This window comes from Geobacillus sp. GHH01, from assembly GCF_000336445.1.
Taxonomy (GTDB): Bacteria; Bacillota; Bacilli; order Bacillales; family Anoxybacillaceae; genus Geobacillus; species Geobacillus zalihae.
The window spans coordinates 2,257,501-2,484,179 of sequence record NC_020210.1 but is presented as its reverse complement, the minus strand read 5'-3'; the positions used below and the strand labels follow the sequence as shown (position 1 = coordinate 2,484,179).

Sequence of the window (226,679 nt, the reverse complement as noted above, 5' to 3'; positions counted from 1 at the left end):
GTCCAACCGTCATGATGGTGACCATGGCGATTGGACTGCTTTCGCTTGCGGACGAGCTCTCGTTTTCACGGCTTGGGCTTGTGGCGCTCGGGATAGCGCTCATTTTGTTCGCAATTTACAAGTAAGGCATAAACGGCGCATTCCGCCCATACATATGAACTAGTCCACAAGAAAAGGGGGAGGGCCATGGAAGCGGTGTGGGGAATTTTGCCGAAAACGGTCGCCGCCGCGTTGCAGCACCATCTTCCTTCATGCCGCCGCGGAATTGAAGAAATCCGCATCCGCGTCTCCCGGCCGCTTGAGGTGATCGTCGACGGAACGGCCCGATTGCTGCCGTATGAAGTGACGAAAGAAGACGGCGTGCATTTGCTCAACAAATTGAGTCATTATTCGATCTATGCCGTCGAAGAAGAGCTGAAGCGCGGATTTATGACGATTGAGGGGGGGCATCGCGTTGGGCTGGCCGGCAAAGTCATTACTGAAGGGGGCAAGGTGAAAGCGATCCGCGATGTTTCCTCGTTTAACATTCGCATCGCCAAGGAACAGATCGGCATCGCCGAGCCGCTGATTCCGTATGTGTACGACGGCCGCTGGCGTCATACGATGATCATCGGCTCGCCGCAGACGGGAAAAACGACGCTCCTGCGCGATGCGGCGCGCTTGATTAGCAGCGGGACGAGGCGCATTCCGGCGCAAAAGGTGGCGATCGTTGACGAACGATCGGAAATCGCTGGCTGTGTGAAAGGGATTCCTCAGTTTTCGTTCGGCCCGCGCCTTGACGTGTTGGACGCCTGCCCGAAAGCGGAAGGGATGATGATGATGATCCGCTCGATGAGCCCTGATGTCATGATTGTCGACGAAATCGGGCGCGAGGAGGACAGCGAGGCAGTGCTTGAAGCGGCCAATGCTGGCGTCTCTGTATGGACGACTGTGCACGGCCGCAACATCCAAGACGTCTGGCAGCGTCCGACGCTCGGACCGGTGATGGAACAAAAGGTGTTTGAACGGTTTATTGAGCTGACGAACATTCCCCATCCCGGCTCAATCCGACGCATTCTCGACGCTGGCGGAACGGTGCTGTATGAAAGGGCGGTGGTCCATCGATGAAATGGTTTGGCGCTCTGTTGATTCTCGCCGCCTCAACATGGCTTGGGTTTGCCGCCGCCCGCGTGTTGCACGAGCGGCCGCGCCAGCTCCGCCAGCTGAAAGCGGCGCTGAGGGCGCTTGAGGCGGAAGTGATGTATGGCCATACGCCGCTTGCCGACGCCGCTATGCATCTCGCCCGGCAAACGGCCGCCCCGTTGTCCGAATTGTTCGAGCGGTTTGCCGCCGCGTTATGCACAGAAGAAACGAGCGCCGCCGAGGCATGGGAAAAAAGCTTGCGAGCCGTATGGGGAAAAACCGCTCTAAAGCAAGGAGAATTTGAAGTGATGAAACAATTTGGCGCCACGCTTGGCCAATACGACCGGCTCACCCAGCAAAGGCAAATCGCGCTGGCGCTCGCCCATCTTGAGCGGGAGGAAGCGGAAGCGCTAGACAACCAGGCGCGCTACGCCAAGATGGCGAAAAGTTTAGGCGTGTTGGCCGGCCTGCTGCTCGTCATTTTACTCATGTAGACAGGAGGCAGAATCATGGGCATCGATGTCGATCTCATTTTGAAAATCGCCGGCGTCGGCATCGTCATCGCGTTTTTGCATACGGTGCTCGATCAGATGGGGAGGAAAGAATACGCCCAATGGGTGACGCTGCTCGGCTTTATTTATATTTTGTTTATGGTCGCTTCCATCGTCAGCGATTTGTTCCAAAAAATCAAGGATGTCTTTTTGTTCCGCGGGTAGGAGGGATCGGCCATTGACATTTTGCAAATCGTCGGCCTCGGGTTGATCGCGACGTTTTTGGTCGTGTTGCTGCAAGAGCAAAAGTCGAATCTCGCCTTTTTGTTGACCGTGTTTGTCGGCTGCACCATTTTTCTGTTGTTGGTCGATCAAATCAGCAGCATTTTGGCGATGTTGCGAAAAATGGCCGAAGGCGCCCATATTCAGATGGTGTATTTAGAGACGATGCTGAAAATCATCGGCATTGCCTACATTGCCGAGTTCGCTGCCCAAATTTCCAAAGACGCCGGCCAAGGGGCGATCGCCGCCAAAATTGAGCTCGGCGGAAAAATCATCATTTTGGCGCTGGCGGTCCCGATTTTGACGGCGATCATTGAAGCGGTCATCGGCCTCATCCCGTCGGCGCGCTAAAGGGGGGAACGGATTGAAGCGAACAGCGTTCCTTATTGTCGGGCTGCTTTCTCTCTTTTTTTGTCCGTTGGTCGTACAAGCCGCAAGCGATGGACCGTCGGTCAGCGAGCAGCTCGCTCAGCTCGATGTGAGCGATATCCGCCGCTATTGGGAAACGATCGTCAGCGAGTATGGAGGGTTTTTGCCGGAAAGCGAGAAAGGGCCGCTCACCGATTTTTTAAGCGGCGACAAGCAATGGTCGCCGGCCGAATGGCTGAAGGCGCTCGCCCGCTATTTGTTTTATGAACTGCAGGTGAACGGCAAACTGCTCGGCACGCTCATTTTGCTTGCTGTCTTCAGCACGGTGCTGCAATCGCTGCAAAATGCGTTCGCTCAGCAGGAAGTAAGCAAAATCGCCCAGGCGGTCGTCTATATGGTGCTCTTGTTGATCGCCTTAAACAGCTTTCGCCTCGCGGCGGATTATGCGCTTGAGGCGGTGCGGACGATGAGCCATTTCATCATCGCCCTCGTTCCGCTGCTGCTCGCCCTGCTCGCCACTTCCGGCGGGGTCGCGTCGGCGGCGTTTTTCCACCCGATCATTTTGTTTGTGATGAACACCACCGGCACGGTCGTTGAATACGTCACCTTGCCGCTTTTGCTTCTGGCTGCGCTGCTTTCGGTCGTCAGCACGCTCAGCGACCGTTACAAGGCGACTCAGCTCGCCGATTTGCTCAACAAAGCCTCCCTCGGTTTGCTCGGCCTCATTTTGACCGTGTTCCTTGGCGTCATGTCCGTGCGAGGAGCGACAGCGGCCGTGGCTGACGGCGTGGCGCTCCGGGCGGCGAAATTTGTCACCGGCAATTTCATCCCGGTCGTCGGCAAGCTGTTCACTGATGCCGCCGATACGGTCGTCGCCGCTTCCATGCTGTTGAAAAATACGGTCGGGTTGGTCGGGGCGGCGATTTTGCTCATGATCGCCATCTTTCCAGCGGTGAAAATTTTCGCCATCGTCATCGTCTACAAACTATCGGCTGCTCTTCTGCAGCCGCTTGGCGGCGGACCGGTATTGTCCTGCCTCAACATCATCGGCAAAAGCATCGCTTACGTGCTGGCGGCGCTGCTCATTGTGTCGCTCATGTTTTTCTTAAGCCTCACCATCATGGTGATGGCCGGGAACATTACGATGATGGTCCGCTAGGGGGAGCGCTATGCAGCTAGTCATTGAGTGGGTGACAAACATCATTTTGTTTTTGTTGTTTGCTATCATCATCGATTTTTTGCTGCCGTCGGGGACGATGCAAAAATACGTGAAAATGGCTGTCGGGCTTATGCTCGTTCTCGTGATGCTCGCTCCGGTACTCAGGCTCGCTTCCGTTGATCCCGAGCAGCTCATCGCGTCGGCGCTCGTCCATTTTTCCAACGGCCGTGCGGGGGAGGAGGCAATAAAAAATCAAATCGAACAGCAGAAAAAAGAAATACAAGCCTCGCAACGCGCATATATTTTAAAACAAATGGCTGTCCAGCTCGAAAACGATGTCAATGAGGAGTTGATGGAAAAGTATGGGCTGAAAGCGGATGTCAACGTTTACGCCAAGCCAGGCGACGACTGGCGCATGCCGGATGACATCAAGACGATTGAGGTCGTCCTTTCGAAACAGAAGTCAGCCGGTTCGGTGGAACCGGTTGTCATCGATACGACGAAGCCGCCGGCTTTGCCGGAGGGCGATGCTTCGCTGGCAGAGGAGGTGCGCGCTTTTCTCGCCGGCCGATGGGAAATCGATGAAGATAAAATTGACGTGCAATTTAGGGGGAGGGAATAGAGGGGGGATGTTGCCGCTCATCAAACGGCTCTTTTCTTCAGCGCCGAAAGACGGGGAAGGAGCACAGAAAAAATGGCCGTTTTCGTACGTCGTCGTCCTGCTGTTGGCTGGTGTCGCCTTGATGGCGGCAAGCCATTGGGCAAACAGTGGAGAGGAAGCCGAAGCGAAGCCTTCCGCCGGGCAGCCGTCCGCTCCAGCCGAGCCGGCATTCCTGGCAAGCAAGGAGACGAAAGAGAAAGTGATCGCCGCCTATGAGGAGCGGTACGAAAAAGAACTGAAAGCCGCTCTTGAGGTGATCGAAGGGGTGGATGATGTCACGGTCGTCGTCAATCTCGATTCCACGGAGTTGAAACTGTATGAGAAAAAGCGTTCGACTCAGCAGCAGACAACGGAAGAGAGCGACAAGGAAGGCGGGAAGCGGACGATCGAAAACGAGTCGACCAATGAAGAAGTCATCATTATTCATAACGGCGAAGAAGAAACGCCGCTTGTCGTCGCCACGAAAAAGCCGGACATCCGCGGCGTTCTCGTTGTCGCCAAAGGGGCGGATAATTTGCAAATCAAAAAATGGATCGTCGAGGCGGTGACGCGCGTGTTAAACGTTCCGAGCTACCGCGTCGCTGTCTTGCCGAAAAAATGACCGGGTAAGGGGAGGAGATCGGCATGTTGAAAAAACAAACCGTATGGCTGTTGACGATGTTGAGCTTGGTCGTTGTGCTGTCGGTCTATTACGTGACAGCTCCAAAAAATATGAACGACAGTCCGGCATTTACCGCCAATAAGAAAACGGAAAAAACAACCGATCAGCCGAGCGTCGCTGTCGAAGAGGCGAAAAAGCCGTCCGCGTCTGGCGAAACGGGCGACGACTTGTTTACAGCGCTGCGCATGAAAATTGAGGATGAACGGAGCCGGCTGCGCGATGAGCTGAACGCCATTGTCGCTTCAGCGAACGCGACGGCGGAAGAAAAAAGTGAAGCGCTCGACAAAATTGAAAAATTGCAAGCATTGTCCGAAAAAGAAGCAACGTTGGAGACGCTCATCAAATCGAAAGGCGGTTATGAAGACGTGCTCGTGCGCGCCGATGACAACCAAGTGCGCGTGACGATCAAAGCGAAACAAAACTCAGCTAAATCGGCGAATGAAGTCATTCATATGGTGAAAAAAGAAATACCCGATGCTGAATACGTGACGGTTGAGTTTCAGCCGGCTGGATGAACGCGCTGCTCTTTAGGGCAGCTTCTTTTTTTGCGGAAAAGTCTTTTGTTTGTCCTACTGTTGTGTGTATAATCGTTATGGACACGTTTAGGCACCGCCAGAAAGGAACGGGCTGCACGATACTTGGAGAAAGGTGTGAGATCGATGAAAATTCAAGAAATCCGTGAATTGATCCGCTTGGTCGACCAGTCCTCAATTGACGAATTCGTATACGAACAAGGCGAAACAAAAGTACATATGAAAAAAGGAACGGCTGCTGTCGCCGTTGCGTCGGCTGCGGCCGCACAGACGGCGGTCGCGCCGCCGGCGCCTGCCGCTCCGGCAGCGGTCGAACCGGCTTCGGCAGCTGCTCCCGTTCAAGCAGCGGCCTCAGAAGCGCCGGCACCGAAAGCGGAAACGCCGGTAGTCAAAGAAGAAAAGCCGGCTGTGGAAGGCAACTTGCATCAAATTACTTCGCCGATGGTCGGCACGTTCTACGCAGCGCCGGCGCCGGACAAGCCGCCGTATGTGAAGCCGGGCGACAAAGTGAAAAAAGATACGGTCGTTTGCATCATCGAGGCGATGAAGCTGTTTAATGAAATTGAAGCGGAAGTCGATGGCGAAATTGTCGAGGTGTTGGTGCAAAACGGCCAGCTCGTCGAATATGGCCAGCCGTTGTTTTTAGTCAAGCCTGAATAAGGGAGAGAACGGACGATGATCAAAAAAGTGTTGGTGGCGAACCGCGGGGAAATCGCCGTCCGCATCATCCGCGCCTGCCGCGAGCTTGGGATTGAGACGGTCGCTGTCTTTTCGCAAGCCGACCGCGACGCCTTGCACGTGCAGCTGGCTGATGAGGCGTACTGCATCGGGCCGACCGCTTCGAAAGACAGCTATTTAAATTTCACAAACATTATGAGCGTCGCCACGCTGACTGGCTGTGACGCCATCCATCCCGGTTACGGGTTTTTGGCGGAAAATGAAGCGTTCGCGGAGCTGTGCCGTGAATGCAACGTGACATTTATCGGCCCAAGTCCGGAAGCGATTGCAAAAATGGGCATGAAAGACATCGCTCGCGAGACGATGCGCGAGGCGGGGGTGCCGATCGTGCCTGGGTCGCGCGGGGTGATCGAAAGCCTTGATGAGGCGCGGGCGATTGCCGAAGAGATCGGCTATCCGGTCATCATTAAAGCGACGGCCGGCGGCGGCGGGAAAGGAATCCGCGTCGCCCGCAACGAAGAAGAGCTCGTCAAAGGTATCAACATCACCCAGCAGGAAGCGGCGACGGCATTTGGCAACCCAGGCGTCTATATTGAAAAATATATCGAAGATTTCCGCCATGTCGAAATTCAAGTGCTCGCTGATTCGTACGGCAATACGATTCATCTCGGTGAGCGCGACTGCTCGATCCAGCGCCGGCTGCAAAAACTGGTCGAGGAAGCGCCGTCGCCGGCCATTGACGACGAGATGCGCCGGAAGATGGGCGAGGCGGCGGTCAAGGCGGCGAAAGCGGTCAACTACACCGGCGCCGGTACGGTTGAATTTATTTATGACCACCGGAACAAACAATTTTACTTCATGGAGATGAATACGCGCATTCAAGTCGAGCATCCGGTCACGGAACTGATCACCGGCATCGATTTGGTCAAGGAGCAAATCCGCATCGCCGCCGGTGAAAAGCTGTCGATCACCCAAGAGGACGTCACGTTTAACGGCTGGGCGATCGAGTGCCGGATCAACGCCGAAAATCCAGCGAAAAACTTTATGCCGTCGCCGGGGAAAATCGCCATGTACCTGCCGCCGGGCGGCCCGGGCGTGCGCGTCGATTCCGCCGCCTATCCAGGCTATACGATCCCGCCGTATTATGATTCGATGATCGCCAAATTGATCGTTCATGCGCCGACGCGTGCGGAAGCGATCGCCCGCATGAGACGGGCGCTTTCGGAGTTTATCATCGAAGGCATTCATACAACGATTCCGTTCCACATAAAATTAATGGAGCATGAGAAATTTCAAAGCGGTGAGTTTAATACGAAGTTTTTGGAGTTATATGATATTATGAAGGCGGAATAGGAGGTGCCTTATGTCTGAGCATGTCTTTGAAACAGAGCAAGTATACCCGGCGCTCGGCAAGGTGGAAATTGCACCGGAAGTGATTGAGGTGATCGCTGGCATCGCGGCGTCAGAAGTCGACGGCATCGCGCAAATGCGCGGCAATTTTGCCGCCGGCGTCGCCGAGCGGTTTGGAAAGAAATACCATGGCAAAGGCGTCAAGGTTGATTTGCGCGACGACGGCGTCGTCATCGATCTTTATTGCCTCGTCCAGTTTGGCGCATCGATTCCGAACGTGGCGAAAAAGGTGCAGGAAAATGTGCGCCAGGCGCTTTGGAACATGACCGGCCTCGAGGCGAGCGAAGTGAACGTTCATATCGTTGGCATCCAGTTTGAGGGCGGCAAGCAGGAACAAGGCGTCATCGAACAGTGATCTCGCAAGGCAGTTGCTTTTTCGGCGGCTGCCTTTTTGTTTTTTTGGCCAAAGTTTGTTATTGTAATGAACGAGGCCGTTATGGCGCAACCAACGGCAGCGCGAATGATTTGTGGGAAAAGGCTGGCTTTTTCCGAAAAATATGATATGATTTCATTGTGAATGTTCGTTTTTTGGAAAGGGGGACCGCCATGAAGCGGCATGAAGCACGGGAAAAGGCGTTGCAGGCGCTGTTTCAAATCGATGTCGGACGCATTCCACCAGACGAGGCGCTCCACAATGTCACGGGCGGCGGCGACATCGACCCGTTTTTGCGCCAGCTCGTCTTTGGCGTCGTCGAGCACCAGGAGGAGATTGACGAGCTGTTGCGCGCCAATTTGGAAAAATGGACGCTTGAACGCGTCGCCAACGTTGACCGCGCCATTTTGCGCATGGCGACGTACGAGATGAAATACGCCGATGATGTGCCGGTAAGCGTCAGCCTCGATGAGGCGGTCGAGCTGGCGAAAAAATTCGGCGATTGGAAATCCGGAAGTTTTGTCAACGGCGTGCTTTCGAAAGTGAAGGCGGCGCTGCAAAAATAAAACCGGCTGCATCGCGGGCTGATATTGAACGATGAACGAGGAGAGGGGAACGAAACACGATGACAGCACAAATCATTAGCGGAACGGAGATGGCGAGGACGATTCGCACCGCATTGGCGGATGAAGCCGCACAGTTGAAAGCGGATGGCGTTGAGCCGGGGCTGGCCGTCATTCTAGTCGGCGACGATCCGGCGTCGCATTCGTATGTAAAAGGAAAACAAAAAGCGTGCGCCGAGGTCGGCATTCGCTCGTTCCTTTACACGTTTCCGGCGGCGATCGACGAAGAGACGCTGCTTGCGAAAATCCGCGAGTTAAACGTCGATCCGGCGGTGCACGGCATTTTAGTGCAGCTGCCGCTGCCGGATCACATTTGCGAATGGTCGGTCATTGAAACGATCGCACCGGAAAAAGATGTCGATGGGTTTCACCCGATCAATGTCGGAAAAATGATGATCGGCCAACGGGCGTTTCTCCCGTGCACTCCGCATGGCATTTTAGTGATGGTGCAATCGGCCGGCATTGACATCGCCGGCAAGCACGTCGTCGTCGTCGGCCGAAGCAACATCGTCGGCAAACCGGTTGGCCAGCTGTTTTTGCGCGAACATGCCACCGTCACCTACACTCACTCGAAAACACCGGATTTGGCCGCCATCACTCGGCAGGCGGACATTTTGATCGTCGCTGTCGGCAAGGCGCGCCTCATCGGCCCGGAACACGTCAAGCCCGGGGCGGTCGTCATCGACGTCGGCGTCAACCGGCTTGAGAACGGCAAATTGTGCGGCGATGTCGATTTTGACGCTGTGAAAGAAGTGGCTGGCTATATGACGCCGGTGCCGGGCGGAGTCGGGCCGATGACGATTACAATGCTCTTGCACAACACGATTGAAGCGGCACGGCAGTTGGCCGCAAAGTGAGGGCAGGATCAGTGGAAGTGAAATATGTGACGGTCGGGGCGTTGACGAAGTACATCAAACGCAAGTTCGATGTCGACCCGCATTTGCGCGATCTATGGGTGAAGGGCGAGATTTCGAATTTTAAGCAGCATTCGCGCGGCCATATGTATTTTACGTTGAAAGACAGCCAAGGACGCATTGCCGCCGTCATGTTCGCCGGCTACAACCAGCATTTGCCGTTCCGCCCTGAAGATGGGATGAACGTGCTCGCGCGCGGGGAAATTTCCGTCTATGAACCGAACGGCAACTATCAGCTTTATGTCAAAGAAATGCAGCCGGAAGGTGTCGGAAGCCTCTATTTAGCCTACGAACAGCTGAAGCAGCGGCTCGAGGCGGAAGGGTTGTTTTCGCCGGTCCATAAAAAGCCGCTTCCAGCTTTCCCTCGCTGCATCGGCGTCGTTACATCGCCGACTGGAGCGGCGGTGCGCGATATTATGACGACGATTCGCCGCCGCTATCCCCTCGCTAAAGTCATTTTGTTTCCAGCGCTCGTTCAAGGGGACGGGGCGGCGCCCTCCATCGTGCGCGCCATCGAGCGGGCGAATGCGTTCGGCGAGGTTGATGTGCTGATTGTCGGCCGCGGCGGCGGCTCGATCGAAGAATTGTGGGCGTTCAATGAAGAAATCGTCGCCCGCGCCATCTTCGCCTCAAAAATACCGATTATTTCCGCTGTCGGCCATGAAACAGATTTTACGATCGCCGACTTTGTCGCCGATTTGCGGGCGCCGACGCCGACGGCAGCAGCTGAGATGGCGGCGCCGCATGTTGGGGAGCTCGCTGAGCGGCTCGCCGAGCGGAAATGGCGGCTCATCCGCGCCATGAAAGAGCGGCTTGCCGCTGATAAAGAGCAGCTTCGCCGGCTGCAAGGATCCTACGCATTCCGCTATCCCAAGCGGCTCTATGAACAAAAAGAACAGCAGCTTGATGCGTTGCTTGAGAGGCTTAGCCGCCAACGCGAACGGCTCGTCGACAAACATCGTCAGCGGCTGCATGAGCTTGACATGAGACTATGGCGGCACCATCCGGCTGCAGAGCTTGAGCGGATGAAAGAACGGCAAAAGGCGACCGCCAATGCGCTGGAAAAAGCGATGCGCACCGCGGTGGAGCGCCATCGGTTCCGCTTTCGCTCCAACCTCGCCCGGCTTGAGGCGCTCAGTCCGCTTCGCATCATGGAGCGCGGCTACAGCTTGGTGTACAATGAGCAGGGCGAGCTCGTGAAACGAACGAACCAGCTTCGAATCGGCGAGCATCTTTCCATTCAAGTTCAAGACGGACGAGTCGATTGTCAAGTGACGGGAGTGGAGGAAAAACAAGTATGAGCGAAGAAAAAGAGATGACGTTTGAAGAAGCGATGAAAAAACTGGAGGAAATCGTCGAAAAGCTCGAGGAAGGGAACGTGCCGCTTGAGGAGGCGATCGCCTTTTTTCAAGAAGGCATGAAACTGTCCAAGCTTTGCCATGATAAATTGCAGCATGTGGAGAAACAGTTGGAGTACATGCTGCGCGAAGACGGCGAGCTTGTCCCTTTTTCGCCGGAGGAGGAGTGACGGGTGGCGCAGCTTTCGGTTGAACAGTTTCTCAACGAACAAAAACGGGCCGTCGAGGCGGCGCTTTCCTCCTATATGGCGCGGCTTCGTGGGCCGGAGACGCTGAAAAAGGCGATGGCCTACTCGCTTGAGGCCGGCGGCAAACGAATCCGCCCGCTTTTGTTGCTGGCGACCATCCAAGCGCTTGGCAAAGACCCGGCGATCGGTCTGCCAGTCGCTTGCGCCATTGAAATGATCCATACGTACTCGCTCATTCATGATGATTTGCCAAGCATGGACAACGATGATTTGCGGCGCGGCAAACCGACGAACCATAAAGTGTTCGGCGAGGCGATGGCCATTTTGGCCGGGGACGCTTTGTTGACGTATGCCTTTCAATTGATGGCCGAAATCGATGATGATCGCGTGCCGCCTCCCGTCCGTCTGCAGCTCATCGAGCAGCTCGCGAAGGCGGCCGGCCCGGAAGGCATGGTCGCTGGACAGGCGGCTGATATGGAGGCGGAAGGAAAAACGCTGGCGCTTGCGGAACTGGAATACATCCACCGCCATAAGACGGGGAAAATGCTGCAATACAGCGTGCACGCCGGCGCCCTGCTTGGCGGCGCCGATGGTCGGCAGACGCGCGAACTCAACGAGTTCGCCGCACATTTAGGCCTCGCCTTTCAAATTCGCGACGATATTTTGGACATTGAAGGAATGGAAGAAAAAATCGGCAAGCGAGTCGGCAGCGACCGCGACAACAAGAAGGCGACATATCCGGTGCTTCTTTCGCTAGGCGGTGCTAAAGAGAAACTGGCGTTTCACATTGACGCCGCGAAGCGCCATTTGCAGCAAGCCAAAATCGATGACGCGGTGCTGGCCTACATTTGCGAGCTTGTCGCAGTCCGCGACCACTGATGCGGGGCGGCGGCCTCTTGTTCCCGTTGTTCGCTTTCCTTCGGGACGGAGGCGGCCTTGTTTTTTTGGTTGTTTTCCGCCGGGCGGCCGCCGCAAGTTCTATAGATACACCACAAAACGCGTCCTAGTGGTGACGGGCTGCGTTGGCGGGAAAAGTCGATTTTTCGCGCCGGATCATGTATAATAATACTACCTGTACGAGGAGAAACGGCTCGAAGAACGACAGAATGAAAGCGAGTGATCTTTGTTGGACTTGACAAAAATTGACCATCCGCGCGTTGTCAAAAATATGTCCATTCCTGAGCTGAAACGGTTAAGCGCCGAGATTCGGCGGTTTTTAATTGAGAAGTTGTCGAAAACGGGCGGACATATCGGCCCCAACTTAGGGGTCGTCGAGCTGACGATCGCCCTCCACCGCGAATTCGACAGCCCAAAAGACAAGCTCATTTGGGATGTCGGACACCAGTCATATGTGCATAAAATTTTGACCGGACGCGCCGCCGCGTTCGACACGCTCCGCCAATACAAGGGGCTGTCCGGGTTCCCGAAACGGAGCGAAAGCGAGCATGACGTGTGGGAAACGGGCCATAGCTCGACGTCGCTGTCGGCGGCGATGGGAATGGCGATCGCCCGTGATTTGAAAGGGACGGATGAATACATCGTGCCGATCATCGGCGACGGGGCGCTCACCGGCGGCATGGCGCTTGAGGCGCTCAACCATATCGGGCATGAGAAAACGGATATGATTGTCATCTTAAACGACAATGAAATGTCGATCGCCCCGAACGTCGGCGCGTTGCACAACATCCTCGGTCGGTTGCGCACCGCCGGCAAATACCAGTGGGTGAAAGATGAACTGGAGCTGCTGCTCAAGCGCATCCCAGCGGTCGGCGGCAAGCTGGCGGCGACGGCCGAGCGGCTGAAAGACAGCTTGAAATATTTGCTTGTCTCCGGCGTGTTTTTCGAAGAGCTCGGGTTTACGTATTTAGGCCCGGTCGACGGCCACGATTTTGAGGATTTGTTTGAGAACTTGCGCTATGCGAAGAAGATGAAAGGTCCGGTGCTTGTGCATGTCATCACGAAGAAAGGGAAAGGATACAGTCCGGCGGAAAACGACAAAGTCGGCACATGGCACGGCACAGGGCCGTACAAAATCGAAACCGGCGCTTTTGTCAAAACGAAAGAGGCCGGTCCGTCATGGAGCGCGCTTGTCAGCGAAACCGTGCGCCGGCTCGCTCGCACCGACCCGCGCATCGTCGCGATTACGCCGGCGATGCCGGTCGGCTCGAAGCTGGAAGGGTTCGCAAGCGAGTTCCCCGATCGGATGTTTGATGTTGGCATCGCCGAGCAGCACGCGACAACGCTTGCAGCTGGATTGGCGACGCAAGGGATGAAACCGTTTTTGGCCATTTATTCGACATTTTTGCAGCGCGCCTATGACCAAGTCGTCCATGATGTATGCCGGCAAAACTTAAATGTCTTTTTCGCCATTGACCGTGCTGGGTTGGTCGGGGCGGACGGCGAAACGCACCAAGGGGTGTTTGACATCGCCTTTTTGCGCCATGTGCCGAACTTGGTGTTGATGATGCCAAAAGACGAAAACGAAGGACAGCACATGGTGTACACCGCCATCCGCTACGACAATGGGCCTATCGCCATGCGTTTCCCGCGCGGCAACGGGCTTGGCGTACCGCTTGATGAGGAACTGAAAGAAATCCCAATCGGCACGTGGGAAGTGCTGCGCGACGGCTGCGATGCGGCGATTTTGACGTTTGGCACGACGATTTCGATGGCGCTTGAGGCGGCTGAGGAGCTCGCCAAAGATGGCGTATCCGTGAAAGTCGTCAACGCTCGCTTTTTGAAACCGATGGACGTGGCGATGCTTCACGAACTGCTTGAGAGCCGCCTGCCGATCTTAACGGTCGAAGAGGCGGTGCTGCAAGGCGGCTTTGGCAGTGCTGTGTTGGAGTTTGCTCATGATCATGGTTATCACGGAGCGGTCATCGAACGGATGGGCATCCCGGACCGCTTTATCGAACATGGAAGCGTCAGCGAGCTGCTCAATGAAATCGGGCTGACGTCGACCCATATCATCGACCGCATCAAAACGATGGTGCCAAGAAAACAGAAAAGGGCTTGAGACATGAAAGGAAAAAAAGAACGGCTCGATGTGTTGCTTGTCGAACGAGGGCTGGCGGAAACGCGAGAAAAGGCGAAGCGGGCGATCATGGCCGGGCTTGTCTATTCAAACGACGTTCGACTCGATAAGCCCGGGGAAAAAGTGCCGGTTGACATTCCGCTTGAGGTGAAAGGCAACCCGCTTCCGTACGTCAGCCGCGGTGGGTTGAAACTGGAAAAAGCGTTGCGCGAGTTTCATATTCGCGTGGAAAATAAAATTGTTCTTGACATCGGCGCGTCGACCGGCGGTTTCACCGACTGCGCCTTGCAGCATGGGGCGAAGCTGACGTATGCCGTCGATGTCGGCTACAACCAGCTTGCTTGGAAGCTGCGTCAAGACGAGCGCGTCGTTGTGATGGAGCGGACGAACTTCCGCTACGTGACGCCGGATCAGTTTACGAAAGGGCTGCCGGAAGTAGCTGTCATCGATGTCTCGTTTATTTCGCTGCGGCTCATTTTGCCGGTCGTCAAGACGGTCATGGTGCCGGGCGGCGATGTGATTGCGCTCGTCAAGCCGCAGTTTGAAGCCGGCAGGGAAAAGGTCGGCAAAAAGGGGATTGTTCGCGACCCGAACATTCACGAGGAAGTGCTCGAATCGATCATTCAATTCGCCTGTGCGGAAGGGTTCGATGTTCTTCATTTAACGTATTCACCGATTACCGGCGGCGACGGCAATATTGAATTTTTGCTTCATGCTGCCTATCCTGGAGGAAACCGGGAGGGAGAAAACCGACTGTCAGCATCCGTCGCCGACGTGGTGAGCGAGGCGCATGCCCGCTTGCGGGAGGGGAGCGTGGAGCCAAGCGGCAAATAGCGTCGGCGGGACGGACAATCTGCTCTGCACTTTGAAAAGCGGGGAGGTGGCGCAATGTGAACAAAGGGCAAAGGCATATTAAAATTCGCGAAATCATTATGAACCATGACATTGAAACGCAAGACGAGCTTGTCGACCGGCTGAGAGAAGCTGGCTTTAACGTCACCCAGGCGACCGTCTCGCGCGACATTAAAGAAATGCAGCTCGTCAAAGTGCCCATGGCCAATGGCCGCTACAAGTACAGCCTTCCGTCCGACCAGCGCTTCAATCCGTTGCAAAAGCTGAAGCGGGCGCTTGTTGATGTGTTTGTGAAGCTTGACGGAACGGGCAACTTGCTTGTGTTGCGGACGTTGCCGGGCAACGCCCATGCCGTCGGCGTCTTGCTCGACAATTTGGATTGGAACGAAATCGTCGGTACGATTTGCGGCGACGATACGTGCCTGATCATTTGCCGGACGCCGAAAGATGCGGAAAAAGTGTCCGACCAGCTGTTGTCCATGCTCTAGGCGAGGACCGGCCCAGCTCCCGTTCTGCGTTCAAGGACGGAACGACAGGGCGGTCCTCGTTTGCAAATCCGAACATACGTGCTATAATCAAAAGTGGAATGAATCGGACAGGCAAGGAGTGGTGAAATGCTCGCCGAGCTGTCGATTAAAAATTTCGCCATTATCGAGTCGCTCTCGTTGTCGTTCGACAAAGGGCTGACGGTGTTAACCGGCGAAACGGGAGCCGGCAAATCGATCATCATCGACGCGATTCATTTGTTGATCGGCGGACGCGGCTCCGCTGAATTTGTCCGCTTTGGAGCGGAAAAGGCGGAAATCGAAGGGCTGTTTTTGCTTGATGATGACCGCCATCCATGCTGGCAAAAATGCGCAGACGTTGGCATCGACGCCAGCGACGGCATGATCGTGTTGCGCCGCGATATTTTCGCCAACGGCAAAAGCGTCTGCCGCATTAACGGCAAGCTCGTCACGACGGCGGTGCTGCGCGACATCGGGGCGACGCTTGTTGATATTCACGGCCAGCATGAACATCAAGAACTGATGGATCCGTCCCGCCATCTGCCGCTTTTAGACGAGTTCGGCGGCCTAGAGGCGGCAGAGGCGCTTGCTCGCTACCGCGCCGTCTACGAGCGGTATGAGGAGCTCGGAAACAAATTGAAAAAGCTGAGCGAAAATGAACAGCAAATGGCGCACCGGCTTGATTTGCTGACGTTTCAGCTGCGTGAAATCGAGCAGGCGGCGCTCGAGCCGGGCGAGGACGAGCGGCTGATGGAGGAAAAAGTTCGCATCGTCAATTTTCAAAAAATTTATACCGCGCTGCAGAAAAGTTATGAGGCCCTCTCCGGAGAGGGACGCGGACTTGATTCGATCGGGGAGGCGATGCGCCATCTCGATGACGTCGCAGGCATGGATGCAGCGCTCAAAGATGCGCATGAAACGACGTCGAACTGCTACTATTTGCTCGAGGAAGTCATGTACAAGCTGCGCGATCAAATTGAGGAGATGGAGTACGACCCAGAGCGGCTCGATGCCATTGAAAGCCGTCTCGCGGAAATCGGGCAGCTCAAACGAAAATACGGGGCGACGATCGCCGATATTTTGCACTATGCCGAGACGATCGCCGAGGAAATCGAGACAATCGAAAATCGCGAAACGCATGTGCATGAGCTTAAGCAGCAGCTCGCTCTGGTGACGGACGAGTTGCTTACGGAGGCGAAAAACGTCACCGCTGTTCGGCAAACATATGCCCAGCGCCTGATTGAGCGCATTCATCAAGAACTGAAAGACTTGTACATGGACAAAACGAAATTTGACATCGTATTTGCCAAGCGCGAAGGATCGCTTGACGCCCCCTTGGTCGACGGCGTGCCGGTTAGGTTCCAAGAAGACGGCATCGATGTCGTCGAGTTTTACATTTCGACGAACGTCGGCGAGCCGTTAAAACCGCTCGTCAAAGTCGCTTCCGGCGGCGAGCTGTCGCGCATTATGCTGGCGTTGAAAACGATTTTTTCCAAACATCAAGGAGTGACGTCGATTGTTTTTGATGAGGTCGACACCGGTGTCAGCGGACGCGTCGCCCAGGCGATGGCGGAAAAAATTTACCACATCGCCAGCCAGTCGCAAGTGCTTTGCATTTCCCATCTGCCGCAAGTCGCTGCGATGGCGGACACGCACTTGTTGATCGCCAAAGAGACGGATGGGGAACGGACGAAAACAGTCGTGAGGAAGCTCAATGAGGAGGAGAAAGTGAAAGAAATCGGGCGGATGATTTCCGGCGTCGAGATGACGGAATTGACGAAACGGCATGCCAAAGAGCTGTTGGAACTGGCGGCGAAAATGAAACATTGATTCCTGTTTCCCCTGTTCGTCGAGGGGAGGCGCATCCCTCTCAAAGCGGGCCGATTCCGCCTGCCTGTTCTCACTTGGCGCTCGCTTTCCTTAAGAGAACTACGGTGTTTCATAAAGATAAGCAAAAAGCCGCGCGGCTGTCCGGATGCAAGTCCATCCAATTCCGGGCAGCTTTTTTATCGGCAGGGCGATTATATTTTCCCCGGTTCAGGCAAAATTAAAACTGTAACCGTTTTGGCATGGTGTAGGCGGGAGCGAGGAGAGTGGACGACATTGAATAAAGAAACGGCGCGAAAAGTCGCAGGAGTGCTTCTCCTTGGTATATTGACGGCCATCGCTTTTTCCAAACCGATGAAGGAATATTGGCAAATTCCGAAGCAGCTTGTCCTGTTTGAAGGCGATGCGGTTGAATTTCCTGCCGCTTCCCTTCCCGTACAAGCGGCCGTCAATGACCGAAACGCTCCCGAAACGCTCAATATTGAGCGAAAAAACGGTTCTCTGTCTGTAAAGGCGAAACGCCGCGGACATGAAACGATGGTGTTGCAGGTTGCCGGAATGCCGATCAAGCAAGTGGATGTCAACGTGCTGCCGACGCTCAAAGTCATTCCCGGCGGACAATCGATCGGCGTCAAGCTCAATACCGTCGGCGTTCTTGTCGTCGGTTACCACCTTGTCGAAACCGAAAACGGGAAAAAATCGCCGGGAGAGGCAGCCGGCATTCAAGTCGGCGACATCATTATCGGCATTAACGGCCAAAAAATCGAAAACATGAGCGACCTCTCCCCTTTCATCGAGGAGGCCGGCAAAACGGGAAAACCGCTTCATCTAAAAATTCTGCGCGATCAGCACTCCATGACGGTGAAGCTCGTTCCGCTGAGAGACAGGCATGACGATGTGTACCGCATCGGCCTGTACATTCGCGATTCGGCCGCCGGCATCGGGACGATGACATTTTACGACCCCAAATCAAAAACATATGGCGCACTTGGCCATGTCATCTCTGACATGGATACGAAAAAGCCGATTGTCGTGCAAAACGGGCAAATTATGCGCTCGACCGTCACATCGATCGAAAAAGGGACGAGCGGCAATCCAGGTGAAAAATTAGCCCGCTTTTCCGACGGCGAAGAAGTGATCGGCACGATCACCACCAACAGCCCGTTTGGCATTTTTGGCAAGCTTACAAAGCCACTGCCGAACGGTCCGTTCACAAAACCGATCCCGGTTGCCTTGGCGAACCAAGTGAAAGAAGGACCGGCAAAAATATTGACAGTGGTGGAAAACGACAAAGTCGAGCAGTTTGACGTGGAAATTGTCAGCACCATTCCGCAGAAATTTCCGGCGACCAAAGGCCTCGTGATTCGCGTCACGGACCCGCGCTTGTTAAAGAAAACAGGGGGCATCGTCCAAGGGATGAGCGGCAGTCCGATCATTCAGGATGGAAAACTCGTCGGCGCAGTGACGCACGTTTTCGTGAACGATCCGACATCCGGCTATGGCGTCCACATTGAGTGGATGCTGCAAGAGGCAGGCATCGATCTATACGGCAAACAAAAGAAAGCGAGCTGACAAAGTCGGCTCGCTTTTTCCCGGCAGCCAACATTCGATTCTTGCGTATATTTGGTGAAATGACGAGTGATGATTTGGTCACCATTCATCTCTTCCTGATCATCCCAAGGCCAATGTTTCGAAATGCTGTGAGCGGCTTGATTGATCCCGCCATATTGGTTAGGCTGCCACTAAAAATTTTTCAAAAAAGGCGGCAAAAATTTTGCCGGTTTGGCATAGATATTTGGTGAAACATCCGTTAAAATGAAATTTGTAAAGATTTTTCGACAAACGCATCGCTGGTGAAAACGGATATTGTCTAATGAGCTCGTTTTTTGTTATAATTTTTATTTTTTGAAAAATAAAAGGATTTTTTGCTGCTGTTGTCGAATGTACGTTAACGGAATGTTACATAGCAAGAAAAAGTGGGGGAGGACGATCGTTTTGAGCATTAAGGTGTGCATTGCCGATGATAACCGCGAATTGGTGACATTGCTTGACGAATATATCTCGAGTCAGCCGGACATGGAAGTGATTGGCACGGCGTATAACGGCCAAGACTGCCTTCATATGCTCGAGGAAAAGCGGCCGGATATTTTGCTTCTGGACATCATTATGCCGCACTTGGATGGGTTGGCTGTGCTTGAGAAAGTCCGCGCAGGTTGTGAGCATCAGCCGAGCGTCATTATGCTGACGGCGTTCGGCCAGGAGGATGTCACGAAAAAGGCAGTGGAACTCGGCGCTTCCTACTTCATTTTAAAACCGTTCGACATGGAGAATTTGGTCCATCACATTCGGCAGATTCATGGCAAAACGGCGCCGATGGTCAGAAAAACCGGCTCTGCCTACCAGGCGCGCGACAACAAACCGAAAAATTTGGATGCGAGCATTACGAGCATCATCCATGAAATCGGCGTCCCGGCGCATATTAAAGGCTATCTGTACTTGCGCGAAGCGATCGCGATGGTGTACCACGACATCGAACTGCTCGGCTCCATCACGAAAGTGCTCTATCCGGACATCGCGAAAAAATACAACACGACCGCCAGCCGCGTCGAGCGCGCCATTCGCCATGCGATCGAAGTCGCTTGGAGCCGCGGCAACCTCGAATCGATTTCCTCGCTGTTTGGCTATACGGTGAGCGTCTCGAAGGCAAAGCCGACAAACTCGGAATTCATCGCCATGGTGGCCGATAAGCTCCGGCTTGAGCATAAGGCATCGTAACGGAAAACGAATGATAGCCAAAGCAGCAAGACGCTCCGCAATCGGGGGCGTCTTTTTTGCCGTTTGGCGGCTTGCTGGAACGAAAAAAGGGGGAACGTGGCTTGCGCCGGTGTGGTGTACAGAGGCGGCTTTACCGCCAAGGGCCAGACGGTTAAGACGGGTCGTTTTCTTTTTCTTTTTTCTCCAATTCCAGCAGCTTGTTCACCAAAATGTGCGGCGGCATATGCATGATCTGCTCGATCGGCACGCCGAGCGCTTTGGCCAGCTTTTGCGCTGTTTCCAGCGAAATTTTCAACGGCTGCATCATCTCACCTCGTTTGTTCATAGTATTACTTTTAGTATAACGAACGACCGCCGGTTTCGGCCAGCTCGTTGGCTGAACGGCGAATAAAGGCGAAAGGAAGAAGGCAGAATGACATTGATTTTTGCCCACCGCGGGGCGGCGGGGACGCACCCGGAAAATACGATGGCGGCGTTTATCGAGGCGGAAAAAGCGGGAGCGGACGGCATTGAATTGGATGTGCAGCTCACAAAAGACGGCGAAGTGGTCGTCATTCATGACGAAACGGTCGACCGGACGACGGACGGCAGCGGCTGGGTGAAAGACATCACGTACTGTGAACTGCGCCGATTGAACGCGGCGGCGAAATGGAGCGGCAAGCACGGCCATTGTCCGATTCCGCATCTTGAGGAAGTGCTTGCTTGGCTGTCATCAACACGGATGGCGGTCAACATCGAGCTGAAAAATAGCCTCATTGCCTACGAAACGCTTGAGCAAAAAACGATCTCCCTCGTGCGCCGCTATGGGCTTGAGAAGCGGACGATTTTGTCGTCATTCAACCATAATAGCATGCGCCTTTGCCGAACGCTTGCACCGGAAATCGAGACGGCGCTTTTGTACATCGAGCCGCTGTATGACCCATGGACGTATGTGCGCGCCATGAACGCCGACGGGGTGCATCCGCACTATCGGACGGTGACGGCGGAATTTGCCGCCGAAGCGCGGCGGCGCGGGGTGGCGGTCCGCCCGTTTACGGTAAATAAGCGAAATGTGATGAAAACGATGTTTGCTTATGGCGTTGACGCTGTCTTCACCGACTACCCCCACCAAGCGAAGCAATGGAAAGAGAAAACGCCTTAACGAGAGACGTTAAGGCATTTTTTGTTTGTCTTGAAATGGATGGTTTCCCAGTGTAATAGGCATCAACGTTCCGGGTCAAGGCGTTTTTCGTTTTCGTTGAAAACGCGCCTGCACTTTGTTGCGCTTCCGGTCGCGGTGCAGCAAAAAACCGCCGAGAAACGCCAGCCCGGCGGCAAACAGCGCGAGCCCGGCGAGAAATTGCAACCATAAGACGGCAAACGGAGGCTGTATGATGCCAAACAACGCATCGCGCATCCATTTGATGCCAAGCGCAGCCGAAAGCCCCGGGATGACTAAAATCAACAGCGCAATCATTCGCCCCATCGCGATCGCGTTCCTTTCCGAAAAGAGTGGCCTTATCGACTATCATAGCGGTTATTGGGCGTTTGTCAAGGAAAGAGCAAATCAAGTGTGAGTAAAATATTTGTGGGTGACATTCCGAAATGATCCCCGACGAGGGTTGCGAACTTTTGTTCGCGACGCTCGTCGGGGCCACCAAGCGAAGCGCGGTAGAAAAAAGCAAATGTCATGCAAAAAGGACTCTCTCCCTGCTATGATGGTGATTGTCAACATCAACCGAAAACAGGAGGGAGAGAGTCCATGAAACATCTTACCACAGAATGGCCTTTATTAAAAGAGCTGGAGGAACAATTAGTCAGAACTCTTCAAAAGGTGTTCGCTGTCTTGTTGGCGGCCCTTTTGGAGGAGATTGATCAACAACTGGCGGAAGCGCGGGACAAGCGCCGGTATCAGCTGAAAGACAAACGGCCGACTACGATCCAAACGCTGTTTGGAGAAGTGACGTTTCGACGGAACTACTACTATGACCGGCAAACGGGGAACTATACCTTCTTGCTGGATGCCGAATTAGGCTTTGATGGGGCCCGATCGATCAGTCCTTGCCTCGAGGAAACGGCGGTCGAGTTGGCCGTAGAGTGCTCTTCCTACCGCAAAGCGGCCCGTACGTTGGAGTCGATCGTGGGGTATGCGGTCATGAGCCACGAGGCGATTCGCCAACTGGTGCTGGAGGCCCCTGTCTCGCTGCACCGCCCTGTTTCCCAACGGCACGGCCGGGTGCTGTTTGTGGAGGCGGATGGACTGTTTATTTCCCGCCAGGGGAAAGGGAAACGGGCGAAAGAAGAGAAAATCCTGGCGGTTCACGAGGGATGGAAACGAAACGGTTCGCAGCTCGAGCTCGTGAACCGGCGCCACTACCTCCATGAAGGGGAGGGAGACGTGTGGGAACGGTTCGAAGAGTGGCTGATGAACGAATATGCCTATGATCCGTGCCGGGACCTGTTGATCATCAACGGCGACGCGGCGTCGTGGATCACGGCCTGCCGGGAGTATTTTGGGAAGCGGGCGTGCTTTCAGCTGGATCGATTTCATGTGGCGCGGGAGCTGCGTCAGTGTCTGTCCGGCCATCCGCGTTGGCGGGAGGTGCGGAAGAAGCTGGCGAAACAAGACGAAGAGGGGCTTCTCGTGGAGCTGAACAGCGCGGTCGGCACGTTGGAGGACGAAGCGAAAGAGAAGCAGATGGCTGCCATGATCCGCCGGATCGAGTCGATGCCGGGATGCATCCGGGACTATCGGGAGTGGCTGTCGGAGCAAGGGGTGGAGACGACCGGCATGCGTCCGATGGGCCACGCCGAGAGCGTGATGAGCCGGTTTGCGCATCGGGTGAAATCCCGCCGCAGCTGGAAAGACCAAGGGCTTCGGGCGTTTCTGAGGGCGATGGCGGCCCGAATCGACGGGATTTGGCGGAGAAATGGGCAGTTGGTGGAGGAAGAAGAGACCCGAACGGCGGCCTCGGCCTCAACAAAGTCCAAGCGGATCGAACAGGCCAAACGGAAGGCCGGACGGTTATGGGCAGATGTGGTGCGTCAGAATCTACCGTGTCTGCAGCGGTCATCCGGGACACCGATCCATCAAGCGTTGTCGGCGCTCCGGGATGGTGGTTGAGTGTAAAAAAATGGAATATCGTATCATCGCCTCAAGATGAGGGATGAGAGTCCGAAAGCGCTTACGATATTAATTCCTGAAAATGGTTCGCTAACTAGTGATTGACAACGCCCGTAGTGAACCGAAAAAATGTTCTCCACAAAGTCTTGACTGACTCGCAAATCAAGTATGATAAAAGTGTCTGCAAAAATTGGCATACTATAAAGTGTGGTGGACGGACATGAAAAAAGTGATGCTTATTGGCGCTGACTCGCGTGGGACATCGTTGTTGAAGCTGCTCCATGGGGCATCAGGGTTTGAAGTCGTGGCAGTCGTGGATGTAGATGAACACGCTCCGGGGTTGCAGCTGGCGCGCCGATGGGGGATTGCCGCCGCCAGCGACTGGCGTCCATGGATGGCCAAACCGCTTGATTTGATCATTGAAACGACGGGCAGGGCGGATGTTTTGGAAGAAATCCGCCGACGGGCACCCGAGGGGGCGAATATTGTTCCGAGCGCGGTCGCGCGGATGATGGCCGAGCTCGTTGCAGAAAAAGAAGCGCTCATCGCTGAGCTGAAAAGTGAAGCAGCTCGGCGCGCGCTCATCTTTCATTCGTCCCATGATGGCATGATTGTTGTAGATGAATATGCTTACATTACCGATATGAATCAAAGCGCGGCGGAGCTCCTTGGAGTGGACAAAGACGAAGTGATTGGCAAACCTATTTTGGATGTTTTGCCGTCAAGCGGCTTGCCACGCGTGCTCGAAACGAGGCAGACCGAATTTCATCAGGAAGTGGAACTGGCCAATGGAAAAAAATTGATCACCACCCGCATCCCGATCATCGATGACAATGGCAAACTGTTTGGGGCGCTCGCTGTGTTTAAAGACATTACCGAGCTGGTTGCTTTGGCGGAAGAAATCACCGACTTAAAAGAAGTCCGCATGATGCTTGAAGCGATCATCCACTCGTCGGAAGAGGCAATTTCTGTCGTCGATGAAAATGGGAACGGCATTTTGATCAACCCGGCGTATACACGGCTTACCGGCCTGACAGAGGAAGACGTCATCGGCAAACCGGCGACGGCCGACATCGCGGAAGGGGAAAGCATGCACATGCAAGTATTGAAAACGCGCCGCCCGGTGCGCGGAGCGCGCATGAAAGTCGGCCCGAAAAACCGGGATGTCATCGTCAATGTCGCGCCGATTATTGTTGATGGCGTATTGAAAGGGAGTGTCGGCGTCATTCATGATGTGTCAGAAATTCAGCGGCTGACGACTGAGCTCAATCGGGCGCGGCAAATCATCCGCACGCTCGAGGCGAAATATTCGTTTGCGGATATTGTCGGTGAGTCAGAGGAGATGAAGGTGGCGATCGAGCAGGCGAAGCTGGCGGCGAAAACACCGGCGACGATTTTGCTGCGGGGGGAATCAGGGACGGGCAAGGAGCTGTTCGCCCACGCCATTCACAACGCGAGCGACCGAAAGTATAACAAGTTTATCCGCGTCAATTGCGCGGCCATTCCGGAAACATTATTAGAAAGCGAACTGTTTGGCTATGAGGAAGGAGCGTTTTCCGGTGCGCGGCGCGGCGGCAAGAGAGGGTTGTTTGAAGAAGCAAACAACGGCAGCATTTTTCTTGACGAAATCGGCGAGCTGTCGGCCAGCACGCAGGCGAAGCTGCTCCGCGTTTTGCAGGAGCGGGAAATCGTTCGCGTCGGCGGGACGAAGCCAATCCCGATCAACGTCCGCGTCATCGCCGCCACGAACGTCAACCTTGAAAAAGCGATTGCCGAAGGTGCATTTCGCGAAGACTTATACTATCGGCTCAATCGGATGCCGATTTATATTCCGCCGCTGCGCGCTCGCAAGGAAGATATTCCAGCGCTTTGCCGGCATTTGATCCAGAAACTGAACCAAGATTATGGGCGCAACGTCGAAGGTGTCACGGATGAAGCGATGGCGAAGCTTCTTGCCTATGATTGGCCGGGAAATGTCCGCGAGCTCGAAAACGTGCTCGGGCGGGCGATGATTTTTATGAAATTTCATGAGGTGATGATCGATGCCACGCATTTGCCGCCGCTCGCTTCGCCTTCGTCAGTGCCGGCTCATCGAGTGGAAACGGAAGAGGAGATTCGGCCGCTTGAGGAAATGGTGAGCCGATACGAAGCGAGCTTGATTGAGCAGGCGCTTCGCCGCCATCGCGGCAATAAAACAGCGGCGGCTCGGGCGCTTGGCATTTCGGTGCGCAATTTATACTACAAACTGGAAAAATACAACCTTGACAAAAAAATCATGCAATAATTTGCGCATTGTGAAAGAAATTGCGCATATCGGTTTGTTTGTATCACTTGTTTTAAAACGCTTTCATCTATTTTTTAGTTGGCACGGTTTTTGCGTAAAAAGACCGTGCCGCACGATTTGCAGAAAAGGTTGGTGCAGATGATGAAGCTTGAATCTTTAGTGGAAGAAGCAAGACAATGCCAGGACCGGACGGTGGCCGTGGCGGCGGCGGAAGATGAAGAAGTGATCGAAGCGGTGGCGATGGCGCTCGAACACCGTCTCGGACGCTTTGTGCTTTATGGCGATCGGGAGCGGCTCGGACGACTGTTGAAGGAAAAAGGATGCGCCCGCTTTTCCGACGTCGATGTCGTTCATGCGAATTCGATCGGGCAAGCCGCAGAGCTTGCCGTGCGCGCCGTCCATTTGAACGAGGCGGATGCGTTGATGAAAGGGCATGTGCCGACAGCAACGCTGCTGAAAGCCGTTTTGAACAAAGAATACGGGCTGCGCACGGGAAAGGTGTTGTCCCATGTCGCTGTTTTTGAGGTGCCGGAGTTTGACCGGTTTGTCATCGTCACCGACGCGGCGATGAACATCGCTCCGGATTTGGAGCAAAAGGTGCAAATTGTCAACAACGCCGTCAGCATCGCGCGTTCCATCGGCATCGAGCGCCCAAAAGTCGCGGCGCTGGCGGCGGTGGAGACGGTCAATCCGGCTATGCCGGCGACCGTCGATGCAGCGGCGCTCGCGATGATGCAAAAGCGGGGGCAAATCGAACATTGCCTGCTCGACGGACCGCTTGCGTTGGACAACGCGGTGTCGCTGGCGGCGGCGAAGCATAAGCGGATTGAAAGCGAAGTGGCTGGACAGGCTGATATTTTGCTTGTGCCGGACATTGAATCCGGCAACATGCTGTATAAGTCGCTCGTCTATTTTGCGAACGCACGCGTCGGCGCTGTCATCGCTGGGGCGAAGGCGCCGATCGTCTTGACGTCGCGCGCCGACTCGGCGGAAAGCAAACTGTATTCGTTGGCGCTTGCTATTTGTTCGGCAGCAAAATGAAATAGATGAAGGAGGCCATCAGTGTTGGAACTGTTTCAATATATGGAAAAATATGATTATGAGCAAGTGTTATTTTGCCAAGACAAAGAATCCGGATTGAAGGCGATCATTGTCATTCATGACACGACGCTCGGCCCGGCGCTCGGCGGGACGCGCATGTGGATGTACAATTCGGAAGAAGAGGCGCTTGAAGACGCCTTGCGCCTCGCCCGCGGCATGACATACAAAAACGCGGCCGCCGGCCTTAATTTAGGCGGGGGCAAGACGGTCATCATCGGCGATCCGCGCAAAGATAAAAACGAGGCGATGTTCCGCGCTTTCGGCCGGTTCATTCAAGGGCTGAACGGCCGCTACATTACGGCGGAAGACGTCGGCACGACCGTTGCCGATATGGACATCATCTACCAGGAAACGGACTATGTCACCGGCATTTCGCCGGAATTCGGCTCATCCGGCAACCCGTCGCCGGCCACGGCTTACGGCGTATATCGTGGGATGAAAGCGGCAGCGAAGGAAGCATTTGGAAGTGATTCGCTTGAAGGAAAAGTTGTCGCCGTCCAAGGAGTCGGCAATGTCGCCTACCATTTATGCCGCCATTTGCACGAAGAAGGAGCGAAACTCATCGTTACCGACATCAACAAGGAAGCGGTGGCGCGCGCGGTCGAGGAATTTGGGGCGAAAGCGGTCGACCCGAACGACATTTACGGCGTGGAGTGCGACATTTTTGCTCCATGCGCGCTCGGCGGCATCATCAACGACCAAACGATTCCGCAGCTGAAAGCGAAAGTGATCGCCGGCTCGGCGAACAACCAGCTGAAAGAGCCGCGCCATGGCGACATGATCCATGAAATGGGCATCGTCTATGCACCAGATTATGTGATCAACGCCGGCGGCGTCATCAACGTCGCCGATGAGCTGTACGGCTACAACCGTGAACGGGCGATGAAAAAAATCGAGCAAATTTATGACAACATCGAAAAAGTGTTTGCCATCGCCAAGCGTGACAACATTCCAACGTATGTGGCCGCTGACCGGATGGCCGAAGAACGAATTGAAACGATGCGCAAAGCGCGAAGCCAATTTTTGCAAAACGGCCATCATATTTTAAGCCGCCGCCGCGCCCGCTAATAGCGGCGCGGGGCGGCCTTCCGCCCCGCCGGCGGATGATGGAGGGACAGCAACGATGGAAGAGCAGAAGTTTCGCATTTTAACGATCAATCCAGGCTCGACTTCAACGAAGATCGGCGTCTTTGAAAACGAACGGCCATTGCTCGAAAAAACGATCCGCCACGAGGCGGACGTGCTTCGGCAATATAAAACGATTGCGGACCAGTATGAGTTTCGCAAGCAAACGATTTTGCAAGCACTGGATGAAGAAGGGATCAATTTATCGAAGTTGAGCGCCGTCTGCGGCCGCGGCGGGCTTCTTCGTCCGATCGAAGGCGGTACGTACCGCGTCAATGAGGCGATGCTTGAAGATTTGCGCCGCGGTTATTCGGGACAGCACGCCTCCAATCTCGGCGGCATTTTGGCGCATGAGATCGCCTCGGCCTTAAACATCCCGGCGTTTATCGTCGACCCGGTCGTCGTCGATGAACTTGATCCAATCGCCCGGATCAGCGGATTTCCGCTCATTGAGCGGCGCAGCATTTTCCACGCCTTAAACCAAAAAGCGGTCGCGCGCCGCGTCGCCAAGCAGCTCGGCAAACGGTATGACGAACTGAACTTGATCGTCGCCCATATGGGCGGCGGCATTACGGTCGGCGCCCACAAGCAAGGAAGGGTCGTCGATGTCAACAACGGGCTTGATGGCGAAGGCCCGTTCAGCCCGGAGCGCGCCGGGACGGTGCCAGCGGGCGATTTGGTTGCTTTATGCTTCTCTGGTGAATATTACCGCGAAGAGATCATGAACATGCTCGTCGGCGGCGGCGGCCTTGTCGGTTATCTTGGCACGAATGATGCGGTGAAAGTCGAGAACATGATCGAAGCCGGCGATGAAAAGGCCAAGCTCGTGTATGAGGCGATGGCGTACCAAGTGGCGAAAGAAATCGGTGCGGCAAGCGCCGTGCTTTCCGGCAAAGTTGACGCCATCATTTTGACCGGCGGACTGGCGTATGGCAAATCGTTTGTCGAACAGATCACTCGCCGCGTGCAATGGATCGCCGATGTCATCGTCCATCCGGGCGAAAACGAACTGCAGGCGCTCGCGGAAGGCGCGCTTCGCGTCCTGCGCGGCGAAGAAGAGGAAAAAGTGTATCCAGGCGAGGCCGTTTCGCCGATTCCAGCCCGGCGCTGATGCGGCAATGGACAGAAAGGAGAAGGCAAGATGGCAAAAGAATACGATGTCGTCATTCTCGGCGGAGGAACGGGTGGCTATGTGGCCGCCATTCGCGCCTCGCAGCTCGGGTTGAAAACGGCCGTTGTGGAAAAAGGGAAGCTCGGCGGCACGTGCCTGCACGCTGGCTGCATTCCGTCCAAAGCGCTGCTTCGCAGTGCCGAAGTGTACGCACAAACGAAAAATGGCGAGGCGTTTGGCGTCATCGCCGACGGCGTGCGCCTTGATTTTGCCAAAGTGCAGGCGCGCAAAGCGGCGATTGTTGAGCAGCTCCATAAAGGAGTGCAGCATTTGATGAAAAAAGGGAAAATCGATGTGTACGCCGGCACCGGCCGCCTGCTCGGCCCGTCGATCTTTTCCCCGCTGCCGGGGACGGTGTCGGTCGAAATGAACGACGGCAGCGAAAACGAAATGCTCGTCCCGAAATTCGTCGTCATCGCCACCGGTTCGCGCCCGCGCACGCTGCCGGGGCTCGAGCCGGACGGCGAATTCGTGATGACGTCCGATGAGGCGCTGCAAATGGAGACGCTCCCCTCGTCCATCTTGATCGTCGGCGGCGGTGTGATCGGCATGGAATGGGCGTCCATGCTCAATGATTTCGGCGTTGACGTGACGGTGCTCGAATATGCCGATCGCATTTTGCCGACAGAAGATGAAGACGTGTCAAAAGAAATGGAAAAACTGCTTCGCCGCCGCGGTGTCAACATCGTCACGGGAGCGCGAGTGCTCGCGGAAACGCTCGAAAAAGGAAACGGCGTCACAATCCAAGCGGAGCATCAAGGCGAGCGGAAAACGTTTGCGGCTGACAAGATGCTCGTTTCCGTCGGGCGTCAGGCGAACATTGAAGGGATTGGCCTTGAGAACACCGACATCGTCATTGAAAAGGGATATATTCAAACGAACGAGTTCGGCCAAACGAAAGAAGCGCACATTTACGCGATCGGCGATGTGATCGGCGGTCTGCAGCTCGCCCATGTCGCCGCCCATGAAGGGATCGTCGCCATTGAACATTTAGCCGGGCATAACCCGGCGCCGATTGACTACACGATGGTGCCCCGCTGCATTTACACCCGTCCGGAAGCGGCGGCGGTTGGCTTAACCGAACAAGAGGCGAAAGCGAAAGGCTATGATGTCAAGGTCGGCAAATTTCCGTTTAAAGCCATTGGCAAGGCGCTTGTGTTCGGTGAGGCGGAAGGGTTTGTGAAGCTCATCGCCGACCGGAACACGGACGATCTGCTTGGCGTCCATATGGTCGGGCCGCACGTAACCGATTTGATTTCCGAAGCCGGTCTCGCCCGCGTGCTTGATGCGGCTCCTTGGGAAATCGCCCATGCGATCCACCCGCATCCGACGCTGTCAGAGGCCATGGCGGAAGCGGCGCTGGCGGTCGATGGCAAAGCGATTCATTTTTAACCGATTTCGCCGTATGCGCGCGGCGCGTGATCATGGTTGACTATGTGAATCTAAGGGAGGTTGTTGCGATGGCGCAAAACCGTCATCAGGCGCTTGGATTAAGCGATGACACGGTGTTGGAAATGTATGAAACAATGCTTCTCGCCCGCAAGCTCGATGAACGGATGTGGCTGCTAAACCGCGCGGGGAAAATTCCGTTCGTCATCTCATGCCAAGGGCAGGAGGCGGCGCAAGTCGGCGCGGCGTTTGCCCTCGACCGGACGAAAGACTATGTCTTGCCGTATTACCGCGATGTGGGCGTTGTCCTGACGTTTGGCATGACGCCGAGAGAATTGATGTTGGCGGCGTTTGCCAAGGCGGAAGACCCGAACTCGGGTGGCCGGCAAATGCCTGGCCATTTCGGGCAAAAGAAAAATCGGATCGTCACCGGTTCATCGCCTGTGACGACGCAAGTGCCGCACGCGGTCGGCTTTGCGCTGGCGGCGAAAATGGAAAAGAAAGATTTCGTCGCCTTCGTCACCTTTGGCGAAGGGTCGTCGAACCAAGGCGATTTCCACGAAGGGGCAAACTTTGCCGGCGTTCATAAACTCCCAGTCATCTTTATGTGCGAAAACAACAAATACGCCATTTCCGTACCGATTTCGAAACAACTCGCGTGCGAAAAGGTGTCGGACCGCGCCATCGGCTATGGCATGCCGGGCTATACGGTCGACGGCACCGATCCGCTTGAAGTGTACCGCGTCGTGAAAGAAGCGGCCGACCGCGCCCGCCGCGGCGAAGGGCCGACGCTCATCGAGGCGGTGACATACCGGCTGACGTCGCACTCGTCGGACGACGACCACCGCGTCTACCGGACGGAAGAAGAGCTCGCCGAAGCGCGCGCCAAAGACCCGATCGTGTCGTTTGCCAACTATTTGAAAGAAACCGGCGTTTTGACCGATGAACAAGATGAAGAAATTCAAGCGCGCGTCATGAAAGAAGTGAACGAAGCGACCGACTATGCGGAGAAGGCTCCGTACGCCGAGCCGGAGCATGCGCTTCGCTACGTGTATGCCGAGGAGTAAGGGGGAATCGACGATGCCTGTTATTTCCTATATTGATGCCGTCACGATGGCGATTCGCGAAGAAATGGAACGAGACCCGCGCGTGTTTGTGTTAGGAGAAGACGTCGGCCGAAAAGGCGGAGTGTTCAAAGCGACGCAAGGATTGTACGAGCAGTTCGGCGAAGAGCGCGTCATCGACACGCCGCTTTCCGAGTCGGCGATCGTCGGCGTCGGCATCGGCGCGGCGATGTACGGCCTGCGCCCGATTGCCGAAATTCAGTTTGCCGATTTTATCATGCCAGCGGTCAACCAAATCATTTCGGAAGCGGCGCGCATCCGCTACCGCTCGAACAACGACTGGAACTGCCCGATCGTCATCCGTGCCCCGTACGGCGGCGGCGTTCACGGCGCTTTGTACCATTCGCAGTCCGTCGAAGCGATTTTCGCCAACCAGCCTGGGTTAAAAATCGTCATGCCGTCGACGCCATACGATGTGAAAGGGCTGCTGAAAGCGGCGATTCGCGACGAAGACCCAGTGCTCTTTTTCGAGCATAAACGCGCCTACCGCCTCATTAAAGGGGAAGTGCCGGAGGACGACTACGTGCTTCCGATCGGCAAGGCGGACGTCAAGCGTGAAGGCGATGACATCACCGTCATCACGTATGGGCTGTGCGTCCATTTTGCCTTGCAGGCGGCCGAGCGCGTCGCCCAAGACGGCATTTCCGTTCACCTGTTGGATTTGCGCACCGTCTATCCGCTTGACAAAGAAGCGATCATCGAAGCGGCGAGCAAAACAGGAAAAGTGCTGCTCATTACGGAAGACAACAAAGAAGGCAGCGTCATGAGCGAAGTCGCCGCCATTATCGCCGAGCATTGTTTGTTTGATCTCGATGCGCCGATTATGCGCCTCGCCGGCCCGGACGTTCCGGCCATGCCGTATGCGCCGACGATGGAAAAATTCTTTATGATCAATCCAGAAAAAGTCGAAAAAGCGATGCGCGAATTAGCGGCGTTTTGAGGCGAAGACATTGCAGCCAAGATAGGAGGGTATCGATGTGGCCATCGAACAATTGACGATGCCTCAGCTTGGGGAAAGCGTCACGGAAGGCACGATCAGCAAATGGCTCGTTTCCCCGGGCGACAAAGTGAACAAATACGACCCGATCGCTGAAGTCATCACCGATAAAGTGAGCGCGGAAATTCCGTCGTCGTTTGCCGGCGTCATTCGCGAGCTGATCGCCAAAGAAGGGGAGACGCTCCCAGTCGGCGCGCCGATTTGCACGATCGAAGTCGAAGGCGCTGCACCGGCTCCGGAAGCGAAGCCGGCGGATGAAGCGCCGAAAGCAGAAGACAACGCGGAACCAGCCGCTCCGAAACAGACCGGCCGGGCAAACAACGGCCGCTATTCGCCGGCCGTGCTCCGCCTTGCCCAAGAACATGGCATTGACCTTGAACAAGTGAAAGGCACCGGCCTTGGCGGGCGGGTGACGCGCAAAGATTTGCTGAAGCTCATTGAGTCTGGACAAATTCCGAAAGCGGGAGCGGCACCGGCGGCGGAACAAGCGGCGCCAAAAGCGGAACCGAGAGCGGAACAGACGGCCCCGGCCGCCGCGGCGGCTCAACCGTCTGCCGCGCCAACCGCGCCGCAGGCAGCGCCGATCAAACCAGCGGCCCCGAACGTCGAAGCCGGAGCGGGCGACATCGAAATTCCGGTCACCCCGGTGCGCAAGGCGATCGCCGCCAACATGCTCCGCAGCAAACACGAAGCGCCGCACGCTTGGACGATGGTCGAAGTCGACGTCACCGATCTTGTCGCCTACCGGGATGCCATCAAAGACGAGTTCAAGCGGCGTGAAGGCTTCAATTTGACGTATTTCGCCTTCTTCGTCAAGGCGGTCGCCCAAGCGCTGAAAGAATTCCCGCAGCTGAACTCGACGTGGGCGGGCGATAAGATCATTCAACGCAAAGACATCAACATCTCGATCGCCGTTGCGACGGACGATGCCTTGTTTGTTCCGGTCATCAAGCACGCCGATGAGAAAACGATCAAAGGCATCGCCCGCGAAATCGCCGAACTGGCGGCGAAAACGCGCGCCGGCAAACTGCGCCCGGAAGACATGCAGGGCGGCACGTTCACCGTCAACAACACCGGCGCGTTCGGCTCGGTGCAGTCGATGGGCATTATCAACTACCCGCAAGCGGCCATTTTGCAAGTAGAAACGATCGTCAAACGCCCGGTCGTGAAAGACGGCATGATCGCCATCCGCGACATGGTCAACTTATGCTTGTCGCTTGACCACCGCGTCTTGGACGGCCTCATTTGTGGACGCTTCCTCGCCCGCGTCAAAGCGATTTTGGAAAACATGAACAAAGACAACACGCCGATTTATTAACGATTCCCCCATCGCCATCGGTTGGCGGTGGGGGTTTTTGCGTGGCGCGATTTCAAACTTCTTTCACAAATGTGAGGTATAATGAGGGCGGAAACAAACGTGCGAAGGAGAAAAACAAGATGAAACGAGCGAGCGTGTGGATGCTGTTGTGTCTGTTCTTTATGCTAAGCGGCTGCGCCAATCCGTCGTTTCCCCCGGTGGTCGATTCGCTTTCCGTCGTCATCAGCCTCGATGTCAAAGCGGAAACGGTCACCTTTTTGAACGCAGAAAACGGCCGCAAAATCGCCCGCTGGAACATCAACGAACCGTTTCAAGGCGGGGCGTTGAGCCCAGACGGCCGGACGCTTTTTTTGTACGGGCGGGATCTTGACGGGGTCTATCGGTACGATCTGGCCACCGGGAAGCCGCTCGCCGAGTGGAAAACGGGGAGTGGCATCGTCAGCGCGGCCCCGTCCCCGGATGGCCGCACGTGGTTTTTCGGCGACAGCACTCATCACGCGGTGCTTGTCGTCGACCGGGATGGGAACAAGATCGCCCGCCTTTCGGTCGGACGCTCCCCGATGACGTTGCTGGTCAATCGCGCTGGAACGAGGTTGTATGTGATCGATTTTCAAGACGAACGGGCGTGGATCATCGATGTGGACCGCCGCTGCGTCATCCGTTCGTTCGCCGTGCCAAAGTTCGCCTTAGGCGGAGTGGTGCGCGAGCAGGAAGGAGAGCTGTGGGTTGGCGGGCACGGCAGCGGAAGCCGTGTGGAAACGAACATTCATGTCTACTCGCTGCAAGACGGCCGCTTGCTCCGGACGATCGCCGCTCCGGTCATGCCGGTCGATTTCGTCGAAACAGGCCGCGGCGTGTTTGTGCTAAGCCATGGCTCCAACACAGTTTACCAATTTTCCCTAGATGGAAAGAAACTCGCTTCGGCGTCTGTCGGCGCCAATCCATTTGCGATGGAAGCGGCGTTCGGTCGTTTGTATATCGCGAGCTATGACAGCGATGAAATCATCGTGGTCGATGAGGCGACGTTGCGTCCGCTTGTCCGTTGGAAAACAGGGGATGGCCCGCTGCAGCTATTCATTCGGGAGGGACGAACATGAGCGAACGAACCGTTTTAATCGTCGATGATGAAGAAGAAATGCGCCTGCTCGTTGGCATGTATTTGGAAAACGCTGGCTTTCGCTGCCTCGAAGCAGGGGACGGGGAAGAAGCGCTGGTGCTGCTTTCGCAACATCCGGTTGATGCCGTGCTGTTGGACGTCATGATGCCAAAACAGGACGGATTCGCCGTCTGCGCCCGCATCCGCGAGCAGTCGGACGTGCCGATTTTGTTTTTGACCGCGCTTGGCGAAGAATGGGACAAAGTGAAAGGATTGAAGCTGGGAGGCGACGATTACATCGTCAAACCGTTCAGCCCGGGAGAGCTCATCGCCCGCCTTGAGGCGGTGCTGCGCCGGGTGCAGCGCGTCCGCGAGCACGACGGACGGCTGCAATTTGGCGACCTTGCCATCGACGAAAAAGGCCGAACCGTGACCGTTGGCGGCAAACCGGTGAAATTGACGTTGAAAGAGTTTGAGCTGTTGCTGTTTTTGGCGAAGCACCGCGGTCAGGTGTTCAGCCGCGACGACTTGCTCGTCAAAGTGTGGGGATATGATTATACAGGAAACGCCCGCACGGTCGATACGCATGTGAAAACGCTGCGCATGAAGCTGAAAGACGCCGCTCGCCATATCCAAACCGTCTGGGGCATCGGCTACAAGTTTGAGGGATGAACATGAAACGGCTTCGGTTAGGACAAAAACTATGGCTGTCGATCGGCGCCGCGGTCGTGGTGACGCTGGCGTTTTCTTTTGGTCTTCTCAATTATTTTTACCGGACGGTGTACATGAAAGAAGTTGAGCGAACGTTGATCGCGGAAGGGACGAGCCTCGCCCGCGACTATCGCGGCGGGGCGGTGACGGAGGCATATCGCCGTCAAATCGAATGGTATGACGAAAAATCAACGGCCACGATCTTGTTGATTGACAACCCGCGCGAACTGAGCGCCTGCTTTCCGTTTCCGGTCCACTATGACGCGTTAGTCAGCGGCCGCGACCGGGAAACATTGTTAGCCGGGAAGCCTGTTGTCAAAACGGGATACGAAAAGCGGTTCGGCCGCCGCGTGATGGCGGTCGTCGTTCCGCTTTTGGACGGCAAGCGGCTTGAAGGAGCGATTTACTTGTATTTGCCGTTAGCCGACGTTCAGGAAGCAACGAAGCGGGCGGCCGCCGCGTTTTGGCCGTTGGCCGCCATATTCGCCGCCGCGCTTTTGGTTGTCGGCCGACGGATGGTGCGGCAGATGACCGAGCCGCTGCAGGCGATGGAACAAGCGGCAGAACGCATGGCGGAAGGACGCTACGAAGCGGACATCCCCGTGCGGAGCGATGATGAAATCGGCCGCCTGGCGGAGGCGTTCAACCAAATGGCGGACGCCATTGCCAAAGAAGACGAGCGGAAGCGCGAGTTTTTAGCGAACGTCTCGCATGAGCTGCGCACGCCGCTCAGCTATATGAAAGGATACAGCGAAGCGCTCCTTGCTGGCCTCGCGAAAACGAAGGAAGAAGAAAAGGCGTACCTTCGCCTCATCCACCGCGAAACGGAGCGGATGGAGCGGCTGGTGCGCGATCTTCTTGACCTGGCGCGCCTTGAAGGGCAAAGCGTGCCGCTCGAGCGCGAGCCGGTGGCGTTCGCCCAAGTGATCGAAGATGTCATCGCCACGTACGAACCGATCGCCGCGCAAAAGCGGATCGAGCTGGCGTGCGAGTTGGACTATGACATCATCGTCAACGGCGACGCCGACCGGCTCGAACAAGTCGTGCGCAACTTGCTTGACAACGCCATCCGCTACACCCCAGAAGGCGGTGTGGTGACGGTGCGGCTTTCCCGCTTGTCGGAAGCGGAAGGCGAGCTTGTCGTCCAAGATACGGGCAAAGGCATTCCAAAAGACCAGCTCCCGTTTCTCGGCCAGCGCTTTTTCCGCGTCGATCGCGCCCGCACTCGCAAAGAAGGCGGCACCGGCTTGGGGCTTGCCATCGTCAAACAAATCGTCTCTCTTCATGATGGCTCGATTCGGTTCGACAGCGACCTTGGACGCGGGATGACCGTATTCGTCCGCCTGCCGCTCGTTCGGGAAGAGGAATAAACATCGTTCAAGACACAGGAATGGATGGTGTATAATCAATATAAAATTAGGAGGCAGGTGGAGGATATGGGTTCACCAGAAAAGGAACAGGCCCCTATGACGTACAAAGAGTATGCGACATGGCCGGAAGGAAAACGGTGCGAGGTGTTGGATGGGAACATCATCAGCATGGCGCCGTCGCCGACACCGGAACATCAATCCGTTTCGCTCCAACTTTCCATTGAATTCGGGATGCATCTTCGTGGGAAGGATTGCCGCGTGTTGGCCGCCCCGATCGATGTGTATCTTTTCGAAGATCATCGAAAGGGATGGATGGATGAAAACGTCCGAAACTGGGTATGCCCCGATCTTGTCGTCATCTGCGACCAAAACAAAATTCAAAAAAACCGCATTGTCGGGGCTCCGGATTTGGTCGTCGAGATCTTGTCCCCCGCCACGGCCAAAATCGACCGGATGGACAAACGGATCGCGTACGAGCGGGCCGGGGTGAAGGAATATTGGATCGTTGACCCGGCGAATCAAGTGGTGGAAGTGTATTTGCGCGGAAAAACAGGAAGATTGGAACTTCATGGAGTGTACAACCGGGATGACGCCGTTTTGGTTCATGTATTGAAGGATTTCGTGATCGATTTGCGAAACATTTTCCAATGAATAAATGGCAGTTGAGATTTTCGCTAAGCGGCGATTTGGAGGGGGACGAGGGAGCATCGTCCAAGAGAGCATGCAACAACGCCCTCTTCCTTTCATGTTTTTTCAGGGCTTCTTGGAGGATTTGTGAATCGTTGAGATGGTGTTGTTTCGCCAAGTCATCGAGCCATTTCGGGATCGTTCATGTTTTTTTGACCGCTTTGTTTTCCATTTCATGGCGAAATGGTGGCATCAGCAAGTTGTTTGCCTTTTTGTTCATTGCCCAAACGCGGCCGATGTACTACAATAAACATAGAAACCGTTTTTTCCCACACGAAGCGTCATCAGCGCTTCGTTCTGAGCAGACGGGTTCGAGAGGGAAAGGTGCGGCTTGAAAAGAAAGCGGTTTCTTATGTCTGGAAGGCAAAGGGGGATCGGAATGAGCGATGTCGCAAAGATGAAGGAAGCGGCGTTTCCGGCTCCGAGGGTGGAGGAGTGGGAGCGGGAAGCGGAAAAGTCGCTGAAAGGCAAGCCGCTCGAGCGGCTTGTATCGATGACGTACGAAAACATTGCGGTCAAACCGCTCTATACGCGCCGCGATGTGGAGGCGCTCGGCCCGCTTGAGCAGTACCCGGGCTTTGGCCGCTATGTGCGCGGGGCGCGGCCGGAAGGGTATCGGGGCGAGCCGTGGAAGGTGAGCCAGGAGATTTCGGCAGCGAGCCCGTCCGACTGGAACGAGGCAGTGAAGCACGACTTGGAGCGGGGGCAGACGGAAATCCATCTTGCCCTTGGTCGGCTGCCGTTTGCCGTCGAGTCGGTTGATGATGTGGCGGCGATGTTTGATGGCGTGCCGCTGGACCGCTATTCGCTCCGTGTGGACGCCGGGGCGCGGTCGCTTTCGTTTTTGGCGCTGTTGGCCGCTTATTTAGAGGAACGGGGAGTGCCGCTATCGAGCGTACGGGGCGCGATCGGCATGGATCCGCTCGGAGCGTGGGCGGAACAGGGGACGCTCCCGTGTTCGCTTTTGCGGCTGTATGATGAAATGGCGGAAGCAACGAAGTGGACGAAGGAACAGATGCCTGCCGTCCGCACGATTTTGGTGCGCGGCGAGCCGTACCATAACGGCGGGGCGAACGCCGTGCAGGAGCTGGCGTTTGCGCTGGCGGCGGCGGTCGAGTACATCCGCGCCGGGCTGGATCGGGGGCTGACGGTGGATGACATCGCGACACGGATGCAAGCGTCGTTTGCGGTTGGGGCGGACTTTTTTATGGAAATCGCGAAACTGCGGGCGGCGCGGCGGTTGTTTGCGCAAGTGATCGAAGCGTTTGGCGGCGGTGAATCAGCAAGGCGGATCGAGCTGCATGTGCGCACGTCGCCCTTTACGAAAACGGTGTACGACCCGTATGTGAACATGCTCCGAGCGGCGGCGGAAGCGTTTGCGGCCGTTGTCGGCGGCGCCGATGGCGTGCACGTGTCGCCGTTTGACGAGGCGCTCGGACTCGCTGATGAGTTTTCGCGACGCATCGCCCGCAACACGCAGCTCATTTTGCTCGAAGAGGCGCATGTGGCGAACGTCATCGATCCGGCGGGCGGCTCGTATTATGTGGAAACGTTGACCGCCAAGCTCGCCGAAGAAGCGTGGAAGCTGTTCCAGCGTGTGGAGGAAAAAGGCGGCATGGCGAAGGCGCTCGAAGACGGCTTCGTGCAGACGGAAGTGGAAGCGGTCGCCAAGCGGCGGCTGGATCGTGTCAAGACGCGGAAGGAAAAAATCGTTGGCACGAACGTGTACGCCAATTTGGAGGAAACGCCGGTTGAAAAACCGAAGCAAGACGCAGCGAACGTGGCGCCGCCGCTGGATGAAAAGCGGGTGGCCGATATTCGCGCCTCGCTCGCGGGCGGGAAGTGGATGGAAGCGGCGATTCGTGCGGTTCGTCGTCGAGCAACCGCTCGGGAGATCGCGGCGGCGTTGGTCGATGGGAACGCGGTTGTTGCCATCACGCCGATTCGGGCATGGCGCTTGGCCGAGCCGTTTGAGCAGCTGCGGAAGGCAGCCGAGGAGTATGCCGAACGCACAGGAAGCAGGCTTTCCGTTCACTTGATCAATATCGGGCCGCTTGTCCGTCATCAAGCGCGCGCCGATTTCATCGCCGGGCTGTTTGCGGCCGGCGGGGTGGCGGCCGAGCGGAGCGATGGCTTCGCCTCGGTCGCGGAAGCGGTCGAATGGGTGCGGAACACGAACGGGACGCATTATATCGTGTGCGGCGCCGATGACGATTATCCGGCGTTCGTTCCAGCGTTGGCTGAGGCGTTCAAGCAAGCCAAGCCGAACGCGAAGCTGTATGTCGCCGGAAAGCCGCCGGAAGAGCTTGAGAGAACGTACGCGGACGCGGGCGTGGACGGATCGATTCATCTCGGTTCGAACGCGTACGATGTGATCGTGGCGTTTCTAACGGAAAGAGGGGTGGCGCTTGATGGCGAAGTACGTTGATTTTACCAACATGACGCTTTCCGACGCAACGGCCGATGTGGATGAGAAACAGTGGAGAGACGCGGTGGAGCGGCGCGTGCAAGCGTCGATCGATGAGCTGTTGTTTCAGACGAACGAACACATTGCGGTGAAGCCGCTTTATACAAAGAATGACATCGATGGGCTCGATTTTCTTGATTATATGCCCGGCTTGCCGCCGTACTTGCGCGGGCCGTACCCGACGATGTACGTCGTGCGGCCGTGGACGATCCGCCAATACGCCGGCTTTTCGACCGCTGAGGAGAGCAACGCCTTTTATCGGCGCAACTTGGCGATGGGGCAAAAAGGGCTGTCGGTCGCCTTTGACTTGGCGACGCACCGCGGCTATGACTCCGACCATCCGCGCGTCGTCGGCGACGTCGGCAAAGCGGGGGTGGCCATCGACTCGGTGCTCGATATGAAAATTTTGTTTGACGGCATCCCGCTCGACCAAATGTCAGTGTCGATGACGATGAACGGGGCGGTGCTCCCGATTATGGCGTTTTACATCGTCACCGCCGAAGAGCAGGGAGTGACGCAAGACAAGCTGTCCGGCACGATCCAAAACGATATTTTGAAAGAATATATGGTGCGCAACACGTACATTTATCCACCGGAGATGTCGATGCGCATCATCGCCGACATTTTCGCCTATACGGCCAAATACATGCCGAAGTTCAACAGCATCAGCATTTCCGGCTACCATATGCAAGAAGCCGGGGCGCCGGCCGATTTGGAGCTGGCGTACACGCTCGCTGACGGGCTTGAGTACGTGCGCACCGGCTTGAAAGCCGGCATTGACATCGACTCGTTCGCGCCGAGGCTGTCGTTTTTCTGGGCGATCGGCATGAACTACTTTATGGAAGTGGCGAAACTGCGGGCGGCGCGCCTCATGTGGGCGAAAATGATGAAAACGTTCAATCCGAAAAATCCGAAATCACTCGCTCTCAGGACGCATTCGCAAACGTCGGGTTGGAGCTTGACTGAGCAAGATCCGTTCAACAACGTCGTGCGCACGCTCATCGAGGCGCACGCGGCGGCGATGGGGCATACGCAGTCGCTCCATACGAACGCCTTGGATGAAGCGATCGCCTTGCCAACCGACTTCTCGGCGCGCATCGCCCGCAATACGCAGCTGTACTTGCAGGAAGAAACGGGCATTTGTCGGACGATCGACCCGTGGGCCGGTTCGTATTACGTCGAGACGTTGACGAACGAGTTGATGAAGCGGGCGTGGGCGCATATCGAAGAAATCGAAAGCTTAGGCGGGATGGCGAAAGCCATTGAAACCGGCATCCCGAAAATGCGCATCGAAGAAGCGGCGGCCCGCCGCCAAGCGCGCATCGATTCAGGAGCGGAAACGATCATCGGCGTGAACAAATACCGCCCGGAAAAAGAAGAGCCGATCGACATTTTGGAAGTCGACAACACCGCCGTGCGCCAGCGGCAAATCGAGCGGCTGAACGAGCTAAAGGCGACGCGCGACAACGAGCAGGTCGAAGCGGCGCTTGACGCCATCACGAAAGCGGCGGAAACGGGCGAGGGGAACTTGCTCGAGCTTGCTGTCCAAGCGGCGCGCGTCCGGGCGACGCTCGGGGAAATTTCGTATGCGATCGAAAAAGTGGCGAGCCGTCATCGCGCCGCCATCCGCTCGATCAGCGGCGTTTACAGCTCGGAATACAAAAACGAAGCGCAGCTGGAACGGGTGAAGCGACGGGTTGAGCAGTTCGCCGAACTCGAAGGACGCCGCCCGCGCATCTTGATCGCGAAAATGGGGCAGGACGGCCATGACCGCGGGGCGAAAGTCATCGCCACGGCGTTTGCCGATTTAGGATTTGACGTCGACATCGGCCCGCTCTTCCAGACGCCGGAAGAAACGGCGCGCCAGGCGGTCGAAAACGACGTGCACGCTGTCGGCATCAGCTCGCTCGCCGGCGGGCATAAAACGCTCGTGCCGCAGCTTGTGGCGGAGCTCGAAAAACTCGGCCGCGGCGACATTCTCGTCATCGTCGGCGGCGTCATTCCGCCGCAAGACTACGCGTTTTTGTATGAGCACGGCGCCGCGGCCATTTTCGGACCGGGCACGGTCATTCCGGAAGCGGCGGACAAAGTGCTCGATGAAATTTACGCCCGGCTTGGCTATGAGGAAGTGAACCAATGAACGGCGAAGAGAAACGGCGGGAACAGGCAAGCGGCCAGAGCGCAGTTTCGGATGGGCAGCCGCGGCGCCCGGAATGGGCGGACGGCAATGGTCTGTCGTCGTACGTGCAAGCCGAGCGCCCGCCGGCGCCGAAGCGGCTCGTGCGGCGAAAAGAACGATCGGTTAAAGAATACGTCCAAGGAGTGCTCGCCGGCGACCGCACCATTTTGGCGCAGGCGATTACGCTTGTCGAAAGCAATGCGACCAGACATATGGATCTCGCCCAGCAAGTGCTCAATGAACTGCTTCCGCACGTCGGCCGCTCGATTCGCATCGGCATCACCGGCGTGCCGGGAGCAGGAAAAAGCACGTTCATTGAAGCGTTTGGCACGTTTTTATGCGAGCAGGGCCATCGCGTCGCCGTCTTGGCCGTCGACCCGACGAGTTCGTTGACCGGCGGCAGCATCCTCGGCGACAAAACGCGGATGGAGGCGCTCGCCCGCAATCCGCTTGCTTTCATCCGTCCGTCCCCATCGGGCGGGGCGCTTGGCGGCGTACACCGAAAAACGCGCGAGACGATGATGCTGTGCGAGGCGGCCGGCTATGACATCATCCTCGTCGAGACGGTCGGCGTCGGGCAAAGCGAGTTTGTCGTCCGCGGGATGGTTGACTTTTTCTTGTTGCTCGCCTTAACCGGCGCCGGCGACGAGCTGCAAGGCATGAAGCGCGGCATCATGGAGCTGGTGGACGCCATTGTCATCAACAAGGCGGACGGCGATAATAAAGAAAAAGCAAAAGCGGCGCAAAAAGAATACAACCAGTTTCTCCATTACCTCCGCCCGGCCACGCCCGGCTGGGAGACGAAAGCGTACACATGCTCGGCGCTTTTGGGTGAAGGGATCGCCGACATGTGGCGCGTCATTCAAACGTTTGTCGAAACGACAAAGCGATCCGGCGTCTTTTTCGACCGCCGCCGCCAGCAGCAAAAAGACTGGATGCACGCCATGATCAAAGAATATATCGAAACGCGCTTTTTCGCCGACCCGATCGTGAAAGAAAAGCTCCCGATGCTCGAGAACAGCGTCATTTCCGGCGCCAAGCCGGTCACCGCCGCCGTCCGCGAGCTGATCGAGGCGTATGAACGGAAGCGGGGCGGTGAACTGTGATATGATAAAGGCAAATCGAAGGAGGTGTTGAGATGTTCCAATTTCAATTTCCGCTCTATAACGACATCGTCGAACAAGCGCGGCGCGAAGCGGTCGAAGCCGGATTTGAAGAGCTACGCACGCCGGAAGACGTCGATGCGGCATTCCGCCGTCCGGGCACAACGCTCGTGCTCATCAACTCCGTGTGCGGCTGCGCCGGCGGCATCGCCCGTCCGGCAGCGGCCCACGCGGTTCATTACGACAAGCGCCCGGACCATTTAGTAACTGTCTTTGCCGGCCAAGACAAAGAAGCAACCGCCCGCGCGCGCGAATATTTTGTCGGCGAGCCGCCATCCTCGCCGTCGTTCGCGTTGTTAAAAGACGGGAAATTGTGCGCCATGTTGCACCGACACGACATCGAAGGGCACGAACCGGTCGCTGTCGTGCAAAAGCTGCAGGCGCTGTTCGATGAATATTGTGAGGAAGTGTGAAAGGAGAACCCGAAGTTCCAAAAGGGACTTCGGGTTTTTGCATGACCATTATTGTTTGTGATAATAGAAATGAAGAAGGAAATTGATCGTATCAGTCAAATAAATGAGCAACAAGTCACAACTGTTTTAGATGGTGTTTCAGAAAATGTCATGAGTAAAATTTACAAAGAATGGGTATTAAAATTATTACTGTATCGAAAAGAATGGCTCGTAAATTGGTATATGGAGACCTCCCTCTTTAGGTGTTTCATGCCGATACGACCGATAAGACGGTATATGGTGCGTACGAAACGAACTCGACCGAAGTCTTGCAAATCACCTATGGCTACAATCGGCATCATTATTGGCAAAAACAGATGGGATTCGGGTTGGTCGGCAATCAAGACGGCCTTCCGTTTTACGGAGATGTGCACGACGGCCATCTGCCCGATAAGACATGGAATCCTTCCGTGTTGGCACGGATGAAAGAATAGTTTGAACGCGCGGGAATCGAAGACGAATGGATTTACGTGGCCGATTCGGCCGCCATGACGCGCGGCACCTTGGCGCAAACGAAAGCCGCCAACGCCTTTTTGATCACGCGCTGCCCGGCTTCGCTTCGGATCGGCAAAACGGCGCTGGACCAAGCCGATGCCGAGGACACGCCGTGGAGCGATCCGTTCGTCTTGGCAGAGAAAAACGGCGCCGCGTATCGAGTGTGGGAAACCGCCTCGACGTATGAAGGCCATCCGGTTCGGCTGATCGTCGTTGAATCCAGCGCGCTGGACCAACGAAAAGGGAAGAAACTTGAAAACAAACGGAAAAAAGAAGCAGAGCTTCTTTCACAAGAACAAGCCCAATGGGAGAGCCGCCTGTTTTCCTGCCGGGAAGACGCCGAACAAGCGCTGGCGTCTCTCAAGGCTTCCCTTCGCCCTCGGTTCCATCGCGTCGAGGCGTCCGTTGACGAGGTCATTCGCCCGAAAAAACGGCGCGGACGGCCGAAAAAAGGGGCGGAACCGGAGGTGGAAACGCGGTTCGCCCTTCGCCTGAACGCGGCATTCGACCAAGAGGCGTGGGAGCGGGCGAGACGGAAAGCGTTCCGTTTTGTCTTGGTCACGACCGTTCCGGAGGAATGGAAGGGCCAACCGATGGACGCGAAAGAGATCTTGAAGCTGTATAAAGGCCACATCTCGGTGGAAATGAACTTTGCCTTTTTGAAAGACCTGTTCTTTACGGATGAAATCTATGTAAAAAAACCGGAACGGGTCGCGGTGCTGGGGTATTTGTTTTTGTTGGCGTTGGCCATTTATCGCGTCTTCCAGCGCCGGGTGCGCCAATTCATTACTCCGGAGCAGCCTCTAAAGGGCGCAGGAGGACGCAAACTGACCCGGCCGACGGGGCAAGCGATCTTTCAGTTGTTTCAGTATGTCAAAGTGGTGCTTCTCAAGCAGCCAGACGGGCAAATCCAACGTGCGTTAAGCCAACCGCTCACGTACGAGCAGCGAAGGATTCTGCAAGGGTTGGGGTTGGACGAGAGCATTTACGTCTAATGGGATAAAGAACGACCAGCGATGGTAAAAAAAGGATTGCCATCGCTCGTTGTGTTGGTTCAAAAGTTATTCTAAAAAAACAAATAAAAAATCCTTTCGTTCTACTTAGTAGGGGTGCGAAATGTGAGTTCCAATGTCAAATGAATCCTTGAAATACAAGGAAAGTGAAGGAATTTCCACACCATGGACGTTCGAATTCGTATCATTTATGAAAGTTCCTATTTGAAATAATAATCGCTATCTTTGAGGACCTTGGCCTCCATCAATTGAGCGTCGTTTTGTTCAGGAATTCTCCGCTTTGTTCCACTAGGATGTTAGTGTTTGCATCAATCTATTCCTCTTCCGCAAACATTGAACACTTCTCCTCCCTACGGTATGGGAAAATCATTGTGTTTGTTTCCCCACCATGCTATGATCATTAGTAAAGAAACCAAGAAATTTGGTTATTTTTTTGGAAGGAGGGGAATAATATGGTACCATCAGATTCGATGACAAAGGAGAAGGTACCGATGGACAATATCCCTAACCGTAAGAAAAACCTTGTGAAACGAATTGCCGTATCGAGCAAAAAACAAATTACGATCCCAAAGGATTTTTATGAGCAATTAGGAATTGGAAACGAGGTGTTAATTGAGTTAGCGGATAATAAGTTAATTATTCATCCTATTCATGAGGATCATTTTGACTTTTCCGATCTGATTTTAAAAGACTTGATCGAAGAAGGATATACAGGCGAAGAACTATACAAAGAATTTGTATACCGTAAATCGCAAATTGCCCCTGCATTCAACGCGATGATTTCTGAGGAAAGACCGAAGGCAAAAACGTATACCGCGGATACGTTAGAGGAGTTATTCGGCGAAGATGATGAACAATAATCGGCTGCAATTGCTCCCAAAAGCAGAAAAAACCATCAAAAAGCTGACAAAGAAAGATCCGGTGCTGAAACAGCGTTTGAAAGAAGCCTTGCGGGAGATTCTTTCCCATCCAACGGAAGCAGGAGAAGCGAAAACAGGGGATTTGGCAGGGATTTACGGTTACGACATTTATCATCAAGGAGTCAATTACGAAATCGCCTATTTTATTGATCAGGATGAAAGCGGGAATATGGTGGTCGTTGTCTTGGCGGGAACCCGCGAAAATTTTTATGATGAGCTGAAGCGTTATATGAAAGCGAACAAAGCGAGACTTCCTAAACCATAGCTGTGATAGGTTAAGAAAAACAATGGCCATTTTACCTCTCTCTTCATGTCTTGTCTGCCGTTGTTGATACGATAAAAGGAGACGGCGCGATGAAAATCGGATATCGGACGTTAAAAACCGCGGTGGGGGCGGCGCTAGCGATTGCCATCGCTCAGCTGATCGGCCTGCATAATTTCGCTTCCGCTGGCATTATCGTCATTTTATGCGTCCAAGTGACGAAAAAGCGGTCGCTTGAGACCGCTCGGGCCCGTTTTGCGGCGTGCGTCGTTGCGGTCGGGTTTGCGGCGTTGTTTTTTACCGTCTTCGGCTATCATCCGTGGACGATCGGGCTGTTGCTGCTGCTGTTCATTCCAGTGACCGTCAGGCTGAAGGTGAACGAGGGCATTGCCACAAGCTCGGTCATTATTTTGCATTTGTATGCGGCCGGGGACATCACGTGGGGATTGATCGCCAATGAGATCTTGCTGGTGGCGGTTGGCATTGGTGTAGCGCTGCTGATGAACATGTATATGCCGAGCGCCGAGAAGCAGCTCAAAGAGTACCAACGCATCGTTGAGGATTTGTTCCGCATCATTTTAAAAGAAATCGTCCGCTACTTGCGCACCAATGAACTCGATTGGGACGGAAAAGAGCTGCCGCTCGCCGCGGAGACGATCGAAAAAGCGAAAAAACTCGCCATGCGCCACGCCGACAACCAATTATGGCGGAATGAGGATGAATATGTCCGCTACTTCCGCATGCGCGAGCGGCAGTTGGAAATCATTGAGCATATGCTTCCGCTTGTGACGTCACTTACCTATACGGTCGAGCAGCGGATGATGATTGCGGATTTTATCGACGAATTAAGCGACGCCATTCATCCGGGGAATACGGCGGACCGCTTTTTGCGGCGCCTTGCCGAGATGCGCGAACAGTTTAAGGCGATGCCGCTGCCAAAGACGCGCGAGCAGTTTGAAGAGCGGGCGGCATTGTTTCATTTGGTGCGCGAATTGGAGCGATATTTAATCATCAAAAGCGAATTCCACCCCGGAAACGAACGAAAACCGCAGCGGCTGAAGGCATGATGCAGGGCATATGTCCATCTGTTTTGGCGCACACTATAGCCAAACATTCAAGCAAAGGATGGACGGATATGCGGGTATGGTTGGCCATTTGTCTCGTGCTCACCGCCGTGTTGGGGGCGCCTTTCCAGACAGCGGCGGAGGCGAAGCCGCTCGTGATTGTGAACAAAGCGATCAATAAGCTCGCGCTCGTCCGCGACGGCCGCATCGAAGCCGTTTATCCGGTGGCGACCGGGGTCAATGCCGATTTGACGCCGGAAGGAATGTTTACGGTGACGGTGAAGGCGAAACACCCGTATTATCGGAAAAAGAACATCCCGGGCGGGGCGCCGAACAATCCACTCGGCGCAAGGTGGATCGGCTTTAACGCGCGCGGGACGGACGGGCGCACGTACGGCATTCATGGCACGAACAACCCGGCGTCGATTGGCGGCTACGTTTCGCAAGGCTGTGTGCGCATGCACAACCGCAATGTCGAGCAGCTGTATGAACGGGTGCCCATCGGCGCCAACGTGCTCATTCTCCGCAGCAACGAATCGTTTTACGCCATTGCCAAACGGTACGGCGCTGTCCAATGAAAAACGCAAGCTCCGTTTCGGAGCTTGCGTTTTTTTGGGCAGGTTTAAAACCACATGCTGATGCCGGCGAGGAGCGTCGTCAGCAGCATGCAAATGAGCATCAAGTAAACCACGAATTTTTGCGTTTTGCGCGACAACGGTCCGTCCTCCTTCCGTCCGCTGTTCTACGTTTATTGTAACGGCAAACAGCGGAGCGGACAAGGAAAAAAGCAGGATGAGAGATGAAACGAACCGCTCCATGGCTTGACCGTTGCGCAGACAAAGAAAAACAAAAAAAGCAGGATTTTTTGTCGAAACGGCGAATAATAAAACGTTGGCCTCATCATTTTGCAGCAAAGGAGACCAAGACGATGCAGGTGAAAAAAGTCGACCATATCGGCATTGCTGTCCGCTCGATCGAGAAAGCGCTTCCGTTTTATATGGATGTGCTCGGCCTGCCGTTTCTCGGCATCGAGGAAGTTGAGTCGGAACAGGTGAAAGTGGCGTTTCTGCAGGCCGGAGAGGCGAAGCTTGAGCTGCTCGAGCCGCTGTCGCCAGAGAGCGCGGTGGCGAAATTTATCGAGAAACGCGGCGAAGGGATCCATCACGTGGCGCTTGGCGTCGAGGACATCACCGAGCGCATCCGTGAGCTGAAGGAGCACGGCATCCGTATGATTCAAGATGCGCCGAAACGCGGCGCCGGCGGGGCATGGGTCGCGTTCATGCACCCGAAATCGACCGGCGGCGTGTTGTATGAGCTTTGTGAACGGACGAAAACGGAGGGACATCAATGAGCGACATGTACGACAAAATCAACGAACTGTATGACCGCCGACGTGAGATTGAACTGGGCGGGGGCGATGAGAAAATTGAACAGCAGCACGCGAAAGGGAAGCTGACGGCGCGCGAGCGGATTGACTTGCTGTTGGACGAAGGGACGTTTGTCGAGCTCAATCCGTTCATCGAGCACCGCTGCACCGATTTTGGACTTGGCGAAAAGAAGGGGCCGGGCGATGGGGTCGTCACCGGCTACGGGAAGATCAATGGACGCACCGTGTTTGTGTTTTCGCAAGATTTCACCGTCTTCGGCGGCGCGCTTGGGGAAATGCATGCGAAAAAAATCACGAACATCATGGATTTGGCGGCGAAAACCGGGGCGCCGGTCATCGGCTTGAACGATTCGGGCGGCGCCCGCATTCAAGAAGGGGTCTTGTCGCTTGACGGGTACGGGCACATTTTTTACCGCAACGCCATTTATTCCGGCGTCATCCCGCAAATTTCCGTCATTATGGGGCCGTGCGCCGGCGGGGCCGTCTATTCCCCGGCCATCACGGATTTTGTGTTCATGGTCGAAAAAACGAGCCAAATGTTCATCACCGGTCCGAAAGTGATTGAAGCGGTGACCGGGGAGAAAATCAGCGCCGAAGATTTAGGCGGCGCCCGCGTGCACAACACGATCAGCGGCAACGCTCATTTTGCGGCGGCGAATGAAGAGGAGGCGCTCGCCGAGGTGCGGCGGCTGCTTGGCTATTTGCCGTCAAACAATAACGAAAAGCCGCCGTCTGGCCCGATTCCGGACGGGGACGACTACCGCCCCGATTTGGCCGATGTCGTGCCGATTGACGCCGTCCGCCCGTACGATGTGCGCCACGTCATCGCCCAAGTCGTCGATGACGGATCGTTTATGGAAGTGCAAAAAGATTTCGCCAAAAACATCGTGATCGGCTTTGCCCGCATCAAAGGCGAAGTGGTCGGGCTTGTGTGCAACCAGCCGAAGTTTATGGCCGGCGGGCTGGACATCGACTCGTCGGACAAGGCGGCGCGTTTTATCCGTTTTTGCGATTCGTTCAACATCCCGATCATTACGTTTGAGGACGTCACCGGCTTTTTCCCGGGCGTCAAGCAGGAGCACGGCGGCATCATCCGCCATGGGGCGAAAATTTTGTACGCCTACTCGGAAGCAACGGTGCCGAAAATTACGGTCATTTTGCGGAAAGCGTACGGCGGCGCCTACGTCGCCTTAAACAGCAAATCGATCGGCGCCGATGTCGTTTATGCGTGGCCGAACGCCGAAGTGGCCGTCATGGGGCCGCAAGGGGCGGCGAACATCATTTTCGCGAGCGAAATTGAAAAAAGTCCGAACCCGGAAGAAACGAGGGCGCAAAAAATTGCCGAATACCGCGAGAAATTCGCCAATCCGTACGTCGCCGCCAAATACGGCATGATCGATGACGTCATCGACCCGCGCGACACGAGAATCAAGCTCATTCAGGCGCTGGAGATGCTTCGCCATAAGCACGAAGAACGGCCGAAGAAAAAGCATGGCAACATTCCGCTGTGAACGAACGGGGGCCAAGAGGCCCCTTTTTTGTTGCTCGGCCCTTCATTTTCGCACGGGGATTCACGTATGTCAGGCTCTTTCCGATGCCGTGCTTTCCAATCGCTCACCGGATTTTTTCGCCTATATACGGACTCGACATTTGATCCGGCAGTCCGCGCCGGTACATTTCGAGCGCGTCCGTATGCGTCTTAGGCGTGCGGATCGTTCCGGCGTCCGGTTTGGCTCTTGGCGGAACATTTCGGTATACTTAAGGTGGAATACATAAGCAGGAGGAAGAAAGTTATGGTCAATGAACAGCGTCTTGTCGACGAATTTTTGGAACTCGTGCAAATCGATTCAGAAACGAAGCATGAAGGGAAAATCGCCAACGTGCTCAAACAAAAGTTTGAAGCGCTCGGACTCGAGGTGATCGAAGACGATGCCGCCGCGAAAACGGGGCATGGGGCGGGCAACTTGATTTGCACGCTCGCGGCGACGAAAGACGGGGTGGATCCGATTTATTTCACGTCGCATATGGATACGGTCGTGCCGGGCAAAGGCGTGAAGCCATCGATTCAAGACGGCTATGTCGTCACCGACGGGACGACGATTTTAGGGGCGGACGACAAGGCGGGCTTGGCGGCGATGTTGGAAGCGATTCGGGTGTTGAAAGAGCAAAACATCCCGCACGGCGTGATCCAGTTTATCATCACCGTCGGAGAAGAGTCGGGGCTTGTCGGGGCGAAGGCGCTCGATCCGTCGCTCATCCAAGCGAAATACGGCTATGCCTTGGACAGCGACGGCAAAGTCGGCAACATCGTCGTCGCCGCCCCGACGCAGGCGAAGCTGAAAGTGGTTGTGCATGGCAAAACCGCTCATGCCGGTGTGGCGCCTGAAAAAGGGGTGTCAGCCATTACGATTGCGGCGAAAGCGATCGCGAAAATGCCGCTCGGCCGCATCGACGAGGAAACAACGGCCAACATCGGCCGCTTTGAAGGCGGCACGCAAACGAACATCGTCTGCGACCGCGTCGATATTTTAGCGGAAGCCCGCTCGCTTGTCCCAGAAAAAATGGAAGCGCAAGTGGCGAAAATGAAAGAGGCGTTTGAAACGGTCGCCGTGGAAATGGGCGGCCGCGCCGATGTCGAAGTGGAAGTGATGTACCCTGGCTTTAAGTTCAGCGACGGCGACCATGTCGTGGAAATCGCCAAACGGGCGGCGGCGAAAATCGGCCGGCCGTGCAAGCTCGAGCGAAGCGGCGGCGGCAGCGATGCCAATATCATCGCCGGCTTCGGCATTCCGACGGTCAACCTCGCTGTCGGCTATGAAGAGATCCATACGACGAACGAGCGGATGCCGATTGAAGAGTTGGTCAAACTGACGGAAATGGTCATCGCCATTGTCGAAGAAGTCGCCAATGCCGAGTGAGCATCCCGAGGCTGGATGCTCTTTTTCTCGAGCGGAGAACATTCGCGCTGAAAATAGGATGAAAGCTGCCGATAAAAAAAGCAAAGGCAAGATGTTGAAGAAGAGAGGGCTGGGGAATGGACAAATACGTCATCTTTCGCGTTGAGCGGGAACAGTACGCCGTTTCGATCGCGTATGTCGTCTCGATTGAAAAAATGACAGAGCCGACCGCCGTTCCGCATATGCCGGACTATATGGCCGGCGTCGTGCGCATCCGCGGCGAGCTTGTGCCGGTGCTTGATATGCGGGAATTGTTGTACGGAAGAGCGATTGAGGAAACGGATCAGACACGCCTCATTGTCGCCGCTGTGGATGGCTTGTCGGTCGCGTTTATCGTCGATGAGGCGAAAGAGATCGCCGATATTGAGCCTGAGGCCATTAAACCGCTTCAACTGATGTCCGCGGAGCGCACGCCGTATGTAGTCGGGATGGCGGCGCAAGCCGACCGGCTGTTGACCGTGCTTGACCCGCGCGTCTTGTTTGCCCATTTGGACGAGGCAGAGGAGATTCGCGAGCAGGTGGCCGCTGCCCAAGCCGCTGCCCGGGCAGGAGAGACGGTATAGGTGTTTGCCTATACCGTTTTTTCTTCCGCGCATATCCTAATCATGGAAATGAACTTCAACTCATGAAGAGGAGGCGCATTCCATGGTTCGACCGTTTGGCCCGTATCCGGGCGGCTTTTATCCGCCGTACTTTGGCGGCTACGGCCACTATCCGTATGGCTACTATCCTTATTGGCACGGGGGCTACGGCGGCTATCACCATTTTCCATACGGGATGTATGATGGCCACTATCCGTTTTCCCCATACGGCTTCCCGCACTATGGAGGCTACTAAGCATGAGGGGCGTTGCGCCCCTTTCATTTTCAATATGAAAATGGCAAACAAATCCGTCGTGCAGACTCGTTCATAAATCGGTTTAGAAAAACTTGCAGGCAAACGTAAACGTATGGTATGTTGTTTGATGAACAAACCAAAACGGAAAGGGACGTTGAATCATGGCGAAACAGCAAATCGGCGTCATCGGACTGGCGGTCATGGGGAAAAACTTGGCGTTGAACATTGAAAGCAAAGGCTATTCAGTGGCGGTATACAACCGTTCGCGCGAAAAAACGGACGAGTTTTTGCAAGAAGCGAAAGGAAAAAACATTGTCGGTACATACAGCATCGAAGAATTCGTCAACGCCTTGGAAAAACCGCGGAAAATTTTGCTGATGGTGAAAGCGGGAGCGCCGACGGACGCGACGATCGAACAGCTGAAGCCGCATTTGGAAAAAGGCGATATTGTAATTGACGGCGGCAATACGTATTTTAAGGATACGCAGCGCCGCAACAAAGAACTCGCCGAACTTGGCATCCACTTTATTGGCACGGGCGTCTCGGGCGGCGAGGAAGGGGCGCTGAAAGGCCCGTCGATCATGCCAGGGGGCCAAAAAGAAGCGCATGAGCTCGTGCGCCCGATTTTTGAAGCCATCGCCGCCAAAGTCGACGGCGAGCCGTGCACGACGTACATCGGTCCGGACGGCGCGGGGCATTATGTCAAAATGGTGCATAACGGCATCGAATACGGCGACATGCAGCTGATCGCTGAAGCGTACTTCCTGCTCAAACATGTGCTCGGCATGGATGCTGCAGAGCTGCACGAAGTGTTCGCCGACTGGAACAAAGGCGAGCTGAACAGCTACTTAATCGAGATCACGGCCGACATTTTCACGAAAATCGATGAAGAAACAGGCAAGCCGCTTGTCGACGTCATTTTGGACAAAGCCGGGCAAAAAGGGACGGGCAAATGGACGAGTCAAAACGCCCTCGATTTGGGCGTGCCGCTGCCGATCATCACGGAATCGGTGTTCGCCCGTTTCCTCTCGGCGATGAAAGACGAGCGCGTGAAAGCAAGCAAAGTGCTGGCAGGCCCAGCGGTGAAGCCGTTTGAAGGCGACCGCGGCCACTTCATCGAAGCCGTGCGCCGCGCGCTTTATATGAGCAAAATTTGCTCGTACGCCCAAGGATTTGCGCAAATGAAGGCGGCTTCTGAGGAATACAACTGGAACTTGCGCTACGGTGATATCGCCATGATCTTCCGCGGCGGCTGCATCATCCGCGCGCAATTTTTGCAAAAAATTAAAGAGGCGTACGACCGTGATCCAGCGCTTTCGAACTTGCTCTTGGATCCGTATTTCCAAGACATCGTCGAACGCTACCAAGACGCGCTCCGCGAAATCGTCGCCACCGCGGCGATGCGCGGCATTCCGGTGCCAGGATTCGCCAGCGCCCTCGCCTATTACGACAGCTACCGCACCGCGGTGCTCCCAGCCAACTTAATCCAAGCGCAGCGCGATTACTTCGGCGCCCACACGTACGAACGCGTTGACAAGGAAGGCATTTTCCATACGGAATGGTTGAAATAAAGAAAAAAGCCCTTAGAGTCATTCACCACTCTAAGGGCTTTTCGTGTTCGATAAAGCTAAAATTCGTTCCGTCAACTGGAACTGCATCTTCAGAATGGGATGACCACTGATCGAGTGGGCGAACGTTGGAACGGTTTTGGTTCTTCCCTCACTCGCTGCATCGTTTTAAAGCGCCTCGCGAATTAGCTTTTTGTAATAACGAACGGACAACACGCCAAACAGCGAATAGCAGACCGTGTAAATCGCCATCACCGTCAACATCGGCGTCCACAGTTCGGTGCCGAAAAAGAACCAGCCGGAACGGACGGCGAAATAGCTGTGAGATAATCCGAGCAGCAACGGAATGCCAAAGTAGAACAGCTGTTTCCGCCGAATGCCCCCGAGCAAGTCTTTTTCAGTGAATCCCAGTTTGCGCAAAATGGTGTAATTCGGCCGCTCTTCTTCGCCGGCGCCCATTTGCTTGAAGTAAAGAATGCAGCCGGATGTGACCAAAAAGACGAGTCCTAAAAAGGTGACGACAAACATGATCAATCCGAACGTTTGCTTTCGGTGGCGGCTCATCATCAGGCGCGAATCGGCGATGGAGGAAAACTCCATGCGTTGAAACAACTGATCAGCCCGTTCAATATTTGTTTCGTCAGTCAGATGAATTCCGATATGCACCTTTTTCTTTTGTGGATCGGTTTCTTTTTGCAAACGATCAAACATCGTTTGGTCGACGATGACAGTCGGCATGCCGTACGTGAAATGATAGTTGACGTAATAGTCTTTTTTCATCCCAAGGTAATGAAGCGGGACCATGCGGCCGTTTTCTTCTAAGCGAATCGTTCCCGTTTCTTTAAACGGCAAGAATTGACGGAGCATGTCCCGATATCCCGTCAGCAGTGCTTCATTAGGCTTGACATCGATGCGGCCTGTACTTGTGTCGCTGATCACCGATAGCGGCGCGGCGGACGGCTGAAACTGGAGCCGGCTTTGATCAGCGATGTCCAAAATCATCGAAATATCAGTCGGTGCTTCGATGACATCGATCATCGTTTCCCGATAGCGAATATCATGAGATCGCAGCGCCGCCGTAAAACGGGCGGCATCCTTTTTGTCCGTAAACGCGAAATCGGCGGCGACGTTGTTTTTGGCTGATTGCTCGGCTGAATAATAGGAAATATAGCTTAGTGAGATCAACCCGATCGCGATGGCCGACACGGTCGTGATGATCGTAAGCAGCAACGCGTTCGATTTCATGCGAAACATGAGCGACGATACCGATAGCACGTCGTTGATAGACAAATAGCCACCTTTTTGTTTTCGCCATAGGTGGAACAGAAAGCTGATCGTTCCTTTGAAAAATAAATAGGTGCCGATGATGACAGCGCCTAAAATGAACGCCATGGCCATGAATAATCCTTGAACGCTCTTCCAGTCGCTGCTAAACAATTTCGTCGATATACCATAGCCGCTGCCGATGAGGATGATCCCCACCATCCCCACGACCATGTTCCATACGGATACGTGTTTTGCTTCGGTTGTGGATGTAGTGCGGAACAAGGATAAAATCGTCTGTTTTTTGAGAAACAAGCGGTTCATCCCCATCATGAGGACATCAATCACGCTGAACACAATCAACGTTTGCACCAATGCTCGGCCAGAAAAGGAGAGAGATGCCGCTAGCGGAATATCGATGATTTTAAACAAAATCATCATCAACAGCTTGGAAGCGGCAAATCCCACCAATATGCCGATGATCAGTGTGCCGTAATAAAGAATGACGTTTTCGGCCGCCAGCATAAAAAAGATGTTTCGTTTCGTCATGCCGATCAACTGCAAAAGAGCGATCTCATGGCTCCGACGCTTGATAAACAGGGCGTTGGCGTACAAAAGAAAGACGGCGACAATCACGATAAGAAGCACCGCGCCTGTGCGGACGGCCGCCGCGCCTTTCACTCCCCCTTTGATGGCATCAAGCGATGGATCGTACTGCAATGTCACGAACGCGAAATACAAGGCGGAAGTAAACATCAAGGCAAACACGTACAAATAATAATGTTGGATGTTTTGTTTCAAGTTGCGGAACAGGAGTTGCTTCATGCTCATGGCCGAACACCGCCCAGCACGCCTTGCGTTTGCATAATGGCTTGGAAAAATTGCTGCCGCGTTTCCGTTCCTTTATACAGTTGCGTATACAATTGTCCGTCTTTGATAAAAACGACACGGCCTGAGAAACTGGCGGCGACCGGATCGTGGGTGACCATGATGATTGTCGTCTTCCGTTTTTTATTAAGTTGTTGCAGCTTGTGCAATAAATCGGAAGCCGATTTTGAATCGAGTGCGCCCGTCGGCTCATCGGCAAAAATGATGCTCGGTTCATGGATGAACGCCCGCGCCGCCGCAGCGCGCTGTTTTTGCCCACCAGAAATTTCGCTCGGATAGTGGTTTTGGATGTCAGTAATGCCAAGTTCAGCCGCCAATTCTGCAAATTTCTTTTCCGCTTCTCGCTTGGGCGTTTTCGTAATCGATAAAGGCAAAAGGACGTTCTCCTTCACCGTCAGCGTGTCAAGCAAATGATACTCTTGAAAGATGAATCCGACATGGCGTTTGCGAAATTCTGCCAGCTCTCGGTCTTTCATGGCGACGACGTTGTTTCCTTCGATGAAAATAGCGCCCTCGCTCACCCGGTCGATTGAGGAAAGAACGTTGAGGAGCGTCGTTTTCCCTGATCCAGAAGGCCCCATGATCGCGAGAAATTCCCCCTTCTCCACACGCAGATCGATGCCTTTGAGCACTTCTTGTAGGTTCTTTTTCGTTCCGTACGTTTTGTAGATGTTGGTTGCTTCCAATATGACCATCTCGTTTTCCCTCCTTCGTTTCTATCATAAGCAATGGGGTTGGTTTTTTCCTGCGTTTGGCCGAACAAAACGAAACCGCGTGTGACAAAATCGTCACATGCGGTGCGTGCGGATGATGTCATTTTCTTGTGGAAATAGGATCGTAAATGTCGTTCCGCGTCCGGGCGTGGATTCGACATGAAAGTCAAGAAGAAGCGGTTTGGCGGCTTTTTTCGCCAAATACAGCCCCATCCCCGTCGCCGCTTCATTTTGGTGTTCGGTGGTGGAGGTGAATCCTTTCTCGAAAATGCGCGGCAAGTCCTTTGGATCAATGCCCAAGCCGAAATCTTGAATTTGCAAGCGGGCATGGCCGTTTTTCATAAAGCTTTTCACGACAATGTCAGATGACTCGCTGTATTTCACCGCATTCGTGATGATTTGCCGGATGATAAAAGAAAGCCATTTGGCATCGCTTAGGACGGAGCGGACGTCCAATTGAAGGTCAAAGCCGATGCCTTTTTGCATACACCACGATTGCAGCGGTTTAATCTCATTGATGAGAAGCGGCTCAAGCTCGACTTGTTCGATATATAAGTCGTTTTCCATGTGTGGAAGCCGTCGTTGATGAAGTTGCTGATCAAGAAGCAGATGAATGCGCAGCCACTCGTACAAGAGTTGCGCTTTCGTGTTTTCGTCCCCGACCCGTTCGATGATGAGCCGCATGGCCGTCAGCGGCGTTTTCATTTCGTGAATCCATGACAACAGTTCATCTTTCTCTTGTTCCAACGTGGCGAGGTGTTCTTTCAGCTCCTGTTTCCATTGGTCCGTTTGGCTGGCGAGGACGCGTTCGACGATCTTCTCCAGTGGGCTTGCCGCCTGCAGGGCAGAGACGGGATCGAGGCCGCGCTCCCACTCTTGCAAACGTTGATAAAATGCCGTTTCTTTTTTCCAACGGATGATGACAAAGACAACAAAGATGATAGTCGTTAAAAAGACGATGTAAAGGATGGAGGAGAGCGGAATCGTCGGATCCAGATAAGCGACAAACAGGATGAACAGCTCCAGAAAGAGAAAGAGGGCCATCCAGCTTTTTCGTTCCCACAAATAGTCTTTGATCATCAGTGGCTCCCTTCTTCCGTAGCCATATAGCCTTGCCCAATTTTCGTTTCAATGAAGCGGCCCAAACCGAGTTCGTCGAGTTTTTTCCGCAGGCGGTTGACGTTGACGGTCAGCGTGTTGTCGCTGACAAACCGTTCGTCTTCCCATAGCCGTTTGATCAGCTCCGTCCGAGCAACGATCTGGTTTTTCTTGGCCAATAAATGTTTCAAAATCAACAGCTCGTTTTTCGTCAGCTCCACTGTTCCGTGTTCATTTGAGACTGTGCTTTTTTCATAGTCGACCGTTGCCCCGCACCATGTTTGCAGCTGAACGGGTCCGGCATTGTAGTTGTACACGCGGCGGAGCAGCGCTTGGATTTTGGCGATCAGCACATCGAAATGAAACGGCTTTTGGATGTAATCATCAGCTCCAAGCTGCATCGACATGACCATATCAGTCGGGTGGTCGCGCGATGATAAAAACAAAATCGGGACGTTCGAATGAGCACGAATCTGGCGGCACCAGTGGAACCCGTCAAATTTCGGCAGCTGGATGTCGATGATCACCAAGTGCGGCTTGCAAGCAGAAAACTCTTCCATCACACGACCGAAATCGCGGATGCCGCAAACGTCGTACGACCATTGTTCCAAACGTGCTTTGATTTCTTGAAACAACGTCACATCATCTTCAATGAGCAAAATGTTCAATTTTGCCTCACCCCACTTGTTTCTATTGGGAGTTCCGTTTTCATTATATTTGTTTCACCGTTCGGGGGAAAGGAGGTTCAAAATGGAAAGCATGAAAATGCATTACACAGCAAAGCGATGGCCGCTGTTCGTGATCGGCGGCAGTTGGTGCATGCGGCCGAACAGGGGGCGTATGGCAAAAAGAGCTTGAAGTGATGATCAACGGTGGGCTATCATGGATATTGAGGATGGATAAGGAATGGTCAAATGTCGGTGCTCGATTGTTTGAGCTATGCTATGCGCAAGGAATGTATAAGGAAGGAATTAGAAATCATTGTTTGACGGGGGATTGGAATGGGAACAACATTTAGGAAAGGTTTTTTATTTTGTCTCTTCTTGTTTATCTGTCTTTTCCATGTGTTTCCTTCCGCTAAAGCGGAAGCGGCCGGACCGCGTACGCAACAGCTTCCTGGGCGCGTGCTCGATTGGGTCATGGATGATCAAAATGGGTATATTTATGCGCTCACGGAAAAGGGGATGTTATTATTTATTGAAGCGAGCACATTGTCGATCAAAAAGCAGGAACCCGTTTCTCTGCGGGCATACAGCGCTTTATGGCGGAAATATGCCCAGCGGTCGGTCACTCTTCTTTTGCGGGACGGGAAGCTGTATGTGCCGTCTGAAACATCGATAGACGTTTTTGACGTCAAAACGAAACGGCTGATTCAACGAGCCCCGTATAACGGATTGCCGTTTGGCTTATTAGGCAACAAAATCGTAACTTTCGGAAAGCAGTACGGGCGCGGGAAGACGACGTATGAGATGTACATGTGGGATTTGGCGGCGAAACGCCAAACAAGCCGGCTGATTGCTGATCCTAACTTTTTTTCCGTTTTTTCAGAGGAAAATACGTTGTTTTTCGATGAGAAGCGAGGTCTGGCCTTCATCGGCCGCAATGTTTCCATTCCTGATTTAGCGGTATTGCGCCTGTCCGATTTGAAGGTGGTGAAGCGAGTTTCGTATCAAGGGCCGAGAGGCAGCGCGCCCATCCATCCGCTCATCGTTGACGGAAGCGATGTGTTTTTTGCGGGAAGGCGCATTGATGCCGGAAATATCAACATGGTGCACGACTGTTATAACGGCCCCGTTTTAGATGTTCAAGGGGCCTACGTGGTGACAAATAAGGCGGTGTATGACCGTTACACCTCTGCTAAGATAAACGCGCTTCCATTCCCGACGAACTATGCGTTGATGGATGCAAAGTACAATTTGTATTTGATCAAAGAAGGGGAAAATCGAATTTATAAATATCCATTGCCGGCCGATGAGAGCTATTATGTTCGATCGTCCCATTATGCTTTCACCAATGTCCCCATTTCCCATTTGGCTTATGATTCGTCGACCGGATGGTTGTATGTGTTGTCCGCCGAAGACAGCAAACTGTTTGTCATTCGCGCCAGCGACATGAAAATGGTGAAAGAAATTCATCCCGGACCGCAGCCGACGGATGTAAAAATTGATGGCGGCAAGGTGTATGTTGCGCTATCGGGAGCGACGAAAATGGCGATTTACGACGCCAAAACAATGCGGTTTCTTGGAACGGTGCCGCTGATCGCTGCTCCGCGTTCATTGGCGATCGGGGACGGGAAAATTTTCTTCACGGACAATAGCCGCACGTTGACGGGATCGATTGCCGTTTATGATATGAAGACGAAAAAACAATGGCGAATCCCAAAGGTATTCATCAATCCGTTGATTGGGTATGACGAAAAACAAAATGTATTGTATGTCGGACAGGAAGGAACATCGGATCATGATCTGTATGCGGTGCGGCTTTCCGATTGGCATGTTTCGCAACTATTGTCCTTCCCTGGAGGGGATGATGCCTTTTTTATGAACGGCGGGGAGATTTTTTACGGAAAGGCGCGCATCAATCCAGCCCAGCCCGGCGCATTGGTGGCCGCTGAATTTCCGGAGCCGCTGCGGGCGGCGAGCCGTCAATATATCATCACCAGCCGTGCCATTTATAACCGGGCAACAGGAACGAAAATCGCCGATTTGTCATCTGAAGCGTTGCTCGCAACGGCTGGAGATGATGGAATGATCTTCACGTATCGAAAAGTGGCTACGAACCATTATTTGATTAAGCAAAAACTGTCTCAATAAAATTGCCATTGCTGGGAGCGTTGGTGCTCTCCAAAGCGCATGAAACAGTTTTCACAACGTCTAGACGGGCTTCGTACCTCCGCCCGTCTAGTTTTATAAAGAAGCAAATATGTCATAATGAGGATGATGCCCAAGGGTGAATTTTCCAAGGCGTTCAATCACTGAAACACGTCTGTTCACAGATAGGAGGGTCTTTCCATGTCACAACAGCGTAAATCGATCATCCCCGACAACTTTTTATGGGGCGGAGCGGTGACGTCGTTTCAGACGGAAGGGGCGTGGAACGAAGGCGGCAAAGGGCTGTCGATCGTGGATGCGCGCCCGATTCCAAAAGGGCATTCCGACTGGAAAGTGGCGGTCGATTTTTACCATCGCTACAAAGAAGACATCTCTTTGTTCAAGGAGCTCGGCTTTACCGCCTACCGGACGAGCATCGCTTGGACGCGCATTTTTCCGGACGGGGAAGGGGAGCCGAATGAGGCGGGGTTGGCGTTTTATGACGCTGTGTTTGATGAATTGAGGGCGAACGGCATCGAGCCGGTCATTACGCTGTACCATTTCGACTTGCCGCTGGCGTTGGCGAGAAAATACAACGGCTTCGCATCAAGGAAAGTCGTCGACTTGTTTGAGCGGTACGCGCGCACCGTATTTGCGCGTTACCGCGGGAAAGTGAACTATTGGCTGACGTTCAACGAACAAAATTTAGTGCTCGAACAACCGCATTTATGGGGGGCGATTGGGCCGGAAGACGAAGATCCGGAAGCGTTTGCCTACCGCGTCTGTCATAATGTGTTCATCGCCCACGCGAAAGCCGTGAAGGCGCTGCGCGAAATCGCTCCCGAGGCGAAGATCGGCGGGATGGTGACGTATTTGACGACGTATCCGGCGACATGCCGGCCGGAAGACGCTTTGGCCAACGTGCAGGCGAAAGAGCTATTCCTTGATTTCTTCTTTGATGTGTTCGCCCGCGGCGCTTATCCGCGTTATGTGACGAATCATCTGGAGAAAAAAGGAATCCTTTTGCCGTTGGAAGAAGGGGATGAACAGCTGCTCCGGGAGCAAACGGTCGACTTTTTGTCGTTCAGCTACTATCAAAGCCAAATCGTCCGTCACCAAGAACAGGATGAACGGATCGTCAAAGGGCTGGAACCGAATCCCTATTTGCCAAAGACGAAATGGGGCTGGGCGATCGATCCGATCGGGTTGCGGATTGCCTTAAAAGACGTGTATGCCCGTTACGAAATGCCGATTTTCATCACCGAAAACGGCATCGGGCTTGAGGAGGAGCTGAATGAGGACGGCACGGTCGAAGATGATGAGCGGATCGACTATTTGCGCCGCCATATCGAACAAATGAAGATGGCCATGGAAGAAGGGGTCGAGGTGATCGGCTATTTGATGTGGGGGGCGACGGATCTATTAAGCTCGCAAGGGGAGATGCGCAAGCGCTACGGCGTCATTTTCGTCAACCGCGACGACGAGAACTTGCGCGATTTGAAGCGCTATAAGAAAAAAAGCTTCTACTGGTTCCAGCGCGTCATTCGCACGAACGGGGAAGAGCTGTAAACAGAGGCGAGGAAGCCCCCGCCATTTTACTAGTCTTTAGGGCGGCCATGGCGAATATTCAATTTGAAATGATCAAACAGCCGGTCCCATCGGGGGACCGGCTGTTTTTACGGCTCGCGGTCCAACAGCAAGACGCGCGCCGGGGCGGCGTCGGTGCCGACGAGTTTGAGCGGAGCGGCGACCATGAAATAGCGGCCTTCGGGGACGTCTTTCAGCCGCAGCCCTTCGATGACGATGACACCGGCGCCAAACAGCGTTTTATGGGTCGGGTGGCCTTCTTGCGCTCGCTCAATGCCAAGGGCGTCGATGCCGACGCCGCGGATCCGTTTGTCGGCTAGATACCGAGCCGCGTCTTCGGCGACGAAAATAAACTCAAAGTTAAATGCATCATCAAAGGAGTTTTTCGTTTTAAACAGAACGAAGTCGCCTTCTTGAATGTCAAGATGCGCGATGTCGTCTTTCGTGATCCGGTCGTTGACATCGGTTAAATCGAACAGCTTGCACGGGCCGACGAGGTCGTCCAATGGAATCGTTTCAAACGTCGCCCCGCCTTCGACCATATGAAGAGGGGCGTCAATGTGCGTGCCGGTGTGCACGTCCATGTCAATGCGCGATTCGGTCACATAGCCGTTGGTGACGGTGGTGCGCTTCGGCTGTTTTTCCGGTTTGTTTTTATACACGGGCATGCCCTCGTAAATCGGGGCCGTGACGTCATACACTTTCATCGTTCATTCGCTCCTTTGCATGAGGGATAAAGGGGCAAGCGCCCTATGTTGGTTTGTCAAAGAGGACGAGATGGGCGCAACAGGCGGGCCATCGCGTCTTTACGAACGCGGATGCTCGATCGGCCACCAGTGGAAGCCGTCTTGTTTGAGCAGCTTGTCCGCGGCCGCCGGGCCCATGGAGCCAGCCGCGTAGTTCGGAAAGTCGGAAGCTTTTGTGTTCGCCCACACCTCAGAAATTGGGTCGACAAATTGCCATGACGCTGCCACCTCGTCCCAATGAGTGAAGTTCGTCGCATCGCCGCGCATGCAGTCGTACAACAGCTTTTCGTACGCTTCGGGCGTGTTGATGCCGTCGATGCAGTTGTTGCAATAGTCGAGTTGAAATGGAGCTGTTATGGTCGTCGATTCCCCGGTTTTTTTGCCGTTTAAATGAAGGGTGATCCCTTCGTCCGGCTGGATGTGGATGACGAGCAAGTTCGGGGCGATCGTCTCATTCGTCCGGTAATACAAGTTCATCGGTACATCTTTAAATTGGACGACGATTTTCGTCGATTTTTCCGCCATCCGTTTGCCGGTGCGAATGTAAAACGGCACGCCAGCCCAACGGAAGTTGTCGATCAGGAGTTTTCCAGCGACGAACGTTTCCGTGTTCGAGTCCGGATCGACGTTCGGCTCCTCGCGATACGCCGGCACGTTTTTGCCGTGGATCACCCCGCGCCCGTATTGGCCGCGCACGAAATAGCGGTCGACTTCATCGTGCGCAATCGGGCGCAAGGCGCGCAACACTTTCACTTTTTCATGGCGGATGTCATCGGTCGTTAATTTGATCGGCGGTTCCATCGCCAACAGAGCGACCATTTGCAGCATATGGTTTTGCACCATGTCGCGCAACGCCCCGGAATGGTCGTAGTAGCGGCCGCGGTCTTCGACGCCGAGCGTTTCGCTCGATGTGATTTGAATGTTGGCGATGAACCGGTTGTTCCAAAGCGGCTCGAAAATGGCGTTTGAAAAGCGGATGACCTCGATGTTTTGCACCATTTCTTTGCCGAGGTAATGGTCGATCCGGTAGATTTCCCGCTCGGAAAAGACGCGGCGAATCTCGTCATTCAGCTTCTCGGCGCTCGCCAAGTCATGCCCGAACGGCTTTTCGATGACGAGCCGCTTAAAGCCGTGCGTTTCCGTCAATCCTTCCGACTGCAAGCGGGAAGTAACGGTGCCGAAAAATTCCGGCGCCATCGCCAAATAAAAGATGCGGTTGCCTTCGGTCTTGTATGTGCCGTCGAGCTGTTCGAGGAGCGACTTTAAGCGCTGGTACGACTCGGCTTCCGTCACGTCGAACGGATGGTAATAGAAATGGGAGGTGAATCGGCCGTCGGCGAGCTTTTGGTGAAACGCCGTTTCGACCGAGTCGCGCACATAGTTCCGGAACTCGTCGGCCGACAACGGGCGGCGCGCGACGCCGACGACAGCGAATTGCTCGTTCAAATGCCCTTTTTCATACAGGCGGTAAAGGGACGGAAACAGTTTCCGTTTCGCCAAATCTCCCGTCGCTCCGAAAATGACGATGATCGATTTCGGATTCATGTTGTCCACCGTATGTACCTCGCTTTAACCAAATTTGTCTCTTCAATGAAACCATTGTAGAGGTTTGCCGGTCGGAACGCAAACACTTTGTTGCTTTCCGGCGGGAAAGCGTTTATGTTCATGAAAGAGCCGGGCGCCAACCCGGCGTTTTTGAGCGCAAAAGAAAGTTGAAAAGCCGTTTTGACATTGGTACGCTAACAACAGGCAATGTTGAGCGAGAAAAAGGAGTGAAGCGCGTTGGAACTGTTGTTTTTAGGCACGGGTGCCGGCGTGCCGGCCAAAGAGCGCAACGTATCGTCCGTCGCCCTGCAGCTGCTTGGCGAACGCGGGGCGACATGGCTGTTTGACTGCGGCGAAGCGACGCAGCATCAAATTTTGCATACCGCCATTCGCCCGCGCCGCATCGAGCATATTTTTATTACGCACTTGCATGGCGACCATTTGTTCGGATTGCCTGGACTGCTAGGCAGCCGTTCGTTTCAAAGCGGCGAGACGCCGCTTACGGTCTTCGGCCCAAAAGGCATTCGCGCGTTTGTCGAAACGGCCCTTGCCGTCAGCGGGACAAAGCTCCGCTATGAACTGAACATTGTGGAGATCGATGAGGGCGTCATTTTTGACGATGAACGGTTTTCCGTCATCGCCAAACGGCTCGATCACGGCATGCCGTCATACGGTTTCCGCGTCGTTGAAAAAGATTTGCCCGGCCCGCTCTTGGTCGAGCGATTGCAAGCACTCGGCGTCCGCCCCGGCCCGATTTATCAAGAAATTAAGCAAGGAAAAACGGTCGTGCTGGATGACGGCACGGTCATCGACGGGCGCGAATTTGTCGGGCCGCCGCAAAAGGGGAGAATCGTCGCCGTGTTGGGCGATACCCGTTTTTGCGAAGCGGCGATTGAACTCGCCCGCGATGCCGATGTCGTCGTCCACGAGGCGACGTTTGCCGCGGCGGAACAGCGGCTGGCCCATGACTATTTCCATTCCACGACCACAGACGCAGCCGAGGTGGCGAGGCGGGCCGGGGCGAAGCGGCTTATTTTGACCCATATCAGCTCTCGCTACCAAGGTGAGGCGGCGCTGCAGCTCGTCGCCGAGGCGCGCAGCGTGTTTCCGAACACCGAGCTCGCCGTTGATTTCGCCTCGTTTTCGATCCCGCGCGGTTAAAACCGCCAGCCGCGCTCATATTGGACGGGCGCCGAGATTTTTGCGCCCAGCTCTCTCGCCGCGGCGTATGGCCAATACGGGTTGCGCAGCAGCTCGCGCCCCAAAAAGACGAGATCGGCGCGGCCGTTTTGCAAAATTTCTTCCGCTTGCCAGCCGGACGTAATGAGGCCGACAGCGCCGGTCGGGATGTCTGCTTCACGGCGGATCAGTTCGGCAAATGGCACTTGGTAGCCGGGATAGACGTTCATGCGCGCCGGAACAATAGCGCCGGAGCTGACATCGACGAGGTCGACTCCTTGTTCTTTCATCCGCTTGGCGTATGGGACATAGTCTTTGGCCGTCAGCCCGTCCGGATGGTAGTCGGACGCCGAGATGCGGACAAAAAGCGGTCCGTCCCACACCTCGCGGACAGCGTCGATCACCTCGCCCAAGAAACGGTAACGGTTTTCCGGAGAGCCGCCGTACTCGTCTTGGCGCCGGTTGGAGAGCGGCGATAAAAATTCGTTAATGAGGTAGCCGTGGGCGGCATGGATTTCAATGACGTCAAAGCCGGCTTCCTTCGCGCGCCGTGCGCCGTTTTGGAACGCTTGCACCGTTTCTTCAATGTCGGCTTTCGTCATTTCTTTTGGCGTCGGCGACGAATCATCAAACGGGACGGCTGACGGAGCGATGATCTCTCCCGGCACTTGCGATTTTCTCCCCGCATGGGCAAGCTGGATGCCGATGGCCGCCCCATGCTCTTTCACAAGCCCAACGAGTTCGCGAAGCCCGGCGATATGGTCATCGCTCCAAATGCCTAAGTCGCGTTCAGAAATGCGACCTTGCGGCGTCACGCCGGTCGCTTCAACGATAATCAAGCCGACTTGGCCGACAGCGCGAGCCGGGTAGTGGATTTTATGCCACGTGCGTACGGCGCCGTCTTTCGTGTCGCACGAATACATGCACATCGGCGACATGACAATTCGGTTTTTCAGCGTCAGCCCGCGGATTGTATACGGCGAAAACAGCATCGTGTTCATGACAAGCAGCTCCTTTCTAGGCCAATGAATGGTTCATTACTGAATGATAGCACGCTGCTTATCAAAAACAAAATAAAACGGATTGTCGCCGTGTTCGGGCTAGGCGGGAAAAGGAGCGGCGCGCTCCGGAGGTCCGCTCTTTACGCTTCGGCGATGGCAGCGAGAAGAGCGCTGCCGAGCTCTTCGGAGCGGGCCGTCGCCCTTCGGATGCAGGCGATGACCGCTTCTTGGAACCGGTATTGCTCAAGCACGCCAATGCCGGCTTCGGTCGTGCCGCCTGGACTTGTCACTTCGCGGCGCAAGACGGATGGATGTTTGTCGGACGCTTTTAGCATCTCGGCTGCGCCGATGATCGTTTGCAAAATGAGCCGTTTGGCGACATCTCGCTCAAGGCCGATGTCGGCCGCCGCTTTTTCCATCGCTTCGACCAAGTAATACACATACGCCGGACCGCTTCCGGACAGGCCGGTGACCGCATGCAAGTCCTTCTCCGGCACAACAGCGACGATGCCGACCGTTTCAAACAGCTGTTTGGCGACCTCAAGATGTTCTTTCGCGGCGAAGCGGCCGCCGGCGATGGCGGTCGCCGACAAACCGACGGCGGCGGATGTGTTTGGCATGGCGCGCACGACAGGGATGTTGCGCCCGGCGAGCCGTTCGATCGTTTCCGTTGTCACGCCGGCCAACAGCGAAAGAATAAGATGATCGGACCGGATGGATGGTGCGATGGCGTTCATGGCTTCGGCGACGTCTTTCGGTTTCATCGCCAAAATGATGATATCCGCTTGTTTGACGGCTTCTTGCGCGCAATCCGCCGTGCCAACACCGTATTGACGCGCCAGTTCCTCAAGACGGGGGCGGTTTCGTCGGTTGGCGACGACAATGTGCGCCGGATGGCAAAACGCTTTCGTCATGCCGGCGATGAGCGCTTCCGCCATCGAGCCGGCGCCGATGAGCGCGATCGTTCGTTCGTTGTTCATCATTCCACTCCTCCTTGCCTTGGTGTATCCATCCAAAAGAAAAAGGTTTCCCGTCCTGCAAAAGGACGGAAAACCTTCGTTTCCGCGGTACCACCTTTTTTGGCCCGATTTGGCCCAAGCGCCAAACAGGCCCGACTCTGCCCCGATAACGCCGGGGAGGCGTTTAGGTTGGCCTAACAGCTCCTAGGGTAGGTTCAACCGCAAAGAGGGCCGCAAAGCCTTCCAGCCGCGGGCTTCGCTCTCTGGTGCCGTTTGCGGTTTACTGGCCCTGTTCATCGCCGGTTTGCCGTATCCGTGATGTTATTAGTCATTATGCCGCGGGACGAGCACGGTTGTCAAGAGAGGAGAACGAATTTTTTTGCAATTTCGTCGTGCGGAAGAAAAAGGCATGACAAATGGATGAAATCAGTGTAAACTGTAAAATAAAATATAATGAATCATTATTCATTTTGCCTAATGAAACGGTTCGAACGGGATGGTTCATGAACTTTGGGAAAGAAGGGAACGCAATGAACGAAGAACGAGTGTATCGGATCACGGTGCCGACGCCGTTTCCGGTCGGCGATGTGCATATGTACGTGATCGCCGGCGATCGGTTGACACTGGTCGATGCCGGAGTGAAAACAGAGCAGGCATGGCAGCTGTTTGTGAAGCAGCTTGGCGAGATCGGTTATGCGCCGCAGGATATTGAACAAATCGTCATTACTCATCATCATCCGGATCATGTCGGCTTGCTTGATTATTTTCCGCATGCGCCGATCATCGGCCATCCGAAAGCCGATCCGTTTTTGCGCCGTGAACGTTCGTTTATGGAACGGTACGTCCAATTTTTTCAAGAATTTTTTACGGAATGCGGCGTTGACCGCCGCTTGTTCAGTCAGCTGTCCAAAGAAGGCGGATCGCTTCGATATGCAAGCCGGCGCGGGCTTGACATCATGGTGACGGAAGGGGACGCGGTGCCGGGGATGCCCGGGTGGCAGGTCATCGAAACGCCGGGGCATGCGCAAAGCCATATCGCCCTCTACCGCGAGGCGGATGGGTTGCTGATCGGAGGCGATCATTTGCTTGTTCATATTTCCCCGAATCCAATGATGGAGCCGCCGGCGGAAGGGGAGACGGGACGGCCGAAACCGTTGTTGCAGTACAACGAGTCGCTGCAAAAAATGCTGCAATACGACATCGTTCGCTCGTTAAACGGCCATGGCGACGATGCGACCGATATTCCGGCGCTCGTTCGCGAGCGGCTCGATAAGCAGCGCCAGCGCGCCGAGCGGGTGCTCGAAATGGTGAAAGAACGCCCGCATACGGTGTTTGACGTTTGTCAAAAGCTGTTCCCAACGGCTTACGAACGCCAGCTCATGCTGACGATGTCAGAGACGATCGGCCAGCTTGATTATCTCGAGGCGAACGGGTATGTGACGAAAAAGCAGGAAGCCGGCCGATACGTCTACGAAGCGGTGGGGGTGTCGGTGTGCGGCTGAAGGGGCGCCATGTCGTCATTACCGGAGCGTCGGGAGGAATTGGCGAGCAAATCGCCTATGAAGCGGCGCGCCAAGGGGCGGTGCCGGTGCTCTTGGCGCGCAGTGAAGAAAGGCTGAAAGAAGCGAGCGCGCGGATCGAAGCGCAAACCGGTATTCGCGCCCCGTATGCATCGCTTGATGTCAGCGACCGCGGCATGATCGAGGCGGTTGTTTCCCAGCTCATTGCGGATCTTGGCGCGATCGATGTGTTGGTCAACAACGCCGGGTTTGGCGTCTTTCGCTATGTCGAGGACATCGACTTGGATGAAATGGAGAGGATGTTTGCCGTCAACGTCTTCGGCCTCATCGCCTGTACGAAGGCGGTGTATTCGCATATGAAAGAGAGAGGAAGCGGTCATATTATCAACATTGCGTCGCAAGCCGGCAAAATCGCGACGCCGAAGTCGAGCGTCTATTCCGCGACGAAACATGCCGTCATCGGCTTTACTGACAGCCTCCGCCTCGAGGCGGGGCGCTTTGGCGTTTTTGTCACGGCCGTCAATCCGGGGCCGGTGGAGACGAACTTTTTTTCGGCCGCTGATGAATCGGGAGAGTATGTGCGCAATGTCTCGCGTTGGATGTTAAGGCCGGAGGCGGTGGCGAAGCGCGTTGTTGCCGCGATGATGACGCCAACGCGCGAAGTGAACATGCCGCGCTGGATGGATCTCGGCAGCCGGCTGTATCGCCTTGCGCCGGGTTTGGTGGAAAAGGTGGCGAAACGGGCGTTTTTCCAAAAGTAAGTCAAAGAAGCTGGTCGAAAACGGTCATGTTGTTTGATCGTTTTGCGTCTATGGAATACGAGAGGGTGTCCCGAGCCTGTGGGACACCCTTTTACAATCGCAGCGCCGCTTTTCTTTCTCATTAGGGGCATTTGACACAAGTCGGGTCAAGAACCGGCGATGAACCGGTAGACGGCGTCATGGACAAGTTCATAGATGTCCGCGTTTGGCTGCCTCTCTTTGGCGGCGGCAATGCGGGCGCAAAGCTCGCGCCAGTCGTCTTCGTCAAGCGGCATCATGTCATCATCGTAGCCGTAATGCCGCAGACAGTTGCGCGCTTGTTTTTGCAGCCAACGTTCATTCATCGATTTCACCGTCCGTTATGAAACTTGTGCAAAGACGTCCTTGCCTGTTGGCTGGGAAGAAACGGCCGTTCGTTACGATTCGCTCGATTCCGGCGACGGGGCGCGGACGACCGATTGGAATCGGCCTTTATGTGAACCGTCACAAAACGGTTTATTGTTCGACAGCCCGCACCGACAGAGCGAAAACGTTTGTTTCGTCACAAACGGCTTTCCTTCTCCATCGAGCAGTTCCACATCGCCGGTGACGCGCAGCGAACCGTTGTCATTCACTTTGATTTGCACGTTTGCCATCGCTTGTTCCTCCTTTGCTTTGACAGTTTCGCGTGTTGGCAGGTAAAATGAAAAGGAAAATCAATAAGGAAAAAGGAGTCAGGCATGAGTGTATCGATCACGTTTACGGATGCAGCCAAACGGGCGCTTGCCTCTATTGTAGCGCAATCCGAACGGCAGTTAAAGCTGGCGTTTGACACGGACGGCTGCGGCTGTTTGGTCGACGGCGTGCCGGCGCTATGGCTTGTCGACAAGGCCGATGACGATGATTGGGCCGTCGAAACGAATTTCGTGCCGGTGCTCGTGGAACGGTCGCGGCTCATCTTTTTTGATGAAGCGATGACGATTGACGTCAAGCCGGGAACGACCGTTTTTCAGCTCAAAAGCCCAGGGCAAACGTTGAATGGTCATATGCCGCTTGTTGAGGTGAAATCCGGCGATGAACGGTAAGTTAGAGCAGCTCGCAAAGACGGCGAAGCAAAAAACATGGGTGTCGTTCACCCATGAAAACGATCCGTACAGCTTGCTTCATTGGTCGGTCGCCGGCCCGTATCATGAGGCGAAAGACGTCTGGCTGCTGCAAAACGAAATGACGTTTGAAACGAAAGAGTTTCCGACGCTTGAGTCGGCCATTGCTTGGCTTGGCGAGCATATGCCGCACATCACCGAAGTGTTGTAAAGGGGATGCCCTGAAAGCCGGTTTGGGCTGCAGGGCGCCCCTTTCTATAAAAATCCGCATATGCCATTTCTATGTCATTGAGGACTGTTTTGCCGCTTGGTCGGGTGGGTTGCTTTTTCCAGCTCTTCTTTTGCGATCACCGGCTTGACCGTATCAGCGGACGGTTTTCCTTTTTGGGCGCGGTTTTTCGCCATCCATCATCTCTCCTTTTCTTTGTCGTGTAGTTGTATCGTTTGACAAATGAACGATTGTTATGCAAGGGGGCGGACATGATGAAGAAGATCGGGCGAAAAAAAGAGCAAGGGACGGAGGCTTTGACGATCGCCGACCGGCTTGGCGCCGCGGTGGAAGCGAAGCTGCTTGAGAAAAAGCGGGTGCTTGCCGAGGAAGAACAGCGGCGTCGGGCGGCAGAGGAAGCGCGGCGCCGCGAGGAAGCGCGCCGCCGCGAGGAACAGAAATCGTTTGCCGAGCTGCTTGAGGAAAGCGAGCTAGACTGGCGGAAATTTAAGTAGCGGAGGGGATGGACGATGAAATCGAATGCGGCAGCGGCGCGCCCCTCTTCTTTTCCATTCTGGACGGCCGGAGCGGTCGTCGCGTTGGCCGTCAATTTGCGCGCGCCGCTTACGACGGTCGGCCCGCTCGTGCCTGATTTGCAGCGGGGGCTTGGCCTTTCCTACGCGGCCGCCGGGGCGTTGACGACAATTCCGCTTATGGCGTTCGCCTTGCTGGCGCCGGCGGCAGCGGCTCTCGCCCGCCGGTTCGGGATGAAGCGGACGCTCTTTTTTTCGTTGATCGTTTTGCTCGTTGGCGAGCTTCTCCGGCCGCTCTCCGGCGTTGGCTGGCTGTTTGCCGGCACGGTGCTGATCGGTGCATCCATTGCGGTGGACAACGTCTTGCTGCCGGCGCTGGTGAAAGAGTCGTTTCCCGAACGGGTTGGTTTCATGATGGGCATTTATACAGTGACGATGAACATGAGCGCGGCGTTCGCTTCCGGGATCGCCGTTCCGCTTGCGGATGACTGGGGGCTTGGCTGGCAAGGGGCGCTTCGCTTTTGGGCATTGTTGGCGGCTTTGGCGCTTTTCGTTTGGCTGCCGCAAGCGCGCCGCCAGGAGCCGGACGGCGCGCCGTCCGGAAGCCGCCGCTCAACGCTTTGGCGGTCATGGCTCGCCTGGCAAGTGACGTTGTTTATGGGATTGCAATCGTTTTTCTTTTACTGCGTCGTCACTTGGCTTCCGGAGCTTGGACAAAGCAAGGGGTTGGCCGCCGGGGCGGCCGGATGGCTGCTCTTTTTCTTTCAGTTTGCCCAGCTGCCGATGATGTTCGTCTCTCCGATGCTCGCGGAGCGGATGGACAATCAAAAGGTGCTGATTGGTTCAGCTGTGCTTTGCATGGGAGCTGGGACGCTTGTCTTTTTCGGCGGGCAAGGGTGGTGGCTGTGGGCGGGGGCGCTTGTTGCCGGCATCGGCGCCGGCATGGCGTTTTCGCTGGCGATGATGCTGTTTACGCTGCGGACGCGCCATCCGCTCGCCGCCGCCCAATTGTCCGCCATGGCGCAATCGGTCGGCTACTTGCTTGCCGCTTCCGGTCCGCCGTTGTTTGGCGTATTGTATGATGCGGCCGGACGGTTTACCGCTCCGCTTGGCATGTTGTTGGTCGTTTGTGCGGCCATGATGGCGTTCGGGTTGGGGGCGGCGAGGAATCGGTATGTGGAAGAGGATGGATCGACTTTTGTGGGAGCGGCCGGTCCATTTGGAAAAAAGAGCCCGTAACGGACATTGGCAGCCGTCGGGCTCTTTTGGTTTGTTTTTTCGTTTTGCCTCTTGTCAGCGCCATGGCCGCCGGCAAGTTCAGTGACGTACATAGGCAGGGAATAGAGGCTGCGTACAGCCTGCGGTTGATGCCGGCCATAGGCGTCGGAGTCAACTACCCCCACTTCGCGAACGCTTGAAGTGGGGGCTTGCAACTCCCCAGAAGTGCAAACGGACTTCGTCCTCCTTCCTTGACTTGGGGTTGCATCAGGGGGCAGGTTGACGACTGCCCAACGACGCAGGTCATGCCTGCATCGTTACCGATTCTCTCGGTGTGTCTGTTGGCAGTACTTGGCTTCCACACACAACAGACAGACCTACGCTCGATGTTTTACGGTTGCAATGTTTCCTGCAACCAACTCCATCCATCGAGCAGCCGTTATGGGAGTGCCTTTATTGAACGGTTTTCTCCACGTCTTTATTCTATCATACCACAAAAGAAAGGGGGGAACACGCATTCCCCTACCACTTACTCCCTTTGGTCGTTGAAGTGGGAGTCTCCAGCGCGAAATAGGATGAAGCACGATGGCGATTCCGGCGCTTATCGGTGCGCTTCATACACCGAGCGTTTTGTCGCTTGTTTCAGCCATTCGTATTCAGTGCGGTCAAGCGGCGGGGCTGACGCAGCGGCGACGTTTTCCTCAAGCTGTTCAAGGCGGCTGGCGCCCGGGATGACGGCGGCAACGACCGGGTCATACAAGCAAAATTGCAGCGCGGTCGCGGTCAAGGACCGGCGTCCGGCCGTTTTTTCCTTCAGCTTCGGGATGAGCGCCTGCAGTTCTTCATACGAATAATCGAGGTAGCCGTGTTGTTTCACCGCGCTGCCCGCCTGCTCAAGCGGGCGGCTCGTGAGCAAGCCTTTTGCGACCGGGCCGCGGGCGATCACGCTGATGTTGTGTTCGCGAAGAAGCGGAAACCATTCTTCCGGGCGGCGGTCGAGCAAGCTGTATTGCATCATGACGCTGACAATGTTCGAGCGCTTCACATATTCGCGAATGACGTTTGGGCGGATCGAGGAGATGCCGTACCAACGGATGACGCCTTCTTGCTTCAGCTCTTCGAACGCTTCAATCGTCTCATCGATCGGGTCGTCGATCGTGCCGCCGTGGAGCTGGTATAAGTCAATGTAGTCCGTTTGCAGGCGGCGCAGGCTTTCTTTGACCGCTTGTTTGATATAGGCTTTTGACGGATCCCAGTCCCAGCCGCTTCCGTCTCGGCGCCAACGGTTGCCGACTTTTGTCGCGATGATGACTTGGTCGCGTTTTCCTTTCACCGCTTTGCCGACAAATTCCTCGTTTAAGCCGCGGTCGTATAAATCGGCTGTATCCAAGTAGTTGATGCCGCGCTCCAATGCTTCATGGATGAGATAGATGGCATGGTTTTCATCAGTGCCGAGCGACATGCAGCCAAGGCCGATTTCGCTCACATACAAGTCCGATGTGCCGATGCGGCGTTTGTTCATGTTTTGCGCCTCCTTTCGCGATCGATGATGATATGTTCATTGTACAACGGAAGCGAAAAAATGGCCAAACATGTAGTACAATGGAAAAGAATCGATCCAATTTGATAGGGGAGAATGAACATGGAGCTGTATGAAAAAACAATCCGCAGAGAGAAGCTGTTCAGCGGCCGCATCATTGACTTGTATATCGAGGAAGTCGAGTTGCCAAATGGGAAAACGAGCCGGCGCGAGGTGGTCAAGCACCCGGGCGCGGTGGCGGTGCTGCCGCTGTTGCCGGATGGGAAAATCGTTCTTGTCCGCCAGTATCGAAAAGCGTTGGAGCGCGCATTAGTCGAGATTCCGGCGGGCAAGCTAGAACATGGGGAAGAGCCGCTCGCTTCCGCACACCGCGAGCTCGAAGAAGAAACCGGCTACCGCGCCCAATCGATGCGCCATCTCATGTCCTTTTATACATCCCCAGGGTTTGCCGATGAGCTCATCCATTTGTATGTCGCCGAGGGGCTGGAAAAAGCGGAGGACGGCGCCGGTTTGGATGAAGATGAATTTGTCGAACTGTTGGAAGTGACATTGGAGGAGGCGCTTGCGATGCTCGAACAACGCGACATTTACGATGCGAAAACGGCATACGCCTTGCAATATTTGCAGCTGCGCCGCGCGCTAGGGGAGCAAAATGCCTGATCAAACACACGCGGGCGGCCTCGGCCGTTATTACGCTGATTTACATATTCACATCGGCCGCACCGCCTCGGGCCGCCCGGTGAAAATTACGGGGGCGCGCACGTTGACGCTTGAGAACATCTTGCATGAGGCGGCTGAGGTGAAAGGGATCGACCTCGTCGGTGTCATTGACAGCCATGTGCCCGAAGTGCTGGACGAGCTCGAGCGGGCAGTGGAGAAGCACGGTTGGCGCGAACATGAGGGGGGCGGCGTCAGCGCCGGGAAGGTGACGCTTTTGTTAGGCAGTGAAATCGAAGTATATGACGACCATTGCCATGGACCGATCCACGTGCTCGTTTTTTTGCCGACTGTGCAGACGATGCGCACGTTTTCCGGCTGGCTTGGCAAACGGGTAAAGAACGTGTCGCTCAGTTCGCAGCGCATTTACGTGTCCGGCCGTGAACTGCAAGCTGCCGCGAAAGAGCAGGGCGGCTGGTTCATTCCCGCGCACGCGTTCACCCCGTTTAAAAGCTTGTACGGAAAAGGGGTCAAGCACAGCCTGACAGAAGTGTTTGACCCGGATTGGATTGATGCCATTGAACTTGGGTTAAGCGCCGACACGGCGATGGCGGACCAGATCGCCGAATTGCATCGCTACCCGTACTTGACGAATTCCGATGCCCATTCGCTGCGGAAAATCGCCCGTGAATATGAAGAAGTGCGGCTCGCCGCCCCGACGTTTGCCGAATTTGAAAAAGCGCTGCGCGGTGAAGACGGGCGCGCGATTGTCGCCAACTACGGTTTAAATCCCAAACTCGGAAAATATCACCAGACAGTGTGCGAGCGCTGCCTTGCGCCGGCTGCACCGGACGTCGACAGCTGTGCGGCATGCGGCCATCATCGCTTCGTGAAAGGCGTGTTTGACAGGCTGGCGGAGCTGAAAACGGCGGAACGCAGGCCGAAACGGCCGCCGTACATTTATCAAGTGCCGCTTGAATTCATCCCCGGCCTTGGTCCAAAAGCGTATGAAAAGCTGCTCGCCCGTTTTGGCACGGAAATGAGCGTTCTTCATGAGGCGGCGGAGGAAGAGATCGCGGAGACGGTGGGAGAAAAGTTGGCCCAACTGATCGTCCTTGCCCGTAGCGGTGCGCTCCATATCGAGGCCGGGGGCGGTGGGAGATACGGGAAAGTGCGGGAGGGGTAACCACTCGGGCAGCGCTCCTGCCGTTCATCATCATGCCGTGCGTGCTGCTTGGCCCAGCCCAGCCATGCGCCAATGGACCGAGGCGGCGTGCCGCCCGTGGAGTTGGTCACACGTCGGTGTTGAGCTGCTTTTTCATTCCATCACCAGCCTTTTAGAAAAACAGTCATACCGAAAGCGGATGGACATACAATCTACTAAGAGACAAAGTAGGAGGACGAAGCACAATGAGAACCCATCCGCTGAAATCGGCTATCGCTGTCCATTGGCGTGAACATGCTTCGCTGTATGTGTTTGTCATCGTCCTGTTTCTCATGGGCGTCATTTTCGGCGCCATTGTCGTCAACAGCCTCGGTTTCAGTCAAAAGCAAGACTTGTACTATTACTTGACGCAATTTTTTGGACAAGTGTCAAAAGACAATATCGCAAGCGCCCATGATATGTTCCGGCAAAGCTATATGCACAACGTCAAATATACCGCGCTGATGTGGGTGCTTGGCATTTCTGTCATTGGCTTGCCGATCATTCTTGTTTTGCTGTTTTTCAAAGGCGTCGTCGTCGGCTTTACGGTTGGCTTTTTAGTCAACCAAATGGGTTGGCGCGGGTTTCTTTTGTCGTTTGTGTCCATCATGCCGCAAAATTTGGTGGCCATTCCACTCATGATCGTCATGGGCGTCATTTCGATTTCGTTTTCCTTGCACATGGTGCGCAACCAGTTTATGAAGCGGCCGCATGGATCGATGTTTCCGATGGTGATGCGCTACGCAGCGGCGATGGCGGCTGTCGCCCTTGGGTTGCTTCTTTCCTCAGCGGTCGAGGCATATCTTTCGCCGGCATTGATGAAACAGGCGGTTCAATGGACAATGAGTTTAATCATAATGAATATTATATAATAACCATTATCATTTCTTCATAATAGTGATTTTACTTTGATACTTCCCTCGTGCATTTGTTATAATGATGGGTGAATGGCGAGGGAGGAATGAAAAGATGGAAGATCGTGTGGAACGAATCAAGAAGCAGCTGCATTCGGCGGGTTACAAGTTAACGCCGCAGCGGGAAGCGACGGTAAGAGTCCTGCTTGAACATGAAGAAGACCATTTAAGCGCGGAAGACGTCTACCTCCTCGTGAAAGAAAAATCCCCAGAAATCGGGTTGGCGACCGTTTACCGGACGCTCGAGCTGTTAACCGAGCTGAAAATTGTCGATAAAATCAATTTCGGGGACGGGGTGTCGCGCTATGACCTCCGCAAGGAAGGAGCGGCCCATTTCCATCACCACCTCATCTGCTTGGAATGCGGATCGGTGGCGGAAATTCAAGAAGATTTGCTTGAGGATGTCGAAGCGATTGTTGAGGAGAAGTGGAAATTTAAAATTAAAGACCATCGTTTGACGTTCCACGGCATTTGTCACCGTTGCCAGCAAAAGCATGAAGAAAAATAAAAACCTTTTCCAACGGGAAAGGTTTTTTGCGTATAAACAACGAAACAAATGGCATATCCTCATACTAGCAAGCTGACAAGCAGCTGATAGGGAGGATGCCATGAAAACCGTTTGGCAAATGGTGAAAGTGTTTCTTTTATTTACGGGATGCACCATTTTATTTTATTATAGTCTTGTATGGTTTAACCGCGAGTACGAGTATTACCACCGATACGATGAGCCGAAGGGATCGGCGGTCAAAGTATCGGCGGCGGAGAGTGCGCCGCCAAGTTGGCTCGACCGGCTGTTATTTTTTTATCGCGATGGGGAGTAGAGAGCGTTGGAATACGAGTTGAAAGATTTTCTGCATTATTTGACGGTGGAGCGGAATTTGGCGCACAATACGATCGTTTCGTATGAACGCGATTTGAAAAAATACGTCCGCTATTTGCGCCAAGTCGAGCAGCTTCAGGCGTGGGGCGAAGTGGAGCGCCTCCATATTCTCCATTTTTTAAAGTTTTTAAGCGAACAAGGGCAATCGGCGCGGACGATCGCCCGCCATTTGGCGTCGATCCGTTCGTTTCATCAGTTTTTGCTAAGGGAGAAAATCGCGGCGCAAGACCCGACCGTCCATATCGAAACGCCGCAGTTTGAACGGACGCTGCCGAAAGTGCTGTCGGTCGAGGAAGTCGAGGCGCTGCTTGCAGCGCCGCAAGTGAGCACACCGTTTGGGCTGCGCGACAAGGCGATGCTGGAGCTGTTGTATGCGACCGGCATGCGCGTCAGTGAGCTTGTGCAGCTCAACTTAAGCGACGTGCATTTGACGATGGGGTTTGTCCGCTGCTATGGAAAAGGGCGGAAAGAGCGGATCGTGCCGATCGGGCGCATGGCGATTGAAGCGCTTGCCCACTATTTGGAGCGAGGGCGCCCGCAGCTTGTCAATCCGCGACGACGGGCAACGGAGGCGCTGTTTTTGAACCATTATGGCCAGCGGTTGACACGGCAAGGGTTTTGGAAAATTTTAAAGCGGCTCGCGAAAGAAGCCGGCATCGAAAAAGAATTGACGCCGCATACGCTTCGGCATTCGTTTGCGACGCATCTGCTTGAGAACGGAGCCGATTTGCGCGCTGTGCAAGAGTTGCTTGGGCATGCCGACATTTCGACGACGCAAATGTATACGCATGTTACGAAAACGCGCCTAAAAGACGTGTACAAACAGTACCACCCGCGCGCCTAGCAGCTGCCGTATGCTAGGCGCTTGCCTGTCGTTTTAGTTGTCAGACTTCTGACCAATTGGCCATAGGCGTGTTTTCGCGAAAATACGGGAACGATAGAAAGAGACTCCATTTTTCATTGCAGGCAGGGGGAATGAATGTGAAAACGACATACCGGCGCGTTTTTTTGATTGTGATGGATTCAGTCGGCATCGGCGAGGCGCCGGATGCCGAGAAATACAACGACAAAGGAGCGGATACGCTCGGCCATATCGCTGAGTATCGCGGCGGCCTCTATATGCCGAACATGGCGAAGCTCGGCCTAAGCCATATTCGTGAGATCAAAGGGGTGCCGAAAGTCGAGCGACCGCTCGCGTACTATACAAAAATGAAGGAAGCATCGGCTGGAAAAGATACGATGACAGGCCATTGGGAGCTGATGGGCCTTCGCATCGACAAGCCGTTCCGCGTCTTTCCGAACGGGTTCCCAGATGAATTGATCGCTGAGCTCGAGCGGCGCACCGGCCGGAACGTGATCGGCAACAAACCGGCGAGCGGAACAGCGATCATCGAAGAGCTTGGCGAAGAGCATATGAAAACAGGGGCGATCATCGTCTATACATCAGCCGACTCCGTCTTGCAAATCGCCGCCCATGAACAAGTTGTGCCGCTTGATGAATTGTACCGCATTTGCGAAATCGCTCGTGAATTGACGCGCGACGAGCCGTATATGGTCGGGCGCGTCATTGCCCGACCGTTCATCGGCAAACCCGGCCATTTTGAGCGAACCGCCAACCGGCACGACTATGCGCTTAAGCCGTTTGGCAAAACGGTGATGAATGAATTGAAAGACGCCGGTTATGAAGTGATTGCCATCGGGAAGATCGCCGATATTTACGACAATGAAGGAGTTACCCAGTCGTTGCGAACGACATCCAATATGGACGGAATGGATAAGCTCGTCGACACGCTCGGCATGGACTTTACCGGGTTGAGTTTCGTCAATCTCGTCGATTTTGACGCTAAATACGGCCATCGCCGCGACCCAAAAGGTTACGGCGATGCGCTCGAAGAGTTTGACGCCCGGCTCGCCGATGTGTTGCCGCGTCTGAAAGAAGACGACTTGCTGATCATCACGGCCGATCATGGCAACGACCCGGTGCATCACGGAACCGACCATACGCGCGAATATGTGCCGCTTTTGGTGTACAGCCCGCGATTTCGCGGCGGCAAGCCGCTCCCAGTCCGCGAGACGTTTGCCGATGTCGGCGCAACGATTGCGGATAACTTCCAAGTCAACCGGCCGCCGTACGGAACAAGCTTTTTGGCTGATTTGGCCTAACTTCATAAAGAACGATGAGGGGGAAAAGAATGGATCGACAAGCGATTGAAAAAACCGCCGGTCATTTGCGCCCATTGATGCCAACTCCGCCTGAAATCGGTCTCATTCTCGGCTCGGGGCTCGGCGTGCTCGCTGATGAAATCGAAGAGGCGGTTCGCATTCCGTATGAAGATATTCCCGGATTTCCAGTGTCGACCGTTGAAGGACACGCTGGACGGCTCGTATATGGGCGGCTTGAGGGGGCGACCGTTGTCGCCATGCAAGGGCGGTTTCATTATTATGAAGGGTATTCGCTTCAGGAAGTGACGTTTCCCGTCCGGGTGATGAAGGCGCTTGGCGTCCGTGAATTGATCGTGACAAACGCTGCGGGCGGCATCAACGAACGGTTCCAGCCCGGCGATTTCATGATCATTTCCGACCATATCAACTTGCTGGGCACAAATCCGCTCATTGGTCCGAACGATCCGGAGCTTGGTCCGCGCTTTCCGGACATGACGGAAGCGTACAGCCGGCGGCTGCGCGAGCTCGCCAAGGAAACGGCGGCGAGACTTGGCGTTCGCGTGCATGAAGGAGTATATGTCGCCAATACGGGGCCGTCGTACGAAACGCCGGCGGAAATCCGCATGATTCGTACGCTCGGCGGCGATGCGGTCGGCATGTCGACCGTCCCGGAAGTGATCGTCGCCCGCCACGGCGGCATTGAGGTGCTCGGCATTTCGTGCATTTCGAATATGGCTGCAGGGATGTCGGATGCTCCGCTTCACCACGACGAAGTGGTTGAAACGGCCGAGCGGGTGAAGACGGACTTTTTGCGGTTTGTGAAAGCGATTGTCGCCGAAATGGCGAAATCAAAACGAAAAAGGTGATCGCGATGCGAATGGTCGATTTGATTGCGAAAAAGCGCGACGGAAAGGCGCTGACGAAGGAAGAAATTGAGTGGATCGTCCGAGGGTATACAAACGGGGACATTCCCGATTACCAAATGAGCGCGCTCGCGATGGCGATTTATTTCCGCGGCATGACCGAGGAAGAAACGGCCGCGCTGACGATGTCGATGGTGCACTCCGGCGAAATGCTCGATTTGTCGAGTATTCGCGGCGTGAAAGTCGATAAACATTCGACCGGCGGGGTCGGCGATACGACGACGCTCGTTTTAGGGCCGCTTGTCGCTTCTGTCGGCGTGCCGGTGGCGAAAATGTCTGGGCGCGGCCTCGGCCATACGGGCGGCACGATCGACAAACTCGAGTCCGTGCCCGGGTTTCATGTCGAGATCAGCAAAGACGAGTTCATTCGACTCGTGAATGAAAACGGAATCGCCATTATCGGCCAAACGGGCGATTTGACACCGGCTGACAAAAAGCTATATGCGCTTCGCGATGTGACGGCGACCGTCAACAGCATTCCGCTCATCGCCTCGTCGATCATGAGCAAAAAAATCGCCGCTGGGGCTGATGCCATCGTCTTGGATGTGAAAACGGGCGCCGGAGCGTTTATGAAGAAACTTGACGAGGCGCGCCGGCTCGCTCGAGCGATGGTCGACATTGGCAAGCGCGTCGGCCGCCGGACGATGGCGGTCATTTCTGACATGAGCCAGCCGCTCGGCTATGCCGTCGGCAACGCCTTGGAAGTGAAAGAGGCCATCGAAACGTTAAAAGGAAACGGGCCGCACGATTTAACCGAACTTTGTTTGACGCTCGGCAGCCATATGGTCTATTTGGCGGAGAAGGCGCCATCGCTTGATGAGGCGCGCCGTTTGCTTGAAGAGGCGATTCGCAGCGGGGCCGCCATCGCGGCGTTCAAAACGTTTTTGGCCGCTCAAGGTGGAGATGCATCGGTCGTCGACGATCTGGATAAATTGCCAAAGGCGGCCTATACGTCGACCGTCACGGCGGCTGCCGACGGCTATGTCGCCGAGATGGCCGCCGATGACATCGGCACGGCCGCCATGTGGCTCGGCGCCGGCCGGGCGAAAAAAGAAGACATGATCGATTTGGCGGTCGGCATTGTGCTCCATAAAAAAATCGGCGATCGCGTGCAGAAAGGGGAAGCGCTCGCCACGATTCACAGCAACCGGCCAGATGTGCTTGACGTGAAAGAAAAGATCGAGGCGGCTATTCGTCTGTCGCCGCAGCCGGTTGCTCGGCCGCCGCTCATTTATGAGACCATCGTATAGAGAGGGACGCTGGCGATCCGCAAGGAAAAAAGCAGTTGTTCAAGTAGAAGACGCCTGAAACGCGTGTTTCAGGCGTTTTTTTTTGTTTTTTGGAAAATGAGCTGTTTTTTGTATAAAAATATCTCGCCTGGAAAAAATGGCATGTATAAAGAATGGAGGTTTGGGAGATGAAAACGAAAGTCACTCGTCTTCTTTTATTGCCGTTTCTTCTTTTTCTTCCTCTTTCTGCCCATGCCGAGGCGAAAGAGATGAAGGAGGCGAAAGTGAAGCTGGCCGATGAGGCGAAATCAGCCATTTTGATTGAACGCGACACCGGCAAAGTATTGTATGAAAAAAATGCCCATGAACCATTGCCGCCGGCGAGCATGACGAAAATTATGACGATGCTGCTAGTCATGGAAGCCATCGATGAAGGAAAGCTGTCCTACGATGAAAAAGTGCGGGCGAGCGAATACGCTGCGTCAATGGGTGGATCGCAAATTTTCCTCGAGCCGGGCGAGGAAATGACCGTCGATGAGCTGCTGCGCGGCATTGCCATCGGTTCGGCCAACGACGCGTCGGTCGCTATGGCTGAGCAGATCGCCGGGTCGGAAGAAGCATTTGTCGAGATGATGAATGAAAAAGCGAAACAGCTTGGCTTAAAAAACACCCATTTCGCCAATGCGACCGGCCTGCCGGCGGAACATCACTACAGCAGCGCTTATGATATGGCCATGATGGCGCGCGAACTGTTGAAATATGAAGATATTACCAAATATACGAGCAAATACGAAGACTATTTGCGCGAAAATACGGACAAAAAGTTTTGGCTCGTCAATACGAACCGGCTTGTCAAATTTTATCCGGGCGTTGACGGCCTGAAAACCGGATATACAGCCGAAGCGAAATATTGTTTGACCGCCACGGCGAAAAAGAACGGCATGCGCGTCATCGCTGTTGTGTTTGGAGCGCCGACGCCGAAATCGCGCAATGCGCAAATTACGAAGATGCTCGATTACGCGTTTTCCCAATATCGAACTCACCCGGTGTACAAACGGAATGAAACTGTCGCCCGCGTCAACATAAGCAAAGGCAAACGGTCATCCGTCGAAGCGGTGACGTCGGAGCCGGTGTCGGTGCTGACGAAAAAAGGGCAGTCGGTCGAGCAGATCGAAAAAGTGATTAAAGTGAAAGACAATGTGAAAGCACCCGTTCGCAAAGGCGATGAGCTTGGCGTCCTCATTTTAAAACAGGATGGAAAAGAAATTTTGCACAGCCCGATCGTCGCCAAGCAAACGGTCGAAGAAGCGAGCTTTTGGGACTTGTTTAAGCGGGTGTTTGGCCGCTTCGTGCAAGCGGGATAATGTCAAGTTTTGCGGTCTTTTCGCTCTCTTTGGCGAACGACCACTAGTTTTGTCGGGCGGCAGGATTTCGGGCGGACAGCAGCGAAATGTCTCCATATCCTGAAATGGACAAGGGGGAACACGCTGTGAGTCTCGCGATCGACTTGGAAGTGAAGCAAGACGTGCTCATCGTTCGCCTGTCTGGGGAGCTTGACCATCATACAGCCGAAGAATTGCGTGAACAAGTGACGGATGTGCTCGAAAACCGAGCGATCCGCCACATCGTGCTCAATTTAGGACAATTGACGTTCATGGACAGCTCTGGCCTCGGCGTCATTCTCGGACGCTATAAACAAATCAAAAACGTCGGCGGGCAGATGGTTGTATGCGCCGTATCGCCGGCCGTCAAACGGCTGTTTGACATGTCGGGTCTGTTTAAAATCATCCGCGTTGAGGCGGATGAGCAATTCGCCTTGCAAGCATTGGGGGTGGCGTAAATGCGCAACGAAATGCACCTCCAATTTTCTGCCCGCAGCGAAAATGAATCGTTCGCCCGTGTGACCGTGGCGGCGTTCGTCGCCCAGCTTGACCCGACGATGGACGAACTGACGGAAATTAAAACGGTTGTCTCTGAGGCGGTGACAAACGCGATCATTCACGGCTACAACAACGATCCGAACGGCATCGTCTCCATTTCGGTCATCATTGAAGACGGTGTCGTCCATTTGACGGTGAGAGACGAAGGAGTCGGCATTCCTGACATCGAAGAAGCGCGCCAGCCGTTGTTTACGACAAAGCCCGAGCTCGAGCGGTCAGGGATGGGCTTTACCATTATGGAAAACTTCATGGACGAAGTCATCGTTGAGTCGGAAGTGAACAAAGGGACGACTGTGTATTTGAAAAAGCATATTGCGAAAAGCAAAGCGTTATGTAACTGAGGGAGACATGCCTATGGATGTCGATGTCAAGCAAGATCAGTCGCCAATCAAAGATCAGGAGATGAAAGAGCTGATCCGCCGCAGCCAAGAAGGCGATCAAGAAGCGCGTGATGAAATTATTGAAAAAAACATGCGCCTCGTCTGGTCGGTCGTTCAACGTTTTTTAAACCGCGGCTATGAAGCGGACGACTTGTTTCAAATCGGCTGCATCGGCTTGTTAAAGTCGGTCGACAAGTTTGACCTGTCGTATGACGTCAAGTTTTCGACGTACGCCGTGCCGATGATCATTGGGGAGATTCAGCGGTTTCTTCGCGACGACGGCACCGTCAAAGTGAGCCGTTCGCTGAAAGAGATGGGCAACAAAATCCGCAAGGCGAAAGATGAGCTGTCGAAAACGCGCGGGCGGGCGCCGACGGTTACGGAAATCGCCGACCATTTAGGCATTTCGCCAGAAGACGTCGTTCTGGCTCAAGAGGCGGTCCGCTCGCCGACATCGATTCACGAAACGGTGTACGAAAACGACGGCGATCCGATTACGTTGCTTGATCAAATTGCTGACGCCGACGAAGCGTCATGGTTTGACAAAATCGCCTTAAAAAAAGCGATCGAAGAACTCGACGAGCGTGAGAGGCTGATCGTCTATTTGCGCTATTACAAAGACCAAACCCAGTCCGAAGTGGCATCGAGGCTCGGCATCTCTCAAGTGCAAGTATCCCGGCTGGAAAAGAAAATATTGCAGCACATAAAGGACAAAATGGACGGATAGTCCATTTTGTCCGCACGGAGTGAGCAACAAAATGGACGGATAGTCCATTTTGTCCGCACGGAGTGAGCAACAAAATGGACGGATAGTCCATTTTGTCCGCACGGAGTGAGCAACAAAATGGACGGATAGTCCATTTTGTCCGCACGGAGTGAGCAACAAAATGGACGGATAGTCCATTTTGTCCGCACGGAGTGGGCAACAAAATGGACGGATAGTCCATTTTGTCCGCACGGAGTGAGCAACAAAATGGACGGATAGTCCATTTTGTCCGCACGGAGTGGGCAACAAAATGGACGGATAGTCCATTTTGTCCGCACGGAGTGAGCAACAAAATGGACGGATAGTCCATTTTGTCCGCACGGAGTGGGCAACAAAATGGACGGATAGTCCATTTTGTCCGCACAGGTGTGTTCAAAATCGACGGATGTCAATTCATCGGCGGTGAACCATGAATCGCATCCGTCTTTTGGTCTGTAAGCGCATTTTGGAACGCTTTTTCCAGAGCAAGCAACAAAAGTCTAAAAAAGAATGGGCATTTTTTGCCCATTCTTTTCTATTTTTATGAAATCGATGGTGAACGCCGACAGGCCGCATGATCGGTGTTTTTGCCAACCAAACTAAAGAAAAACAAAATGGGGACAAAGGTGTGAAGCAAATGGCCAACACCGTATTTATCAAGCCGCGCCATCGCGTGCAAGTCAAGCCGGGGGCGGTGGTGACGCTCGGGCAGGCGGCCCAAATCGCTGCGCCGGATGGCGGGCTCATTCGGCGGTTGAAGACGATTCCGCTCTATCGCATCCAGCCCAGCGATAAAAATATCGTCATCATCGATATGATGCAAATGATCCGGGCTGTGTTTGATGTGGATTCCTCGCTTGATGTGCAGATGATCGGCCCATCGCAGACGATCATTGAAGTCGTCTATGAAAAACGGAAGGTTTCGACCGCTTCCTTCGTTCTCGTTTGGCTTCTTTTGTTCGTCGGTTCGGCGATGGCGATCATGAACTTTCACGAGGACGTCAGCATGCAACGGGTGCATCGCCATCTGTACGAGATGGTGACCGGCCAGGCGGTCGATAAACCGCTGCTTTTGCAAATTCCATATTCGCTTGGGCTCGGCATCGGGATGATTTTATTTTTCAACCATTGGTTCCGCAAACGAATCAACGAGGAGCCCAGCCCTCTTGAAGTCGAAATGTTCAACTACCAGCAATCGATCGATCAGTACGTCATTTTGCATGAAAACAAAGAAAGCTTGAGGCCTCTTGACGACGCTTGAGATTTTGCTGGTAGTGTTCGTCGGCTTCGCCGGAGGGTTGGCGGTCGGAACCGGATTTGTCGCTTTTTTGGTCGTGCTTGGCGTCATCCCGCGCCTGACGCAGCTGACGAAAACGCCAAAACGCATTCACGCCTATGAATGGGGGGCTGTAGCCGGCGCCATCGTTGGCGGTTGGATGAGTTTGCGCCATTCTGTTTGGCATTTATCCAAATATTGGCTAGCGCCGATTGGATTGTTTCATGGTGTGTTTATCGGAATGCTCGCTGCCGCTTTAACAGAGGTGTTGAACGTTTGGCCGATTTTAGCGAAGCGGATCGGCGTCGATGATAAAATCGTCATTTTACTTATGGCCATCGCCTTTGGCAAAGTGGCCGGTTCGTTGTTTCATTGGCTTTATTTTGTCGATCACTTTCGCTGACAAAGGGGGAAGGAAACGTGGGATTAAAGTCCGATTATGTCCGCGAGGTGAAGGCGTTTCAGCCTTCTCCCCCATACGCCGCCAATGCGGTAAAAGCGTTTCTTGTCGGCGGGGCGCTTTGTGCGTTGGCGCAATGGCTCGTTGATTGGTATGGCGGCACGTTTGCCGCTTCGCCGCTCGAGGCTCATCTGTGGGCGTCTATGGTGATGGCCGGATTGGCGATTGTGCTGACGGCCGTCGGGAAATATGATGATTTCAGCCAATTTGCCGGTGCGGGGGCGACGATGCTCATTACAGGGCTGGCCAATGCCATCGCGAGCGCTGCCATCGAACATCGCAGCGAAGGATGGACGGCCGGGGTGGCCGGGCAGATGTTGAAAGCCGGTGGGGCAGCGGTCATTTATGGTCTGATTGCCGCCTATGTGCTTGGCCTTGTTTGGCCGTGACGAAAAGAGGGATTGGCCATGAAACGTGTCGGAAAGCAGACATGGGTGTTTGACGATGGTGTTTACATCCAAGCGGCCGCTGCCGCAGTCGGGCCGCTTGAAGCCGACGGGCCGCTCGGAAGTTATTTTGATGTTTGTCATCGCGACTTATATTGCGGTGAAGCGACGTGGGAGCTGGCCGAGCGGAGGCTGATGCGGGAGGCGGTGGATTGCTGCTTGCAAAAGGCGGGCGTCTCTGCCGAAGAAGTCGATCTATTTTTGGCCGGTGATTTGTTAAACCAAAATGCGACATCGAACTATGTCGCCCGCGAGCTGCCGATTCCGTTTTTATGCTTGTTCGGCGCCTGTTCGACCTCGATGCAAACGTTGGCGGCAGCCGCTGCGTTTGTCGCTGGTGGATTGGCTGATCGGGCGCTTGCGGCGACAAGCAGTCATAACGCGACGGCCGAACGGCAGTTTCGCTACCCGACTGAACTGGGGGTGCAAAAGCCGAAAACGGCGACGTTCACCGTCACGGGCGCCGGCGCCGCGCTCGTTGGCCGCGCGCCGGGACGTTGGCGCGTCCGGGCGGCGACGATCGGCAAAGTCGTTGACGCCGGGCTGAAAAACCCACTCGACATGGGGGCGGCGATGGCCCCGGCGGCGGCCGATACGATCGAGCAGCATTTCCGTGACTTAGGCGTCTCGCCGGGCGATTACGATTTGATTGTCACCGGCGACTTGTCGCGCGTCGGCAGCGTCATCGTCCGCGAGTTGCTTGCTGAATCAGGCTACGATGTGACCGACGTTTACAACGATTGCGGGCTGATGATTTACCGGCCAGATCAAAAGGTGTTCGCCGGCGGCAGCGGCTGCGCCTGCTCGGCGGTCGTCACGTACGGGTATTTGCTTCAAGAGCTCGCCCGCGGAACGTTTCGACGCCTGTTTGTCGTCGCTACCGGGGCGCTCTTGAGTCAAACGATGGTGCAGCAAAAACAGTCGATCCCAGCGATCGCTCACGGCGTCGTCATCGAAGCGGCTGGACAGGAGCCGGATTTGCCGCCGTAGGACGTCTTTTATTTGGGAACGATCAGGAGGGAATGTGATATGGAATACGTCCGTGCCTTTCTCGCCGGCGGGCTGCTGTGCGCCATCGTTCAGCTCATCATCGACCGCGGCAAATGGACGCCGGCTGGCGTCGCCGGTTCGCTTGTCGTCTTTGGCGTACTCCTTGGCTTTGGCGGCGTCTATGATCCATTCGTCGCTTGGGCTGGCGCCGGGGCGACGATGCCGCTATGCGGATTTGGGTATTGGTTGGCGAAAGGGGCCATGGCAGAACCGCGGCCGGAGGGATTTGTCGAAACCGGAGCAGCGGTGTTCCGATTTGCCGGCGCCTTGTTCGCTTTTATCGTGGCTGGCTCTTTTGCCGCGGCGCTCACTTGCAAACCGAAAGGGTAGAGATGATGGAAAAACGACGAGTCATTTTAGTAACGGATGGGGACGAGTTCGCCTGCCGGGCGATTGAGCGGGTTGCCGCCGAGATCGGCGGCCGTTGCATTTCTCGCTCGCAAGGCAATCCGACGAAACTGAGCGGTGAACAGTTGGTCGAACTCATTTTGCAAACGCCGCACGATCCAGTGTTTGTCATGTTTGACGATTGCGGCGCCCTCGGGGAGGGGGCCGGAGAGCAGGCGCTTCGCTATGTGGCGGGGCATGAGCAAATTGAGGTGCTTGGGGCGCTGGCGGTTGCCTCCAATACGCACCAGCATGAATGGACAAAAGTGCATGTGAGCATCGACCGTGACGGCGTGATGACCGAATATGGGGTCGATAAAGAAGGCGTCCGGGACCTCGAGATCGGGCGGATCAATGGCGATACCGTCTACTGCCTTGACCGGCTGAACATTCCGCTCATCGTCGGCATCGGCGACATCGGCAAAATGGGATATCGAGACCATGCGAAATACGGAGCGCCGATTACGCGCAAGGCGGTCGAGTTGATTCTCGAAAGGAGTGGTGGCCATGCCGGAAAAAGAAAAGAAACCGAAAGCGCCGATCGCGAAGCGGCTCGTTGACAACGCGAAGTTTTTGCAACAGCGGATCGGCGTCGGGACAAGCTTTGATTTAGGCGTGCGGAAAATCTATGTCCTAAACCGGGAAGTACATATTTACTACTGCAACGGTTTATGCGACACGCAATACATTATCGAATTGTTAAAACAAATTGTGCGCGTCAACGATGATGAACGCCAGGCGTCCCAAGCGTGGCAGATCATCGAAAATCGACTCGTTCATCAGCAAGTCAGTCCGGTGACGAGCCTCGACGAAGCGGTTGACAAGCTGCTGTCGGGCTTGATCATCGTCTTGATTGAAGGCGAATCGACCGGATTTGCTGTCGACGTCCGCAGCTATCCGGGTCGGCAGCCGCAAGAGCCGGATACGGAAAAAGTTGTGCGCGGCGCCCGCGACGGCTACGTCGAGAACATCATTGTCAACACGGCGCTCACCCGCCGCCGCATCCGCGACGAGCGGCTGCGCTTTGAAATTTTGCAAGTCGGCGAGCGGTCAAAAACGGACGTATGCATCGCCTATATTAAAGACGTCGCTGACCCGGGGCTTGTTGAACTCGTCAAGAAAGAGTTGCAGCAAATCAACGTCGATGGACTGACGATGGGCGACAAAACAGTCGAAGAGTTTTTAGTCAAGCAAGGATACAACCCGTACCCGCTCGTCCGTTATACCGAGAGGCCGGATGTAGCAGCGACGCACCTGCTTGAAGGGCACGTGCTCATTATGGTTGATACATCGCCAAGCGTCATCATCACGCCGACAACATTTTTCCACCACGTCCAGCATGCCGAGGAATACCGGCAGTCGCCAGGGGTCGGGACGTTTGTGCGCTGGGTGCGGTTTTTAGGCATTTTGACGTCGTTGTTTTTGCTGCCGCTGTGGGTGCTGTTCGTCCTTGAACCGTCGTTGCTGCCCGAATCGTGGGGGTTTATTGGGCCGAACAAACAAACGAACATCCCGATCATTGTGCAAATTTTGCTCGCTGATTTTGGGATTGAGTTTTTGCGGATGGCAGCCATTCATACCCCGACGCCGCTATCAACCGCGATGGGTTTGATTGCCGCCGTCTTGATCGGACAAATCGCCATCGATGTCGGGCTGTTTGTGCCGGAAGTGATCTTGTACATTTCGGTGGCGGCGATCGGTTCATTTGCGACGCCAAGCTATGAGTTGAGCGTGGCGAATAAGATTTCTCGATTGGCATTGGTCATTCTTGTCGCCTTGTTTAAAGTGCCCGGGCTCGTCATTGGCACGACCGTTTATTTGCTTTGGCTCGCCAGCATCCGCTCGCTTAATACGCCGTACTTATGGCCGTTCATCCCGTTCGATCCAGCGGCATTTATGCAAATTGTCGTCCGCCGTTCGGTTGCCGGAGCGAGAGTGCGCCCGAGCATCGTTCACCCGCAAGACCGGCAAAAACAGCCGTCATGACGCGAACGATCCATTTGGAAGCGGCCGTCTCCACCTATTGGCGGCCGCTTTTTTCGTTTTAGCGCTATTGCAACTTTTTTATAATTATGATAAGTTATATTTAATTGCTTGCACTGATGGTGCTTGCCTCAGTGCTTCGCACGTTTGCACGGACGGAATGGGCATGGCCCAGCGCGGGGTGTGCGGCCTTCTGTTTCAAGGCAGAGCCGATGGCGCTCTGCGGTTTTCCATTTTGTAAAGGCAGTTGCCGATTTTGCAAACTGTCTTTTTTGCTTTTGCCATGCGATTTCGATAGAGGAATGAGGGGTTTGCGATGTTTCTTCACGGGACAAGCCGCGTGAATGAACAAGGGCATTTGGAAATCGGCGGCGTCGATGTGGTCGAGTTGGCCAAAACGTATGGCACGCCGCTTTATATTTATGACGTTGCGTTGATCCGCGCTCGGGCGCGCGCGTTTAAAGAAGCGTTCCAGCGTCACGGCGTGCGGGCGCAAGTCGCGTATGCGAGCAAGGCGTTTTCCGCCGTCGCCATCGTGCAGCTGGCCGCTGAGGAGGGATTGTCGCTTGACGTCGTCTCAGGCGGTGAGCTGTATACGGCGCTTGCGGCCGGTTTTCCGCCTGAGCGCATCCATTTTCATGGCAACAACAAAAGCCGGGACGAATTGGCGATGGCGCTTGAACACGGCATCGGCTGCATCGTTGCCGACAACTTTTACGAACTCGAGCTGATCGAAGAGCTGGCGGCTTCATCCGGTCGGACGGTGCCGGTTTTGCTCCGCGTGACGCCGGGGGTCGAGGCGCATACGCACGATTACATTTTAACCGGGCAAGAAGATTCAAAGTTCGGCTTTGACTTAAACAACGGTCAGGCGGACGAGGCGTTTCGCCGTGTTATGGCATCGGCCGCGTTTCAGCTGCTCGGCGTTCATTGCCATATCGGCTCGCAAATTTTTGAAACAGCTGGGTTTGTGCTCGCGGCGCAAAAAGTGTTTGCCAAGCTGGCGGAGTGGAACAAGGAGCACGGATTTGTCCCAGCGGTTGTCAATCTTGGCGGCGGCTTTGGCATCCGCTATACGGAGGAAGACGACCCGATTCCGGTGACAGCGTACGTCGACTGCATTGTGGAAGAGGTGAAAAGGCAGGCCGAAGCTTGCCGCTTGCCGTTGCCGGAAATTTGGATCGAGCCGGGGCGGTCGCTCGTGGGTGATGCCGGAACGACGATTTATACGATCGGTTCGCGCAAAGAGGTGCCCAACGTCCGCACCTATATTGCCGTTGACGGCGGCATGAGCGACAACATCCGTCCGGCGCTTTACGGAGCGAAATACGAAGCCGCGCTCGCCAACCGGGTGTTCGGCGAGCCGACGGAAGTCGTATCGATCGCCGGGAAGTGTTGCGAGTCAGGCGACATGCTCATTTGGGACATCGCCCTGCCGGAAGCGAAGCCGGGCGATTATTTGGCCGTTTTTTGCACCGGCGCTTACGGCTATTCCATGGCGAACAATTACAACCGTCTGCCGCGCCCAGCCGTTGTGTTCGTTGAAAACGGCGACGCCCAGCTCGTTGTGAAACGGGAGACATATGAAGATTTGATCCAATATGATTTGCCTTTGAAAACGAAAGTGAAAAAGTGAAGGCCGCCGGTTGGAAAGAGAACGGCCTCCACAAAGAAAAGGCGCCCGCTGCTTTTTTTGGGGCGCCTTCTTTCATTGTTGATTTGAGGAAAATGCTGATTTGATCGCGTTCCAAATTTCTTTCAAGATGTCGATCAGATTTTGAATGAACGTTTTCCCTTCTTCTGACTGCAAAAACGCCGATAGCTGTTCTTTCGCCTTGCTCAGCTGATCATTCACTTGATCCCAATTAATATGGGCATTTTGCATTTTATGGAAAAGGGAAATCAGGTTGTTGATTTCATTCTCGCTCAGCGTAATGCCAAGGTCGTTGGCGATTTTTTCAATAAGGGCGCGCAAATCAGCGTCCGTCTGCGGTGGGTTGTTGGCGATTTCTTGTTTGATTTTCGCCAGCAGGGCGACCGCTTTGTCCGCGCCGATCGAATCGGCGAGCTTCGCCGTCTGCACCATTTCCTCGTTCGCCACTTTTTTGACATCATCAGGGATGGCTTGGTCCGAGGAAATTTCATACGCCTTCATCAGCCCCGTCAGCGCTGCGGTGCCGGAAACCGGGAACGGAGCGGTGATGTAAATATCGGCATCTTTCACCCCTGCGGTGATCAAGGCGTTTGTATACATCTCTTTCGTCACCCATGTGATGTTGTGCGTTTCGACATGAAGCCCCGAGCCAGGCTCTTTTATCGTGATCATCGACGACGAGATGGCGCGCGTGCCGATTTGCGCTTTCGGAATGAGTCCGTCCAAATATTTATGCTCCTCAACGTTTGAGACGGTGATCGTTTGCGCCCCGTCCGGCGCCTTCATTTCGTCGAGCACTTTTTGCTTTTGTTCATTCGTTAAGTTTTCCCCGAGCGTCACAATGACATCGCCCGGCGCGGCATCGGCCGCTGCGATGCCCGGAGATGCCAAGAGCACCGCCCAAAGCAGCGATGAAGCGATCGTTCGTTTCACATAGCTCGCCTCCTGTTTACGAAAATGCATTATCATTATACCGCACGCTCGCCTGCTTGGCTATCGGAAAAACGCGACGCGGTCAGGCGGCGTGCGAATTTGAAAAGACATTTTTTCTTTTGTTTCACTTGGCCATCATGGTATGATAAAAGCAGTTTCGATGTCGAAAAGGAGCTGGATGCTTGTGGCGAAAAAAGGATATATTCTCATGGAAAACGGCGGGAAAATCGAGTTTGAACTGTTCCCAAACGAGGCGCCGGTGACGGTGGCCAATTTTGAGAAGCTCGCAAACGAAGGCTTTTATAACGGGTTGACGTTCCACCGCGTCATCCCTGGATTTGTCAGCCAAGGAGGATGTCCACGCGGCAACGGAACGGGCGATGCCGGCTATACGATCCCGTGCGAGACGGACAACAATCCACACCGACATGTCACCGGCGCGATGTCCATGGCGCACCGCGGCCGCGACACCGGCAGCTGCCAGTTCTTTATCGTCCACGAGCCGCAGCCGCACTTGGATGGGGTGCACACCGTCTTTGGCCAAGTGACATCGGGCATGGACGTCGTGAGGACGATGAAAAACGGCGACGTGATGAAGGAAGTGAAAGTATTTGACGAACCGTAAACAGCGCATGAGCGAGGATGATCGGACTGTTCGAAACAACTGGCGCTTGTTTTTCTTTTTGCTTGCGGCCAGCCTGTTGTGGGGAGCGGCGTATTGGATTTGGGTTGCGGAATGATGATGCAGGGCGTTTCGTGTGGTATAATGAACATAACGATATCGTGATGCATCCTTCGGGGCAGGGTGAAATTCCCGACCGGCGGTGATGGGGCTTTCCGCCCCTCAGCCCGCGAGCCGAAAGGCAGGATCCGGTGCGATTCCGGAGCCGACAGTATAGTCTGGATGGGAGAAGGATGCCAATATGCGCACGGCTGTTTTCGGCCGGTTCAGACCGCGTGGGCAGCGTCTGTCGGCCGACTAGGCATGGTAGTATCTTTTGTTTCCGACCGGCCGGTATAGCCTGCTTGGCGAACATGTGTTTGTTTGCGCATCATTGGTCATTCTCTCATCGATGAGCCCCCGGGGACATCCCGGGGGTTTCATTTTTATTGAAGGAGGGAGTGCGGTGCATAACGATGAACATTATATGCGGCTCGCTCTCGATGTGGCCAAAGCTGGAGTCGGGCAAACGTCTCCCAATCCTGCCGTTGGCGCGGTCGTTGTCAACGGTGGGACGGTTGTTGGGCTTGGCGCCCATTTGAAAGCGGGTGAGCCGCACGCGGAAGTCTATGCGATCCGCATGGCTGGCGAGAAGGCGCGCGGTGCGACGGTGTACGTGACGCTTGAGCCGTGCAGCCATTATGGAAAAACGCCGCCATGTGCCGATTTGCTCATCCAGGCGGGCGTCCGTCGCGTCGTCGTTGCCACGACCGACCCGAATCCGCTTGTCGCGGGAAAAGGGATTGCCAAGCTGCGCCAAGCGGGCATTGACGTTGATGTTGGCGTATTAAAAGACGAAGCGGACGAATTGAATCGGATGTTTTTCCACTATATCGCCGCAAAAACGCCGTTTGTCACGTTGAAGTTCGCATGCAGCCTCGATGGCAAAATCGCGACGGCGACGGGGGAAAGCAAATGGATTACATCAAGCGCGGCGCGTGAGGATGTCCATCGCCTTCGTGCGCAGCATGACGCCATTTTGGTCGGCGTCAACACCGTTTTGACCGACAACCCGAAGCTTACCGTCCGCTTTGGGGAAAAGCGGAAAAATCCGCTCCGCATCATTTTGGATACAAAATTGCGTACACCGCTTGACGCCCATGTCGTCGCTGACAAGGAAGCAGAAACGTGGATCATCACCGGCGGCGTCAGTCGGGAACAAGCGGCGGCGTATGAGCGCCTTGGGGTGCGCGTATTTTCAATGCCGACGGCCCAGATCGATGTCCGCGATGTGCTCCGTCTGCTTGGGGAGCAGGGAGTCATGTCGCTGTTTGTCGAAGGCGGCTCGCGCGTTCATGACAGCTTCCTCCGCGCGGGAGCAGTCAATGAGGTCATCGCCTATATCGCTCCGAAGCTGATCGGCGGCCGCGGGGCGCCGACGCCGGTCGGCGGCCTTGGCTTCGCCCGGCTTGCTGAAGCGGTGGAGCTTGACATCCGCCGCATCGAGACGATCGGCCCGGACATCAAAATCGTCGCCGCGCCGAAACGGAAGGAGGAATCGTTGTGTTCACTGGCATTATTGAAGAGATCGGCACGATCGAACAAATGAAGCAAACCGGCGACGCCATCGTGATGACGATTGGCGCCAAGCGGGTGCTCGAAGATGTGCGGCTTGGCGACAGCATCGCCGTCAACGGCGTCTGCTTGACCGTCACATCGTTCACCGAACGGCAGTTTACGGTCGATGTCATGCCGGAGACGGTGAAAGCGACGGCGCTAAAAACATTAAAGCCGGGATCGAAGGTGAATTTGGAGCGGGCAATGGCGGCTGGGGGACGGTTTGGCGGCCATTTCGTCACCGGGCATGTGGACGGCGTCGGGCGCATCATCCGGCAGTGGCCGAAAGCGAACGCCGTCTACTATGAAATCGAAGTGCCGGCCTCGCTGCGCGCCTATATGATTGAGAAAGGATCGGTCGCTGTCGATGGGACGAGCTTGACGATTTTCGGTCTGAGCGAGCGCACGTTCATCGTTTCACTCATTCCGCATACGCGTGAGGCGACGATTTTAGGCGAAAAGCGGCCGGGCGATCTCGTCAATATCGAGTGCGACATGATCGGCAAGTACGTCGCCGCTTTCCTCGACGCGAAAGCGACGCCGACCTCCAAATTGACGGTCGAATTTTTGGAGCAGCACGGCTATAAATAGTGGAAAAGGGGGGCAAGCTTGATGTTTGACACGATTGAAGCAGCGCTTTCGGCGCTGAAAAACGGAGAAGTGATCATCGTTTGCGATGACGAAGACCGCGAAAATGAAGGCGATTTTGTCGTGCTGGCCGAAAAAGCTACGCCGGATGTCATTAACTTTATGATCACTCATGGCCGCGGGCTCGTCTGCGTGCCGATTACGGAGGAATTGGCGGAGCGGCTCGAGCTTGAGCCGATGGTCACTCATAACACGGACGCGCATGGCACAGCGTTTACGGTGAGTGTCGACTACAAAACGACAACGACGGGAATCAGCGCCTACGAGCGGGCGGCGACGATTCAGGCGCTGCTTGATCCGAATGTGAAAGCGAGCGATTTTAAACGTCCTGGCCACGTTTTTCCGTTGATTGCGAAAAAGGGGGGCGTCTTGCGGCGCGCCGGCCATACGGAAGCGGCGGTCGATTTGGCCCGTTTGTGCGGCGCGAAGCCGGCCGGCGTCATTTGCGAAATCATTAAAGAGGACGGGACGATGGCTCGCGTTCCTGATTTGCGGCAAATCGCCGATCAGTTCGGATTGAAAATGATCACGATCAAAGATTTGATCGCCTATCGGAGTCAGCGGGAAAAGCTCGTGAAACGGGAGGTGGACGTTTGGCTGCCGACCGAATTCGGCGAATTTCGCGCCATCGGCTACACAAACGTGCTCGACGGAAAAGAGCATGTGGCGCTTGTCAAAGGAGAGATCATCCCGGATGAGCCGATCTTGGTGCGCGTCCATTCCGAATGCTTAACTGGCGATGTGTTTGGCTCGTACCGGTGCGACTGCGGTCCGCAGCTGCATGCGGCGCTCAGGCAAATCGAGGCGGAAGGGCGCGGGGTGTTGCTTTACATGCGCCAAGAAGGGCGCGGCATCGGCCTTATGAACAAGTTGCGCGCTTACAAGTTGCAGGAGCAAGGTTATGATACGGTCGAAGCGAACGAAAAACTGGGCTTCCCCGCCGATTTGCGCGATTATGGCATCGGGGCGCAAATTTTGAAAGATCTTGGCGTGACGAAAATGCGCCTGCTCACGAACAACCCGCGCAAAATCGCCGGCTTAAAAGGGCATGGACTCGAAGTCGTTGAACGGGTGCCCATTCAGATGCCAGCGAAAAAGGAAAATGAAAAATATTTGCGCACGAAACATGAAAAATTAGGACATATGCTTCATTTTTAATGATGGGAGGAGCAACGAACATGCGCATCATTGAAGGAAACTTAGTCGGCACCGGATTGAAAATCGGCATCGTCGTCTCTCGTTTTAACGAATTCATCACGGGCAAGCTTTTATCTGGGGCGATCGACGGCTTGACGCGCCATGGCGTGAGCGACAGCGACATCACTGTCGCCTGGGTGCCGGGTGCGTTTGAAATCCCGCTTGTGGCGAAAAAAATGGCGGAATCGAAGCAGTTTGACGCTGTCATTACGCTTGGCGCCGTCATCCGTGGGGCAACGAGCCATTTTGACTACGTCTGCAGCGAGGCGGCCAAAGGCGTCTCCCACGCGGCGCTTGCAAGCGGTGTTCCGGTCATTTTCGGCGTGTTGACGACGGACACCATTGAACAGGCGATCGAGCGGGCCGGCACGAAAGCGGGCAATAAAGGATGGGAAGCGGCGGTGTCGGCGATCGAAATGGCGAACGTCTTGCGGACGCTTGCGTAATTTGCGTAAAAAGGCATGAAATGGTTCACAATATCGGTGAGAATGTTTATAATACGTATAGAGAAAATGACAAAAACTTTTCCATTTCGGAAAAGCGTTTGTCGATAATGAGGGATTTTTATGTTAATCCGTTACCGAAAAAACTATGAGAAAATCGCCATGGGACTGTTGTCGTTTATGCCGACGGAAAAAGACCTGAAACGGCTGCAGCAGACGATGAAACAGTATGAAACAAACAACGATTGGCAGCTGTTTTTATGGAAAGAAGGGGATGACATCGTCGGCATTATCGGCGTCCTGTTGCGCGCTCCTGATGTTGTGGAAATCCAGCACATCAGCGTCAATCCGTCACACCGCCACCAAGGGATTGGAAAACAGATGGTCAAGGCATTGAAAGAGGTGTACCCGGGCCGCCGATTGTGCGCCAACGAGTGGACCGCCTCGTTTTTCGATAAATGCCATGCGTGCAACGAATAACGAAACTAGCGCGGCGCCGCGCTCAGGCGGGCGGCGGAGGGGGAGGGAAGCCAACTCCTTCCGCTTTGGCCCGTTTTTTTTGTTCGCGTGCGGCGATGACGTCCGAGCGGTCGCGGCGCCGGTGTTTATCCACAAGATCAAGGTTGGCTAGGTCGCTGGCTTGCCCCCAAACGAGCTGCCGGCGGGCGCAGGCGGCCTGGCATTGCTCATAAAGGGAACGGTCGCGAATCGGCAGTTCGACGCTTTCGTACGGTTCGCCGCGAGTGATCCGCCCAGCCGTCTCGTCGAGCAAGCGGGCGAGCGCCTCGTCATCGAGGCCGAGCCGCCGGATCATCTCTTGCGCTTCGTCAAGCAGCGCCCGCGCCCGTCGAATGAGGCGCAGCGCTCCCAAGACGTTGCCGCGCCGGTAATGGTAAAAAGCGACCGCCATTTGAATGAGCACAAGCCAACCTTTGTTTCGACCGTCTTGTTTCCAATGTTCCTCCAAAATTTCGTGGCATTCAAAATAATCGCGGTCGCTATGGAAATGGACCAAATACTCGATATACGCTTTTGGATACATCGGCCATCGTTCCTTTCAAAAGTGGGCCGCGCCATGTGAAGGCGGACGGCTCTTCTTCGATTATACAGCTTCGGCGGCCTGCGGCGCAAAAAAGAGACTGTTTTCCGTTCGCTTCGCCGCTTCGTTATGATACAATAAATGTACTGCAGCTGGAGACGAGCCTACCGGGCGGTGGTTCTGGAAAAAATGGTGGGATGGATGTGCAATTGCCGTACAACGTCAAAATCGAAGCGTTTGAAGGGCCGCTTGATCTGCTTTTGCATTTGATCAACCGCTATGAAATTGATATTTACGATATTCCGGTCGCGCAAATTACGGAGCAGTATATGGCGTACATTCACGCCATGCAGGAGCTTGAGTTGGATATCGCCAGCGAATATTTAGTGATGGCGGCCACCTTGCTTGCGATCAAAAGCAAAATGCTGTTGCCGCCCTCCAATGAGGAAGCTGTCGACGGCGACATCGAGTGGGGCGATGACGGGGACCCGCGCGAGGAGCTGACGCAGCGGCTGCTTGAATATAAAAAGTTTAAAGAGGCGGCGCGCGAACTGAAGCGGCGCGAAGAGGAGCGGGCGCTTTTGTTTACAAAGCCGCCGAGCGACTTAAGCGCATACGCGGATGAGAAAAAGGCGGCGCCGCTGGATGTGAACGTATACGATATGCTTGGCGCCTTGTCGAAGCTGTTGCGCCGCAAAAAACTGCAAAAACCGATGCGGGCGAAAATCTCCCGCCAAGATATTTCCGTCGAACAGCGCATGGCGGAAATTTTGCATGAACTAAAGCAGGCGAACGGGCGGAAAAACTTTTACGAGCTGTTTCCGTCCTACGATCGTTCGTATATCGTCGTGACGTTTTTGGCGATTTTAGAGTTGATGAAGCAAGACGAAATCATCGTTGAGCAAGAACGGAATTTCAGCGATTTGTTTCTTGCGGTGAAACCAGCCGGTTGAGGCGGTGCGGTTTGGCCGCGGCGGTTCGCTGCGGCGGGCCGCTTTTCTTTTGTTGTTTGTTTGCCCATGCCATGATAAGGCGGAGAGTTGACTCACATTGGGGTGAGAAGACTTGGGAAACGACGAAAACAGGAGGAAAGGAGGAGGGGCGCCAACGAGTTTGGCGTGGCAGAAGGGCGATGGAACAAAACGAAAGAGAAAAAAAGGGAGCCGGCGCGCTCAAGCCGGCGAAGGCGATTGTCGAAGCGCTGTTGTTTGCTGCCGGTGACGAAGGGCTGTCGCTTTCACAAATTGCCGCTGTGTTGGAAGTCAGCGAGCTAGAGGCGAAAGCGGTGATCGAGGAGCTTCAACAAGACTGCCGACGGGAAGAGCGCGGCATCCAGCTTGTCGAACTTGGCGGCGTGTTTTTGTTGGCGACAAAAAAAGAACACGCCCCCTATTTAAAGAAGTTGGTCGAAGCGCCGGGAGCATCGCCGCTGTCGCAGGCGGCGCTTGAGACGCTCGCCATTATCGCATACCGCCAACCGATTACACGCGCGGAGATTGAGGAAATTCGCGGCGTAAAAAGCGACAAGCCATTGCAGACGCTGATGGCACGGGCGCTCATTAAAGAGGTTGGACGAGCCGAAGGAACCGGGCGGCCGATTTTGTACGGGACAACCCCGGAATTTCTCGATTATTTCGGGCTAAAAACGCTCGAGGAGCTGCCGCCGCTGCCGGAATGGGCGGACGATGGCGAATCCGAGCGGGAAGCGGATTTATTTTTCGAAAAATTAGCAGAAAATTTGAGCGATGGGCAGCCGGAATATGGTAAACTAAAGAAAAATGGCTGATCGGGGAAGGAGAGCGCTCATGAACGTTTGCCGCCTGTACGGTGAAGAGCTGCAAAAGTCGCAATCGAACACGTTTGAAGACTATTTCAACCGCTCGGAAGTCACGTACCGCGACGGGGGCGAAGAGCGGACGCTGTCTGTGTTGTATTTGCGCCATTTTGAGGCGGCGCTACTTGATTGGCTGCCGTATGAAAGCGATCCACTGTTTACGGCTAACGGGCGCGACATTCGTTTGCGCGACATCATTGCTCTTGTCTGTTTATGGAAAAATCCGGCGTATCGGCAGCGAAAGCGCGTCTATATTCACGATGAAGAGGAATTGCGCCGTTATTTTGCCGAGGTAGACGCCAAAACGCTGCAGGCGCTTGTCAGCGAATGGGCGGAAACCGGCGAGTGCCGCTTGCCTGAACGGTCGGCGTAACGAGAAAATGCGGTTGGCGCCGCGTTTTCTGTGCGTCCGGACAAGGAAACCGTTTGGTGCAGCCGGCGGTTTGCCAAAGTAGCCTGCCTTTTTCAGAAAAAAGGGGGGCTGACCCAAAACGCGAATATGTTTTGGGTCAGCCCGATTTTTTTGAGCGGTTTATCTATGGCTCATTTGCAGACCCGCCGCAGGGAAGCATTGCGGCGATTCTGTTCTTCCTTGCTGTCTTTTCCTATGATGACTGCCCTCGCTCCTCTATGTATGAGCGGCCGGGAATTTGGGTGAATGCGGACAAGAACGATTTCCCCATGACAGCATACGATATGGCGAACAAAACAGGAGGAGGTTTTTACCAAATGGACGATCAGGTGTTGTTCGCCCAATATGCGGCTAGGGTGAACGAATGGGGAAATCAAGTCAAGGAGACGCTCGCTTTGCGTGGGGCAAGCACGGATGGCGCTTCGTCGCTGCTCGAGTTTATTGCCGAGCATGACGGCGAGTGGACGGAAGAGGCCGTCCGCGAGCTTCAGCGCCTTGCCGATGACGTGTATGTCGGTGCGCTTCGCCAGTATGTCATGGAAGCGGCTGCGTGGGGAAGACAAGTTGAACAGGCGCTGTCTGCACGCAGGATGGCTGAGGATGTTGGGCTTTCGTCTTTGTTGGCGTACATCGATGGACACGGCGATGAATGGACCGAAGAAGCGATTTACGAGCTCCAGCGTCTTGTCGATGACGTATACACTCGGGCCGTCCGCCTGGCTGATTCGTCAGCTGCCGAGCGGGAAGAAGAGGCGACGCAAGAACAAGTCGAAGGGGAATCGGTGTCGCCTGAACTGGAGAGTGAAAACAAAGAGAACGAAGACGGATGGCTTGACACCAGCGGGACGGCAGAGCGGGTTGAGGACGCAAAGGAGCCGGCTTTTATGGCGGAGCTCTCCGACTCGCTGCCTGATATAGCTGACGGCGAGCCGGGTCAAGCGGACAACGTGACCGATGGAAAGCGACGCTGGGTGGATGCGGACGACGGCGGTGAGCCGCGTCAACAAGCAGCGCCCGGCCGTCATGTCTTGCCGCCGCTGCCGTACCGTTATGATGCACTCGAGCCGCATATTTCCGAAGAAATCATGCGCCTCCACCATACGAAGCATCATCAAAGCTATGTCGACGGTCTCAATCAGGCGGAGCGGATGATGGCCGAGGCGCGCCGGACGAACAATTTTGATCTGTTGAAACATTGGGAGCGGGAAGCGGCGTTCCACGGCTCCGGGCATTATTTGCACACTATCTTTTGGTACAACATGCATCCAGAGGGCGGCGGCGAGCCGCGCGGGGAGCTGCGGGCGCAAATCGAGCGCGATTTTGGCAGCTTTGCCGCCTTTCGCCGTCATTTCACCGAAGCGGCGAAAAGCGCCGAAGGGGTCGGCTGGGCGCTGCTCGTTTGGGCGCCGCGAGCGCACCGGCTGGAAATTTTGCAGGCGGAAAAACACCAGCTCATGGCGCAATGGGATGTGATCCCGCTTCTCGTGCTTGATGTGTGGGAGCATGCCTACTATTTGCAATACAAAAATGATCGGGCGGCGTACATCGAACATTGGTGGAACGTCGTCAACTGGCGCAACGTTGAAGAGCGCTTTCATGAGGCGCGGAAGCTTCGTTGGCAGCCGTTTTAAACGGGCGGGGGGGAACCCCCTGCCCGTTTTTTTGGGAGAGCAGGCGCTGCGATCCATCAGGACACCTGTCCGTCTTTTCGGGGAGCGGCTTTCTCTTTGCAGGGAAATGTCATCAATGCGCCCAGCGCAAGCGCCGGAGCGGATCGTTCAGGGCTGTCTCCCCTTGCAACGGCATTTTTTCATCATATTTGTCCCATCGACGCATACACTTGTACAAAACGCGGCTTTGGGGTTCAGCCTGTTTCCGCCGCGACGTTTCTTCGGCTGCGGCCCGTTCAGCCTAATCGGAAAGGAGGAACAGGCGATTCCTCCCCGCTCCTTAAAGGAGGGGGATCCTCGCCGATATGAGATGAATAAGCAGAAGCGGCTCATTGCGCTCATTCTTGCACTCGCTGCGGGGATTATGGCATTTGTTCCAGAGCGGATGCGCGCTATGGATGGGGTGAGCGCAAAAAGCGCGATTTTGATAGAGCAGCATTCCGGGCGGGTTTTGTTTGCCAAGGATGCCTATACCAAACGGCGCATCGCCAGCATTACGAAAATTATGACCGCCATTTTGGCGATTGAATCGGGGAAGATGGACGACACGGTGACGGTCAGCGCCCGCGCTGTCCGGACCGAAGGGTCGTCAATTTACTTGCGCCAAGGGGAGAAAATCAAACTGCGCGATTTGGTATATGGGCTGATGCTTCGTTCCGGCAACGACGCGGCGGTGGCCATCGCTGAACATGTCGGCGGCAGCGTCGAAGGATTTGTTTTTTTAATGAACCAAAAAGCGGCTGAAATCGGGATGCGTGATACCGAGTTTGCCAATCCGCACGGGTTGGATGACGCGGAAAACCACTACTCAACCGCGTACGATATGGCGCTGCTCATGCAATATGCGATGAAAAACAAAGAGTTTCGGCGCATCTCGGGGACGAAGGTGTACCGCGCCCCCGCTCCGCCCGGCGAAGACGGCGCGCGTGTGTGGCGAAATAAAAACAAGTTGTTGACAAGTCTTTACGAATATTGCACCGGCGGCAAAACCGGCTATACGAAACGGGCCCATCGCACGCTCGTGACGACGGCGTCCAAAGGCGGCGTCGATTTGATCGCCGTGACGTTGGATGCACCGGACGATTGGAATGACCATATCGCTATGTACGAATATGGATTTTCTCATTATCACATCGCCAAAGTGAGCAGCGAGCGGGTGGTCGACAAAATTTCTGATCCGTTTTACCGCGGGCGGCTGCAGGCGGTCCGCGATTTGCGATATCCGGTGACCGATAAAGAGGAGAGCGGGCTGCGGGTGAAAGTGTATTTGCTGAAGCCGCGCAAGGGGTGGGAAAAATACCCAGAACGGGCGCCGACAGAGGTCGGAAAGGCGGTGCTTTATTTGCATCAAAAGGCGGTTGATTCGGTGCCGCTGCTGTATGAACCGGGAAAGGAAGGAAGCGGCCGAGGGTTTTTATGGCAAGCATTTCGCTTTTTAGGTGTGAGAAGCGATGGTTAACCTCATTTGGGTGATGATGGCGGTCATTGGCATCGTCTTTGCGGCGGCCAACGGCACGATGGACGAAGTGAACAAAGCGGTGTTTGAAAGCGCCAAAGAAGCGGTGACGATCAGCATCGGCATGGTCAGCATTTTAGTGTTTTGGCTCGGGCTGATGGCGATCGCTGAACGCGCCGGCTTGCTTGACAAAGCGGCGCGCCTGTTTATGCCGCTCGTACGCCGCTTGTTTCCAGAGGTGCCGCCCGGCCATCCCGCGCTCGGCTATATCGTCTCGAATATGGTCGCCAACATGTTCGGCCTTGGCAATGCGGCGACGCCGATGGGCATAAAGGCGATGGAGCAGCTAAAAAAGCTCAACGGCGGCCGCGACGAGGCTAGCCGGTCGATGGTGACATTTTTGGCCATGAACACATCAGGCATTACGCTCATTCCGGCGACCGTCATCTCGATCCGAATGACGTACGGTTCAGCGGCGCCGAGCGAGATCATTGGGACGACGATCGTCGCCTCGACGATTTCGACGATTGGGGCGGTATTGATTGACCGGTACTATTATTGGAAACGGATGCGGAAAGGCAGGAAGCCATAATGGCCATCGTCCAACTTCTTTCTGTTTGGCTGATCCCTGCGCTCATCGCTTTTATTTTGCTTTACGGTACAGCAAAGAAAGTGCCGACGTACGAAGCGTTTGTGGAAGGCGGCAAGGAAGGGATCGAGATCGCGTTTTCGCTCATCCCGTATTTGGTCGGCATGTTGGTGTCGGTCGCCATTTTCCGAGCCTCAGGGGCGCTTGATGCCATGATGGAAGTGATCAAACCGCTGGCTGATGCCATTGGACTGCCGGCCGAAGTCGTTCCGCTTGCGGCTCTCCGCACGCTTTCCGGCACGGCGGCGCTCGGCATGACGACTGATTTGATTGCTGCATACGGCCCCGACTCGTTCATCGGCCGCCTTGCCTCCACCATTCAAGGCAGCACCGAAACGACGCTTTACGTGCTTACCGTCTATTTTGGCGCCGTGGGCGTCAAAAAAATGGGCGATGCGTTAAAAGTCGGCATTTTGGCCGACATTCTCAGCTTTATTGTTTCTGTTTTCATCGTTTTGTTTGTATTCGGGCGCTAGCGGCGCCTTTTTTCGTTCCCGCCGTTCGGCGGGTTTTTGTTTGCAAAGGGAACGGGAAAGGTGAAAAATAAAAGTGCCGCACTTGTATCTGTTAGACGGAAAGGGTAAGATGATGAAAGAGGTGAGAGAGAATGGAACGGTTGCAAAAAGTGATCGCCCGCGCCGGCATCGCGTCAAGGCGCAAGGCGGAAGAACTCATTTTGCAAGGGCGGGTGAAAGTGAACGGCCGCGTCGTCAAGGAGCTTGGCGTCAAGGTCGGGCCGCGCGATGATGTCGAAGTCGACGGCATCCCGATCGAGCGCGAAGAGCCGGTGTATTATTTGTTGTACAAGCCGCGCGGGGTGATTTCCAGCGTCAAAGATGACAGAGGCCGCAAAGTGGTGACCGATTTTTTCAAAGATCTGGACAAACGCATTTATCCGATCGGGCGGCTTGACTACGATACGTCTGGACTGCTTTTGTTGACGAATGACGGCGACTTTGCCAACCTGCTTATGCACCCGCGGTATGAAATTGAAAAAGTGTACATTGCCAAAGTGAAAGGCATTCCAACGCACGAGCAGCTGAAACGGCTCGAACAAGGAGTGCAGTTGGAAGATGGCATGACGGCGCCAGCCAAAGTGAAGCTGCTCTCCGCCGACCGGAAGAAGGGGACAGCCATTGTGGAAATCCGTATCCACGAAGGACGAAACCGGCAAGTGCGCCGCATGTTTGAGGCGATCGGCTGCGAGGTGCTGAAGCTGAAGCGGGAGCGGTACGCGTTTCTCGATTTGAAAGGGCTGCGCCCCGGCGAATACCGCGAGCTGACGCCGCATGAGGTGAAGTTGCTGCGCGTCCTTGCCCAATCCGGGGGAAGAAAATGACGAAGATTGTCACATAACGTTCATATCCTTGCGCATAAACGAGCGAGGGACTTTGCTATAATGGAAAATGGGAGATTGTGAACCGCTTGCCTCCCCCTCTAGCGTTGGCTGTGGGGGAGGAGAAACGTAAAGGGGTTTGAACGATGAAAAAACAACAGCGCTTAGTGATGAGGACAGCGATTTTGCTCGTGTTGCTCGCGGCGATCGGCTATACGATTTACACGAATTTTTTCACGGAGAAAACGGCTGTCGCTGTTGGTTCGACGGCGCCTGATTTTGTGCTGACCGATTTGAAAGGGCATGAACATCGTCTTTCAGACTATCGCGGCAAAGGCGTTTTTTTGAACTTTTGGGGAACGTGGTGCAAGCCGTGCGAGCGGGAGATGCCGTATATGAACGAGCTGTACCCGATTTACAAAAAACAAGGGGTTGAAATTTTGGCTGTCAATGTCGGTGAACCGAAGTTGAGCGTTGAAAAATTCGCGGAACGGTTCGGCCTGACATTTCCGATTGTGATCGACCGTCAAGATCAAGTATTGAACGCCTATAACGTCGGGCCGCTGCCGACAACGTTTTTGATTGACAAAAACGGCGAAGTAAAACAAATCATTACCGGAACAATGACGAAAGAAGACATCGAACGGCATCTAGAAAGCATCAAACCGTAAGGAGTTTTGCGCCATGGAACACGTCAAATGCGAATGCGGCCATGTCAATCCGCACGGCACGGCGTTTTGTGAGTCGTGCGGCAAGCCGCTTGCCGATTTGGGAGAAAAACTGATTTTGGACATGCGCTACGAAGGAAGCGCGCGCCGATCGCAAACGTACAAAAAAACGATGATCGACCAAATTTGGGCGTTTTTCTCGTCGGTCAAAGTCGGGGTGGCGCTCATCGTCATCACGCTCATCGCTTCGGCGATCGGCACGATTTTCCCTCAGCAAATGTATATTCCGCCGAACGTCGATCCGGCGGAGTATTATAAGCAGCAGTACGGCTGGGCAGGGAAGCTGTATTATGAGCTCGGCTTTAACAACTTGTACGGCTCATGGTGGTACATTTTGCTCATCGCCTTAATCGGCGTTTCGCTTGTCATTTGCAGCTTGGACCGGGTCGTTCCGCTTTACCGCGCCTTGAAGCGGCAAGGGGTGAAGCGCCATCCGCGCTTTTTAGAGCGGCAGCGGTTGTTTGGCGTCTCGCATGTGAGCGATCTCGACAAGACGATGGCTGTGTTGAAAGAACGGCTGGCTGCGCGGCGCTACCATGTCCGCGAGGAAGACGGGCATTTGCTCGCTGAAAAAGGGCGTTTTTCCCGCTGGGGGCCGTACGTCAATCATATCGGCCTCATCATTTTCTTGATCGGGGTGATGCTTCGTTCCGTTCCCGGCATGTACATCGATCGGGTGATGTGGATTCCGGAAGGGGAGACGAAAGAAATTCCTGGGACGAACGGCCGCTACTTTTTAAAGAGTGAAAAATTTATTTTTGAAACATATGAGAAAGGCAAAGACAACGAAGTGTTCAACGCTGCCATCGACCGCGTCGGCAACGGGATGATCGCCAAAAACTATCAAACAAACGTTGTGTTGTATAAGCGCGTCGGTCCTGTGATCCCCGGCGCCAAGCCGAAGCTTGAAAAAGTGAAGGAGTATCCGATTCGCGTCAACGAGCCGCTGGAGTTCGACCATTATGCGCTCTATCAAGTCGATTTCCGCTTGAATGAGCCGAAAGCGATGTCATTTCAGTTGGCGGACAAGCAGTCGGGGAAAACGTTCGGCACGGTGACGGTCGATTTGTATGATCCGAAAGAGTTGTACAATCTCGGACATGGGTATCGCGTTGAGCTATTAAGCTATTTTCCTGATTTTGAGTTTGATGAAGACGGCAATCCGTCAACGAAGTCGCGCGTGCCGAACAATCCGGCGTTCGTGTTCAAAATGTACGCGCCGGACCGTCCGAAAGGGGAAGTCAGCTTCGTCGCCATCCAACAAACGATCGAACCGTTTGGCAACAACAAGTACAAAATGGCGTTCGCGGGGCTTGAGACGCGCAATGTCTCCGGTTTGACCGTCCGCCGCGACTTTACGCTTTGGATTTTAGGGGTAGGCGGCGCGATTTTCATGATCGGGCTCATCCAAGGGATGTATTGGAACCACCGCCGCATTTGGGTGCAACGGGTCAACGGCGAGCTATGGATCGCCGCGCACACGAATAAAAATTGGTTCGGCTTGAAAAACGAGCTGCGCCGTTTGCTTGACGGCACTGGTGTGAATATGCCGGCCGATCAGCTCGAAGAAGGGAAACAGGCCGGACAAGGGGGGCAAGCTCATGGACATGGCACAGCTTAGCAGCACATTGCTCTATATTTCGTTTGTGTTATATTTGATCGGCACGTTTTTTTTTGGCGGCGCCATTCGCGACAAACGGAAGGAGCGGCAAGGAAAGGATCGTTGGTCGCAGCTTGGCATTGCCGTGACGATCATCGGTTTTCTCACCCAGGTCGGGTATTTCATCACGCGCTGGATCGCTGCCGGGCATGCTCCGGTGAGCAATTTGTTCGAGTTTACAACGTTTTTCGGCATGATGCTTGTCGCTGCTTTTATCATTGTTTATTTCATTTACCGGTTGAGCGTGCTCGGCCTGTTTGCGCTTCCGGTCGCGTTGCTTGTGATTGCTTACGCAAGCATGTTTCCGCGGGAAATTTCGCCGCTCATTCCCGCCTTGCAAAGCGATTGGCTGCACATCCATGTGACGACGGCGGCGGCTGGTGAAGCGATTTTGGCCATCAGCTTTGTCGCTGGGCTCATCTATTTGATTCGCGTCGTCGATCAATCGAAGCCGTCGAAACGGACGTTTTGGCTCGAAGTGGTCATGTTTTGCTTAATTACTACGCTCGGCTTTGTCATCGTTTCGACAGCGTTCGGTCTTTCTGGGTATGAAGCGAAGTTCACGTGGGTCGACAAAAACAAGCAGACGGTTGAGGTCATCTACGATATGCCGGCGCTCGTTGGGCCGCACAAAGGGGAGCTTATGAAAGAAAGCGCCGGCCGCATGGAGCCGCTTGTTGAGATGCCGGCGATCATCAATGCAAGAAAGCTCAATACGGTCATCTGGTCGCTCATAGCCGGAACGGCGCTGTACATCATGCTTCGGCTTCTCTTGCGCAAGCGCGTTGCCGCCGCACTCAAGCCGCTCGTGAAGAACGTTAACTTGGATCTGACCGATGAGATCAGCTATCGGGCGGTGGCGATCGGCTTTCCGGTGTTTACGCTCGGGGCGCTCATTTTCGCGATGATTTGGGCGCAAATCGCCTGGACGCGTTTTTGGGGCTGGGACCCGAAAGAAGTATGGGCGCTGATCACTTGGCTGTTTTACGCTGCCTTTTTGCACCTTCGTTTGTCAAAAGGCTGGCATGGTGAAAAGTCGGCATGGCTCGCCGTCATCGGCTTTGCCATTATTATGTTTAACTTAGTGGCGGTCAACCTCGTCATTGCGGGATTGCACTCGTACGCCGGAACATAATGGAAAACAACCGGATGCTCTGTTGGCGAGCATCCGGTTTTTCGGTAAACTAGAAAATAGGGAGTGTTTCCATTGATGATGGGAGGGTGCAAAGCATTGGAAAAACAAGAAAAAACCATCCGTATTTTAGTGGTTGACGATGAAGAGCGCATCCGGCGGCTCTTGAAAATGTATTTGGAGCGGGAAAACTATGTGATCGATGAGGCCGGCGACGGCAATGAAGCGTTGGAGAAGGCGTTGACGAATGATTATGACGTCATTTTGCTCGATCTGATGCTGCCGGGCAAAGATGGAATTGAGGTGTGCAAAGAAATCCGCGAGCAAAAAACGACGCCGATCATCATGTTGACGGCAAAAGGCGAAGAATCCAACCGCGTGCAAGGGTTTGAAGTCGGCACGGATGATTACATCGTCAAGCCGTTCAGTCCGCGCGAAGTCGTGCTGCGCGTAAAAGCGCTGTTGCGCCGCGCGGCGAACGCCGCCTACGCGCCGGTGGAGACGACGGCGAAAGACGTGCTTGTGTTTCCGCATTTGACGATTGACAACGATGCCCACCGGGTGACGGTCGACGGCAAGGAAGTCAGCTTAACGCCGAAAGAATATGAGCTGCTTCTCTTTTTGGCCCGCTCGCCCGACAAAGTGTTCGACCGCGAACAGCTGTTGAAGGAAGTATGGCATTACGAGTTTTTCGGCGACTTGCGCACGGTCGACACCCACATTAAACGGTTGCGCGAAAAGTTGAATAAAGCGTCGCCGCAGGCGGGAAAAATGATCGTCACCGTCTGGGGCGTCGGCTACAAGTTTGAGGCAGTGAGCGACTAATGTGGCTGTTTCGCAGCGTCGTCGGCAAGCTATGGTTTACGATTTTGTTGCTCGTTTCGTGCGTGCTGTTTATTTTAAGCATTTTGCTTATTAAATTTTTGGAAGATTATTATGTGCAGGAAGCGGAAAACGACTTGACCCGCCTGGCGACAAAAGTGGCCGAGGTGATGCACGATTACCGCGATGAGCAGCTTGCCCGCTCGATCGCTTGGACGCTTGTGGACAATCGAACGAAAGCCGTCATCGTCGCCGATGAGTCGCACTATTGGTATTCGCCTGGCGATGCTGGGTTGGACAATATGCCGCTGTCGTCGATTCGCCAAGATCGGGACTTGCGGCGTGTGCTGACAGATGGGAAAACGGTGAAAAAGCGTTTGTATATGCCGGAGCGGCATCCAAAAGAAAAGCTGCCCCGTGATATGATCATTGTCGGCGTGCCGATGTCGATGCCGGATGGCAGCCGAGGAGCTGTGTTTATCTATCAGTCGCTCGAGGCGATCGCCGACGCGACGGAGCGGACGAAAGAGTTAATTTTTCTCGCCGCGTTTATCGCCATTGTCATGACGACGTTTTTTGCCTTTTTCTTGTCGACGCGCATCACCGCTCCGCTCCGGAAAATGCGGCAAGCCGCGTTCGAAATGGCGCGGGGCCATTTCGATATGAAAGTGCCGATTTTAACGAACGATGAGATCGGTGGGCTGGCGATGGCGTTCAACCAAATGGGACGGCGTCTGCAGTTTAACATCAACGCCTTAAACCAGGAAAAAGAACAGCTCGCCAGCATTTTAAGCAGCATGGCCGACGGCGTCTTGACGTTTAACCGCGACGGGGAAATTTTGATTACGAACCCGCCGGCTGAGCGGTTTTTGCAGGCGTGGTATTTTGAGCAAGGAAACGACGCGGAAGCGATGGCGCCGTTGCCGCCGCAAGTGAAAGAGCTGTTCGCCCGCGTCGTTCGCGAGGAGAAGGAGCAATCGACCGAAGTGACGCTGCAGGGGCGGACGTGGGTCATTTTAATGACGCCGCTGTACGGCAAAACGATGGTGCGCGGCGCGGTGGCTGTTTTGCGCGACATGACCGAAGAGCGGCGGCTTGACAAGCTGCGCAAAGACTTTATCGCCAACGTTTCGCACGAATTGCGCACGCCGATTGCCATGCTTCAAGGCTACAGCGAGGCGATCATCGACGATATCGCGGCGAGCGAAGAAGAGAAGAAAGAGATGGCGAAAGTCATTTATGACGAGTCGCTGCGCATGGGCCGCCTTGTTAACGATTTGCTTGACTTGGCGCGCATGGAAGCTGGCCATATCGAGCTAGAGTACGAACAAGTCAAGCTTGTTCCTTACATCGAGCGGGTGATCCGCAAGTTTTACGGGCTGGCGAAAGAAAAGCAGATTGAGCTGACAGCCGAGTTTCGCGATCGGGACATCGAAATCGCTCTCGATCCGGATCGGATCGAACAGGTGCTGACGAACTTAATTGACAACGCCATCCGCCATACGGAATCGGGCGGCACAGTTCGCCTCATCATCGAACCAAGCGGCGACGGCGTGACGATCCATGTCCAAGACTCTGGTTCCGGCATTCCCGAAGAGGATTTGCCGTTTGTGTTTGAACGGTTTTACAAAGCCGATAAAGCGCGCACGCGTGGCCGTTCCGGCACCGGGTTAGGCCTTGCCATCGCCAAAAACATCGTCGAAGCGCATAAAGGGCTCATTACCGTTCACAGCAAACTGAACGAAGGAACGACGTTTTCGTTTTATTTGCCGGCCCGCGGACCGAAAGGAGCGTAGCGCCGTTTGGAAGAGCGGGGAAGCCACGGCTTCCCTGCTTCTTTCATGCTGAAGCGAACTGGTTGACGGATTTGTTTTAGTGGTATAGACAACTAGAATATATAATGTTATAATGAGATACAGAAAGTGGGGAATCGCGATGAAGCGGTGGATATTGAAAAATGCCGCGGTGTATGCAGAAACAGGAAACATTGAACAAGGGTATGTGCTGATCGAAGGGGAAAAAGTGGCCGCGATCGGGCCGATGTCGTCGTGCCCAACTGATGCAGGGGCGGAAGTGATCGAGCTTTCCTCACGGTTTTCCATCGTGCCGGGATTCATCGATGTCCATATTCATGGGGCGGCTGGGGCGGATGTCATGGATGCGACCCCGGAGGCGCTTTACAAGATGGCCAACGCCTTGCCGGCGGAAGGGACGACGAGCTTTTTGGCGACGACGATGACAGCGCCAAGTGAACAAATCGAAGCCGCGCTTCGCAACGTCGCTCGCTATATGGCGGAGGCGAACAGGCCGGGAGCCGCCGAAGTGCTCGGTGTTCATCTGGAAGGACCGTTTTTGTCGCCGAAGCGCGCCGGAGCGCAGCACCCGCGCCATCTCGCCGATCCGGACATCTCACTGTTCCAGCACTGGCAAAAGGCGGCGGGCGGCCATATCCGCCTTGTCACGCTTGCCCCAGAGCGGAACGGGGGGCTGGAACTTGCCTCCTACTTGAAACAGACGGGTGTGATCGCTTCGATCGGCCATTCCGATGCCGTTTACGACGAAGTAAAAGCGGCGGTCCATGCAGGGGTGACGCATGCGACCCACCTGTTCAATGGGATGCGCGGCATCCATCACCGTGAACCGGGTGTCGCCGGTGCTGTGCTTATGTTTGAAGAAGTGATGTGCGAGCTGATCGCCGACGGGTTGCACGTTGCGCCGCCGATGGTCCGCTTCGCTTACCGGAATAAAGGAAGCGATGGGCTCATATTAATCACCGATGCCATGCGGGCGAAATGTCTAGGTGATGGGCGATATGAACTTGGCGGCCAAGAGGTGACTGTTCGGGGCCAAGAGGCGCGGCTTGCCGACGGCACGCTGGCGGGAAGCGTGCTCAAGCTTGGCGAGGCCATCCGCCGTGTGCTCGATTATACTGGCTGCACGCTTGAAGAGGTGATCCGCATGGCGAGCTGGAATCCGGCGAAACAGCTTGGCTTGCTTGATCGGAAAGGCAGCTTGCGGCCCGGCAAAGACGCCGATGTCGCCGTTTTGAATGAACGATATGAAGTCATGATGACGTTTTGCCGCGGCGTTCTTGCTTATCGCAAACCGGATGAAAGGAGGAAGAGCGATGGCCATAACGCTTTTGGAAGCCGCTGACTATACCGAGATGAGCCGCCAGGCGGCGGACATCATCATCAAACAAGTCAAGGAAAAGCCGAACGCCGTTCTCGGCTTGGCGACCGGTTCGACGATGCTCGGCGTGTACCGCGAATTGGCCGCCGATCATCGGCAGCATGGGACATCGTATCGGCTTGTGCGCACGGTCAATTTGGATGAATACGTCGGCCTTGGTCCGGATCATCCGAACAGCTATCGCCATTATATGAATGAGCATTTGTTTTCAAAGCTTGACATCCCGCTTCACGAGACGCATGTGCCGAACGGCTTGGCTGCTGATCTTGACGAAGAATGCCGCCGCTACGAACGGCTCATCGATGAAGTGGGCGGCATCGATTTGCAGCTTTTGGGCATCGGCCGCAACGGCCATATCGGCTTTAACGAACCAGGGACGCCGTTTTCGACAGCCACCCACGTCGTCGAGCTGACCGAGTTGACACGGGAAGCGAACGCCCGCTTTTTCCCATCGCTTGATGACGTGCCGCGCCGTGCCATTACGATGGGGATTGCGACCATTTTGCGCAGCCGCCGCCTCGTGCTGTTGGCGTCGGGACGAGAAAAAGCAGAGGCCATGGCCCGGCTTCTCGAAGGCGTTGTCACACCGGACTTGCCGGCTTCCGCGCTTCACCTTCATCCGGACGTGACGATCATTGCCGACCGGGAGGCGCTCTCGCTCATTCCGAAGGAAAAGCGGCGGGTGGATGCGCCATGATCGATAAACAATCGCCGATTCCGATTTACTATCAGCTCGAGCAATATATAAAAGAAAAGATTGAAAAAGGAGAATGGCAGCCGGGCGAGATAATCCCGTCTGAGCGCGAGTTGGCGGAAATGTATGACATCAGCCGAATGACCGTTCGGCAGGCGGTCAACAATTTAGTGAACGATGGCTATCTCATCCGCCGGCGCGGGAAGGGGACGTTTGTCGCCGCCCAAAAAATCGAGCAGCCGCTGAAAGGGCTGACGAGCTTTTCCGAAGATATGCGGGCGCGTGGCCTGGAGCCGGGCACGATCGTCCTCAGCTTTGAGATGGTTCCGGCTTCCGAGAAGCTCGCTGAAGGACTTGGCGTCACGGAAGGCGATGACCTTTACGAAGTCCGCCGCCTTCGGTTGGCCGACGGCTTGCCGATGGCGTTGGAGACGCTGTACATTCCTGTCCATCTTGTTCCCGGGCTGACGCGTGATGTTGTAAGCGGTTCCGTCTATGAATTTATCGAAAAAGAAAAAGGTCTGGTCATCGGCTCTGCAGTTCAAACATTGGAAGCCTCGGTCGCCCGCCAGGTGGAGGCGGAGCATCTGAAGATGAAAGAAGGAGCGCCGGTGCTGCTGCTTGAGCGGCGCACGCACCTTGTCGACGGCCGGCCGCTTGAAGTCGTCAAATCGGTGTACCGCGGCGACCGGTACAAATTTATGATTGAGATGAAAAGGGGAGGATCATGATGTTAGGCTTTTTACAGACCCGCGAGCGAGAAAGCCCACTCCTTTAGGGATGGGATGAAAGCGAGCCGTTTTTCCAATATTGAATGATTTTATAAAAACCCGTGGTGCTAGATAAACTTGATCAAGCATAAAAATAGCCCTTGCTGGCGGATCTCCAGTAGAATGAAAGTGTCACCCAACATTCGAAAGGAGAGATCCCCCATGCAAGAGCACTTTCATTTTACTACAGATCGAGCCAAACTTCAAAAACAATATGCCGCCATTTTCTGTTTTGTTTCTGCCCAACTGTCGTTGATTCAAATGGATCTTCATCGCCGCAACCGTCACTTGGTCAAGCAAGAAGACGAAGTGGTTATGGCGGTTCACCTTTTGGGGAAGCTGCTGGGCTTTTCTTCCGAACGAGCCTGGCATCGCTTTGTCACGGGAAATTTGTTCACAAACGGCTCGTTTCTTGAACGCTCCCGATACAACCGCCGCTGCCGAGCGCTTGGCTTCGCGGTCAAATGGATTCGTCATGAACTGGCGAAACGTGGCCAACACCATGCTAGACATTGTCGACAGTTTGCCTCTTCCGTTGTGCCATCCCGCGAGAATGCAGCGCGTCAAGCGATTTCGAGGGATCGCGGATATGGGGTATTGTGCTTCCAAAAAGCAATGGTACTACGGTTTCAAGCTGCACCTTCAAGTGACCAATCAAGGGCTGGCCATGGGCTATGTCGTGACGGAAGCGTCCTACCACGACGTCAAAGCCGCTGAAACGGTGATGACTCCAATCCCTCATCCCTACAACTTTGGGGACAAAGGATACATCAGCCGCGCTCTTCGAGAAAAGCTGTACGAAGAACACCAAGCTGCGTTCTGGACACCGTCTCGACACAATCAAAAGCACGGCCCATCCAAGGCATGGGAAGAATGAATCCGAAAAAAACGCAAAGTCATCGAGACAGTGTTTTCGATTCTCGTAGACCAATACCGGATCACCGACATTCGAGCGAATTCCATTGCCGGGTTTGAAGTGGCACTCGATGGCATCTTATTGGCGTATTCCCTGGTCACACTAGGGCTAGTTGAGCGCTGACGCTCAACTAGCACCATGGGTTATAAAAAAATGGTATCCTGTAATCGCTACGAGGAGGTGAATCCATGCCGACGATCACACTAAGGCTGGAACTGCACAAGCCGACGAAAACCAAACAAGACATGTATGAACGGATGACAAAAGTGAATACCGCGTTTGCGAATTGGCTGTTGAATCATCCCGAGCTGAATCAAGCAACGAGCAAACTATTTAAAGAGTTTTCGTCGCAGCGGTTTCCTTCCGCCGTCGTCAATCAGACGATTCGAGAAGTGAAGTCCCAAAAGAAAAACCAGAAAACACATAATTTTCAAACATTATGGTGTTGCTTTAACAATCAAAACGTAAAGGTGGAAAAGAAAGGAGCGTTCTACACGGTTTCCTTCCCCACACTGGAGAAGCGAATTGGCGTGCCAGTGGTTGCGCGCCCCTACCAAGAAGCGTGGCTGAATCGGCTGCTGGACGGAACCGTCAAACAAGGGGCCGCCAAGCTCTACAAAAAGAGAAAGAAATGGTACTTGGCTGTTGCGGTCACATTTGAAGTGGAACCGCGACACGAAACAAAGGTGATGGGAGTTGATTTAGGGCTTCGCTATATCGCCGTGGCCAGCGTGGGAACGAAATCGTGGTTTTTCAAAGGGAACCAATGCGCCTTTGTGCGCCGACGCTATGCGGCTTTGCGGCGAACGTTGGGCAAAGCCAAGAAGCTCCAGATGATTCGCAAAATCGGCCGCAAAGAGTCCCGCTGGATGAAGGATCAAAATCACAAAATCAGCCGTCAAATCGTGAATGTTGCGCTCGCCAACGGTGTTGGCGTGATTCGGATGGAAGATTTGACAGGCATTCGGAAACGGGCAACATCGGCTAAAGAAGCAGGACGAAGCCTTCATTCTTGGGCATTTCACCAACTACAAACGATGATTGCCTATAAAGCCGAAATGGCAGGCATTCGGGTGGAGTGGGTGAATCCAACTTATACGAGCCAAACGTGTAAATGTGGACATCGAGAGAAAGCGAACCGAAACGGCATCTGCTTCCGATGCCAAAGGTGTGGATACACTCTCCACGCCGACTTGAATGGCGCCATCAACATCGCCAAAGCGATTTCGGGCTTCGCCTCCTAACCTAGCGCACTGGTCACAGGTGCGCCGCCCATCGGGGTACACTCTAACCCGATGGGACGGGGTGATGACACACCCCTAAACTTGGGCGTTGTCCGAACCAGAAATGGAGGAGGACGCGAACGACCCAAGAATCCCACGGCTTTAGCCGTGTGGAGTGTCAAAGCGGCTAGGAAAAGCGTTAATGCTGCCGATTGCCGTATTGCCGGCGGCGGGATTGCTGCTTCGGCTTGGCCAGCCTGATTTATTGAATATTCCGTTTATCGCCGCCGCGGGCGATGCGGTATTTTCCAACTTAGCGTTGATTTTCGCCATCGGCGTGGCGATCGGTTTTTCGAAAGACGGCAACGGCGCCGCCGCTCTGGCCGGCGCGATCGGTTACTTTGTCTTGACAAAAGGGGCCGCCGCGATTGATAAAGACATCAATATGTCTGTGTTGGGCGGCATCATCTCCGGAGTGATCGCCGGGCTTTTATACAATCGCTATCATGATATCAAGTTGCCCGACTGGCTAGGCTTCTTCGGCGGACGGCGGTTTGTGCCGATCGTGACATCGCTTGTCATGCTCGTGCTTGCCTTGATTTTTGGCTATGTATGGCCGCCGATTCAAGATGGCATCAACGCGGTCGGCCATTGGATCGTTGGCGCCGGGGCGGTTGGCGTCGGCATTTTCGGGTTCCTCAACCGGCTGCTCATTCCAGTCGGATTGCACCATGTGTTAAAACAATCGATTCAAGCGTCAGAAGGCAGGGTGATCGTCGCGGAAGTCATCGGGGAATTTGCGCCGCTGTATCCGGCGGTCACCAACGCCGAACTGGCCGCGGCGTTTGGGGCGGATTTGCCGACGATGAAACATTTTTTCGATCGCGACGTATTACAGAATGAGGGTACGGCGCCTTGTTAAGGCAAAACGCCGTTCATCCGCCAATAGGCGAGCGCCGATAAAACGTGGAAGGAGCCGGAGGAACATGAGCATGTTTGGAAAAGTCGCCGCCGATGTGCTTGGGCTAAGCGACATCGGTGCGGTCATTCAGCCGAAAGACTATGACAAAGTCGATGCCGATGATTATGTGATGCACGAGGATGGGGAGAAAATCTATTTTCTTATCAAATCAAAATCGGATGAGTATTGCTTCACCAACCGCGCGCTCATTCATTTGGACGGCACGAGCGCCGCGAGCAAAAAACGGACGCTGCGCCGCTACGATTACTATAAGCATCCGATTTCCGACGTGTCGCTTGAGACGGCCGGGACGGTCGATTTGGACGCGGAAATTAAATTTAAAATTGGATCACATTCCTACTCCATTGATGTGCATAAAAAGCATATTGAGGAACTGAAAGATTTGTATAAATCGCTGCTGGCGATCGCGGACATTTGCCATGAAAACGAAACGAAGTTCAACTATGCGGAGCGGAGTTTGGAACTGGCGGCCAAGGTGTTGGCCAACATGCGCGGTGACGGCGCCAATGTGTCGGCGGATTTTCAAGCCGTGAATGAATACGCTTTTCGCTGGCTGACGGAAGCGAAAAAGAACTATACGGTGAAGGATTTCGGCTTTGTGTTTGACAAATATATTCAACAGTGACGAGATGAAGGTTGTATCGGGGAAAGACGCCGTGCCAGAGGCGAGGTATCTTTCCTTAACCCGTGGTGCTAGATAAACTTGAGCAAGCATAAAAATAGCCCTTGCTGGCGGATCTCCTGTAGAATGAAAGTGCGACCTGCCATTCGAAAGGAGAATCCCCATGCAAGAGCACTTTCATTTTACTACAGATCGAGCCAAGATTCAAAAGCAATATGCCGCCATTTTCGTTTTTGTTTCTGCCCAACTTTCATGCATTCAGGTGCATCTTCACCGTCGAAATCGCCATTTGGTAAAGCAAGAGGACGCTGTCATCATCGCCATTCATCTTTTAGGAAAGCTGCTCGGTTTTACATCCGAACGGGCATGGCATCGTTTTGTCACGGGAAATTTGTTCACAAACGGCTCGTTTCTTGAACGCTCCCGATACAACCGCCGTTGCCGGGCGCTTGGCTTCGCTATCAAATGGATCCGCCATGAGCTGGCAAAACGCGGCCAACATCATGCCTATGCCGTCGTGGACAGCTTGCCGCTCCCGTTGTGCCATACGGCAAGAATGCATCGCGTCAAACAATTTCAAGAGATGGCAGACATCGGATATTGCGCTTCCAAAAAGCAATGGTACTACGGATTGAAGCTGCACCTTCAAGTGACTGATCAAGGGCTGCCGATGGGATATGTTATCACCGAAGCGTCTTGTCACGACCGGGTGGCCGCTGAAACCGTCATGACGCAAATTCCACATCCGTATAACTTCGGTGACAAAGGGTATATCAGCCAAACGCTGCGAAAGAAGCTGTACGAAGAGCACCGAGTCGCGTTTTGGACGCCCGTCCGAAACAATCAGCGAATTCGCCAATCGGATGCATGGAAACAATGGATGAAGCGAAAACGTAAAGTGGTGGAAACCGTGTTTTCGATTTTAGTCGATTCGTATCGGATCACCAAGATTCGCGCGAACTCGGTTTCTGGATTTGAAACGGCACTGGATGGTATTTTACTGGCTTACTCACTTGTTGTTCTCGGGCTAGTTGAGCGCTAGCGCTCAACTAGCACCACGGGTTTAAGGTATATAAGCTGTAATAAAGAATTTCCACGGTTTTGTATTAATGTTCAAGCCAGTATATAATGCGAGTATGCCGAGAGTCTGGTGGATAAACACTTTTTTGAATTATATAGATGCAATTTGAAGTTTTCACATTGGTAGCTTTTACTGAGCATTGGATTGACTGTCGAACGACCGAACAACACCGCTTTCAGCCCCATGTATGGGTCTGAGAAGCGGGTGGTTGTTCAGTCGTCCGTCATGCCTTGGCGTGACGGAGGCAAGCAAAGGCTTGCCCTCGACAGTCGAAAAATCGATAAGTGGCTTTTCTGTCAAAGATATGTTAAACGTTTTGGTTGCACCTATATAAGTGTTTTAAGACACAGAAGGAATATTAAAATATAGGTATAGAAAGGGTTGAGGAATTTGAAGATTAAAGATGTATTTGGGGATTTGCCTACACTTACTACTGAACGTTTAATATTAAGAAAATTAACGTTAGATGATGCATATGATTTATTTGATTATGCGTCAAATCCGGAAAACTGCAAATATTTACCTTGGAGACCTCATCATACCATTGAAGATTCAATTCAATTTTTAGAATTTGTAATTAAGTCTTATAAAGAAGGTAGTTTAGCTCCGTGGGGAATCGTTTCAAAAGCAGACAATAAAATGATCGGGACAATTGATATAGTTAAATGGTTACCCAATCATCATAAAGCTGAGATAGGTTTTGTTTTATCGTATAAGTATTGGGGGAAGGGATTAGCAGTTGAAGCGGCTAATAAAATCATTGAATTTGGTTTTGACAAGATGGAATTAAACAGAATTGAGGCATTTGCTATGATTGAAAATGTTCAATCTTTAAGAGTTTTACAAAAGTTAGGGATGCAATTTGAAGGGGTTATGAGAGAACATTGGTATATTAAAGGTAAATTTAGGGATATGGCTATATACTCTATTCTAAAACGAGATTATTTTAAATCAAGGAACGGGTTGCAAAACGCATAACGGATGAATAAAGGGACACAAAAAATCCACTCTTATTGGGAATCATATACAGTTACTAAAAAACTTCAAAGGGGTGACACTATCAAGAGTTCCAATTCTTTGATCGAATACACCGATGAAATCGATCCTCTTTTAGAGGCTTTATTTCGATGCATCGATCAACTTTTTTCTGGAAATACCTTATGTGGCGGGAAGATCACAGGTGTCTAAAAAGGTAATTGATTAAATGTTTATTTTGGAAAACGTGCTTTACGATCGATTCTTTGTAGCAGTTGATGAACATCTTCCGCTGTTTTTGCTATTTTTGATGTATTTATGAGTCTCTCATCTGTCCACCTTTTCAAGGACCAGCCGATGCTTTCAAAAGTAAGAATTTTCTGATGTTCATCATCATCTCTTAAACGATGTATGTGTTTAATCTCTGAAAGTGATCATGGTGGATGGTACGGCCCTTTGAAACATTCTTGTAGTATGATCTCCAAACAAAATGGGTCATTTCAACTCGGTATTACTAGTTTAAAGGTATAAAGAACGGTTGAACAAGTGAGAATTCTTTTTGTTTTCTCGATTAACCGCTGGAATAGTGGAGAAACAAAAGGTGCCTATGGTTATGTGATTGCTGTCTTCTTGAAAACTGGATTTGAAAAGTGTCTGTTTGATCTCCATAATGCGTTGAATGGATATTTGATCAATTAAAGATTAACGGGGTAGAGCAGCCGCGTTGGTATAGATTTCATTGCTATCTGTTACATGTACAATTATAAATCATTATTGGAAATTTTTAATTTACACTCTATTTTTACCGCGTTATCAATTATAAGAAGAAGTTAAATTCTGAATATATATAAAAAGATATGTATTGCATGATGTTTAGTTACCCGTGGTGCTAGATAAAATCAGACGAGCATAAAAATAGTCCTTGTATGAAAATCTCCTTTTAAAATGAAAGTGCTCATCTAACATTAGAAAGGAGAAATCCCATACAAGAGCGTCTTCATTTTACAACGGATCAAGCGGAAATTCAAAAGCAATATACGGCGATCTTGTTCTTGGTATCAGCGCAACTGTCTGGCGGCTCTAAATGTATTGTAGCGCTGAAATCGTCATTTGTTAAAGCAAGGAAATGGGTCATAATCGCCATTCATATTCTTGGAAAGTTGTTTTGTTTTACTTCGGAACGAGCAGGGTATCAGTATGTCATTGGAAACTTATTCACTAGGGAGATGTTCCCTGAACGCTCTCGATATAACTGTTGTTGTCGGTTGCTCCGTTTTTCCGTTAAATAGAGTTTTTCTAATAGATCCGTCACCAACTAGCGAGGCACGGACAACATCATGCCTATGCTGTTGTGGAGATCTTGTCCCTCTTGCGCTGTGTCATCACGTGAGGCGTTAATGTTCAACTAGCACCACGGATTTTCCTTATTTTTTTCAAGATGGCAGTATAGATGGGGCAGCTGCTTTTTTTCTGCAGGAGAGGGCTAGGATCATTCCGCGATGTAGGAGGAGAGCTTGATGGATAAACACCAACAAGCCATTATCACCGTTTCAGCCTATATTACGAATGACACGGGAGAGGTTTTGCTTGTTAAAAGCTATGACCGCTCCGATACGTGGGAAATGCCGGGTGGACAAGTTGAACCGGGCGAGCCGCTCGATCGGGCCGTTCATCGTGAGGTGCATGAAGAGACTGGCGTTGACATCCGTCTCATTGGGGTCAGCGGCGTGTACTACAATGAAACTAAAAATATCATAAACATTGCATTTAAAGCGACATATGTGAAAGGAAACGTTTTTCCCCAGCCTGAGGAAATTCAAGAGGCGAAGTTTGTGTTGATCGATGAGTCGAATATTGATGAATATGTGACATGGCCGCATTTGAAATCGCGGGTGCTCGATGCGATGAAAAGGGGATGCTCTGTTCCTTATGAAGCATGGGTCATGAATCCGTCTCGATTATCTGCAAGAGTGGGAAGGTGAAGTGCTGTAAATTCATAGTTGTCAAATGCTAAACGCTGCATTATTATAAAAATGTCCATATCCCATAACTGAATCCATTCGCAGCAAGGCGCCGAAAAGGCTTAATAGGGAATCCGGTGGGAATCCGGAGCTGTCCCCGCAACTGTCAATGCGGACGAAATGAAATCGCCACTGTACGGACGGATGGCTTGCGCTGTTTTCCGTACGGGAAGGCTTCAGAGTAGGATGAAGCATGAGCCAGTAGACCTGCCTTGCTTGCCGCAGTTTCCGAATCTTCGGGGGGTGAGACGCGGAAACAGTCGCATAGGGCATTGTTGTGCCCATTGGCGGTCTGTTTCGCGCTCATTCCCAGATTTAGGCGGAATGGGCGTTTTTTATTGTACATACATCACTGAAGGGGGAATGACGGATGAAACGTTGGACATGGCCGGCGGTGGTGGCGGTGTTCTTCCTTCTGGCCGCCGTGCTGGTCGGCTGCAGCGGTGGAGCCAATAGCAACGCCCAGCCAGCGAAAAAAGAAGAACCGAAAACGGAACAAGCGGCGTTTCCGGTGACGGTGAAAGACGGGCTTGGCGAGGATGTCACGATCAAAGCGGAACCGAAAAAGATCGTCTCGCTCATCCCAAGCAATACGGAAATCGCCTATGCGTTGGGGTTGGGCGATAAGATCGTCGGCGTCAGCGATTTTGACAATTACCCGGAAGACGTCAAAACGAAAACGAAAATCGGCGGCATGGAATTCAACGTCGAGAAAATCATTTCGCTCAAACCGGATCTTGTCTTGGCCCACGCGTCAAGCGCCCATAACTCGCGCGATGGCCTCAAGCAATTGAAAGACGCCGGCATCACCGTGCTTGTCGTGAATGACGCGAAGTCGTTCGACGATGTATATGCGTCCATCGACTTGATCGGCAAAGCGACCGGGACGACAGACAAAGCGAAGCAAGTGATTGATGAGATGAAAGAGAAGCTTGCGAAAATCAAAGAAAAAGCGAAACAAATCCCGGCGGACAAACAGGCCAATGTCTGGATTGAAGTGTCGCCGCCGCCGCAAATTTATACGGCCGGCAAAGGGACGTTTATGGATGAGATGCTTCAAGTGATTTCGGCGAAAAACGTCGCCGGCAGCTTGGAAGGCTGGCCGATGGTGACGGAAGAAAAAGCCGTGGCCTATAAGCCGGATGTCATCATCACGACATACGGCGGAGCGAAGCAAGTGTTGGCGCGCGCCGCTTGGAAAGACGTGCCGGCGGTGAAAAACAAGCGGGTGTATGACGTCAACACCGACTTAGTAAGCCGACCGGGTCCGCGCCTTGTCGAAGGGGTCGAGGAACTTGCCAAAGCCATTTACCCGGATGTGTTCAAGTAAAATGTGGATGTATATATTGGCCGTCACCGCGGCCGTGTTATCGCTTCTCGTAGGGATATCGACAGGATCGCTGTCGATTCCCTTTTCTTCTATTGTCCGCATTTTGGCGGCTGAATGGTTCGGAGCGGCGCTGCCTCGCCACATTCCGGCTGATTGGGTGCCGATCGTGATGGCGATCCGCTTGCCGCGCGTCGTGCTTGCGTTTTTGGTCGGGGCGTCATTGGCGCTGGCCGGGGCCGCGTTTCAAGGGCTGTTAAAAAATGCGCTCGCCGATCCGTACACGCTCGGTGTCTCGTCCGGCGCGTCGGTCGGGGCGGTGCTCGTCATCTTTCTCGGCTGGCAATGGCCGTTCTTTGGCACGTTTACGCTGCCGGTCGTGAGCATCTTGTTTGGCATGGCGACGCTTGCCGCCGTTTTGGCGTTCACTCGCGCTGTGGAGCGGCGCATGTCGGTTGAGACGATCATTTTAGCCGGCATTATCTTCGGCGCGTTTTTCAGCGCGTTCATTTCGCTCATGATCGCGTTGACCGGGGAAGAATTGCGGCAAATCATCTCATGGCTGATGGGAAGCGTCGCGATGCGCGGCTGGAAATACAGCGGGCTTTTGTTGCCGTTTTTTCTCATCGGCGCGGCGGTGCTTCTCGCCAACGGCCGCGAGTTGAACGCGTTTGCTTTTGGCGAGGCGGCGGCGCTTCATGTCGGCGTTGATGTTACGCGCCGAAAAGTCATCATTTTGACGGCGGCGGCGCTGCTCACCGGCGCGGCGGTGTCGGTGTCCGGGACGATCGGTTTTGTTGGGCTCGTTGTTCCGCATATGGTTCGGCTTGTGTGCGGGCCAAACTACCGGGTGCTGCTGCCGCTGTCGCTCTTGTATGGCGGGGCGTTTCTTGTGCTTGCCGATGTGGCGGCGCGGACGATCATCGAACCGCGCGAACTGCCGATCGGCGTCATCACCGCGCTGATCGGCGCCCCGCTATTTGCCGTCTTGTTTTTCCGAAAAATGAAGCGAAAGATGGGATGATGATGCTCGAGGTGCGGGCCGTATCGCATCGGTATGGACCAAAGCAAGTGCTTGATCGTGTGACGTTTTCCGTGGAAAAAGGGGAGCTTTTTGGCATCGTCGGGCCGAACGGCAGCGGAAAAACGACGCTGCTGAAACTCATTTGCAAAGAGCTGCCGCTGGCAAGCGGGGAGATCGTCATCGATGGCCGAAAGCTCTCGGCGCTGTCTGCGAAGCAATGGGCGCGGATGGCCGCCGTCTTGCCGCAGACAGCGGAGGCGGCGCCCGGCTATACGGTGAGGGAAACGGTGGCGCTCGGCCGCTATCCTCATCAGCGCGGCTTCTTTCCGACGTGGACGGAGGACGATGAAGCCGCCCTCCGAGACGCGCTTGCGGCCGTCGGCCTGACGGGGAAAATCGATGAACCGCTCGAACGATTGAGCGGCGGCGAGCGGCAGCGCGCCTATTTGGCCCGCGCACTCGCCCAAGAGCCCAAGCTGCTCTTGCTCGATGAGCCGACGAACCATATGGATGTGAGCGGCCAAGTCCGGCTTTTGGACCGGCTCGCCGAAGCGGCGCACGCCCGCGGCTTGACGGTCGTCGCCGTTTTCCACGATATGAATGCGGCGAGCTTGTATTGCGATCGGGTGCTCGTGCTGAACAAAGGGAAAATAGCCGCGCTCGGCGCCCCTGCGGATGTCATGACGCCGGCGTTGCTTGAGGAAGTGTTTGCCGCGCCGATTGTGCGTCTGGCCCATCCGGCGTCGGCAACGCCGATGTTTTCGTTCATGCCGAACAAGAAGCAAGGGGAATCGCCGGTCGGCGGGCTGCGGCTTTCCTTTCTTGATGACGCCGCTGTGCTTACTGCGGCCGCGCCGCTTCGCGTCCTGTCCTCGGCATTGATCGGCGCCGGATTTCAATGGGCGACCCATTTTGTCAACCGCCAAGTCGGGTTGGATTACGATTGCAGTGATGCGGAAGGAGACATGCGCCGCTATTTGGAGCAGCACGGGTTTCCGCCGGAACGAACGGTCGGCATGATGACGGCGGTTGATGTCCGGGATGCTGTTTGGCTTCAGAAAGAAGGGGAAGCGTTTTCGGTTGCGGTCATGGCGACCGCTGGCGTCGGCAATGCGGTTGATGCCGCTCGGGCGTGGCAGCATAAGCCGCTTGCGGCAAGGCCGGGAACGATCAATATGGTGATTGTCATTGACGGAGTGCTGACGGAAGCGGCGTTTGTCCAGGCGATGATGACGGCGACGGAAGCGAAGGTAAAAGCGCTCGCCGATCGTTCCGTTTGCGACCCGGAAACAAGGACGCTTGCCACCGGCACGTCGACCGATTCGCTCGCCGTGGCGGCGACGCAAACCGGGCGGACGTTTGCCTATGCCGGAACGGCGACGGAACTCGGGCGCGCGATCGGTCGGCTCGTGTATGAAGCGACGATCGAGGCGCTTGACCGCTACAAGCGGCGGAGGGGGCGGCGATGACGCATTTGCTGGCAATGACGTTGGCTTTGCTGTTGGATGCGCTGCTTGGCGACCCGCGCTGGCTGCCGCACCCTGTGCGCGGGATGGGAACGCTGATTGCGTGGCTTGACCGCCGCTGGAATCAAGGAACAAAGCGGCGGGCGAAAGGGGCGGCGGCCGTGGCGGTCGTGTTGGCCGCTGTTTACGGGGTATCGGCGTTGGTCGTTTATGTGGGCTACGCGCTGTCCGTATACGTGGGGGTGGCGATTGAGGCGGCGCTCATTTTCACCACCATTGCGACCAAAAGCCTCGCTGAAGCGGCTGAGGATGTGCGCCGGCCGCTTGAAGCGGGCGATCTTCCCGAGGCGCGGCGGGCGCTGTCGATGATCGTTGGCCGCGACACCGAGCGGCTCGATGAGGCCGGCATCACCCGCGCCTGCGTCGAAACGGTGGCGGAAAATACGAGCGACGGCATCACGGCTCCGCTCTTTTACGCGGCCTTGGGCGGCGCGCCGCTTGCCATGCTGTACCGGGCAGTGAACACGTGCGATTCGATGCTCGGCTATAAAAATGAAACGTATCGCGAATTTGGCTGGGCGGCCGCCCGGCTGGACGATGCGCTCAACTACATTCCGGCGCGGCTGACGGCGCTCGTGATGGTGTTGGTCTGCGGCGGCCGCCGCCTTCGTTTGGCGCTGTCGATCTTATTTCGCGATGCCCGCCGCCACCCAAGCCCGAACAGCGGCTGGCCCGAGGCGGCGATGGCTGGATTGCTTGGGGTGCAGCTGGGCGGGACGAATACATATGGCGGCGTCGTCTCTGAGCGGCCGACACTCGGCGATCCCGATGTTCCGCTGCGCTCGGTTCATATTCGCCAGGCGGTCGGCATCATGATCAGAACGGTGCTCGCCTTTACGTTATTGCTGCTATGGATCGGGGGGATGATCGTTGCGTTGGCCGGCGCATGGGGCGAATCCGCGCGCGTTGTATGAGCAATGCGGATTGGCCCCTCCGAACGAATACATTGATTTCAGCGTCAATACGAACCCATATCGACTGCCGCCGTCGGCTTGGCCGAACGGCGAGGAATGGATTCGCTGGGCCGGTGAGTATCCGGATTCGGAAGCGAAGGCGCTCAGGGAGCTCGTTGCCAAGCAGGAGCAGATTCGACCCGGACAAGTGCTGGTGACGAACGGGGCAGCGGAGGCGATTTATTTGTTGGCCGCACTATTTGCCGGCCGGCGCGTCGGCATCTTGGAGCCGACGTTTTCCGAGTATCGGCGCGCCTGCCTTGCTTACGGATGCGAAGTCAAGTCTTTGCTGGCAGAGGAAAACCGCGGTTTTTCGTACGACATTGACCAAGCGGCGGCATGGGCAGCGGAATGCGACGCGGTTTTTTTCTGTCATCCGAACAATCCGACCGGAACCGTGATGCCGGAGCGTGATCTCCGCTCGCTCGTCGCTGCAGCGGACCAAGCGGGGACGTATATCGTGGTGGATGAGGCGTTCTATCCGTTTTGGCGCGGCGGATTTACAGCCATGCGGTGGCTGGATCGCTATCCGCGCCTCATTGTGCTTCGATCGTTGACGAAAATCCATCATCTGGCCGGCGCGCGCCTTGGTTATGTCGCTGCCGGCGAGGCGGTGATCGCTTCGCTGAAAACGCATCAGCCGCCATGGAGCACAAACTGCATCGCCCAACAATTGGCGCTTCGTTTCATGGCGATGGAATCGTTTGTCAAGTGGACGAAAGAACGGATCGCCGCCGAGCGGGAGCGCGTGTTTCGGTCGCTGCCGGCCGGCCGGTATGCCGTCTCGCCATCGGTGGTCAATTTTTACTTGCTGCGTCCGCTCTCCGGACGGACAGAGGATTTGTTTTTCTATTTATTGCAGCAAGGAATCGTCCCGCGGCATACAATGAATTTTCTAGGACTCAACGGACGTTACGTGCGGCTTGCGGTCAAAACGCAGGTGGAAAACGATCGGCTGCTTGAAGCGCTTGCGAGGTGGGATGGATGATCGTGTTTGTCAGCGGCGCCGCGCGCAGCGGAAAAAGTGAAGCGGCAGAGATGTGCGCCATCCGGCTTTCTCGCGGCGGTCGGCTTCACTATATCGCCACCGCGCAGGCAATGGATGAAGAAATGGAAGCGCGCATCCGCCGTCATCAAGAGCGGCGCGCGGCGCAGGCCGCGCATTGGACAGTGTGGGAAACCCCGTTCTCTTCTCAGGAGATTGCCGCTTCCCTGCGCCCAGATGATGTCGTCCTGCTTGATTGCTTGACGGCCTGGCTGGCTTACGAACTGTTTTCCGGGGAACATTGGAAAACAGAAGAGGACGACCGGGCCACCGCACGCCGCTTGCTTGACGGAGTGCGGGCGTGGGATGCCGCCTGCCGCGCGGTCGTGATTGTATCGAACGAGCTGTTTGCCGGGGGTGTTCCGGATGATCCTGGCACATTTCGCTACATGAAAACGCTTGGCTCGCTTCACCAACAGTTGGTCGCGGAAGCGGCGGCCGCCGCGGTCGTTGAATGCGGCCTTCTCCGCGTGAAAAAAGGGCGGTGGCCGGGATGAAGCAAGCATGGAACGGATGGCTGTTGGCGCTGCAGCTGTTTACCACGATCCCGATTCGGCGCTCGATCGAATGGAACGCCGCCCATGTCCGCTGGCTCGTGCGCTGTATGCCGCTTGCGGGGGCGCTGATCGGGGCGCTTTCGGCCGGAGTGTATGCACTCTTTTCCTCGTTTTCATTCAGCTCGCCGCTTGTTTGGGCGCTTCTTCTTCTTTGGCTTGGCATTTGGATGGCCGGGGGGATGCACGCTGACGGCTTTATGGATGTGAGCGACGCGTTTTTTTCGTACCGCGACGTCAAGCGGCGGCAAGAGATCATGTCCGATTCGCGCGTCGGCGCGTTTGCGGTGTTGTCGCTTATTTGTTTGTTGTCATTTCGTTGGCTGTTTCTGTACGAATCGCTCCAGACAGGCGTTCCGCCGGCGCTGTTCGCCGCCGTTCCGCTGTTGTCGCGGGCCGGGGCTGTCTGGCTTCTTTCCGCCGGCAAGCTGGCGAAGCCGACAGGAATGGCGTCAGCGCTTCGCGAATATAGTTCATGGCGCGATGCAGCATGGGCGCTGGGATTGACATGCCTTGTGCTTTTGCTTCTTCCGGCGGCGGGCGTTCCGCTGGCGGTGGTTGCAGTGCTGGCCGCGGTGATGGCGCTTTGTTCCCTCGCGGCAAAGCCGTGGGCGGAAAAGCAGTTTGGCGGCGTGAGCGGCGATGTGCTCGGGGCGTTCATCGAAGGGGGAGAGACGGTGCTATGGGGCGTCATTTGGCTGTTACACTCATCCGCCATGGGATGACGGAACAAAACAGACGCCGAGCGTATATCGGCTGGACGGACGCACCGCTTTCGCCTGAGGAGCATCGCCGGCTGCGCGGCTTGCGGATCGAGTGGCCATGTCCGGTTGATTGTCTCGTGGCAAGCGATCTGCGCCGCTGCCAAGAAACGGCCGCCTTGCTGTTTGGCGGACGCGGGGCAGATTGGTGCACCAGCCGTTGGCGCGAGCTTCACTTTGGCGCTTGGGAAGGAAAAACGTTTGCTGAGCTGGAAGCGGAGCCCGCCTACCGCCAATGGCTTGCGTCGCCCTTTTCTGCGGCGCCGCCCGGCGGGGAGCGTTATGCCGACTTTCAAGCGCGCATCAAACAGGCGCTTGCGGAGACGATTGCTTTCGCTGAGCGGGCGGGCGCCCGTCATGTGGCTGTCATCACCCATGGCGGCCCGATTCGCCTCCTGCTCGAGCAGTATGCGCCCGATGCCCGTTCGTTTTGGGAATGGGAGGTGCCATTTGCCGGCGGATATACATTGGAATCGACGATCGAGCGTTGGAAAGGGGGAGAGCGGTGCATTTCGTTATCGGTGGTGCGTTTCAAGGAAAACGAAAATGGGTGAGGGAACGGTATGGAATAAATGATGGAGTTCATATTGTATGGCATAACGGTTATGTGGAGCCGTATAGGCCGCCGGATGGCATCGAAACGGCAAAAACGGTCGTCTTTGACGGGTTGGAAGCCGCCATCCGCCCCCGTCCGGACCCAGACGAGTGGGAATCCTATTTCCGCGCTTGGCAGCGGTGGGAAGCGGCAGCGCCTAACCGCACGGTCGTTTGGATCGGCACCGATGTGACGCAAGGCGTTGTTCCGGTTGATCCGCAAGAGCGGCGCTGGCGCGACGCCGTGGGAATGTGCTACCAGCGACTAGCTTCCTTGTGCTGCCGCGTCGACCGGCTTTGGTGCGGACTGGCGGAGCAATTGAAATAAGGGGGAGAGGAACAGTGAAATTGTATACGCGAACAGGAGACCAAGGGAAAACGAGTTTAGTCGGCGGGCGCGTGGACAAAGACCATTTGCGCGTCGAGGCGTACGGAACGATTGACGAGGCGAATTCGTTCATCGGATGGGCGCTTGCGTTATTGGCCGGCGATGAACGGTTTCGCGACCTTTGCGCTGAGCTGCAAAAAATCCAGCACGAGCTGTTTGACTGCGGCGGCGACCTAGCCATCGTCAACGGCAAGCTTCCGTATAAGGTGACCGAGGCGATGGTCACATTTTTAGAAGAGCGCATTGATGCGCACGTGCAAGAAGCGCCGCCATTGCAAAAATTCATTTTGCCGGGCGGCTCCAAGGCGGCTGCGGCGCTCCATATGGCGCGTACGGTGGCAAGACGGGCGGAGCGGTGCATCGTTTCCTTGCAAAAAGCGGAGCCGATCAACGATGTTGTGCTCAAATATATGAACCGCCTGTCCGATTATTTGTTCGCCGCTGCCCGGGTCGTGAACGCGCGTTTAGGGGTGAAGGACATCGAGTATGAACGGAGCGCGATTGTGTTCCGCGACAAGGAGGAGAAACAATGAACCGCCGCTTGGCTTGGACGGCCGTTTGTTTGGCGCTTTCGGCGATCGGATCGTTCATCAAGCTGCCGACGTTTGTCGGCAGCATCGCTTTGGACAGCGCACCGGCGCTTGTCGCCGCCGGGGTTCTTGGCCCGCGCGCCGGAGCGGCGGTCGCTGGGCTTGGGCATTTGGTTTCGGCGTTGATCGGCGGTTTTCCGCTCGGCCCAGTTCATTGGTTTGTCGCTCTTGAAATGGCGGGGCTTGGCGCCCTGTTCGCCGTGCTGCATCGGCGGGGATGGAAAATCGGCAACGCTGTCGTCTTTTTCATCGGCAATGCGTTTTTGGCGCCGTTGCCGCTTGCCGTTTCGTTCGGCTGGCCGTTTGTTTTTGCCGTCATTCCGCCGCTTTCGGCAGCCGCGGCGGTCAACGTGTTGATCGCTTTGGCCGTCATGCCGGTTGTCGTCCGGTTGGCGGCGAAAGCGGGGGTGGAGGCGCCGCATGCGTGATGTGCTTTTCCTTCCGTTTGCCGACGGCATGGAGCTCGCCGTTGCGGCCGACGGTTCGGCGGCGGTCGGGGACAAGCCGGGCGATGCGGTGTCCGTCTCGGTGGATGTTGTTGCGTATTTTTCCGCCCGCGTTGCCTTGATGGAATTGTTAAGCGTCGGAGCGGAAGCGAGGGTCGTCGTGCTGCAAAACTTCATCGCTGATGACCGGTGGGAAGCTCTTTGCCGCGGTGTCAGGAGAACGTGCCGCGAGCTGGGGATCGATCTCCCGATCACCGGCAGCACGGAATCGAATTTTCCCACCGTGCAGTCGGCGCTTGGAGTGACGGCCATCGGGACGGTGGCCAACGAACGGAAACGAATCGGCATCACGCCCGAAGAGGCGAAGTTTGCCGTCATCGGCCGTCCTCTCGTCGGCTCGGCCGTGCTTTCGCATCCGGAATGGGTTGCGCCGCTTCCGCTGTTTGCCGCGCTTCTCCGCACACCATACATTTACGAATTGATTCCCATCGGCTCGAAAGGTATTTATTACGAATGGACACAGCTGTTAGCCGCTAACGGCCGCCAAGGGCGGGCCTGCGCATGCCCGCTTCCGCTCTTTTCCTCCGGCGGCCCGGCGACGTCGGTGCTTGTCAGTTATGATCCAGATGGCGAACGTGAAATCAAAAAGCAAGCCGGCTCTCTCTTTTTTCCACTGCACGTCGAGTGGTAAAAGCCGGCTGCTTTTGGTGAAAAAATCATTCCCTTTTTCGCTCGGACCCGTTATCATGAAGATAATGGGATTTTTTTGTCGTGGTCCATGGAGGAGATAGGGGGAGAGAAGCGATGGACCCCGTCTTTGAACAGTTGTATGAAAAGTACCATCATGATTTGTTTAATTTTTTATTCTACATGGTGCGGAATCGAGAGCAGGCCGAAGATTTGGTTCAGGAAGTGTACGTCAGAGTGCTGCGCTCATACAAACGATTTAAAGGGCAGTGCAGCGAAAAAACGTGGCTGCTGTCCATTGCGCGCCATGTGGCCATTGATTTTTTCCGCAAGCAAAAACGCCGACGCCAATGGGCTGGTTCGGCGGAATGGAGCGAGGAACAAATCGGCGCCGACGAGCCGATTCCTGAGGAAATGGCGATTCAAAAAGAGGAGATTCAGCTTATGTACCGTGGTTTGGCGCGCTGCACGGTTGATCAGCGGCTTGTGCTCGTCCTTCGATTCATCCAGTCGCTGTCGATCGCGGAAACGGCGGAAGCGCTCGGCTGGACGGAAAGTAAAGTGAAAACAACGCAGCACCGCGCACTAAAGGCGCTCAAGCAATATATGGAGGAAGAGGCAAAACAGGAGGGGTGGCGGTGTGAAAAAGCTCAATTGGAATGAGCGATGCATTGAACATGGCCTTGAACAGTTGCCCGTCATCAAAGACCGGCGCACGAAAGAAGAAGTGTATGTCCGGCTGGTGCGCGCTCAGCGGATGGCGCGCTGGAAGCGGCGTTGGCTCCCAGCGGTTGCATCGGCGGCCGTGCTTGCATTGGCGGTTTATGCCGGTCCGCATTTTATCGTTCCAACACGTTCGGACAAAAACGAGGCTTCCTCATCCCCTGTTCAGACGCTAGAGGCGGATGGCGCTTCCTCTCACCCAAAAGCGATGATGGCCGCCAGCGAACCGGCGAATGCAGTGGTGATTGCCTTGCCCGATGAGCGAATCGGCCAAGTGGTGCCAGTGGTTGTTCCCCTTCCTGGCCGTTTTGCGCCGAAAGAACGGCTGTCCGCGGCGCTCGGTGAGCTTGCCCGTTCCCCGTTGCGTGAGGCGTCCGCGTGGCTCGACGGTGTGAAGATGGCCCCGGCGGCAGGCGATGGGCGCGTATGGGTTGTTCGCGTTCCAGCGAGCCATCGCGTGTTTGCCGCCAGCCATGAGGAACAGCGCCTCTTTTTCGACGCGGTCATGGAAACAGTGCGGCAGATGGGCGGGCGAAGCATCCGCTTTTTCACTGGGGAGGAGGAGGGGCTCGATTTGCCAGTGTTGGGTCGTCTAAAAACGACAAAAATCAATGAGCAGAAGCGAATGTATTATCAAAACCGCTCCTCCTCCTTCGGCTATCCGGTGCTCATCCCGGCGCTAGGCAGCGCCCGCTCGTTTCCTGAGGCGCTGCAGCAGATGAAAAAATCGACGATCCACGGGCTTGAGCCGGCCATTCCACCAGGGGTGGAAGTTGATTCGGTCGATGTCGATGCGCGCCATGCTACGGTCCGGCTTCATTTGTCCGCTCGACCAAGCGCGGAAGAAGCGGCGAGCATGGCGGAGGCCGTGCTGCTGACGGCGAAAGAGTTTGGGTTGCTTGACGTCACATTCGAATCGAGCGGGTTATCGACTCTTGGCCCGTATCCGCTTGGGAAGCCGATCAACGTGCCGGCCGGACCGAACGCCGCGTTGCTGGCAACCGGCCCGTAGCCGCCAGCGTGAGCTCTTAGCGGTTTTTTTGTTAATGTTGACGCGAGGCCGTTCTATCGGCGTTCGTTTTGACATAAGACATATATGGTGCGACATAGGCAAGGAGGGATGGAAATGGGCGATGTGATGAGACGCCTCTTGGCGGTGGCTGGCGTGGCGGTATGCGTCGGACTGTTGTTTCTTGTCGGCGCCAACGGATGATTGGATGAATATTCGCAAAACGGTTGTCCTTTCTTGCGGTAATGCGTTATAATGAGAAAAACAGCAGGAGAGGAGAAACGCCGATGTTGACCGATTACCATAACCATTTGGAACGAGGGACGTTGACGCTGGACTATTTGCGCCAGTTCACCGACGAAGCGGCGAAAAAAGGCATCCAGCATTTCGGCATTTCCGAGCACGCGTACCATTTTTACCAAACGAAAAACATTTTGTCCAATCCGTGGGTCGACGCGCGCCGCTGCTACGATATGGACGATTATGTCCGGCTGTTCCACGAAGCGTGGGATGCGGGCCTCGATGTGAAAATGTCGATCGAAATGGATTATACGCCGGGCAAACACGAGGAAATGGCCGCCTTTATCCGCTCATACGAGTTTGACTATGTCATCGGTTCGATCCATTGGGTCGACGATTTCGGCATCGACTTAGCCGAATATCGCCACGAGTGGGAACGGCGCGATTTGTACGATACATACCGCAAATATTTCGATCAAGTCGTGACGCTCGCCGAGTCGAATTTGTTTGACATTATCGGCCACCTCGATTTGGTGAAAATTTTTAAATACGTCCCGGAAGATGAGGAATTTTTGCTTGAACAATACGATCGGGCGACAACAGCGCTCGCCAATTCGAAAACGTGCGTCGAAATCAGCACCGCCGGGCTGCGCAAGCCGGTTGGCGAACTGTATCCGGATCCGCGCCTGCTCCAAATGTGCTATGACAAAGGCATTCCGATTGTGTTGTCGTCCGACGCGCACGTGCCTGAGCATGTCGGCGCCGATTTTGACAAGGCGGTGGAACTCGCCCGCAGTGTCGGCTACACCGAGCTGATGACGTTCTCGAAAGGGGAGCGGAAGGCGGTGCCGCTCGGCTGAACGGAACTGACAAAACACGAGGGTGTCCCAAAAGGATCGGGACACCCTTTCTTAGTATGTAGGCGTAAAACAATCATGAAGAAACGATGCATTGTGTTTGGTTTAAGGAAAAACAACCTTTTGGGTCATGATCATCGCCTTTTCGCAAGAGGGAACTATACGATGCGAATGGCTGCTGTGGGGCTTGCTCGAACGAAAAACGCAGGCTCCTTTCTGGGAAGGCCTGCGTTTTTTGTATGATCTGCCCGCAGAAGCGGGTGGTTACGCTTCGAGCCGCTTCACCGTTTCGATGTCATCAATTTGCGCCAACGCCTGCAATACCTCATCATCAACCGGTTTGTCAAGCGATAAGATCATCATCGCCTTGCCCCCCGCTTCTTGGCGGCCGACTTGCATGGTGGCGATGTTGACATCGTGCGCCCCAAGCACGTTCCCGACTTTGCCGATCATCCCCGGCCGGTCTTGGTGCTGGATATACAGGAGATGGCCTTCCGGGGCAAAGTCGATGGCGACGCCGTCAAAATGGACGATGCGGTCGCCGTAGTTCGGCACGTGCGTCCCTTTGATGGTGAACGTTTTGTTTTCGCCATGGACGGTGAGCGAAATGCAGTTCGCATAGCCGTGCGTTTCATCGGAAAATTTTTCGCCGTATGTGATGCCGCGCTCTTTGGCGACCATGGCGGCGTTCACCTCGTTGACGGTTGAGGCGACGCGCGGCCGCAGGAAGCCGGCGAGCAGGCTGCGGGTGATGTACGTCGTCTCCAGATCAGCGACCGTGCCGGCGTAGGTGACCGACAGCTCTTGCACCGGGATGTTCATAAACTGCGATGCAATCAAGCCGAGCTTCCGGCCTAAATGATAGAATGCTTGAATTTTTTCATAGACGTCTTTCGACAACGCCGGCAAGTTGATCGATGAGGTGACGGGCCGCCCTTCAAAAAAGTGGAGCAGCTCTTCCGCGACTTGGGTGGCGACGTTCAGCTGCGCTTCGACGGTCGACGCCCCTAAATGCGGCGTGACGATCACATTGTCAAACGCTAAAAGCGGATGATCCCCTGGCGGCTCTTGTTCAAAGACGTCGAGGGCGACGCCGGCGACATGCCCGCTTTCCAAGAACGGGATGAGCGCCTGTTCGTCGATGATGCCGCCGCGGGCGCAGTTGATCAAATAGACGCCCTTTTTCGTTTTCGCCAAGTTTTCCGTGCCAAGCAACCCGCGCGTTTCTTTCGTGAGCGGCGTATGAACGGTGATGATGTCAGCCACGGCCAGCACTTCGTCAAGCGAGTGAATCGAGACGCCGAGTTTTTCGGCGCGTTCTTTCGTTAAAAATGGGTCGTACACGTGCACGCTCATGCCAAAGGCGCGCGCCCGTTTGGCGACTTCCGAGCCGATGCGGCCGAAGCCGATGATGCCCAATTTTTTGCCAAACAGCTCGTTGCCGACAAACGCCGAGCGGTTCCACTCCCTCGATTTGACGGAAATGTGCGCCTGCGGGATGCGTCGGACGAGGGCGGCCATCATGGCAAAGGTATGCTCAGCGGCCGAAATCGTATTGCCGTTTGGCGCGTTAATGACGACGATGCCGCGTTTCGTCGCTGCATCGACATCAATGTTGTCGACGCCCACCCCGGCGCGGCCGATAATTTTTAAGTTCGGCATTTTTTCCAATAGTTCTTCCGTCACTTTGGTGGCGCTGCGCACGAGCAAAGCGTCAAAGGTGTGCAATTCCTCTTCCGCTTCGGTTGTTTTCTTTTGCACGATGTCGATCTGCGCCGATGCGCAGAGCGGCGCCAAACCTTCTTCACTGATGGCGTCGGAAACGAGTACGCGAAACACAGTGGGTGCCCCTTTCTGTTTCAAGGATGTTAAATTTCTGATAATTTAACATGCGAAAGCGGTTTCTGTCAATGGGGGAAAAAGAAGTCATACCAATGAAAACGTTTTTTTGAGCAGGAATGTTCGGGGTTTGAAAAAGAAAAGCGCCCATATCAAACGACATGGGCAAAATTGTTCGGAAATAGAAAAACGGCGTCTGGTGAAATGAGATGTTGGACGGATTACTTGTTTTTCTGTTCGTTGTAGCGGGCGATGCATTCGTCGATCAATTTGGCGGCTGCTTCCGGCCCCTCCCATGTGCCGATTTCCGTCCGTTTCCCTTGCAAGTCTTTGTAGCGTTCAAAGAAGTGGGCGATTTCTTTCAGTTTGTGCTGCGGGAGGTCTTCAATCGATCTCACTTCGTCAAAGCGCGGATCTTCGACCGGAACGCCGATCAATTTCGCATCTTCTTCGCCGCTGTCGACCATGTTCAAATAGCCGATGACGCGCGTGTCGATGACGCAGCCCGGGAACGTCGGGTTTGTCGTGATGACCAAAATGTCGAGCGGGTCGCCATCCAGCGCCAACGTATTTTGCAAATAGCCGTATTCAGCCGGATAAAACATCGGTGAATATAAGACGCGGTCGAGCTTGAAAATGCCCCGTTCTTTGTCGAATTCGTATTTGTTTTGGCTCCCGGTTGGAATTTCGATAAACGCTTCGACAATTTTATTTTCGAATGCCATAACCCGTTCCTCCTTTGTTGGTTATGTATACATGAAAACTTGTCCACCCAGCAGGCGCGGCGGACAAGCCAATCTTATTGTAGCACGTTCGTTCAAGATGCGCCACTTGTGATTTCACGCTTGCATCAAAAAACCCTCTTGCCGGCAAGGCAAGAGGGGGAATGTCAGTCGAATTTATTCGGATCGCCGTCAAACGGCTCGTCAGCAACTTTGATCGATTCAGTCGGACAGCCTTCGAAGGCGTCCATCATATCGTCAATCAAAATCTCCGGCACTTCGACGATGCCTTGGTTGTCATCAAGGGTGACGTAGGCAATGCCGTCCTCGTCGTAGTCGTAAATGTCGGGAGCGGCGGCGCCGCAAGCTCCGCAGGCGATGCAAGTCTCTTTATCCACAATCGTATACTTTGGCATAAAAATCGAACCTCCCCAAGTTTATTGGAAACGGACGGGCCATCTCCGTGTTGCCTGCTCGGAAATGAACTTTTCACTTTTAATAATAAGACCGTACGGCCGGCTTTTCAACAAAAAAATCGCTCTCTTGTATTTTTACACATATGCATCTTATTTAGTTTTGTTATCATATGGCGGAACTGTCAACCGATCGATTTTTCTGCCGACCGGTTGGGCGATTTTTGCTACAATAGAGGCGAGGGAGGAACGCAGGATGCGGCATGGCTATGCCTCATTTTTGCTCGCCCATTGCTTGCGCCGCTTCAACGGCGAACGGACGCTGGCGGCGGTGTATCATTTATTTTCGGGAAAAAAATCGGCGCAGACGCTCCAAGACAGCAAATGGTTTCAGCTTGAGCCGCTGTTTGGCACATGGAAGAATGTGACGATGGCGGCGCTCGAGGAAGCGGCAATGGCGCTTGTCGAACAGCGACTCGCTTTATCCGCGAAACAGCGGACATACACGTTGACCGCGGCAGGGGAAGAATGGCTTGCCGAGCAAGCAGCGCTTTTCCCCCGCCATCTGAACGGCTGGCGCTATCATGAGGCGGAACCGCTGTTTTGGCAGCGTCTTTCCTTGATCGGGCAGACATTGTCAAACCTCGTCTATGGGCGGCGTTTTGCACCGATTTGCCGCGACGAGCGGACGCTTCAATGGGTGAAGCAATATTTGCTTGCAAAAGGATCGAGCCAGATGTTGGCCGAGACGCTGTATCAAGAGCTCATCCGGCTGCTTGAAGCGGTTTCGGAAGAGGCGGCGGTGATCTTTACGCTGCGTTTGACGAGCGCGGTCCGCATCGGCTGGACGATGGAGCAAATCGCGGCCTATTTGCAAAAGGACGCGCTCTACGTGCAGTTTCAATTCCGCAACGTGCTTCATTACATCATGGCGGAAGCTGAGGCTGGACGCGTTCCGATGATGGCCGAATTGATGAGCGGACTGACGCCGGCGGTGCTGACACAATCGGCGCAAAAAACGTACGAATGGCTGCGGAAAGGAAAAACGATAGAAGATATTTCCAAGATTCGCCGCTTGAAGCGAAGCACGATTGAGGATCACGTTGTCGAAATCGCTGCCAATGTGTCCGGTTTTTCGATCGCCCCGTTTGTCGACGATGAAAAGGCGGCGGCCATTCGAGCGGCGGCGCAGGCGCTTAGGACGAGGAAATTGAAAGAGATTCGCGAGGCGCTTGATGGCAAAGTCAGCTATTTCGAAATTCGGCTCGTGTTGGCAAAGGAAGTGGGACGTTGGACGAGTTGACGAAAACGCTGCGCATGAAGTTCGGACATGCTTCATTCCGCCCGGGTCAGCGGGAAGTGGCGGAAGATGTGCTTGCTGGGCGCGACGTGCTGGCGATGCTGCCGACCGGAAGCGGCAAGTCGCTTTGCTATCAGCTGCCAGCGTATTTGCTTCAAGGCAGTGTGCTGATCGTTTCGCCGCTTGTGTCGCTCATGGAGGACCAAGTCGAGCAGTTGCGCCGGCGCGGGGAAAAGCGAGTGATTGCTTTTCACAGCCTGCTTGATGCCGAAGAAAAATGGCAGGCGCTCGCTTCGCTTGCGGAGTTTCGCTTTATTTACGCGTCGCCGGAGATGCTGCAGTCGGCAAAATTTTTAACGGCGCTTCGGCGCGTATGCATTTCGCTTTTTGTCGTCGATGAAGCGCACTGCATTTCTCAATGGGGATATGACTTTCGCCCGGACTTTTTAAAGCTTGGGGAGATCCGGCGCGCGCTCGGGGCCCCGCCGTGTTTGGCGTTGACGGCGACGGCGCCGCCCGAGGTGCAGGAGGATATTATTCGCACGCTCGGGATGGATGGCGCCCGCCGCCATATTCATTCCGTCGATCGTCCGAACATCGCCTTGTGCGTGGAGCATTGTTCATCAACGGAGGACAAAGCGGCGCGCTTGGCCGATTATGCCAAGCGTCTCGAAGGCCCGGGAATCATTTATTTTTCGAGCCGTCAATGGGCGGAAGAGATGGCGCGCCGGCTCGAACAGTGCGGCGCGGGGCGGGTCGCCTATTACCATGCCGGCATGGACGGGGAGCAACGGCTGCTCGTGCAGCAGCAATTTGTCTACGGTCAGCTTGACATCGTATGTTGTACAAGCGCATTCGGCATGGGCGTGAACAAAGAAAACGTCCGATTTGTGCTTCATTTTCATATGCCGGCCCAGCTCGAGGCGTACGTGCAGGAAATCGGGCGCGCGGGGCGCGACGGAGCGCCAAGCCTTGCTGTGTTATTTTATGCGGACGGCGACCGGGCCATGGCCCAGGCGGTGGCGGAGGCCGAGCTGTTAAGTCCGCGCGAGCTGCGTGAGTGGTGTTGGCGGCTGCCGGAAGGAGCCGGATGGGAAGCGGCGATGGCGACGCTCGAGGCTGCCGGATTCACCGACGTACAAAAGCGGCTGTTGGCGTATTTTTTAGAACGGGAACAACGGGCGATGCCTGGTTGGCTGACAGCGGAGGCGAAAGAGCGGCTGTACGGCAGGATGGCAGCCGCCATCGAGGCGCGGCGGCGTTGGAAGCGGAAAAAACTGCAGGAAATGGATGAATGGGTGCACTTGTCTTCGTGTCGGCGTCAAGCGCTTGTCCGCGCGTTTGGCGAGGAGCTGACGGATCAGCAGAATGTCTGCTGCGATCGCTGCGGGCTTTCGCTTGACGGCTATGAACGAGCCGTCCGCCGTCCGGAGGAGGCGCCGGTTCGCCATTGGCGCGAGGAGTTGTGGGACATGCTTTTTGGCGGGGGGCGGACGAATGAAACGGCAAAGTGAACAAATCCGGCAGATGACAGAGCGCGAGCTGCTTTTTCATCTTTATGTAACGCAAGGGTTGCTGCTTCTTGCCGCCGGCGGCTGTTCGCTCTTTTTGTTCGATTGGGCGGAGTGGCGCCGGCTTTGGCGGTTCGATCTCACCGATGTGCTGCTATACGGAGCGGGCGGGGCGGCGCTCGTGCTGGCGGTCGATTTTTTGGCCATGCGCTATTTGCCGGATGATTGGCATGACGACGGCGGGGTGAACGAAAAAATATTCCGCGGCCGCTCGATTCCGCATCTCTTTTTTTTATGTGCGCTCATCGCTGTGACGGAAGAATGGCTGTTTCGCGGTGTTGTGCAGACGCATTGGGGGCTTGGAGCGGCAAGCGTCATTTTTGCTGTGCTGCATGTGCGCTATTTGGAAAAATGGTTTTTGTTTCTGATGGTTGTGCTCATCAGTTTGTTTCTCGGTGCGCTTTACGAACAGACCGGGAGTTTATGGGTGACGGTTGTCGCCCACTTTTTGATCGATGTGGTGCTCGCTTTGCATATTCGGTTGCAGCGGGAGGAAGGGGTGAAGCGATGAAAGGAACACAGGAGCGCCGAGCTGGGCGGCGCTTGCGGATCGATGAGAGCGCGCCGTCCTCGCGCATCAAACGGCGGAGGGAAAAAGAAGAACAAAAGCGAAAATACGTCCCGGCCCGCCTGCTCGTGTTCTTGTTTTTGGCGTTGCCGGCAGTCGTGCTGGCCATCCACCATGTCCAATCGAAGTCCGACACGGTCACAGTCGTTCGTCATGAAGATCAAAGCGGCCGCGAGACGGTGCGCATTATTCAAGACGACGAAGTCAAGAGGACAGAACAGGCGGCCAAATCGAAGCAGAAGAGCGCCGCCGACCGAGGAAGCGTCGGCGGCCGGGAAAAGAAGACCGATGATGAACAAGGAAAAATCATCACCCATGTCGTCGCAGCCAATGAGACGCTCTACAGCATCGCCATGAAATATTACGGCACGCCTGATGCGATCGATCTCATTAAAAAGGAAAACGGCTTGTCGACGGGCCGCCTTCAGCCAGGGCAAACGCTGCGCATTCCGCTTGACGAAAACCATTGAGCGAAACAAAGCATTGTCTGCCGCTCCCCTTTCTTTGTTCTAATGCTGCCTTCTGCGGCATATGATGGACAATAAAAACAGGACAAGGGGGAGAGGAGATGGTCCATTTTCCAGATGAATTTCCCCTCGATGAAGTGGCGAAGGAAATGTTGATGGCCGTCATCGAAAAAAAGAAAAAATGGGAGCGGCTCGAAAAGCGGACGTTGCTCTTGCAGGCGGCCGCGTTTTCCGGTTTGGCCGTTTTCCTGCTTTATCTTTTGGCCAAGGCGGCGGCTTTCGGGACGTGGGGAGAGCGGATCGCCTGGTTTTTCGCTGCGCCTGCCCATGTGTTGATTCTGCTTCTTTTAAGCACCGTTTATTGGGCAGCCGTCTACTACAAAGGAAAAAGCGAAAAGGCGGAAGACGATTTTCACGCCCTCCGCTGTGAGATCATTCAAAAAAGCATCGATTTATGGCAGGACCAAGAACAGTGGAACGGGCGCCATCGGCTGTTTGAATGGATGAAGCGGGAGTATGGCATCAATCTTTATTATGAACAAAGTTGAGCGGGGGTTCCGCTCAGCTGCTGGCTTAGAAAACCTTTTTATGGTTGCGCTCCTCTTTTAAAATTTCCACCGCTTCACGGAACCGTTGGGCATGGATGATTTCCCGCTCGCGCAAAAAGCGGAGTCCGTCGTTTAAATCCGGGTCGTCGCTCATATTGATGATCCACTGATATGTCGCGCGCGCTTTTTCTTCGGCCGCGATGTCCTCATACAAGTCGGTGATCGGGTCGCCTTTCGCTTGGATGTACGTCGCCGTGAATGGAACGCCGGCGGCGTTATGGTAAAAGAGGGCGCGCTCATGGTCGACGTAATGCGGCTCCAGCCCGGCTTCTTTTAGCTGCTCAGGCGTCGCGTCTTTCGTCAGTTTGTACACCATCGTTGCGATCATTTCAAGGTGGGCGAGTTCTTCCGTACCGATGTCGTTTAGCAGCCCGATCACTTTCGGGGGCAGCGTATAACGTTGGTTTAAGTAACGGAGCGCAGCAGCGAGCTCCCCGTCCGCTCCGCCGTACTGTTCGATCAAATATTTTGCCAGCCTCGGGTTGCACGTGCTGACGCGGACCGGGTACTGCAATTTTTTTTCATAAATCCACATGATCCGTTCCCCCCTTGCGTTCGTGATGGATCGGCTACACTTGCCAAGGCCATGGCGTGTCGTCCCAGTTCCACGGGTAGTTGGAATAGCTATGGCCAAACTGTTCAAGCGGACCATAGGCGGCTTCAAATTGTTTTTTCAGCTGTTTCCGTTTTTTGGCGAGTTGGTTAAATTGTTGAATCGCTTGATAGTCGGTCGGATGGGTGTCCAAGTAGAGTGTCAGTTCGACGAGGGCAAAGTCGACGGCTTGCAGCTCTTCAAGCTGTTCATAATACTCCTTTGGCATTTGTTTCATGAGCCATCACCTTTTGTCTTTGTTTCGTAAGGGCTGTAGTACGGATCGTAAAACACTTGCCAAAGCGTCCCTTTCATCAACGCTTCACGAAGAGGGAATTGCGGCAAGTTTGGCGGCTGGAATCCGACGTACAAGTTCGGCGCGGTGACGTATGTTTTCACGCGGATCGGCGGGCATGGGTCAAACGGGCTTGTATACGGCTCATATTGTTTGCGCGTTGTAAACATGAAACCCCTCCTTTTTTGGCAAAGTTCAGTCTATATTATGATAGAGCAGTACCGTTCATGCCTGTTTGTCATGGCGAATCATGGCAATAATAAGGAGGAAAAAATGGGCCGCCTATGGATGATCGCCTTTGTCGCTGTCTTGTGCACGTATTTGTTTTTTCGCTGGCTGCCGCCCCTTGAGCCGTTTTCCCCAACCTTGTTTTTGACGCAGCTGTTGTTTTCCCCGTTTCGAACATGGCTTGCTTTTGCTTGTTTTTTGCTCGGCGTCGCTGCCAACGGGGCGCTTCTTAGCATCGCTGTAACCGGGACGGTGCGCCTGTTGTCCGGCCGGCGGCTCCGCTTAGGCCAATGGTTGTTCAGCTTGGCGGCGCTCGGCCATTTTTATTGGGCGTTTCGGTTTCATTGGCGGCTGGCGGCGCTTTTTTTCGTTTTTTCCTTTTTTTATGGTATGATGACGATGAGAGACCGCCGGTTGACGAAAGATGACCGGCTTTAGCAGGAGGAAGTATGGTCATCGGGGGAATGATCACGAGTTTTCTTGTTTTGCTTGGTTATATGTGGAAAGAAGCGCACAGCAACCGGGTCCGTCATGTGACGCTGTCATTTCCTCATTTTCCCGACCATTGCCCGCCGCTTACAATTTTTTTTATTTCTGATATTCATCGGCGGGTCGTTTCGTTTCGCATGCTTGAGGAAGTGAGGAGAAAGGCTCACCTCGTCGTGATTGGCGGGGACTTAGTTGAAAAAGGGGTGCCGGAAGCGCGCGTCCGCGAAAATGTGCGCCGGTTGCAAGCGGTCGCTCCCGTTTATTTTGTCTGGGGAAACAATGATGACGAGGTCGACTACGATCTTCAATCATTGCTCGAGGAAGAGCGCGTCCATATGCTCAAAAACAAAGCGAAAGTATGGGAGCACGGCGGTGTGCCGGTCGCGCTCATCGGCGTCGGTGATGTAAGCCGGAAGGAGGCGGATATCGATCGGGCGCTTGAACACGTTCCGCCTCAATCGTTCCGTATTTTAGCCTGCCATAATCCGGCGATCGTTGCCCGCCTGAGGGAGGAACACTACATTTCACTCGTGCTAAGCGGTCATACACATGGCGGGCAAATTCGGTTGTTTTCGTTTGGGTTGTATGAGAAAGGAGGGCTCAAATGGCGCAACAACACCGCGTTGTTTACGAGCAATGGCTACGGGACGACCGGAGTGCCGCTTCGCCTCGGAGCGCCGGCAGAGACTCATCTCATCACGATTGTGCCCGGAAAACTGACACTCGAGAAAAAATGCTTGTCTAAAACGGGGAAAACGATGTAAACTCATTAATAACAACAAACGAACCAATTGCCGCTTGCGTCATACAATAACGGTAAGAGATGGCTCTGTAGGTAAGGAGGGGTGCCGATGCGTCTTGAGCGCTTGACCCACAACAAAATTAAAATTTTCTTGACGTTTGACGATTTGCTGGACCGCGGGTTGACGAAAGACGATTTGTGGAAGGACACGTTTAAAGTCCATCAGCTGTTCCGCGACATGATCGAGGAAGCGAGCGAAGAGCTCGGCTTTGAAGTGAACGGATCGATCGCGGTCGAAGTCTACTCTTTACCGGCACAGGGCATGGTCGTTATCGTCACGAATGAAGGCGACTACGACGACATCGAAGAAGAATTCGCCGACGACTATATCGAAATGCAAGTAACGCTCGATGAGAGCGATGACATATTTTACGAATTCCAAACGTTCGAAGATGTCATCCAGCTCGCTCATCGCCTGTATGCGGTCGGCTGCCTCGACGGCACGCTTTATTCGTACCAAGGCCGCTTTTACTTGCACGTCGCCGAGGAACCGCCGATTCCGCTCGACAACTTTGTCGCCTTGCTGGCCGAGTTTGGCAACCCGGCCACGATAACGATACACCGTGTGCAAGAATATGGGAAACAGTTGATCGAACGGCGCGCCATTGCGCAGCTCGTTCACTATTTCCGGGCCAACTAGGGCGCAGCCAAGACTCCTTTATATGGACAAGGAGTCTATTTTTTCGCGCGAAAGGCTTCCATAAAGCGGTTCGCGCGTTTCATCATTTTTCCTTTGCAGACGCCGACAGAAGGTGTATACTATGACATGGAAGGCGACAAACTATTACAGCGAGCTTATAGGAGGTTTACGTATGGCAGCCGATAAGCATACGGAAGAGAAAGGGCAACAATACGACGTGCTGGCGTCGACACAAATTGTTATACATAGAGCGTTGGAAAAGCTCGGCTATCCGGAAGAGGTGTATGAGCTCTTGAAAGAGCCGATCCGCGTGCTGACGGTTCGCATTCCGGTGCGCATGGACGACGGATCGGTGAAAATTTTTACCGGCTACCGGGCGCAGCATAACGATGCCGTCGGTCCGACGAAAGGCGGGGTGCGTTTCCATCCTGATGTGACGGAACGAGAAGTGAAAGCGCTGTCGATTTGGATGAGCTTAAAGTGCGGCATCGTCGACTTGCCATACGGCGGCGGCAAAGGCGGCATCGTCTGCGATCCGCGCACGATGTCGTTCCGCGAGCTTGAGCGGCTAAGCCGCGGCTACGTGCGCGCCATCAGCCAAATCGTTGGACCGACAAAAGACATTCCGGCGCCGGATGTGTTTACAAACTCGCAAATTATGGCGTGGATGATGGATGAGTACAGCCGCATCCGCGAGTTCGATTCACCGGGCTTCATCACCGGGAAACCGCTTGTCCTCGGCGGTTCGCACGGCCGGGAAACGGCGACGGCCAAAGGGGTGACGATTTGCATTCGTGAAGCGGCGAAAAAACGCGGCTTGTCGCTCAAGGGAGCGCGCGTCGTCGTCCAAGGGTTCGGCAACGCCGGCAGCTATTTGGCCAAATTTATGCACGACGCCGGGGCGAAAGTCGTCGGCATTTCCGATGTGTACGGCGCGCTGTACGACCCGAACGGGCTCGACATCGACTATTTGCTTGAACGGCGCGACAGCTTTGGCACGGTGACGAAGCTGTTTAAAAATACGATTTCGAATCAAGAGCTGCTTGAGCTCGATTGCGATATTTTGGTGCCGGCGGCCATCGAAAACCAAATTACGGCCGAAAACGCTCCGCGCATTAAGGCGAGCATCGTCGTCGAGGCGGCGAACGGGCCGACGACGCTTGAGGCGACGGAAATTTTGACGCAGCGCGGCATTTTGCTCGTTCCGGACGTGCTGGCAAGCGCTGGGGGCGTGACGGTGTCGTACTTCGAATGGGTGCAAAACAACCAAGGTTACTATTGGACGGAAGAAGAAGTGGAACAGCGGCTTGAAAAAGTGATGGTCAAAGCGTTCAACAACGTGTATGAAATGGCGCAGACGCGCCGCGTCGACATGCGCCTTGCCGCCTACATGGTCGGCGTCCGCAAAATGGCGGAAGCGTGCCGGTTCCGCGGCTGGGTGTGAGGCGAGCAAGCAGTGATATTTGCAAGCTTTGGTGAAATCCCCTATCATAAGATAGGGGATTTTTTGCTTCATGCGAGGTGGCAAAAACGATGAAAGAGGAGAAAATCATTATTGTCGGCGGCGGTCCGTGCGGGCTGGCGGCGGCGATTGCTTTGCAAGACGCCGGATTTTCGCCGCTGGTGATCGAGAAAGGAAACATCGTCCATTCGATTTATCGGTTTCCGACGCATCAGACGTTTTTCAGCACGAGCGACCGGCTCGAGATCGGCGGGGTGCCGTTTATTACGGAAAACCGGAAGCCGACGAGAAACCAGGCGCTTGCGTATTATCGTGAAGTCGTTGTCCGCAAACAGCTTCGCATCAATACGTTCGAAGAAGTGAAAGCTATTAAGCGCCAGGAAGACGGGACGTTTCTCGTTGAAACCTCAAAAGCGCTATATCGGGCCCGATACGTGGTCGTGGCCACCGGCTATTACGACCATCCGAACTATATGAACGTGCCGGGGGAAGAGCTGCCGAAAGTGATGCATTACTTTAAAGAAGCGCATCCGTACTTCAACACCGACTGCGTTGTCATCGGCGGCAAAAACTCGAGCGTCGATGCGGCGATGGAGCTCGTCAAAGCTGGGGCGCGCGTGACGGTCCTCTACCGGGGCGGGGAATATTCCAAAAGCATTAAGCCGTGGATTTTGCCGGAATTTGATGCCCTTGTGAAAAAAGGCGTCATTCGCATGGAGTTTCATGCCCATGTGAAAGAGATCACGGAAGATGCGGTCATTTACGAAGTGAACGGGGAGACGAAAACGATCAAAAATGATTTCGTGTTCGCCATGACCGGCTACCATCCGGACCATCGCTTCTTGATGAACATCGGGGTGCAGATCGACCCGGAAAGCGGCCGGCCGCATTATGATCCGGAGACGATGGAAACAAACGTGCCGGGGGTGTTTATCGCCGGGGTGATCGCCGCTGGCAACGATGCGAATGAAATTTTTATCGAAAACGGCCGCTTCCATGGAGACGCTATTGCCGCCTGCATCGCCAAGCGCGAACGGGAGGGGTCAGCCAAGCAGCTGCAGTAGCGCTTCTTGGCCAATACATCGACTGGGCATATGACGGCATGCCCTCCTCGAACAATGAACGCTTTGCGGGCAAATGACATTTGCCCGCCGGCGTTCTTGTTCGAGGGAAGAGACAGAAAAGCTTGTGTTCAGCCATATCATTCTTTGGCTCTTCACCAAAAGTTGTACTTGATTTTTTCTGAACATACCCTATTTACGCTTGTGAGGGAAAATCAACAAATCCGTGATTTTGGCACATCTTTGTGCAGGAAACCGCATTGCTTGTCAAGTACATGTTGTGGTGAAGAGCCCATTCTTTGTTTTTTAGTAAAATAATGGATCATCAACACTCGTGTCATGATGCGAAAGCGAGAAAGCGAGGGTGGCTTGCGTGACGAAACGGAAAGTGGTGCTCCTGACAACCGGCGGCACGATTGCGAGCAAGCGAAACGAACGTTCCGGCCGCCTGCGGGCTGGGGCGCTAAGCGGTGAAGAACTCGCGGCGATGTGCCATTTGCCGAAAGAAATTGAAATCATCGTGGAAAGCGTATTTCAATTGCCAAGCATGCATTTGACGTTTTCGCATTGGCTTGAGCTGAAAAAACGGATTGAGGCGCATTTCACCGATCCATCCGTTGATGGCATCGTCGTCACTCACGGAACCGATGCGCTCGAAGAAACGGCCTATTTCCTTGATTTGACGATCGATGACCCGCGGACGATCGTCGTCACCGGTTCGCAACGGGCGCCGTCTGATTTGGGCAGCGATGTGTACATCAACATCCGCCATGCCATTTACGCCGCGTGCGCCGAGCCGTTGCGTGGGGCGGGGACGGTCGTTGTGTTCAATGAACGCATTTTTGCCGCGAAATACGTGAAAAAAGAACACGCCTCGAACATTCAAGGATTCAACGCTTTCGGCTTCGGCTATTTAGGCATCATTGACAACGATGAGGTGTACGTGTACCAAAAGCCGATCCGACGCGAATATTACAAGCTTGTGCGCCCGCTTCCGCCGGTGGACATTGTGAAATGCTACTTGGAGGCGGACGGCAAGTTCATTAAAGCGGCTCGAGAAAGCGGCGTCGCTGGCATTGTGCTCGAAGGGGTCGGCCGCGGGCAAGTGGCGCCAAAAATGGTCGATGAAATCGTCAAAGCCATCGAAGCGGGGATCAAAGTCGTGGTGACGACGAGCGCCGAGGAAGGGGCGGTGTATACAACGTACGATTACCCCGGCAGCGCCTACGATTTGCATAAGAAAGGGGTTATTCTTGGCAGCGACTACGATGCGAAAAAGGCGCGCATCAAGCTCGCTGTCGCTCTTGCTGCCGACGCCGCCGTTGATGGCTTGTTCGCTTATTAGGCAACAAGCGGCCCAGCAATTCCTCTTTTTTTCTCCCCTGTTTCGTGGTACGATGAAGGTAAAAATGCCAAAGAAACGGGGATCGAGGATGTTTTCGTTGATTTCCGCCGGCGTCGCCCCCGGGGTGGCGCTGCTTAGTTATTTTTATTTAAAGGACGAGTATGAAGCTGAGCCGCTTTCGTTTGTGTTGCGCATGTTTTTGTTCGGCGTCTTGCTTGTGTTTCCGATCATGTTCATCCAATACGTGCTGTCGGCAGAAGGGATCGTCGCGTCGCCGGCAGCCGAGGCGTTTCTTTCCGCTGCGCTCCTTGAGGAGTTTGTCAAATGGTTTGTCGTTTATTTTTTTGTGTATGACCACGACGAATTTGACGAGCCGTATGACGGCATTGTGTACAGCGCCAGCGTCTCGCTTGGATTCGCGACGCTGGAAAACATTTTGTACTTGTTGGCCAACGGAGTGGAGACGGCCATTGCCCGGGCGCTTTTGCCGGTGTCCAGTCATGCGCTCTTTTCCGTCATCATGGGGTTTTATTTCGGCAAGGCGAAGTTTGCCGTAAAAAAGCGCCGCTATTATTTATGGGCGTCGTTTTTGTTGCCGTTTTTCCTTCATGGCGTCTATGACTGGCTGCTGCTCGCCAAAGAGCGTTGGGGCTATTACATGGGTTTGTTTATGCTCGCCTTATGGTGGGCGGCGTTGCGCAAAGTAAAACAAGCGAAAGGATACGCCCGCCCTCAAGCGGTGCCGCCTGTGAAAAGCCAAGCGTAAAAGCTTTGGCTTTTTTCTTTTTTTCGCATAAAAAAGGGAAACGGAAGGAAAATAGGGGTAAAAACGGTGAGTGTTGACGGGAGGTTCACATATGGCAAGAAAATGGGTTCTATTCATCGCATTGGCTGTTTGGACATGCATTTACCCATCAGGCCATGCTTTCGCGTTTTCCCCGCAAGTGATTCAGCGTGGAGCAGTTGGCGATGATGTCATTGAACTGCAGGCGCGGCTGCAATACCTTGGGTTTTACAACGGCAAAATTGACGGCGTGTTTGGCTGGCGAACGTATTGGGCGCTGCGCAATTTCCAATACGAATACGGCTTGCCGGTCGATGGACTAGCCGGATCGGAGACGAAACGGAAGCTTGTGAACGCTTCAAAATATTACGAGCAGTTTGTGAAAGAGCAAATCCGCCAAGGAAACGATTTCACCCATTACGGCGGCATTCCGCTCAGCCAGCAGGTGAAAAAACGCGGCGGAGGCGGCGGGCGAACGGTGAAAACGACAGCATCCAATGTGCCGAAAGGGTTTTCGCAAAACGACATTCGGCTCATGGCGAACGCTGTCTACGGCGAGGCGCGCGGCGAGCCGTACATCGGGCAAGTGGCGGTTGCCGCCGTTATTTTAAATCGGCTGGAGCATCCGTCGTTTCCGGATACGGTCGCTGGGGTGATTTTTCAGCCCGGCGCGTTTACCGCGGTCGCCGATGGGCAAATTTGGCTGACGCCGAATGAAACGGCGAAAAAAGCGGTGCTTGATGCGATCAACGGCTGGGACCCGACCGGCGGAGCGATTTACTACTTTAACCCAGCCACGGCGACGAGCGCTTGGATTTGGAGCCGCCCGCAAATCAAGCGGATTGGAAACCATATTTTTTGCAAATAAAAGGAGGGAGACGAGATGGTGCGAAACTTACTGATTGCAGCGCTTGTCGTCGCTGTCGTCGGCACTGGCTACTGGGGCTACCGCGAGCATCAGGAAAAAAACGCGATCTTAATTCATGCGGAAAACAATTACCAGCGCGCGTTTCACGATTTAGCCTATCAGATCGATTTGCTGCATGACAAGCTTGGAGCGACGCTGGCAATGAATTCGCACGCCTCATTATCGCCGGCGCTCGCCGAAGTGTGGAAAATCGCGTCTGAAGCCCATTCTGATGTCGGCCAACTGCCGCTGTCTCTTTTGCCGTTTAACAAGACGCAAGAGTTTTTATCGAAAATCGGCGAGTTCAGCTACCGGACGGCCGTGCGCGATTTGGAAAAAGAACCATTGACGAAAGAAGAGTATAAGACGCTCGAGGCGCTGTACAAAAGCGCTGGCGCGATCCGCCAAGAGTTGCGCAACGTGCAGCATTTAGTGCTGGAAAACAATTTGCGCTGGATGGACGTCGAACTGGCGCTGGCGACGAACGACGAAAAAGGCGACAACATCATTATTGACGGCTTGAAAGCAGTGGAGAAAAATGTTGATACATTCTCAAGTTCGTCCGAGTTCGGCCCGTCGTTCATCGGCCTCGCCAATGAGGAAAAAGGCTTTGTCCGCGCGAAAGGGCGCCCGATTTCCAAAGCGGAAGCCAAACGGATCGCTCGCGAGTTCCTTGGATTAAAGGGAACGGAGAACATCAAGGTGACGGACGGCGGCAATGGGGCGGATGAGCGTTTTTACAGTTTAACGATTCACGATCCGAAAACAAAGGGCGACATTTATATGGATGTGACGAAAAACGGCGGATATCCGATTTGGGCGTTAAACAGCCGGCCAATCGGCAAGCCGAAGATCAGCTTGCATGAGGCGGCCAACCGTGGGATGGCGTTTTTGCGACGGCATCAATTCACCGGCTTTGAATTGTACGACAGCACGCAATACGATAATGTCGCCGTGCTGACATTTGTCAAAAGCGAAAACGGCGTCCGCATTTACCCGGAAGCGATCCAAATGAAAGTGGCGCTTGACAACGGCCATGTCGTCGGCTTTACGGCGCGCGACTATTTGTCATCGTCCATTCCGCGTCCGTTGCCCAAACCGACGCTCACCGTCGAGGCGGTGAAGAAAAAGGTAAACCCACATTTGAAAGTGATGGAAGAGCGCCAGGCGGTCATTATGAACGATTTGCAAAAACCGGTGCTTTGCTATGAGTTTTTAGGAACGCTTGGCGATGAAACGTATCAACTGTTCATTAACGCCGCAACCGGCCTTGAAGAAAAAGTCGAGAAGCTTGAAAGCGTGGAGCCGAATTACAGATGAAAACAAAGGGAGGAAAAGCTGGGGCTGTCGGCTTTTCCTCTTTTTTTGGTCAAAGGCAGCCGGACGGTATGGTATAATCGTCATGGGACATCATGCGGGTCAGCGAAACGATCGCCGGTTCGGCAGCTGACTGAAAAGGGGAAAAGGAACCATGATGATCAAAATCGGAGATTCGATCCGGCTTGAGCCGTCGGACGGCTCAGCGCGGCAATACCGAAGCAAAGCGCTCGCCGTTGCTGACGGGGCGGTTCATATCAGCTATCCGATCGATGAACAGAGTGGAAAAACCGTTTATTTGTTGAACGGGATGCAGTTTAAAGCGACTTTTGTCGGGCAAGACGGCGGTTTATACATGTTTGATACCGAAGTGAAGGGAAAAATCCGCGATCCGTTGCCGATGGTCGTCTTGGCTTACCCGGGCGAGGAATACGTCGTGCGCATCCAGCGCCGCCGTTATGTACGGGTGAAAGCGAATGTCGATGCGGCCGTCCATCCGTCTGACAGCGAGTTCGCTCCGTTTGTGACGATGACGGTGGATATCAGCGCCGGCGGCGCCGCCCTCCTTGTGCCGCCGGCGCACGCTCCGCTTCTTCGCCCCGGCATGGCGGTCGAGCTTTGGCTCGTGTTGGCGATGCGCTCCGGCGAATACCATTACGTGCAAACGAAGGCGTCGATTGTGCGCATGGCTGATGACGAACGCGGCATGGCGAAAATGTCGGTGGAGTTCACAAACCTCGCCCCCCAAGACCGCGTTCGGCTCATTCGCTACAGCTTTGAACGGCAGCTTGAGGAGAGAAAATGGGAGAACGAACAGAATAAATGAGCTGGGCGCGTGGAATACTGCTAGAAAAAATGGGAAAGCAGGAGGCTTGCGCCATGAAACGGATCGAACAGCTGTTGTGGAAGCTTGTCGTCATCCAGACGATTTGCCTGTTGATCGCCCAATGGCTTGTGTTGTACACGCCAGCGGCGTTGTATATCGGCAAGGTGTATGAATACGAAGGGGTAGCCAAGCCGGAAAAAACGAAAACAGTTGAAACGGCCGTCGACCGTTGACGGCGGATATGGTACAATGAACATGGAAACATGCAGGGTTTTCCTGCATTTTTCTTTGTGCACTCATCAAGCGATTTTCGGTAAAGCAGGAGGAAATGATGAAACGACGAATCAGCATCGCGATCGACGGACCCGCCGCGGCGGGAAAAAGCACGGTCGCCAAACGGATCGCTGAGCGGCTTTCCTACGTATACATCGATACCGGCGCCATGTATCGCGCGCTGACGTACCGGGCGCTTGCATGCGGCGTCGACATCCATGATGAGCAGGCGCTCCTGTCGCTGCTTCGCGATACATCGATTGAGTTGAAACCGTCGCCGCATGGACAGATCGTCCTAGTCAATGGCGACGATGTGACCGACATCATCCGCGGTGAGGCGGTGACGAATGCGGTGTCGCTTGTTGCGAAGCATCCGCTTGTGCGCGAGGAGATGGTCGCCCGCCAACGCGCCTTGGCGGAAGGGGGCGGCGTCGTCATGGACGGGCGCGATATCGGAACGCATGTGCTGCCAAACGCCGAAGTAAAAATTTTCCTGAAAGCTTCGGTCGAGGAGCGGGCGCGGCGCCGGCATGAGGAAAATCTCGCGCGCGGCTTTCCATCCGATCTTGAAAAGCTGAAAGAAGAGATCGCCCGCCGCGACCGGCTCGATTCGGAACGGGAGACAGCGCCGCTTCGCAAGGCGCCGGATGCGGTGGAAATCGATACGACATCGCTGTCGGTTGAGGAAGTGGTGGAGCGGATTATGGAGATTGTCAACGAAAGGATTGGATGACGGTGGACTTTTATTCATTCGCCAAGGGGATCGTCAAGGGAGTGCTCACCCCTTTTTACCGCATTCAAACGATCGGGATTGAACAATTTCCAAAGGAAGGCGGCGTGCTTCTTTGCGCCAACCATATCAGCAACCTAGATCCGCCGGTCATCGGCATTACGGCGCCGCGGCCGATTCGGTTTATGGCGAAAGAAGAGCTGTTTCGTGCTCCGGTCGTGAAAACGCTCGTCAAAAGCTTGCATGCCTTTCCGGTCAAGCGCGGCATGAACGACCGCCAGGCGCTGCGCACGGGGCTTGAGGTGCTGAAGCAAGGCGAAGTGCTCGGCATTTTTCCGGAAGGGACGCGCAGCAAAGACGGCCGGCTGAAAAAGGCGTTGCCCGGCGTTGGCTTTTTCGCTTTGCGCACCGAGGCCGCCGTTGTCCCGTGCGCCATTGTCGGCCCGTACCGTCCGTTTGTGCCGCTTAAGGTTGTGTACGGAGCGCCGATCGATATGGCGCCGCTGCGCGCGCGGAAAGCGAGCCCGGAAGAAGCGGCCGATTACATTATGGATCATATCCGCCGGCTGCTGGAAGAGCATCAGCGAGCATGAAAGGAATATGCTGTTCGAGGCATCCCTTCCGCCGCCTCAATGAGCATTATAGTACATGTTGATTGAGAAAATATGGTATACTAACTAGAAAAGCGTCCTTATTTTGCCGACAGCCGGCCGCGGCCTCGGCGCGAGGCGCGCTTTTGACAGTTGTCAGTCGATGAAGGAGGGTTTTTGCGATGACAGAAGAGATGAATGTGCAAGTCAATGTGTATGAAGTGGGCGATATCGTCCGCGGCAAAGTGGTGAAGCTTGAGGACAAGCAAGTGCTGGTCGAGGTGGAAAACAGCAAGCAAAGCGGCATCATTCCGATCAGCGAGCTGTCGAACTTGCATATTGAAAAACCGAGCGATGCCGTCGCTGTCGGCGATGAAGTGACGGCCAAAGTCAAAAAAGTGGAAGAAGGAAAAGACGGGGAAGAAGGGTTGCTCATTTTATCGAAAAGAGCGGTGGACGCCGAGCGGGCGTGGGAAGATCTTGAGCGCAAATTTGCAAGCGGCGAAACATTTGAAACAGTCATTAAAGACATCGTCAAAGGCGGTCTTGTCGCCGATGTCGGAGTGCGCGGCTTCATCCCGGCGTCGCTTGTCGAGCCGCATTACGTCGAAGATTTTTCCGATTATAAAGGAAAAACGCTCGCCGTGAAAGTCGTCGAGCTTGACCGCGAGAAAAACCGCGTCATTTTGTCGCATCGGGCGGTCGTTGAGGAAGAACAAGCGCGGCAGCAAAAAGAACTGCTCTCCCGCCTTGAGCCGGGGCAAGTGTTGGATGGCGTCGTCCGCCGCATTGCCGATTTCGGCGTCTTTGTCGATGTCGGCGGGTTTGATGGGCTCGTACATATTTCCCAGCTTTCCCATACGCGCGTCGCTCATCCGTCGGAAGTGGTGAAAGAAGGCGATGCGGTGAAAGTGAAAGTGTTGGCTGTCGACCCGGAACAAGGCCGCCTGTCGCTGTCGATCAAAGAAGCGCTGCCGGGCCCATGGGAAGGCCTCGGCGAAAAAGTGAAACCGGGTGATGTCGTCACCGGGACGGTGAAACGGCTCGCTTCATTCGGCGCGTTTGTGGAAGTCTTCCCAGGCGTCGAAGGATTGGTGCATGTGTCGCAAATCGCCAACCGCCGCATCGGCTCGCCGCATGAAGTGCTGAAAGAAGGCGACGTGGTGAAGGCGAAAGTGCTCGACGTCAACGAAGCGGATCACCGCCTTTCCCTCAGCATCCGCGCGCTGCTTGAGGAGGAGGCGGCCGCGCCGGCCGAGGATTACAGCCAATACACAAGAACGTCGGAAACGCGCGGCTTTCAGCTCGGCGAAGTGATTGGCGAGCAGCTGAAAAAATTAAAGTAATGTAGAGCCACAAGATCAACTAGCTGTCAAAACAAAGCGAAAGCTCCCTTCTGTCCGATGGCTTGAGCCATCTGGACGGAGGGAGCTTTTTTGCTTGATTCATTGCAGTAGGGTGCGGCTGTTGCTCGCATCGGGACAAGAGCGGCCGCAAGGGAAGAGAAGGACCGCTTTTTCTTAATGGCGGTTCCGTTCCCGCGCTTCCTCCGGCGTGTCGAGCCGAGCCGCTCCTTTATAGGAGAGGGACTGATCCCGATCTGACTCGACGCGCCGCGATTGCTTCAGCTTTTTTTCCTGTCGATCTTTTCCCATTTCGCCATGGCTCCTTTCTGCTTCGGTACAGCGATCATTTTTTACTATGAACGAATGCTGTTTTTTCTATACAGGAATGAACGTTCATAAAAGATGACATAATGAACATAATAAGGAGTGGAAAAGATGGAAGGAGCTTATTTTTATTTCTTTTTTTGGGCTTTATGGATTGCAGCGACATTTTTGATGAAAAAGACCGTCGAGCGGACGAAGCTGGCTGCATTTTCGCTATTCATGATCAGTTCGGCCTCGATGACGGTGAAGATCAGTCCCATTCATATGGCGGCGTCCTTTTTTGTGCTTTTTTTCTCCTCTTGTTACGCGGCGGTCACACAGCGGCCATGCGGATGGCTGCGGATGGCGCTGTCAGCGTCCGGCTTGGCGTTTGCCTATGCCGCTTTTCGTCTGCTTGCCTTGTTTGATCCGGTCTGGATTTGGCTTGATGGCCAATGGATGCTTGGCTGGTGGATGGCCTTGATCAGCAGTCTGTTCCACCGCCGCATATCCGCCCGCCTTCTTTGTCTGGCGCTCGGCGGCTGTCAAGGGGAAGTGGTGTACGCCATGTCCATCTTGCGCATGGCGCCGGGTTATGTGCTTGGGTCGTTTTCCTTTTTGGATGCGCTCGCCATTAGCGCATCATCTTTGCTCGTTTGGGAATCGATCCGCTTCTTCTCGCTGCAGCTTGAGGAAAAACGGCCTGTAAGGAGGACGAGGCAGCCGTGAACGAATACACGTTTCCGATTTTATACGGTGTTGCCGCTGGGGTGTTGACGCGGATTTATTTGTTGCGCACCGATTACCGGCAATACCCGACGTATTTGCACGGTCGGACAATCCATATCGCCTTAGGGGCCATTGCCGCCGGCCTGGGAACGGTCGCCGTGCCGGCGATTATGGAAAAAGAGTTCGCAGCGATCACGTTTTTGGCCTTGGCCGCCTCACAATTTCGCGACGTACGCAATATGGAGCGCAATACGTTGAACGAGTTGGATCAGTATGAGCTGGTGCCGAGAGGAAAAACATACATCGAAGGCATCGCGATTGTGTTTGAAGGGCGGAACTATTTAGTCATTTTCGTCTCCTTTTTATCGACGCTCTTTTATTTAGTATGGGACATTTGGGCCGCGCTTGCCGCCAGTATCATCGGCCTTATGACGGCGCGGCGGTTTATGAGCGGAAGCCGGCTGAAAGACATTGCCGAGGTCCAATATGTCAAGCCGCATTTTGAAGGGGCAGGGCTGTATGTTGACAACATCTATATCATGAACATCGGCTTGCCGGCGCGGCGCGAAGAAATTTTGCGCTATGGAATGGGGTTTATTTTAACGCCGAAAAATTTCAACGCCCGCACGACGATCGCCAATCTTGGGCAGCGGCAGGCGATTTTGCATGATGTATCGACCGCCCTCGGCATTTACCGCGACTCGGGAACGCCGGCGCTCGTGCCGCTCGCCAAGCGCGATTTGAATGACGGACGCGTCGGCATTTTTATTTTGCCGCAAGTCGAGGATGTCGAGAAGGCGAAGGCTGTCATCGAAAACGTGCCGGTGCTTGAGAGCGCCATCCGCATGCCGAAGAAACGGCGTTGGAAGCGGAAGGGGTGGAGCGGCGATGACGCATGAAAAAATAATTTTGGCCGTCATTACGATGAACGGCGGGCGCGTCGCCGGCGGTGCGCCGATCTTTATTTGCCAAACGAAAGAGGAAATGGAACAGATCGCCGCGAATTTAGAGGCGATTTTGGATGGCATCGCCCATGAAGTGGGCGAGGGGCTTCTTATTATCGTCAAACATTAGTTGTTGAGCGTTTCGCTTTTTGATAAAATAAAGCAGTTGTAGCCTACCCTGGTTCATCGCTAAAAGATGCACTTGATTGGTAAAAAGTCATTTCCTTCCTAGCCTCGCAGTCAAGTGCCCTTGGCGTTGATGGACCGATGCCCTTCCGAAAAGGGCGTTTTTTTTCAGCGACAAAGGTAAGGAGAAAACGAAGATAAAGGGTGGTAGCATGGCAAATCCAGTCGTGGCCATTGTCGGCCGTCCAAATGTAGGAAAATCGACGATTTTCAACCGTATTGTCGGGGAACGCATTTCCATCGTCGAAGACGTACCTGGAGTGACGCGCGACCGCATTTACAGCCGAGCCGAATGGCTGAACCATTCGTTTTATTTGATCGATACCGGCGGCATTGACATTGGCGACGAGCCGCTGCTTGTGCAAATTCGCCAGCAGGCGGAAATCGCCATCGATGAGGCGGATGTCATCATCTTTATGACGAACGGCCGGGACGGTGTGACTGCGGCTGATGAAGAGGTGGCCAAGCTGCTCCGCCGGTCGAATAAGCCGGTTGTGCTCGCGGTGAACAAAATCGACAATCCGGAAATGCGTGATTTGATTTACGACTTTTACGCTCTGGGCTTTGGGGAGCCGTATCCGATTTCCGGAGCTCATGGGACAGGGCTTGGCGATTTGCTTGATGCTGTTGTCCGTCATTTTCCAAAGGGCGGTGGACAAGAGTATGAAGAAGACGTCATTAAGTTTTGCCTCATTGGCCGGCCGAATGTCGGCAAATCGTCGCTTGTCAACGCCATTTTAGGTGAGGAGCGGGTCATCGTCAGCGACATCGCCGGTACGACGAGGGACGCCGTCGACACCTCATTTGTGCGCGAAGGGCAGGAATATGTTATCATTGATACGGCAGGGATGCGCAAACGAGGAAAAATTTACGAAAGCACGGAAAAATATAGCGTCTTGCGCGCGTTAAGGGCCATTGAGCGCTCGGACGTCGTGCTTGTTGTGTTAAACGCTGAGGAAGGCATCATCGAGCAGGACAAAAAAATCGCCGGATACGCGCATGAAGCGGGTCGCGGTGTCATTTTGGTCGTCAATAAATGGGATGCGATTGAAAAGGACGACAAAACGATGGTCGAATTTGAGCGGAAGATTCGCGACCATTTTCCGTTTTTGGACTATGCGCCGATTTTGTTCGTATCGGCGAAAACGAAGCAGCGGCTGCATAAGCTCTTGCCGCTCGTCCGGCTTGTGAGCGACAATCATGCGATGCGCGTCCAGACAAATGTGCTCAATGAAGTCATCATGGATGCGGTGGCGATGAATCCGACGCCGACGCATAACGGGCGGCGTCTGAAAGTTTATTACATGACGCAAGTCGCCGTCAAACCGCCGACGTTTGTCGCGTTTGTCAACGACCCGGAACTGATGCATTTTTCATATGAACGGTTTTTGGAAAACCGCATCCGCGATGCATTCGGTTTTGAAGGCACGCCGATTAAAATCATCGCCCGCCCGCGGAAATAAGAAAAGCGGAGGCCGCGCGCCAAGCTCCCGAGGCAAAATGTTCTCCGCGCCGAGAAGTGCTTGCACTTCGAGGGCGGAGGTTATTTTGCGGAAGGGAGCTAGCGGCCGGAGCTAGACAGGAAGAAAAGCGGAGGCCGCGCGCCCATCAGCGACACGCGCTGCGGGGCCGGCGAAGAGGCTCGAACCAAGGAAAGCTTGGTTCTGTGTGGGTGGTGTCACAGGAGCGTAAGCCATGTGTCGCCGCCGCGAAAGTCGGACGAACAGGAGCGAAGAGGCGGCGCGATTGCTATTTTTCAAGGTTGCGACAATCGGATAAAGGAAGTGGAAAACGATGGAGAACATCGCCGTATTGGGGGCTGGAAGCTGGGGAACGGCGTTGGCGCTCGTGCTGGCTGACAATGGGCACCACGTCCGGCTCTGGGGTCATCGGACCGAGCAGATCAGCGAAATCAACGAAAAGCGGACAAATGAGAAATATTTGCCAGGCGTTCGCCTGCCGGACGCCATTATCGGCTATGACGACCTTTGCGCTGCGCTTGACGGCGTTGCGATCGTTGTGCTCGCCGTGCCGACGAAAGCGATCCGCTCGGTGCTTGCGGACGTGCGCGCCTGCTTGGCCAAGCCGATCACCATTGTTGCCGTCAGCAAAGGAATCGAACCAGGGACGCATAAGCGGGTGTCGGAAATGGTCGCCGAGGAAATGGGGGAATGGCTTGCAGATGTTGTCGTTCTCTCCGGGCCGAGCCATGCCGAGGAAGTCGTGCTCCGCCACCCGACGACCGTGGCGGTATCGTCGCCAAATATGGAAGCGGCGCGCCGCATTCAAGACATCTTTATGAACCATCACTATTTTCGCGTGTATACGAACCCGGATTTAATCGGCGTCGAAGTCGGCGGGGCGCTGAAAAATATCATCGCCTTGGCCGCTGGAATCAGCGACGGGCTTGGCTACGGGGATAACGCCAAAGCGGCCCTCATCACGCGCGGGCTCGCCGAGATTGCCCGCCTCGGCTGCGCCCTCGGCGCTAATCCGTTGACATTCGCTGGTTTGACGGGAGTCGGCGATTTGATTGTCACGTGCACGAGCGTCCATTCCCGCAACTGGAGAGCCGGCTACATGCTCGGCCAAGGAAAAAAGCTGGACGAGGTGCTTGAGAGCATGGGGATGGTCGTCGAAGGGGTGCGAACGACAAAAGCCGCCTATGAGCTGGCGAAAGAGCTTGGTGTGAAGATGCCGATCACCGAAGCTCTCTATGACGTATTGTTTGCGGGAAAAGACCCGAAAGAGGCGGTCGATTCGCTCATGGCGCGCGGAAAAAAAGAGGAAATGGATGACTTAAACAACATTTTTGCCGAACAAGAATGATGAAAATAGGCCAATGGCGGTACAAGTCGTCTTCGTTCTGCATACAATATGGCGAACCATCATCGGCTTGAGCTTCCGGAAGGGTATGAGGGGATGCTGAAGTAAAGAAAGCCCCGCTTTACTTCAGCTTTTTTTTTGCCAATGCTATAATGATAGTTGTCGAAAAAAAGGAGGAGCGTCCATGTCACCGGCGTTAGCGAAAATGTGGATCGCCATCGCCTCGATGGTGTTTATGTTTATTTCCGTCGGCTTCATTTACTTAAGCCGCTACAAAGTCAAGATGAAATGGCTTCGCTTTCTGTTGGCGCTCGTCGCCTACATTCTTTTGATTTTCGCCGGCATCATCATCATTTTCGTCGTATTCAGCGGACCGACACCGCAATAGGCAAAAAGGTGGGAAAGATGAAACGAATCGCTCGCTTGTTGTTGTCATGTATATGTTTGGCGCTGCTTTCCGGCTGCTTGTATCCACAAGAGCGGCTGAAACAAAACCAAATTCCTTACAAAGACCAAGTGGCGGCCGTCCAATCGGCGGTGGATGAGTACCGGAAGGCGACCGGCGGGCTTCTGCCGATTAAAACACGCGACATGAACACGCCGATGTATTTGAAGTATCCAGTCGATTTTCAAAAGCTCGTTCCCCGCTATATGCAGGAGCCGCCGGGAAACGCCTATGAAAGCGGGGGCGTCTTCCAGTATATGATCATCGATGCGGAAACGAACCCGACGGTCAAGCTGCTTGATCTGCGCTTAGCCGAACGCATCCGTGATCTGAAGCTGCGGCTTAGCATGTACACGGACAAGCATAAATATCCGCCGTTTCAAGACGTCGTTGCGCCGGGCGTATTTACGCTCGATTACAAAAAGCTCGGCTATAAAGAGCCGCCTTATGTCGTCAGCCCGTTTTCCGGCAACAACTTGCCGTTTGTCATCGACGGGAATGGAGAAATTTACATTGACTACCGTTCTGATTTGTATGCGGCGTTGAAAAAATATCCGCACCACTACAAGCCGGGTGACGATATTCGCCCGATTTTGACCGACCATTCGCTGTTTGTGCCGGCGTATTCGTTGCCCTATACGATCGACGCCAAGACGAATGAACCGATTTTTTTTACAAAATGAGTCATCTTCCCTTCTCTAGGAAAATACATTCTAGAGAAGGGATTTTTTCTATTTTAGTCATAACCGAATCGGACAACATCATATGCATATAGTGTCCGACTATGCTAGCTCATTCCACTGTTTCTTATAACGACCGAAGGACTGGAGGGGAGTCATTTGGAAAAGGTCGATATTTTTAAAGATATCGCCGAGCGGACCGGCGGCGACATTTATTTAGGGGTCGTCGGCGCCGTCCGCACCGGAAAATCGACGTTTATTAAACGGTTTATGGAGTTGGTCGTGATTCCGAACATTAAAAACGAAGCCGATAAAGCGCGCGCCCAAGATGAACTGCCGCAAAGCGCCGCCGGCAAGACGATCATGACGACAGAACCGAAGTTCGTGCCCAACCAGGCGGTGACGGTGAAAGTCGACGAGGGTCTTGAAGTCAACATCCGGCTTGTCGACTGCGTCGGCTACGCCGTGCCCGGCGCAAAAGGATATGAAGACGAAAACGGGCCGCGGATGATCCACACGCCTTGGTATGAAGAGCCGATCCCGTTCCAAGAGGCGGCGGAAATCGGGACAAGAAAAGTCATCCAAGAACATTCGACGATTGGAGTCGTCATTACGACGGACGGCACGATCGGGGAAATTCCGCGCCAAGACTATGTCGAAGCGGAAGAACGGGTCATTAGCGAGCTCAAAGAAGTCGGCAAGCCGTTCATTATGATCGTCAACACCGTTCGGCCGCACCATCCGGAAACCGAGGCGCTTCGCCGCGAGCTCGCCGAAAAGTACGACATTCCGGTGCTCGCCATGAGCGTGGAAAGCATGCGCGAAGCCGACGTGTATAACGTGCTTCGTGAAGCATTATATGAATTCCCGGTGCTTGAAGTGAACGTCAACTTGCCGAGCTGGGTGATGGTGCTGCGCGAAGATCATTGGCTGCGCGAAAGCTATCAAGAAGCGGTGCGCGACACCGTCAAAGACATCAAACGGCTGCGCGACGTCGACCGGGTTGTGCAGCAGTTTGCCGAGTACGATTTCATCGAAAAAGCGGCGCTTGCCGGCATCGAAATGGGGCAAGGGATCGCCGAAATTGACTTGTATGCACCGGATGAGCTGTACGATCAAATTTTAAAAGAAATCGTCGGCGTCGAGATTCGCGGCAAAGACCATCTGCTTCAGCTCATGCAAGACTTCGCCCATGCGAAAGCGGAATATGACCAAATCGCCGACGCGCTGAAAATGGTCAAACAAACCGGCTACGGCATCGCTGCGCCCGCTTTGTCTGACATGAGTCTTGACGAACCGGAAATCATCCGCCAAGGGTCGCGCTTTGGCGTCCGTTTGAAAGCTGTGGCGCCGTCGATTCATATGATCAAAGTTGACGTCGAATCGGAGTTTGCACCGATCATTGGCACGGAAAAGCAAAGCGAAGAGCTCGTCCGCTATTTAATGCAAGACTTCGAAGACGATCCGCTGTCGATTTGGAACTCTGACATTTTCGGCCGCTCGCTCAGCTCCATCGTCCGTGAAGGCATCCAAGCGAAACTTGCGCTCATGCCGGAAAACGCCCGCTACAAGCTGAAAGAAACGCTTGAGCGCATCATCAACGAAGGCTCCGGCGGCCTCATCGCGATTATTTTATAGAAAAGCGGAGGCCGCGCGCCAAGCTCCCGAGGCAAAATGTTCTCCGCCCGCAGAAGTGCTTGCACTTCGAGGGCGGAGGTTATTTTGCGGAAGGGAGCTAGCGGCCGCAGCTAGACAATAAGAAAAGCGGAGGCGCCGAGATTAGCTCTCGAAGCCAAATGTTCTTCACCCGCAGGGGGTGCTTGCACCCCGAGGGGGAAGGTTATTTGGCAGAAGAGAGCTAGGCGCCGCAGCTAGACAGAAAGAAAAGCGGAGGCCGCGCGCAAGCTCCCGACAAGGGAGCTTTTTTTGATGCCATTTTTTCAGTTGCTAAGCGGCAAAGGGAAAAAATCGCCAAAACCTTTGAGAAATCAGGATTGGCACTTGATTATAGGCATGGCGTTATGGTAATCTTTTATCTGAAATCGTTGTTTTGGTGAAATATGCCTAAAATTGGCCGTTTTTGCGAAAAAAGATGTTGAATTTCCGCGGTCAATTGGTTAAGATTAGGCATGTCACCGCCTGTTGGCGGGAAGAAGGCGGCTTTCCTCGCCCTTGGCTTCGTTTGCGCCCGGCGAAAACAGGAGGAGCCCAAACTGTTGGGAAGGGGCTTCAGCCGGCGGCATAGGCGCATCTCCTGCGGACTGTCGCGAGGCAAACATAGAATGATTGGCTGCGCCGGCGCGGCGCGCGGGCCTTCTTGCCGCTGGAATTGGATGTCTATGTATAGAAAAGCAGAAAAGTGTGCACAAATGGTAGTAAACAAGACCAGCCCCTTGGGAGGAGGTGAATGGCATGAACAAAACGGAATTGATCAACGCGGTCGCTGAAACAAGCGGTCTTTCCAAAAAAGATGCGACAAAAGCCGTTGATGCGGTGTTTGATTCGATTACAGAAGCGCTGCGAAAAGGCGATAAAGTGCAATTAATCGGTTTTGGAAACTTTGAAGTGCGCGAGCGCGCCGCCCGGAAAGGACGCAACCCGCAAACGGGCGAAGAAATGGAAATTCCGGCAAGCAAAGTTCCTGCATTCAAACCGGGCAAAGCATTGAAAGATGCCGTCAAGTAAGCCTACATAGCAGGAGCGCAGGAGGGAAGGGCAGGTGATCCACCGGCCCTTCTTTTTTGTTTTTTTTGGCTCCCTATGCTAGAATCGGATTACATGCAGCTTTTATGATGCAGGAGGATGTTGTTTGTATGCCAGAGATCAATTTTGCGCAAATTGAATATGCGGTCCGCCTCATTCTTGAGGCGATCGGGGAAGATCCAAACCGCGAAGGGCTCGTCGATACGCCGAAGAGGGTGGCGAAAATGTATGCCGAGGTGTTCGCTGGGCTGCAGGAAGACCCGAAGCAACACTTTCAAACCGTATTCAGCGAGGAACATGAGGAGCTTGTGCTCGTCAAAGATATTCCGTTTTATTCGATGTGCGAACACCATTTAGTGCCGTTTTTTGGCGCTGCCCACGTCGCCTATATTCCGCGGGAAGGGAAAGTGACCGGGCTGAGCAAGCTCGCTCGAGCCGTTGAGGCGGTGGCGCGCCGCCCGCAGCTGCAAGAGCGCATCACGGCAACGATCGCTGATTCGATCGTCGAGGCGCTTGAGCCGCATGGGGTGATGGTCGTTGTTGAGGCGGAGCATATGTGCATGACGATGCGCGGGGTGAAAAAACCGGGGTCCAAAACAGTGACGACAGCGGTGCGCGGCGTGTTTGAAACAGATGCCAACGCCCGCGCTGAAGTGCTTTCGTTAATCAAAGCGTAAGGAGGGAAGAGGATGTACACAAACAGCGATTTTGTCGTCATTAAAGCGCTCGAAGACGGGGTGAACGTCATCGGGCTGACGCGCGGCGCGGACACAAGATTTCACCATTCGGAAAAGCTTGACAAAGGCGAAGTGTTGATTGCTCAGTTCACGGAACATACGTCGGCGATCAAAGTGAGAGGAAAAGCGTATATTCAAACGCGCCACGGTGTGGTTGAATCGGAAGGGAAAAAGTAAACCAGCAAATTTCTAGCAAACTAGAGCGTTTTCGACAAAATTATGTTATAATGGAGTCCGTCATGGCGGTGCGGATATTTTTTGGGGGACAAGGGTGAGAAGAGTGAATGACATCATGGTGAAATTGGCGTCATTGAAGGAACAAATCGAACGGCTGCTTGACCATTCGTATTTGCGCGCGCATGTGCCGGCGCCGGCTGTTGATGAAGACCGGCTGCTGCTTTCGCTGTCGATGATGATGGATGCTCCGGCGGCGCCAAATGAGCCGGACCGGTGCATCATCGCCATGATGCTCATGCAAATCGCCCTTGACACCCATGATCAGGTGACAGACCGCGGCGGCGATTTGCGGACGCGGCAGCTTGTCGTTTTGGCCGGCGACTTGTACAGCGGGCTTTATTACGACTTGCTGGCGCGCTCGGGCGATGTTGCGCTCATCCGTTTGTTCGCCGAAGCGGTCCGCGAGATGAATGAGCAAAAAGTGCGGCTGTATGAAAAAAAGGTGGAGCGGATCGAGACGCTGTTCGCCGCGGTCGGCACGATCGAGTCGGCGTTGCTTGCGAAGCTTGCCGAGCGCATCGGGGCGCCGCAATGGGGGCGATTTTCCGGCCATTACTTGCTGTTGCGGCGCTTGCTGCTCGAGCAGGAAGCGTTCGTCCGCACGGGGTCATCCATGCTGTTTGAGCAAATGGCGCATATCGCCTTTCCATGGGCCAAAGGGCTGACGAAAGAACAAAAGCGGCATTTGCTTCGCCTTTGCGAGCGTTATATTGACCATTGCAAGGAAGCGCTGCTGGCGGCGAATTTGCCGATGAACGACCTGCTGCGGTTTCGCATGGCGGAACTTGCCGGCGGATTTCAAGCCATCGTCAAAAAGTCGGTGGAAGAAGGGTAGAACGATGCATCAATCGAAAGAAGAGCGAGTCCATCGCGTATTTGAAAACATTTCTGCACATTATGACCGGATGAATTCTGTCATCAGCTTCCGCCGCCATTTGAAATGGCGCGAAGACGTCATGCGGAGGATGAATGTGCAAAAAGGGAAAAGGGCGCTCGACGTTTGCTGCGGAACGGCCGACTGGGCGATCGCGCTGGCTGAGGCGGTCGGGCCGGAGGGGGAAGTGTACGGCCTTGACTTCAGCGAAAACATGCTGAAAGTCGGCGAACAAAAGGTGAAGGCGCGCGGCCTCGGCAATGTCAAGCTCATTCACGGCAACGCCATGCAGCTGCCGTTTCCCGACAATTCGTTCGATTATGTGACGATCGGCTTTGGCTTGCGCAACGTTCCTGATTATATGACGGTGCTGAAGGAAATGCACCGCGTCACCAAGCCGGGCGGCATGACCGTCTGTCTGGAAACGTCGCAGCCGACGTTGTTTGGTTTCCGCCAGCTTTACTATTTTTATTTTCGGTTTATTATGCCGCTGTTTGGCAAGCTGTTGGCGAAAAGCTATGAGGAATACTCGTGGCTGCAGGAATCGGCGCGCGAATTTCCAGGGCGGGACGAGCTGGCCGAGATGTTCCGCGAAGCCGGTTTCGTCGATGTCGAGGTCAAACCGTACACGTTCGGCGTAGCGGCCATGCATTTAGGCTATAAACGATGAGTCAAGGTGAACACCATGAAGTTAAAGGCGATGTATTCGTTTTTAAGCGATGATTTGGCGGCGGTCGAAGAGGAGCTGGAGCGGACGGTCCGATCCGAATACGGGCCGCTCGGGGAAGCGGCGCTCCATTTATTGCAAGCGGGCGGAAAGCGCATCCGTCCCGTTTTTGTCTTGCTGTCCGCCCGCTTTGGCCATTATGATTTCGAACGGATTAAACATGTAGCCGTAGCGCTCGAACTCATCCATATGGCATCGCTCGTTCACGACGATGTCATCGATGACGCCGACGTGCGGCGCGGCCGGCCGACGATCAAGGCGAGATGGAGCAACCGCTTTGCCATGTATACAGGCGATTACCTCTTCGCCCGTTCGCTTGAGCGGATGGCGGAGCTTGACAGCCCCCGCGCTCATCAAGTGCTGGCGAAAACGATCGTTGAAGTGTGCCACGGGGAAATCGAGCAAATCAAGGATAAATACCGATTTGATCAGCCGCTTCGCACGTACTTGCGGCGCATCCGCCGAAAAACGGCGCTATTGATCGCCGCCAGCTGCCAGCTTGGCGCCCTTGCCGCCGGCGCGCCGGAGGCGGTGGCCAACCGGCTGTATTGGTTCGGCCATTACGTCGGCATGTCGTTTCAAATTACCGATGACATTCTCGATTTCACCGGCACGGAAGAGCAGCTCGGCAAGCCGGCCGGAAGCGACTTGCAGCAAGGAAACGTCACCCTCCCCGTGCTGTATGCCCTTTGTGATGAACAGGTGCGGGCAAAAATTACGGCCGTCAACGCGGACACGGATGCCGAGGAGATGGCGGCGGTGCTAGCGGCCATTAAACAGACAGACGCCATCGAACGATCGTATGCGCTAAGCGACCGCTATTTGGAAAAGGCGCTTCGCCTGCTTGGCGAGCTGCCGGCCAACGAAGCGCGCACGCTGCTTCATGATCTCGCCCTCTACATTGGGAAAAGGGATTATTAGCGCTTTCAAGGACGCTGTTGCCAACGGCGGAAAACAATGATACTATGATGGGTGGGAATCCGTTTCCCAGTACATACGACAGTAGAGGTGGAGAGCGAATGGCAGAACGGACATTCATCATGGTAAAACCGGACGGGGTTCAGCGCAATTTGATCGGCGAGATTGTCGCCCGTTTTGAAAAAAAAGGCTTCCAGCTTGTCGGCGCGAAGCTGATGCAAGTGTCGCGCGAACTCGCCGAGCAACATTACGCTGAACATAAAGAGCGCCCGTTTTTCGGCGAGCTTGTCGACTTTATCACCTCGGGGCCAGTGTTTGCCATGGTGTGGGAGGGCGAGAACGTGATCGCCGCCGCCCGGCAAATGATGGGGAAAACGAATCCGCAGGAGGCTGCCCCTGGCACGATCCGCGGCGATTTCGGCTTGACGGTCGGCAAAAACGTCATCCACGGCTCCGACTCGCCGCAAAGCGCCGAACGCGAAATCAGCTTGTTCTTTAAAGAAGAAGAGCTCGTCAGCTATTCGAAACAGATCAATGCATGGCTGTACTGATGCGAAGACCGGCCGCCATTCGGCCGGTTTTTGCCGTTTTTGTACATTGACAGGGGAGAGGGACAGGCGACGATGGACGATTATGCGCAGTTCATTGCCAAAGTAAAGCGAAAAACAGGCATTGACTTATCGCTATATAAGGAAGCCCAAATGAAGCGGCGTTTGGCGTCGTTGTACATGAAAAAAGGGCTAAAAAGCTTTGCCGAGCTGTTTGCAGCGATGGAGAAAGAGCCGGCGCTATGGCATGAATGCTTGGATCGGATGACGATCAACGTCTCGGAGTTTTACCGGAACGCCAAGCGTTGGGAGGTGCTTGAGCACACCATTTTGCCGCGGCTATTGGCGGAAAACCCGCGCCCGAACGTGTGGAGCGCTGCCTGCTCAACGGGCGAGGAGCCGTATACGCTCGCGATGGTGCTCGCAAAACGATTGCCGCTTCACCGCGTGTCGGTGTTGGCGACCGACATTGACGATAATGCGCTCGCCCGCGCGCGCCTCGGTTTGTACAGCGAACGGTCGCTTGTAGAGCTGCCCGAGGAAATGAGAAAAAAGTTTTTTACGAAAGAAGGCGAATATTATAAAATAGACGAAAAGATTAAACAAACGGTCAAGTTTCAAAAGCACAACTTGCTCGCAGATCCGTTTCCGCGCAACATGGATTTGATCGTCTGCCGCAACGTGCTCATTTATTTTACGGAAGAGGCGAAGCGGATGCTGTATCGCAAATTTCACGACGCGCTCCGGACGGGAGGCGTGCTGTTTGTCGGCAGCACCGAGCAGATTTTCAATCCCGGCCTGTACGGTTTTGAAGTCGAAGAGACGTTTTTTTACCGAAAAAAATAGCTCCGCGCCGGCTTCTTTTTTTCTTGAAACTATTTTCATTTTTCGAATTTATGATATATTTTTACTTAAACGCGTTAAAGACCTGAAGGGAGAGACAAACATGCGGTATTTGACGGCAGGGGAATCGCATGGGCCGCAATTGACGGCCATTTTGGAAGGAGTGCCGGCCGGGCTTGAGCTGCGCGCCGAGCACATCAATAAAGAGCTGGCGCGCCGGCAAAAAGGATACGGACGCGGCCGCCGCATGCAGATTGAAAAAGATGAAGTGAAAATCACAGGCGGCGTTCGGCACGGGAAAACGCTCGGCTCGCCGATTGCGCTCGTTGTCGAGAATCGTGATTTTAAACATTGGCAAACGATTATGGCGGTTGAGCCGATTGATGACGAAGCGGAAGTGAAGCGGAAAGTGACGCGTCCGCGCCCAGGGCATGCCGATTTAAACGGCGCCCTGAAATACGGACATCGCGATATGCGCAACGTGCTGGAGCGCTCGTCGGCGCGTGAAACGACGGTGCGCGTGGCGGCTGGAGCGGTGGCAAAACGCATTTTGGAGGAGGTCGGCATCCGCGTCGCCGGTCATGTCATCGAAATCGGCGGCGTGCGCGCAAAGAAGCTCGATTATCGTTCGCTTGAAGAATTGCAGGCAGTGACGGAAGAATCACCGGTGCGCTGCTTTGACCCGGAGGCGGGGCAAAAAATGATGGAAGCGATCGATTGGGCGAAGAAAAACGGTGATTCGATCGGCGGCATCGTTGAAGTGATCGTTGAAGGTGTTCCGGCCGGAGTGGGCAGCTACGTCCATTACGACCGAAAGCTTGATGCGAAAATCGCGGCCGCGATCGTCAGCATCAACGCGTTTAAAGGCGTTGAATTCGGGATCGGCTTTGAGGCGGCGCGCCGCCCGGGAAGCGAAGTGCACGATGAAATCATTTGGAGCCCAGAACAAGGCTTTTCGCGCCGGACGAACCGGGCGGGCGGCTTTGAAGGCGGGGTGACGACCGGGATGCCGATCGTCGTGCGCGGAGTGATGAAGCCGATCCCGACGCTGTACAAGCCGCTTCAAAGCGTGGATATCGAGACGAAAGAGCCGTTTGCGGCAAGCATTGAGCGATCGGACAGCTGCGCCGTGCCGGCGGCGAGCGTTGTCGCTGAGGCCGTTGTCGCCTGGGAAGTGGCGGCGGCGATCGTTGAGCAGTTTGGGCAGGATCGGATGGACTTGATTAAGGAAAATGTGGAACGCGCCCGCCGCTATGCAAAGGAGTTTTGACGATGATCGAACGGACGATTGAAACGGCGACGAAGCGCTATCCGCTTCTTTTGGGCGATGGGGCGGCCCGCGTGCTGCCAAGCTTGCTTCGGTCGCTCTCCTGTCCGCCAGGGACAAAACTTTTCATCGTTACCGACGATACTGTGGCGCCTCTTTATTTGGATGAGGTGCGGGCGTTGCTTGCCGCCGCTGAGTATGACGTGTACGCCTACGTCATTCCAAGCGGGGAGGCGGCCAAGTCATTTGATCATTATTACGCTTGCCAGACAGCGGCATTGCAGTGCGGCCTCGACCGCCGCTCGGTTATCATTGCGCTTGGCGGCGGCGTTGTCGGCGATTTGGCTGGGTTTGTCGCCGCCACCTATATGCGCGGCATCCGTTACATTCAAATGCCGACGACACTCTTGGCCCATGACAGCGCCGTCGGCGGCAAAGTCGCCATCAACCATCCGCTCGGCAAAAATATGATCGGCGCCTTCCACCAGCCGGAAGCAGTTGTGTATGACACCTCCTTTTTGCGCACGCTGCCCGAGCGCGAGCTTCGGTCCGGGTTTGCCGAAGTGATCAAACATGCGCTGATCCGCGACCGCCGCTTTTACGACTGGCTGCGCGCGGAAATCAAGACGCTCGCCGACTTGCGCGGCGAGAAACTCGCCTATTGCATTGAAAAGGGCATTGACATTAAGGCGTCCGTCGTGCGTGAGGATGAAAAAGAAACCGGGGTGCGCGCCCATTTGAATTTCGGCCATACGCTCGGCCATGCGCTGGAAAGCGAGTTAGGCTACGGCGCGCTCACTCACGGGGAGGCGGTTGCGGTTGGCATGCTGTTTGCCGTCTTTGTCAGCGAACGGTTTTACGGCCGGTCGTTCGCTGAGCATCGATTGGCCGACTGGTTCGCCGGATACGGCTTCCCGGTGTCGCTGCCGACAACGGTTCAGACGCGCCGCCTGCTTGAGAAGATGAAAGGCGACAAAAAAGCGTACGCCGGAACAGTGCGGATGGTGCTTCTCTGTGAGATCGGCGACGTGGAAGTGGTGGAACTCGAAGACGACAACCTGCTCACGTGGCTGGACGAGTTTGCCAGACAGGGGGGGAAAGGATGATTCGCGGCATTCGCGGAGCGATTACAGTGGATCGAAATGACGCCGAGGAAATCGTGGCGGCAACGGAAACGTTGCTTCGTGAAATGATCCGCGCAAACGATGTCGCCGCTGCCGATGTGTCGTTTGTGCTCATTTCCGTCACTGACGACATCACCGCCGCGTTTCCGGCGCAGGCGCTGCGCCGTTTGGACGGCTGGACATATGTGCCGGTCATGTGCACGAGGGAAATTCCGGTGCCCGGTTCATTGCCGCGCTGCATTCGCGTCATGATGACGGTGGCGACTGAGAAACAGCAAGAAGAGATCTGCCACGTGTATTTAAAAGGGGCGGTCGTGTTGCGCCCGGATTTGTCGTTGACAAAAAAAACAGAAATGTAATATAGTGAAAATAACCTCTTTGCCCCCTGAGACATCGGGGGGCGTTAGAAGTGGAGCGAGAGTGGAGAGCGAGCGTAGGGTAGATGAGAATGAGCGAGTTTAGCTGAGGTGAGCGTTTTTTCATTCGCCGACATCTGCCCAAAGACGGTCGTCTTTGGGCGTTTTCTTTTCCCTCTCTTTTTTCGCCTCATAAACCCTCATTCTCCGCCCGCTGATCATGAAGGGAGGAGAAGTGATGTCTGCTGATGGGCTGGCCGCTTTTTTGACGGAAGCGAACGAATTTCGAACCATCCCGATTGTGCGCAAATTTGTAGCCGATGTCATTGAGCCGCTCGGCGTGTTTGCCAATTTGCGCGAGGAAGCCGTGTTTTTGCTTGAAAGCAAGGATGACGAATCACCGTGGGCGCGCTATTCGTTCATCGGTGTGGCGCCGTTTTTGACGCTGGAGAGCGAAACCGGCGAAACGTTTTCGGTGAAGGACGAAAACGGGAACGAACAAATCACCGCACCGACGCTGAAAGAAGCGTTTCAATGGGTCGAGCGGACGCTTGCCGTCAAGCCGCTTGCCGAGACGGTGCCGTTTACAGGCGGTGCAGTTGGGTTTTTAGGCTACGATTTCATTTCCGCCATCGAAAAAGTGCCGCGCCACAAAAACCGCGATGTGCCGATGAAGACGGCCTATTTCGTGTTTTGTGAATCGCTGTTTGCGTTTGACCAAAAAAAGCGTGAGTTGCTCGTCATTCACTATATTCGGTTGAGCGGCAACGAAACGGAGGAAGAGAAAATCGAAGCGTACCGCGCGGCCGAACGGCGCATGGCCGATCTCGCGGCGAAAGCGGCCCGCCCTCAAGCCGAGCAGCCGCTCTTGCCGGCGGAAAGCGAATCGGGGCGGACCGCCTCGTTTGCCAAAGCGGTGTCCAACTATGACAAAAAACAGTTTTTGCGCGATGTGGAGGCCGTGAAACGGTACATCGCGGCCGGCGATGTGTTTCAAGCGGTTCTGTCGCAGCGCTTCTGCGTGCCGGTTCAAGCCGGAGGCTTTGCCATTTATCGTCTGCTCCGATACATCAACCCGTCGCCGTACATGTTTTATTTCCAGCTTGACGGTGTGGAAATTGTCGGCAGTTCGCCGGAAAAACTGATTCAAGTGCACCGTCGGCGCGTTGAAATCGATCCGATTGCCGGCACACGGCGGCGCGGCCGATCGCCGGAGGAAGACGAGAGGCTGGCTGATGAGCTGTACCACGACCCGAAAGAACGGGCTGAGCATTATATGCTTGTCGATTTGGCGCGCAACGACATCGGCCGGGTCGCCAAGTACGGAACGGTCGAGGTGCCGGTGTTGCTTCAGATCGGCAAGTTTTCACACGTGATGCACTTAATTTCCAAAGTCGTCGGTGAACTGGACGACAACGTCCACCCGATCGATGCACTCCTTGCCGCCTTTCCGGCTGGAACGGTGAGCGGGGCGCCGAAAGTGCGGGCGATGCAAATTTTGCAGGAACTCGAGCCGACAGCAAGGGGGCTGTATGCCGGAGCGATTGCCTATATCGGGTTTGATGGCAACATCGATTCGTGCATCGCCATCCGGACAGCGGTCGTGAAAGACGGCTATGCCTATGTGCAAGCCGGCGCCGGCATTGTCGCCGACTCCGTTCCGGAACTGGAGTGGAAAGAGACGCGCAATAAGGCGAGCGCCTTGATGAATGCGATTGAACAAGCGGAACGACTATTTGCGAAAGGGGAGAGGGCCGTATGTTGAAGCAGCTGCTTGTAAAATGTGCGGAAGGGAAAGCGTTGACGGAAGACGAAGCGTATGCGGCGATGAATATCATCATGTCCGGCGAGGCGACGGACAGTCAAATCGCAAGTCTGTTGTCCATGCTCCGCCTGCGCGGAGAGACAGTCGATGAGCTCGTCGGATTTGTGCGGGCGATGCGCGACCGGATGACTGCCATTGAGGCTAGTGATGATGTCATCGATACGTGCGGCACGGGCGGCGATGGGGCGGCGACATTCAACGTTTCCACCGCCGCGGCGATCGTCATTTCATCGCTTGGCGTCAAAGTCGCCAAGCACGGCAACCGCGCTGTTTCGTCAAAAAGCGGCAGCGCTGATGTGCTCGAGCGGCTCGGCATCGACATTCAAACGTCGCCGTCGGCCGCCAAACAGGCGTTGGAAACGAAAGGGCTGGCGTTTTTGTTCGCCCCGCTCTATCACGCGGCGATGAAACACGCCGCCGGGCCGCGGAAGGAAATCGGTTTCCGCACCGTTTTCAACTTGATCGGCCCGCTCGCCAATCCGGCGCGCTGCAAGCGGCAAGTCGTCGGCGTCTATTCGACCTGCTACGCTGAGAAATTGGCGGAGGCGATGCGCCGCCTCGGCTCGGAACATGTGTTGTTTGTCACCGGGCGCGATGGGCTTGATGAATGCAGCATCGCTGCAGAAACGGATGTCGTGGAGTTGAAAGACGGTGCGATCCGCCGCTTTGTCATCGCACCAGAAGACGCCGGCTTGCCGCGCGGCGAGCTTGCCGATGTGCAAGTGCGCGATCCGGAAGAGAGCGCCGCGCTTCTTGAGGCGGTGATGGCGGGAACAGCGCCGGAGAGCGCCATCAATATCGTTGCGCTGAACGCCGGCGCCGCCCTGTATGCCGCCGGCAAAGCTGAAACGATTGCCGAAGGAGTGGCGATGGCGAAAGAGGCCATTTTGTCCAAAACCGCATACGAACAACTGCAACGCCTGCGGGCGAAGGAAGTGATTCATGATGCTTGAGCAAATTTTAGCAGCCAAACGGGAAGAAGTGGAAACGTTGACGCTGCCGGCGCCATTGCCAGAGCGAAAGCGCCGGCCATTTGCGGCGGCGCTCCGTCGGCCGCGGCGGATGCTTGGCTTGATCGCTGAGGTGAAAAAAGCGTCGCCGTCAAAAGGCATCATTCGCCCGGATTTTGACCCGGTGGCCATCGCGAAAGCATATGAGCGCGCCGGTGCCGACGCGATCAGCGTGCTGACGGATGAACGGTATTTCCAAGGGCATCGCCGCTATTTGCGAGCGGTGAAAGAAGCGGTTAACGTTCCCGTGCTGCGCAAAGATTTCATCATCGATCGGCGGCAAGTCGAGGAAAGCGTCCGACTCGGGGCGGATGCGATTTTATTGATCGGCGAGGCGCTCCCGCCGGAAACGCTCGAGGAGCTCTATCATGAAGCGTACAGCTTGGGGCTCGAATGTTTGGTCGAGGTGCATGCGAAAGAGACGCTCGAGCGGATTTTCGATCGGTTTACGCCGGAGATCGTCGGCATCAACAACCGCGACTTGCATACCTTTGTGACAACACTTGAGGCGACCAAAACGCTCGCTCCGCTCATCCCGCCATCGTGCGTCATCGTCAGCGAAAGCGGGATCGGTTCCTTCAATGATGTGAAGACGGTCAAATCGTACGGAGCGCAGGCCATGCTCGTCGGCGAGTCGCTCATGCGCCAAGATGATGTGGAGCGAGCGGTCTACCGGCTGTTTGGGGAGGAAGATGGGGATGATTCGAATTAAATATTGCGGCAACCGTTCGGCTGAAGACGTGCAGGCCGCTATCGCGAGCGGGGCTGATTACCTCGGCTTTATTTTCGCCGAAAGCAGGCGGAACGTCTCTCCGAGTGAAGTGCAGCAATGGCTTGAGCCCCATAAGCTTGGCGCAAAGCAACTTGTCGGCGTCTTTGTCAACGCCCCCGTTAGGCGGATCGCCGCTGTCGCCGCCGAGCTGCCGCTTCATGTCATCCAATGCCACGGCCGTGAAACGCCGGCGGAGCTGGCGGCGGTGAAAGAGGCGGTGCCGCTTTCCGTCTGGAAGGCGATCCACCATGGCGACGGTGCGCTTGCGGCGATGAGGCAGTACGCTGGCATTGCCGATGGCTACGTCGTTGACAGCCGCGCCGCCGGCGCCTGGGGGGGGACGGGCGTCGCTTTTGATTGGGAGGCGGTGCCGCACTATTTGGAAGAGGCGGCCCGCCAAGGCGTGCCGTGCTTCATCGCCGGCGGCATCACTCCGGACAATATCGAGCGGCTGCTTGTCTACCGCCCGGATGGCATCGATATCAGCAGCGGCATTGAAACGGACGGACGCAAAGATCCAACGAAGATGAAACAAATCGAAGAAAAAATAAAACATCACGGGTGTCGATGATCCGTTATGTACGAAAAAACACAGAATGATATGGCTGAACACAATTTTCTGCCTCTTCCCTCGAACAAGAACGCCGGCGGGCGAATGACATTTGCCCGCAAAGCGTTCATTGTTCGAGGAGGGCATGCGGCAGCATGAGCGAGCCGCTTGCCGACTACGGCAGAAAAGCTCGGACTAGAGCCTTCTCAACAGACTTTTTATTGGTTCATCAACACGCCTGATAAAAAAATAACAAAGCGAAGGGCCAAAAGACGGCGCTGACGCTCGGACGGTTAACAAACACAGGCACTTTGAAGAAATGCGGCTCTTCGTCTTTCAACTTTTATGAAGGAGAAGGTGGGGTTAGATGATGGAACGCGTTCCGAATGAATACGGCCGGTTTGGCGATTTCGGCGGCAAGTTTGTCCCTGAGACGCTCATGCTTCCGCTTGAGGAAATCGAAGCGGAGCTTGACAAAGCGCTTGCCGATGAATCGTTCAAACAAGAATACATCCGCATTTTGCAGCATTACTCCGGTCGCCCGACCCCGCTCACGTTCGCGCCGAATTTGACACGGCAAGTCGGCGGCGCGAAAATGTATTTAAAGCGCGAAGATTTAAACCATACGGGCGCCCATAAAATCAACAACGCGATCGGCCAGGCGCTTTTGGCAAAACGGATGGGCAAGAAAAAGCTGATCGCTGAAACCGGAGCCGGCCAGCACGGCGTCGCCGCGGCGACGGTGGCCGCCCATTTCGGCATGGATTGCATCGTTTTTATGGGCGAAGAAGACATCAAGCGGCAGGAGCTGAACGTGTTTCGCATGAAGCTGTTGGGCGCCGAAGTCGTGCCGGTGTCAAGCGGCAACCGAACGTTGAAAGATGCGACGAACGAAGCAATTCGCTATTGGGTCGCCCACTGCGACGACCATTTTTACATGATCGGCTCGGTCGTCGGTCCGCATCCGTACCCGAAAATGGTGCGCGAGTTTCAGCGCGTGATTGGCGATGAAGCGAAAGAACAGTTTCTCGCCCGTGAAGGGAAGCTGCCGGATGTCATCGTTGCCTGCGTCGGCGGCGGCAGCAACGCCATCGGCATGTTTTACCCGTTTTTGCAAGATGACGTCCGCCTCGTCGGCGTCGAGGCGGCCGGCAAAGGGATCGACACTCCGCACCATGCGGCGACAATCACAAAAGGGACGAAAGGGGTCATACACGGGGCGATGACCTACCTGTTGCAAGACGAGTACGGACAAATTCTCGAACCGTATTCGATCTCAGCCGGCCTTGATTACCCCGGCGTCGGCCCGGAACATGCGTATTTGGCGAGCATTGGCCGCGTCCGCTACGAAAGCGCGACCGATGCCGAGGCCGTCGCTGCGTTTCAATTGTTGGCGCAAACGGAAGGCATCATTCCGGCCATCGAGTCGGCCCATGCGGTGGCGAAAGCCGTCGAGCTCGCCCGCGAGATGCCGCCGGATGAAACGGTGCTCATTTGCCTGTCCGGCCGCGGAGATAAAGATGTGCAAACGATGATGCGCCATCTTGGTGCGAGGGAAGGTGAAGACATTGCCACTGTCCGTTAATCCGCCGCTATTTATCCCGTTTATCGTTGCCGGTGATCCGGCTCCCGATGTGACGATCGATCTCGCCTTGGCGCTTGAGGAGGCCGGCGCTGACATATTGGAGCTTGGCGTGCCGTACTCCGACCCGCTCGCTGACGGACCGACGATTCAACGCGCCGCCGCAAGGGCGCTTGACGGGGGCATGACGCTGCCGAAAGCCATTCAGCTTATTGGCGAGATGCGAAAAAAAGGGGTAAACATTCCGATTATTCTCTTTACGTATTACAATCCTGTGTTACAATTAGGAGAAGAATCCTTTTTTGCTTTAGCGCGGGAAAATGGCGCTGACGGCGTGCTCATTCCCGATTTGCCGTTTGAGGAAAGCGGTCCGCTCCGCGAACTTGGCGAACGGTTTGGTCTCCCGCTCATTTCGCTTGTTGCGCCGACGTCGAAGCAGCGGATCGAGCGGATCGCTTCGGCGGCGCAAGGGTTTTTGTATTGCGTCTCCTCGCTAGGCGTTACAGGCGTGCGTGAGACGCTGCCGGAGACGCTCGGCGATTTCCTCCGCGAAGTGAAGCGGCATAGCCGCGTCCCGGTCGCCGTCGGCTTTGGCATTTCGGCGCCGGAGCAAGTCGCGATGTTGAAAGAGGTGTGCGACGGCGTTGTCGTCGGCAGCGCGCTCGTGCAAAAAGTCGAGCAGCTGGCTCCGAGGTTGCAGGCGCCGGACGAAAGGGAAGCGGCCGTCGCCGAGTTTGCTGCCTACGCCCGTTCGCTTGCCGCGCCGCTTCGAGAAGCCTATTCTTCGCGCTAAAAGTTCCGAATTGAAGGAGTTGGCGACAATCATGCAAGTAAAGGAATCGCTCCGGGGTCTTTCTCCGTACCAGCCGGGAAAATCGATCGAAGAAGTCAAACGGCAATATGGCTTGCCTGAGATTATTAAACTTGCTTCTAACGAGAATCCGTACGGTTCGTCGCCAGCGGCAAAAGCGGCCATCGCCGCTGAGCTTGACCGCCTCGCCGTCTATCCGGACGGCTGCGCCCGCACGTTGCGCGAAAAGGTGGCGAAGCATCTTGGCGTCAAGGAAACACAGCTTCTGTTTGGCAACGGTTCGGATGAGGTGGTGCAAATTCTTTGCCGCGCCTTTTTAGAGCCGGGGGCGAATACGGTGATGGCGGCGCCGACGTTCCCGCAATACCGGCACAATGCCATCATCGAGCGGGCCGAGGTGCGCGAAGTGCCGCTTGTTGATGGGCGTCATGATTTGGAGGCGATGCTTGCTGTGATCGATGAAAACACGCGCATCGTCTGGATTTGCAATCCGAACAACCCGACGGGCACGTATGTGAATGACACCGAGCTGCGCGCTTTTTTGGATCGCGTGCCGCGTCATGTGCTTGTCGTCGTGGACGAAGCGTACTACGAATATGCGACGGCGCCCGACTACCCGCAGACGGTGCCGCTTTTAAACGAGTACGAGCAGCTTGTCGTCATGCGCACGTTCTCGAAAGCATACGGGCTCGCTGCGCTCCGCGTCGGCTACGGCGTGGCGAGTGAGACGCTTATCCGCGCCGTCGAGCCGGCGCGCGAGCCGTTTAACACGTCGACCATCGCCCAAGCGGCCGCGGCGGCCGCACTTGACGATCAAGCGTTTATCCGCGCCTGCGTCGAACGAAATCGCGCCGAGCTTGAGCGGTATTATCGCTTTTGCGAGGAGAACGGCCTGAAGTACTACCCGTCGCAAACAAACTTTTTGTTCATTGATTTCGGGTTGGACGGCGACGAAGTGTTCCGCTATTTGCTGGAGCGCGGCGTCATTGTCCGCTCTGGCCAAGCGCTTGGGCTGCCGACCGGCGTGCGTGTGACGGTTGGCACGAAAGAGCAAAACGACCGGGTGTTGGAACTCGTTTCGCAACTGCTTCGGGAAAAACAGCTCGCCTGACCGTTCAGGGGCGGGATGGATAGAAAAGATCGGCCCGTTGCTTTTCGAAAGCAGCGGGCGCACGTTTACATAAAGTAGGTGGGACGATTGGAAGGAAAAGTGTTCATTGTCGGCCTCGGCTTGATCGGCGGATCGATTGCATTGGCGATTAAAAAAGCGCATCCGGAGGCGATGATCATCGGCTACGACGTCAATGAGCGGCAGCTCGGCTTGGCGCGTTCGCTCAAGGTGATCGACGAAGCCGCCCGTTCGCCCGAAGACGGATACGGACAGGCGGATTTGATCGTTCTGGCCGTTCCGGTCATGCAGACGGAGGCGCTGCTTTCATCGATGCCGCTCGAGCGGTTGAAGCGCGGCGTGATCGTTACCGATGTCGGCAGCACGAAGCAGCGCATCGTCCAAGGCGCCCGCCGCCTGTTGGATCATGGCGTAGCGTTCATCGGCGGCCATCCGATGGCCGGGTCGCATAAAAGCGGTGTGGCGGCGGCAAGGGCTCATCTGTTTGAAAACGCCTTTTACATTTTGACGCCGACGGACGATGTGCCGCCGCAGCAAGTCGAGGCGTTGAAACAGTGGCTTGCGGGAACGAAAGCGCAGTTTGTCATCTTAACGCCCAAAGAGCACGACCGCATCACTGGCGTAATCAGCCATTTTCCGCATTTGATTGCGGCGAGCCTCGTTCATCAGGCGCGCGAATACGAGTGCGAAAACGCCCTCGTCAGCCGGCTGGCGGCCGGCGGCTTCCGCGACATCACCCGCATCGCGTCGAGCAATCCGGAAATGTGGCGCGATATTTTTATCCATAACAAGCATGAACTGCTTGCGCTCTTTGACCGCTGGATCGCCGAAATGGAGCGGCTGCGTTCGTTTGTCGAAGAAGAAAACAGCATCGCGATTTACCATTACTTTTTGGAGGCGAAACAGTTTCGCGACGGGCTGCCGTCGAGAACGAAAGGAGCGATTCCGTCGTTTTACGATTTGTATGTCGACGTGCCGGATTATCCGGGCGTCATCTCCGAAGTGACCGGCTATTTGGCCGAAGAAAACATCAGCATCACGAACATCCGCATCATTGAGACGCGCGAAGAAATTTACGGCGTGCTCCGCCTCAGCTTCCAAAGCGAAGACGATCGGGCGCGGGCGAAAGCGTGCCTCGCCAAACATACGAACTATGCCACCTATGAAGGGTAGCAAGGAAAAACAATGGAGGGATTTTGCATGCAGTTGCCAACCAACGTGTCGTCGCTCCGAGGAATGATCGAAGTCCCTGGCGACAAATCGATTTCCCATCGCGCCGTCATGCTCGGGGCGCTTGCTTCTGGACGGACGGTGATTGACCATTTTTTGCCTGGGGCGGACTGTTTAAGCACGATCGACTGTTTCCGGAAACTCGGCGTTGACATTCGCCAGGACGGGACGACAGTCGTTGTCGAAGGAGCCGGCCCCGGCGGGCTGCGCGAGCCGGCTGCGGTGCTTGATGTCGGCAACTCGGGAACGACGGCGCGCCTGTTGCTCGGCATTTTGGCCGGCCAGCCGTTTCACGCCTGCCTTGTCGGCGATGAATCGATCGCCAAGCGGCCGATGGGGCGGGTGACGAAACCGCTTCGCGAAATGGGAGCGCGTATTGACGGGCGTGAGGGCGGCAATTATACGCCGCTTTCCATCCGCGGCGGCGCGCTTCGCCCGCTTTGCTACACTTCGCCGGTGGCGAGCGCGCAAGTAAAATCGGCCATTTTGCTCGCCGGCTTATTCGCTGACGGCGTGACGTCTGTTGCTGAGCCGCACCGCTCGCGCGACCATACCGAGCGGATGGTTCGGTTGTTTGGCGGTGAAGTGAATGTGGATGGCTTGACCGTCTCGGTGGCCGGTCCGCAACGCTTGCGCGGGACGCACATTTACGTTCCCGGCGATATTTCGTCAGCCGCCTTTTTCCTTGTCGCCGGCGCCATTGTGCCAAACAGCGAAATTACGCTGAAAAACGTCGGCTTAAATCCAACGCGGACCGGCATCATCGATGTGCTTACACAAATGGGGGCGGATATTGCGATTGACAACGTCCGCAACGAGGAAACCGAGCCGGTCGGTGATATTACGGTCCGCACGTCGACGCTTCGGGCGGTCGAAATCGGCGGGGATCTGATTCCAAGATTGATCGACGAAATTCCGATCATTGCCTTGCTCGCGACGCAGGCGGAAGGAACGACCGTCATCAAAGACGCGAGCGAACTGAAGGTGAAAGAGACGAATCGGATCCATACGGTCGTCACCGAGTTGAAAAAACTCGGCGCTGACATCGAAGCAACCGACGACGGCATGATGATCCGCGGCAAAACGCCGCTTTATGCCGACGGGATTGTTGTCGACAGCCATGGCGACCACCGCATCGGCATGATGCTCGCCGTTGCTGCCTGCATCGCCAAAGGGACGGTCCGCCTCGAGCGTTCGGAAGCGGTCGCCGTTTCCTATCCGGCGTTTTTTGCCGACCTCCGTTCGCTGCTGTAAAAGGCCTCCCGCCCCAAGCGGGCGGGCGGTCATATTTTGCGTTGTTCGTTCATATATTGTCAGTGAGAGGAAGGGCTCCGTATTTTTTGAAAGCGGATACATTTCCTGTTTCTGGATGAAAAAACGACGCACCTTCCAGACGGCGAGCGGTTTGGTTGCGGAAACGGCCATGATCGATTATCATCATTCATGTTCCCATTGTAACAGTACATAACGATTTGAATGGCAAAGGCGGATGGCCGCCTGCCGCAAGAGAGGGCTGACGAAACGATGACACGCGTCGAACAAATCATTCGCTTAGTGGAAAACGGAAACGTCGACCAAGCGTTGGCGCTCGTGCCGAAAGTGAAAAAATATGGAAGTGATGAAGAAAAATACGCGCTTGCCGACTGCTTGTACGGATGGGGAATGCCGGAAGAGGCGAAGGAGCTGCTTGAGGAGCTGGCTGCCCGCTATCCGGATGACGGCGACATTCGCCTGTTTTTGGCGGAAGTGTATACGGAGCTTGAAGCCGAAGAGGAAGCGCTCGCCATTTTGTCGGAGATCGACGAAGACGATCCGCAGTTTGTCCGCGCGTGCCTTCTTGCCGCCGATTTGTACGAAATGCAAGGGCTGGCGGAAGTGAGCGAGCGGAAGCTGCGTCAAGCGTACGAGAAAGCTCCAGATGAGCCGATCGTGCAGTTTGCGTTGGCTGAGTTGTATTTTTCGCACGGGGAATACTCAAAAAGCGTGCCGCTTTATGAACAGGTGCGGAAGACGAATAAGGAGATGGCCGGCGTCTTGATCACTGAGCGGATCGCTGAGGCGCTCAGCCGTTCCGGGGAATTCGAGGCGGCGCTTCCGTATTATGAGGAGGCGCTCAATGAAAAAATGGACAGTCGGACGCTGTTCGCCTACGGATTCACCGCGTTGCAGGCCGGCTATACACAAACGGCCATCGATAAGCTCAGCGCTTTAAAAGAGCTCGATCCGGACTACACTCCGCTTTACCTTTATTTGGCGAAAGCGTATGAACAAGAAGGACGGCTCGTGCAAAGCTATGAGACGGCGCTTGAGGGCGTCGGCGTCGACGAATGGAACAAAGAGCTCCGCCTTTACGCAGGCAAGCTGGCGCTCAAGCTGAACAAGCCGGAGGAGGCAGAGGAACATTTGAAAAAAGCGCTTGAGATCGATGGCGGGTACATCGAGGCGCTCACGGTTTTATCGGCGCTTTGGCTAAACGAACAGCGCTATGAGGATGTCGTCGCGCTTCTTGAGCAGGCGATGGCCGATGGCGAGTACGATCCGCAGTTTGAATGGGACCTTGGGCGCGCCAAACATCGGCTTGAGATGTACGACGATGCATTAAATCATTACGGCGAGGCATATAATTTCTTTAAGCACAATGTCGAGTTCCTCGAAGAGTACGGATATTTTCTCATCGAGGAAGGAAATCGGGCGGCGGCGAAAGAAATATTTCAACAGATCGTCCGTCTCGACCCAACCCATACGGAGGCGGCGGAGATGCTGCTTGAGCTCGAAGAGTAGGGGAGAAGCGGTGGCCCAACCTCTTTCTTGGAAACCGATCGAGGGGGAAGCGCAGAATGACGCACGTATCCGTCAATGAGAAAAAAGAGTTTATCCGTTGGTTTTTAAGCCACTATCAGTTGAAGCGGCGCGAGTGTGTCTGGATTTTAAACTATTTGATGAGCCATGACCAGCTCATGCAAAAGGTGCATTTTGTCGAGAATGCCCAATATTGCCCGCGCGGCATCATTATGTCGACTCACTGCGTCGACGATGTGCCGTTCCGTTTTTACAAAGGCAATGTGATGACAACCGATGCAGAGAAATCGTTCCATGACATCCGTTTAAACCGCGACGAAGATATTTACATTCAACTGAATTTCCGCGCTTCTTTTCACTCGCCGCAATATGTCGCTGTGCTTGAGGAAAACCCGTATGCGCCGAAGCAGGCGCAAGTGAGCGAAAACGACCAGCGCCTCGCCGAGCAGTTTTTGGAACGCTCCATTTACGAATTCCGGCGCGGGCGGCTCATGAAGCTGATCGATGAGGCGCTTGACCGCCATGATGAAGAGGCGTTCCGCCGCCTGACCGATGAATTAAACAAATTGTAAAAACCTTGCCGCCGGCAAGGTTTTTCTTTTGCCGAAAAATATGGTATGGTGATGAAGGGAAGAAACTTTAAGGAAAAGGAGAGTACGAATGAAGTGGACAGGCGAGGACGTCGCCCTCTATGAACGAGAGCGCGACTACATCGACACGGCGCTCCTTCCGCTTTTGCCGGTGGCTTTCGGCCAAGGAGCGAAGCGGCTCGCTTCCGGCGGGGAGCTTGTCGGGCTCATCGCGGCCGAGGTCGAGCGGCAGCTGAAGGGCCGGTTGTTTTTGATGCCGTCGTTTGTGTATTTTGCCGATGAGCCGCGGGCGCTGCTTACCGAAAGGCTGGCGGATTGGACCAACCGGCTTAGGCGGGAAGGAATGAAGCATCTGTTTTATGTGACGTGCGACCGTGCGTGGCAAGAGGGCGAAGAAGCTGACCGCGTTTGGTTCGTTCCGGTTGTTCCGCTCGAGAGCATGGGTGAATCGTACAAGCACGAGCTTGTCAGAGAGCAGGCCGCCGAGCTGCTCCGCTTTCTCATCGGTCGATGGGCGCAAGAGTAGATGCGGCAAAGTCCGACGTTTTGCCGCCTGCGATATTGACCTTGTCCAGCAATTGAGCTATCATTAGAATGTCCTAGTTTTCCATATGTGTTATACATACAATCGTCCGGTGCGGACTTGATTTTGCATAGAGGGGGGAAGACGATGAGCGACAACAAACATCGTGTAACGAGACGTCAGTTTTTAAACTACACGCTGACCGGGGTCGGCGGCTTTATGGCAGCAGGGATGCTCATGCCGATGCTCCGTTTTGCTTTCGATCCGATCTTGAAGGATGAAGCAGGGACGGAGATGGTCGCGGTAGCAGACGTCAAAGAGATTACGACCGAACCGAAGCGCTTCGACTTTAAAGTGAAGGTGAAAGACGCTTGGTATGAGTCGGAAGAGCCGAAGTCAGCTTGGGTGTACAAGGATGAAAAAGGGGAGATCATCGCCCTTTCGCCGATCTGCAAACACCTTGGCTGTACGGTCGACTGGAACACGGACAAAGAGCATCCGAACCAGTTTTTCTGCCCATGCCACTATGGGCGCTATGAGAAGGACGGCACGAACGTTCCGGGGACGCCGCCGCAAGCTCCGCTTGACCGTTACGAGTACAAAGTGAAAGACGGCAAGCTGTATTTAGGCAAGGCGAAACCAAGAAAGGAGGCGTAATGCGTGTTAAACAAGCTGTATGACTGGGTCGATGAACGCTTAGATATTACGCCTTTATGGCGGGATATCGCCGATCACGAAGTTCCGGAGCACGTCAACCCCGCCCATCACTTTTCCGCCTTTGTCTATTGTTTCGGCGGGCTGACGTTTTTTGTCACGGTCATTCAAATTTTGTCAGGCATGTTTTTGACGATGTACTACGTCCCGGATATTAAAAACGCGTGGGAATCGGTGTATTACTTGCAAAACGAAGTGGCGTTCGGCCAAATTGTGCGCGGCATGCACCACTGGGGGGCGAGCCTTGTCATCGTCATGATGTTTTTACATACGCTGCGCGTCTTTTTCCAAGGGGCTTATAAAAAGCCGCGCGAAATGAACTGGATCGTCGGCGTATTGATCTTTATGGTGATGATGGGTCTTGGCTTCACCGGCTACTTGTTGCCGTGGGATATGAAAGCGCTGTTTGCGACGAAAGTTGGTTTGCAAATCGCGGAAGCGACGCCACTCATTGGCCCGGCCATTAAGACGCTGTTAGCTGGGGACCCAGAAATTGTCGGCGCGCAAACGTTGACGCGCTTCTTTGCCATTCACGTCTTCTTCTTGCCGGCCGCTTTACTCGGCTTAATGGCAGCGCACTTTTTAATGATTCGCAGACAAGGCATTTCCGGTCCGCTATGATCGGTCGGCCCGCGTTTAGAGGCGATAGAAAAAAGGAGGGAACCACGCAATGCATCGCGGAAAAGGAATGAAATTCGTCGGCGATTCCCGTGTTCCCGCGGTGAGAAAACCGAATATTCCAAAGGACTATTCGGAATATCCCGGGAAAACGGAAGTGTTTTGGCCGAACTTCCTGCTTAAGGAATGGTTGGTCGGATCGGTCTTTCTCGTCGGTTTCTTATGCTTGACGGTCGCCCATCCGTCGCCGCTTGAGCGGATCGCCGACCCGACGGACACGACGTACGTGCCGCTGCCTGACTGGTATTTCTTGTTCTTATACCAATTGCTCAAATATTCGTATGCGTCTGGTCCGTATACGGTCGTCGGCGCGATCATCATCCCAGGGTTGGCGTTCGGCGCGCTCTTGTTGGCGCCGTTTTTGGACCGCGGCCCAGAGCGCCGTCCTTGGAAGCGTCCGGTCGCGACCGGGATGATGCTGTTGGCGCTTGCGGCGATGATTTATTTGACATGGGAAGCGGTCGTCACACACGACTGGAAAAAAGCGGCTGAACAAGGGAAAATTCGGGCGGAAGTGAAAATTGACACGAACGCGGAAGGCTATAAAATCGCCCAAGCGAACACATGTACATCGTGCCACGGACAAAACTTGTCCGGCGGTGCTGGTCCGTCGCTCATCGGCACCGGCTTGAAACCGGAAGAAATCGCGAAAATCGCGAGAGAAGGGAAAGGCAACATGCCGCCCGGCGTCTTTAAGGGCACGGATGAAGAGTTGAAAAAACTGTCCGAATTCATCGCTGGACTGAAAGCGGAATAATCGTTTCGACACGAAAAAGCTGACTCGCGTTAGTCAGCTTTTTTCGTGCCAACATGAAACCGAGGCGAGGTGCAGATGATGGCATGGCTTTATGCGCTGTTGGCTTCCCGGCCGGTTGTTTGGCTGCTCTTGTTCGTCAACGCGGCCGGCACCATCTATGGATATTATTGGTATCGTTATCAACTTGCCGATACGCCGCCCGTCTTTTTGCCGTTTGTTCCCGACAGTCCGACGGCGAGCCTTTTTTTTGTGCTCGTCCTCGCCGCTTGGCTGCTGGGCCGATCTTCGCCGCTGTTTGAGGCGCTCGCGTTGGTGACGCTTGTCAAATACGGGATTTGGGCCGTCGTCATGAATGTGCTCGTTTGGCGCGTCACCGGCACGCTCGATTGGGCCGGGTGGATGCTGATCGTTTCGCACGGGGCGATGGCGGTCGAAGGAATGCTGTACGCCCGGTTTTATCGATTCCGCTTCCTTCACCTTATGCTGGCGGCCGTGTGGACGCTGCATAACGATGTCATCGACTACGTTTTTGGCATGATGCCGCGCTATAGTGTGCTGGCTGACTACGCCAACGAAATCGGCTATTTTACGTTTTGGTTGAGCATCGCATCGATTGCCGCTGCGTATCAGCTTGGCGTCCGCCTCCGGCGCCAGCCGCTTCTGCCGGGCGGCATGTCTTTCCGGCAGGCATCAGAGTAGAGCGTGGAACACAAGGAGGAACGTTGGGCGGCAGCTTTCTATTATAGATGCAACGAAGAAGTTTAACATATCCTTGACGGAAAAGCGGTTTGTCCATTTTCGACTGTCGAAGGCAAGCCACAGGCTTGCCTCCGTCACGCCAAGGCATGACGGAAGACCGAACAACCGCCTGCCCCCCTAGACCCATATATGGGTCTTTAAGCGGCGTTGTTCGGTCCCCCGACAGTCGATCGAATACTCGGTAAAAGGTGCAAATGGCAAAGCTTCGAATTGCATCTATATAGCAGTTGCCTGGTCTACTCTTGTCCACTCCTTCATACATTGTACTAGTGGATGAGGGAGGGACGATGATGAAGCGAATCGGGCTAGCCATGTTGTTGTCGCTCGCCTTTTTATGGCCAGCGCCCATTGGCGCGGCTGGACAAACAAACGGTTGGGAGCAGTTGGACGATATTTCCGACGAGGCGCTGCAATTGGCGAAAAACGGTCGTTTTGCCGAAGCAAAAGAAGTGCTCCGCTATTTTTCCAAGCGGTTTTTCGCCCTTGGGGCAAAAGAACGGTTGAAATCGGCCGATGAATTGCGGGCGGTGACCGTGACGCATGAGCAGGCAGTCAAGGCGATGACGGCGCCGATCTCCGCGGAAGACAAAGTGGCGGCGATCACCCAGTTTCGCCTTGTTGTTGACGCCATCCATTCGACATACCAGCCGCTTTGGACGGAGATGGAGCCGGCTGTCATGGAGGCGTTTGCCGCGGTCGAAAAGGCGGCACAACAAGGCGAGCAGAAAGCGTATGCCGCTGCCCTCCGCCAGTTGCTTGACCGCTATACATTGATCGAGCCGAGTGTGAAAATCGACGTGCCGCCGGATATCGCGACAAAGGTCGATGACGATCTTGAGGCGTTGCAGGCCGCCGCGTTTTGGCAACGCGGCGAAGACGAGCAGCGTGAGCAACTCGCCGATGCGCGTCAAGATCTTGAAGCGCTGTTTGCCGGGGTGAAAAAGGACGAAGCTGATCCGTCGCTGATTTGGGTGATGATTTCCACTGGCGGAGTGATCGTGTTGACGCTGACGTACGTTGGCTGGCGGAAGTACAAAGGAGAAAAGGAAGAGAAGCGGGCGCGGCAGCCGGAAGACTAAGCACCGGCGCTTTTTGCGGGGCTGACCCAAAAGGCCGTCTGTCTTTAAGATAGGCACAACATATAGTGTTAAAGAAGCGGTCAGCACGCATATATGGAGGCGGAAGAGGGCGTCCCCATCCTTTTGGGACACCCTCTTTTTTGTTTTCCCGTCGCTTTGTGCAAGCACCGCCCCGGCACTTTCAAGCGGCGCTTGCCGGGCTTGTCCCGGTTGGGCTTTCGCGCCAGCGGCTTTTCATGGTTCCAGCGGCCGCTTTTGTTCATCGAGCGTAAACCCTTCGCCGAGCACATCATGCACATCGGTGACGGCGACGAACGCATGCGGATCAACGGATATAATGACACTTTTTAAGCGCGGCAGTTCGTTTTTGGCGACGACGCAATACAAGACGTCGCGGTCGCGCTTCGTATATGAGCCGCGCCCTTTCAGCACGGTGACGCCGCGCTCCATCTCTGTCAAGATCCGGTTGGCGATCTCTTCGCTTTTTTCTGAGATGATGGTCGCCCCTTTTGCCGCATAGCCGCCTTCCTGCAGAAAATCAATGACCCGGGCGGCGATAAAGACGGCGACCAACGTATACATCGCCTCGCGGTATGACAGGTAAAGAAGAAGCGACAACGTGATGACGGTGGCGTCAAAGGCAAACATCGTTTTGCCCATGCTGATGCCTTTATATTTATGGACGAGGCGGGCGATAATATCGACGCCTCCGGTTGTGCCGCCGTAGCGGAAAATAATGCCGAGGCCGACGCCGATAAAGACGCCGGCAAACAAGGCGGCGAGCGTCATGTCATGTCGAAGCGGCATATGAATCATGTAGCGCTGAAAGATGGACAAAAAGACGGAAACGGCGACCGTGCCGATGACGGTATAGAGAAACGTCTGGCGGCCGAGCAGCTTCCAGCCGATGAAAAAGAGCGGAATGTTGAGCGCCAAGTTGGTGATCGCTGGATCCAGTCCGAACAAAAAATAAAGAAGAAGCGTAATGCCGGTAAACCCGCCTTCCGCCAAATTGTTTTGCATGTTGAAATGAACGAGCCCGAAGGCGAAAATGGCGGCGCCAAGCAAAATAAACAGGCAGTTTTTGATCTTTAGTCCAAAAATCATACCGTCCCTCCGTCCGCAAAAATAGTCGGCGCCCTTAATTATAGAGGAACTTGTCCATATAGGCAATGACGAGCGAAAACGGACGGAATTGACAGCGGGCGAAAACATTTGTCAAATGCGCCGCTTTTCGCTAACATGAAAACAGGCGAGGTGACAAGCCATGCAGGAGAAAACGATGAAACAAATGCAACAGGAAGTGGATGACTATATCAGTCAATTCAAAGAAGGCTATTTCAGCCCGCTCGCCATGCTGGCGCGGCTGACGGAAGAGCTCGGCGAGCTGGCGCGCGAGGTGAACCATTACTACGGGGAAAAACCGAAAAAGGCGACCGAACAAGAAAAAACGGTGGAAGAAGAGCTGGGCGATTTGCTGTTTGTGCTCATTTGCTTCGCCAATTCGCTCGGCATTGATTTGCAGGCGGCGCACGACCGGGTGATGGACAAGTTTCGCACCCGCGACCGCGACCGCTGGACGCGGAAGGAGGAAGGATCATGACGATTCGCATTGCCATCGCGGGGCCGCGCGGCCGCATGGGCCGAGAGGCGGTTGCGCTCGTGCAGCAAACCGATCACTTTGAACTGGCTGCGGTCATCGACCGCCGTTACGATGGACAAAATTTAGCGGAGATCGACCGATTTTCCGGCGTCAACGCCCCGATTTACACCGATGCGGCCCGCTGTTTTGCCGAGGTGAAGCCGGATGTATTGATCGATTTGACAACGCCGGAAGCCGGAAAGCGGCACACCGAGCTGGCGCTGCGTTACGGCGTTCGTCCGGTCGTCGGCACGACTGGATTTACGCCGGAAGATATCGAGCGGCTCACCAAGCTGGCGGAAGAGAAAGAAATCGGCGCCATCATTGCGCCGAACTTTGCCGTCGGAGCGGTGTTGATGATGAAATTCGCCCGCATGGCGGCCAAATATTTCACTGATGTGGAAATCATTGAATTGCACCATGATCAAAAGCTTGACGCACCGTCCGGAACGGCGTTGAAGACGGCGCAGCTCATTGCCGAAGTGCGACCGTCGAAAAAGCAAGGCCACCCGAACGAAAAGGAAACGCTTGCTGGCGCGCGCGGCGCGGAATATGACGGCATCCCGATCCACAGCGTCCGTCTGCCGGGCTTTGTCGCTCATCAAGAAGTGATTTTCGGCGGCAACGGCCAGACGTTGACGATCCGCCACGATTCGTTCGACCGCCGCTCGTTTATGTCCGGGGTGAAGCTGGCAGTGGAAACGGTGATGCATTTACATACGCTTGTCTATGGGCTGGAGCATATTTTGGAATAGTGTGCAAACTGCGCAAACGGGGGAGAATGGAATGAAAATCGCGTTAATTGCCCATGACCAAAAAAAGGCAGAGATGGTCGCATTTGCGACCGCCTATGCGCCTGTGCTTGCCAACCATGAATTGTACGCCACCGGCACGACCGGCTTGCGCATCCAGGAGGCGACCGGTCTTCCCGTTCATCGCTTCCAATCAGGGCCGTACGGAGGCGACCAAGAAATCGGGGCGATGATCGCCCGCAATGAAATGGATCTGGTCATTTTTTTCCGCGATCCGCTCACCGCCCAGCCGCATGAGCCGGACATCAGCGCATTGATGCGGCTTTGCGACGTCTATGCCGTGCCGTTGGCGACGAACATCGGCACGGCCGAGCTGCTCATCCGCGCGTTGGAGCGCGGCGATTTGGCATGGCGCAGCATTGTGCGCGGCCAAACAAAAGGCGGGGAGGAATCGAAAACAGAAAGGTGACAGCGATGAAGGAAACGTGTGACTTGTTGGCGTTCGGCGCCCATCCGGATGATGTCGAAATCGGCATGGGAGGGACGATCGCCAAATACGTACGCCGTGGGTACCGTATTGTCATTTGCGACTTGACGCAAGCCGAGCTGTCGTCCAACGGCACGGTCGACGAGCGGCAGAGAGAGGCGGCCGAGGCGGCCCGCCGGCTCGGTGTATCCGAGCGGTTCAATCTTGGGTTGCCTGACCGCGGCCTTTACGTCGAGGAAGAGGCGATCCGCCAGATCGCAGCGGTCATCCGCCGCTATCGGCCGCGCCTTGTATTCGCCCCCTATTGGGAAGATCGACATCCGGATCACGGGCGATGCGCCCGCCTTGTCGAGGAAGCGGTCTTTTCCGCCGGCATCCGCCGCTATGGCGCCGGAGAGCTTGGCGATGCGCACCGCGTTCGGGCGGTGTATTATTATATGATCAATGCCTTTTGCCGCCCGCATTTTCTCATCGATATTAGCGAAACGATCAATGACAAGCTGGACAGCCTGCGCGCGTACGAAAGCCAGTTTCAAAAACGGCCTGGCTCGGTTGACACCCCGCTGACCAACGGCTACATCGAGATGATTGAAAGCCGCGAGCGCTGGTTCGGTCAACAAATCGGCGCGGCGTATGCGGAAGGGTTTTTGACGAAAACGCCGATTCATCTTTCCAATTTGTTTGAGGAGGAGCGATGAAGCTGAAAATCGGGATTGTTTGCTATCCGACGGTCGGGGGCTCCGGAGTGGTCGCCACTGAGCTTGGCAAGCTGCTGGCGGAGCGGGGGCATGAGATTCACTTTATCTCATCGAGCATGCCGTTTCGTTTGAATAAAGTGTACGGCAACATTTATTATCATGAAGTCAGTGTCAACCAATATTCCGTCTTTCAATACCCGCCGTACGATTTGGCATTGGCAAGCAAAATTGCTGAGGTGGCAAAGCGGGAACGGCTCGATGTGCTTCATGCCCATTACGCCGTTCCTCATGCCGTCTGTGCGGTGTTGGCGCGGCAAATGGTCGGCGAGCTGCCGATCATCACGACGCTGCACGGCACGGATATCACCGTGTTAGGCTATGACCCGTCGCTTTCCGATATGATCAAATTTGGCATCGAGCAGTCGGATATCGTTACGGCGGTGTCTGACGCCCTTGCCCGGGAGACGTATGAACTGCTCGATGTGCAAGCGACGATCCATACCGTCTACAATTTTGTCGATGAACGCGTCTACCGTCGTCGGGAAGCGGGCCATTTACGGCGCGAGTACGGCATTCGCGACGATGAACGAGTTGTGATCCATGTCTCGAATTTCCGGAAAGTGAAGCGTGTGCCTGATGTAGTGCGAGCGTTTGCCATCGTGCGCCGGCACGTGCCAGCCAAGCTCTTGCTTGTCGGCGACGGTCCGGAAATGACCGTCGTCTGCCGGCTTGTGAAAGAGCTTGGGCTGCAAGATGATGTCCGCTTTTTAGGAAAACAGGATAAACTCGAAGAGCTGTATTCGATCAGTGATGTGATGATGCTTTTGTCCGAAAAAGAAAGCTTCGGGCTCGTATTGCTTGAAGCGATGGCGTGCGGCGTTCCGTGCATCGGCACGGCCATCGGCGGGATTCCGGAAGTGATTGAGGATGGGAAAACCGGGTTTTTATGCCCGCTTGGCGATGTCAAAGAGGCAGCAAGACAGGCGATGGCGCTGTTGACAGACTGCCGGTTGCACGCTGAGATGGCAAGACAGGCGGTGCAAACGGTTGAGCGCAAGTTCCGCTCGGCCGACATCGTCGGCCAGTATGAACAGCTGTACGCTTCGCTTGCGGCAAGGAAGGTGAAACGATGAAACCGCCGTTTGAACAGGCGCTCGGCATTATCCGACAATTGAAGCGGCATGGCTATGAGGCGTATTTTGTCGGCGGCGCGGTGCGCGACTTGTTGATCGGGCGTCCAATTGGCGACGTCGATATTGCGACAAGCGCTCTGCCGGAAGAAGTGATGCGCTTGTTTCCGAAAACGATCGACGTCGGTTCGAAACACGGCACGGTCGTCGTCGTGCATGAAGGAACGGCGTACGAAGTGACGACATTCCGCACGGACGGCGATTATGAGGACCATCGCCGTCCGGAGTCGGTGACGTTCGTTCGTTCGCTTGAGGAAGACTTAAAGCGGCGCGATTTCACGATGAACGCCATCGCCATGGATGAACGCGGAACGATCATTGATCCGTTTGGCGGACAAGAGGCGATCGAGCGGCGGCTCATTTGCACGGTCGGGGCGGCGGACGAACGGTTTCGCGAAGATGCGCTCCGCATGATGCGGGCTGTTCGCTTCGTCAGCCAGCTCGGATTTGCGCTCTCTGAGGATACGAAGAGCGCGATTGTCCAAAACGCACCGCTTATGGCCCACATTTCTGTCGAACGGATGACCATGGAAATGGAAAAACTGCTCGCCGGTCCGTTCGTTGCCGAGGCGCTGCCGCTGTTGGCCGATACCGGGCTGTTCGCTTATTTGCCTGGGCTGGCCGCAAAAGTGCAGCTGCTGCGCTCGGCCGCCGCCTTTCGCTGGCCGTGGCTTACAAAGCGCGAAGAGCGCTGGGCGCTTCTTTGCCGCGCGCTTGATGTCAAAGACATCCGTCCGTTTTTGCGCGCCTGGAAGCTTCCCAACAAAGTAATCGATGAAGCTGGCGCCATTTTGGCGGCGCTCGATGATGTCCCTAGGCCGGAGGAGTGGACGAACGAACAGTTGTTTTCAGCCGGCCTCGAGCGGGCGCTATCGGTTGAAGCGGTGCGCGCCGCGCTTTGCGGCGCGCCGTCTGAACCGCATCATGAGGAGCTCCGCCGCCGCTTTGCGGCGCTGCCGATCAAAACGAAAGGGGAGCTTGCCGTCAACGGGAAAGACGTCATTCGCTGGGCTGGAAAACCGGCCGGTCCGTGGGTGAAAGAGACGCTGGATGCCATCTGGCGGGCGGTCGTCAGCAGCGAAGTCGAAAATGAGAAGGAGCGGATTTACGCATGGCTCATGGAGCGCAATCGGACACACGAAAAAAACTGTTAGAGTTGTTTGCCGAAGCGAACGGCGAGTTTTTGTCCGGGCAAAAAATCAGCGAACAGCTCGGCTGTTCGCGGGCGGCGGTATGGAAGCATATCGAGGAGCTGCGCAAAGAAGGATTTGAACTCGAAGCAGTGCGCCGCCTTGGCTACCGGATTATCAGCACGCCGGATAAAGTGACGGCCAACGAAATCCAGCTCGGCTTAAAAACGGAAAAACTTGGCCACGCGATCCACTTTTTTGACGAAGTCGATTCGACGCAGCGCATTGCGGCAAGGCTCGCGTATGAAGGGGCGCCGGAAGGAACGCTCGTCGTCGCGGAAGAGCAAAAGGCCGGGCGCGGGCGTTTGGATCGGAAATGGTTTTCCCCAAAAGGGACGGGCATTTGGATGAGCCTCATTTTGCGGCCGGCCATCCCGCCGCAGCGGGCGCCGCAGCTGACACTGCTTGCCGCGGTGGCCGTCAGCCAGGCGATTCAGGAAGTGACCGGGCTTGTCCCAGACATTAAATGGCCGAATGACATTTTGCTTGACGGCAGAAAGTGCGTCGGCATTTTAACGGAGCTGCAAGCCGACCCTGACCGCGTCCATTCGGTCATCATCGGCATCGGCATCAACGTCAACCAAACGATCGAGCAGTTTCCGGAGGATATCCGGGCCATCGCGACATCGCTGGCCATTGAAAAGGGCGGGCCCGTAAAGCGCGCCCCGCTCATTCAAGAAATTTTGTTCCGGCTTGAGCGGCTGTATGAGCAATATTTGGCGCATGGCTTCCGTCCGATTAAGCTTCTTTGGGAAGGGTACGCCGTTTCGATCGGCAAGCCGGTGACAGCGAGAACGCTGAACGGCGTGATTCGCGGCATCGCCCGCGGCATCACTGACGACGGGCTGCTCATCCTTGAAGATGAGCAAAAGAACATCCATTACATCCATTCTGCCGATATTCAGTTCTAATTTGCCACTAGAAAAATTGTAACAATTTTGTTAAAATACAAAGCGAGGAAAAGGGCAGTATCTTTCGCAAGAAGAACTGCACCGAGGCCGACAGCACGAATAGGTGAAGGAAATGATCTGCCTTGATCCTTTTTTGAAGGACTAGGACAGAGGGATGAACGAAACCGACGGCGGTTTTATGGCGTCCTTCTTTCTCAAGGCGGGAAAGAAGGACGTTTTGTTTCGGGCGGTTCATCTCCTCTGCAGTCAAAGAGGAGGGAACGAAAATGAAAGCGAAAACCGATTTTTTCCACATGAAGCAGGCGGGCGAGCCGATCGTGATGGTGACCGCCTACGATTTTCCGTCCGCGAAGCTTGCCGAGCAAGCCGGCGTCGACATGATTTTGGTCGGCGATTCGCTCGGCATGGTTGTGCTCGGGTATGATTCAACGATCCCGGTGACGGTCGATGATATGATCCACCATACGAAGGCGGTTCGCCGCGGTGCGCCGAACACGTTTATTGTCACCGATATGCCGTTTATGTCGTACCATGCGTCCAAAGAAGAGGCGCTGCAAAACGCCCGCCGCATCATGCAAGAGTCAGGGGCGAACGCCGTTAAAGTCGAAGGGGCGGATGAAGTCGTCGACATGATTGCCGCGCTGACGAAAGCCGGCGTGCCGGTCGTTGCCCATCTCGGGTTGACGCCGCAATCGGTCGGCGTTCTTGGCGGCTATAAAGTGCAAGGCAAAGATGCCGAAAGTGCGAAAAAGCTGCTCGATGATGCGAAACAATGCGAGCAGGCGGGAGCGATCGCCCTTGTCTTAGAGTGTGTTCCGAAGCAGCTCGGGGCGGCCATGGCCCGGGAACTCACCATTCCCGTCATCGGCATCGGCGCTGGGGCGGAAGTCGACGGTCAAGTGCTCGTGTATCACGATTTGCTTGGCTACGGTGTCACCCGCGTGCCGAAGTTTGTGAAACAATACGCGTCCATCCAAGAGACGATCGTCGAGGCGTTAGCCAACTACGTCGCTGATGTCAAACTGCGCCAGTTCCCGGAGCCGGCGCACACGTTTACGATGAAGGAAGAAGAATGGGTGGCGCTTTACGGAGGAAAGCAAGGATGATCGTGATGGATCAGATTGCAGCGATGCAGGCGCTCATGCGCCAATATCGCCGTGAAGGAAAGACGATCGGGTTCGTTCCGACGATGGGCTATTTGCATGAAGGGCATACCTCCCTCATCGATCGGGCGCGCGCGGAAAACGACATCGTCGTCCTAAGCGTTTTCGTCAACCCGCTTCAGTTCGGACCGAACGAAGACTTTGCCCGCTATCCGCGCGATTTCGAGCGCGACCGGCGCATCGCCGAACAGCATGGAGTCGACGTCTTGTTCCATCCGGAAGCGGACGAGATGTATCCGGAGCCGCTTACCGTACGAGCGATCGTTCAAGCGCGCGCCGACGTGCTGTGCGGACGGTCGCGCCCCGGCCATTTTGACGGCGTGGCGACGGTGCTCATGAAGCTGTTCAACATTGTTATGCCCGACCGCGCGTACTTTGGGATGAAAGATGCCCAACAGGTGGCGGTCGTCGACGGCTTGATCCGCGATCTCAATTTTCCGATCGAGCTCGTGCCGGTGCCGACGGTCCGCGAGGCGGACGGGCTGGCGAAAAGCTCGCGCAACGTCTATTTGTCGCCGCAAGAACGGAGTGAGGCGCCGGCGCTGTATGCAGCGCTTCAAGCAGCCGCTTCCGCCGTCGAACGAGGAGAGCGGAGCGCAGCGGCCATCCGCCGGATGGTTAGAGAGCATATTGAAGCGCATACGCACGCTGAGATCGATTATGTCGAAGTATGTTCATATCCGGATTTGACGCCGCTTGAGACGCTCGCCGGGACAGTGCTGATCGCTGTCGCCGTCCGATTTGCGAGCGCCCGGTTGATCGACAATATCATGATTGAGTTGCCCAAAACCGGCGAACAAGGGGATGGAAAGGGGGAGCAAGCATGTTTCGCACGCTCATGAACGCCAAAATTCACCGCGCTCGTGTAACAGAGGCCAATCTCGATTACGTCGGCAGCATCACGATCGATGAAGATATTTTGGATGCCGTCGGCATTGTGGCGAATGAAAAAGTACAGGTAGTGAACAATCATAATGGAGCCCGTTTTGAAACATACGTCATCCCCGGTGAGCGCGGCAGCGGCGTCTTTTGCCTAAACGGCGCCGCCGCCCGCCTTGTGCAAAAAGGGGACGTTATTATCGTCATCTCATATGTGCTCGTTCCAGAGGAAAAAATCGCCGCCCATCGACCGAAAATCGCGATTATGGACGAAAACAACCGAATTGTGCAGCTCATCGCTGAAGAGCCGGCGCATACGGTTTTATGAGGGCAAAAAGGGGCTTTCCGCCCCTTTTCGTTTTGAGGTGATCGTTTATGGCAACGCGCTTTGTCATCATTGACTTGGAGACAACCGGAAATGGGCCGAAAAAAGGCGATCGGATCATCCAGCTCGGCATGGCGGTCGTCGAAGATGGCCTGATTGTCGAACGGTTTGCCAGCTTTTTTAACCCGGAACAGCCCATTCCGCTGTTCATTCAGCAGCTGACGAACATCAACGAACAGATGGTCGAAGGAGCGCCGCTGTTTGCTGACAAGGCGGGCGAGATCGCCGCCTTGATGCACGGTGCTTACTTTGTCGCCCATAACGTCGACTTTGATTTGCCGTTTTTGCAGGCCGAGCTTGAACGGGCTGGCTGGCCGCCGTTTGCCGGTCCGACGATCGATACGGTCGAGCTCGCCCGCATCGTGTTGCCGACTGCCGAAAGCTATAAGCTCGGCGATTTGGCGAGGCAGCTCGGCCTTCACCACGATCGTCCGCATCAAGCGGACAGCGATGCGGAAGTGACCGCCAAGCTGTTCATTGCCTTGCTCAAGCGGCTCTCCCGTCTGCCGCTTATGACGCTTGAGCAACTGCGCGGTCTTGCCCGCCACTTGAAAAGCGATATTTACTTGCTCCTTGATGCGGTCATCGCCAAAAAGCGGAACAAGGCGCCGGCCGACCGCGCTGTCGCCGTATACCGCGGCATTGCGTTGAAACAACCGGCGCCGGAGCCAGATGAGAGCGATCGGCGCCCCGCTTTGGCTTCGTTCGCTGCCTTTTGCGAACAGGAGCCGCCCCTTCCGCTTCCCGGCTACAAGCGGCGCGCGGGGCAGTGGGAGATGATGCGGCTCGTTTATGAGGCGCTGTCGACGTCCCAGCACGCGCTCATTGAAGCAGGGACTGGACTTGGCAAATCGCTCGCCTATTTGATTCCCGCTGCTTTTTTTGCCTGTGAGCAGCAAGAGCGGGTCGTCATCAGCACGCATACCCTCCAGCTGCAGGAGCAGCTCATTCGCCGCGATTGGCCGGTATTGCGGCAAATCGCGCCGTTTCCGCTCCGCGTTGCCGTTTTGAAAGGAAAGCAAAATTACTTATCCCTTGACAAGTTCGCTTCGTTTTTGTCGGAGCCGTCTGACACGTACGATGCGGCGCTCTTGAAATGCCAGGTGCTCGTTTGGCTGCTTGAGACCGACAGCGGCGACTTGGACGAATTGAATGTGTCATCCGGCGCCCGTCTCCTATTGTCCGCGCTTGCCATCGGCGAAGAGGAAGACGGCGGGCGGCATCATTTTTTCGCCCGGGCGAAAGAGCGCTCCGAACGGGCGGATGTGGTCATTACCAACCATGCGCTTTTGCTTCATGATTTGACCGCCCCGGCGTCGCTTTTGCCGCCGTTTCGCCATCTGATCATCGATGAGGCGCATCGGCTTGAAGATGCCGCCGCCCGGTGTTTTGGCGAGCAGATTGGCTATGTGTCGTTTCGCCTGCTGACCGCCAAAATCGCGCAGACGATCGCGAAATGGCAAGAAGCAGAACAGGACGCACCGAATGGGGCTCTTGTCCGTTGCCAGCAGCGCCTTGAGGAGCTGCAGTTTGAAGGGGACGAGCTGTTCCGCCTGTTGCGCCGCTATGCGTTGGACAAAAAGCCAGCTCGCGCTGGACGTTGCCGCTATCGCTTTTCGCCGACGGACGAACAGAGCCGGGCGTGGCAGGCGGCGGTGGAGTTATGCTGGCGCCTGCGCGATTTGGCGGCGGCGCTATCCGCTGAAGCGAAGCCGCTTCTATCCGCTGATACGAGTGGCGATTTCCCACCATCCGCCTTGCTGTCGGCTGATTTGGCGGCTCTCAACCGGCAAATGGCTGCGCTTGTGCGTTTGCTGACCGAAAAGGAGCCGGGTGTCGTCCGGTGGATCGAAGCGGACGAAAAAGGGGCGGCGAACGCTGTCCGCCTTTACTCGCAGCCGGTTGACCTTGCTGACTTTTTCGCCGATCAACTGTTTATGAAAAAACGGAGCGTCGTTTTGACGTCGGCGACGCTCACTGTCCGCGGCCGGTTCACGTATATGGCGGCGCGTCTCGGTCTTGAGGATTTTTATCCACTTTGCCGCTCGTTTCCGCCGCCGTTTCGTTACGAGGAGCAGGCCGCGCTCTTCGTGCCGGCGGACATGCCGCTCGTTTCTGCCGTGCCGCTTGAAGATTACGCCGAAGCGGTCGCCGCTTCGGTGCTTGCGATCACCCGACGCCTCGGACGGCGGGTGCTTGTGTTGTTCCCTTCGTATGAACTGTTGAAACTGACGGTTGATGCGTTGAAGACGGAGGAAGAAGGCGAGCCGTTTGTTTTGATCGCTCAAGGGGTGCAAAGCGGCAGTCCGGCAAAGCTCTTGCGGACGTTTTTGCAGTTTGAGCATGCGGTGTTGTTTGGGACGAGCAGCTTTTGGGAAGGGGTCGATCTGCCAGGTTCAGCGCTCGATGTGCTTGTCATCGCCCGCTTGCCGTTTGCGCCCCCGGACGATCCCGTGATGGAGGCAAAAAGCGAGCGCATTCGCCTAGAAGGCGGCGATCCGTTTTCCGAGCTGGCGCTTCCTGAGGCGGTGCTTCGTTTTAAGCAAGGGTTTGGCCGCCTCATTCGCACGGAAGACGACAAAGGAGCCGTATTTGTGCTGGATCGGCGGCTTTTGGCTTCCCCGTACGGCGCGGATTTTCTCGCTTCCTTGCCGCCGCTTTCGGTGCATGAAGGCGCGCTTTCTGAGCTGCTCGACAAGGCGGAAACTTGGCTTTCTTAAAGCGCGCTTTATTTCTCATAAAGATGGACGAAACGGCGCAATCTAAAGGTGTCAGGCGGCAAAAAACCCCGCATGAAGCGGGGGGAAAGAAGCAAATTGGCGTTGACGGTGTAGGCGGGCAAATTTGTTATGAAATGATCGGACAAACCTGCTATAATAGGGAAGAAGCACAACTGCGATGACAGTTTGCGCCTTGCCGTTTGGCTTTGTCGGCTTGGCCGCAGAGGTGCGAAGAAGCACGCCTTTGATGTCACCTTCGCTGTATTTGTATTGTTGCCGGAGCCGCCGGCGTGTATAAGTAACAAAATTTGCGCCGCACAGGAGGAAACGACGAAAATGGAAAGCAAAATCGAAGTGCTCGCTACCGTCAAAGTTCAGCACTCCGACGACTTGTACAAAATTGTCGACTGCTTGAACCGAACGCTGAAGCGCGACAATTTGATGTTTGGCCTTGCCTTGGATGAAAACGACAAGCGCCAGGCCATCTTTACGATTTATCGGACGTGATCACGATGAAAAAGTGGGGTTGGTTCACTCTGCTTTTTTTTGGATTCCTCATTTGGCAGGCATGGTCGATTTATGACGAGGCGATGGCGCCCAAGCGGCTGATGGTGGAACATGCGTTGGCGCGGGCGAAGGAAGCCGCCGGGCTTGCTGATGTGAAGAAAGTCTATACATATTATGGCGACGAAGCGTGCACCGTATTCATCGGAAGAACAAAACAAGGGAAAGCGGTCGTCGTTTGGGTGCCTGAAAAAAAGGGGAGTGTCGTCGTCAAGGGCGTGGACAGCGGCATCAGCGAGGCGGAAGCGCGCGCCATTTTGCAACGCGACCGCCGACCGCGGCGCATCATCGACGCGACGCTTGGCATGGAAAAAGGCGTGCCTCTTTGGGAGTTGACATATATTGATGCGGAAGGAAGGTATTCGTTTTATTACCTTCACTTTGCGGATGGGGCCTTCCTGAAGAGGTACAGTTTTCAACAGTGAGGACGTGAGGGGGAAGAAGCGATGAAACTGGCAAAACGGGTGGCGTCGCTGACGCCATCGGCGACATTGGCCATTACGGCGAAAGCAAAGGAACTGAAAGCGGCCGGATATGACGTGATCGGCCTTGGGGCCGGCGAACCGGATTTCAACACGCCTGAGCACATTATCGCGGCGGCCATCAAGGCGATGAATGAAGGGCATACGAAATATACGCCATCAGGCGGGCTGCCGGCGCTGAAAGAGGAAATCATCAAAAAGTTTGCCCGCGATCAAGGGCTTTCGTACGAGCCGGCGGAAATCATCGTCTGTGTCGGGGCGAAGCATGCGCTTTATACGCTCTTTCAAGTGCTGCTTGATGAAGGCGATGAGGTCATCATTCCGACGCCGTATTGGGTGAGCTACCCGGAACAAGTGAAGCTGGCTGGCGGCGTTCCGGTTTACGTTGAAGGGCTGGAAGAAAACGACTTTAAAATGACGCCGGATCAGCTGAAACAGGCGATTACCCCGAAGACGAAGGCGGTGATTATCAACTCCCCGAGCAATCCGACCGGCATGATTTATACGGCCGAGGAGCTGAAAGCGCTCGGGGAAGTATGCTTGGCGCATGGCGTGTTGATCGTTTCGGACGAAATTTATGAAAAATTGATTTACGGCGGGGCGAAACATGTGTCGATCGCCGAACTGTCGCCGGAGCTGAAGGAGCAGACGATCATCATCAACGGCGTATCGAAATCGCACTCGATGACAGGGTGGCGCATCGGCTACGCGGCTGGACCGAAAGACATCATTCAAGCGATGACCGATTTAGCAAGCCATAGCACATCGAATCCGACATCGATCGCTCAATATGCGGCCATTGCCGCCTACAGCGGGCCGCAGGAGCCGGTCGAACAAATGCGCCAAGCGTTTGAAAAGCGGCTTGACATCATTTATAACAAGCTTGTGCAAATTCCAGGCTTCACCTGCATCAAACCGCAAGGAGCGTTTTATTTGTTCCCGAACGCCCGAAAGGCGGCGGATATGGCCGGATGCCGCACGGTCGACGAGTTCGTCGCCGTCTTGTTGGAGGAAGCGAAAGTCGCGCTTGTGCCTGGTTCTGGGTTTGGGGCGCCAGATTACGTCCGCTTGTCGTACGCGACCTCGCTTGAGGCGCTCGAGACAGCGATCGAACGCATCCGCCGGTTTATGGAGGCGCGGGCCTAAGGCGCTTTGCGCCAAGGTGTCAGAGTGGAAAGAAAAGGGCGGCTTTGTTTGGCGCAAAGCCGCTTTTTCCGCGTCGGTCTGTCGGCTGGCTCCGGGCGGCTGCGCCGAAGGGCGATTGGTGGGGGCAGCATCGTTTTGCGCTGCTTTGGCTGGTCGTTGCCGTGACGCCGACGGAACGGTATAATAGCGAATGATGGACGTGTCGATTATTGGAGGGAATCAGTGCGTGAAAACGACGACGATTGCGGAAGTGAATCAATACGTAGGACAACAAGTGACGATCGGCGCTTGGCTCGCGAACAAGCGCTCAAGCGGGAAAATCGTCTTTTTGCAGCTGCGCGACGGCACTGGCTTTATTCAAGGCGTCGTCGAAAAGGCGAACGTCTCGGAAGAGGTGTTTCAACGCGCAAAAACATTGACGCAAGAAACGTCGCTCTATGTGACGGGCACGGTGCGCATCGACGAGCGCTCCCCATTTGGCTACGAGCTGTCGGTTGCCGATTTGCAAGTCATTCAAGAAGCAGTTGACTATCCGATTACGCCGAAAGAGCATGGCGTCGAATTTTTGATGGACCATCGCCACCTTTGGCTTCGGTCGCGGCGCCAGCACGCGATCATGAAAATTCGCAACGAAATTATCCGGGCGACGTATGAGTTTTTCAACGACCGCGGGTTTGTGAAAGTCGACGCCCCGATTTTGACTGGCAGCGCACCGGAAGGAACGACCGAACTGTTTCATACGAAATATTTTGATGAGGATGCCTATTTGTCGCAAAGCGGCCAGCTCTACATGGAAGCGGCGGCGATGGCGCTCGGCAAAGTGTTCTCATTCGGCCCGACGTTCCGCGCCGAAAAATCGAAAACACGCCGCCATTTGATCGAGTTTTGGATGGTGGAGCCGGAAATGGCGTTTTATGAGTTTGAAGACAATTTGCGGTTGCAAGAAGAGTACGTCTCCTACCTTGTGCAGTCGGTGCTCGAGCGCTGCCGGCTTGAACTCGGGCGGCTCGGGCGCGACGTGTCGAAGCTTGAGCTGGTCAAACCGCCGTTTCCGCGCCTAACGTATGATGAGGCGATCAAGCTGCTTCATGAAAAAGGATTGACCGACATCGAGTGGGGCGATGACTTCGGTGCGCCGCATGAGACGGCCATCGCCGAAAGTTTTGACAAACCGGTGTTCATCACCCACTATCCGACCTCTTTGAAGCCGTTTTATATGCAGCCGGACCCGAACCGCCCCGACGTTGTGCTATGCGCCGATTTGATTGCGCCGGAAGGATACGGGGAAATCATTGGCGGCTCGGAACGGATTCACGATTATGAGCTGCTCAAGCGCCGCCTTGAAGAGCACCATTTGCCGCTTGAAGCGTATGAATGGTATTTGGATTTGCGCAAATACGGTTCTGTGCCGCATTCAGGGTTCGGGCTCGGCTTGGAGCGCACTGTCGCTTGGATTTGCGGCGTCGAACATGTGCGCGAGACGATTCCGTTCCCGCGGCTGCTCAACCGGCTTTATCCGTAAAAAACCCCCTGCAAAAAGGGGGTTTTTTCGCCGCCGTCATGTTATACTATAGTTGAGGTGCATCGGCATGGAAAAGAAAAAGGTGGCCGAATGGCTGGCGCAAGGAAGCATCGCCGTCCCGAAGCTGTTGCTTGGCCACTACAAGCAGCTTGGGTTGGGCGAGGGGGAGCTCGTCTTGCTTTTGCATATGCAGTCGTTTTTCGAAGAAGGCGTCTTGTTTCCGACGCCGGCCGAGCTGGCCGAAAGAATGACGGTCTCGGCAGCGGAATGCATGGAGATGGTGCGTCGGCTCTTGCAAAAAGGGATGATCGCGATTGAAGAGCATACGGATGAACAAGGCATTCGCAACGAAAAATATACGCTTGAACCGCTTTGGGAGAAGCTCGTGCATCATTTGTACACCCAGGCGGCTCAACAGGGGGAACTCGGCCGGCAGGAGGAAGAGGAGAGCTTATACACCGTTTTTGAGCAGGAGTTTGGCCGCCCGCTCTCCCCGTTCGAGTGTGAAACGCTTGCGATGTGGATCGATCAAGACGGCCATGAGCCGGCCATCATTAAAGCGGCGCTGCGCGAAGCGGTGCTGTCGGGGAAGTTGAATTTCCGCTACATCGATCGCATCTTGTTTGAATGGAAAAAGAACGGCATTCGCACGATTGAACAGGCGCACGATTACGGCAAAAAGTTTCGCAAGCCGTCCTCCCGTTCCGCGAGACAGACGGCGGGAGAATTTAAACAGACGATCCCGTTTTTCAATTGGCTCGACTCGTAACGAGAGGCGCTGTCTCTCGTTTTTGTTTGTCCAAAAATGGCCAATCGAACCGGTAAAAGGCGTCGTTTTGTTCGGGCCAATATGGCAATAAGGAGGAGACGAGGTGCTGACAAAGCAACAAATCCGCTACTGTTTGGATGAGATGGCAAAAATGTTTCCAGATGCGCATTGCGAGCTGGTGCACCGCAATCCGTTTGAGCTGCTGATTGCGGTTGTTTTGTCGGCGCAATGCACCGATGCGCTCGTCAACAAGGTGACGAAACGGCTGTTTGAAAAATATCGGACGCCGCACGATTATATTGCGGTGCCGCTTGAGGAGCTCGAGCAAGATATCCGCTCAATCGGCTTATATCGGAACAAAGCACGAAACATTCAAAAGCTGTGCGCGATGTTGATTGACAAGTACAACGGCGAAGTGCCGCGCGACCGCGATGAGTTGATGAAGCTGCCGGGCGTCGGGCGGAAGACGGCGAACGTCGTTGTGTCCGTTGCGTTCGGCGTGCCGGCCATCGCGGTTGATACACACGTCGAGCGCGTCAGCAAACGGCTCGGCTTTTGCCGCTGGGACGACTCGGTTTTGGAAGTCGAGAAGACGCTGATGAAAATCATCCCAAAAGAAGAATGGTCGATCACCCACCACCGAATGATTTTTTTCGGCCGCTACCATTGCAAGGCACAGTCTCCGCAATGTCCGTCATGTCCTCTTCTTCATTTATGCCGTGAAGGAAAAAAACGGATGCGAAAACGGGAGGAAAAAGCGGCAAATCAGAAGTGAACGGAGCCGTGAAAGGGCTTGGTGAAGAAGGGCCAGCAGCATGCCGGTCGGTCATGAAAAAACGGATGGCGCAAAAGCCATCCGTTTTTTGGGAATGCAACGGTTATGGACGGGTGCCAAGACCCGCTCCGGATCCGTTTTTTAACGGCGGGGAGACAGGCGGCGTTCCGCTGTTTGCACCCGTTCCACCGTTCGTTCCGTTCGTTTGGCCGCTGTTGTTCGTTCCTTGGTTGTTTGTTCCATCCGTTTGGCCATTGTTTTGGTTGGCCCCGCCGCTGTTGCCATTTTCTTGTCCGCCGCTTGCGCCGCCGTTTTGTTCATTGTTGTTTCCCTGACCGTTTTCGTTTCCGTTATTCCCGCTGTTGCCTTGATCGGTGCCGCCGTTTTGCCCGCCGCTGCCTTGGCTGTCATCCCCCGGTTGTTGTGGCACGGGAGTTTGATCTTCTCCGCCGGGGACATGAACGCTGGCTATGGCCGGTTTGCTCATTCGTTCGCCGTCTTTTGCGTACACGGCGATTGTGTACGTCCATCCTGGCGTCGGATTGGAAATCGTGATCGAACGGTCTTTTGTGGTGATCGTATTCGTTTGACCTTGGCCATCTTTGACGCGCACCTCGAAGATCGTCTCATCGGTTTGCTCATCGTATGACCACGAAACCGAGATGGCGTTCGCCGCTTGGTCGTACACAGCGGTCAACCCTTTCACCGCCGGCAGTTCTTCCGGCACGTCGTTCGCCGTCTCCGTCGGCTCAGTGCCGCGCACGAACAATTCATACGTAATTTCGCTTTCCGGCGTGTATTTGCCGGCAAGTTTCGGCGGGTTCGTGCCTTTTTTGATCGGCAGCTTGACGACGCTGTCCGGCTGTTTGAATTCCCCACTACCGTCATCGATGTGGGACATGATGTCTCTGAGCAAATATTTCGGGATTTTCTGCTCATATTTATCAAGCTTTGCCGTGCTGCTTCGCTTGCTGAAGCCGACCCAAATGGCCGCCGTATAGTTTGGCGTATAGCCGACAATCCAGCTGTCCGGCACATCGTCCCGGTCAAGGCCGAATTTTACTCCATCTTTCCCATAGTTCGTCGTCCCTGTTTTGCCTGCGAGCTCAAGTCCTGGAACATTGGCCAATTGACCTGTTCCGGAGCGGATGACAGACTTCAGCACGTCCGTGATCATGTAGGCGGTATAGTCGTGCATCACTCGTTTTGGTTTGGGTTGCAAATCCATTTCCGTGCCGTCCGGGAAGACGATTTTTGTCACGGCATATGGCTTCGTATAGACGCCGTTATTACCAAAAGCAGTGTACGCTCCAGCCATTTGCAGCACCGATACGTAGCGGGATACTCCGCCGATAGCGTAAGGCTCATATACTTCATCAAAGCCCATGCCGAGTCGGTTAGCGAACTCCATCGCCCGCTCTTTGCCGACGGCTTGATAGGTTTTGAGCGCCGGAATGTTGTATGACCACGTGAGAGCTTTGCGCAATGTCACCGGCCCAGCGTATTTTCCGCCGGCGTTGCGGATCGGCGTGCCGTCCGAATACGTATACGGCTCGTCAACAAGAATGTGCGCTGTTGACCATTTTAAATATTCAATCGCCGGGCCATAGTCCAAAATCGGCTTGATCGTCGAACCGGGCTGGCCGACCGGTTGGATTGCGTAGTTGAAGCCGAATTCGATATTGTCGCGATGGCGACCGCCGCCTAACGCGCGAATGGCGCCTGTTTTGGTGTCGACGACGGCGATGCCGGATTGCAAATCCTTCTTATTGGTAAAGTATTTGTCAGAGTTTAATAGCTTTTCTACGTATGTTTGAACGTTTTGATCGAGCGTTGTATAAATTTTCAGCCCATCTTCAAAGACGTTGACGTTCGCTTTGTCGGTCACTTCTTTGATTACTTCGTCAATGAAGGCGTCATATGGTACATCATTTTGCGATTTTTTCCGTTTTGTCAGCATCGATTGAATCGGGACTTGTTTCGCTTTTTCCGCTTCTTCCTGGCTGATAAAGCCATGTTTCACCATAAGCGACAATACCGTATCGCGCCGTTTTTTTGCCGCCTCTGGATGGTCATACGGATTATACCGGTTTGGGGCCTGGGGCATGCCAGCGAGCAAAGCTGCTTCCGGAAGAGTGAGTTTTTTCAAGTCTGTCTTGCCAAAATAATATTCGGCGGCGCGTGCGACGCCATAAATGCCGTCTGAATAATAAATTTTGTTCAAATACATTTCCAAAATTTCATGTTTCGAATATTTTTGTTCCAGCTGCAGTGCCAGCCAAGCTTCTTGCGCTTTCCGTTCCAACGTTTTCTTTGATGAAAGGAATGTCATTTTCACGACTTGCTGGGTGATCGTGCTGCCGCCTTCCGCCCCAAATCCTTCCTTGATGTTGGCGAGGACGGCGCCGGCCAAGCGGACGATGTCGATCCCGTGATGTTCATAAAAGCGGGCGTCCTCTGTTGCCAAGACGGCATCTTCAAGCACTTTCGGCACGTCTTTATACGAAATGTACGTTCGCTTGTAGCCGCCAAGCTCCGCTACTTGTTTTCCATTCATATCGTACAAGACGGAAGAAAGCGGATCTTTAATTTTGGCCTCATCCAGCGGAGGAGCGTCCTTAACGAAATAGGCGAAAGTGGCAATACCCCCGATGGCGCCAAGGACCATCATCAGCAATATCGCAATGGCGACGGTTTTCAACCATGACCTTCCTCGTTTCGTTTTCGCTTTCTTCTGTTTGGTCTGTTTCGCTGCCTGCTTTCGTTCTACGCGAGAACGATATTCACCAGACATAAGCAAATCCTGCCTTTCTTACAAGTTTTCACTTCAACGGGTGAAGTACACGTTGTCTACTACACTAATATAATCAATTCTCGGCTGGTAGCCAAGCGGAATGGAATGTCCATGCCGTTCGATCTCTTGTTTCGGAATCGACTTTCGTCCGCCGGCTTCCTGTTTGTTCCACCAAGCGATCAAATGAGAGGCGTCAAGCAAATACGTTTCATTGAGCAAAGAAAAACGCAAAATCGCAAAACAAATGCCGCCGTGGGCGACGACTTGCTCCATATGGCGGATTTGATGAGCGTGGAAATTTTTCAGCGGAAACGCCGTTTTGTTTTTTGTCTCTTTCGCCTCAAAGTCAATGTACTTGCCGCGGTACACACCGTTGTAGTCGGTCGTCGACGCTTGCCGGAAGTAGGCTTCGGTAATGACGGCGGCGCTCCGTTTCGGATAGTCGACGCGCACGATTTGCACCGGGGTCGGCTTTTTATGGATGACCGCGATGCCGCGTTCCCGGTAATATTCATTCGTCGCGTTTAAGTCGTCTTCGAGCGTCATGCCGCGATTGGCATAATCGGCCGCCGGCCGGCGCGCGGCGTTCGGCTTGTTTCCGCGATACTCTTTTCCGCTCGGGTATTTGAGTGCCATCGCGTTCATCTCCTTTGAATGGTTTTTATTATACCATACGCTCCGGTCATATGCGCTCTTTTTCTTTTCCTCCTTTCGACTGAAGGCAAGCGAAGGAGGTCAATGTCGAATGGCGGCTGCTTGCCACTTTCTTTGCCGAATTCGTTCTACTTTTGTCGCCGCAGCAGGAGTCGTCCTTCCCGCCGCGAATGGAATATCATCATGCGAGAAATGGGGGAGAGGGAATGGAAAAACGGCTCGTGAAAAAAGAGGAGATCGAAAAGCAGCTGCAGGAAATAGTTGCACTCATCGAGCAGGTCGATGCGAAAATGGAAAAAGTGATCGCCGATGTCATCGAAGAGCGTTATGCGCAAAATCAAGCGCAGCTCGGGCGCCTTGAAGGGCAGATCGCCGGCGTGGAACAGCGGCTTGAGAAGGAGAAGCAGAGCGCTGCACTTCCGCTTTCGTCGAAATTGTATTTCGTGTAAGCCGGCCGATATGGTATCATCAAACAGAAGCGCATCGCGGCAAAACGCATCCGTTCTCCGGGCCATAGGGCACAGGGCAAACCGGATTTGCCGGCATGGATAAAGGAGGAGGCGCCATGGAAAAAGAGCTTAAGGCGTTGACGAAGCGCCTGCAACAATACAACGAACAGTTGCTTTTGATCGCCCGGCGCGCCCGCGAGCAGAACGAGGAGCCGGATTTTTTTGGCGACGTGAAACCGATGGCCGAAGAGGTGCAGGCCGTTGCCGAACGGTGGAAGGACGCCGCTTCCCGCTGGGTCCGCCATGCGCGGCCGAAATATGTCCATGAGCGGCAAATTGAGGCCGCCGCCGACCATATGGCGAAGCTGTGCGTTGAGGCATTTTATCCATCCGTTCCTGAGCGCCGCATCAAGCAATACAGCCAGGCCGTCGCTTATACGCTGGCGCTTGTCAAGGAACGGCTTGACGACACGAGCGAAGCAGGCAAGGAGAGGTTTTGACGGGGCAGGAGAAAGCGGCCGCACGGAAAAAGGGGCTGACCCAAAACGCGAGTGCGTTTTGGATTAGCCCCCTTTTTTGTTTTATGTGTCTTTGCCTGTTGTGATCGAGACAGGGCCGCCTTCTGCAGTAGCGACGGTGTTGATCTCGTATTCGACCCGCTCCGTATGCTTGGGCGGCGCTGGTTTTCCATGTTTCGGCTTTTCATGGTCATGGCCTTTCAATTTATGGTTAAAGTGGACGCCTCGACCCATCGCCAATCCCCCCTTGTACGACAATTCCTCTTGCCTCTTTAGGGTGGGAAGAAACATCGTTTTTTATGCGTCTTGAGGAACAGGGGCAAAAAAAAAGAAGGGAAAAGCTCCCTCATCGTCCTACAGCCCAGCGTATTCCCCTGCTTCATCCGGCTGAGAGGCGCCGGCTTTTTCGAGCTCACGCACGAGATCGCGGTACTCGGCGAGCGAAATTTCCCCGCGCAAATACAGACGGCGGGCAAAATCAAGCAGTTCGTTCGCCTCAGCCGGTTCGCAATGTTTGACCGCCATAAACTTATGCTTTAACTCCGTCACGTTCATTGATGCTTTTCCCCCTTCCCCCTTTTTTACATCGTACCATGAAAATAGGAAGAAAGAATGATTTCGGAAAATTAAAACTTCCGACAAGAGGTGACATGTCCGCACACGTCGTCAGGCGTTTGCACATATACTAGTGGCAGCTCGCCTCCTTAGCCTAGGGGGAATCGATTATCAAACATGGGGGAGAGGAGACATGCACCGTTATCCGCGCCCAGTTTCGCCGCCGGTTTATGGACCATACGGCTCAGGCGGCCATTATAGTCCTTATTTTCACTATGGGGTTTCATCCTTCCCATCGGCGCCGGTTCACTGGCCTCATCTTCCGTCCGGCCATGCCGCGCCTCCCTCGTATCCGATGCCGTATCCAAAGCCAGGACCGCTTTTGCCGCCGCCGCGCCCGTCGTTTCTCGCCCAGTTTAAAAACAGCGACGGAACGTACGATATCAACAAAATGATGAGTACCGTGGGGCAAATGATCAATACGGTCAATCAAGTGAATGGCGTGTTGAAAGGATTGCTCGGTACGTTTAAAAAATGAAACCGCGTCATGGCGCGACGGTCGAGCGCGCTTGAAAAAGGGAAACCGCTCCGCCGTTTGCACGGGGAGCGGTTGTCACGTTGTCAAATGAGCAACTCATACACTTCATTGAGCTGATACACGCGCTCATAATCGCGCTCATCCATCGCATAGCGGATTTCATGGGGCAAAATGCGGTCCAAAAAGGCGCTTTCTTCTTGCGTTAAGTCGCGGACAAATTCCCCTTCGCCTCGGTATGGTTTGCTGATCAGTTTTTTGTAAATGCGTTTTGGGGTGTCGCTGTGGTGATCCAAATAGTTGGACAGCACTTCGCGCAAGTAAGCGAGTGTTTGTTCCATCATCGTCCGCCCCCTTCAAAAAAAGAGACAAACTCTTTGCTTGTGTTTGTGCGGCCTTGGACGTACGGATTTTCTTCCGTCACGCGGTCCGGGTCGAGGTTTGTTTTGATGACAAGCATCGGCTCATCCGACGGCTCGTTGATCAGTCGGTCGTTCAATTGTTTGAAATCGGGCAGTTTCGCCATTCGTTTTGCACCTCCTATCAGTAGCGTAGCTTGTCAGCCGAGAAAGTATGTATGCATCGTTTTGACCGCGGCAAGGCAAGCAAATGGCAAACAATAAGGGGGCGGCGGTGACAGACTGCAACGACAACTGGAAGCGGAAAAACAAATACACGAACAACCGTGAGGAAATCGCCAATGAATGGGTGATCAAAAAAGGAACGCCGGAAGAGGGCGAACGTTCCGGAAATTCACTCCATAAACAATAGAAGATGGACAAGAAACAAGCCGCTCCCCATGCAGGGAACGGCTTGTTTCACGCCCAAGCGCGGCGCTGGCCGTTGCCAAAATGGTTTTTGAACGCACACACAGGCTGGATCGTCTTCAATCGATATCGATATATTTCCGTTTTTGCGGCAGCTGGATGGTGAGCGTCCCATTTTGAAACGAGGCTTTCACCTCATGCTCAGCGACCGGATACGGAAACGGAATCAGCCGCGCCACGCGCCGCCGTGCGTGGCGGCGTTCGTATACATGGCCGTGATGATCTGCCGATTCAATGGTTTCATTGTGATCGACGATCAGCTGCAGCCCATCTTCCTGCCATTGCAAGCTGATTTGTTCCCTTTTGATGTCAGGCAGCCGGACAATGATTTGGTAATCGTGCTTCGTCTCTTTCACCTCGATCGGAATGTACGCGGCAGCAAACGTTTGTGCGAAATAGTCATCGAGCGTTTCAAACAGTTTTTGCAGCGGCCGTTCATCAAACCATTGATTCATCATTTTCCGCAAATGATGGAACGGGTGATGGCCTCCCCCATTGGCTGGTGGTTGAAATGATTCATTCATTGCGCTTCCCTCCCTTTTTTCAAAACAGCGAAATGACTCTGTCGGGACGCTGCCGATTGGCAAGGCGATTCACTGTCAATGTATGTACGGAGCGAAAAAAAAGCTACTCCGTACTTTTTTAGGGAGTTTTCATCTTGTTTTAACCCAGATGGAATATAATGACACCACCATCCATGAGATGCACATCAATAACGCTGTCGGTTGCCCGGCGGCGGGAGGAGGGATGGCGCGATGCATTGGGTTCATTGGTTGGTGACATTGTTTTTTTCTGGAACAGCCGTGTCGCTTCTTTCCTATCAAGCGTTGGAAATCGTTCAAGCCATTGTCGATTGGATCGTTGACCGCCACTCGTAAACAGCTGCCTGCGCCGCTTTTGGCCGATTCATTTTTGAGGGCGTCTCGAACAGGCGCCCCATTCCTTTTTTGACTGCTGGCTGTCCGTTGGCGGTGGATGATTTGTTGTGTATAGTGAAAGATGTATAAAATGAAAGCAAACAGCCGCAATGGAGGAGGAGCAGCTGATGAACGGACGTATTTTATTGATTGAAGATGAAGCCGGGCTCGCCCGGTTTTTGGAGCTTGACTTAAAGCACGAAGGCTTTGACGTGCATGTATGCGCCGATGGACGCGAAGGGCTCGAGCTCGCTCTTTCGGAGCAGTGGGATCTCATTTTGCTTGATGTGATGCTGCCGAGTCTCAATGGCATGGAAGTATGCCGCCGCATCCGGGCGGCGAAATCGACGCCGATCATGATGATCACAGCGCGCGACAGCGTGTTTGACCGCGTCATGGGACTCGATAACGGGGCCGATGACTACATCGTCAAACCGTTTGCCATTGAAGAGCTGCTCGCCCGCATCCGCGCCTTGTTCCGCCGCGTTCATCCGGAAGCGAACGCCCAAGTGTTGACGTTTAAAGATTTAGTCGTTGACGTGCAGGCGCGCACCGTGAAAAAAGGAGACGAATTTATTGAGCTGACGAAGCGGGAATACGACTTGCTCGTCGCCTTTATGCAAAACATCAATGTCGTCTTGACGCGTGATGCGCTCCTTGACAAAGTGTGGGGATTTGACGCCGAAGTCGAGACGAACGTCGTTGACGTCTATGTCCGCTACTTGCGGCAAAAGCTTGACGAACACGATAAAGAGCGGTATATCCAAACGGTGCGCGGCACGGGATATGTGATGCGGCCATGAAGAGGGAGGCGATTCGCCGGCTTTCGCTGAAAGGGAAGCTGACCGTTTTGTCTGCCGGGGCGATTTTCATTACGTATTTTGTGTTTACGTTTTTGCAATATCATGTGGTGAAACAATGGCTGCTGAAGGAAGAAGAAAAAACGATGGAACAAACGGTGGCGGAAATTGAAACCTATTACGCGGAAAAACGTAATCTATCGTGGGAGGAAATTCGCCGCAGCCGCGCGTTTTTGGAAAGGTTGAATGAACGATACCAACTCATTCGCGTCACGGATGAGAAAGGAAACGTCATCGTCTCCGTTTCAAATGGGGCAGCGGTGTCGCTATCGCCGAGCGAGATGCCCGACAAGCGGAAAATGGATGAGCATTTCATCAACAATGAACGGTTTTTGCTGCTCCGTCAGCCGATTCATATCAGCAACTTGCATGGAACGATCGAAATCGCCCGCCGGCTGGCGAGGTTCCAGCAAGTGACCAACACGCTCTTTCTCATCATGACGGCGATCGGCTTTTTGGCCATGGCCGCAAGCGCTGTCGCCGGCCGGTTCGTGGCGCAAAGCTTCGTCCGGCCGTTGCAAACGCTGGCCAAAACGATGGCCGACATCAAAAACAACGGGCTGAAACGGCGCATTGATGTGCCTCCGGCGCGCGATGAAATTGCGGAACTGATGGTGATGTTCAACGGCATGATGGATGAAATTGAGCGGTCGTTCGCCATGCAGCGGCAATTTGTCGAGGATGCGTCCCATGAACTGCGCACGCCGCTCGCCATTTTGCAAGGCCATCTTTCGTTGCTGCAACGGTGGGGGAAGCACAACCCGGAGATTTTGGAAGAATCGCTTGAGGCGGCGATGAAAGAGGCGGAGCGGCTGAAGCGGCTCGTTCTCGAGCTTCTGGACTTGTCGCGCGCCGAGGCGATCACGGTGCCGGATGAGGTCGCGCCGATGGATGCCGCGGCGGCTGTCGGACAAGTCGTCAAAAATTTCCGCGTCTTGCACCCGGACTTCCAATTTCTGATTGACCAGCCGGATAAGCCGATTGCGCGCGCGGCGATGGCGAAGCATCATTTTGAACAATTGCTGTTCATTTTGCTTGACAATGCGGTAAAATATTCTCAGCGAGTGAAACAAATCGCGATTTCCTTGCGCGAGGAAGGGCCGTTTGTCATCGTGTCCATCCGTGATTATGGCATTGGCATCCCAAAAGAGGAGCTGAAAAACGTCTTTTTGCGCTTTTACCGCGTCGACAAGGCGCGCAGCCGCGAACAAGGCGGCGCCGGGCTCGGCCTTTCGATTGCCAAGGAGATCATCGATAAGTACGGCGGGCAAATTGCGTTGGAAAGCGAAGTTGGGAAAGGAACGACGGTCGAACTGGCCATTCCGAAAGCGGAATAGGAGAGGAGCGTGAGGCAATGGGACATCCCCATGAGGAAGAGGCGGCAAGCAAAAAAGGGATTCATCACCTCGTTGAAAAATTCCGCAAGCGCGGGGTGAAAATCGCGACATGCAAACCGCGGACGATGATGTCGCTTGAATGCTTAGATGAGATCGACAAAATGAGAGGATGAATCGAAGAAAAGAAAATGGAAGCGAAACAGCGCATCATTCCGGCCATTAAAACGATGAAGCAATTTGACGCCTTTTTGTCAAGCGGTTACACGGTCGGCGTGTTGCTTGAGGTGCATATTGCCCAGTTAAAAAGCATCTTTGCCTATGCGCGCCGGCATGGCAAGGAGTTGATCATTCACGTCGACTTGGTGCAAGGGCTGAGCCATGATGAACATGCGGCGGAATACCTTTGCCAAGAGTTCCGCCCGCATGGCCTCATTTCCACGAAAGCGGGCGTCATTATGAAGGCGCGTCAAAAACGAGTCTTGGCCGTGCAACGCATCTTTTTGCTCGATTCTCATGCGTTGGAGAAAAGCTATCAGCTGATCGCCAAAACGAATCCGGACTGCATCGAAGTCATCCCGGGCGCCATGCCGCACATCATCCGCGAAGTGAAAGAACGGACGGGAAAACCGATTTACGCCGGCGGCCTCATTCGCACGGTCGACGATGTCGAGCGGGCGCTGGAAGCCGGCGCGGCATCGGTGACGACGTCAAATGAAACGCTTTGGCGCCATTATGACCGACCCCGCGGTGAGGAAGCCGGTGGAAGTCGTTGAAGCGTCGAGCTAGCCAAACGGGCGACGATCTGTTATAATGGAATCAACAAGTTAATTATCAGTCAGGAGACATGGAGAGACCATGCACACATGGTAGGCGAAGGCTTATCGTGTTTGCACTGGTCTCTTTTTGCCTTTTTTACAAAGGAGGAGTTTGACATGACGTTCTCAAGCAAACAGCGGAGCGATGTTCTTCAAGCGATGAGCGAAAAACAATATGATCTTCTCGTCATCGGCGGGGGGATCACCGGCTCTGGCATCGCCCTTGATGCCATCTCGCGCGGCATGACGGTCGCGCTTGTCGAGATGCAAGATTTCGCCGCCGGCACGTCAAGCCGGTCGACGAAGCTCGTTCACGGCGGCTTGCGCTACTTAAAGCAGTTCGAGGTGAAGCTTGTCGCGGAAGTCGGGCGCGAACGGGCGATTGTGTATGAAAACGGCCCGCACGTCACCACACCGGAGTGGATGCTGCTGCCCATTTACCGCGGCGGAACGTTCGGCAAGTGGAGCACGTCGATCGGCCTTTGGTTGTATGACCGGCTGGCCGGCGTCAAGCAAAGCGAGCGGCGCACGATGCTTAATGCCCGGCAGACGTTGGAAAAAGAGCCGCTCTTAAAGCGCGACGGCCTGATTGGCGGCGGCTATTACGTCGAGTATCGGACCGACGATGCCCGCTTGACGATCGAAGTGATCAAAAAAGCGGTCGAGCTTGGCGCCGACGCCGTCAACTATGTCAAAGCCGAACAGTTTTTGTATGACGAGCGCGGCCGCATCACCGGCGCCCGCTGCCGCGACCTGCTCGGCGGACGAGTGTATGACATCCGCGCCAAAAAAGTCGTCAATGCCGCCGGACCGTGGGTTGATGCGCTGCGCGACAAAGACGGATCGAAAACCGGCAAGCGGCTTCGGCTGACAAAAGGCGTCCATATCGTCATCGATCAAAAGCGTTTTCCGCTCAAGCAGGCCGTCTATTTTGACACCCCGGACGGCCGGATGGTGTTTGCCATTCCGCGGGATGGGAAAACGTATGTCGGCACGACCGATACATTTTATGACGATGATCCCGCTCATCCGGCCATGACCGAAGAAGACCGTGATTACTTATTGCAGGCGATTCACTACATGTTCCCGTCTGTCGGCGTCACTGCCGACGATGTCGAGTCGAGTTGGGCTGGCGTCCGTCCGCTCATTTATGAAGAAGGGAAAAACCCGTCGGAAATTTCCCGCAAAGACGAGATTTGGACATCGCCATCCGGCCTCATTACGATCGCCGGCGGCAAACTGACCGGCTATCGGAAAATGGCAGAAACGGTCGTTGACCTCGTCGCCAAACAATTGGAAAAAGAAGAGGGAAAAACGTTCCGCCCGTGCCAAACGAAACAGCTGCCAATTTCCGGCGGCGATGTCGGCGGCTCGCACCGGCTGCCGGCCTTCATCGCCGAAAAGACGAAGGAAGCGGCGCGCTATGGGCTGACAGAAGAACAAGGGGCGCGGCTGGCAAAACAGTACGGCACAAATGTCGACCGGCTGTTTGCGTTAAGCCAGCAATACGACCGCTCGTCCGGCTTAACGCGCGAAACGTTCGTCCGCCTCGTCTACGCCATCGAGGAAGAAATGGCGGTCAAACCAGTCGACTACTTCATCCGCCGCACCGGAGCGCTGTTGTTTGATATTGATTCGGTCCGGCGTGAGAAAGAGGCGGTTGTTGCGTTTATGGCGCGGTATTTTGGGTGGACCGAGGAAGAGCGGGACGTGTATGAGAAAGAACTCGACAAGGAACTGCGGCGTGCGGTGTTGGCGGAGGAAGGAGAGGAGTGAATGATCCTTTGAAGGAAATGATGAGCGCCTAAATCCAGGGCGCTTTTTTGATGGATTTTTTCGTAAAAATTAAGTAAAATTTAAACAAAAACAAAGCGGGGGAAGAGAATGTCAGTTGCATACAATCCGCAAACGAAGCAGTTTCGTTTGCGGGCGGGAAAGGCGAGCTACGTGATGCAGCTTTTCCGCTCCGGCTATTTGGCGCATGTCTATTGGGGAAAAGCGGTGCGCGATGTTCGAGGCGCGCGGGCGTTTCCGCGGCTCGATCGCGCGTTTTCCCCTAACCCCGACCCATCCGACCGCACGTTTTCGCTCGATACGCTGCCGCAAGAATATCCAGCTACGGCGGCGACGAGCTGATGTATGCCGGAGTGGCGGTGCCGCACCGCTTGGGCGATTTTATCAGCATGATGTGGCGATTGAAAGCCGTTCGATGATAGGGGGGATGATGCGGCCTGAGCGGATGCATCAGGGCGAAACAAACGAATCGAACCCGGCATGTTAGATGCCGGGTTCAAACTGTTTGAGCTTCTCGATAATGCGCCGCTTCCGATAAAGCATCTTCCCGGTTTCGGCGATGTCTTCCATAAACGATTTGTTAAACAGCGAACCGAAAATGACGCCGATGATCGGAACGGCTTGAAACAGCTTTTTCCATCCGTATTGGTCGCGGAACGTCATCATCACTTCCCGCCAGCCTTGCAGTTCGGAAAAGACGCGCCCGCGTTCATGGGAGAACGACGAAAGTTCGTCCAAAATCGCTTTTTTCCCGACGATGTCCGCCGCGGCAAACTGAAGGCATTTGACGACAAACACGCGCTCCTCTTTGTCCTTCGGATCGTATCCATACACGATGGCGATCTCTTGCAGCGTTTTCAGCGCTAAGCCGAGAAGCGCCGGAATGTCCACCGCCAACGTCAACGCCCCGCCGACCCCGGTCGCCGCCCCTTGCAGCTGGGCGAACGTGACGCGGGCATCAATCAACTCGTCGCAAACGCGATCCATCGTCGCAAGCGGCAAGTGCGGCACCTCGGCCAACGACGATACGCCAAGCTTGTCCAATACCTTTCCTTCATTCACTAAGTATTGCCCGCCGCTTTGAATATAGCTGCCCAGCTCATCAAGCAGCTGCCCGAGTTTTCGATGGACGGCTTTTGGCGTCAGCTTATCGAGCACTTGAAACGGCAAGCGGCCGAGCTTTTCCCAAAACCATAGGTCTTTTTGGGAGTGTTCCCACTGTTCGATTTGCTTTAGTTCTTTTTGCAGCTCCAGTATGGCATCCATGCTTGGGCCTCCTGTTCCTTCTTTATGTTTAGGATAAGTTGATTGTAACGAATTATACGGATGAAGGAAGGGCTTTGTTTCTAACAAGAAGCTTGTCGGTATAATCAAAATCGGAATTTTTCGTTGATGGATAGTAAAATTTTAACTAAAATATTTATTAGACTAGATGACCTTAAGGAGGCTTTTTCATGATCGCAGCTTTAAAACAACAATTTACCCAACTTTTTGGCGGCTCGGACGAAGCCATCTGCACTTTCTTCGCCCCCGGCCGCGTCAATTTGATCGGTGAGCATACGGATTACAACGGCGGGCATGTGCTGCCGTGCGCGCTTACGATCGGCACGTATGCGCTTGTCCGGCAAACGGATGAGCCGTTTGTCCGCCTTTACTCCCAAAACTTCCCGGAAACGGGAGTGATCACGGTCTCTTACGATGACTTGTCATACCGGAGCGAGCACGGCTGGGCGAATTACCCGAAAGGGATCTTGGCTGCGTTTCAAGCGTTACGTCCGCTTGAGACCGGATTGGACATTTTGTATTATGGAACGATCCCGAACGGCGCAGGACTGTCGTCATCCGCGTCGATTGAGCTCGTGACCGCGGTCATGCTCAACGAACTGTTCAGGCGCGGGCTTGACCAACTAGAACTTGTGAAAATGAGCCAAACCGTAGAAAATAAATACGTTGGCGTCAATTGCGGCATTATGGATCAGTTCGCCGTCGGCATGGGGAAACAAGATTGCGCCATCCTGTTAAACTGCCAGACGCTCGAGTACCGCTATTTGCCGCTCGTGCTCAACGATTGTTCGATTGTCATCGCGAACACAAACAAAAAGCGCGGCCTGGCGAACTCGGCGTACAACGAGCGGCGGGCGACGTGCGAGGCGGCTCTTGCGAAGCTGCAAAGCGTGCGGAACATCGCCTCGCTCGGCGAGCTGACAAGCGCGGAACTGGCCCGTTATGCACATCTTCTTTCCCCGCTTGAACAAAAACGGGCCCGCCATGCGGTGACGGAAAACGAGCGGACGCTTGAAGCCGCCCGGGCGCTTGAGCGCGGGGATCTCGTCCGCTTTGGCGAGTTGATGAAACAGTCGCATTTGTCGCTGCGCAATGATTACGAAGTGACAGGCGTTGAACTCGACACGCTCGTTGAAGCGGCATGGTCGCACGAAGGAACGGTCGGGGCGCGCATGACTGGGGCAGGATTCGGCGGCTGCACGGTGAACATTGTGAAAAAGGCATGCGTTCAAGATTTCATTGAACGGGTCGGAAACGCGTATGCCGAAAAAATCGGTTATGAAGCAAGCTTTTATGTCGTTGAAGTTGGTGACGGGGCGAGAGAACTCACGGGACTGGAGGAGATGAGCCGATGATTTTGGTTTGCGGAGGGGCAGGGTATATCGGCAGCCATGCGGTGTACCGTCTGCTTGAAAAAGGGGAGCACGTGGTCGTGGTGGATAACTTGCAGACGGGGCACCGGGAGGCGGTTCACCCTGATGCGGTGTTTTGCCAAGGCGATATTCGCGACCGCGATTTTTTGCGCGAGGTGTTTCGCCAGCACGACATTGAGGCGGTCATTCATTTTGCGGCGAACTCATTGGTCGGCGAAAGCATGGAAGAGCCGCTGAAATATTACGACAACAATGTGTACGGCACACAAGTGTTGCTTGAAGTGATGAAAGAATTTGGCGTCAAGCAAATCGTCTTTTCTTCAACTGCCGCGGTGTATGGGGAGCCGAAACAAATCCCGATCGTCGAAACCGACCCGACGGAACCGACGAACGCGTATGGAGAAACGAAGCTGGCGATGGAAAAAATGATGAAATGGGCGGACCGCGCCTATAGCATCCGCTCGATTTCGCTCCGCTACTTTAATGTCGCCGGGGCGTACGGCACGACAATCGGTGAGGACCACAACCCGGAGACGCATCTTATTCCATTGATTTTAAAAGTGCCGCTTGGCCAGTGCGAGGAAATCTACATTTTCGGTGATGACTACGACACGCCTGACGGCACGTGCATCCGCGACTACATTCATGTGCTTGATCTCGTCGATGCCCATTGGCTGGCGCTCGAGAAATTGCGGAGCGGGGCAGACAGCGATGTATACAATTTAGGCAACGGAAATGGATTTAGCGTCAAAGAAGTGATCGAAGCGGCTCGGCAAGTGACCGGACACCCGATCCCCGCCCGCGTCGTGGCGCGGCGCCTGGGCGATCCGGCGAGACTTGTCGCTTCATCGGAAAAAGCAAAGCGCGAGCTCGGCTGGGAGCCGAAATACCCGTCCATTGCGGACATTGTCGCGTCGGCATGGGAATGGCACAAAGCGCGGCCAAACGGCTATCGGGGTGTGTAAGTGATGGAACGAATTTGGACGTCGATTGAACAACTGATCCATTATGCGAAAAAGCACGGCCTTCTTCCCGAGGAAGATGTCGTCTACGCGCGCAACCGCCTGCTGGCAACGCTCCGACTCACGGAATGGCAGCCGGCCGAGGTCAAGGACGTTCCCTTGGCCTCGCCCGCTCCCATATTGGACGCTATGATTGATTGGGCGTACGAACAAGGATTGTTGGAAACGAATACAACGACCGAGCGCGATATATGGAATGCGAGACTGATGGACTGCGTCATGCCGCGGCCGTCGGAAGTGATCCGCGCCTTTTACGAGCGATACCGCCGCGACCCGCAGGAGGCGACGGACTGGTTTTATTCGCTGAGCCAAGCGTCCAATTACATTCAAACGGCGCGCATCGCCAACAATCAGCACTGGAAAGTGTCAACCACCTATGGAGAATTGGATATCACCATTAACTTGGCGAAGCCGGAAAAAGACCCGAAGGAAATCGTCAAATTAAAAGAGATGCCGTCATCCTCGTATCCAAAATGTGTATTATGCAAAGAAAACGAAGGATATGAAGGAACGTGGCGTCATCCAGCCCGTTCCAATCACCGTGTCATCCCGATCACGTTATTGGATGAACAGTGGTATTTCCAATATTCTCCCTACGTGTACTATCATGAACATTGCATCGTCTTTTCCGCCGAACATGTGCCGATGAAAATGGAGCGGAAGACGCTTAGCCGTTTGCTCGATTTCGTCGAAAAGTTCCCGCACTATTTCATTGGCTCGAACGCCGATTTGCCGATTGTCGGCGGCTCGATTTTAGTGCATGACCATTTCCAAGGAGGGCGCTATCCGTTTGCGATGGAAAAGGCGGAGATCGAAGAGTGTATCCCGTTGCCATCGTTTCCGTCGGTCACAGCCGGCATTGTGCGCTGGCCGATGTCCGTCATCCGTTTGACTGGACCAAAAGAGGACGTGTTGGATGCGGCTGCCTTTTTGTATGAAACATGGCGGACGTACAGCGACCCAAGTGTCGAGATTATGGCCTACAGCGGCGATGTTCCGCATAACACGATCACCCCGATCGCCCGGCGGCGCGGCGATTTGTTTGAGTTGGACATCGTTTTGCGCAACAATCGGACATCAGCGGAACATCCGTACGGCATTTTCCATCCGCATGAAGAATTGCATCATATTAAAAAAGAAAATATCGGCTTGATCGAAGTGATGGGGCTGGCGGTGCTGCCGGCACGGCTTGCCGTGGAACTGGAGACGCTGGCCGATTATCTCGTGCATCGGACAAAAAAAGAAGACTGGGACGAGTCGATGCATAAACATTGGGATTGGTGCGAAGCCATTCACTCGGCCTATCCGGACATCACGAAGGACAACGTCCATGACATTTTGCGGCACGAAGTCGGACAACGGTTTGTGACCGTGTTGGAACATGCCGGGGTGTTTAAGCGGGACAAGCGAGGGAAGGACGCGTTTCGCCGCTTTATACAGCACGCTGTGGAGCGCATGTCGTCTCTTGTTTAAATGCGGCGAAAAAACGCGTTTCATATGAAACATAAGGAAGGGATCGCAAACAGACGATGGCTACGTTAAAAGAAATCGCGGAAAAAGTCGGCGTTTCGGTCGCGACGGTGTCGCGCGTGCTTAATTACGATGCAACGCTGTCCGTTTCCGATGAAACGAGAAGGCGCATTTTTGAAGTCGCCCAAGAGCTGAACTACAAAACATTGCGGGAGCGAAGCCAGCAAGCGCGCGAATCGTTTCGCTTCGGGCTCATTCACTGGTATTCGGAGCGCCAGGAAATCGATGACCCGTATTATATGGCGATTCGCCTCGGAGTGGAAAAAGAGTGTTTTGACCGCGGCATCGAACTCGTCAAATTGTTTAAACAAAACGGCGCCTATCCGATTGAACGGATGGAGGCGCTCGACGGCATCATCGCCGTCGGAAAATTCGGGCCGAAGGAAGTCGAGGTTTTTGCCGCCGGGGCCAAACAAATTGTGTTTGTCGACTGTTCGCCTGATGAGCATCGGTTTGATTCAGTCGTCATCGACTTGCGTCAAGCGACGGTGACGGTGCTTGATTATTTGCTTCGGTTGGGGCATACGAAAATTGGCTATATCGGCGGCCGTGAATATGTCGACGGGGAAACGCCGATCCGCGATGAGCGCGAAGCGGCGTTTTACGAATATTTGTATGTCAAAGGGCTGTATGATTCCCGCTATGTATGGATCGGTGCCTTCACTGCTGAAGATGGCTATCGGCTGATGAAAGAGGCTGTTTCAGGCGGCGACTTGCCGACGGCGTTTTTCATTGCCAGTGATTCGATGGCGATTGGCGCCCTGCGTGCGCTGCATGAAGCCGGGATCGCTGTTCCGGAAGAGGCGGCGATTGTCGGATTCAATGATATTCCGACGGCCGCATTTCTTCACCCGCCGCTTTCGACGGTGAAAGTATACACAGAATTTATGGGTGAAACAGCGGTTGAGCTGCTCATCGAACGGTTGACGACGAAACGAGCGATTTGCAAAAAGGTCGTCGTGCCGACAGAGCTCGTCATCCGCTCAAGCAGCGAGGGCAACGAAAAGGGGAGCGGTCGATAAGCCGCTCCCTTCCGCATTAATGGAACTCGATATCAACGCGTTTTTTCGTTCCTGTCGTTGTTTTCGGGATATGAATGTCCAGCACGCCGTTTTTGTACGTCGCGCGAATGTTTTCCGTCGCCGCATCCGCCGGCAGGGTGATCGAACGCTGGAAGCGACCGAAGAAGCGTTCGCGCCGGTGCATTTGTTCTTCTCTTACATCGTGGTGGCGTTGAATCGTGCCGCTGATGGTCAACATGTTGTTCTGCAC

The 226,679-nt window shown here is 54.7% G+C and carries 246 protein-coding genes, 5 pseudogenes and 2 riboswitches (2 of these 253 only partly in view); of the genes and pseudogenes, 217 read left to right on the top strand and 34 right to left on the bottom strand.

The features are described 5' to 3' along the window. From GHH_RS12220 to spo0A, 23 genes are all read left to right on the top strand, one after another. Positions 1–125 carry the final stretch of a YqhV family protein gene (locus GHH_RS12220; protein ID WP_011231891.1) on the top strand. The gene continues 157 nt to the left of window position 1, outside the view, so the window shows 125 of its 282 coding nt (coding positions 158–282); its start codon lies beyond the left edge, outside the window; it ends in the stop codon at positions 123–125. Between the two features lie 61 nt (positions 126–186). Further along, positions 187–1,107 carry a stage III sporulation protein AA gene (gene spoIIIAA / locus GHH_RS12215; RefSeq protein ID WP_011231890.1) on the top strand — a complete coding sequence of 307 codons (921 nt, stop codon included), beginning with the start codon at positions 187–189 and terminating at the stop codon, positions 1,105–1,107. Beyond that, positions 1,104–1,616, top strand: coding sequence for a stage III sporulation protein SpoIIIAB (gene spoIIIAB, locus GHH_RS12210; protein ID WP_011231889.1), 513 nt, complete (start codon positions 1,104–1,106; stop codon positions 1,614–1,616). The genes spoIIIAA and spoIIIAB overlap by 4 nt, the downstream gene beginning before the upstream one ends. Before the next feature lie 15 nt (positions 1,617–1,631). Beyond that, the gene (spoIIIAC, locus tag GHH_RS12205) at positions 1,632–1,838 is read left to right on the top strand and encodes a stage III sporulation protein AC (protein WP_011231888.1); all 207 of its coding nucleotides are present in this window, start codon (positions 1,632–1,634) and stop codon (positions 1,836–1,838) included. A gap of 21 nt (positions 1,839–1,859) precedes the next feature. Further along, positions 1,860–2,246, top strand: coding sequence for a stage III sporulation protein AD (gene spoIIIAD, locus GHH_RS12200; protein ID WP_011231887.1), 387 nt, complete (start codon positions 1,860–1,862; stop codon positions 2,244–2,246). Between the two features lie 13 nt (positions 2,247–2,259). Further along, entirely contained in the window at positions 2,260–3,423 is a 1,164-nt protein-coding gene (gene spoIIIAE / locus GHH_RS12195) for a stage III sporulation protein AE (RefSeq protein WP_015375380.1), read from the top strand. A 10-nt stretch (positions 3,424–3,433) separates the two neighbouring features. Continuing rightward, positions 3,434–4,045, top strand: a complete 612-nt coding sequence (gene spoIIIAF, locus GHH_RS12190) for a stage III sporulation protein AF (RefSeq protein ID WP_015375379.1) — start codon at positions 3,434–3,436, stop codon at positions 4,043–4,045. A gap of 7 nt (positions 4,046–4,052) precedes the next feature. Then, complete coding sequence (spoIIIAG, locus tag GHH_RS12185; RefSeq protein ID WP_015375378.1) at positions 4,053–4,685, top strand: stage III sporulation protein AG; 633 nt, start codon at positions 4,053–4,055, stop codon at positions 4,683–4,685. Between the two features lie 23 nt (positions 4,686–4,708). Further along, the gene (locus GHH_RS12180; RefSeq protein ID WP_015375377.1) at positions 4,709–5,260 is read left to right on the top strand and encodes a SpoIIIAH-like family protein; all 552 of its coding nucleotides are present in this window, start codon (positions 4,709–4,711) and stop codon (positions 5,258–5,260) included. Between the two features lie 144 nt (positions 5,261–5,404). Then, entirely contained in the window at positions 5,405–5,938 is a 534-nt protein-coding gene (gene accB, locus GHH_RS12175; protein ID WP_011231882.1) for an acetyl-CoA carboxylase biotin carboxyl carrier protein, read from the top strand. Between the two features lie 15 nt (positions 5,939–5,953). Further along, complete coding sequence (gene accC / locus GHH_RS12170; RefSeq protein ID WP_015375375.1) at positions 5,954–7,309, top strand: acetyl-CoA carboxylase biotin carboxylase subunit; 1,356 nt, start codon at positions 5,954–5,956, stop codon at positions 7,307–7,309. A gap of 10 nt (positions 7,310–7,319) precedes the next feature. Then, entirely contained in the window at positions 7,320–7,721 is a 402-nt protein-coding gene (locus GHH_RS12165; protein ID WP_015375374.1) for an Asp23/Gls24 family envelope stress response protein, read from the top strand. A 191-nt stretch (positions 7,722–7,912) separates the two neighbouring features. Further along, complete coding sequence (nusB, locus tag GHH_RS12160; RefSeq protein ID WP_011231879.1) at positions 7,913–8,305, top strand: transcription antitermination factor NusB; 393 nt, start codon at positions 7,913–7,915, stop codon at positions 8,303–8,305. A 59-nt stretch (positions 8,306–8,364) separates the two neighbouring features. Beyond that, complete coding sequence (gene folD, locus GHH_RS12155; protein ID WP_015375373.1) at positions 8,365–9,219, top strand: bifunctional methylenetetrahydrofolate dehydrogenase/methenyltetrahydrofolate cyclohydrolase FolD; 855 nt, start codon at positions 8,365–8,367, stop codon at positions 9,217–9,219. Positions 9,220–9,230: 11 nt separating this feature from the next. Beyond that, the gene (xseA, locus tag GHH_RS12150; protein ID WP_015375372.1) at positions 9,231–10,577 is read left to right on the top strand and encodes an exodeoxyribonuclease VII large subunit; all 1,347 of its coding nucleotides are present in this window, start codon (positions 9,231–9,233) and stop codon (positions 10,575–10,577) included. After that, positions 10,574–10,804 carry an exodeoxyribonuclease VII small subunit gene (locus GHH_RS12145; RefSeq protein WP_012820585.1) on the top strand — a complete coding sequence of 77 codons (231 nt, stop codon included), beginning with the start codon at positions 10,574–10,576 and terminating at the stop codon, positions 10,802–10,804. The genes xseA and GHH_RS12145 overlap by 4 nt, the downstream gene beginning before the upstream one ends. Before the next feature lie 3 nt (positions 10,805–10,807). After that, positions 10,808–11,701: a polyprenyl synthetase family protein gene (locus tag GHH_RS12140; protein ID WP_012820586.1), complete on the top strand. Its 894-nt coding sequence runs from the start codon at positions 10,808–10,810 to the stop codon at positions 11,699–11,701. Between the two features lie 247 nt (positions 11,702–11,948). Further along, positions 11,949–13,841 carry a 1-deoxy-D-xylulose-5-phosphate synthase gene (dxs, locus tag GHH_RS12135; protein ID WP_015375371.1) on the top strand — a complete coding sequence of 631 codons (1,893 nt, stop codon included), beginning with the start codon at positions 11,949–11,951 and terminating at the stop codon, positions 13,839–13,841. 3 nt (positions 13,842–13,844) lie between these two features. After that, on the top strand, positions 13,845–14,693 hold the full coding sequence (locus GHH_RS12130) for a TlyA family RNA methyltransferase (RefSeq protein WP_015375370.1): 849 nt from the start codon (positions 13,845–13,847) through the stop codon (positions 14,691–14,693). Positions 14,694–14,749: 56 nt separating this feature from the next. Further along, positions 14,750–15,199 carry a transcriptional regulator AhrC/ArgR gene (ahrC, locus tag GHH_RS12125; protein ID WP_011231872.1) on the top strand — a complete coding sequence of 150 codons (450 nt, stop codon included), beginning with the start codon at positions 14,750–14,752 and terminating at the stop codon, positions 15,197–15,199. A gap of 126 nt (positions 15,200–15,325) precedes the next feature. Continuing rightward, on the top strand, positions 15,326–17,047 hold the full coding sequence (recN, locus tag GHH_RS12120) for a DNA repair protein RecN (RefSeq protein ID WP_015375369.1): 1,722 nt from the start codon (positions 15,326–15,328) through the stop codon (positions 17,045–17,047). A gap of 273 nt (positions 17,048–17,320) precedes the next feature. Then, positions 17,321–18,616: a SpoIVB peptidase gene (gene spoIVB / locus GHH_RS12115; RefSeq protein WP_015375368.1), complete on the top strand. Its 1,296-nt coding sequence runs from the start codon at positions 17,321–17,323 to the stop codon at positions 18,614–18,616. A gap of 384 nt (positions 18,617–19,000) precedes the next feature. Beyond that, positions 19,001–19,819: a sporulation transcription factor Spo0A gene (gene spo0A, locus GHH_RS12110; protein WP_025038882.1), complete on the top strand. Its 819-nt coding sequence runs from the start codon at positions 19,001–19,003 to the stop codon at positions 19,817–19,819. Positions 19,820–19,970: 151 nt separating this feature from the next. Here the strand turns inward: spo0A and GHH_RS18400 are convergent, their stop codons facing one another. Beyond that, positions 19,971–20,123, bottom strand: coding sequence for a YycC family protein (locus GHH_RS18400; RefSeq protein ID WP_011231868.1), 153 nt, complete (start codon positions 20,121–20,123; stop codon positions 19,971–19,973). A 108-nt stretch (positions 20,124–20,231) separates the two neighbouring features. Here GHH_RS18400 and GHH_RS12105 point away from each other — a divergent pair, with 108 nt between their 5' ends. Continuing rightward, positions 20,232–20,960, top strand: coding sequence for a glycerophosphodiester phosphodiesterase (locus GHH_RS12105; RefSeq protein ID WP_015375367.1), 729 nt, complete (start codon positions 20,232–20,234; stop codon positions 20,958–20,960). 75 nt (positions 20,961–21,035) lie between these two features. Here GHH_RS12105 and GHH_RS12100 read toward each other — a convergent pair whose 3' ends face one another. Next, positions 21,036–21,284, bottom strand: coding sequence for a DUF2627 domain-containing protein (locus GHH_RS12100; RefSeq protein ID WP_015375366.1), 249 nt, complete (start codon positions 21,282–21,284; stop codon positions 21,036–21,038). A 276-nt stretch (positions 21,285–21,560) separates the two neighbouring features. Between GHH_RS12100 and GHH_RS12095 the strand changes: the two genes are divergently transcribed. From GHH_RS12095 to GHH_RS12035, 13 genes are all read left to right on the top strand, one after another. Further along, positions 21,561–22,922, top strand: a complete 1,362-nt coding sequence (locus GHH_RS12095; RefSeq protein WP_015375365.1) for an ISLre2-like element ISGsp3 family transposase — start codon at positions 21,561–21,563, stop codon at positions 22,920–22,922. 220 nt (positions 22,923–23,142) lie between these two features. Continuing rightward, positions 23,143–25,206 carry a sigma-54-dependent Fis family transcriptional regulator gene (locus GHH_RS12090; RefSeq protein WP_015375364.1) on the top strand — a complete coding sequence of 688 codons (2,064 nt, stop codon included), beginning with the start codon at positions 23,143–23,145 and terminating at the stop codon, positions 25,204–25,206. 138 nt (positions 25,207–25,344) lie between these two features. Continuing rightward, entirely contained in the window at positions 25,345–26,247 is a 903-nt protein-coding gene (gene yqiS, locus GHH_RS12085; protein ID WP_015375363.1) for a phosphate butyryltransferase, read from the top strand. 24 nt (positions 26,248–26,271) lie between these two features. Further along, positions 26,272–27,375 carry a leucine dehydrogenase gene (locus tag GHH_RS12080; RefSeq protein ID WP_011231863.1) on the top strand — a complete coding sequence of 368 codons (1,104 nt, stop codon included), beginning with the start codon at positions 26,272–26,274 and terminating at the stop codon, positions 27,373–27,375. A 55-nt stretch (positions 27,376–27,430) separates the two neighbouring features. Next, positions 27,431–28,543, top strand: a complete 1,113-nt coding sequence (gene buk, locus GHH_RS12075; RefSeq protein WP_015375361.1) for a butyrate kinase — start codon at positions 27,431–27,433, stop codon at positions 28,541–28,543. Positions 28,544–28,573: 30 nt separating this feature from the next. Then, positions 28,574–29,995 carry a dihydrolipoyl dehydrogenase gene (lpdA, locus tag GHH_RS12070; RefSeq protein ID WP_015375360.1) on the top strand — a complete coding sequence of 474 codons (1,422 nt, stop codon included), beginning with the start codon at positions 28,574–28,576 and terminating at the stop codon, positions 29,993–29,995. Positions 29,996–30,063: 68 nt separating this feature from the next. Then, on the top strand, positions 30,064–31,059 hold the full coding sequence (locus tag GHH_RS12065; RefSeq protein ID WP_015375359.1) for a thiamine pyrophosphate-dependent dehydrogenase E1 component subunit alpha: 996 nt from the start codon (positions 30,064–30,066) through the stop codon (positions 31,057–31,059). A 13-nt stretch (positions 31,060–31,072) separates the two neighbouring features. Next, a complete protein-coding gene (locus GHH_RS12060) occupies positions 31,073–32,056 on the top strand; it encodes an alpha-ketoacid dehydrogenase subunit beta (RefSeq protein ID WP_011231859.1) in 984 nt (327 codons plus the stop codon). Positions 32,057–32,093: 37 nt separating this feature from the next. After that, positions 32,094–33,431, top strand: coding sequence for a dihydrolipoamide acetyltransferase family protein (locus GHH_RS12055; protein WP_015375358.1), 1,338 nt, complete (start codon positions 32,094–32,096; stop codon positions 33,429–33,431). A 119-nt stretch (positions 33,432–33,550) separates the two neighbouring features. Continuing rightward, positions 33,551–34,528 carry a YncE family protein gene (locus tag GHH_RS12050; protein WP_015375357.1) on the top strand — a complete coding sequence of 326 codons (978 nt, stop codon included), beginning with the start codon at positions 33,551–33,553 and terminating at the stop codon, positions 34,526–34,528. Then, a complete protein-coding gene (locus GHH_RS12045; protein ID WP_015375356.1) occupies positions 34,525–35,199 on the top strand; it encodes a response regulator transcription factor in 675 nt (224 codons plus the stop codon). Before GHH_RS12050 ends, GHH_RS12045 begins: the two co-directional genes overlap by 4 nt. A 2-nt stretch (positions 35,200–35,201) precedes the next feature. Next, the gene (locus tag GHH_RS12040; RefSeq protein WP_015375355.1) at positions 35,202–36,608 is read left to right on the top strand and encodes a cell wall metabolism sensor histidine kinase WalK; all 1,407 of its coding nucleotides are present in this window, start codon (positions 35,202–35,204) and stop codon (positions 36,606–36,608) included. 66 nt (positions 36,609–36,674) lie between these two features. Further along, positions 36,675–37,259 (top strand): Uma2 family endonuclease, encoded by a 585-nt coding sequence (locus tag GHH_RS12035; RefSeq protein ID WP_015375354.1) that lies wholly within the window; start codon positions 36,675–36,677, stop codon positions 37,257–37,259. Between the two features lie 94 nt (positions 37,260–37,353). Here GHH_RS12035 and GHH_RS19555 read toward each other — a convergent pair. Next, a pseudogene (locus GHH_RS19555) lies at positions 37,354–37,488 on the bottom strand (type II toxin-antitoxin system HicB family antitoxin); the annotation flags it as partial. 186 nt (positions 37,489–37,674) lie between these two features. Here GHH_RS19555 and GHH_RS12025 point away from each other — a divergent pair. From GHH_RS12025 to GHH_RS11980, 9 genes and pseudogenes are all read left to right on the top strand, one after another. Next, a complete protein-coding gene (locus tag GHH_RS12025; protein ID WP_015375353.1) occupies positions 37,675–39,723 on the top strand; it encodes a methylmalonyl-CoA mutase family protein in 2,049 nt (682 codons plus the stop codon). Then, positions 39,707–41,902: a methylmalonyl-CoA mutase gene (gene scpA / locus GHH_RS12020; protein ID WP_015375352.1), complete on the top strand. Its 2,196-nt coding sequence runs from the start codon at positions 39,707–39,709 to the stop codon at positions 41,900–41,902. The genes GHH_RS12025 and scpA overlap by 17 nt, the downstream gene beginning before the upstream one ends. Beyond that, positions 41,899–43,047, top strand: coding sequence for a methylmalonyl Co-A mutase-associated GTPase MeaB (meaB, locus tag GHH_RS12015; RefSeq protein WP_015375351.1), 1,149 nt, complete (start codon positions 41,899–41,901; stop codon positions 43,045–43,047). Before scpA ends, meaB begins: the two co-directional genes overlap by 4 nt. A gap of 32 nt (positions 43,048–43,079) precedes the next feature. Beyond that, the gene (locus tag GHH_RS12010) at positions 43,080–43,517 is read left to right on the top strand and encodes a BrxA/BrxB family bacilliredoxin (protein ID WP_011231850.1); all 438 of its coding nucleotides are present in this window, start codon (positions 43,080–43,082) and stop codon (positions 43,515–43,517) included. A 245-nt stretch (positions 43,518–43,762) separates the two neighbouring features. Continuing rightward, a pseudogene (locus GHH_RS12000) lies at positions 43,763–45,046 on the top strand (IS1634 family transposase); the annotation flags it as partial. A gap of 470 nt (positions 45,047–45,516) precedes the next feature. Continuing rightward, positions 45,517–45,924, top strand: a complete 408-nt coding sequence (locus GHH_RS11995) for an AbrB/MazE/SpoVT family DNA-binding domain-containing protein (RefSeq protein WP_015375348.1) — start codon at positions 45,517–45,519, stop codon at positions 45,922–45,924. Then, complete coding sequence (locus tag GHH_RS11990) at positions 45,911–46,249, top strand: type II toxin-antitoxin system RelE/ParE family toxin (protein WP_015375347.1); 339 nt, start codon at positions 45,911–45,913, stop codon at positions 46,247–46,249. Before GHH_RS11995 ends, GHH_RS11990 begins: the two co-directional genes overlap by 14 nt. Before the next feature lie 89 nt (positions 46,250–46,338). After that, on the top strand, positions 46,339–47,313 hold the full coding sequence (locus tag GHH_RS11985; RefSeq protein ID WP_015375346.1) for an aromatic acid exporter family protein: 975 nt from the start codon (positions 46,339–46,341) through the stop codon (positions 47,311–47,313). A gap of 68 nt (positions 47,314–47,381) precedes the next feature. Beyond that, the gene (locus GHH_RS11980; RefSeq protein WP_015375345.1) at positions 47,382–47,888 is read left to right on the top strand and encodes a L,D-transpeptidase; all 507 of its coding nucleotides are present in this window, start codon (positions 47,382–47,384) and stop codon (positions 47,886–47,888) included. Between the two features lie 44 nt (positions 47,889–47,932). On the opposite strand, the gene prli42 is transcribed toward GHH_RS11980, so the two are convergent. Beyond that, positions 47,933–48,025 (bottom strand): stressosome-associated protein Prli42, encoded by a 93-nt coding sequence (gene prli42, locus GHH_RS19210; RefSeq protein WP_012820630.1) that lies wholly within the window; start codon positions 48,023–48,025, stop codon positions 47,933–47,935. A gap of 213 nt (positions 48,026–48,238) precedes the next feature. On the opposite strand from prli42, the gene mce reads away from it, so the two are divergent. The 6 genes from mce to gndA all read left to right on the top strand — a co-directional run bounded on the left by mce (position 48,239) and on the right by gndA (position 54,062). After that, on the top strand, positions 48,239–48,661 hold the full coding sequence (gene mce / locus GHH_RS11975; RefSeq protein WP_015375344.1) for a methylmalonyl-CoA epimerase: 423 nt from the start codon (positions 48,239–48,241) through the stop codon (positions 48,659–48,661). Further along, on the top strand, positions 48,658–50,208 hold the full coding sequence (locus tag GHH_RS11970; RefSeq protein WP_015375343.1) for an acyl-CoA carboxylase subunit beta: 1,551 nt from the start codon (positions 48,658–48,660) through the stop codon (positions 50,206–50,208). Before mce ends, GHH_RS11970 begins: the two co-directional genes overlap by 4 nt. 282 nt (positions 50,209–50,490) lie before the next feature. Then, positions 50,491–51,615 carry a tripeptidase T gene (locus GHH_RS11965; RefSeq protein WP_015375342.1) on the top strand — a complete coding sequence of 375 codons (1,125 nt, stop codon included), beginning with the start codon at positions 50,491–50,493 and terminating at the stop codon, positions 51,613–51,615. Positions 51,616–51,731: 116 nt separating this feature from the next. Next, positions 51,732–52,217: a chemotaxis protein CheW gene (locus GHH_RS11960; RefSeq protein ID WP_015375341.1), complete on the top strand. Its 486-nt coding sequence runs from the start codon at positions 51,732–51,734 to the stop codon at positions 52,215–52,217. Positions 52,218–52,299: 82 nt separating this feature from the next. Further along, positions 52,300–52,491, top strand: a complete 192-nt coding sequence (locus GHH_RS11955) for a hypothetical protein (RefSeq protein ID WP_012820645.1) — start codon at positions 52,300–52,302, stop codon at positions 52,489–52,491. A gap of 161 nt (positions 52,492–52,652) precedes the next feature. Further along, positions 52,653–54,062: an NADP-dependent phosphogluconate dehydrogenase gene (gene gndA, locus GHH_RS11950; protein WP_015375340.1), complete on the top strand. Its 1,410-nt coding sequence runs from the start codon at positions 52,653–52,655 to the stop codon at positions 54,060–54,062. Between the two features lie 165 nt (positions 54,063–54,227). Here gndA and GHH_RS11945 read toward each other — a convergent pair whose 3' ends face one another. From GHH_RS11945 to GHH_RS11930, 4 genes are all read right to left on the bottom strand, one after another. Next, positions 54,228–56,153, bottom strand: coding sequence for an FtsX-like permease family protein (locus tag GHH_RS11945; RefSeq protein WP_015375339.1), 1,926 nt, complete (start codon positions 56,151–56,153; stop codon positions 54,228–54,230). Next, positions 56,150–56,905, bottom strand: a complete 756-nt coding sequence (locus GHH_RS11940) for an ABC transporter ATP-binding protein (protein ID WP_015375338.1) — start codon at positions 56,903–56,905, stop codon at positions 56,150–56,152. The genes GHH_RS11945 and GHH_RS11940 overlap by 4 nt, the downstream gene beginning before the upstream one ends. A 93-nt stretch (positions 56,906–56,998) precedes the next feature. Further along, positions 56,999–58,003 carry a sensor histidine kinase gene (locus GHH_RS11935; RefSeq protein ID WP_015375337.1) on the bottom strand — a complete coding sequence of 335 codons (1,005 nt, stop codon included), beginning with the start codon at positions 58,001–58,003 and terminating at the stop codon, positions 56,999–57,001. Then, positions 58,003–58,689, bottom strand: coding sequence for a response regulator transcription factor (locus tag GHH_RS11930; RefSeq protein ID WP_015375336.1), 687 nt, complete (start codon positions 58,687–58,689; stop codon positions 58,003–58,005). Before GHH_RS11930 ends, GHH_RS11935 begins: the two co-directional genes overlap by 1 nt. Before the next feature lie 333 nt (positions 58,690–59,022). Here GHH_RS11930 and GHH_RS11925 point away from each other — a divergent pair, with 333 nt between their 5' ends. Together GHH_RS11925 and GHH_RS11920 are read left to right on the top strand one after the other, a co-directional pair. Beyond that, positions 59,023–60,834, top strand: coding sequence for a YncE family protein (locus GHH_RS11925; RefSeq protein ID WP_011231821.1), 1,812 nt, complete (start codon positions 59,023–59,025; stop codon positions 60,832–60,834). A 198-nt stretch (positions 60,835–61,032) separates the two neighbouring features. After that, the gene (locus tag GHH_RS11920; protein ID WP_015375335.1) at positions 61,033–62,400 is read left to right on the top strand and encodes a glycoside hydrolase family 1 protein; all 1,368 of its coding nucleotides are present in this window, start codon (positions 61,033–61,035) and stop codon (positions 62,398–62,400) included. A 107-nt stretch (positions 62,401–62,507) separates the two neighbouring features. Here GHH_RS11920 and GHH_RS11915 read toward each other — a convergent pair whose 3' ends face one another. Further along, positions 62,508–63,125 carry a cyclase family protein gene (locus GHH_RS11915; RefSeq protein WP_015375334.1) on the bottom strand — a complete coding sequence of 206 codons (618 nt, stop codon included), beginning with the start codon at positions 63,123–63,125 and terminating at the stop codon, positions 62,508–62,510. A 99-nt stretch (positions 63,126–63,224) separates the two neighbouring features. Continuing rightward, entirely contained in the window at positions 63,225–64,718 is a 1,494-nt protein-coding gene (zwf, locus tag GHH_RS11910; RefSeq protein ID WP_041470537.1) for a glucose-6-phosphate dehydrogenase, read from the bottom strand. Positions 64,719–64,946: 228 nt separating this feature from the next. On the opposite strand from zwf, the gene rnz reads away from it, so the two are divergent. Continuing rightward, complete coding sequence (gene rnz / locus GHH_RS11905) at positions 64,947–65,870, top strand: ribonuclease Z (protein WP_015375332.1); 924 nt, start codon at positions 64,947–64,949, stop codon at positions 65,868–65,870. Here the strand turns inward: rnz and namA are convergent. Together namA and proI are read right to left on the bottom strand one after the other, a co-directional pair. Then, a complete protein-coding gene (gene namA / locus GHH_RS11900) occupies positions 65,867–66,889 on the bottom strand; it encodes an NADPH dehydrogenase NamA (protein WP_011231814.1) in 1,023 nt (340 codons plus the stop codon). The genes rnz and namA overlap by 4 nt on opposite strands. A 140-nt stretch (positions 66,890–67,029) precedes the next feature. Beyond that, entirely contained in the window at positions 67,030–67,869 is an 840-nt protein-coding gene (proI, locus tag GHH_RS11895; protein WP_015375331.1) for a pyrroline-5-carboxylate reductase ProI, read from the bottom strand. A gap of 509 nt (positions 67,870–68,378) precedes the next feature. Here proI and GHH_RS11890 point away from each other — a divergent pair. Together GHH_RS11890 and GHH_RS11885 are read left to right on the top strand one after the other, a co-directional pair. Then, positions 68,379–69,350, top strand: coding sequence for an MBL fold metallo-hydrolase (locus tag GHH_RS11890; RefSeq protein WP_015375330.1), 972 nt, complete (start codon positions 68,379–68,381; stop codon positions 69,348–69,350). Beyond that, a complete protein-coding gene (locus GHH_RS11885; RefSeq protein WP_015375329.1) occupies positions 69,341–70,129 on the top strand; it encodes an SDR family oxidoreductase in 789 nt (262 codons plus the stop codon). Before GHH_RS11890 ends, GHH_RS11885 begins: the two co-directional genes overlap by 10 nt. Before the next feature lie 146 nt (positions 70,130–70,275). Here the strand turns inward: GHH_RS11885 and GHH_RS11880 are convergent, their stop codons facing one another. Beyond that, entirely contained in the window at positions 70,276–70,473 is a 198-nt protein-coding gene (locus GHH_RS11880) for a YqzH family protein (RefSeq protein WP_015375328.1), read from the bottom strand. 72 nt (positions 70,474–70,545) lie between these two features. Then, a complete protein-coding gene (locus GHH_RS11875) occupies positions 70,546–70,764 on the bottom strand; it encodes a CDGSH iron-sulfur domain-containing protein (RefSeq protein WP_012820666.1) in 219 nt (72 codons plus the stop codon). An 84-nt stretch (positions 70,765–70,848) separates the two neighbouring features. Here GHH_RS11875 and GHH_RS11870 point away from each other — a divergent pair, with 84 nt between their 5' ends. The 4 genes from GHH_RS11870 (at position 70,849) to GHH_RS11855 (ending at position 73,191) form a co-directional block, all read left to right on the top strand. Further along, positions 70,849–71,193 (top strand): iron-sulfur cluster biosynthesis family protein, encoded by a 345-nt coding sequence (locus GHH_RS11870; protein WP_015375327.1) that lies wholly within the window; start codon positions 70,849–70,851, stop codon positions 71,191–71,193. Further along, complete coding sequence (locus GHH_RS11865) at positions 71,183–71,422, top strand: YqkC family protein (protein ID WP_015375326.1); 240 nt, start codon at positions 71,183–71,185, stop codon at positions 71,420–71,422. Before GHH_RS11870 ends, GHH_RS11865 begins: the two co-directional genes overlap by 11 nt. Positions 71,423–71,691: 269 nt before the next feature. Continuing rightward, on the top strand, positions 71,692–71,934 hold the full coding sequence (locus tag GHH_RS11860) for a YqkE family protein (RefSeq protein WP_015375324.1): 243 nt from the start codon (positions 71,692–71,694) through the stop codon (positions 71,932–71,934). A gap of 15 nt (positions 71,935–71,949) precedes the next feature. Beyond that, complete coding sequence (locus GHH_RS11855) at positions 71,950–73,191, top strand: MFS transporter (protein ID WP_015375323.1); 1,242 nt, start codon at positions 71,950–71,952, stop codon at positions 73,189–73,191. 580 nt (positions 73,192–73,771) lie between these two features. Here GHH_RS11855 and GHH_RS11850 read toward each other — a convergent pair. Beyond that, positions 73,772–74,692: an aldo/keto reductase gene (locus tag GHH_RS11850; protein ID WP_015375322.1), complete on the bottom strand. Its 921-nt coding sequence runs from the start codon at positions 74,690–74,692 to the stop codon at positions 73,772–73,774. A gap of 120 nt (positions 74,693–74,812) precedes the next feature. Between GHH_RS11850 and GHH_RS11845 the strand changes: the two genes are divergently transcribed. The 21 genes from GHH_RS11845 to lysA all read left to right on the top strand — a co-directional run bounded on the left by GHH_RS11845 (position 74,813) and on the right by lysA (position 92,983). Next, a complete protein-coding gene (locus GHH_RS11845; protein WP_015375321.1) occupies positions 74,813–75,370 on the top strand; it encodes an NUDIX domain-containing protein in 558 nt (185 codons plus the stop codon). Beyond that, positions 75,363–76,553 carry a TIGR00375 family protein gene (locus tag GHH_RS11840; protein ID WP_015375320.1) on the top strand — a complete coding sequence of 397 codons (1,191 nt, stop codon included), beginning with the start codon at positions 75,363–75,365 and terminating at the stop codon, positions 76,551–76,553. Before GHH_RS11845 ends, GHH_RS11840 begins: the two co-directional genes overlap by 8 nt. A gap of 224 nt (positions 76,554–76,777) precedes the next feature. Then, on the top strand, positions 76,778–77,443 hold the full coding sequence (gene spoIIM / locus GHH_RS11835; protein ID WP_013144830.1) for a stage II sporulation protein M: 666 nt from the start codon (positions 76,778–76,780) through the stop codon (positions 77,441–77,443). Between the two features lie 97 nt (positions 77,444–77,540). Beyond that, the gene (locus tag GHH_RS11830) at positions 77,541–77,993 is read left to right on the top strand and encodes a Fur family transcriptional regulator (RefSeq protein ID WP_011231799.1); all 453 of its coding nucleotides are present in this window, start codon (positions 77,541–77,543) and stop codon (positions 77,991–77,993) included. A gap of 100 nt (positions 77,994–78,093) precedes the next feature. After that, positions 78,094–78,306 carry a YqzK family protein gene (locus GHH_RS11825; protein ID WP_011231798.1) on the top strand — a complete coding sequence of 71 codons (213 nt, stop codon included), beginning with the start codon at positions 78,094–78,096 and terminating at the stop codon, positions 78,304–78,306. A gap of 6 nt (positions 78,307–78,312) precedes the next feature. Beyond that, complete coding sequence (xerD, locus tag GHH_RS11820; protein WP_011231797.1) at positions 78,313–79,209, top strand: site-specific tyrosine recombinase XerD; 897 nt, start codon at positions 78,313–78,315, stop codon at positions 79,207–79,209. 131 nt (positions 79,210–79,340) lie between these two features. Further along, positions 79,341–80,528 (top strand): phosphopentomutase, encoded by a 1,188-nt coding sequence (deoB, locus tag GHH_RS11815; protein ID WP_011231796.1) that lies wholly within the window; start codon positions 79,341–79,343, stop codon positions 80,526–80,528. Positions 80,529–80,557: 29 nt separating this feature from the next. After that, entirely contained in the window at positions 80,558–81,394 is an 837-nt protein-coding gene (locus tag GHH_RS11810; protein WP_011231795.1) for a purine-nucleoside phosphorylase, read from the top strand. 5 nt (positions 81,395–81,399) lie between these two features. Continuing rightward, entirely contained in the window at positions 81,400–82,701 is a 1,302-nt protein-coding gene (locus tag GHH_RS11805) for a pyrimidine-nucleoside phosphorylase (RefSeq protein ID WP_015375318.1), read from the top strand. Between the two features lie 167 nt (positions 82,702–82,868). Continuing rightward, positions 82,869–84,044 carry a D-alanyl-D-alanine carboxypeptidase family protein gene (locus tag GHH_RS11800; RefSeq protein WP_011231793.1) on the top strand — a complete coding sequence of 392 codons (1,176 nt, stop codon included), beginning with the start codon at positions 82,869–82,871 and terminating at the stop codon, positions 84,042–84,044. Positions 84,045–84,169: 125 nt separating this feature from the next. Continuing rightward, positions 84,170–84,520 carry an anti-sigma F factor antagonist gene (gene spoIIAA / locus GHH_RS11795; protein ID WP_011231792.1) on the top strand — a complete coding sequence of 117 codons (351 nt, stop codon included), beginning with the start codon at positions 84,170–84,172 and terminating at the stop codon, positions 84,518–84,520. After that, on the top strand, positions 84,521–84,961 hold the full coding sequence (spoIIAB, locus tag GHH_RS11790; protein WP_011231791.1) for an anti-sigma F factor: 441 nt from the start codon (positions 84,521–84,523) through the stop codon (positions 84,959–84,961). Positions 84,962–84,974: 13 nt separating this feature from the next. After that, positions 84,975–85,727 carry an RNA polymerase sporulation sigma factor SigF gene (sigF, locus tag GHH_RS11785; RefSeq protein ID WP_011231790.1) on the top strand — a complete coding sequence of 251 codons (753 nt, stop codon included), beginning with the start codon at positions 84,975–84,977 and terminating at the stop codon, positions 85,725–85,727. A gap of 655 nt (positions 85,728–86,382) precedes the next feature. Next, positions 86,383–87,006 carry a stage V sporulation protein AA gene (locus GHH_RS11780; RefSeq protein ID WP_011231789.1) on the top strand — a complete coding sequence of 208 codons (624 nt, stop codon included), beginning with the start codon at positions 86,383–86,385 and terminating at the stop codon, positions 87,004–87,006. Beyond that, positions 86,993–87,424 carry a stage V sporulation protein AB gene (locus GHH_RS11775; RefSeq protein WP_011231788.1) on the top strand — a complete coding sequence of 144 codons (432 nt, stop codon included), beginning with the start codon at positions 86,993–86,995 and terminating at the stop codon, positions 87,422–87,424. The genes GHH_RS11780 and GHH_RS11775 overlap by 14 nt, the downstream gene beginning before the upstream one ends. A gap of 17 nt (positions 87,425–87,441) precedes the next feature. Next, on the top strand, positions 87,442–87,870 hold the full coding sequence (locus GHH_RS11770; protein WP_011231787.1) for a SpoVA/SpoVAEb family sporulation membrane protein: 429 nt from the start codon (positions 87,442–87,444) through the stop codon (positions 87,868–87,870). A gap of 18 nt (positions 87,871–87,888) precedes the next feature. Beyond that, positions 87,889–88,917, top strand: coding sequence for a stage V sporulation protein AD (gene spoVAD, locus GHH_RS11765; protein WP_011231786.1), 1,029 nt, complete (start codon positions 87,889–87,891; stop codon positions 88,915–88,917). 39 nt (positions 88,918–88,956) lie between these two features. Next, complete coding sequence (locus GHH_RS11760) at positions 88,957–89,307, top strand: SpoVA/SpoVAEb family sporulation membrane protein (protein WP_012820684.1); 351 nt, start codon at positions 88,957–88,959, stop codon at positions 89,305–89,307. A 5-nt stretch (positions 89,308–89,312) separates the two neighbouring features. Then, positions 89,313–89,924, top strand: coding sequence for a stage V sporulation protein AE (locus GHH_RS11755; protein ID WP_021322462.1), 612 nt, complete (start codon positions 89,313–89,315; stop codon positions 89,922–89,924). Then, positions 89,872–91,350, top strand: a complete 1,479-nt coding sequence (locus tag GHH_RS11750; RefSeq protein ID WP_041470535.1) for a spore germination protein — start codon at positions 89,872–89,874, stop codon at positions 91,348–91,350. Before GHH_RS11755 ends, GHH_RS11750 begins: the two co-directional genes overlap by 53 nt. 313 nt (positions 91,351–91,663) lie before the next feature. Continuing rightward, positions 91,664–92,983 carry a diaminopimelate decarboxylase gene (gene lysA / locus GHH_RS11745; protein WP_014196257.1) on the top strand — a complete coding sequence of 440 codons (1,320 nt, stop codon included), beginning with the start codon at positions 91,664–91,666 and terminating at the stop codon, positions 92,981–92,983. A gap of 72 nt (positions 92,984–93,055) precedes the next feature. Here lysA and GHH_RS11740 read toward each other — a convergent pair whose 3' ends face one another. After that, positions 93,056–93,934: a DUF1002 domain-containing protein gene (locus GHH_RS11740; RefSeq protein ID WP_015375315.1), complete on the bottom strand. Its 879-nt coding sequence runs from the start codon at positions 93,932–93,934 to the stop codon at positions 93,056–93,058. A gap of 184 nt (positions 93,935–94,118) precedes the next feature. Between GHH_RS11740 and GHH_RS11735 the strand changes: the two genes are divergently transcribed. The 7 genes from GHH_RS11735 (at position 94,119) to GHH_RS11710 (ending at position 98,980) form a co-directional block, all read left to right on the top strand. After that, on the top strand, positions 94,119–94,559 hold the full coding sequence (locus GHH_RS11735; protein WP_011231780.1) for a peptidylprolyl isomerase: 441 nt from the start codon (positions 94,119–94,121) through the stop codon (positions 94,557–94,559). Then, a complete protein-coding gene (locus tag GHH_RS19655) occupies positions 94,546–94,674 on the top strand; it encodes a hypothetical protein (RefSeq protein WP_014196248.1) in 129 nt (42 codons plus the stop codon). The genes GHH_RS11735 and GHH_RS19655 overlap by 14 nt, the downstream gene beginning before the upstream one ends. Positions 94,675–94,721: 47 nt before the next feature. Continuing rightward, positions 94,722–94,854, top strand: a riboswitch (FMN riboswitch). A 207-nt stretch (positions 94,855–95,061) separates the two neighbouring features. Continuing rightward, entirely contained in the window at positions 95,062–96,204 is a 1,143-nt protein-coding gene (gene ribD, locus GHH_RS11730) for a bifunctional diaminohydroxyphosphoribosylaminopyrimidine deaminase/5-amino-6-(5-phosphoribosylamino)uracil reductase RibD (RefSeq protein ID WP_013144840.1), read from the top strand. Beyond that, positions 96,159–96,803: a riboflavin synthase gene (ribE, locus tag GHH_RS11725; RefSeq protein ID WP_020756695.1), complete on the top strand. Its 645-nt coding sequence runs from the start codon at positions 96,159–96,161 to the stop codon at positions 96,801–96,803. The genes ribD and ribE (GHH_RS11725) overlap by 46 nt, the downstream gene beginning before the upstream one ends. 21 nt (positions 96,804–96,824) lie before the next feature. Beyond that, entirely contained in the window at positions 96,825–98,018 is a 1,194-nt protein-coding gene (locus GHH_RS11720) for a bifunctional 3,4-dihydroxy-2-butanone-4-phosphate synthase/GTP cyclohydrolase II (RefSeq protein ID WP_014196246.1), read from the top strand. Between the two features lie 20 nt (positions 98,019–98,038). Further along, positions 98,039–98,503, top strand: a complete 465-nt coding sequence (gene ribE, locus GHH_RS11715) for a 6,7-dimethyl-8-ribityllumazine synthase (protein WP_011231776.1) — start codon at positions 98,039–98,041, stop codon at positions 98,501–98,503. Between the two features lie 120 nt (positions 98,504–98,623). Further along, complete coding sequence (locus tag GHH_RS11710; protein ID WP_013144843.1) at positions 98,624–98,980, top strand: GNAT family N-acetyltransferase; 357 nt, start codon at positions 98,624–98,626, stop codon at positions 98,978–98,980. 22 nt (positions 98,981–99,002) lie between these two features. Here the strand turns inward: GHH_RS11710 and GHH_RS11705 are convergent, their stop codons facing one another. Then, on the bottom strand, positions 99,003–99,542 hold the full coding sequence (locus GHH_RS11705) for a DUF309 domain-containing protein (protein WP_012820694.1): 540 nt from the start codon (positions 99,540–99,542) through the stop codon (positions 99,003–99,005). Positions 99,543–99,736: 194 nt separating this feature from the next. Between GHH_RS11705 and GHH_RS11700 the strand changes: the two genes are divergently transcribed. The 39 genes and pseudogenes from GHH_RS11700 to GHH_RS11515 all read left to right on the top strand — a co-directional run bounded on the left by GHH_RS11700 (position 99,737) and on the right by GHH_RS11515 (position 136,441). After that, positions 99,737–100,492 carry a segregation/condensation protein A gene (locus tag GHH_RS11700; protein WP_033005256.1) on the top strand — a complete coding sequence of 252 codons (756 nt, stop codon included), beginning with the start codon at positions 99,737–99,739 and terminating at the stop codon, positions 100,490–100,492. Between the two features lie 179 nt (positions 100,493–100,671). Continuing rightward, positions 100,672–101,325, top strand: a complete 654-nt coding sequence (gene scpB / locus GHH_RS11695) for an SMC-Scp complex subunit ScpB (protein ID WP_033005253.1) — start codon at positions 100,672–100,674, stop codon at positions 101,323–101,325. Positions 101,326–101,344: 19 nt separating this feature from the next. Next, on the top strand, positions 101,345–101,746 hold the full coding sequence (locus GHH_RS11690) for a hypothetical protein (protein WP_015375313.1): 402 nt from the start codon (positions 101,345–101,347) through the stop codon (positions 101,744–101,746). Between the two features lie 356 nt (positions 101,747–102,102). Continuing rightward, positions 102,103–103,416: a superoxide dismutase gene (locus tag GHH_RS11685; RefSeq protein ID WP_013144844.1), complete on the top strand. Its 1,314-nt coding sequence runs from the start codon at positions 102,103–102,105 to the stop codon at positions 103,414–103,416. Positions 103,417–103,765: 349 nt separating this feature from the next. Next, on the top strand, positions 103,766–104,914 hold the full coding sequence (locus GHH_RS11680) for a D-alanyl-D-alanine carboxypeptidase family protein (protein ID WP_041470734.1): 1,149 nt from the start codon (positions 103,766–103,768) through the stop codon (positions 104,912–104,914). Continuing rightward, the gene (locus GHH_RS11675) at positions 104,907–105,503 is read left to right on the top strand and encodes a nucleoside recognition domain-containing protein (protein ID WP_011231767.1); all 597 of its coding nucleotides are present in this window, start codon (positions 104,907–104,909) and stop codon (positions 105,501–105,503) included. The genes GHH_RS11680 and GHH_RS11675 overlap by 8 nt, the downstream gene beginning before the upstream one ends. Beyond that, the gene (locus GHH_RS11670; RefSeq protein WP_015375311.1) at positions 105,503–106,036 is read left to right on the top strand and encodes a spore maturation protein; all 534 of its coding nucleotides are present in this window, start codon (positions 105,503–105,505) and stop codon (positions 106,034–106,036) included. The genes GHH_RS11675 and GHH_RS11670 overlap by 1 nt, the downstream gene beginning before the upstream one ends. Positions 106,037–106,167: 131 nt before the next feature. Continuing rightward, complete coding sequence (locus GHH_RS11665) at positions 106,168–106,899, top strand: pseudouridine synthase (RefSeq protein ID WP_011231765.1); 732 nt, start codon at positions 106,168–106,170, stop codon at positions 106,897–106,899. A gap of 143 nt (positions 106,900–107,042) precedes the next feature. After that, positions 107,043–107,567 carry a thiol-disulfide oxidoreductase ResA gene (gene resA, locus GHH_RS11660; RefSeq protein ID WP_011231764.1) on the top strand — a complete coding sequence of 175 codons (525 nt, stop codon included), beginning with the start codon at positions 107,043–107,045 and terminating at the stop codon, positions 107,565–107,567. Positions 107,568–107,580: 13 nt separating this feature from the next. Then, positions 107,581–109,245: a cytochrome c biogenesis protein ResB gene (locus tag GHH_RS11655; RefSeq protein WP_015375310.1), complete on the top strand. Its 1,665-nt coding sequence runs from the start codon at positions 107,581–107,583 to the stop codon at positions 109,243–109,245. After that, positions 109,232–110,419 carry a c-type cytochrome biogenesis protein CcsB gene (gene ccsB / locus GHH_RS11650; protein WP_041470733.1) on the top strand — a complete coding sequence of 396 codons (1,188 nt, stop codon included), beginning with the start codon at positions 109,232–109,234 and terminating at the stop codon, positions 110,417–110,419. Before GHH_RS11655 ends, ccsB begins: the two co-directional genes overlap by 14 nt. Positions 110,420–110,494: 75 nt before the next feature. After that, positions 110,495–111,241 carry a response regulator transcription factor gene (locus GHH_RS11645; RefSeq protein WP_041470533.1) on the top strand — a complete coding sequence of 249 codons (747 nt, stop codon included), beginning with the start codon at positions 110,495–110,497 and terminating at the stop codon, positions 111,239–111,241. Beyond that, positions 111,241–113,034, top strand: coding sequence for an ATP-binding protein (locus GHH_RS11640; RefSeq protein WP_015375307.1), 1,794 nt, complete (start codon positions 111,241–111,243; stop codon positions 113,032–113,034). Before GHH_RS11645 ends, GHH_RS11640 begins: the two co-directional genes overlap by 1 nt. A gap of 139 nt (positions 113,035–113,173) precedes the next feature. Further along, the gene (gene nagA, locus GHH_RS11635; protein WP_015375306.1) at positions 113,174–114,394 is read left to right on the top strand and encodes an N-acetylglucosamine-6-phosphate deacetylase; all 1,221 of its coding nucleotides are present in this window, start codon (positions 113,174–113,176) and stop codon (positions 114,392–114,394) included. Continuing rightward, positions 114,366–115,127 carry a glucosamine-6-phosphate deaminase gene (gene nagB / locus GHH_RS11630; protein WP_015375305.1) on the top strand — a complete coding sequence of 254 codons (762 nt, stop codon included), beginning with the start codon at positions 114,366–114,368 and terminating at the stop codon, positions 115,125–115,127. Before nagA ends, nagB begins: the two co-directional genes overlap by 29 nt. Then, complete coding sequence (locus tag GHH_RS11625; RefSeq protein WP_015375304.1) at positions 115,124–115,855, top strand: GntR family transcriptional regulator; 732 nt, start codon at positions 115,124–115,126, stop codon at positions 115,853–115,855. The genes nagB and GHH_RS11625 overlap by 4 nt, the downstream gene beginning before the upstream one ends. A 201-nt stretch (positions 115,856–116,056) precedes the next feature. Then, positions 116,057–116,933, top strand: a pseudogene (locus tag GHH_RS11620) (IS982 family transposase). Between the two features lie 65 nt (positions 116,934–116,998). Further along, complete coding sequence (locus tag GHH_RS11615) at positions 116,999–118,054, top strand: RNA-guided endonuclease TnpB family protein (protein WP_015375302.1); 1,056 nt, start codon at positions 116,999–117,001, stop codon at positions 118,052–118,054. Positions 118,055–118,235: 181 nt separating this feature from the next. After that, a pseudogene (locus GHH_RS11610) lies at positions 118,236–118,784 on the top strand (PTS transporter subunit EIIC); the annotation flags it as partial. A gap of 241 nt (positions 118,785–119,025) precedes the next feature. After that, the gene (locus GHH_RS11605; protein ID WP_015375300.1) at positions 119,026–119,640 is read left to right on the top strand and encodes a PH domain-containing protein; all 615 of its coding nucleotides are present in this window, start codon (positions 119,026–119,028) and stop codon (positions 119,638–119,640) included. A 160-nt stretch (positions 119,641–119,800) separates the two neighbouring features. After that, complete coding sequence (locus GHH_RS11600; protein ID WP_015375299.1) at positions 119,801–120,679, top strand: IS982 family transposase; 879 nt, start codon at positions 119,801–119,803, stop codon at positions 120,677–120,679. Positions 120,680–121,108: 429 nt separating this feature from the next. Next, the gene (locus tag GHH_RS11595; protein WP_015375298.1) at positions 121,109–121,696 is read left to right on the top strand and encodes a GNAT family N-acetyltransferase; all 588 of its coding nucleotides are present in this window, start codon (positions 121,109–121,111) and stop codon (positions 121,694–121,696) included. 980 nt (positions 121,697–122,676) lie between these two features. Continuing rightward, a pseudogene (locus GHH_RS19735) lies at positions 122,677–123,085 on the top strand (IS982 family transposase); the annotation flags it as partial. Between the two features lie 122 nt (positions 123,086–123,207). Beyond that, on the top strand, positions 123,208–123,675 hold the full coding sequence (locus tag GHH_RS11590; protein ID WP_370643323.1) for an NUDIX hydrolase: 468 nt from the start codon (positions 123,208–123,210) through the stop codon (positions 123,673–123,675). A gap of 69 nt (positions 123,676–123,744) precedes the next feature. After that, a riboswitch (cobalamin riboswitch) is annotated at positions 123,745–123,944 on the top strand. A gap of 140 nt (positions 123,945–124,084) precedes the next feature. Further along, entirely contained in the window at positions 124,085–125,044 is a 960-nt protein-coding gene (locus GHH_RS11585) for an ABC transporter substrate-binding protein (RefSeq protein ID WP_015375295.1), read from the top strand. Further along, positions 125,031–126,065, top strand: coding sequence for an iron ABC transporter permease (locus tag GHH_RS11580; protein WP_201764090.1), 1,035 nt, complete (start codon positions 125,031–125,033; stop codon positions 126,063–126,065). The genes GHH_RS11585 and GHH_RS11580 overlap by 14 nt, the downstream gene beginning before the upstream one ends. Then, positions 126,062–127,534, top strand: coding sequence for an adenosylcobinamide amidohydrolase (locus GHH_RS11575; protein ID WP_041470529.1), 1,473 nt, complete (start codon positions 126,062–126,064; stop codon positions 127,532–127,534). The genes GHH_RS11580 and GHH_RS11575 overlap by 4 nt, the downstream gene beginning before the upstream one ends. Continuing rightward, positions 127,531–128,505 (top strand): adenosylcobinamide-phosphate synthase CbiB, encoded by a 975-nt coding sequence (gene cbiB, locus GHH_RS11570; RefSeq protein ID WP_015375292.1) that lies wholly within the window; start codon positions 127,531–127,533, stop codon positions 128,503–128,505. The genes GHH_RS11575 and cbiB overlap by 4 nt, the downstream gene beginning before the upstream one ends. Then, on the top strand, positions 128,462–129,532 hold the full coding sequence (gene cobD, locus GHH_RS11565) for a threonine-phosphate decarboxylase CobD (RefSeq protein ID WP_015375291.1): 1,071 nt from the start codon (positions 128,462–128,464) through the stop codon (positions 129,530–129,532). The genes cbiB and cobD overlap by 44 nt, the downstream gene beginning before the upstream one ends. Further along, a complete protein-coding gene (locus tag GHH_RS11560) occupies positions 129,529–130,086 on the top strand; it encodes a bifunctional adenosylcobinamide kinase/adenosylcobinamide-phosphate guanylyltransferase (protein ID WP_015375290.1) in 558 nt (185 codons plus the stop codon). Before cobD ends, GHH_RS11560 begins: the two co-directional genes overlap by 4 nt. Continuing rightward, a complete protein-coding gene (gene cobS, locus GHH_RS11555) occupies positions 130,083–130,868 on the top strand; it encodes an adenosylcobinamide-GDP ribazoletransferase (protein ID WP_015375289.1) in 786 nt (261 codons plus the stop codon). The genes GHH_RS11560 and cobS overlap by 4 nt, the downstream gene beginning before the upstream one ends. Beyond that, positions 130,826–131,458 carry a histidine phosphatase family protein gene (locus GHH_RS11550; RefSeq protein ID WP_015375288.1) on the top strand — a complete coding sequence of 211 codons (633 nt, stop codon included), beginning with the start codon at positions 130,826–130,828 and terminating at the stop codon, positions 131,456–131,458. The genes cobS and GHH_RS11550 overlap by 43 nt, the downstream gene beginning before the upstream one ends. Then, positions 131,410–131,826: a bifunctional adenosylcobinamide kinase/adenosylcobinamide-phosphate guanylyltransferase gene (locus GHH_RS11545; protein ID WP_011231741.1), complete on the top strand. Its 417-nt coding sequence runs from the start codon at positions 131,410–131,412 to the stop codon at positions 131,824–131,826. The genes GHH_RS11550 and GHH_RS11545 overlap by 49 nt, the downstream gene beginning before the upstream one ends. A gap of 14 nt (positions 131,827–131,840) precedes the next feature. Beyond that, positions 131,841–132,419, top strand: a complete 579-nt coding sequence (locus GHH_RS11540) for a cob(I)yrinic acid a,c-diamide adenosyltransferase (protein WP_011231740.1) — start codon at positions 131,841–131,843, stop codon at positions 132,417–132,419. Further along, positions 132,416–132,904, top strand: coding sequence for an ECF transporter S component (locus tag GHH_RS11535; RefSeq protein WP_015375287.1), 489 nt, complete (start codon positions 132,416–132,418; stop codon positions 132,902–132,904). Before GHH_RS11540 ends, GHH_RS11535 begins: the two co-directional genes overlap by 4 nt. Continuing rightward, positions 132,897–133,613, top strand: coding sequence for an AIR synthase related protein (locus GHH_RS11530; protein WP_015375286.1), 717 nt, complete (start codon positions 132,897–132,899; stop codon positions 133,611–133,613). The genes GHH_RS11535 and GHH_RS11530 overlap by 8 nt, the downstream gene beginning before the upstream one ends. A 113-nt stretch (positions 133,614–133,726) precedes the next feature. Continuing rightward, entirely contained in the window at positions 133,727–134,272 is a 546-nt protein-coding gene (sigX, locus tag GHH_RS11525; RefSeq protein ID WP_011231737.1) for an RNA polymerase sigma factor SigX, read from the top strand. Then, on the top strand, positions 134,250–135,344 hold the full coding sequence (locus tag GHH_RS11520; protein WP_011231736.1) for a GerMN domain-containing protein: 1,095 nt from the start codon (positions 134,250–134,252) through the stop codon (positions 135,342–135,344). Before sigX ends, GHH_RS11520 begins: the two co-directional genes overlap by 23 nt. A gap of 284 nt (positions 135,345–135,628) precedes the next feature. Then, a complete protein-coding gene (locus GHH_RS11515; protein ID WP_015375285.1) occupies positions 135,629–136,441 on the top strand; it encodes a histidinol-phosphatase in 813 nt (270 codons plus the stop codon). Between the two features lie 261 nt (positions 136,442–136,702). Here GHH_RS11515 and serA read toward each other — a convergent pair whose 3' ends face one another. The 3 genes from serA to GHH_RS11500 all read right to left on the bottom strand — a co-directional run bounded on the left by serA (position 136,703) and on the right by GHH_RS11500 (position 139,415). Further along, positions 136,703–138,277, bottom strand: a complete 1,575-nt coding sequence (serA, locus tag GHH_RS11510; RefSeq protein WP_012820732.1) for a phosphoglycerate dehydrogenase — start codon at positions 138,275–138,277, stop codon at positions 136,703–136,705. A 221-nt stretch (positions 138,278–138,498) separates the two neighbouring features. Beyond that, complete coding sequence (locus GHH_RS11505; protein WP_011231730.1) at positions 138,499–139,002, bottom strand: inorganic diphosphatase; 504 nt, start codon at positions 139,000–139,002, stop codon at positions 138,499–138,501. 164 nt (positions 139,003–139,166) lie between these two features. Then, positions 139,167–139,415: a ferredoxin gene (locus GHH_RS11500; protein ID WP_011231729.1), complete on the bottom strand. Its 249-nt coding sequence runs from the start codon at positions 139,413–139,415 to the stop codon at positions 139,167–139,169. A 253-nt stretch (positions 139,416–139,668) separates the two neighbouring features. Between GHH_RS11500 and GHH_RS11495 the strand changes: the two genes are divergently transcribed. The 5 genes from GHH_RS11495 to GHH_RS11475 all read left to right on the top strand — a co-directional run bounded on the left by GHH_RS11495 (position 139,669) and on the right by GHH_RS11475 (position 143,866). Further along, complete coding sequence (locus GHH_RS11495; RefSeq protein ID WP_014196220.1) at positions 139,669–140,715, top strand: helix-turn-helix domain-containing protein; 1,047 nt, start codon at positions 139,669–139,671, stop codon at positions 140,713–140,715. Beyond that, positions 140,703–142,226 carry an ATP-dependent DNA helicase RecQ gene (locus GHH_RS11490; RefSeq protein WP_014196219.1) on the top strand — a complete coding sequence of 508 codons (1,524 nt, stop codon included), beginning with the start codon at positions 140,703–140,705 and terminating at the stop codon, positions 142,224–142,226. The genes GHH_RS11495 and GHH_RS11490 overlap by 13 nt, the downstream gene beginning before the upstream one ends. After that, positions 142,210–142,794, top strand: a complete 585-nt coding sequence (locus GHH_RS11485; protein ID WP_011231726.1) for a CPBP family intramembrane glutamic endopeptidase — start codon at positions 142,210–142,212, stop codon at positions 142,792–142,794. Before GHH_RS11490 ends, GHH_RS11485 begins: the two co-directional genes overlap by 17 nt. Beyond that, positions 142,791–143,321: a LysM domain-containing protein gene (locus GHH_RS11480; RefSeq protein ID WP_011231725.1), complete on the top strand. Its 531-nt coding sequence runs from the start codon at positions 142,791–142,793 to the stop codon at positions 143,319–143,321. The genes GHH_RS11485 and GHH_RS11480 overlap by 4 nt, the downstream gene beginning before the upstream one ends. Positions 143,322–143,419: 98 nt before the next feature. Beyond that, positions 143,420–143,866 carry a YpbF family protein gene (locus GHH_RS11475; RefSeq protein ID WP_011231724.1) on the top strand — a complete coding sequence of 149 codons (447 nt, stop codon included), beginning with the start codon at positions 143,420–143,422 and terminating at the stop codon, positions 143,864–143,866. 25 nt (positions 143,867–143,891) lie between these two features. Here GHH_RS11475 and GHH_RS11470 read toward each other — a convergent pair whose 3' ends face one another. From GHH_RS11470 to GHH_RS11460, 3 genes are read right to left on the bottom strand one after another with little or no spacing between them, the layout of a single operon-like run. Further along, a complete protein-coding gene (locus GHH_RS11470) occupies positions 143,892–144,461 on the bottom strand; it encodes a manganese catalase family protein (RefSeq protein WP_011231723.1) in 570 nt (189 codons plus the stop codon). A gap of 34 nt (positions 144,462–144,495) precedes the next feature. Then, positions 144,496–144,756 carry a spore coat protein CotJB gene (locus GHH_RS11465; protein WP_014196218.1) on the bottom strand — a complete coding sequence of 87 codons (261 nt, stop codon included), beginning with the start codon at positions 144,754–144,756 and terminating at the stop codon, positions 144,496–144,498. After that, positions 144,753–144,983, bottom strand: a complete 231-nt coding sequence (locus tag GHH_RS11460) for a spore coat associated protein CotJA (RefSeq protein WP_014196217.1) — start codon at positions 144,981–144,983, stop codon at positions 144,753–144,755. The genes GHH_RS11465 and GHH_RS11460 overlap by 4 nt, the downstream gene beginning before the upstream one ends. Positions 144,984–145,086: 103 nt before the next feature. On the opposite strand from GHH_RS11460, the gene GHH_RS11455 reads away from it, so the two are divergent. The 14 genes from GHH_RS11455 (at position 145,087) to rpsA (ending at position 157,613) form a co-directional block, all read left to right on the top strand. Continuing rightward, positions 145,087–145,479, top strand: coding sequence for a hypothetical protein (locus GHH_RS11455; RefSeq protein ID WP_015375284.1), 393 nt, complete (start codon positions 145,087–145,089; stop codon positions 145,477–145,479). 11 nt (positions 145,480–145,490) lie between these two features. Beyond that, complete coding sequence (locus GHH_RS11450; protein WP_015375283.1) at positions 145,491–146,294, top strand: metallophosphoesterase; 804 nt, start codon at positions 145,491–145,493, stop codon at positions 146,292–146,294. An 87-nt stretch (positions 146,295–146,381) separates the two neighbouring features. Next, a complete protein-coding gene (locus tag GHH_RS11445) occupies positions 146,382–146,972 on the top strand; it encodes a genetic competence negative regulator (RefSeq protein ID WP_015375282.1) in 591 nt (196 codons plus the stop codon). Positions 146,973–147,144: 172 nt separating this feature from the next. After that, on the top strand, positions 147,145–148,416 hold the full coding sequence (locus GHH_RS11440; protein WP_015375281.1) for a Glu/Leu/Phe/Val dehydrogenase: 1,272 nt from the start codon (positions 147,145–147,147) through the stop codon (positions 148,414–148,416). A gap of 89 nt (positions 148,417–148,505) precedes the next feature. Beyond that, positions 148,506–149,498, top strand: a complete 993-nt coding sequence (locus GHH_RS11435) for a YpdA family putative bacillithiol disulfide reductase (protein ID WP_015375280.1) — start codon at positions 148,506–148,508, stop codon at positions 149,496–149,498. 370 nt (positions 149,499–149,868) lie between these two features. Then, positions 149,869–150,840 (top strand): asparaginase, encoded by a 972-nt coding sequence (locus tag GHH_RS11430; protein ID WP_012820743.1) that lies wholly within the window; start codon positions 149,869–149,871, stop codon positions 150,838–150,840. An 88-nt stretch (positions 150,841–150,928) separates the two neighbouring features. Then, positions 150,929–151,606, top strand: coding sequence for a glutamic-type intramembrane protease PrsW (prsW, locus tag GHH_RS11425; protein ID WP_015375279.1), 678 nt, complete (start codon positions 150,929–150,931; stop codon positions 151,604–151,606). A 91-nt stretch (positions 151,607–151,697) separates the two neighbouring features. Then, a complete protein-coding gene (gene sleB / locus GHH_RS11420) occupies positions 151,698–152,492 on the top strand; it encodes a spore cortex-lytic enzyme (protein WP_015375278.1) in 795 nt (264 codons plus the stop codon). Positions 152,493–152,507: 15 nt separating this feature from the next. Then, positions 152,508–153,851: a germination protein YpeB gene (gene ypeB, locus GHH_RS11415; RefSeq protein WP_015375277.1), complete on the top strand. Its 1,344-nt coding sequence runs from the start codon at positions 152,508–152,510 to the stop codon at positions 153,849–153,851. A 154-nt stretch (positions 153,852–154,005) separates the two neighbouring features. Beyond that, positions 154,006–154,674 carry a flagellar brake protein gene (locus tag GHH_RS11410; protein ID WP_014196211.1) on the top strand — a complete coding sequence of 223 codons (669 nt, stop codon included), beginning with the start codon at positions 154,006–154,008 and terminating at the stop codon, positions 154,672–154,674. A gap of 53 nt (positions 154,675–154,727) precedes the next feature. Next, a complete protein-coding gene (locus GHH_RS11405; RefSeq protein WP_011231712.1) occupies positions 154,728–154,907 on the top strand; it encodes a YpfB family protein in 180 nt (59 codons plus the stop codon). A 98-nt stretch (positions 154,908–155,005) separates the two neighbouring features. Then, entirely contained in the window at positions 155,006–155,680 is a 675-nt protein-coding gene (gene cmk / locus GHH_RS11400) for a (d)CMP kinase (RefSeq protein WP_011231711.1), read from the top strand. Then, positions 155,677–156,270: a 1-acyl-sn-glycerol-3-phosphate acyltransferase gene (locus tag GHH_RS11395; protein ID WP_011231710.1), complete on the top strand. Its 594-nt coding sequence runs from the start codon at positions 155,677–155,679 to the stop codon at positions 156,268–156,270. The genes cmk and GHH_RS11395 overlap by 4 nt, the downstream gene beginning before the upstream one ends. A gap of 179 nt (positions 156,271–156,449) precedes the next feature. Further along, positions 156,450–157,613 carry a 30S ribosomal protein S1 gene (gene rpsA / locus GHH_RS11390; protein ID WP_011231709.1) on the top strand — a complete coding sequence of 388 codons (1,164 nt, stop codon included), beginning with the start codon at positions 156,450–156,452 and terminating at the stop codon, positions 157,611–157,613. Positions 157,614–157,787: 174 nt separating this feature from the next. Here the strand turns inward: rpsA and GHH_RS18370 are convergent, their stop codons facing one another. Further along, positions 157,788–157,922, bottom strand: coding sequence for a YpzI family protein (locus tag GHH_RS18370; protein ID WP_013144883.1), 135 nt, complete (start codon positions 157,920–157,922; stop codon positions 157,788–157,790). 126 nt (positions 157,923–158,048) lie between these two features. On the opposite strand from GHH_RS18370, the gene GHH_RS11385 reads away from it, so the two are divergent. From GHH_RS11385 to ypjB, 36 genes are all read left to right on the top strand, one after another. Then, positions 158,049–158,645 (top strand): hypothetical protein, encoded by a 597-nt coding sequence (locus GHH_RS11385; protein WP_015375275.1) that lies wholly within the window; start codon positions 158,049–158,051, stop codon positions 158,643–158,645. Further along, entirely contained in the window at positions 158,642–159,544 is a 903-nt protein-coding gene (locus tag GHH_RS11380) for a YIEGIA family protein (RefSeq protein ID WP_011231707.1), read from the top strand. Before GHH_RS11385 ends, GHH_RS11380 begins: the two co-directional genes overlap by 4 nt. After that, positions 159,534–159,719 carry a hypothetical protein gene (locus GHH_RS11375; protein ID WP_011231706.1) on the top strand — a complete coding sequence of 62 codons (186 nt, stop codon included), beginning with the start codon at positions 159,534–159,536 and terminating at the stop codon, positions 159,717–159,719. Before GHH_RS11380 ends, GHH_RS11375 begins: the two co-directional genes overlap by 11 nt. Positions 159,720–159,927: 208 nt before the next feature. Continuing rightward, a complete protein-coding gene (gene der / locus GHH_RS11370; RefSeq protein ID WP_013144887.1) occupies positions 159,928–161,238 on the top strand; it encodes a ribosome biogenesis GTPase Der in 1,311 nt (436 codons plus the stop codon). 331 nt (positions 161,239–161,569) lie between these two features. Further along, positions 161,570–162,604, top strand: coding sequence for an NAD(P)H-dependent glycerol-3-phosphate dehydrogenase (locus GHH_RS11365; RefSeq protein WP_011231704.1), 1,035 nt, complete (start codon positions 161,570–161,572; stop codon positions 162,602–162,604). Positions 162,605–162,785: 181 nt separating this feature from the next. After that, positions 162,786–162,989, top strand: coding sequence for a DUF2768 domain-containing protein (locus tag GHH_RS11360; protein ID WP_011231703.1), 204 nt, complete (start codon positions 162,786–162,788; stop codon positions 162,987–162,989). Positions 162,990–163,006: 17 nt separating this feature from the next. Then, complete coding sequence (locus tag GHH_RS11355) at positions 163,007–163,729, top strand: hypothetical protein (RefSeq protein ID WP_011231702.1); 723 nt, start codon at positions 163,007–163,009, stop codon at positions 163,727–163,729. 156 nt (positions 163,730–163,885) lie between these two features. Beyond that, a complete protein-coding gene (spoIVA, locus tag GHH_RS11350) occupies positions 163,886–165,364 on the top strand; it encodes a stage IV sporulation protein A (protein ID WP_011231701.1) in 1,479 nt (492 codons plus the stop codon). A 774-nt stretch (positions 165,365–166,138) separates the two neighbouring features. After that, on the top strand, positions 166,139–166,411 hold the full coding sequence (locus GHH_RS11340) for an HU family DNA-binding protein (RefSeq protein ID WP_008879623.1): 273 nt from the start codon (positions 166,139–166,141) through the stop codon (positions 166,409–166,411). 128 nt (positions 166,412–166,539) lie between these two features. Then, complete coding sequence (gene folE / locus GHH_RS11335; RefSeq protein WP_011231699.1) at positions 166,540–167,106, top strand: GTP cyclohydrolase I FolE; 567 nt, start codon at positions 166,540–166,542, stop codon at positions 167,104–167,106. A 12-nt stretch (positions 167,107–167,118) separates the two neighbouring features. After that, the gene (mtrB, locus tag GHH_RS11330; protein WP_011231698.1) at positions 167,119–167,343 is read left to right on the top strand and encodes a trp RNA-binding attenuation protein MtrB; all 225 of its coding nucleotides are present in this window, start codon (positions 167,119–167,121) and stop codon (positions 167,341–167,343) included. Positions 167,344–167,458: 115 nt separating this feature from the next. After that, on the top strand, positions 167,459–168,238 hold the full coding sequence (locus GHH_RS11325; RefSeq protein ID WP_015375274.1) for a heptaprenyl diphosphate synthase component 1: 780 nt from the start codon (positions 167,459–167,461) through the stop codon (positions 168,236–168,238). A gap of 4 nt (positions 168,239–168,242) precedes the next feature. After that, the gene (gene menG / locus GHH_RS11320) at positions 168,243–168,947 is read left to right on the top strand and encodes a demethylmenaquinone methyltransferase (protein ID WP_015375273.1); all 705 of its coding nucleotides are present in this window, start codon (positions 168,243–168,245) and stop codon (positions 168,945–168,947) included. A 15-nt stretch (positions 168,948–168,962) separates the two neighbouring features. Next, on the top strand, positions 168,963–169,925 hold the full coding sequence (hepT, locus tag GHH_RS11315; RefSeq protein WP_015375272.1) for a heptaprenyl diphosphate synthase component II: 963 nt from the start codon (positions 168,963–168,965) through the stop codon (positions 169,923–169,925). 98 nt (positions 169,926–170,023) lie between these two features. Then, the gene (ndk, locus tag GHH_RS11310; RefSeq protein WP_013524132.1) at positions 170,024–170,473 is read left to right on the top strand and encodes a nucleoside-diphosphate kinase; all 450 of its coding nucleotides are present in this window, start codon (positions 170,024–170,026) and stop codon (positions 170,471–170,473) included. 72 nt (positions 170,474–170,545) lie between these two features. Next, positions 170,546–171,316: a protein-glutamate O-methyltransferase CheR gene (locus GHH_RS11305; RefSeq protein ID WP_015375271.1), complete on the top strand. Its 771-nt coding sequence runs from the start codon at positions 170,546–170,548 to the stop codon at positions 171,314–171,316. A 100-nt stretch (positions 171,317–171,416) separates the two neighbouring features. Further along, complete coding sequence (gene aroC, locus GHH_RS11300) at positions 171,417–172,583, top strand: chorismate synthase (protein WP_011231692.1); 1,167 nt, start codon at positions 171,417–171,419, stop codon at positions 172,581–172,583. 2 nt (positions 172,584–172,585) lie between these two features. Continuing rightward, positions 172,586–173,686, top strand: coding sequence for a 3-dehydroquinate synthase (gene aroB, locus GHH_RS11295; protein ID WP_015375270.1), 1,101 nt, complete (start codon positions 172,586–172,588; stop codon positions 173,684–173,686). Further along, the gene (gene aroH / locus GHH_RS11290) at positions 173,683–174,063 is read left to right on the top strand and encodes a chorismate mutase (RefSeq protein WP_015375269.1); all 381 of its coding nucleotides are present in this window, start codon (positions 173,683–173,685) and stop codon (positions 174,061–174,063) included. The genes aroB and aroH overlap by 4 nt, the downstream gene beginning before the upstream one ends. Positions 174,064–174,298: 235 nt before the next feature. Then, complete coding sequence (gene trpE / locus GHH_RS11285) at positions 174,299–175,825, top strand: anthranilate synthase component I (protein WP_011231689.1); 1,527 nt, start codon at positions 174,299–174,301, stop codon at positions 175,823–175,825. Beyond that, positions 175,819–176,838, top strand: a complete 1,020-nt coding sequence (trpD, locus tag GHH_RS11280) for an anthranilate phosphoribosyltransferase (protein ID WP_015375268.1) — start codon at positions 175,819–175,821, stop codon at positions 176,836–176,838. The genes trpE and trpD overlap by 7 nt, the downstream gene beginning before the upstream one ends. Further along, positions 176,831–177,607, top strand: coding sequence for an indole-3-glycerol phosphate synthase TrpC (gene trpC / locus GHH_RS11275; RefSeq protein ID WP_033005824.1), 777 nt, complete (start codon positions 176,831–176,833; stop codon positions 177,605–177,607). Before trpD ends, trpC begins: the two co-directional genes overlap by 8 nt. Further along, the gene (locus GHH_RS11270; RefSeq protein ID WP_011231686.1) at positions 177,594–178,238 is read left to right on the top strand and encodes a phosphoribosylanthranilate isomerase; all 645 of its coding nucleotides are present in this window, start codon (positions 177,594–177,596) and stop codon (positions 178,236–178,238) included. Before trpC ends, GHH_RS11270 begins: the two co-directional genes overlap by 14 nt. Before the next feature lie 349 nt (positions 178,239–178,587). After that, the gene (trpB, locus tag GHH_RS11265; protein WP_015375266.1) at positions 178,588–179,802 is read left to right on the top strand and encodes a tryptophan synthase subunit beta; all 1,215 of its coding nucleotides are present in this window, start codon (positions 178,588–178,590) and stop codon (positions 179,800–179,802) included. Beyond that, positions 179,786–180,592, top strand: a complete 807-nt coding sequence (gene trpA, locus GHH_RS11260) for a tryptophan synthase subunit alpha (RefSeq protein WP_015375265.1) — start codon at positions 179,786–179,788, stop codon at positions 180,590–180,592. Before trpB ends, trpA begins: the two co-directional genes overlap by 17 nt. Positions 180,593–180,623: 31 nt before the next feature. After that, complete coding sequence (gene hisC, locus GHH_RS11255; protein WP_015375264.1) at positions 180,624–181,721, top strand: histidinol-phosphate transaminase; 1,098 nt, start codon at positions 180,624–180,626, stop codon at positions 181,719–181,721. 87 nt (positions 181,722–181,808) lie between these two features. Beyond that, positions 181,809–182,912, top strand: a complete 1,104-nt coding sequence (locus tag GHH_RS11250; RefSeq protein WP_013144904.1) for a prephenate dehydrogenase — start codon at positions 181,809–181,811, stop codon at positions 182,910–182,912. A 27-nt stretch (positions 182,913–182,939) separates the two neighbouring features. Further along, positions 182,940–184,223, top strand: a complete 1,284-nt coding sequence (gene aroA, locus GHH_RS11245; protein ID WP_015375263.1) for a 3-phosphoshikimate 1-carboxyvinyltransferase — start codon at positions 182,940–182,942, stop codon at positions 184,221–184,223. Positions 184,224–184,493: 270 nt separating this feature from the next. Then, a complete protein-coding gene (locus GHH_RS11240) occupies positions 184,494–185,750 on the top strand; it encodes a tetratricopeptide repeat protein (RefSeq protein WP_013144906.1) in 1,257 nt (418 codons plus the stop codon). 56 nt (positions 185,751–185,806) lie between these two features. Next, complete coding sequence (locus tag GHH_RS11235; RefSeq protein ID WP_013144907.1) at positions 185,807–186,340, top strand: ReoY family proteolytic degradation factor; 534 nt, start codon at positions 185,807–185,809, stop codon at positions 186,338–186,340. A gap of 88 nt (positions 186,341–186,428) precedes the next feature. Continuing rightward, positions 186,429–186,884 (top strand): YpiF family protein, encoded by a 456-nt coding sequence (locus tag GHH_RS11230; RefSeq protein ID WP_013144908.1) that lies wholly within the window; start codon positions 186,429–186,431, stop codon positions 186,882–186,884. Positions 186,885–187,028: 144 nt separating this feature from the next. Further along, positions 187,029–187,538 carry a ubiquinol-cytochrome c reductase iron-sulfur subunit gene (locus tag GHH_RS11225; protein ID WP_013144909.1) on the top strand — a complete coding sequence of 170 codons (510 nt, stop codon included), beginning with the start codon at positions 187,029–187,031 and terminating at the stop codon, positions 187,536–187,538. A 3-nt stretch (positions 187,539–187,541) separates the two neighbouring features. Next, on the top strand, positions 187,542–188,216 hold the full coding sequence (gene qcrB, locus GHH_RS11220; RefSeq protein ID WP_011231676.1) for a menaquinol-cytochrome c reductase cytochrome b subunit: 675 nt from the start codon (positions 187,542–187,544) through the stop codon (positions 188,214–188,216). Between the two features lie 49 nt (positions 188,217–188,265). Then, positions 188,266–189,030: a menaquinol-cytochrome c reductase cytochrome b/c subunit gene (locus GHH_RS11215; protein WP_011231675.1), complete on the top strand. Its 765-nt coding sequence runs from the start codon at positions 188,266–188,268 to the stop codon at positions 189,028–189,030. 78 nt (positions 189,031–189,108) lie between these two features. Continuing rightward, positions 189,109–189,729, top strand: coding sequence for a DUF1405 domain-containing protein (locus GHH_RS11210; protein WP_015375262.1), 621 nt, complete (start codon positions 189,109–189,111; stop codon positions 189,727–189,729). Positions 189,730–190,079: 350 nt separating this feature from the next. Further along, complete coding sequence (gene ypjB / locus GHH_RS11205) at positions 190,080–190,868, top strand: sporulation protein YpjB (protein ID WP_015375261.1); 789 nt, start codon at positions 190,080–190,082, stop codon at positions 190,866–190,868. 234 nt (positions 190,869–191,102) lie between these two features. On the opposite strand, the gene GHH_RS11200 is transcribed toward ypjB, so the two are convergent. Next, a complete protein-coding gene (locus tag GHH_RS11200; protein ID WP_011231672.1) occupies positions 191,103–191,975 on the bottom strand; it encodes a YitT family protein in 873 nt (290 codons plus the stop codon). A 160-nt stretch (positions 191,976–192,135) separates the two neighbouring features. Here GHH_RS11200 and GHH_RS11195 point away from each other — a divergent pair, with 160 nt between their 5' ends. The 18 genes from GHH_RS11195 (at position 192,136) to nth (ending at position 208,143) form a co-directional block, all read left to right on the top strand. Next, entirely contained in the window at positions 192,136–192,471 is a 336-nt protein-coding gene (locus tag GHH_RS11195) for a nucleotide pyrophosphohydrolase (RefSeq protein WP_011231671.1), read from the top strand. Beyond that, the gene (gene dapB, locus GHH_RS11190; RefSeq protein ID WP_015375260.1) at positions 192,468–193,265 is read left to right on the top strand and encodes a 4-hydroxy-tetrahydrodipicolinate reductase; all 798 of its coding nucleotides are present in this window, start codon (positions 192,468–192,470) and stop codon (positions 193,263–193,265) included. Before GHH_RS11195 ends, dapB begins: the two co-directional genes overlap by 4 nt. A 31-nt stretch (positions 193,266–193,296) precedes the next feature. Further along, complete coding sequence (locus tag GHH_RS11185; protein WP_015375259.1) at positions 193,297–193,731, top strand: methylglyoxal synthase; 435 nt, start codon at positions 193,297–193,299, stop codon at positions 193,729–193,731. A 5-nt stretch (positions 193,732–193,736) separates the two neighbouring features. Beyond that, entirely contained in the window at positions 193,737–194,447 is a 711-nt protein-coding gene (gene bshB1, locus GHH_RS11180) for a bacillithiol biosynthesis deacetylase BshB1 (RefSeq protein ID WP_011231668.1), read from the top strand. After that, positions 194,444–195,580, top strand: coding sequence for an N-acetyl-alpha-D-glucosaminyl L-malate synthase BshA (bshA, locus tag GHH_RS11175; RefSeq protein WP_015375258.1), 1,137 nt, complete (start codon positions 194,444–194,446; stop codon positions 195,578–195,580). The genes bshB1 and bshA overlap by 4 nt, the downstream gene beginning before the upstream one ends. Next, a complete protein-coding gene (locus GHH_RS11170) occupies positions 195,577–196,791 on the top strand; it encodes a CCA tRNA nucleotidyltransferase (RefSeq protein WP_015375257.1) in 1,215 nt (404 codons plus the stop codon). Before bshA ends, GHH_RS11170 begins: the two co-directional genes overlap by 4 nt. After that, on the top strand, positions 196,749–197,738 hold the full coding sequence (locus tag GHH_RS11165; RefSeq protein ID WP_015375256.1) for a bifunctional biotin--[acetyl-CoA-carboxylase] synthetase/biotin operon repressor: 990 nt from the start codon (positions 196,749–196,751) through the stop codon (positions 197,736–197,738). The genes GHH_RS11170 and GHH_RS11165 overlap by 43 nt, the downstream gene beginning before the upstream one ends. A 266-nt stretch (positions 197,739–198,004) precedes the next feature. Beyond that, entirely contained in the window at positions 198,005–198,844 is an 840-nt protein-coding gene (gene panB / locus GHH_RS11155; protein ID WP_011231664.1) for a 3-methyl-2-oxobutanoate hydroxymethyltransferase, read from the top strand. Continuing rightward, on the top strand, positions 198,841–199,743 hold the full coding sequence (gene panC / locus GHH_RS11150; protein ID WP_011231663.1) for a pantoate--beta-alanine ligase: 903 nt from the start codon (positions 198,841–198,843) through the stop codon (positions 199,741–199,743). The genes panB and panC overlap by 4 nt, the downstream gene beginning before the upstream one ends. Further along, positions 199,725–200,108 (top strand): aspartate 1-decarboxylase, encoded by a 384-nt coding sequence (gene panD, locus GHH_RS11145; protein ID WP_011231662.1) that lies wholly within the window; start codon positions 199,725–199,727, stop codon positions 200,106–200,108. Before panC ends, panD begins: the two co-directional genes overlap by 19 nt. A 47-nt stretch (positions 200,109–200,155) precedes the next feature. Beyond that, positions 200,156–202,885 (top strand): ATP-dependent DNA helicase DinG, encoded by a 2,730-nt coding sequence (gene dinG, locus GHH_RS11140; protein WP_015375255.1) that lies wholly within the window; start codon positions 200,156–200,158, stop codon positions 202,883–202,885. 336 nt (positions 202,886–203,221) lie between these two features. Beyond that, the gene (locus tag GHH_RS18365) at positions 203,222–203,392 is read left to right on the top strand and encodes a YpmA family protein (protein ID WP_011231659.1); all 171 of its coding nucleotides are present in this window, start codon (positions 203,222–203,224) and stop codon (positions 203,390–203,392) included. 5 nt (positions 203,393–203,397) lie between these two features. Beyond that, entirely contained in the window at positions 203,398–203,874 is a 477-nt protein-coding gene (locus GHH_RS11130; protein ID WP_015375254.1) for a DUF5590 domain-containing protein, read from the top strand. 21 nt (positions 203,875–203,895) lie between these two features. Then, entirely contained in the window at positions 203,896–205,077 is a 1,182-nt protein-coding gene (locus GHH_RS11125; RefSeq protein WP_015375253.1) for a pyridoxal phosphate-dependent aminotransferase, read from the top strand. Between the two features lie 24 nt (positions 205,078–205,101). Continuing rightward, entirely contained in the window at positions 205,102–205,242 is a 141-nt protein-coding gene (locus tag GHH_RS19205; protein ID WP_020278327.1) for a hypothetical protein, read from the top strand. Positions 205,243–205,303: 61 nt separating this feature from the next. Beyond that, positions 205,304–206,599: an asparagine--tRNA ligase gene (gene asnS / locus GHH_RS11120; protein WP_011231656.1), complete on the top strand. Its 1,296-nt coding sequence runs from the start codon at positions 205,304–205,306 to the stop codon at positions 206,597–206,599. A 67-nt stretch (positions 206,600–206,666) separates the two neighbouring features. After that, positions 206,667–207,368 (top strand): DnaD domain-containing protein, encoded by a 702-nt coding sequence (locus GHH_RS11115; protein WP_011231655.1) that lies wholly within the window; start codon positions 206,667–206,669, stop codon positions 207,366–207,368. Positions 207,369–207,471: 103 nt separating this feature from the next. Next, a complete protein-coding gene (gene nth / locus GHH_RS11110; RefSeq protein ID WP_011231654.1) occupies positions 207,472–208,143 on the top strand; it encodes an endonuclease III in 672 nt (223 codons plus the stop codon). 103 nt (positions 208,144–208,246) lie between these two features. On the opposite strand, the gene GHH_RS11105 is transcribed toward nth, so the two are convergent. After that, on the bottom strand, positions 208,247–210,937 hold the full coding sequence (locus GHH_RS11105; RefSeq protein WP_015375252.1) for a penicillin-binding protein 1A: 2,691 nt from the start codon (positions 210,935–210,937) through the stop codon (positions 208,247–208,249). A gap of 33 nt (positions 210,938–210,970) precedes the next feature. Then, the gene (gene recU, locus GHH_RS11100) at positions 210,971–211,573 is read right to left on the bottom strand and encodes a Holliday junction resolvase RecU (protein ID WP_011231652.1); all 603 of its coding nucleotides are present in this window, start codon (positions 211,571–211,573) and stop codon (positions 210,971–210,973) included. 224 nt (positions 211,574–211,797) lie between these two features. Here recU and GHH_RS11095 point away from each other — a divergent pair, with 224 nt between their 5' ends. Both GHH_RS11095 and GHH_RS11090 read left to right on the top strand, forming a co-directional pair. Further along, positions 211,798–212,040, top strand: coding sequence for a hypothetical protein (locus GHH_RS11095; RefSeq protein WP_013144928.1), 243 nt, complete (start codon positions 211,798–211,800; stop codon positions 212,038–212,040). 116 nt (positions 212,041–212,156) lie between these two features. Then, positions 212,157–212,540, top strand: coding sequence for a YppE family protein (locus GHH_RS11090; RefSeq protein WP_015375251.1), 384 nt, complete (start codon positions 212,157–212,159; stop codon positions 212,538–212,540). An 81-nt stretch (positions 212,541–212,621) separates the two neighbouring features. Here the strand turns inward: GHH_RS11090 and GHH_RS19200 are convergent, their stop codons facing one another. Both GHH_RS19200 and GHH_RS11085 read right to left on the bottom strand, forming a co-directional pair. Further along, a complete protein-coding gene (locus tag GHH_RS19200) occupies positions 212,622–212,792 on the bottom strand; it encodes a hypothetical protein (protein ID WP_013144930.1) in 171 nt (56 codons plus the stop codon). A gap of 120 nt (positions 212,793–212,912) precedes the next feature. Beyond that, the gene (locus tag GHH_RS11085; RefSeq protein WP_011231648.1) at positions 212,913–213,113 is read right to left on the bottom strand and encodes a YppF family protein; all 201 of its coding nucleotides are present in this window, start codon (positions 213,111–213,113) and stop codon (positions 212,913–212,915) included. Between the two features lie 193 nt (positions 213,114–213,306). Between GHH_RS11085 and GHH_RS11080 the strand changes: the two genes are divergently transcribed. Then, a complete protein-coding gene (locus GHH_RS11080; RefSeq protein WP_013144931.1) occupies positions 213,307–213,651 on the top strand; it encodes a YppG family protein in 345 nt (114 codons plus the stop codon). Between the two features lie 83 nt (positions 213,652–213,734). Here GHH_RS11080 and GHH_RS11075 read toward each other — a convergent pair whose 3' ends face one another. Continuing rightward, positions 213,735–213,989, bottom strand: coding sequence for a sigma-G-dependent sporulation-specific acid-soluble spore protein CsgA (locus GHH_RS11075; RefSeq protein WP_015375250.1), 255 nt, complete (start codon positions 213,987–213,989; stop codon positions 213,735–213,737). Further along, positions 213,989–214,174 carry a hypothetical protein gene (locus GHH_RS11070; protein WP_011231645.1) on the bottom strand — a complete coding sequence of 62 codons (186 nt, stop codon included), beginning with the start codon at positions 214,172–214,174 and terminating at the stop codon, positions 213,989–213,991. The genes GHH_RS11075 and GHH_RS11070 overlap by 1 nt, the downstream gene beginning before the upstream one ends. 83 nt (positions 214,175–214,257) lie before the next feature. Here GHH_RS11070 and GHH_RS19195 point away from each other — a divergent pair, with 83 nt between their 5' ends. Next, entirely contained in the window at positions 214,258–214,419 is a 162-nt protein-coding gene (locus GHH_RS19195; protein ID WP_015375249.1) for a hypothetical protein, read from the top strand. Between the two features lie 115 nt (positions 214,420–214,534). Here the strand turns inward: GHH_RS19195 and GHH_RS11065 are convergent, their stop codons facing one another. Beyond that, complete coding sequence (locus tag GHH_RS11065; protein ID WP_011231644.1) at positions 214,535–214,999, bottom strand: Hsp20/alpha crystallin family protein; 465 nt, start codon at positions 214,997–214,999, stop codon at positions 214,535–214,537. A gap of 231 nt (positions 215,000–215,230) precedes the next feature. Here GHH_RS11065 and GHH_RS19650 point away from each other — a divergent pair, with 231 nt between their 5' ends. From GHH_RS19650 to GHH_RS19730, 8 genes are all read left to right on the top strand, one after another. Beyond that, positions 215,231–215,353 (top strand): hypothetical protein, encoded by a 123-nt coding sequence (locus GHH_RS19650; RefSeq protein WP_013524106.1) that lies wholly within the window; start codon positions 215,231–215,233, stop codon positions 215,351–215,353. Between the two features lie 167 nt (positions 215,354–215,520). Continuing rightward, a complete protein-coding gene (locus GHH_RS11060; protein WP_013144934.1) occupies positions 215,521–216,195 on the top strand; it encodes a response regulator transcription factor in 675 nt (224 codons plus the stop codon). Further along, the gene (locus GHH_RS11055; RefSeq protein WP_015375248.1) at positions 216,192–217,589 is read left to right on the top strand and encodes a HAMP domain-containing histidine kinase; all 1,398 of its coding nucleotides are present in this window, start codon (positions 216,192–216,194) and stop codon (positions 217,587–217,589) included. The genes GHH_RS11060 and GHH_RS11055 overlap by 4 nt, the downstream gene beginning before the upstream one ends. A 17-nt stretch (positions 217,590–217,606) precedes the next feature. Continuing rightward, positions 217,607–217,762, top strand: a complete 156-nt coding sequence (locus GHH_RS19190) for a hypothetical protein (protein WP_015375247.1) — start codon at positions 217,607–217,609, stop codon at positions 217,760–217,762. Positions 217,763–217,777: 15 nt separating this feature from the next. Beyond that, the gene (locus GHH_RS11050; protein WP_015375246.1) at positions 217,778–218,362 is read left to right on the top strand and encodes a glycerol-3-phosphate responsive antiterminator; all 585 of its coding nucleotides are present in this window, start codon (positions 217,778–217,780) and stop codon (positions 218,360–218,362) included. 159 nt (positions 218,363–218,521) lie between these two features. Continuing rightward, positions 218,522–220,180: a glycerol-3-phosphate dehydrogenase/oxidase gene (locus tag GHH_RS11045; protein ID WP_015375245.1), complete on the top strand. Its 1,659-nt coding sequence runs from the start codon at positions 218,522–218,524 to the stop codon at positions 220,178–220,180. A 108-nt stretch (positions 220,181–220,288) separates the two neighbouring features. After that, positions 220,289–220,540 (top strand): glycoside hydrolase family 36 N-terminal domain-containing protein, encoded by a 252-nt coding sequence (locus GHH_RS11040; RefSeq protein ID WP_015375244.1) that lies wholly within the window; start codon positions 220,289–220,291, stop codon positions 220,538–220,540. After that, entirely contained in the window at positions 220,540–220,617 is a 78-nt protein-coding gene (locus GHH_RS19730) for a hypothetical protein (RefSeq protein ID WP_371198501.1), read from the top strand. Before GHH_RS11040 ends, GHH_RS19730 begins: the two co-directional genes overlap by 1 nt. A gap of 64 nt (positions 220,618–220,681) precedes the next feature. On the opposite strand, the gene GHH_RS11035 is transcribed toward GHH_RS19730, so the two are convergent. After that, a complete protein-coding gene (locus GHH_RS11035) occupies positions 220,682–221,464 on the bottom strand; it encodes an EcsC family protein (RefSeq protein ID WP_015375243.1) in 783 nt (260 codons plus the stop codon). A 188-nt stretch (positions 221,465–221,652) separates the two neighbouring features. Between GHH_RS11035 and GHH_RS11030 the strand changes: the two genes are divergently transcribed. The 4 genes from GHH_RS11030 to GHH_RS11015 are packed head-to-tail and all read left to right on the top strand — an operon-like array spanning position 221,653 to position 226,429. Next, complete coding sequence (locus GHH_RS11030; protein ID WP_015375242.1) at positions 221,653–222,837, top strand: galactokinase; 1,185 nt, start codon at positions 221,653–221,655, stop codon at positions 222,835–222,837. After that, positions 222,834–223,820 carry a UDP-glucose 4-epimerase GalE gene (gene galE, locus GHH_RS11025; RefSeq protein WP_015375241.1) on the top strand — a complete coding sequence of 329 codons (987 nt, stop codon included), beginning with the start codon at positions 222,834–222,836 and terminating at the stop codon, positions 223,818–223,820. The genes GHH_RS11030 and galE overlap by 4 nt, the downstream gene beginning before the upstream one ends. A 3-nt stretch (positions 223,821–223,823) precedes the next feature. Continuing rightward, a complete protein-coding gene (gene galT, locus GHH_RS11020; RefSeq protein WP_015375240.1) occupies positions 223,824–225,350 on the top strand; it encodes a UDP-glucose--hexose-1-phosphate uridylyltransferase in 1,527 nt (508 codons plus the stop codon). Between the two features lie 56 nt (positions 225,351–225,406). Further along, positions 225,407–226,429, top strand: a complete 1,023-nt coding sequence (locus GHH_RS11015) for a LacI family DNA-binding transcriptional regulator (protein WP_015375239.1) — start codon at positions 225,407–225,409, stop codon at positions 226,427–226,429. Between the two features lie 16 nt (positions 226,430–226,445). On the opposite strand, the gene GHH_RS11010 is transcribed toward GHH_RS11015, so the two are convergent. Continuing rightward, positions 226,446–226,679, bottom strand: the 3' portion of a protein-coding gene (locus GHH_RS11010; RefSeq protein ID WP_011231631.1) for an Hsp20/alpha crystallin family protein. It continues 210 nt past the right edge of the window; the window shows 234 of its 444 coding nt (coding positions 211–444); its start codon lies beyond the right edge, outside the window — the gene reads right to left on this strand; the stop codon is at positions 226,446–226,448.

Bases quoted from the DNA above. Each gene is read 5' to 3' on its own strand.
- GHH_RS11915 (WP_015375334.1), bottom strand. From the start codon at position 63,125: ATGAAAGTGTATGACGTCACGGCCCCGATTTACGAGGGCATGCCCGTG.
- GHH_RS11585 (WP_015375295.1), top strand. From the start codon at position 124,085: ATGAAACGTTGGACATGGCCGGCGGTGGTGGCGGTGTTCTTCCTTCTG.
- lysA (WP_014196257.1), top strand. From the start codon at position 91,664: ATGTTTCTTCACGGGACAAGCCGCGTGAATGAACAAGGGCATTTGGAA.
- GHH_RS11410 (WP_014196211.1), top strand. From the start codon at position 154,006: ATGATCAAAATCGGAGATTCGATCCGGCTTGAGCCGTCGGACGGCTCA.
- GHH_RS11980 (WP_015375345.1), top strand. From the start codon at position 47,382: ATGCGGGTATGGTTGGCCATTTGTCTCGTGCTCACCGCCGTGTTGGGG.
- GHH_RS11830 (WP_011231799.1), top strand. From the start codon at position 77,541: ATGGAAGATCGTGTGGAACGAATCAAGAAGCAGCTGCATTCGGCGGGT.
- GHH_RS11080 (WP_013144931.1), top strand. From the start codon at position 213,307: ATGCACCGTTATCCGCGCCCAGTTTCGCCGCCGGTTTATGGACCATAC.
- GHH_RS11860 (WP_015375324.1), top strand. From the start codon at position 71,692: ATGATGAAGAAGATCGGGCGAAAAAAAGAGCAAGGGACGGAGGCTTTG.
- trpD (WP_015375268.1), top strand. From the start codon at position 175,819: ATGTTGAAGCAGCTGCTTGTAAAATGTGCGGAAGGGAAAGCGTTGACG.
- GHH_RS11780 (WP_011231789.1), top strand. From the start codon at position 86,383: ATGGCCAACACCGTATTTATCAAGCCGCGCCATCGCGTGCAAGTCAAG.
- GHH_RS11850 (WP_015375322.1), bottom strand. From the start codon at position 74,692: ATGAACAAACGCCGCATCGGCACATCGGACTTGTATGTGAGCGAAATC.
- recU (WP_011231652.1), bottom strand. From the start codon at position 211,573: ATGGCACTCAAATACCCGAGCGGAAAAGAGTATCGCGGAAACAAGCCG.
- GHH_RS11030 (WP_015375242.1), top strand. From the start codon at position 221,653: ATGATCGCAGCTTTAAAACAACAATTTACCCAACTTTTTGGCGGCTCG.
- folD (WP_015375373.1), top strand. From the start codon at position 8,365: ATGACAGCACAAATCATTAGCGGAACGGAGATGGCGAGGACGATTCGC.
- accB (WP_011231882.1), top strand. From the start codon at position 5,405: ATGAAAATTCAAGAAATCCGTGAATTGATCCGCTTGGTCGACCAGTCC.
- cbiB (WP_015375292.1), top strand. From the start codon at position 127,531: ATGACGCATTTGCTGGCAATGACGTTGGCTTTGCTGTTGGATGCGCTG.
- GHH_RS11625 (WP_015375304.1), top strand. From the start codon at position 115,124: ATGATCGATAAACAATCGCCGATTCCGATTTACTATCAGCTCGAGCAA.
- GHH_RS11455 (WP_015375284.1), top strand. From the start codon at position 145,087: ATGGGCCGCCTATGGATGATCGCCTTTGTCGCTGTCTTGTGCACGTAT.
- sigF (WP_011231790.1), top strand. From the start codon at position 84,975: ATGGATGTCGATGTCAAGCAAGATCAGTCGCCAATCAAAGATCAGGAG.
- ndk (WP_013524132.1), top strand. From the start codon at position 170,024: ATGGCAGAACGGACATTCATCATGGTAAAACCGGACGGGGTTCAGCGC.
- GHH_RS11070 (WP_011231645.1), bottom strand. From the start codon at position 214,174: ATGGCGAAACTGCCCGATTTCAAACAATTGAACGACCGACTGATCAAC.
- spoIIM (WP_013144830.1), top strand. From the start codon at position 76,778: ATGAGAACCCATCCGCTGAAATCGGCTATCGCTGTCCATTGGCGTGAA.
- ypeB (WP_015375277.1), top strand. From the start codon at position 152,508: ATGGTGCGAAACTTACTGATTGCAGCGCTTGTCGTCGCTGTCGTCGGC.
- ribE (WP_011231776.1), top strand. From the start codon at position 98,039: ATGCGCATCATTGAAGGAAACTTAGTCGGCACCGGATTGAAAATCGGC.
- scpB (WP_033005253.1), top strand. From the start codon at position 100,672: ATGGAACAAAACGAAAGAGAAAAAAAGGGAGCCGGCGCGCTCAAGCCG.
- lpdA (WP_015375360.1), top strand. From the start codon at position 28,574: ATGGCAAAAGAATACGATGTCGTCATTCTCGGCGGAGGAACGGGTGGC.
- nagA (WP_015375306.1), top strand. From the start codon at position 113,174: ATGAAGCGGTGGATATTGAAAAATGCCGCGGTGTATGCAGAAACAGGA.
- GHH_RS11015 (WP_015375239.1), top strand. From the start codon at position 225,407: ATGGCTACGTTAAAAGAAATCGCGGAAAAAGTCGGCGTTTCGGTCGCG.
- GHH_RS11700 (WP_033005256.1), top strand. From the start codon at position 99,737: ATGGATGTGCAATTGCCGTACAACGTCAAAATCGAAGCGTTTGAAGGG.
- GHH_RS11810 (WP_011231795.1), top strand. From the start codon at position 80,558: ATGGATCGACAAGCGATTGAAAAAACCGCCGGTCATTTGCGCCCATTG.
- GHH_RS11990 (WP_015375347.1), top strand. From the start codon at position 45,911: ATGATGAACAATAATCGGCTGCAATTGCTCCCAAAAGCAGAAAAAACC.
- recN (WP_015375369.1), top strand. From the start codon at position 15,326: ATGCTCGCCGAGCTGTCGATTAAAAATTTCGCCATTATCGAGTCGCTC.
- GHH_RS19190 (WP_015375247.1), top strand. From the start codon at position 217,607: ATGGGACATCCCCATGAGGAAGAGGCGGCAAGCAAAAAAGGGATTCAT.
- GHH_RS12090 (WP_015375364.1), top strand. From the start codon at position 23,143: ATGAAAAAAGTGATGCTTATTGGCGCTGACTCGCGTGGGACATCGTTG.
- resA (WP_011231764.1), top strand. From the start codon at position 107,043: ATGAAAAAACAACAGCGCTTAGTGATGAGGACAGCGATTTTGCTCGTG.
- namA (WP_011231814.1), bottom strand. From the start codon at position 66,889: ATGAACACGATGCTGTTTTCGCCGTATACAATCCGCGGGCTGACGCTG.
- GHH_RS11955 (WP_012820645.1), top strand. From the start codon at position 52,300: ATGGTTCGACCGTTTGGCCCGTATCCGGGCGGCTTTTATCCGCCGTAC.
- spoIIIAC (WP_011231888.1), top strand. From the start codon at position 1,632: ATGGGCATCGATGTCGATCTCATTTTGAAAATCGCCGGCGTCGGCATC.
- GHH_RS11130 (WP_015375254.1), top strand. From the start codon at position 203,398: ATGAAAAAGTGGGGTTGGTTCACTCTGCTTTTTTTTGGATTCCTCATT.
- GHH_RS11405 (WP_011231712.1), top strand. From the start codon at position 154,728: ATGAAACGGATCGAACAGCTGTTGTGGAAGCTTGTCGTCATCCAGACG.
- GHH_RS11460 (WP_014196217.1), bottom strand. From the start codon at position 144,983: ATGTTTACAACGCGCAAACAATATGAGCCGTATACAAGCCCGTTTGAC.
- GHH_RS11085 (WP_011231648.1), bottom strand. From the start codon at position 213,113: ATGAACGTGACGGAGTTAAAGCATAAGTTTATGGCGGTCAAACATTGC.
- GHH_RS11450 (WP_015375283.1), top strand. From the start codon at position 145,491: ATGGTCATCGGGGGAATGATCACGAGTTTTCTTGTTTTGCTTGGTTAT.
- trpB (WP_015375266.1), top strand. From the start codon at position 178,588: ATGGAACGCGTTCCGAATGAATACGGCCGGTTTGGCGATTTCGGCGGC.
- GHH_RS11760 (WP_012820684.1), top strand. From the start codon at position 88,957: ATGGAATACGTCCGTGCCTTTCTCGCCGGCGGGCTGCTGTGCGCCATC.
- GHH_RS11865 (WP_015375326.1), top strand. From the start codon at position 71,183: ATGAACGGTAAGTTAGAGCAGCTCGCAAAGACGGCGAAGCAAAAAACA.
- hisC (WP_015375264.1), top strand. From the start codon at position 180,624: ATGCAAGTAAAGGAATCGCTCCGGGGTCTTTCTCCGTACCAGCCGGGA.
- GHH_RS12130 (WP_015375370.1), top strand. From the start codon at position 13,845: ATGAAAGGAAAAAAAGAACGGCTCGATGTGTTGCTTGTCGAACGAGGG.
- GHH_RS11385 (WP_015375275.1), top strand. From the start codon at position 158,049: ATGGAAGGAGCTTATTTTTATTTCTTTTTTTGGGCTTTATGGATTGCA.
- GHH_RS11925 (WP_011231821.1), top strand. From the start codon at position 59,023: ATGGGAACAACATTTAGGAAAGGTTTTTTATTTTGTCTCTTCTTGTTT.
- GHH_RS11210 (WP_015375262.1), top strand. From the start codon at position 189,109: ATGGCATGGCTTTATGCGCTGTTGGCTTCCCGGCCGGTTGTTTGGCTG.
- GHH_RS11360 (WP_011231703.1), top strand. From the start codon at position 162,786: ATGTCACCGGCGTTAGCGAAAATGTGGATCGCCATCGCCTCGATGGTG.
- panB (WP_011231664.1), top strand. From the start codon at position 198,005: ATGAAAGCGAAAACCGATTTTTTCCACATGAAGCAGGCGGGCGAGCCG.
- GHH_RS11440 (WP_015375281.1), top strand. From the start codon at position 147,145: ATGGCAGCCGATAAGCATACGGAAGAGAAAGGGCAACAATACGACGTG.
- GHH_RS11375 (WP_011231706.1), top strand. From the start codon at position 159,534: ATGACGCATGAAAAAATAATTTTGGCCGTCATTACGATGAACGGCGGG.
- GHH_RS11240 (WP_013144906.1), top strand. From the start codon at position 184,494: ATGACACGCGTCGAACAAATCATTCGCTTAGTGGAAAACGGAAACGTC.
- GHH_RS11680 (WP_041470734.1), top strand. From the start codon at position 103,766: ATGAATAAGCAGAAGCGGCTCATTGCGCTCATTCTTGCACTCGCTGCG.
- cobS (WP_015375289.1), top strand. From the start codon at position 130,083: ATGAAGCAAGCATGGAACGGATGGCTGTTGGCGCTGCAGCTGTTTACC.
- GHH_RS11845 (WP_015375321.1), top strand. From the start codon at position 74,813: ATGGAGCTGTATGAAAAAACAATCCGCAGAGAGAAGCTGTTCAGCGGC.
- GHH_RS11485 (WP_011231726.1), top strand. From the start codon at position 142,210: ATGAAACGGCAAAGTGAACAAATCCGGCAGATGACAGAGCGCGAGCTG.
- GHH_RS12025 (WP_015375353.1), top strand. From the start codon at position 37,675: ATGAGCGATGTCGCAAAGATGAAGGAAGCGGCGTTTCCGGCTCCGAGG.
- GHH_RS11640 (WP_015375307.1), top strand. From the start codon at position 111,241: ATGTGGCTGTTTCGCAGCGTCGTCGGCAAGCTATGGTTTACGATTTTG.
- GHH_RS18365 (WP_011231659.1), top strand. From the start codon at position 203,222: ATGGAAAGCAAAATCGAAGTGCTCGCTACCGTCAAAGTTCAGCACTCC.
- prsW (WP_015375279.1), top strand. From the start codon at position 150,929: ATGTTTTCGTTGATTTCCGCCGGCGTCGCCCCCGGGGTGGCGCTGCTT.
- GHH_RS11710 (WP_013144843.1), top strand. From the start codon at position 98,624: ATGTTAATCCGTTACCGAAAAAACTATGAGAAAATCGCCATGGGACTG.
- GHH_RS11530 (WP_015375286.1), top strand. From the start codon at position 132,897: ATGCGTGATGTGCTTTTCCTTCCGTTTGCCGACGGCATGGAGCTCGCC.
- GHH_RS11225 (WP_013144909.1), top strand. From the start codon at position 187,029: ATGAGCGACAACAAACATCGTGTAACGAGACGTCAGTTTTTAAACTAC.
- GHH_RS11505 (WP_011231730.1), bottom strand. From the start codon at position 139,002: ATGGCATTCGAAAATAAAATTGTCGAAGCGTTTATCGAAATTCCAACC.
- GHH_RS11045 (WP_015375245.1), top strand. From the start codon at position 218,522: ATGACGTTCTCAAGCAAACAGCGGAGCGATGTTCTTCAAGCGATGAGC.
- mtrB (WP_011231698.1), top strand. From the start codon at position 167,119: ATGTACACAAACAGCGATTTTGTCGTCATTAAAGCGCTCGAAGACGGG.
- der (WP_013144887.1), top strand. From the start codon at position 159,928: ATGGCAAATCCAGTCGTGGCCATTGTCGGCCGTCCAAATGTAGGAAAA.
- GHH_RS11600 (WP_015375299.1), top strand. From the start codon at position 119,801: ATGCAAGAGCACTTTCATTTTACTACAGATCGAGCCAAGATTCAAAAG.
- GHH_RS11935 (WP_015375337.1), bottom strand. From the start codon at position 58,003: ATGATCAAAGACTATTTGTGGGAACGAAAAAGCTGGATGGCCCTCTTT.
- GHH_RS11855 (WP_015375323.1), top strand. From the start codon at position 71,950: ATGAAATCGAATGCGGCAGCGGCGCGCCCCTCTTCTTTTCCATTCTGG.
- GHH_RS11750 (WP_041470535.1), top strand. From the start codon at position 89,872: ATGCCGGAAAAAGAAAAGAAACCGAAAGCGCCGATCGCGAAGCGGCTC.
- spoIIIAF (WP_015375379.1), top strand. From the start codon at position 3,434: ATGCAGCTAGTCATTGAGTGGGTGACAAACATCATTTTGTTTTTGTTG.
- GHH_RS11445 (WP_015375282.1), top strand. From the start codon at position 146,382: ATGCGTCTTGAGCGCTTGACCCACAACAAAATTAAAATTTTCTTGACG.
- proI (WP_015375331.1), bottom strand. From the start codon at position 67,869: ATGAACAACGAACGAACGATCGCGCTCATCGGCGCCGGCTCGATGGCG.
- nusB (WP_011231879.1), top strand. From the start codon at position 7,913: ATGAAGCGGCATGAAGCACGGGAAAAGGCGTTGCAGGCGCTGTTTCAA.
- cmk (WP_011231711.1), top strand. From the start codon at position 155,006: ATGAAACGACGAATCAGCATCGCGATCGACGGACCCGCCGCGGCGGGA.
- GHH_RS19195 (WP_015375249.1), top strand. From the start codon at position 214,258: ATGGCAAACAATAAGGGGGCGGCGGTGACAGACTGCAACGACAACTGG.
- GHH_RS11535 (WP_015375287.1), top strand. From the start codon at position 132,416: ATGAACCGCCGCTTGGCTTGGACGGCCGTTTGTTTGGCGCTTTCGGCG.
- gndA (WP_015375340.1), top strand. From the start codon at position 52,653: ATGGCGAAACAGCAAATCGGCGTCATCGGACTGGCGGTCATGGGGAAA.
- GHH_RS12060 (WP_011231859.1), top strand. From the start codon at position 31,073: ATGCCTGTTATTTCCTATATTGATGCCGTCACGATGGCGATTCGCGAA.
- GHH_RS11495 (WP_014196220.1), top strand. From the start codon at position 139,669: ATGCGGCATGGCTATGCCTCATTTTTGCTCGCCCATTGCTTGCGCCGC.
- GHH_RS11580 (WP_201764090.1), top strand. From the start codon at position 125,031: ATGTGTTCAAGTAAAATGTGGATGTATATATTGGCCGTCACCGCGGCC.
- GHH_RS11365 (WP_011231704.1), top strand. From the start codon at position 161,570: ATGGAGAACATCGCCGTATTGGGGGCTGGAAGCTGGGGAACGGCGTTG.
- GHH_RS11270 (WP_011231686.1), top strand. From the start codon at position 177,594: ATGATTCGAATTAAATATTGCGGCAACCGTTCGGCTGAAGACGTGCAG.
- galE (WP_015375241.1), top strand. From the start codon at position 222,834: ATGATTTTGGTTTGCGGAGGGGCAGGGTATATCGGCAGCCATGCGGTG.
- spoIIIAB (WP_011231889.1), top strand. From the start codon at position 1,104: ATGAAATGGTTTGGCGCTCTGTTGATTCTCGCCGCCTCAACATGGCTT.
- GHH_RS11605 (WP_015375300.1), top strand. From the start codon at position 119,026: ATGTTTGGAAAAGTCGCCGCCGATGTGCTTGGGCTAAGCGACATCGGT.
- GHH_RS11435 (WP_015375280.1), top strand. From the start codon at position 148,506: ATGAAAGAGGAGAAAATCATTATTGTCGGCGGCGGTCCGTGCGGGCTG.
- bshB1 (WP_011231668.1), top strand. From the start codon at position 193,737: ATGAAGGAAACGTGTGACTTGTTGGCGTTCGGCGCCCATCCGGATGAT.
- GHH_RS11355 (WP_011231702.1), top strand. From the start codon at position 163,007: ATGAAACGAATCGCTCGCTTGTTGTTGTCATGTATATGTTTGGCGCTG.
- spoIIIAA (WP_011231890.1), top strand. From the start codon at position 187: ATGGAAGCGGTGTGGGGAATTTTGCCGAAAACGGTCGCCGCCGCGTTG.
- meaB (WP_015375351.1), top strand. From the start codon at position 41,899: ATGAACGGCGAAGAGAAACGGCGGGAACAGGCAAGCGGCCAGAGCGCA.
- GHH_RS11470 (WP_011231723.1), bottom strand. From the start codon at position 144,461: ATGTGGATTTATGAAAAAAAATTGCAGTACCCGGTCCGCGTCAGCACG.
- aroH (WP_015375269.1), top strand. From the start codon at position 173,683: ATGATTCGCGGCATTCGCGGAGCGATTACAGTGGATCGAAATGACGCC.
- GHH_RS11035 (WP_015375243.1), bottom strand. From the start codon at position 221,464: ATGGATGCCATACTGGAGCTGCAAAAAGAACTAAAGCAAATCGAACAG.
- GHH_RS12145 (WP_012820585.1), top strand. From the start codon at position 10,574: ATGAGCGAAGAAAAAGAGATGACGTTTGAAGAAGCGATGAAAAAACTG.
- GHH_RS12105 (WP_015375367.1), top strand. From the start codon at position 20,232: ATGACATTGATTTTTGCCCACCGCGGGGCGGCGGGGACGCACCCGGAA.
- GHH_RS11690 (WP_015375313.1), top strand. From the start codon at position 101,345: ATGAACGTTTGCCGCCTGTACGGTGAAGAGCTGCAAAAGTCGCAATCG.
- GHH_RS11890 (WP_015375330.1), top strand. From the start codon at position 68,379: ATGAACGAAGAACGAGTGTATCGGATCACGGTGCCGACGCCGTTTCCG.
- GHH_RS12065 (WP_015375359.1), top strand. From the start codon at position 30,064: ATGGCGCAAAACCGTCATCAGGCGCTTGGATTAAGCGATGACACGGTG.
- spo0A (WP_025038882.1), top strand. From the start codon at position 19,001: ATGTTACATAGCAAGAAAAAGTGGGGGAGGACGATCGTTTTGAGCATT.
- scpA (WP_015375352.1), top strand. From the start codon at position 39,707: ATGGCGAAGTACGTTGATTTTACCAACATGACGCTTTCCGACGCAACG.
- spoVAD (WP_011231786.1), top strand. From the start codon at position 87,889: ATGAAACGTGTCGGAAAGCAGACATGGGTGTTTGACGATGGTGTTTAC.
- GHH_RS11170 (WP_015375257.1), top strand. From the start codon at position 195,577: ATGAAACCGCCGTTTGAACAGGCGCTCGGCATTATCCGACAATTGAAG.
- trpE (WP_011231689.1), top strand. From the start codon at position 174,299: ATGTCTGCTGATGGGCTGGCCGCTTTTTTGACGGAAGCGAACGAATTT.
- GHH_RS11960 (WP_015375341.1), top strand. From the start codon at position 51,732: ATGGACAAATACGTCATCTTTCGCGTTGAGCGGGAACAGTACGCCGTT.
- GHH_RS11195 (WP_011231671.1), top strand. From the start codon at position 192,136: ATGCAGGAGAAAACGATGAAACAAATGCAACAGGAAGTGGATGACTAT.
- GHH_RS11755 (WP_021322462.1), top strand. From the start codon at position 89,313: ATGGAAAAACGACGAGTCATTTTAGTAACGGATGGGGACGAGTTCGCC.
- GHH_RS11105 (WP_015375252.1), bottom strand. From the start codon at position 210,937: ATGTCTGGTGAATATCGTTCTCGCGTAGAACGAAAGCAGGCAGCGAAA.
- GHH_RS11200 (WP_011231672.1), bottom strand. From the start codon at position 191,975: ATGATTTTTGGACTAAAGATCAAAAACTGCCTGTTTATTTTGCTTGGC.
- GHH_RS11705 (WP_012820694.1), bottom strand. From the start codon at position 99,542: ATGTATCCAAAAGCGTATATCGAGTATTTGGTCCATTTCCATAGCGAC.
- GHH_RS12095 (WP_015375365.1), top strand. From the start codon at position 21,561: ATGAAACATCTTACCACAGAATGGCCTTTATTAAAAGAGCTGGAGGAA.
- yqiS (WP_015375363.1), top strand. From the start codon at position 25,345: ATGATGAAGCTTGAATCTTTAGTGGAAGAAGCAAGACAATGCCAGGAC.
- menG (WP_015375273.1), top strand. From the start codon at position 168,243: ATGCATCAATCGAAAGAAGAGCGAGTCCATCGCGTATTTGAAAACATT.
- GHH_RS12010 (WP_011231850.1), top strand. From the start codon at position 43,080: ATGTTCCAATTTCAATTTCCGCTCTATAACGACATCGTCGAACAAGCG.
- aroA (WP_015375263.1), top strand. From the start codon at position 182,940: ATGCAGTTGCCAACCAACGTGTCGTCGCTCCGAGGAATGATCGAAGTC.
- GHH_RS11720 (WP_014196246.1), top strand. From the start codon at position 96,825: ATGTTTGACACGATTGAAGCAGCGCTTTCGGCGCTGAAAAACGGAGAA.
- GHH_RS11575 (WP_041470529.1), top strand. From the start codon at position 126,062: ATGATGATGCTCGAGGTGCGGGCCGTATCGCATCGGTATGGACCAAAG.
- GHH_RS11165 (WP_015375256.1), top strand. From the start codon at position 196,749: ATGGCTCATGGAGCGCAATCGGACACACGAAAAAAACTGTTAGAGTTG.
- buk (WP_015375361.1), top strand. From the start codon at position 27,431: ATGGAAGAGCAGAAGTTTCGCATTTTAACGATCAATCCAGGCTCGACT.
- GHH_RS12165 (WP_015375374.1), top strand. From the start codon at position 7,320: ATGTCTGAGCATGTCTTTGAAACAGAGCAAGTATACCCGGCGCTCGGC.
- GHH_RS11805 (WP_015375318.1), top strand. From the start codon at position 81,400: ATGCGAATGGTCGATTTGATTGCGAAAAAGCGCGACGGAAAGGCGCTG.
- aroB (WP_015375270.1), top strand. From the start codon at position 172,586: ATGATCGAACGGACGATTGAAACGGCGACGAAGCGCTATCCGCTTCTT.
- dapB (WP_015375260.1), top strand. From the start codon at position 192,468: ATGACGATTCGCATTGCCATCGCGGGGCCGCGCGGCCGCATGGGCCGA.
- GHH_RS11185 (WP_015375259.1), top strand. From the start codon at position 193,297: ATGAAAATCGCGTTAATTGCCCATGACCAAAAAAAGGCAGAGATGGTC.
- GHH_RS11340 (WP_008879623.1), top strand. From the start codon at position 166,139: ATGAACAAAACGGAATTGATCAACGCGGTCGCTGAAACAAGCGGTCTT.
- GHH_RS11125 (WP_015375253.1), top strand. From the start codon at position 203,896: ATGAAACTGGCAAAACGGGTGGCGTCGCTGACGCCATCGGCGACATTG.
- GHH_RS12100 (WP_015375366.1), bottom strand. From the start codon at position 21,284: ATGGGGCGAATGATTGCGCTGTTGATTTTAGTCATCCCGGGGCTTTCG.
- GHH_RS12045 (WP_015375356.1), top strand. From the start codon at position 34,525: ATGAGCGAACGAACCGTTTTAATCGTCGATGATGAAGAAGAAATGCGC.
- GHH_RS18370 (WP_013144883.1), bottom strand. From the start codon at position 157,922: ATGGGAAAAGATCGACAGGAAAAAAAGCTGAAGCAATCGCGGCGCGTC.
- GHH_RS11480 (WP_011231725.1), top strand. From the start codon at position 142,791: ATGAAAGGAACACAGGAGCGCCGAGCTGGGCGGCGCTTGCGGATCGAT.
- GHH_RS11075 (WP_015375250.1), bottom strand. From the start codon at position 213,989: ATGGAACAAACACTCGCTTACTTGCGCGAAGTGCTGTCCAACTATTTG.
- GHH_RS11115 (WP_011231655.1), top strand. From the start codon at position 206,667: ATGGAAAAGAAAAAGGTGGCCGAATGGCTGGCGCAAGGAAGCATCGCC.
- sleB (WP_015375278.1), top strand. From the start codon at position 151,698: ATGGCAAGAAAATGGGTTCTATTCATCGCATTGGCTGTTTGGACATGC.
- GHH_RS11645 (WP_041470533.1), top strand. From the start codon at position 110,495: ATGATGGGAGGGTGCAAAGCATTGGAAAAACAAGAAAAAACCATCCGT.
- galT (WP_015375240.1), top strand. From the start codon at position 223,824: ATGGAACGAATTTGGACGTCGATTGAACAACTGATCCATTATGCGAAA.
- GHH_RS11840 (WP_015375320.1), top strand. From the start codon at position 75,363: ATGCCTGATCAAACACACGCGGGCGGCCTCGGCCGTTATTACGCTGAT.
- GHH_RS11665 (WP_011231765.1), top strand. From the start codon at position 106,168: ATGGAACGGTTGCAAAAAGTGATCGCCCGCGCCGGCATCGCGTCAAGG.
- GHH_RS11500 (WP_011231729.1), bottom strand. From the start codon at position 139,415: ATGCCAAAGTATACGATTGTGGATAAAGAGACTTGCATCGCCTGCGGA.
- GHH_RS11920 (WP_015375335.1), top strand. From the start codon at position 61,033: ATGTCACAACAGCGTAAATCGATCATCCCCGACAACTTTTTATGGGGC.
- GHH_RS18400 (WP_011231868.1), bottom strand. From the start codon at position 20,123: ATGCAGCCGTTGAAAATTTCGCTGGAAACAGCGCAAAAGCTGGCCAAA.
- deoB (WP_011231796.1), top strand. From the start codon at position 79,341: ATGAATGTGAAAACGACATACCGGCGCGTTTTTTTGATTGTGATGGAT.
- nagB (WP_015375305.1), top strand. From the start codon at position 114,366: ATGGCCATAACGCTTTTGGAAGCCGCTGACTATACCGAGATGAGCCGC.
- GHH_RS11825 (WP_011231798.1), top strand. From the start codon at position 78,094: ATGAAAACCGTTTGGCAAATGGTGAAAGTGTTTCTTTTATTTACGGGA.
- GHH_RS11050 (WP_015375246.1), top strand. From the start codon at position 217,778: ATGGAAGCGAAACAGCGCATCATTCCGGCCATTAAAACGATGAAGCAA.
- GHH_RS12050 (WP_015375357.1), top strand. From the start codon at position 33,551: ATGAAACGAGCGAGCGTGTGGATGCTGTTGTGTCTGTTCTTTATGCTA.
- GHH_RS11465 (WP_014196218.1), bottom strand. From the start codon at position 144,756: ATGAAACAAATGCCAAAGGAGTATTATGAACAGCTTGAAGAGCTGCAA.
- bshA (WP_015375258.1), top strand. From the start codon at position 194,444: ATGAAGCTGAAAATCGGGATTGTTTGCTATCCGACGGTCGGGGGCTCC.
- panC (WP_011231663.1), top strand. From the start codon at position 198,841: ATGATCGTGATGGATCAGATTGCAGCGATGCAGGCGCTCATGCGCCAA.
- GHH_RS11985 (WP_015375346.1), top strand. From the start codon at position 46,339: ATGAAAATCGGATATCGGACGTTAAAAACCGCGGTGGGGGCGGCGCTA.
- GHH_RS11880 (WP_015375328.1), bottom strand. From the start codon at position 70,473: ATGAATGAACGTTGGCTGCAAAAACAAGCGCGCAACTGTCTGCGGCAT.
- GHH_RS11095 (WP_013144928.1), top strand. From the start codon at position 211,798: ATGGAAAAACGGCTCGTGAAAAAAGAGGAGATCGAAAAGCAGCTGCAG.
- GHH_RS11550 (WP_015375288.1), top strand. From the start codon at position 130,826: ATGGGGCGTCATTTGGCTGTTACACTCATCCGCCATGGGATGACGGAA.
- spoIIAB (WP_011231791.1), top strand. From the start codon at position 84,521: ATGCGCAACGAAATGCACCTCCAATTTTCTGCCCGCAGCGAAAATGAA.
- GHH_RS11090 (WP_015375251.1), top strand. From the start codon at position 212,157: ATGGAAAAAGAGCTTAAGGCGTTGACGAAGCGCCTGCAACAATACAAC.
- spoIIIAG (WP_015375378.1), top strand. From the start codon at position 4,053: ATGTTGCCGCTCATCAAACGGCTCTTTTCTTCAGCGCCGAAAGACGGG.
- folE (WP_011231699.1), top strand. From the start codon at position 166,540: ATGCCAGAGATCAATTTTGCGCAAATTGAATATGCGGTCCGCCTCATT.
- GHH_RS11040 (WP_015375244.1), top strand. From the start codon at position 220,289: ATGTCAGTTGCATACAATCCGCAAACGAAGCAGTTTCGTTTGCGGGCG.
- panD (WP_011231662.1), top strand. From the start codon at position 199,725: ATGTTTCGCACGCTCATGAACGCCAAAATTCACCGCGCTCGTGTAACA.
- GHH_RS11995 (WP_015375348.1), top strand. From the start codon at position 45,517: ATGGTACCATCAGATTCGATGACAAAGGAGAAGGTACCGATGGACAAT.
- GHH_RS11230 (WP_013144908.1), top strand. From the start codon at position 186,429: ATGAAGTGGACAGGCGAGGACGTCGCCCTCTATGAACGAGAGCGCGAC.
- GHH_RS11875 (WP_012820666.1), bottom strand. From the start codon at position 70,764: ATGGCAAACGTGCAAATCAAAGTGAATGACAACGGTTCGCTGCGCGTC.
- trpC (WP_033005824.1), top strand. From the start codon at position 176,831: ATGCTTGAGCAAATTTTAGCAGCCAAACGGGAAGAAGTGGAAACGTTG.
- GHH_RS11305 (WP_015375271.1), top strand. From the start codon at position 170,546: ATGGACGATTATGCGCAGTTCATTGCCAAAGTAAAGCGAAAAACAGGC.
- GHH_RS11065 (WP_011231644.1), bottom strand. From the start codon at position 214,999: ATGAATGAATCATTTCAACCACCAGCCAATGGGGGAGGCCATCACCCG.
- aroC (WP_011231692.1), top strand. From the start codon at position 171,417: ATGCGGTATTTGACGGCAGGGGAATCGCATGGGCCGCAATTGACGGCC.
- GHH_RS11515 (WP_015375285.1), top strand. From the start codon at position 135,629: ATGTTGACCGATTACCATAACCATTTGGAACGAGGGACGTTGACGCTG.
- GHH_RS11800 (WP_011231793.1), top strand. From the start codon at position 82,869: ATGAAAACGAAAGTCACTCGTCTTCTTTTATTGCCGTTTCTTCTTTTT.
- GHH_RS19200 (WP_013144930.1), bottom strand. From the start codon at position 212,792: ATGGGTCGAGGCGTCCACTTTAACCATAAATTGAAAGGCCATGACCAT.
- GHH_RS11560 (WP_015375290.1), top strand. From the start codon at position 129,529: ATGATCGTGTTTGTCAGCGGCGCCGCGCGCAGCGGAAAAAGTGAAGCG.
- ypjB (WP_015375261.1), top strand. From the start codon at position 190,080: ATGAAGCGAATCGGGCTAGCCATGTTGTTGTCGCTCGCCTTTTTATGG.
- dinG (WP_015375255.1), top strand. From the start codon at position 200,156: ATGGCAACGCGCTTTGTCATCATTGACTTGGAGACAACCGGAAATGGG.
- mce (WP_015375344.1), top strand. From the start codon at position 48,239: ATGCAGGTGAAAAAAGTCGACCATATCGGCATTGCTGTCCGCTCGATC.
- GHH_RS11615 (WP_015375302.1), top strand. From the start codon at position 116,999: ATGCCGACGATCACACTAAGGCTGGAACTGCACAAGCCGACGAAAACC.
- GHH_RS11060 (WP_013144934.1), top strand. From the start codon at position 215,521: ATGAACGGACGTATTTTATTGATTGAAGATGAAGCCGGGCTCGCCCGG.
- GHH_RS11970 (WP_015375343.1), top strand. From the start codon at position 48,658: ATGAGCGACATGTACGACAAAATCAACGAACTGTATGACCGCCGACGT.
- GHH_RS11395 (WP_011231710.1), top strand. From the start codon at position 155,677: ATGACGGTGGACTTTTATTCATTCGCCAAGGGGATCGTCAAGGGAGTG.
- GHH_RS11965 (WP_015375342.1), top strand. From the start codon at position 50,491: ATGGTCAATGAACAGCGTCTTGTCGACGAATTTTTGGAACTCGTGCAA.
- GHH_RS11655 (WP_015375310.1), top strand. From the start codon at position 107,581: ATGGAACACGTCAAATGCGAATGCGGCCATGTCAATCCGCACGGCACG.
- GHH_RS12035 (WP_015375354.1), top strand. From the start codon at position 36,675: ATGGGTTCACCAGAAAAGGAACAGGCCCCTATGACGTACAAAGAGTAT.
- GHH_RS11670 (WP_015375311.1), top strand. From the start codon at position 105,503: ATGGCCATCGTCCAACTTCTTTCTGTTTGGCTGATCCCTGCGCTCATC.
- hepT (WP_015375272.1), top strand. From the start codon at position 168,963: ATGAAGTTAAAGGCGATGTATTCGTTTTTAAGCGATGATTTGGCGGCG.
- GHH_RS11055 (WP_015375248.1), top strand. From the start codon at position 216,192: ATGAAGAGGGAGGCGATTCGCCGGCTTTCGCTGAAAGGGAAGCTGACC.
- accC (WP_015375375.1), top strand. From the start codon at position 5,954: ATGATCAAAAAAGTGTTGGTGGCGAACCGCGGGGAAATCGCCGTCCGC.
- GHH_RS11675 (WP_011231767.1), top strand. From the start codon at position 104,907: ATGGTTAACCTCATTTGGGTGATGATGGCGGTCATTGGCATCGTCTTT.
- sigX (WP_011231737.1), top strand. From the start codon at position 133,727: ATGGACCCCGTCTTTGAACAGTTGTATGAAAAGTACCATCATGATTTG.
- GHH_RS11945 (WP_015375339.1), bottom strand. From the start codon at position 56,153: ATGAGCATGAAGCAACTCCTGTTCCGCAACTTGAAACAAAACATCCAA.
- GHH_RS19650 (WP_013524106.1), top strand. From the start codon at position 215,231: ATGCATTGGGTTCATTGGTTGGTGACATTGTTTTTTTCTGGAACAGCC.
- GHH_RS12180 (WP_015375377.1), top strand. From the start codon at position 4,709: ATGTTGAAAAAACAAACCGTATGGCTGTTGACGATGTTGAGCTTGGTC.
- ccsB (WP_041470733.1), top strand. From the start codon at position 109,232: ATGGCACAGCTTAGCAGCACATTGCTCTATATTTCGTTTGTGTTATAT.
- GHH_RS11940 (WP_015375338.1), bottom strand. From the start codon at position 56,905: ATGGTCATATTGGAAGCAACCAACATCTACAAAACGTACGGAACGAAA.
- rpsA (WP_011231709.1), top strand. From the start codon at position 156,450: ATGACAGAAGAGATGAATGTGCAAGTCAATGTGTATGAAGTGGGCGAT.
- GHH_RS12040 (WP_015375355.1), top strand. From the start codon at position 35,202: ATGAAACGGCTTCGGTTAGGACAAAAACTATGGCTGTCGATCGGCGCC.
- GHH_RS11215 (WP_011231675.1), top strand. From the start codon at position 188,266: ATGCATCGCGGAAAAGGAATGAAATTCGTCGGCGATTCCCGTGTTCCC.
- GHH_RS11235 (WP_013144907.1), top strand. From the start codon at position 185,807: ATGACGCACGTATCCGTCAATGAGAAAAAAGAGTTTATCCGTTGGTTT.
- GHH_RS11325 (WP_015375274.1), top strand. From the start codon at position 167,459: ATGGTGAAATTGGCGTCATTGAAGGAACAAATCGAACGGCTGCTTGAC.
- GHH_RS19730 (WP_371198501.1), top strand. From the start codon at position 220,540: ATGTATGCCGGAGTGGCGGTGCCGCACCGCTTGGGCGATTTTATCAGC.
- GHH_RS11870 (WP_015375327.1), top strand. From the start codon at position 70,849: ATGAGTGTATCGATCACGTTTACGGATGCAGCCAAACGGGCGCTTGCC.
- GHH_RS11685 (WP_013144844.1), top strand. From the start codon at position 102,103: ATGGACGATCAGGTGTTGTTCGCCCAATATGCGGCTAGGGTGAACGAA.
- GHH_RS11475 (WP_011231724.1), top strand. From the start codon at position 143,420: ATGGTCCATTTTCCAGATGAATTTCCCCTCGATGAAGTGGCGAAGGAA.